Here is a 216,092-nt window from a genome sequence, read left to right as displayed (position 1 = left end):
ACTTCTGAATCATGAGGCTCTGCACGGAATAGCCAGTGCCACGCGAAACTTTCAGCGTGTAAAGTCCATCGGCTAGGTGCGTAAGGCGTACTTGGTTGCGGAAGTTGTCCTGTGCCGAACCAGCATATACGCGCTGCCCGAGTCGATTAAACACCTCGACTTGCATAGTGCTTTGCGCGCCCGCGTCGCGTAGCTCAAGGGTAAATTCGCCGGTTGATGGATTGGGGTAAAGGCGCGTAGCTTGGGCGAGTTGGGCGTCTCTGGTAGCGGTGACGGTAGGAGCGAAGCTGAAGGTTTGGCCCGCGGTCGGCAACGTGGTAGCGTTGAACTCGAAGAAAGTGGTTGTATAGTCCGTATTGATAAAGGTGGGGTTGGCCCAAGGAGTCGTCTCTGCTTTGGAAGCGAGCAATACCTGGCCGGTATTCAGTCCTGAGCCTTTCAAACCTATGTACCCTCCTGTAGTCGCGACGTTGGAACCGGCCGTCGACGGACCATACACAAATTCAATGCGGTTGCTGGTTTCATACAGCTTCACCTGAAACGAGAAGTTGTTGAATTGGGACGGGGCATCGAATTCCCGCATCCCACTCCATTCGATGGTGCACACCCGGGAAGGGGCAGTACCGGTGGTGGCAAAGCGGAAGCTGGTGCTAGCGGAAGCGCCAACGAGGTCCATGTTCAGCGGAGCAATGAAGTTGATGTCCTCCGGCTCATCATCGGACAGGTAAGCCAAATCGTCGCTGGGCGGGATGTTGCCCAGTTTGATCATGCCATTGGTATTCAGAATAAACTGCGTGAACGACTGCCCATTATAGCTGAACGTGAACCCGATATTCTGCGGTGCAGAGTTGTCGTCGTCTTCGTCAGTTACTACAATCGGCGTACTGCTGGCCGCATTGAGGCTGGTAAAAGAGCCGGTTGAGCTGCTGGCTGCGCCAATACCGTAGTTTAAGTTTTGCGCCTGTGCGCTAGCACCTAAGGCTAGGCCAGTCAGGAAAAGGCCCAAGGTGGAGTAAAATGCTTTCATGGATTGGAAGTATATATGAGGAATGGGGCAACGACATTCAAAGCCCAAAGGCGAGCCGATATAAATATAATCGGGCGGCCCGCATTAGCGAACCGCCCGATTTAGGAATAAGCAACCAGTAAACGGATGGTTACTTGCTGATGCTGATGTTGCGCACCATGTACTCGTCGCCTTTCTTCACTTTCAGGGTGTAGATGCCAGCGGCAAGGTGCGAGAGACGGAGCTTGTTCTCGAAGTTGTCGCGGGCAGTGGTGGTGTACACGCGCTGACCCAGCGTATTCAGCACTTCTACCTGCAGGGCCTCCTTGGCGTTGGCACCGCGTACGTCCAGCGAGAATTCGCCGTTCGAGGGGTTCGGGAACACGCTGATGGCGCTTTCCAGAGCTTTGGAAGTGCCGGTTACGGTGTTCACGGCTGCTTCGAGCATGTAGATACCGAAGTTGCGCGGGCTGGCATCAGCGGGAGTACCGCCGGTGGCAGCAAACGGAGCAATCGTAAAGAAGGTATTCGGACGCGTCGGAACCTCGCTTTGCGTGCCCATAGGGAAGTACGCGGTACCGCCCGTGGCATTGGTTTGCACCAGTGCAGCCAGAAAGTCACCAGCGGGAACCGCAACCGGGGTGCTGAAGGTGAATGTCTTGCGGGCGTTGGCGTCGGCAGCCTGTACTACGTAGTCAGGCGTACGGGCTAGCAGCGTACCGGTGCTGCTGAGCACCGCCGCAAATACCGTCTTGCCTACTGCTATAGCCGTGGCATCGTTATAAATGAAAGCCGTTACGCTTGTCACCGTGCGCGGAACGCTGGCGGTGTATTTTACTGCAAAAGCAGCAGCGGGCGTAGTAGCTCCAAAGCCAACAGCAGAGCTAGCAGCAGCGCTAGTAGCAATGCTGTAAGCAGAGCCCACCTGCTGCGTATAGGTAGCCGTGTTGTTAGTCATATTGTCGTCGGGCGTCACGGTTACCGTGATGGTGTTGTTGCCTGCTGTGCTGGAGGTAAAAGCAGGGAACGTTACCGTGATGGAATCACGCGGTGCCAACGAGTTGATGAGTTGGGTATTGGAGTAAGTATTTGCACCTGTAACTGCCAGCGTTACCGGTACCAGCGACAGGGGGCTTGAGCCCGTATTGACGATGCGCGCACGTACCGAGTGAGATTCCGCCGTCGGGATCTTGGCTATGGAGTAGATGTACACCACACCTGCGTCATTGGCCGCAGTCGGCGCGAAGCGCAGCGTTCGGCCGGCGTCCGGCGTAGCACTGCGACGAATATTAAAGGCGTTGCCGGTGTAAGGAGCGCCAAGGAACGTAGCCGTTGACCAGTTGCTAACCGAGGCCTTGGTCGACAGCAATACTTGCCCACTGGCGTTGCCACTGCCTTTCAGACCTACAATAACATGCTTAAAGTTTTCCGCGCCGGTGGTACCCTGCGTGGCCGTGCCGTACACGAACTCCACATTATTGGTTGTTTCGTACAGCTTCACTTGGAAGCTGAAGTTGGTGTACTGCTTGGCGATAATGGCAGTCCCGGCAGCCGCTGCTTTGTCGCTTATGTTTTTCCACTGGATGGTACACACCCGGTTGGGGGCGGTACCGGTGGTAGCTACCCGATACTCCGCACCGCCAGTGCCAGCCTCTAGGTCAAAGTTGAACGGCAGAATCAGGTTCTGATCGGCAGCGTTTGTGCTGACGAGCGGGCCCGAAGCAGTAGCATTTTGCGCGTTATTCGAATACAGCTCGGTAGTGCTAGGGGCAATGCTGCCTAGCTTAATTACACCGTTGGTATTAAGAATGAATTGCGAAAAAGACTGGCCGTTGAAGTTAAAGTTGAAGCCGATGTTCTGCGGGGTCGAGTTAGCATCGTCGTCATTGGCCGTCGTGATGGCGGTGCCAGCAATGCCCAGATCGGTGTACGTGCCAGCTACGTTCTGAGCCGTAGCCGGACTGTAGTTCAGGCTTTGGGCATTGGCAGCAGTACCAGCCAAGCTCAATAGGCCCAGCAGGGCCAAACCGCGCCAGCTACGGGCGCGGGTGATGCGTTGTGAAAAAAGCATGAGAGAAAGTAAACGTTAGGGAATAAATGCTTGAGTGAAGGGTGGGTCCAACGATTCAAACCACTATGGTCGAAGTTTGGGCCCACAAAGTGCGAAATTTCAGCTCCAAATGCACCTATCAACCTTCATTGTTTTGTTCGATTCCTTGAAAATTGTCGTTCTCGGTGCTGGGCGGGTGGCTGGGCAACTCGTGCCAGCCCTGATCGGGGCCGGGCACCAGGTACAGGCCGTATGGAGCCGTACGCTCGCTTCGGCGCAGCCGCTGGCGGCTGCCGCAGGAGCTGTAGCGCTCAGCGGCGCCGCTCCGGATCTGACGCGGCACCCTGCCGACCTGTACCTGCTGGCCGTGCCCGACGATGCCGCTGCAACCGTGCTGACGGCGGCACGCTGGCCCACCGGCGCCTTGGTTGCGCACACCTCCGGGACCTTGCCGCTGGCGTTGTTTGAGAAGCAGCCGGCAGTGCGGGGCGGCGTGTTTTATCCGGTTCAGACGTTCAGTCCCGGCCGGGCCATTGACTGGCGCACCGTGCCATTCTGCCTGGAAGCTACATCCGCGGCCGATGATGCGCTGCTGGGTATGTTAGCCCATTCTCTCAGCGAGCGGGTGTTGCGCGTAAGTACTGCCGAACGGCGTCAGCTACACATAGCGGCGGTGTTTGCCTGCAACTTCACCAATCACCTACTTGGCATTGCAGATCAGCTGCTGACCGAGGCCGGGTTGCCCGCCGATCTGCTCACACCACTCATCCGTGAAACTGTAGACAAAGCCCTGCTCAACGCCCCGTTTGCGGTACAAACCGGTCCGGCCGTCCGCCATGACACTTCTACTATCAATGCCCACGTAGCAGCATTGGTGGCGCATCCTGCTTGGCAAGAGCTTTACGCTCGCCTCACCACCAGCATTCAGGATGTGGCCGGTCCGACCCGTTAAGACCAAACATATAGGGGAGTTCGGGCGTTAGGGAAAGGCTGCGTACCTTTGCGGCCGCATTTGTATAAGCTTACTCCCGTGAAAGCCGTCAATATCACCTTCAAGTTTTCGGATGGGCAGCCCGAGCAAACCCACGTGGCTGCCGAGGGCGAGTCCGTGCTCGATGTGGCGCTGAACAACGGCATTCACCTGCAGCATAATTGCGGCGGCGTCTGCGGCTGCAGCACCTGTCACGTGTACGTCTTGCAGGGCGGCGACGAACTGCCCGAAATCAGCGATAAGGAAGAAGACTTTATCGACCGCGCCGTCAATCCGCGCCTTAACTCCCGCCTCGCCTGCCAATGCGTGGTGCAAAACAGCGCCGAAAACCTCGTTATTGAGGTGCCGCCGCAGGACTTCCTAGGCCACTAGTTTCACAGGTGACAGGTAAGGCGTGATAGGGAACAAGTTTTCTTGTTGCTAGCACCAATCTCCTGTCACGTGTTACCTGTCACTTCATCACCTCCGAACAACATGACTCACTTTGAGCCACCCATGCAATGGCAGGATTACGAAGACATTGCCATGGCCCTGTACGAGAAGTTTGGCGACGACTTTACCGAAGCCAAAATCTACCGCGTCCGCTTCACCGATCTGCTGGATTGGGTGCTGAGCCTGCCTAACTTCGAGGGCACCCGCGAACAAGCCAATGAAGGCCACCTGGAGCAAATTCAGGCGAAGTGGGTGTACGAGTGGCGCGACAACCAGAAATAATAGCCCATAGCACTAAGCTGATGCGGTTACGGGCCGAATGTGTGCCCCGTAGCCGCATCAGCTGTTTTTAGCCGTCTGTCATTTATAAAGTATGATTGATTTCTCAGCCATCGAAGCTTTCGTGTTTGATGTGGATGGGGTGCTTACCGATGGCACGCTGCTGGCAATGAGTACAGGCGAGCAGGCCCGTACCTTTCACATCCGCGACGGGTATGCCATCCGGCACGCGTTGCGGCAGGGCTATCGGGTGGTCATCATTTCAGGGCGGGAGGAAGAAGGTGTCCGCCGCCGCTTGGAGTCCCTCGATGTGACGGAAATTTACCTCGGCGTCGACGACAAACTCAAGGTCTTCGGGGCCTGCGGACTGGACCCGGCCCGGGTGGTGTACATGGGCGACGACATGCCCGACCTAGAAGTAATGCGCCGCTGCGCCGTGGCTGCCTGCCCTGCCGACGCCGCCACTGATGTGGCCGCCATCAGCCACTACGTAGCCAAACTATCTGGGGGACACGGTGCTGCGCGCGAACTGATCGAAACCGTAATGAAAACGCAGGGAAAATGGTAAACCCTGCGACGTCACAATTCCTTCACATTGGGCAGTAAGAGTGAACGTTGCAAGTGTGAGATATTCCAATACATTTACCGGAACATTTTTTCACCCATTCCCTCTTTAGCGTACCAATGAAAACAGGAACCGTCAAATTCTTTAATGAGTCGAAGGGCTACGGCTTCATTACGGAAGATGCCACCAAAGAAGATTTCTTTGTGCACATTACCGGCCTGAACGGGCTAGCTATCCAGCAGCATGACCGCGTGGAATTCGAGACGCGTGAGGGCCGCAAAGGCATTAATGCAGTTAACGTTAAGAAAGTGTAATACCGCTACGCTGCTTCTTAAATTGCATGTCAGAAGCCCCTTTCGCCCCGCGAAAGGGGCTTCTTTTTAGACCGCAGACGCGCACTGCCTCGCTTCGGTGGTAGCTTTGTATACGGGCGCAGCCGCTGGGTGCTGTGCAGGTTCACTGTTATGCCGACATCCGTTAGAGCTTCCGCATTGGGTGTAGACCGTTGGCGCCACTTGGCGCGCTTGGTGCGCTTGCCCAATTTGCTCATTATGGTGCTGTGCATGAGCCTGACGCAGGCTTGTCTGTTGGCCCCCGACGAGCCCTTGGCCGCCCTGCTCGAAGAACGGTTTATGCTGCTGGTGCTGGCTACTCTGTGCGTAGCGGCCGGCGGCTACGTCATCAACGATTATTACGACGTTAAAATCGACTCTATCAATCGCCCGGGGCAGTTGGTAGTGGGTCACACAGTAGCCCGCCGTACGGCCATGCTGGCGCACCTGGTGCTTACGTTTGAAGGCGTAATGGTGGCAGGAGCCATCAGCCACATCGTGGGGCTGGTCACGGTGGGAGCAGCACTGCTGCTGTGGGGTTATTCGGCTCGGTTCAAGCGCCTGCCACTGGTGGGCAACTTAAGTATTGGATTGCTGACGGCCGCTTTGGTGTTGCTGCCCGAGTTGCTACTGCGCACTGGCCACACAGCCGTGTGGGCCTACGCGCTAGCGGCCTTCCTGCTGACGGTGGTGCGCGAAATCATCAAAGACATCGAGGATATGCGCGGTGATGCGGAACACGACTGCCGAACGTTGCCGATTGTAGTGGGTGTGGCCCGCAGCAAGTGGGTAGCAGGCTTGTTTTTGCTAAGTTTGGGCTGGTTGGTGGCGGCTGCGGTGGGCGCGGGCTTCCAGCAGGGCCACTGGCGGCTGGCGCTGTGGCTGCTGGGCGCGGTGCTAGGCCCCATGCTAATGCTGGGCGCACAGCTGTTGCGCGCCGACCGACGCCGGGACTTTGCCCGGCTAAGTACCTTCTGCAAATTGGCAATGCTAGCCGGGGTACTTTCAATGCTGGTAATCGGGCGTTGATTTGCTATTCAAAGAGCTTATTAGATTCTTTTTTTAAGCTGCAGTCGGACATTTTTGGTGTCGATAAAGATGGGATTATCGCTGCCAAAGCGAAACATTATCAGGTATATACAATTAGGGCTAGGTAAGCCTGGTTTCGGACAAGCTATTTTCTGCTTGAGCCGTATAAGCATCTACCTAATTCCTCGCCTCCCAATCCGCTATGCGCCCTTATTACTTGCTGTTGCTTCTGGTCTTAGTTGGCCAGGTTGCCCAAGCTCAAACTGGTGATACTCCTTCAGCCCCGGCTGCCGATCGGGCATTGCTTCCTGAAGCACCTCAAGCGAAAAACCCGGATGATAAACCGCGCTTTGTACCTGCACCGGTTATTTTTTATGAGCCCGAAACAGGTATAGCCGCCGGGGCTACCTTCCTGCCCACCTGGCGCCACGGCCGCGATACTACCGTGCGCAAGTCCAACGGCCGGCTGGGCGGCTGGTACTCGCAGAAGAAGCAGCTGAACCTGCAGCTCTCGCATACCATTTTTACCCGGCGGGAAAACTACCTCATCAGCGGCGACATCCTGTTCTTCGATTACCCGATTTTCTTTTACGGTATCGGCAACAACACCAAGAAGAGCGACGAGGCGCAGATTGCCTACAAAGTGCTGATTGTACAGCAGCGGGGCCTCCGGCGCATTCGGCCAGGCTGGTTTGCCGGGGCCACATACCGGCTCACCGATCTGCGCGGCATTACGGCAGAGCCGTTCATCAAGGGCACTGATCAGCCGAATTTACTGCTGGCACTACCGGAGCGGGAGCGGCAGCCCACGTTTGTCTCAGGCTTTGGCCCCGCAGTAATACACGATACCCGCGACAACATCCTGAGCACCTTCACCGGCAATTACTTGGACGTGCAGGCGCTCTTCAACGGCAAAGGACTCGGCAGCGACTACACCTTCACGCGTTACTCGCTCGATGCGCGCCACTTCCAGCCTTTGTTTGGCTCCACGCGCACGATCTGGGCTTCGCAGGTACTGGGGCAGTTTAACACGGGCTCGGTGCCCTTTCGGGAGTTGCCTTTCCTAGGTGGTATCACCCTGCTACGCGGTATTTACGAAGGCCGCTTCCGCGACCGGCAGCTGATAGCAGCCCAGACGGAAGTGCGCCGACACCTGTTCTGGCGCATCAACGGGGCCGTGTTTATGGGAGCGGGCCAAGTAGCCCCAGCCCTGGGAGACTTCCGTCCCGATGAGTTCAACCTGGCCGGCGGCGTGGGCGTACGTTTTCAGTTTAACCGCCGCGACCGAATCAACATTCGGTTTGATTACGGCGTGGGCTCCGGCAATAGCCGCGGCTTGTACTTCGGCGTGAACGAGGCTTTCTAAAGAATTACTGCAATGCAGCCTCAGCGCGAAGTCTGAGCATGCATTATCGACGTACATTTAGCAACGGTCCGTGGTGGGCCGTTGCTATTTTATGTCGATGCGTAGCCGCATTCTACTTCTTGCGCTCAGTTTCCTGAGCGCCGCGCCCTTGGCGCAAGCCCAAACATTGCCCCCAACCGACGCAGCCAATCAGCCATCGACCCTGCCCGATAAGCCTGCTCGTAAAAACCGCCGGGTAAAAGTAGCGGCGCTGCCCATTGTGTTTTCGCAGCCCGAGACGGGCATAGCCTATGGTGCCGCCGTATTGCCGGTCTGGCGTTTTGGCTCCGATACCGCCACGCGCAGTTCCAATGCCCGTTTGCTGGGGTATCGCACGCAGAAGAAGCAGTCCAGCGCCTCGCTCACGTACAACTTGTTTACGCCCGGCGAGCGGTGGATTCTCAACGGCGAAGCGTTTTACTTCAACTTCCCTATCTACTACTACGGCGTCGGGAACGATACGCGCAAAGCCGAGAAAAGCGACATCTCGTACAAGGTAGTCATCGTGACGCAGCGGGTGCTTAAAAAAGTTCGCCCACACGTATTTGCCGGCTTGAGCTACCGCTTTACCAACCTGTACAGCGTGCGCATCGACGACCCGTTGACCGACGATGGGCGCAAACCCAACCTATTATTGGAGCGCGACGCCCGGGAACTTCAAACAACGATTGCCTCCGGGCTGGGTCCTACTTTCCTCTACGATAGCCGCGACAACGTGCTAAGCACCTGGCGAGGTAGTTATTTGGAAACCAGTGCCCTGCTGATGGGCCGTTACCTCGGCAGCGACTACCAGTTTACGCGCCTGCTCATCGATGCCCGTCACTTCCGGCCCCTTTTCAAGGACAATCCTAAAACCATCATTGCCGGGCAAGTGCAGGGACAGTTTCACTCGGGGCGCGTACCGTTTCGCGAGCTGGCCAACTTGGGCGGCGAGCGGATGTTGCGCGGCATTTACGAAGGCCGCTTCCGCGACCGACAAATGGTGGCAGCCCAGGTGGAGCTTCGCCAACAACTGTTCTGGCGCATCGGCGGGGTGGTATTTGGAGCTGCCGGGCAAGTGCGTGACCAGCTGGGCGACTTCCGGCCCACCGATTTCAACGTGGCGGCTGGGGCCGGCCTGCGCATAGCTGTGAACCGGCAGGACCGCCTGGGTATCCGCATCGACTACGCCGTTGGCTCCGGACAGTCCAGCGGATTGTATTTCGCCTTTAACGAGGCATTTTAACAGAGGCGGCCAACAGCAAACGAACCGTTAAAATTCAACGCCAGCCCGGAGGAAATAGCTTTGGTAAGTGGGCGAGAAGCGAGTGTAGCTCTGGTGCTGAGCGCTGCCCGCGTCGGCGCCAAGTTCCAGCAAGGGCTGCCAGCGGCCGTTGCCCAACTTCGGCTTGATGCCCGTGGTGGCAAAAAAACCAAGGGTACCTACTGATTTGTCAAACAAAGAGCTACGCGTACCCTTGGTCAGCTTGATTGTGGGTACGAAAGGGGAGGCCGGATCAATTACCGACTCCACAGCGTCGTAGCGGCTGATGTGGCTATACACGACGCCAGGCGCACTACCCGCCGTGATAAACCAGCCCAGTTTTGAAGGCATAGTTAGTTGTAGCCACACGAGCAGCTGCACGGTGCGGATTTTAATGTCTGCTTGCAGGGGCAGCTGGGTGCCTGCATTCGCGTAACCCGCCGGTACCACGTAGGTATTGGGAGAGGCGTGTTGGGACTGATACTCGACGTGCTGGAAGCCCGCACCTAACGATAAGGCGCGGCGGCCACTCACCCGGACAAATACGCCAGCCGTTGAGCCGATGCCGCGCTGTAGATATTGTTGGGACAGATAAGGGTGGTTTTTGTAAAATACCTGGCTCCGGGAAGCCCCGGCCCGTAGGCTAATCGATACCCGGGCCCGAGCCTCGGCCTGGTTTTGGGCTGAGAGCACCGCCGCCGGTTCAGTGGTTTTACAGCCGCTGTATGTCAAAGCCAGCTTGATCAGACTAGCTTCCTCAAACCGAGTGTGGCGTACCTGTTCCTGCGCCGTTGGGCAGTCGTTGAATACTGCCTGCAGCATCGGGCGGAAATTGATTTGCTGCAGGGCCAACAAGCCACTCGCCGGCGTTTCCAGGTAGTAAAAAGCGGTTTCGTACCGGATGTAATTCATCGCGTTGGCGTCGTTGGGCCGCACGTTATAATCCAGCCGGTAGAGGCGGGCGGCCCCGGTAGTCAACTGCTGCAGAAACACCGCCGTCGAGTCCTTGGGTCCTGGATTGGTCTGCGGATGGATTACCAGCTTCCGGCGTTCGAAACGACGGCCGCCAACCCAGCCAAAGCCGCGTAGGTCTTTCGGGAAATACTCAGTGCTTTGGGCATCGGCCGTGCGGAAGCGCAGACCGTTTTCGGTGGGAAAGCGCCCCATTTCTATCGTGCCTCGAAGCGTGTCGTTGGCATTGGTAACGATATAGGCCGACTGGGGTACATCACCGGATTGGGCCAGGATCGGCTGGGCGGTAGCGGCTAGTAAGCCTGCAGCAGCTAAAAATATGTGGATTCGCATTGAGCTGAAAACTGGAAGAGGGGCGGGCTATGAAGCCCACTCATCGATTAAAAAGCCTAATTATCGATTGGTACAGCCGGTAAAATTAAATAATGTGGCGGGTAAAGTGCGTTATAAGGCGTAGCATCAGTGGCGTAACAATTCAGTAATGCTGCTGGGTTGAGCGACCCGTCAGCAGGGGCTACCTTCGCCTCGCGTTTCACTTCAATTTCTGCTTGCCATGACCTCGTTGCCGTCGTCCGCCGTTTCGGAATCCGTAGCTGCCGCTGAGCTGCTGCCCATCCGTGCCGCTCTGGTTTCCGTGTACTACAAAGACCGGCTGGAACCGTTGGTGCGCCTGCTGCACCAGCACGGCGTGAAGCTGTACTCTACCGGCGGCACCCAGCAGTTCATCGAGGGCTTGGGCGCCGAGGTAACGGCAGTAGAGTCGCTGACGGGCTTTCCGGCCGTGTTCGGTGGCCGCGTCAAGACGCTGCACCCAAAGGTGTTCGGCGGCATCCTGCACCGCCGCCACGAAGCCAGCGACCTGCAAGAAGCCGAGCAGCACCAAATTCCGCCCATCGACCTGGTTATTGTGGATCTATACCCGTTTGAGGAAACGGTGTCCAGCGGCGCAGCAGAAACCGACGTGATTGAGAAAATCGACATCGGCGGCATCTCGCTGCTGCGTGCCGCTGCCAAAAACTTCCGCGACGTGCTGGTGGTCAGTTCCCGCGACCAGTACCAAGCCGTAACCGAATTACTGACCGCGCAGAACGGCGGCACCTCGCTGGAGCAGCGCCGCCACTACGCGGCTGCGGCCTTCAACCAGACCTCGCACTACGACACCCAGATTTTCAACTACATGGCCCAAGGCACTGAGCTGGCCGGTAGCAGCCTGAAAATCAGCGAAGGCCCGGCCACGCCGCTGCGCTACGGCGAAAATCCGCACCAGCAGGGGACGTTCTACGGCGACCTGTCGGCCCTGTTTGACCAGCTCCACGGCAAGCAGCTCAGCTACAACAACCTCGTGGACGTGGACGCGGCCGTACTGCTGATGCAGGAGTTTCAGGAAGGCCAGCCGGCCTGCGCCATTCTCAAGCACACCAACGCCTGTGGCGTCGCCCAAGCTGCCACGCTCCAGCAGGCTTACCTAAACGCTTTGGCTTGCGACCCAGTGTCGGCTTTCGGCGGCGTGATTATCGTCAATCAGGCAGTCGATGCCGCCACGGCTGAGGAGCTGAACAAGCTGTTCTTCGAGGTGCTCATCGCCCCGGGCTTTGCCGCTGATGCCTTGCCCACCTTACAAAGCAAGAAGAACCGTATCCTGCTGCTGCAGAAGCCAGTGTCCTTCCCGCAAAAGCAAATCAAGACCCTGCTCAACGGTGTGATTGAGCAGGATTTCGACCGCGTGGTAGAGGGCCGCAACGAGTTCCGCGCCGTCACGGAAACGGCCCCGACGGCGGAGGAAGTAGAAGCGCTGGAGTTTGCCCTGAAAGTGTGCAAGCACACCAAGAGCAACACCATCGTGCTAGCCAAGGCCGGGCAACTGCTGGCCTCGGGTGTGGGCCAGACCTCGCGCGTGGATGCGCTGAAGCAGGCCATCGAGAAAGCCCGCTCGTTTGGCTTCGATCTGCAGGGCGCCGTAATGGCTTCGGATGCGTTCTTCCCCTTCCCGGATTGCGTCGACATTGCGGGGGCAGCCGGCATTCGCGCCGTGGTACAGCCCGGCGGCTCCATCAAAGACCAAGACAGCATCGACGCCTGCAACCGCTTGGGCATGGCCATGGTGCTCACCGGCGTGCGGCATTTTAAGCACTAGGCTAGTAAGTACTTACTAGAAAAAACACCCGGCTGGGGAATACCAGCCGGGTGTTTTGCGTTTAGGGGCCCAATCGGCTGGCTGCCTTTACCTGAATAGGTTGGGCTTCGCAGAAGGTTGCTTACCTTTGCCCACCTTTTTGTAGGCGCCCAACCCGCGCTTTTCCTTTCAATTGCCGCTACTCAATGGGATTTTTTAACTTCCTCACCAGCGACATCGCCATTGACCTGGGCACGGCCAATACGCTTATCATTCACAACGATAAGATTGTGGTAGATGAGCCGAGCATCATCGCGAAGGACCGTACGACCAATAAAGTAATTGCCGTGGGCCGGCAAGCGCAGCAAATGCACGAAAAGACCCACGACAACATCAAAACCATTCGTCCGCTGAAGGACGGCGTCATTGCCGACTTCCACGCCGCCGAGGAAATGATCAAGGGGCTGATTCGCATGATTGACACGCGCAACCGCTTGTTTCAGCCCTCGCACCGCATGGTTATCTGCATTCCTTCGGGCATCACGGAAGTGGAGAAGCGCGCCGTGCGCGACTCCGCTGAGCACGCCGGGGCCAAGGAAGTGTGGATGATTCAGGAGCCCATGGCCGCCGCCATTGGCATCGGTATCGATGTGGAGCAGCCCGTCGGGTCGATGATTATCGACATCGGGGGTGGTACCACCGAAATTGCGGTAATCGCCCTGTCGGGTATCGTGTGCGACCAGTCCATCAAGACGGCTGGTGACGTATTCAACCAGGATATTCTTGACTACATGCGCCGCCAGCACAACCTGCTGATCGGGGAGCGTTCGGCCGAGAAAATCAAGATCGAAGTAGGCGCTGCCCTCACCGAACTCGACGTGACCCCGCCCGACCACGAAGTGCGCGGCCGCGACCTGATGACCGGTATTCCGAAAGTTATCAAGGTAACGTCGGCAGAAATTGCCATTGCCCTGGATAAGTCCGTCGCCAAAATCGAGGAGGCGGTACTGAAGGCGCTGGAAATTGCACCGCCTGAACTATCAGCCGACATCTACGACAACGGGATTCACCTCACTGGTGGTGGGGCTCTGCTGCGGGGGCTGGATAAGCGTCTGGCCGTGAAGACCAAGCTGGCCATTCACGTCGCCGAAGACCCGCTCCGCGCCGTAGTGCGTGGCACCGGCGCCGCCATCAAAAATATCACCGGCTTCCGCAGCGTCCTGCTTACTTAGAAGCGAGACGATGAGACATGAGAAGTGAGATGGATGACTGCTCTTACAGAGCTGAGTCGCCTGTCTCACTTCTCATGTCTCGTTTTCTCATGTCTCTCCGCTCATGCGCAATTTGCTCTCTTTCCTCTTCCGCTACCGGGGCATCCTGGTATTCGTGTTGCTGGAAATCGTGAGCATGATTTTGCTGATTCGCAACAGCGCGTACCAGCGGGCTGCCTTTTTCAACTCTTCCAATGCCTACGTGGGCCGGGTGCTGGAAGTGCGCACGCAGATCTACGACTACTTCCGGCTGGTGGACGTGAATAAGGCCCTGGTGACCGAAAATGCTCAGCTACGCCAGCAGCTCTATCGCTCCGAGCTGGCAGATCGGCTGCCCGACAGCCTGGCCATGCCCGGCGACACCACCGGCACCCGGCTGCGCCCCGATACCCTGATGCTGGGCTTGCAACCGGTGCTCACGCGCAGCCGGGAGTACCCACTCATCCCGGCGCGCATCATCAACCAGACCTTGCGTCGCGTGGATAACTACCTGACACTGAACGTGGGCACCAACCAAGGTGTGCAGCCCGGTATGGGCGTACTTACAGCAGAAGGGGTAGTGGGGCGGGTGCGTCAGGTAAGCGAGCATTATGCCACGGTCACCTCAGTGCTGCATTCCAAAACCAATCTGTCGGCCCGGCTGCAGCGCGACGGTACCTTCGGCACTATCAAATGGCTGGGGGAAGACCCTACGCACGCGTTGCTGGATTACATTCCACGCCAAAATAAGCTACTACGCGGCGACACAGTGGTTACCTCGGGCTACAACGCGGTGTTCCCGACGGGCGTCATGATCGGGACGGTAGACTCCTTTGTGAAGGAGCCGGATAAAAACTTCTGGACGGTGCGGGTAAAGCTGGCCGTGGATTTCTCCAAGCTTACTTACGTGTACGTGGTAGGACCGCAACCGCGGACGGCTGAGCGCGACACGCTGGAAATTCGCTCGGGCTTGCGCACGCCGATCCAGGGCGAGGAAGGAGGGACGCTCTGATGGGTACCGTAGCTCACTTGCTGCTGCACTTGCTGCGCTTCGGCGTCTATGCGCTGGTGCACGTGCTCTTGATTAGCCGCTTGTCGCTGTTTGATGTAGGCTGGTGTTTTTTTTACCTGGGTTTCCTGCTGTTTCTGCCCATCGCCACGCCCATAGTGCCCTTGCTGCTGATCAGCTTTGTGATGGGATTCACTATGGACCTGTTTTACGACACGGGCGGTGTGCATGCGGCAGCGGCTGTACTACTCGCCTATCTGCGCCCCTGGGTGCTAAAGCTGCTTACCCCGCGTGACGGCTACGATGCGCAAGACTCCGTGAACCTGCACCAAATGGGTTGGCAATGGTTTATGGTCTACTTGGTTTTGTTGGTCAGCATTCACCACTTTGTCTTCTTTTTCCTAGAGCTGGGCAGTTTTTCGGCCGTGGGGCTGACCCTGCTTAAAGTCTTGGCCAGCACCCTGTTTACGGGCATCACCATGCTCATCTTGCAGCTGATCCTGTTCCCGGCGCGGCGGCGGCGCTGAACGGGAGCCCGCGGTTGTATGTTCATAATTGTCAGTGGTCAGAATTCGGCCGCGATGAGTAGCCACGGCTTCTAACTGACAACTTCATGCAGTACCTTTGCTGGCTGATTGCATTCCAGGCAGTCACCTCACCTTCAGTTTGTAACGCATCTTGCAGTACTTAGAAGGCCGCAAATTTGTCGTGCAGGGCATTTTCCTGACAGTGGCGTTGGTGTTTGCGGTGCGGCTCTTCCAAATTCAGGTGCTCGACGGCAGCTACAAGCTGGCCGCCGATAGAAACACGCTGCAACGCATCGTGCAGACGCCGTACCGCGGGCTGATATATGACCGCAACGGGCAGGTGCTGGTGCAGAACACGCCGGTTTACGACCTGATGGTGATACCGCGCGAAGTCAAAAACCTGGACACGTTGCGCTTCAGCGAGTTGCTGCAAATGCCTTTGGAGGAAGTGCGCACTGGGCTGAAAGCAGCTAAGATATATTCCCGCTCGAAGGCTTCGCCGCTGGTGCAGAACCTTTCCACGCCCGAGCTGGCAGTCATTCAGGACAACCTGGTAGACTTTCCCGGCTTTAGCATCAAAGCGCGCATGGCTCGCTCGTATCGCACCGAGAACATGGCCCACGCGTTGGGCTACGTCGGGCCGATTTCGCCGGTGATGCTGGAGAAACCTAAGTATGCCAAGTACATAGCCGGTGACTTTCTTGGTATCAGCGGGCTGGAAGCCTTTTATGAGAAAGAGCTGATGGGCCGCCGCGGCGTGCAATACCGCATGGTGAACGTGCGCGGCGTGGAGAAGGGCGCCTTCCGCGACGGCGAGTTTGACACGCTTTCGGTGGCGGGCCAGGACCTACACCTCAGCATCGACTCCGAACTCCAGAAGTACGGCGAGTTTTTGATGCAAGGCAAGCGTGGTTCCATCGTGGCGCTGGACCCCAAAACCGGTGAAATCCTGGCTTTCGTTTCGGGGCCGACGTTTGAGCCGGCCCGGCTGACCGGCAAGGGACTGGGCAACCGATACATGGAACTGCTGCGCGATGAGTCCCGGCCGCTCTTCAACCGCCCGCTGGCGGCTACTTACCCGCCCGGTTCGGTTTTTAAGCTCGTCAACGAAGCCATTGCCCTGCAAGATGGGGTAGTGACGCCGAACACCGGCTTTCCTTGCAACCAGCGCCTGGTGCGGTGCACTCACCGGCACGAGTACCCCAGCAACTCGCGCATTGCCATCAAGCAGAGCTGCAACCCGTATTTCTACCAGGTAATGTTTGCGACGGTGCGGCGCGGCCGCTCCAGAAACAAGTTCGAAGACGTGGCCCTGGGCTTAACTGACTGGCGCAAGCACGTGGTTTCCTTTGGCTTGGCTCAACACCTGGGGGTAGACCTGCCGGGCGAACGAATGGGCCTTATTCCGTCGCCCAATTTTTACGACAAGCGCTACGGGAAGAAACGCTGGAGTTACAAAACCATCTATTCGTTAAGCATTGGGCAGGGCGAAATCGGCATTACGGGCCTGCAAATGGCCAACATTATGGCCATCTTCGCTAACCGGGGGTGGTACTATCCGCCGCATTTCGTGCGTGGCATCGGCAACGGCGGGCCGCGGCCGGAGTTTCAAGAAAAGCATTACACATCGGTGGCGCCGCGGCACTTCGAATCCATCATTCCGGGAATGGTGGCCGTGGTACACGAGCGAGGCGGTACCGGCAACAACGCCGACCTTTCCGACGTGGGTATTTGGGTAGCCGGCAAAACCGGTACCGTACAAAACGCCCACGGCCCCGACCACGCCACCTTTGCGGCCTTTGCTCCGGCTGAAGACCCCAAAATCGCAATTGCTGTCTTCATCGAAAATGCTGGCTTCGGCGGCACATCCGCTGCACCCCTGGCAGCGCTGATGATGGAAAAATACCTCAAGGGCAAAATCGCGCCGTGGCGTCACCGCTGGGAAGAGTGGCTTCCGGGCAGCGCCGACCGCTTCATTACCCGCAGCAAACATTGAGTTGGGGAGCAGCTCCAACGTTTTACATCCATTCGCCTGACCATCAAGTGAATCAAGTTCGCTACAGCCGCAGCATCGATTGGGTCACGCTGGTCATCTACTTGACCATGGTGGGCCTGGGCCTGCTCAACGTGTACGCCGCTTCCTACTCGGCCGACGTGCCCTTTTCGCGCGTGTTCACGGCTGATTGGAGCGGGCTGATGGCCTTCAACTGGTTTAAGCAACTGGTCTGGATCGGGGCTTCCGTCATCCTGATTGTGGTGCTGATTGTCATCGACCACAAAGCCTACGATACTTTCGCCTACGTCTTTTACGGCGGCATGATTGCACTGCTGCTCGTAACGTTGGTTATTGCCAGACCCATTGCCGGTTCCCGCTCGTGGCTGGAACTGGGCCCGGTACGGCTGCAGCCGGCCGAGTTTGCCAAGTTCACCACCGCACTGGCCGTGTCGCGCTTTATGGCGGGCATCAACCTGCGGCAGCAGAACTTTCGGCAGCAAATGGTGCTGGCCGGCCTTACGCTGCTGCCGCCGCTGCTCATCATTGCTTCCAATGAAACCGGGCAGGCGCTGGTGTTCGGAGCCTTCCTGTTGGCTTATTTTCGTGAAGGTATGTCGCCGCTGATTCTGTTGGTGCTGGCCGCTGCCGGGCTCGTGCTGATCCTGTCGCTGCTGGTTCCCAAACTCTGGCTAATGGGACTCTTTACCCTGGTGCTGGTGCTGGTGTTTGCGTTCAACTCGCGGATAATGCGCCACCACCTGCCCTTGGCGCTGTCGACGTACGCAGTAGTCATCGGCATGGTATTCGGCGTCGACTTCTTCTACAACAACGTGCTGCAGTCGCACCAGCGCAAGCGCATTGAGGTGCTGCTGAACCCTTCAGCCGACCCGTTGGGCTTCGGCTGGAACGTGACGCAGTCCAAGATTGCCATCGGCTCGGGCGGCTTTCTGGGCAAAGGCTTCTTGGAAGGCACCCAAACGCGCTTTGACTTCGTGCCCGAGCAAAGTACTGACTTTATCTTCTGTACAGTGGGAGAGGAGTGGGGCTGGATGGGCACCATGACGGTAGTGGTACTCTTTATGGCTCTGCTGGTCCGGGTCATCTACGTGGCGGAACGCCAGAAATCGGTGTTTGGCCGCACCTACGGCTACTGCGTGGCCAGCATTTTCTTTTTCCACTTCTGCGTCAACATCGGCATGACCATCGGGCTGGCGCCGGTGGTAGGCATTCCGCTACCGTTTTTTAGCTACGGCGGCTCTTCGCTCTGGTCGTTTACTATCCTGCTGTTCATTCTGCTGGCCATCGATGCCTACCGAAAGCAGGACTTGGTGCGCTAACGGCGGCAGGCAACCCTTACAATACGGGCAGTATCTGACGGGCTGAAGCTCTTGCCCGCTACTGCTATGAAAACTTACTTCTTATCCTCCGCGATGAGCCGCACCGGTGCGGTAACTGGCTGCTTGGCCTGCGGCTGCTACTTTGGGGCACACATGCTGCCACTGCCCCATTCACTGACTACGCTGCTGGGGTTGGCATTTGGACCCTTGCTAATGGTGGCTTTTCTGGGCCTGTACGATTACCTCGGAGCAAAGCAGCCGATTCCAGCCCTGCGCATCGCCTATGTGTTTGGCATCGTGGCGGGTGCGCTCGTTACAGCTTTCCTGATCATTCAGCTCACCAGTAGCGCGTGGTACACAATGGCTTCGGGTACTGCAACCACTGCCGAAGCCCGAGAAACGGTGGGACTTGTCTACCTCGGCATCGGCCGGCTACAGCTGGCACTGGATGTCGCCTGCAATCTGTTCATGACTGTGTCGGTACTGCTGCTGGGGCTCGGGACGTTTCAGCATCCGTCGTTTGGGCGCCTGCTAGGTATAGCTGGAATGCTCAGCGGCACGTTCCTGCTGATGCTGACCCTGAGCACGTTTCTGCTGCCGCCGGCTGGATCGGGTCCCTTCGACGTTCGCTCACTGGTAGGCGCGTGGCTGCTGGTAGTATTTGTCCGGTTGAGCTGGCTGGTATTTGGCCGACAGGGCAAGCTGCTCGCATTCCAGTAGCTAGTCGGCATGAAATCCGCCGAAAACATGGAGGCTTCCTTCCTAACTTGCCGGGCATGTGCACGCTGCAGCCTCGCAAACTATTCATTTCTTACGGCCTTGGTGGCCAGGTCTGTCGGTCCTAATGCCAGCTGCTCATCGTATTCTCTTGGTGTTGCTGGCACTCATCAGCGTGCTGGCTACGGCGTTGGCTGCCGAGCACGGCTTTTTCTGGGACGCCGTGCTTCAGGCCTCGCGCTACGCCCAATGGTATTACCAGACGGGCTTTCAGCGTCTGCTCGTGCCCGAGGCCTACGATGCGGGTCATCCGCCGTTGTTTGGTGTTGCGCTGGCGGCAGCTTGGCACTTGGCTGGCCAAACGCTGGCTGTCAGTCATTGGGCTATGCTGCCGCTGGTGCTCGGGGTGTTGTGGCAGCTTTACCGCCTGGCACGGCGTTTACTGCCGACTGCCTGGGTAGTGCCAGCGCTGCTGCTGCTGTGGCTTGATCCAACTTGGCTGGCCCAAAGCACCTTGGTGTCGCCTGACGTCGCCCTGTTGTTTTGCTACCTGCTGATTTTGAACGGCCTGCTATACCGGCGTCGGCTACAGATTGTGGCGGGTAGTGTGCCGCTGGTGCTGCTTAGCTCCCGCGGCACGCTGCTGCTGATGGCATTGGTGCTGACGGAAATGCTGCTGCATGCCCCGGCTTGGTGGCGGCTCCGCACGCGCCCGCAGGCTGCTTGGCAGATGGCGGTTAGGCGTCTGCTGCCGCTGCTCCCGGCTGCGTTGCTAGCAGCGGCCTGGCTCGCAGTGCACTATGCCCTCACCGGTTGGGTAGGCTACCACGCCAACTCTTCCTGGGCTCCCAATACCACGCCGGTGGGCTTCACAGGCATCCTGCGCAATGCTGTGCTTATCTCCTGGCGCCTGCTCGATCATGGCCGCATCATGTTATGGCTGACGGCTGCAGTGCTACTGGTCTGGCAGTGGCGGCGCGGCTTCCGGCCCGATGCTGCCTCGTGGCGCCTGCTGGCTATCTGGCTGCCGCCGGTGCTGGTTATCAGCGGTACCATGCTGTGGTACGCCAATCCCATCGGTCACCGCTACTACTTAGTCAGCTACTTTCCGCTGACGCTGCTGGTGGTATACCTGCTTAGCCGCTGGCGCCACAGACCGGCGGGAGCCCCCGGGGTGCTTACCCTAGGGTTGGGCCTAGCGCTGCTCAGCGGCCACTGGTGGGTGTACCCCGACCGCATTGCCAACGGCTGGGACGCTTCTCTGGCTCATTGGCCTTATTTCGACCTGCGTCACCGCATGTTGCAACAGCTCGACGCCCGGCACATTCCGCTGGACAGCGTCGGCAGCAGCTTTCCCAACGCGTATCCCCTGCACGATACCGACCTTACCGAGGAACCGCGGCGGTTTGCCCCTTTAAATTTAAGTCGCAACCAATACGTGCTGCAGTCCAACGTGATGAATCTTGACGACGCCACGCTTGATTCCTTAGCGCAACATTGGCGGGTGATACACGAGGAACGCGCTGGTCGGGTGTATTTCCGCCTGTATCAGCGCTGAGCCTGATTTAAACGCAAAAGCCCGGCAGGTCATCCTGCCGGGCTTTTATCTAAATACGAAGCTCAACTTAAGCAAACTTACGCTCGATAAGCCGGAGCAACTTGTTTACGTGTTCCTCCTTGCGCGTCCACTGGTAGCGTTGGGCCAGGTTCTCGCTCACGTAGCTGCGGGCCGCATCGGCAGTAGGCAGTGAATCCAGGTGCTCGATGGCCGCGTGATATTCCATGTTTTCGCCGTTGAACAGCTCATTGATAAAGCTGAACCGCTGGTTGATGGAAATAGCCCCGCGCAACGACTCAATCTTGGGCTGTGCCTCCGCAATGGTGTTGGTGGCTGGCTTGGTACCTAGCTTCTCGTTAAGCGCCACGGGGCGGTTGCTAGCCAGCTTATCGTTGAGTGTGTTGACGGGCGGTACCGAGGCCACCAACGGTTTGGGCCGCTCGGTGGTGGCAGGCGCTGCTGGTGCCGCAACTGTCTCGGCCACGGGTGTAGGAACCACCACGGCGGGAGCGGGCAGCGCCACCGGCTCCGATACCGCTACTGCCGGTGTTGGCGCGGTGGCGGGCTGGGCCTCAGCTGGTGTTGGTACAGGAGCGGCTGGCTTGGGTTCTTCGGCGGTTATAACTGGCGCTGGAATAGGCGCAGGAGCTGCTGACGGTGAAGCTACGGGGGCGGGTTTGCTGGCACGTAGTTCGGATTCCTTTACGGGCAGCACGGCGCTCAATTCGTCTAGCACGTTGCTTGCCGGCTGGGCTTCCTTGTAATGGGCGCCGCGATAAAGACGGAACCGTTCGATCAGCAACTCACGCTCCTGTACCAGCTCGGCCGGTAGGCTATCGATGTAAGACGCAAACAACGGCTTGTTGACCTCAATGTAGCGCAAGGCGTCGCGGAGCTGAACCGGGGAAGCTGTCGTCTGTTCCTTGGCAAGCAGCTTCGTCTCGAAGATGGCCACGGGGTCCAGAGCAGTGCGCAATGTATCGGCTGCAGCCTGGGCGAGCAGCGGCTCATAAGTCTCCCGCGTCAGCCGAATGCGGCGGGAAAGCAGGTTCATAAGCTGCGTGAGAGCCTGCCGTACGGCCGGATCCTCGTAATCGAAATAGGGGCTGCGCAACCGCGCCATCTCCTGGGTCCACTGCGCCAGCAACTGCTGCACCACGTACAAATTGAGCTGCCGCACGGGGGCCAACCGCAGCACGGTGGGCCCATCAAGCGTGGCACCTACGGGTAGGGTGGCGAAGTATTGGTCGCAGAGGCGGGCGGCCAGCCGGCGGCCATAGGCCAGTAGCTGGTCGTTGCTATACGTATCTTGCATCCTCAAAAAAAGCCTGCTTCAAGTAGGCAAGTTAGCCAAAATGCCTTCACTAACCGTGCGAAACCTGCCCGGCGGGCCTATCAACGTAACTCCGGGCCAGACGTTGCTTCGGGCCTTGCAGGAAGCTGGTCATGACTGGATGCATGCCTGCGGCGGCCGCGGTCGTTGCACCAGCTGCCGCATCGAACTGCTAAGTGGGGCCGAGCACCTGGCGCCGCCCTCCGTGCACGAACTGCGCTACCTCTCTACCGGCCGCCTCGCGCCCACCGCCCGTCTGACCTGCCAGGCCCAATTACCTAGCGGAGAAGTTACCGGGCGCGTGCCGGAAGCCACGAAGCTGCCTCACGTGACTTATTTAAGTGACAGGTAACAAGTGTAGTACAGAATAAGGACAAGTCTTTTAGGGCAACTGCAAGCTGGCCGAATCAGTACCAACCTGTCACCTGTCACCTGTCACCTGTCACCTGTCACCTGTCACCTTATTCCGCCAGCACTTCCGATAGCACGTCGAGCGAGCGAACGTCGCCGAGGCCTTCTACGTGGAGCTGGTAGTAGCGCAACAGGACGCCCAGCAGCTCGCGCCGCACCCGGCCGTTGGGCACGGTGGCTGCTTCGGGCTGATGCAACAGCTGGTCGAAGAAGTGCTCAAACTCCTGAAAGCGCAACACTGTGCTACGCGCCGTACTGTGCTGGTTGACATCGGTGGCAAACGCTACCTGCTCCGTGATCTGCTGGCCCGATTCCGGCCCGAAACCCAGGTAATGCGACAGATGCAACAAAAAGATGAGCGCGAAATTCTCGAAGCCCTGCTGCTGATCATCGAAGCTCACAATGGAGTTGTAGATGTAATCAAACAGTTCGGGGTGCGGTTCTTCCTCGCGCAGGGTGCGGCCGGCTACTTCCGATAGGAACAGCAGCACGCTGCTCTTGCGCATGTCGTACGGGGCCGTGCGCAGCGGGTACAAGCAGCGGTATTCCGACAGACGCGTAAGGCCGCCGCGGGGCGAGACGTACGCCACCATATCCAGCAGCGTAAAGGGCTGAAACAAAGCAATTCGGCCCGGCGGCTTGGCCTTGCGCACCCCGTTTACGATGTAGGACTGCACCCCACGCTCCTCGGTGTAAATGCGCGCAATGATGCTGGTTTCGCGGTACTTAAGGTAATTCAGGACGATGCCCCGGGTCTTGATCAGCATGGGTGGCGATGAGCAGTTAGCAATCAGTACTGAACAATAATACGGGCGAGTACGTGCGGCCGCACCAGCACCAATTGCTACTGATTGTGACTTATTTGGCCAAGACAGCCACTTTCGCAATGCAGCCGTTCTGGCCCTGTGCATCGGAGGTCATCACCAGGTACACACCTGACTGTACCCGGCGGCCATTATAATCGGCGAGGTTCCAGACTACGCTGCCGCCGGTGGCACGGGTTTGGTACACCAGCGTGCCGGTGATATCCGTGATTTTCACCTCGGCGTTGTTGCTCAGTCCCGAGATGCCTACCGGACCGCTGTAGTCGCTGCGCACGGGGTTGGGGAATACCTTGGCGCAATCGGGTTTGCCCTCCGTCACGGTAGCCGAGCCGCGGTAGGAGACCAAGCCGCCTTCGGTGGCCACAAATACTTCGCCGGTGCGGTCGTGCACGGCTACATCCACTATTTTGTTGGAGGGGAGCGGGCTGTTTTCGGTAGTGAAGTGCAGCAAGCTCTCATCGCCGTCTTCGTTGAAAAGCCACAGGCCGTTATCGGTTCCGAACCATTTGCGGTTGCCGCCGTCCACGGCAATGCATTTTACTGCCTCGGTGTAAAGCAGCGGAAAGCCAGTGCCGTCGCCGCGGCGCACGATGGGCGTGCGGAAGCCTGACGCATTGGGTTCGAACACTTGGCCGGGGTCGTTGTAGACGGCAGCGCCAGTCTCCGTAGCCACCCAAATATCTCCGCGTCGGTCCTTGACGATGTCGTAAAGGGAACTGCTGGGAAGTCCGCCATTGGAGCTGGAGAAGTAACGGGAGTTAGCAGTTGCCGGATCATATGCGTTCAGCCCACTGCCACCCAGGCGCGCCTGCGTTGCCCAGACGTGGTTATTGTCGTCGATAACCAAGCGGTCCAGATTCTCCGAGCCGGGAAAATAACCCGTTGCCTGGAGGGTGCCGTCCGATGGCGTAAACTTATATATGCCTGAGGCTTGAGCAATCTGGTGCCGGTTGACCAACCATACATTGCCTTCCTTATCGGTAGTCACGTCTGTTACGCGCACGAAGCGGGAGAAATTAGGGTCGGTGCGGGCCAAGGAGGAGCGGAGTGCGCTGTTGTTGGCGTCGAAGGCGCGTATCTGATCCGGGCCTTTCCACTCAATCAGTCCGTTGGCATAGCTGGCAATATAAAGCGTTCCATCAGGCGTGCGTACGCCGCGGCTTAGATCGGACAGGTAGTGGAACGAAGTTGGCAGCGAGGTTTCGCGAGTGATATTTTGCCAGCGGGCATCGGCGTCGAACTGGTAAAAGGCTCCAGGACGGTTGAGTTGGGCGAATCGGTTACCATAGCCGCCCGCAAATACATCGACCGTGTTGGTCGCTGCATCGGTGGTGATGCTGAAAGCTTGGTTCGAAGCCGGCGCATTGGCCACAAATTTCTCGGGGTTTTGCCCATCCGTGTCCACACGAATGAGGCCGTTGGTGTAGTCGCCCACAAACACGTCACCCTTGTAGGGACGGACGGCATCCTGCAGTTCCGTGAACAGCGGCAGTTGCAGCCGGTTGCGGATGCGGTTGTTACGCGCGTCGAGAATCGTGACGCGCGTGCGCTCGGTAACCAGCAGGCCCGCCGCCGACGAACGCAGCGCCCGGAAGTTGGCGGGGCCATAGCTCATGCCTACCCAGTTGCCGCCCACAGCCCGGTACAGGTCGATGCCGTTCACTCCCGCATATACCTTGCCTTGGTGCGTGACCAGGGTCTGGTAACCGGTGCCAGGGCCGAAGCCGGGAGTACCGCGCCAGTTGCTGAAGTCCAGTAGATTGGTATTCAGGCGGCCGCGCAGCAAGCCTTGATTGGTGGCGGCGTAAATGCTGTCGTTGAGAACGGTGGTAGCAGACACCCGCGGTATCACCCCGCCCGGACCGAAATTGGCGTAGGTGTCGCGAATCTCGCGGCGCTGCAAGTCCACGGCCACGATGCCGAAGCTGGTGCTTAGGTAAGCAATGCGGCGGGCGCAGCTGACGCTGTAAATAGTTTTTTCGCCAGCAATGGCGCGCCGCCGTATGTCGGTAATGCTGGCTACCACCCGGCCGCTAGGCTGCAATAGGTCGATGGTGCCGCTGGCGTACACCACCACTACTTGCTGCGTAAGCGAGTCGAATGCCAAGGTGCGCACGTTCACGTCGGTAAGCCCGTCGCGGCGGGAGAGGCGGGTGAGCGTACTGGTTTGCTTGTCGAAAGCGAAGAAAGCGTCTTCGGCAGCCACATACACCCGCTCGCCGGCATCGGCAATGACGCGTACGCGGTTTGTGGGCAAGTGCAGCTGCCAGTCGCCGTAACCGGCCGTGCGCTGGGCCAGCGTATCGGTTATGGAAGCCCAGCAGAGAACGGCAATCAGCAGGGAGATGCGTAGCAAATTCGTCATACGACAAGTAAATCGGGTAGCTAGTGGCCCGCGCATAACGCCCGAGGTGCGCATTTAGTGCTTGGCGCTGGCGACGGCAGCCGCGGGCGCAGCCCTTTCCTGCTGACCCTCCAGAAAACAGTGCCGGCAGCGGGCTTCGTAGGAGTCTGTCTCGCCCAGCAGCACCTGCTCGGCGGAGGCAATTTTGCGGAACGAGTACGTAGCAATATCGCCGCAGCACACGCACACGGCGTGCACTTTGGTCACGTATTCGGCCACGGCCAGCAGGGCGGGCATGGGGCCGAAGGGCTTGCCGAGGTAGTCCATGTCCAGCCCGGCCACGATGACGCGCACGCCGTGATCAGCCAGCTGGTTGCACACGTCCACCAGTGATTCGTCGAAGAACTGCGCTTCGTCGATGCCTACCACGTCGCAGGACGAAGCGGGCAGCAGCATTTCGTTGGGGAAGGAGACGGGCGTGGAGCGGATGCTGTTCGAGTTGTGCGATACCACGTCCTCCACGTGGTAGCGCGTATCGATGGCTGGCTTGAAGATTTCGACGTGCTGCCGGGCAATTTTGGCGCGGTTCAGGCGGCGAATCAGCTCCTCGGTCTTGCCCGAGAACATCGAGCCAACGACTACCTCAATCCAGCCCCGGCGGGGCAACTCGCGGCCATTGCCGACGCGGGGTTCAATAAACATACTCAGGCGGAATACGGGCGGGGTTCGAAATCCGAAGTTACGCCCAGGCAGGGGGCTTTTTCAAACGGATGCCGAAACTCTAGGTGCTTGGCAAGGGCAGGGCCCCAACAGAAACCGGCCGAAGCCCCTGTAAGTTAGGGCTTCGGCCGGTTGGTTAGTTTACGCGCACAATTTCGAGCTCAAAAACCAAGTCCGTGTTGGGCGGCACCCGGTAGTGACGGTCGTCGTCGGGGTCGCGGGCGCCCTTAGCGCCGTAGGCGAGCGGAGCCGGAATGCGGGCCCACACCCGCGTGCCTTCCGGCAGCAGCGGCAGCAGCTCTTCCCAGCCCGGAATGACCTCGCCGCGGCCCAGCCGGACCCGCAACGGGTGGCCATCGGTAGCGGAAGAGTCAAAATAGAGGCCGTTGGGCAAAAAGCCTGTGTAATGCACCCGCACCAAGCCCTTGGGACCAGGCGTTTTGCCCTGGCCCGGTTGGCGCAACACGTACTTTACCCCGTTGGGCGTGCGCAGCGTATCAGCTGCCTGCGCAGCTAGCCGGGCTTGTGCCGCTGCCTGGCTGGCGAACATGACCAGTAAGCTCAACAAGAAAAAGCAGTGCCACATATGTTGCTTAGGGGAGCACGTCGACTAACTCCAGGTCGAACATGAGGGGCGTGAAGGAGGGGATACTTGGGGGGAAGCCCTGGGCACCGTAAGCTAAGTGTGAAGGAATCAACAGCAGAACTTGGTCGCCTTTGCGCATGTGGTCAACCAACGCTTCATTCCAACCCTCAATGACACCGCCTACAGTGAAGGTAGTGCAGCCGCAAGGGTCGCCGTTGTCTACCGAAGAATCAAAGCGTAGTCCGTTGCTAATAAAGCGTCCGGTGTATTTCGCTTTTACCCGGCCACCGCGCAGTGGCTGGGCACCGTCGGTTTTCTTCGGTGCACGGTACACGATGTACAGGCCCGAGTTGGTGCGGGTGTAGTTGGTGATGTTGTTGGCCTGCAGATAGCCTTGGATAGTGGCGTCATCGATGGGTTTTTGTTCCTCGATGCGTTTCTCCAGCTGCTTCTGGTATTCGGTCTGGGAGCTACTGCAGGCGCCTAGGGCCAGCAGTAAGGGTAACAGGGCCCACAGCAGACGGCGGGCGGGGAGGGAAGTAAGCAAGTGACGCATAGATACAAAGATGAAAAAAAACGGCGGGCGGCCAGCTATAGGAGCCGGCCGCCCGCCGGCGGGTTGCATTACTCAGTAGGTTTAGCGGCCAGCCGGGGCACCACCGCCCGGCATCATGCCCGGTTGCGGAGCCGGAGCAGCCTTGATGTCTACCAATTCCACGTCGAAGCGCAGAACTTCGTCGGCCTGAATATCAGCACCGGCGCCGCGCTGCCCGTAGGCCAGGCCCGAGGGAATCAGCAGGGTGGCTTTGGAGCCTTTGTTGAGCAGGGCAATACCTTCGTCCCAACCGGGAATTACGGCGCCCACGCCCAGCGGGAATTCAATCGGCTTGCCGCCGTTGCCCTTGGCCGAAGAGTCAAACTCTTTGCCATTGAGCAGCGTGCCACGGTAGTTTACGGCTACCGTCTGGCCCGTAGTCGGCTTAGCACCGGTGCCGGGCTGCGTTACCACGTAGTAGATACCCGAAGCGGTTTTCTGAGCTTTCAGGTTGTTTTTCTGCACGTAGTCCTGGATGATCTTGTCATCCTTGGGCTTCTGGGTGTCTTCGTGCTGCTTCATCTTGGCCATGGCAGCCTGCTGGTCGGCCTGCTGAGCAGCCTGAGCGGCAGCTTGGTCCTGGATGGCGTCTACTTTCACGTAGAGCGTCATCGTGTTGCCGTGCTTCTTGATCTGGGGCGGAGCAGGCTGGCCAGTCGTCTTGATGGAGAGCGAGTCGGCATTGAAGCGGAACACGCCCGAGTCACCGGCTTGCAGCAGTGAAATAGCTTCTTCCAGGCCGCCTTTGCGCACTACGTCTTGCAGGGGCACGCGTACAGGGAAGCCCATCTGCTGCTTGCGCGACTGGAACAGCACCGAGTCCTTGGCCGTGCGGTATTCTACGTGCAGCGCGATAATCTGCCCAAGGCGCTTTTTGTAATCTGCCTCGGCCGTTTCGGACTTGATGTCACGGCTGGAGAATTTGCCGCCTTCGTTCTTGAAGACTTTGTATTCGATGCCCGACTTGGTCTTGGCAAAGTTGGCGTCAGCCTTGTTGCAGGCATTCAGCCCGAGGGCGCCTACCACCAGAGCGGCCGGCCACAGAAGAAGGGAATTGCGGAGCATGAAGTAGAAAAAGGGAGAAAATGCGGCTAAAGGTAGCGGTGTTGGGTAGACGAGCGACGTGGGCTACAAGAAATCAGCGACTAAGCGTTGGCTTGAACTGCTTGCGGCTCACCTCGCAGTTCTCTTGCTAAGATCTAAGGAGTAGCCAGCGGCGCGGTTACCAGCTGGGCTTGGTATTCGGGAAGCAGGCTCAGAAACTTCTGCACGGTGGGCCCCAGCGGCTCGTAGCTGATGCCGCCGGCGGCATTGTGGTGGCCTCCGCCGTTGAAGTGACGGCGCGAAAACTCACTGACCGAAAAATCACCCACCGAGCGGAAGGAAATCTTCACGGCTTGTACCCGGTCGATGAGAATGGCGGCAAACACGATGCCTTCGATGCTGAGCGCAAAGTTTACCAAGCCTTCGGTGTCGCCGGTTTTGGAGTTGTACTGGCGCAGCTCGTCGGCTGTAATGGCGATAAACGCGGTGTTGTACTCGCGCAGCACCGTCAGCTTATCCTTCAGCACAAAGCCCAGGAAACGCAGGCGTTCCTCAGAGTGCGAGTCGTATATGCGGCGGTGCACGGCCGACAGGTTGATGCCCGCGTCGAGCAGCTCGGCAATGATCAGGTGCACGTTGCGCGAAGTGCTGGGGTGGCGGAACGAACCGGTGTCCGTCATGATGCCCGCGTACAGGCATTCCCCGATGGCCGGGTCGATCAGGGCTTGGTCGCCCATGTCGCGGATCAACTCAAACACCAGCTCCGCCGTAGCAGCAGCCTTGGGAAAGGAGAAGGCAATGTCGGCAAAGGGCTCCGGCTGCTCGTGGTGGTCGACGAGCACTTTGGTGCCCGGCGCCTGGCGCACGTACTCGCCCAACTCGTTGATGCGGCCCAGAGAGGAGAAGTCGAGGCAGAACAGAACCTCGGCCGTACCGATGATTTCGCGCACCTGCCGGTCGTTGCGGCCGGGTTCGAATACCACTACATCTTCGTTGCCGGGCATCCAGCTGAGGAAATCCGGGTAATCGGAGGGCGTGACCACCGTCACGTGGTGACCTTTTTTGCGCAGGTAACCCGCCAGGCCCAGCGACGAGCCGAGGGCGTCGGCGTCGGGTTTGTGGTGGGTAGTAATGAAAATGTGCCGCGGCTCCCGCAGGAGCTCTTTCAGCGCCGTGACTTCGTGCATTGTCGGCGGTTAGGTGACTGACTTTGCGTTTTTTACAAACCGCAAGGGGCAAATTTCGGGAATGATTCGCAAAGTTGTTCTCCGTCCAACATTTAGGGGCGTCGTTTCGGTTCGGAGGAAGTGAAATAGTAAGGGCGTCGGGAGGGGAGTAGCAGCCGCTTGATTTGGACCAAGTTGTAACCGCAATACTTATTCCCCTACTTTTGCGGCCTCAAACCCAACTCTTCTGTAGCCGCTCCGGCTCCTTATTATTCCTGACGACATGGCAACGAACCGCACTTTCACCATGATTAAGCCCGACGCCGTGCAAGATGGCAACACGGGTGCTATCCTCGCCGACATCGAAAAAGGCGGCTTCCGCATCGTCGCGCTGAAGAAAGTCCTGCTGACGCCCGAGCGCGCCGGTCAGTTCTATGAAGTACACAAGGAGCGCCCCTTCTACGGTGACCTGGTGAAGTACATGTCGTCGGGCCCCATCGTGGCGGCCATCCTGGAGAAGGACAACGCCGTAGCCGCTTTCCGCGAGCTGATCGGCGCTACCAACCCCGCCCAAGCGGCTGAAGGCACCATCCGCAAGAAGTACGCTAAGAGCATCGAAGCCAACGCCGTGCACGGTTCTGACTCCGACGAAAACGCGCAGATTGAAGGCAACTTCTTCTTCGGCAACGACGAGCAGTTTTAGTCTTAGATAATAGAAGTCAGAAGTGCGGCCCTGATTTCACTCTCTGGAGTGAAGATGAAGGTTCACCGGCTTCTCTCTCTGCTTAATTATCACAAAAAGGGCCCCGCTATATGTAGCGGGGCCCTTTTTGTGTATACTGTTTTTAGACCAGTTTTATACTGGTTATGTACCGACGAGCTGTTATCGTCCACCAAAACCGATGCGTGCCTGGCCTGCCGATACGTCGAAAGCGGGAGCCTCGTGGTTGTAAATATCAGCCAAAGCCGTAGCCGAAGCAAGCGGCGTTTGCTGCCCTAGCTTCGTGGCCAGGGCTTGGGCTTTTTCCTGCGCCAATGGCTGGAAGTGGTAGGCCGCAATCAGCCGGCCTTTGCGCAATAATGCACTATCAATGCGCGACAGATCGGTATTGAAGGTGCACACAATCTGAATGTGGAAGCAGTCGGCGAGCAGGCCGTCGGAAAGGTTCAGCAGGTTGCTCACCGCGCTGGAGCCGCCGCTGCCGGCGTCGCGCTTCATCAGCAGGGATTCGGCATCCTCGATGATGAGAATGGAATTGGTGTTGTCGTGCAGCAGGTTGATAAACTCCGGATCAGCAATGCGCGCCGCCAGGTTGGGCGGGATGAACAGCTTGGGCTTGTCGGTGAGGCCGCACAGGTGGCGGATGTAGCTGGTCTTGCCAGTGCCGGGCGGTCCGTGCAAAATCACAATCCCCTTGTCCTGAGGCTGCTGCAGGCGCTGCACAATGGTCTCGTGCACGGGCAGCAGGTCGTCATTGTAATGCGTGGCGAGGTCCAGGGCCGGAATTTTGATATCCAGCGGCATAAACTCCAGGTCTTTGGAGTCGAGACGTAGCACGTGTAAGCGCTGGCGCTCTTGGGTGCCGGTTTCAAGGTGCGCAGCCAGCAGTTCCTGCACGCGGCGTAAGGCCGCGGGTTCGGCTTGGGGTGAGTAAAACAGATGCGCGCCGCGGTCGTGGTACACGCCGTTGTCGTGAAAGACCAGCAATAGGTGCGGAGCCAGGTTGAGCGCGTACAAGCTGAGTTCGGGCTCCTGACCTACCTTCTCCATGTACACCGCGTGGGCCACGGTCGCGGCTTCCAGGTCGATGGTCTCAGCCAAGGCATTGAGCACGAGTTGCCGAGCCTCGGGGCTCGACAACTGGTACATGGTTTTACGGGGCCGCTCGCTGTAGTGCTGATAAAACCACGCGACGGGGATGAAGTAGTATGATTTATCGAACGTCGCCGATAAATCCACCGGGGACGCTGCTGGCGCCGGGGAGTGGGGTAGAGGCAAGGTCATATATGCTAAAGGAAAGCGGAAAAAAGCCACCGCGCCACCGGCCTCGACGTTTTTGCGTCAGCAGGGCCAGCAGCGCGGCGTAGGAAAAGAGAGTGGGTCTTGGTGCTTAGGCTTGTTCGGCCGACAGCAGCGGCTCGGGGTGCGTGTCTATTACCTCCTGCGGGTTGTGCTTGTGCTTGAACAGCACGACAAACAGCACAGCAATGGCCAGTGAGTAGCCCGCAAAGGCTAGCCAGATGCTGGGCCAGTCTTTGGTGTTGTCAGCGTTGGTAAAATACTGCTCGATAACGACGCCGCTCACCAAGCTACCCAGTACTGCGCCGAAACCGTTGGTCATCATCATAAACAAACCCTGGGCGCTGGCGCGAATGGACGGGGCGGTTTGGGTTTCGACGAACAACGAGCCAGAGATGTTGAAGAAATCGAAAGCCATGCCGTACACGATGCAGGAGAGGATGATCATCCACAGCCCGTCGGCGGGGTTACCGAATGCGAACAGGCCGAAGCGGAGCACCCAGGCAATCATGCTGAAGAACATCACCTGCTTGATGCCGAAGCGGCGCAGGAAGAAGGGAATGGCCAAAATGAACAGCGTCTCGGAAATCTGCGAGATGGACATGATGATGGCCGGATACTTCACCGCCAAAGTATCCTGATAAGCTGGGTTCTGGTCGAAATCGTGTAAGAAGGTGTCCCCGTAGGCGTTGGTGAGCTGCAGGGCCGCGCCCAGCAGCATGGCGAACAGAAAGAAGGTCAGCATTTTCGTGTCGCGCAGCAGGGCAAAGGACTTCAGACCCAGCACGTCGACCAGGGAGCGGCTGGGCGTGTCTTTGGCCGTAGGCGGGCACTTGGGCAGCGTAAAGGAGTAAACACCCAGCAGAATGGCGGCGCCGGCGGCGATGTAGAACTGATTGGCCGACTTCTCGAAGCCCAGCAGGCTGACTGTCCACATAGCCACGATGAAGCCAATAGTGCCCCATACCCGGATGGGCGGGTAATCCTTCACCACGTCGAGTCCTTCGCGCTTGAGCACCGAGTACGACACCGCAATGGACAGAGCCAGCGTGGGCATGTAGAATATCATGTTCAGTAGCATCACCCAGAACATGGTGCCCGGGTCGGTAACCAGCGGCACGGTAAAGAGCACGATGCCGCCGAGGATGTGCAATGCGCCGTAGAGCTTTTCCGCATTCACCCACTTATCGGCCACAATGCCCATCAGCGAGGGCATGAAGATGGACGCAATGCCCATGGTCGAGAAGATGGCTCCAAACTGGGCTCCCGACCATTCCTTGGTTTGGAACCAGTACGCCCCGATGGTTATCAGCCACGAGCCCCAGATAAAAAACTGGAGAAAGCTCAGGATGGTAAGACGCAGCTTAGTACTCATGCGGGTGTAGTTGGGAGGGAATTGGGAATGATTAAGACCATAAAGATACAAGTTTTCCGCCTTGACAAATGGCCACTTACAACTGCCCTGCTGACAACTAAAAAGCCCCGCACGGTTACGTGCAGGGCTTTTTGTGCGAATGACTATTTTATTGCCTGCACCGGGCAGGCCAGTCACTAGGCGGGTGTAGCCTCCTGGTAGCGGCGGTTTACCTCGTCCCAGTTAATCACGTTGTAGAACGCCTGAATGTAGTCGGGGCGGCGGTTCTGGTAGTTCAGGTAGTAGGCGTGCTCCCACACGTCGAGGCCCAGCACCGGAATGCCTTTGCAGCCGGAGTCGGGCATCAGCGGGTTGTCCTGGTTGGGCGTGGAGCAGATCTGTAGGTTGCCGTCGGTCATTTTGCAGAGCCAAGCCCAGCCCGAGCCGAAGCGCGTGGTAGCGGCCTTGGCGAATTCTTCCTTGAACTTGTCGTAGCCGCCGAACGACTTCTGGATGGCCTCGGCGATGGGGCCGTTAGGCTCGCCGCCGCCGTTGGGCGACAGGATGGTCCAGAACAGTGAGTGGTTCCAGTGGCCACCGCCGTTGTTGCGCACCGCTGCCGGAGCCTTGGCAATGTTATGCATGATTTCCTCCAGGGACTGGTTTTCCATGTCCGTACCCTGGATGGCATTGTTCAGGTTGGTAACGTACGCCTGGTGGTGCTTGGTGTGGTGGATTTCCATCGTCTTGGCGTCGATGTGGGGCTCCAAAGCATCGTTGGCGTAGGGCAACTGGGGCAGTTCAAAAGCCATAGCTATTCGTTGTGAGGGTTTTGGGGATTAGTTGGTATGCGTAAGCTGGGTGGTGGAGTATAACCGTCGAAACCAGTCGCGGGTTACGTACTGGTACGGAGGCGGCCAAAAGTACTTATTTCCGCTTGGCAGCAAAGAAGCGCTGCATTAAAGTTGAGGATTCCTCGGCCAGCACCCCGGTGACCACCGCACAGCGCGGGTGCAGCAACTGCCCGTGGCGCGAGTAGCCTACTTTGGGCTCCGGGGCACCATAAACTACACGTGGCACCTGGGCCCAGGCCGTAGCCCCGGCGCACATTACGCAGGGCTCCACGGTCACGTACAGGGTGCAGCCGTGTAGGTATTTGTTGCCGATAAAGTTGGCCGCGGCCGTCAGGGCTAGCATTTCGGCGTGGGCTGTCACGTCGCGTAGCTGCTCGGTTTGGTTGTGGCCGCGGCCGATAATCTGGCCCGTAGCGGTGAAGGCTACCACGGCTCCGATGGGAATTTCGCCCTGTGCGTAGGCTAGCTCGGCTTCGCGCAGAGCCTGGCGCATGAGACGTTCGTCTTGGGAAGTAATTGGCATCGGGAGCAAAAGTATGGGGAAGGAAAAAACCATAGCAGCGGCTGCCCCTTGAATCCTTCGGCAGACTGAGTTGCCAGGCTTGTCTGCCGCAGCCAGCTTTTGCTACGTTCATCAGGATGCCGAACTCAGCGGACTTCAAGTTTGAAAACAAAAAAGCCCACTGCTAAAGTCAGCAGTGGGCTTTTAAAAGAATGGTCTTTATTAGACCTTCTTCACTTCCGGCGCCTTCACGTTGTCGTCGGGGTTGCGGTCGACGAGCTTGTTGAAGGGGTCGATACCGACGCGGTCAGGCTTGTCGGGCACGGTGAATTCGATACGGTTCTGGCCCGGTGTGAGGCGGCGCTTCTGCAGCACCATGGGTACATCCAGGTACTCGCCGTTCTTGCCTTTTTTGCGGCTGATAACGGCCACATCAATCAGGTCGCGGGACTTCATATCCTGCGTTTCGTTGCCCAGAGAGTCGGCGTACAGCTTCTTGGTGTTCACCGTGAACTGCACGCGGTACTGACCGTTGGGTAGCTTGCGGTATGAGGCCGAGTCCACCTTGTTTTCGTAGAGCGTAATCTTCTCAAACAAGTCCGTTACCACGTACTGCATGGAATCGGGCGTGTGCTTGCGGATGTAGCTCAGGAACTCCACCGAGTTGGTGAACGGGGCACGCTGGTAAGCCACCTTGTCGCGATATTCCTTGATGGCCGCGTTTACGGTGGCCTCGCCCAGGTAATCCTGCAGCGCGTACATCACCAAGGAGCCCTTACGGTAGTGGATGTAGGGCTGGTTTTCCACCAGGTACAGCGGCACTTCCTTCTTGCGCTCGGCGGTGCGGCCGGAGAGGTAAGAGTTCAGCTCGTACTTGAGGAACTTCTTCATCTTCTCCTCGCCGTAGATGTGCTTCATTACCATCATGGCGCCGTACTGGCTTAGCGTTTCCGACATCAGGGTGCCACCCTGCACGTTGCCACCGATGATCTGGTGCGCAAACCACTGGTGCGCTACTTCGTGGGCCGTCACATAGAGCGGGTAGTCGATGTCCTTGGGGTCGGTAGAGTCCACGTCGGCCACGAAACCAATGCTTTCCGAGAACGGAATCGTGTTTGGGAAGGCCTGGGCAAAGCTTTGGTAGCCCGGGAATTCCAAGATGCGCACTTGCCGGTGCTGGTACGGGCCAAAGTTGGCGGTGTAGTACTCCAGGCCTTTTTTCACGCCCGTAGCCATGCGCTTGAGGTTGTACTCGTGGCCGGGCTGGTAGTAAATCTCAATCGGAATGTCCTTCCACTTATCCTTGTACACGGCGTAGCGCGCCGAGAGAAAGGAGTAGAAGTTGAGAATGGGCGCGTCCATCTTGTAATGGAAGTAGCGGCGGCCGTCCTTGGTCCATTCCTTCTGCAGGTAGCCGGGCGCAATAGCAATCTGATCCGGTGTGGTGCTCACCGTCGTCTCGAAGCGCACCCAGTCGGCGTCGTTGCCGAGGTAAGTGTTCATGCGGGCGGATGAGTCGTTTACCGAAGCCATGCGCGGCTTGGCCTTCAGGCCCTGCTCCTTGCGCACGTCGTCGGAGCTAAGCTCGATGCCGGGCTGGTAACCGATGTGTGGCAGCAGCTCCGAGTTGATGAAGGTACCGTTGTAGACGATGTCGGTATTGGAGCCACTGTTGCGGAAGCCGGGATTGGTGTACGCCAGGTCGAAGAGCAGCTGCACCGAGTCGCCGGGCTGCAGCGGCTGCTGCAGGCGCACGATGCGGTAATCGATTTCGCCGATTTGCTTGTGCAGCACTTCCTTGGCCGGCCGGCCCAGTTCCAGCTTTTTCACCTCAGCCTCGGTGCCGCCCACCAGGTGCACCGAGTCGATGGCCTGCGGGGTGCGGTTGAGCAGCCAGTAGGAGCCGCGCAGGAATACGTCGCGGTCTTCGGGGAACAGGTCAGCATCTACCTGCACGGCCACAATGCGCGGCTGCGGGCGCTTCTCGTAGCGCTTGAATTCCTTTTCGTACTGAGCCATCAGCTCCTCGTTTTCATCGGAGGTACGGTAGCGGTTCAGTACGTTGGTGTTGTAGTAGATGTAAGCGCCCACGCCGGCAAACACCAGCAGCGCCACCCCGGCAAGCACGCGCAGGGCAGGGGAGAAGCTGTTCTTGGCCTGCGTCCAGCGCCAGGAAAAGCGCGTTTCGGTGCCGCGTGGCCACAGCAGCGAGCTGGCCAGGGCGAGCAGAATGGCGAAGGCCGCCCAGTACAGCTTGAAGGTGAAGTACGGCCAGATGAAATGCCCAAAGCCGTTCATGGCCGAATACCGCACCCCGGGGTCCGAGTTGAAGGAGTACAGGTTGTGCTCCAGGCCCAACTGGCCTTTGAAGATGTTGAAGGCGTAGTACAGCACCATCACGAAGTGGCCCATGTACTTGTTGTTCGTCAGTACCTGCACCAGCATGGCCAGCACGCACATCAGCCAGAAGTCAATGAGGCGGAAGCCAAAGAGCTGCTTGACGTACACGTCCAGCTCGTAGTTGAAGTACCCTTTGAACGTCTGAAGCAACAAGCCGCACACCAGCACCACCAGCAGCAGCACCACCTGAATCAGCATCAAAGCACCCAGTTTGGCCGCGAAAGGCACCCAGCTCGGCATCGGCATGGCATCGTAGATCTGGTTGACGCGGGCATCCCGCTCGCGCCACACCAGTTCGCCGGCGTAGAACGTGATGATGATCAGCATGAACAGGCTAAACGAACCGCCCAGCACCTGTACTACTACCGGCGTAACCGGGAAGGTATTGGTGCCGAACATCTTGCCCACCTGCATACCCGATATAATCAGGAACAGCATACCGGAGCCGGCAATGCCGATGAAATACACGCTGCGTACGATGCTCAGGAACTCCAGCCGCAGCAGGCGCCCAAACTGTGCCCAGGCCAGACCGGCCGTGAAGCGCGGCTGCACCACCGGCAGGCCACCCTTCGGCACCTCAGCCACGCCCAGCGCCCCAGCCTTCGGCCGCGGGCCAGAGTCAGCCTTATTGGCGAAGGAGAACCGGAAGACAAAGTAGCAAGCAGCCAGCACCGCCAAACCGATGCCGCCCCACAGCAGGCGGTTGATTATGACGTACTCGCTCCAGGGCATCAGCATGGTGTTGCGCTCGGCCACCGTCCAGTAGCGCTGCGTGAGGTACACCGCGCCGCCGCCCAGCGGATCGAGCAAGTATTGCACGGTGTCGTTGTCGATGTCTTGCTGCAGGCTCTGGCTGATGAAATACAGCACGAAGAAGCCAATGCCGCCCAGGTAAACGGCCAGCGCCGAGCGGGTGAGCGTGGCGGCCGTGAAGAAAATGGCGCCCGTGAGCAGCAGGTTTGGGATGATCAGGGTAAGGTATGGCTGCACGTAAGCCGCCAAGTGGTTCGGGCCGATCTTATCAGCATCGAGCGAGGGCCACAGGGTGCCCAGCCAGGCGCCCACGCCGGCACCTACAAACACCAGCAACAAAATCAGGAATGAGCCCAGAAAGCGCCCGCCCAGGTAGCCAATTTTGCTGATGGGCGCGGTGTAATACAGTGAATGCGTGCGGTGCTCAAAGTCGCGGAAGACGGGCGTGCCCATGATGGCCGAGGTAATAAACACCCCAAACATGCTCAGCACCATTAGCAGCCAGTTGATCTGGTACGGCGAGTTGGCCAGCACCTTGCCGCCGGCCGCGTCGCCGATGATGATGCCGCCACCAAAGGCCCCGCCCAGCGCAATCATGAGCAGGAAGGCCATCAGGGCCAACAGCACAAAGTAGATGTACGTTGCGGGCCGCTTCAGCCGGTAACGCAGCTCAAAAAGAAAAATCTCAAGAAACATGACAACCAATATTGGGCGTCCTGCTGAGCTTGTCGAAATATCTCTACCGCTTTGGTCACGCGATAGGGGTTGCTATCAGTAGAGATGCTTCGATAAGGTCAACATGAAGCGTTTTCTATGCTTTTACCGCGTTAGCTGCCACCTGCTCAGCCGCGTGAATGCGGGCGAAATACACGTCTTCCAAGGTGGGCTCCACGCCTTCGAACCCGTTGCCGGGCTGCGCGATGCTGTGCACGTGAATGATGGTTTGGCCGGCAAACAGGCGCGAGGAAATCACCGAGAACTGCTGCTGGTAGGTGCTTAGCTCCTCCTTGCGAATAGTGCGGCGCCAGATCTGCCCGCGCATCTCCTCGATGGCCTGCACCGGGTCGCCGGTATAAAGCACCTGGCCCTTGTTGATGATGGCAAACTGGCGGCACAGGTCCGACACGTCGGACACGATGTGCGTGGACAGAATCACGATGCGGTCCTCGCCGATTTCGGCCAGCAGGTTGTGAAAGCGGTTGCGCTCCGTCGGGTCCAGGCCCGCGGTGGGCTCGTCAACAATGATGAGGCGTGGGTTGCCGAGCAGGGCCTGCGCAATGCCGAAGCGCTGCTTCATGCCGCCGGAGTAGCCGCCCAGGTTCTTGTTGCGCACGTTGTAGAGGTTGGTCTGGTGCAAGAGCGCATCCACCACCTGCCGCCGCTCGCTCTTATTAGCTATGCCCTTCAGCACTGCGAAGTGCTCGAGTAGCTCGGCCGCCGTCACCTTGGGGTACACGCCAAACTCTTGAGGCAGGTAGCCCAGCACCTGCCGCACCCGCTCCGGCTGGCGCAGCACGTCGATGTCGCCCAGCTGAATGGAGCCTGAGTCAGCCTCCTGCAGCGTGGAAATGGTGCGCATCAGGCTGGATTTGCCGGCACCGTTGGGGCCGAGCAGGCCAAACATCCCCGGCTCGATCCGCAACGACACGTCGTTGAGAGCTTTAGTACCGTTGGGATAAGTTTTGGAAAGGTGTTCGATGACCAGTTCCATGGGCGAAAAAGCGTTAAGGTTAAGGAAGCGTTGAGAAGCAAGGAGAAGATAAGGTTTGCCGTGGATCCGTGACTCAAATGCCTGATTTTGTGCAAGCGAAGCGCTGAGCCGGGAAGGCAAACAAACCTATAAATCCGGCCGGCGCAACGGCCGGATTTTCTACCAACGGCACCGGCAAACCCGGCAACGCCCATTTGGGTGCCGCGTAGCCAGCGACTCGTAGCGAGGCCGCTACTCAGGGAGTTGGGACCCGGCCGGGGGCTATTGGGGCGGTAGAACGTGGTGGTGGTCGATTGGGCCGGCACCAGCTCGCCGAGGAATAGTATTTTCGTGGGTTGGCGGATTGTCTAAATGACCGCCGCTGCTTTTACTGGTGCAGTTTATGTCTGACTTTCTGAAGCGTAGCTCTTTGTCGCTGGCTACCTGGTGGGCCCGGCCGGCGGCGCCTTCAGCCGTGCCCATGGGCATTCACGCGCTGCTGTGGGCACTGCTGTTGGGTACCAATTTTCTGCGGCTGATGCTGCGGCGTCTGATGGATGGGCCCGTGGGCTGGTCGTGGCCGTTGATGGTTGCCGATCTGCTGCTTACGGCAGCTACCTACGCGGGGCTATTCTACATCACCTGGCTGGTCATCGTGCCCGACCACCAGCGGCGGCAGCGGCCGGTGCGCTTTCTGCTCGTAATTCTGCTAGCCGTCAGTCTCACCGGCATCGTGCGCATGACTACCAATGCCCTGCTGGGGCTGGTGCATTTTGGGCCCGCCGACTCGGAAGTGCTGGTACAGCAGCAAAAGGAAGTAGCGGGCGACTCGCCCATCGACCAGTTTATGGCAGGCCTGCGCGCCGGCTACAATGAAGGGAAAACCGACGCAGAGGCGGACCTGCCCGAACGGGGCCGCACCACCGGCGCCAACATCGTACCGGCTGCCCTGCTGATCATGCTGCTGGGCATTTACCTACGCCTCGGCAACGACCATCAAAACGAACAGCGCCGCCGCCGCGAAGCCGAGCGCCAGCGCCAGGACTTGGAAAAGCAGCACCTCGCAGCGGAGTTGTCGTTGCTAAAAGCCCAAATCAACCCGCACTTTCTTTTCAACACGCTCAACAACATCTACTCGCTGGCCAGCGAGCAGGACCCCGAAGCGCCCGCCGCCAACGCCGTGCTGCAGCTGGCTGCCCTTATGCGTTATCAGCTCTACGAATCCAACACCGAGGCCGTACCGCTGCACAAGGAAGTGGAGCACCTGCGTCATTTTCTGAGCTTGCAGCAGCTACGCTTGCCCGGGGCCGGCCCAGAGTGTCTGTATTTTGAAGTGGAGGTAAACGAGATGGTCCCATACATGCTGGCGCCTATGCTGCTGCTGCCGCTGGTGGAAAACGTGTTCAAGCACGGCGACCTTGCCGCCCGCCCCCATGTGGCGCAACTGCACCTGCGCTTAGCCCAGGGGCAGTTGGTGTTTCAGGTGCGTAACCGCCGCCGTGCCCCGCGCCCCGGCCCGGCCCAGCCCGGTGGGGTAGGGTTGGCCAATCTGCGGCGGCGCCTGGCGCTGCTCTACCCACTCCGCCACGGCCTGCGCATTGATGAAACCGCTGACGAATATTGCGTCACGCTGACTTTGGCACCAGCCGCAGTACCTGCTGCTGCGCCAGTTGCTGCCCCGGCCTTAGCCACTGCCTAGCTTTCCCGTTGTAATCTTCGCCGCCATGGACCTGCCCCCAGCTCTGCCTTCCCGCGTCCTTACCTGCATTGCCGTCGATGATGAGCCGCTGGCCACGGCTGTGGTGCAGCGCTACTGCACGCAACTACCGTTTTTGCAGCTTGTCGGTACGTTTCACGATGCCATGTCTGCCCTGGCCTTCTTGCAGAGTACGCCCGTCGATGTGGTCTTTCTCGACATTGAGATGCCCGGCCTCACGGGCATCCAGCTGGCCCAAATTCTGCCGCCCGGCCGCGGTACCCGAGTGGTGCTCACCACCGCCTACGACCAGTACGCCGTGCAGGGCTACGAACTGGGCGTGGCCGATTACCTCATGAAGCCCATTAGCTTCCAGCGCTTTGTGCAGGCTGCCAACCGCCTCCACCAGAGCGTGGCGCCCGAGCCAGCTGCCCCAGCCGCCACACCGTCGGCCGCGCCCGAGCACCCCATGCCCGCTGTAGCGCCCGATGCCATGTTCGTTAAAAACGAGCACCGCCTGCAGCGCGTCGCCTTCGACGACATCCTTTATATCGAAGGCATGAAGGACTATCTGATGATCTACACGCTGGAAAACGGCAAAATCGGTAAGATCCTCACGCTACAATCGTTCCGCCGGGTGGAGGAGGTGCTGCCGCCGCAGCGCTTCGCCCGTATTCATAAATCCTACATCGTGGCCCTGAACCGCATAGAGCACGTGGAGCGCAGCAAGGTGCAGATTGTCGGCCGCCTGCTGCCGGTGGGTGATGCTTATCGCGAAGGGTTCATGGCGCTGATCCGGGCTTATAACCAACTGTAACGGCCAAGCAGGACTCGTTGGCAACTGCTTTTGTTGCCTTTCGTGGGTGGGGCTCTGATGCGTAGCTGTCTTTCACCCTTAACGCAGGCCAAGCGCGGGATAACCCCTAATTGTCTGATACCCCAACGTCAAAGTCCTCAAAGCTTACGCAGGCCTTGAGGACTTTGGCGTTAAAAGGCTGGATCGGCTATTGCACGGATAAGGTGCGCGAACTTACACGCTGGCCTTCATGTACGTGGCAGTGATAGAGGCCTGCTGGCAAGCCTGCTAAGTCAAGAGGGAGCTGGCGCTTGCCGCGAGGCAACGCACGGTCCGCCACACGGCGCACCTCGCGGCCCACGGCATCGAGCAACAATACCTGCACGTGGCCGCCTTCGCACTCAAATTCTACCGTGGCCCGCTCACGTGCCGGATTGGGGTACACACTGAAATGCGCCACCTCTAGGTTCGCCGCCGAGGAGCTGCCGTTCACCACGCTCGGCCGGATGATGGGCACGTACGGAAACTGCCCGGTAGCGGAGGGCAGTAGCGCATTAAGCGTGGCTTGCGGCACCCGAAACCAGTCTTTCAGAATACTGGCGTAAATAGCCCGGAAGTCAAACTGCATCGGCACGTTGTCGTTTACGCCGGCATTGGCGGGCAGCGTCGGGTTGTTGCCGTGGATGATGGGGTTTACGCTGGTGCCAAACACAATAAGCGGCGCGGCTGCACCGTGGTCGGTACCCTTGCCCGAGTTGGCCTTGATTCGGCGCCCAAACTCCGAAAACGTCATGCCCACCACGCGGTCCTGCACATTCAGGCGGCGCAAATCGTCTTGAAATGCCTCGATGGCCACCGATATCTTGCCCAGCAGCGCAGCGTGGTTGCCGGTGGTGGTGCTACCCGTGGCCGGTACTTGGTTTACGTGCGTGTCGAAGCCGCCCAGGTTGCAGACGTAAATGCGCGTTTGCAAGCCGCCGGCCACCAACTGGGCCACTATTTTGAGCTGATCGGCGAGGGTGTTCTGGCCAGCCGTGGGGTACAGCGGCGAAAGGTTTTGGGCCCGGCCAGCTGCCTGTTGAATGGCTGTGAGGTACACTTGCGTCTGCTGTACCACGCGCCGGATAAAGGTGAGTTCGTGGCCGGCGGGGGTATTGGGGGCTGTGTCTACGCCGCCGCTCAGCAGCTGATAAAATGATGCCGTGCTGGCAATGGCCATGCCCATATTCACCGTGGGGCCCTGCACGCAGTTGCTCACCACCGAACCAATGCTAATAGCCAGCGGATCGGGCGCCTGGGCATTGGGGTAGCCGGTGGGGAAGCTTGGGTACTCGCCGTCGAGGTAACGGCCGGCCCAGCCCGAGGTGACGGTCACGTTCGAATCGGAGCCGGAGGTCCAGATGTCGGTAGAGCGGAAGTGCGAGCCATTGGCATTGGGGTAGCCCACGCTCTGCACAATGCCAATTTTGCCGTCGTCGAAGAGGTTTTTGATGCCGGCCATGGCCGGATGGATGCCCGTGGTAGGGCGTAGCGTGAGCACCTGACTTTGCGGAATGGCAATGTTGGCGCGGGCGGCCATCAGGGCAGAGTACTGATCGAGAGGAATAATGGTGTTCAGCCCGTCGTTGCCGCCGTTTAGCTGAATCAGCACCAGTACTTTATCGGTTTGGGTGGCGCCACCCGTAATATCAAACAGCTCGGGCGAAAAGCCGTAGGCCCCCACGGGCATGCCGCCCATCAGCGTTGGAAGCACCGTAACGGCGGCCGTGGTTTGGAGAAAATGTCTGCGTTTCATGAGGCTGAAGGAGTAAATGAATGGATGAATGGATGTTTGCCAAAGCCGCCGTGCTGGGCCGCTTTCAGTCATTCACTCACTTAGCTAAGTTGGTATTCGGCCAAGCCCATTACCTGGCGTACCAGGGCGCGGAGCTTGCTTTCCACGGCGTTACGCTTGGCCGTCACGGTGGGCGCCGCCAGGTAAGCCTGCCACTCCACGGTCCATTCAAAATCGGGCAGCCCGGGCAGGAGCGTGTCATTGAGAAAGGCCAGCTGATTGGCCGTCAGCGAAAAGGGTAGCAGCAGCTTGCTCAGCTCCGCAATCAGCAGGTTGCAGTCGGCAGCGGTGGCAGTCGGCAGGCCCAGGGCCCAGTCCACCATATCAATCTTGATGGTGTAGTTGCCGCCCGGGAAAGATGCCGTGTAGCCGTTTTGGCTCACGAGCTGGTCGGTAAACTGGTTGCGCCGCGGCATGGTCACCGCGTTGATCCACATCTGGTAGTACTGCGGAGTCTGCCAATAAGCCGGCCAGCCAGCCACGTTGGGCGGGTCGCCGAGCTGTTGTTGCTGGATTGAGGCCCGGTCTACCAGCCAATGCCAGATGCCATACTGAGCCAGCACATTGGAGGCCGGCGGAAAGGCAATGGGCAGCTGACGGGCCGTGCCGAGCACCAGCTCAATGGGGCTCTTGATCATGCAGCCCATGCTCACTGCGTCGAAGAAATGCTCGCTGCTGAGCAGCGTACGCAACACTGGCGCCAGGTTATAGCCGTTTTGCTTGAGCTGCGCGGCCAGCGGCTGAATCACGTTCTGCTCCGCAGTCGTGTCGATGACGTAGTACACAAACCAGCGGTAGAGCTTGCGCACAAGGAATACGGCCGTCTCCAGCTCGTTGAAGATCATATCGATCAGCGCCTTATACTCCTGGTCGCCCTGGTTGCTGATGGTCTGGTTGGCAAAGGCGCTGCTGAACTGCTTGGTGGTGGTGTCGTGGCGCGAGGCCGTGAAGTAACCGTTGATGTTGGCGCCCGAGTCCTGCCAGCCGGTCAGGACCTTGGCCGCGGCCTGTACGTCGGCTTCGGTATAGGTGGTATAGTTGCCCGGCCCGATGAGCGGTCCTTTGCCTACCGTAAACAGCTCCAGTAGCTCGCGGGCGTAGTTTTCATTGGGTGCCCCCACACGGTTTTGGTTGCCGTTGAGGTAGCGCAGCATGGCGGGCTCCACAGTGATGTCCTTGGCCAACTGCTTGATGTTGCCGAGCGCGTGCCGGCGCAGCAGGGCCAGGTAGCTATAGCTGTACCGGCCCTCGTGGATGTCGCTGAACTCGACCACGAAGTGATTGTGCCAGAAAAGCGTCATCTGCTCCACCAAGGAGGTACTCTGCAACATCTGGCCGGCCCACCAAGCCCGCAGGCTCCGCATGCGCCAGTATTCAAAATCGTTGTTGAACGGAGCCGTTACCCATTGCCCGCCCACGGGTACACTAGTGTCATTGGCAAAGCCATTGACGGGCGGCGCTGGCGCGGCGGGGGCCGTCAGTAGGCGGTCCATTACCTGCGTTAGGGTTTGGCCAGCGGCGGTGTTTATCTCGGCGCGAGTAGGCCCAAAAGTGGTGCGGCGCAACAGATGCGCCGCCTGTGCATAACCCCAGGCCCCGGTATAGGGCGCTAGGCCAGCTTGTGTACGGGGCGCCGTTGGAAGGCTGGTATTGGCGAATCTGCTGACAGTTTCGCCGCCCGGCGGGTCGCCACCCCCTGCGTCAGGACGCTCAGGCACGGCCGCCACGGGTGCAGTAAGAACAGTAGCTGGCTTGCGGAGGAAAGCTCTGCGGTTCATAGGCCTTGGGTTGTGGTGGACGAAAGGGCTAGGTCCTAAAAGAGGGAATTGCACTAGTACTTACCACAGCCCAGCCGATGACTCTAAGAGAAGAAATCATTTAAGGATGAAGTCGAAACTAGTCGTACTGTCAATTGCATGTTAAAATATGGTTAAATTTGAATTTTAGCAAAAAAGGGCCCTCTTTTTATTGGGCACGTCCGAAGCTCTTTGCGCCCTCGATGGATTGATCAACTAGCTGAATGTGCAGCTATTGTTGCTGTCAAGCGACTGGTAGAAGCCAAAAAAGCCCCTGCTAATCAGCAGGGGCTTGCACGAAGATGGATTGTACTAAGAAAATATTCGGACTGGCCGAGCCTCTGATCTGTTACTTAAATTGAATGCTTTGCATCACCTCCTGCGCCACCGGCTGGTATTGGCGCTGCTCTTCCACTGAGCAGTTGAAGTGAAATACGTACAGCTGGTCCTTGTCAATGGCGTACTGCATCAGTTGATAGCGCTTAAGCGGAGCCATCATCTCGCGGCCACGGCGATTGTCCGACAGCGTTGAGACGAATTCCAAAACCACAAAATCTCGCTTGTTGATGGTGCGGATATCCTTACTGATGAATTCCACCTTGGAATAGGTCCGCTGCAGGTTCGACTCGTATACCTTGAGCAGCAGCGCGTAGTCGCGGTCGTTGAAGGTGGTTTGCTTGCTCGCCACGCTAAAGTCGATGCGCCCAGCTGGGTTGCTGAACACGGCCAACGGCTTGCGCGGAGCAGGGTATTTGACCGCAATGGCGTCGTCGGGCAGCGGCTGAAAGTCCTCGGGTACGCTCACCGATAGATTTTTAGCAATCTGTACCTTCCTCAGCTTGGGAGCCACAAAAGCGACAAGCAGCAGCAAAGGAAGTACCCACAGAACGGGGCGGAGCAATCGGGGAAGAAAAACGTTCATGGTATACATCGGCAGCAAAGTAACGCAGTCGGCTGCGGGAAAATTTCAGTCGTGCCGAAACGGTTAAAGGAGCTCCATGGAAAGAAAGAACGTCATGCTGAGCACAGGCGAACCAACGGGTCGGCGTAGCTAAGCATGACGCTCCAGCGTTAGGCAGGAAGCAAATTAGCGGCGGCCTCTTTTCTTCTTGGTGCTGCTCACCGGCGCCGAAGGATACTTGATGTTCACCTTCTTCCAATACAGGTAGTTGTCGATTTTGGCTTCCACAAGGTAGGTGCCGGCCGGTACGCGGCCCAGATCTACCGGCGCGCCGGTGTGGGTGGCTGGGTCCAGCGCCTGCGAGTACACCACAGCCTTTTTGTAGTTGGTGACGGTGAGCGTGCCGGGCTTGGTGAACTGCTGCGTGAAGCTTAGCAGCACGGTGTTGGAGTTGGGCTTCGGAAAGATATCGATGCCCGATAAGGTTTCCACGCGCTTCACGGCGCCATCGAGCACCAGCGGCTCAGCCGTAGTGGTCTTGGTCTTGATTTCAGTGCCGGTAGTTTCCGACTTGGTTTTGGTCTTGATCGTGGTTTGGGCCTGAGCAGCCGAAACGGACAACAGAACAGTGGCGGCGAGCAGCAGAGCGGAGCGTTTCATGAGAAAAGAAGTATGCCCGGACGGTGGTTCGGGAAAGCGTGGGATAAAGCTGATTTAAAGCGAAAAGCAGGGAGGTGAAGCGCCCTTTGCACATTCCGGGCCAAATTTACGAAGCCCATTCTACGTGTTCGTTGGCCCGATGGCTTATCCTATCTTTGCCGGCTCCAAATTTTGACTTGTCTGGCGGTGGCCAAACGCCGCCTTATTGCCTGCCCTTCGCGGCGGGCTTACCGTTTCCGACTATGCTCCGAACCCATACCTGCGGCGAACTTCGCCACGCCAATGTTGGCCAAACCGTTACCCTGTGCGGCTGGGTGCAGCGCACCCGCGACATCGGCGCCGTGCTCTACCTCGATCTGCGCGACCGGTACGGCCTTACGCAGCTGGTGTTTGAGGAAGGCGTGGAAGCCGAGGAAGTGCGCGAGCAGGCCCGCCAGCTCGGCCGCGAGTACGTGCTGTGCGTCACCGGTCGCGTGGCCGAACGCTACTCCAAAAACGACAAGCTGCCCACTGGCGACGTGGAAATTCGGGTAGAGAAGCTCGAAGTGCTGAACCCCGCCAAGCTGCCGCCCTTCCTTATCGAAGACGAAACCGACGGCGGCGATGACCTGCGCATGAAGTACCGCTACCTCGACCTGCGCCGCGGCGTGGTGCGCCGCAACCTGGAGCTGCGCCACCGGCTTGCCCAGTCGGTGCGCCGCTACCTGGATGGCCAGGGCTTCCTGGAAGTCGAGACGCCGGTGCTCATCAAGAGCACACCTGAAGGTGCCCGCGACTTTGTGGTGCCCTCGCGCATGAACCCCGGCCAGTTTTACGCCCTGCCACAGTCGCCCCAGACGTTTAAGCAGTTGCTGATGGTGTCGGGTTTCGACCGCTACTTCCAGATCGTGAAGTGCTTCCGCGACGAAGACCTGCGCGCCGACCGCCAGCCCGAGTTCACGCAGATCGACTGCGAAATGGCCTTTGTGGAGCAGGAAGACATCCTGCGCACCTTCGAGGGTATGACGCGCGAGATGTTCCAGCAGGTGAAAGGCTTCGACCCGGGCGAGTTCCCGCGCATGACCTACGCCGATGCCATGCGCCTCTACGGCTCCGATAAGCCCGACACGCGCTTCGCCATGCAGTTTGTGGAGCTTAACGCTGTGGCTCAGGGCCAAGGCTTCCCCGTGTTTGACAATGCCGAGCTAGTGGTGGGCATCAATGCTGCCGGCCAGGCCTCGTTCACCCGCAAGCAGCTCGACGAGCTAACCGAGTTCGTAAAACGTCCCCAGGTAGGCGCCACCGGCCTAGTGTACGCCCGAGTGGAGCCCGATGGCAACGTCAAATCATCGGTTGACAAGTTCTACTCGCAGGAAGTGCTGCAGCAGTGGAAAGCCGCGTTCAATGCCAATCCCGGTGACTTGCTGCTCATCCTGGCTGGCCCCGCTGACAAGACCCGCAAGGCCCTTAACGAGCTGCGCCTCGAAATGGGCCAGCGCCTCGGCTTGTGCAACAAGGAAGATTTCCGCCCGCTGTGGGTAGTGGATTTCCCGCTGCTGGAGTTCAACGAAGAAGAGGGCCGCTACTTTGCCATGCACCACCCCTTCACCTCGCCCAAACCCGAGGACATTCCGCTGCTTGAGACCAAACCCGGTGAAGTCCGCGCCAATGCTTACGATTTGGTAATCAACGGCGTTGAAATTGGTGGCGGCTCCATTCGTATCCACGACCGGGCGGTGCAGGCCAGCATGTTCAAGCTGCTTGGTTTCTCCGACGAGGAGGCTAAAGCGCAGTTCGGCTTCCTGCTCGATGCCTTCGAGTACGGCGCTCCGCCCCACGGCGGCATTGCCTTCGGCTTCGACCGCCTCTGCTCGCTTTTCGGCGGCGCCGACACCATCCGCGACTTCATCGCCTTCCCTAAAAACAACTCCGGCCGGGATGTGATGATTGATTCGCCGGCGGAGATTTCGCCGGCTCAGCTTAAGGAGCTGAGCATCGATACGAAGGTAGAAGTGGGGAAGTAATGTCCAACTGATGCGTATTTTTGAAAGCCTTGCCATTATGATAAAATGGCAAGGCTTTTCTTATGCGTGAAGTGCGGTATGACCAATCTCAGCCTTGGTTCTTTGTGGCTCTTGGTCTGTGCGTAATAGGCGGGGGAATTATTTATGCATTGCTTGACGATGCTTGGATAATCGGGGTAGTTATCGTGCTTGTTGGGGCGTTAATCGCGCAGCAGGGGCGTTTGCGGTTACAGGAGCAGGACGTTTTGTTACGCCTGACAGCCGACTGGGTCTGGACAAAAGAACTTGGCTGGCAACGATGGGAGGATGTAGATGTGCGGTTTGACCGTCATTATCAACAGGGAAGAGAAACCCAATTTGGGCGATTGGAAATTTCCCTTCCTAGCAATGCAAATAGGCGTTTCTTTGCAGGTATTAGCGGTTTAAATATCAGTTGCAACGAATTATTGATTTGGCTACGCCGAGCCGGCAAATATCCTAATTAGCTTATGCAAGAATCTGCCTTGTATCAGCATGAACTGTATTACGACCGCCGGTGGGCGGCATACAAGTTGTTTGGTGGTGGCGTGCTGCTGCCGAGCGGGTTGCTAATAACGATCTGGCAGCCCCGTTTTTGGGAGTGAGCGGGCTTGTGGTCGTACTCAGTGTGGGACTTGTTTGGGAGGGGCGCAAATGCCTCCAAGTTCAAGCTCCTCGGTTAAAGTTTGGTCAAGAAGGTATTTGGACGCCGACTTCAGCCTTTCACGCTTGGCAAGATGTATGGGCGCAGATGACATCCATAAGGCACCAGCAGCTGACAATGCGCGGCTGATAGCACTACTGCCAGTTCGGGTACTTGTATAGCCAACTCACACGATCATGTGAGGGCATTTGCGCAGCCGGTTTGCACCTGCTTTCTTGCGTGAAATGACGCGTCTCGGCTTTGGGCAACTTCGGGTGCCGCACTTTCTTCTTGGCTTAATCTGCTGGCTGCTAGCCGGTGAGGCGCTGGCCCAGAATATAACTTTCCGAACCCTGGCTACCCAGCACGGGCTGTCCGAAAACAGCGTGTACTGCATGGCGCAGGACGGCCGGGGTTTTCTGTGGTTCGGCACCCAAGATGGCCTCAACCGCTACGACGGCACCGGCTTCCGCGTGTTTCGCAACGACCCGCAGCGGAGCGGCAGCCTCAGCAGCAACTTCGTGCTGGCTATGGCCGCCGACGCGCAAGGCGGCATTTGGGTAGGCACGGGTGGCGGTGGGCTCAACCACTACAACCCGCTGACCGAACAATTCCGCACCTTCGAAGCCGGCGGCCCTGGCGCACTGTCCGACAATTTCATTCGGGCCGTGTACGTAGACCGCCAAGGGCGCGTGTGGGTGGGAGCCGAAGGGGGCCTGCACTTGCTCGATTCGCGCACGGGCCGATTTCGGCAGTTCCGGCACCCAGTTGGGGTAAGCAGCAGCGTCCGCGGCAATTCCATTCGGACCATCGTGCAAAGTAGTGATGGCCGCGTGTGGGCGGGCACCGGAGAGGGCCGCATCAGCTACGCCGACGAAAGCACCGGCGAACTAGTGACGCTGCCCGGCTGGCAACCAGCTGACGTTATCAAAGTGCTGGCGGCTACACGCGACGGGGGACTGTGGATTGGCACCGAAAACGAAGGCTTGCATTTTGTGAATCTGAATACCGGGCAGCAGCAGCACTATCAGGCGGGGAATGCCGGGCAGGCGGGGCGTTTGCCGTCCGATAAAATTGCGGCGTTGTTGATCGACAATCAGGACCGAGTCTGGCTGGGCACGGCGAATGGTTTGTGCCGCTTCAATGCCCAAACAGGCAGCTTCAGTGTGTGGCATCAGCAGCCCGGCAATCGGTTGAGCTTGCCCACCAATTCTATTTTGGGTTTGTTCCAAGACCGTTCGGGCCTGCTCTGGGCCGGCACCGATCAAGGTGTTTCCAGCTTCGACCCGCGCCCGAACGCTTTCGTGCAGCCTGTGCCAGGGCGGATCAGCGGTCCGGTCTGGGCTATTGCCGAAGATGCGCGCCGACGCTTGTGGCTCGGTACTGAAAGCAATGGCCTGCTGCGCTCCGACCCCCTCACCGGGGAACTGACGACATACCGGGCCAATGAAGATGATCCGCAGGCCCTGCCCGACGACTTCATCCGCGCCCTGCTGCCTGACCGCGACGGCCGGCTGTGGATAGGCACCCAAAGCAAGGGCTTGGCTTACCTTGATCCGGCTACCGGTCGGTTTCGCCGCTTCCGCCACAATCCTGCCGACCCTACTAGCCTCTCCGATGACTTTGTGCGCTGCGTGTACCTCGACCGGCAAAACCGGCTTTGGGTGGGTACCGAAGGCGGCCTCAATTTGCTGGACCCCGTAAGTGGCCGCTGCGCCGTGTACCGCCACAACCCACGCGACCCCCAAAGCCTGAGCAGCAACTTTGTGCGCTGCGTGTACCAGGATAGCAAAGGCCGCCTGTGGGTGGGGGTAGGGGGCGGCGGGCTCAGTCAGTTCGATTCCCGTACCGGGCACTGCCGCGTGTTCAAGGCCAACCCGGCCAACCCCCAAAGCCTGAGCAGCAATTTTGTGCGCTGCATGCTGGAAGACAAGCAGGGGCGCTTGTGGCTAGGAACCGAAGGCGGCGGCCTGTCGTGCCTGGTAGACGCAGAGAAAGGCGAATTCGTCACCTACCGTGAGCCGCAAGGCCTGCCCAATGACGTTATCTACGGCATGACCATGGACAGCCGCGGCGACCTATGGATGGCTACCAATAAGGGCATTGCCCAGTTCACGCCCAGCACCGGTCGCTTTCGTACCTATGACATCCGCGACGGACTGCCGCAGGACGAGCACAATGCCGGTGCTTATTGGCGCGGTGCCGATGGCCGCCTCTTCTTCGGTGGCCCCAACGGACCGGTGGCTTTCCAGCCCTCGGCCGTGCGCCTGAACCCCACACCGCCCACGGTGGTGCTCACGGGCTTTCGCAAGTTCAACCAACCGGTGCGCCTCGACACCAGCATCACCGAGCTGCGCGAACTGCGCCTCACCCCGCGGGACTACTTCTTCTCTATCGAGTTTGCGGCCCTGAATTACCGCCTGCCCGATAAAAACCAGTTTCAGTACAAGCTCGAAAACTTCGACGACAACTGGATTGAAGCTGGCAGTCAGCATCAGGCCACTTACACTAACCTCGACCCCGGAGCCTACACCTTCCGGGTGCGCGCTGCCAACAACGACGGGGTATGGAACAATACCGGCACCGCGCTGCGGCTCATTGTGGAGCCGCCATGGTACCAAACGTGGTGGTTCCGCATTCTGGCTAGCTGGTTTGTATTCGGCCTGCTGTTTTTGGCCTACCGTGTACGCGTGAGCCAACTATTGGCCCTGGAGCGCGTGCGCCACAACATCGCCCGTGACTTGCACGACGACATGGGCTCTACGCTCAGCTCTATCAGCATCTTGAGCCAGCTGGCTCGCACCCACCAGCAGCGCGGGAGTGTGGATCAGTCGTCCCAGTTGCTGGATCAAATCGGGGAGTCATCGCGGCGAATGCTCGACAGCATGGACGATATCGTGTGGGCTATCAACCCTGCTCACGATTCAATGGAATCCGTCACGTCGCGCATGCGCTCTTTTGCCTCCGATGTGCTGGAGGCTCGGGGTATCGATTTTCTATTCAAGGTGGCGCCCGAAGTGGTTGAGCACCGCTTGCCTATGCGCGCCCGCCGGGAGTTTTTCCTCCTCTTCAAAGAAGCCGTCAATAACCTGGCGAAGTATTCGAAAGCCGAATTCGCTTCTATCCGTCTCGACTACGAAAACCGCAGCCTGGTGCTGCGCGTGGAAGATGATGGGGTTGGATTCGATCCGCAGGCTCCAGCACAAGGTGGCGGCAACGGCATGACCAATATGCGCAGCCGCGCTGCGGCCATCAAAGCCCAGCTTAATATCGATACGGCCCCGGGCCAGGGCACCCGCATGGAGCTTCGCGTGCCATTGAAGTAGCACTTGTTCCTCTAATCAGTCGTAGTAGCGCATCACCTGATTAGCTACATTAAATGGCTCGCGGCGCTCTGCATCCGAGCTGCCAATCACATCATTATGCGGCTGTAGCGCGCAGGCCCGTTGCGTACCTTGCAGCACTTTACTACGCACCCCATACCCACCGTTCTGTCTTATGGAAACTTCTTCTACCCGCGTCCTGATTTACGAAGACAATCCCGATCTGCGCCTGAGCCTGAGCCATCTGCTCGGCGGCACACCCGGGCTTGAGTTGGTAGGGGCCCTCGGTAATTGTCAGCAGGTAGAGACGGACATTCCGCGCCTGAAGCCTGACGTGGTGCTCATGGACATCGATATGCCCGGCATCAACGGCATTGAAGGACTCAAGCGCATCAAGGCGTCGTCGCCGAAGGTGAGCGTGGTGATGCTGACCGTATTCGAAGACAACGACCGGGTATTCCAAGCCGTGTGCGCCGGGGCCGATGGCTATCTGCTGAAGAAAACGCCTCCTGCCAAGCTGCTCGACGCTATTGGGGAGGTGCGCGCCGGTGGGGCACCCATGACGCCGGCCATTGCTCGGCAGGTGTTGCGCCTGTTCCCTAAGCCCGTGGCGCCGCGTCAGCAGGAAGACTCGCCGGCTAACCTCAGCGCCCGCGAACAAGAAATCCTCGGCCTGCTGGTAGAGGGCTATAGCTACAAGATGATTGCCCACGACCGCGGCATCTCGCTCGATACCGTTAGGTCACACATCAAGAAGATTTACGAAAAGCTGCACGTGCGCTCCATGACGGAGGCCGTAAGCAAGGCCCTTCGTCAAGGGTTGACATAGGCTTTACCTCTGACTGGCTTTCCGAAAAGCCCCGACCGGGTCCCGGTCGGGGTTTTTGTTTGCTGGGCATCACATCGACATCACATAATCATGTGATTGCCGCGTCAGAGTTTCGTGCCGATCTTTAATGCGAGTCCGACACCATTAGGAGTCAGGCTATTATGTTCATATAATCAGGTTGCTATCATGTCTACGAAACCTCGTCGGCAACTGCTAATCTCCCTGCTTGGACTGTGTCTTTTTGGCCGTCCGGCAATGGCATAAGGCGGCTCCGCCGCACCGCGCCCGACACACCACCTGCAACCCGGCAGTTCTCCGGCGACCTGATGGATTGAGCATACCGCGCCCGATTGGCTACTGCCAATCGGGCGTTTTTTTGTGACCTGACTGAAGGTTTGTCCCCAAATCCATGCCCGGAGCTTGCCATTTCCGCTGGCTGGGGCCTATCTTCGTTACCGACCCTCGTTTAGCCGTGTCCTATGCAGCTGCTCCGCAACCTTAAGCTCACCGACGTTTTCGTACTCGATATCGAAACCGTGCCCTGCGTAGGCTGCCACGAAGAGCTCGACGGCATGCTGCAGCACCTGTGGGAGCATAAGGCCCAATCGTTGCGCCGGCAGCAGGGCTTTCCCACCTGGGGGGCCGAGGAACTGGAGCCCATGCCCGACCGCTTTACTGCAGCCTCGCTGTTTTCGCAGGCCGGCATCTATGCCGAGTTTGGCCGGGTGGTGTGCATCTCCGTCGGCTATTTCTACTACGACTCGCTGGAGCAACTGCGTTTCAAGGTAAAGAGCTTCGCCGGCGACGACGAAGCCAAGCTTCTGCGCGACTTCGTGCGCGCCTTGAGCAAGCGACCTACCTTCACGCTCTGCGCCCACAACGGCAAAGAGTTCGACTTTCCGTACCTGTCGCGGCGTATGCTCATCAACGGCGTGCAGCTGCCCCCACAGCTCGATATTGCCGGCAAAAAGCCTTGGGAGGTAAACCACCTCGATACGATGGAGCTGTGGAAGTTCGGTGACCGGAAGTCCTTCACTTCCTTGGCACTGCTAGCAGCCATGTTCGGCATTCCAACCCCCAAGGACGACATCAACGGCGCCGACGTAGCCCGCGTCTACTACGAGGAGCGCGACCTGCCCCGCATCGTGAAGTATTGCCAGAAGGACATCATTACTACTGCCCGCCTGCTAATGAAATTCCGCGGCGACGAGCCTTTCGCCGACGATGCCGTGGTGTACGCTGACCAACCAGAAATGGCCGTGGTGCGTGTCGCGTAGGGTTAATAAGGTAGTGGCGCCAATCATCCAGTGAAGGCATCTTTTGTAAGATGCCTTTTTTATGCTTTAATTCGTTTATTGAATAATATTTATTTAAAATAGAATTATTAAAAACCCTTAATTTTCATTGAGATGGCGCAGAATGTGTTGGAGGAAGTATCGGCTTGCTTTACTGCTATGGCAGTTACTCAAGTCAGTACGGTGATTGGCGCCAGCGAAACCGCTGTACGCCGCGCTATGCCCAAGGTAGTGCCTATGGCCTTGAGCAACTTGATTAAGCTCGCGGAGCAAACGGGTGGCCCGGATGTGCTCTGGACGATGGCCCGCGATGCACACGAGGTTGGCACCATGACCGATGCTACTGTGGCGTTTACCAACCCTGAGCAAGCAAGGCGTGGGCAAGAGTTGATGAGCAGTCTGCTCACTGGCAGCAGCCGGTACCACCTTGAAACCGTGGCCGAGGAAAGCGGCTTGGGAACCGAGGCAACTGAAAACCTGCTGAGCATGACCACGCCCGTTATTCTTGGGGTGCTTGGTGGGCACATCGCAGCCCGTGACCTTGATTCGGGGGGGCTGAAGCGCCTGTTGCAAAGCCAGCGCAGCAGTGTATCGGGACTGATGCTGCTTGAAGAGAAACACAATAGTGCTGCTGGTGCATCCGTGGCGCGTTCAAAAAGCAGTGCGGAAGCTCACGCCTTTAAAAAACCCACTGCAACTCTTGAGCCCACGGCTTTCAGCAAAGGTCAGCAGCGCCTAGTGCCGGCGGTGTTGCTAATTGGGGCATTGGTCGCCGGGTACTTTGTGGGACAAAATCGTCAACCAGGACGCCCTGTGCCTGCGCAGCAGCAAGTGGTGGCCGGTGGCTTGCCCTCGCAGCCAGCGGTAGAAACTCCGGTTCCCGTAACCGTGGCGAGCGGCCGTTATGATGCCGTTACTGAGAACTACATCTATGATACGGGCAAGCCGGTGCGCCTGATGTTAAAGGATGGCACTACGCAGACCGTCGGCATCAATTCTACCGAAAGCCAGTTCTATAATTTTTTAGCCAATGAAGGCTTACAGGTAGACCCCGTCAACCGCACCAAAGGTTGGATCAACTTTGACAGGGTGTACTTCGATGCTGCCAAAGCCACGCTCACTGATGAATCCAAGGCGCAGCTGCGCAACGTAGCCAGCATCATGAAAAGCTTCCCCAGCGCCCGCATCAAGATTGGCGGTTACACGGACAGCACCGGCAATTTCATGGAAAACCTCAAGCTCAGCGAACAGCGTGCTACTGCAGCCATGGCCATGCTGGTAGACATGGGTATTCCTGCCAGCCGCGTCGAAGCCAAGGGATACGGACCGAAGCACAACGTCGCCAGCAACGAAACGCCAGTAGGCCGTTCGTTGAACCGGCGCATCAGCGTGCGGGTGATTGAGAAGTAAAAGAAAGTTGCACGCGGGCTCTGGGATAGACTTACTTGCTGAAAAATCAGATGATTTGACCAAAACCAAAAAAGCGGCCCGAGAGCCGCTTTTTTGGTTTATGGGGGTATTTCCGTTTAACTACAGCACGTTTTCTACAATGCCCGGCAGCACACCTAGCAGGACCGTCAGGCCGACGAGCAGGATCAGTACGGCCGACTGGAAACCGCCCACTGCTACCGGAGCCTCGGAGCCCTCCACGGCTGGGCGCATGTACATGGCTATAATCGGTCGCAAGTAATAGTAAATGCCGATGGCTGACATCACTACGGCAAATACAATCAGGCCGATAAAGCCTTCCTGTGCCGCCGCTGCGAACAAGTAGAACTTACCAAAGAAGCCACCCGTGAGCGGAATGCCAGCCAAAGACAGCATGGCTACCGTCATTGCAAAGGCTAGCAACGGATTGGTCTTGGCCAAACCGTTGAGGCCTTCGTAGTCGTCGCGGCCGCGCTGGTCGTGCACGAGCTTCAGCACGGCAAAGGCCGCGATGGTAGCCACCGAATAAGCCAGTGAGTAGAAGAAGATGGCATTGGCTGAGAGGCGGCCCGAGCGCAGCGCTACCAGCGCCAGCAGCAGGTAACCGGCGTGCGAAATGCTGGAGTAAGCCAGCATACGCTTCGCATTGGTCTGCGCCACGGCGCCCACGTTGCCGATAAGCAGCGTCAGCACCAGCATGGCGGTAAGCGTAGGCAGCCAGAAATCGATGGTATCTCCACCGAAAGCCACGAGCAGCAGCTTAAAGAAACCTGCGACACCGGCCGTTTTCACCACGGTGCTCATGTAGGCCGTGAACAGGGTAGGAGCCCCTTCGTACACGTCGGGCGTCCAGAAGTGAAACGGTGCAGCCGAAATCTTGAAGCCTATGCCGATTAAGATCAATAGAATGCCCACGTACATCATGGGTGCCAGGGCTGGGTCGGCGGTAGGCAGAGCACGTACGGCAATGCCAAGCTGGCCCAATTCGAAGGTGCCGGTAGCGCCGTAGATCAGTGCAATGCCGAAGAGCAGGATGCCGGTGGCAAAGGAACCCATCAGCAAGTACTTCAGGGCCGCTTCGTTGGAGCGCAGGTTGCTCTTATCGGAACCCGCCAGCACATACATGGCGATGCTCAGCGTTTCGATGCCGAGGAAAAGCACCAGCAGGTGGTTGTAGCTCACCATCATGATGGCCCCGACAAGCGAAAACAGCAAGAGGGAGTAGTACTCGGCGAGGTTGGCTTCGCCGTCGCGGATGTATTTCTGAGAGAAAGGCAGCAGTAATAGCGCCGTGAGTGCCATCACAGCTGTAAACACCTGCGCGTAACGGTCAAATACGAGCATGCCGTTGACATAGGGCGAGGTATTCCACACGGCCAACTGGCCGACGCTGTCAATGCCCGACACATTTACCGCGAAGACCGCCGCCAGCACCACCAGCACCAAAGGAAGCATGGCGCGGTTGGAGCGGTTGAAGCCAAGAAAAAGGTTGGCCAGCCCGGAAACAGAAAGCAGAATAATCGAAAGCATGAGTCGGGAGGCTTAGCGGTTGATCAGCACCAGCAGCTTGTTGATAGCCGGCTCCGAGATGTGCAGGAAAGTGCCGGGGAACAGGCCAATCCAGAACACCATTACTACGAGGGGCACCAGTACGGCTACTTCCGAGGCGTTCAGGTCGCGAATAGCGGCTGAGAACGAGGAGTCAGGGCCGAGCATCACGCGCTGGAACATGCGCAGCAGGTATACCGCCCCAAAGATGATGGTGAGGCCGGCTACGGCGCCCAGCCAGGGATTGAATCGGTACACGCCCATCAGCAGCAGGAATTCGCCCACGAAACCGTTGGTGAGCGGCAGCGCGACGGTGCCGAGCAGAATCACAAGGAATGAAACGGACAGCAGCGGTGTGTTGCGCGTGAGGCCGCCCAGCTCCGGAATCATGCGGGTGCCGGTGCGGCGCTCGATGATATCGGCGATAAAGAACATGCCCACCACGTTCACGCCGTGCGCCAGCATTTGTACGGTAGTGCCCTGCAGGCCCACGGCCGTAAGCGAGAACATACCGGCAATCATCAGGCCCACGTGGGAAAGCGACGAGAAAGCAATCAAGCGCTTCATATCGCGCTGGCGAATAGCAATGATGGCGCCGTAGATGATGCCGATAACGGCCAGCACCATCACCCAGTCAACCCAGAGGCTGACGCCCTTTGGCACCACCGGCAGCAGCCAGCGCATGGTGCCGTAGATGCCCATTTTGAGCATGATGCCAGAGAGCAACATGGTAGCCGGAGCGGGAGCCTCGGAGTAGGTATCGGGCTGCCAGGAGTGCAGCGGGAACAGCGGCATCTTGATGGCGAAGGCTGCGAAAATCAGCCAGAAAACCCACGATTGCTGTTCCGTACTGAGCGTCAGGCTGTAGAAAGCCTGCAGATCAGAGCTACGGGCGGCGCCGCTTACACCGGTGAGGTAGTAGAGGTAAACGAAGCCGGCCAGCATCAGCAGTGAACCAACCACCGTGTAGATGAAAAACTTGAGGGTAACAGCCACGCGCCGCTCACCGCCCCACACGCCGGCGAGGAAGTAAATTGGAATCAGTGCTATTTCCCAGAAGAAATAGAACACAAACGCGTCCAGGGCCACAAACACGCCGATCAGGCCCGTTTGCATGAACAACACCAGCGCGTAGAACACCGACGGGTTTTCGTACTCGTGGCGGAACGAAGCTAGTAGAATCAGCGGCACCAGGAAGGCGGTGAGCAGCACCAGCAGCAAGCTCAGGCCATCCACGCCGATGTGGAAGTTGATGCCCGCCGAAGCCAACCACGGGTAGTTGATTTCGAATTGGGTCTGGGAGTTGGTCTGGAACTGAATGGCCATGAACAAGGCCAGCGCCAGTTCGACCAGCGAAGCGCCAAAGGCCAGCGCCCGCGCAGCAGAGCCCCGCACAAAGTGCAGGAGCAGCGCGGCAGCTACGGGCCAGATAAGCAGGAGGGCAGTCAGCATAACGCGAACTTCGAGGGAAGCGGAATACGCCGCTAATGGTTACAGTCGGAAGAGGTTCAGGGCGAGAATCACGACGATGCCCAGCACCATCAGAAGCAGGTAGGTGCCAATGGTACCCGTCTGCAGGTTGCGCAGCAGCTGCGAGCCGCCGAATACGCCGCGGCCGACGCCATTTACGGCACCGTCTACCACGCGCTTCTCCACCAAATCGTGGAACCCGCGCGAGAGGTACATGGACGGCCGCACAAACAGCGCGTTGTATAGCTCATCGACGTAGTACTTGTTGTACACCAGATTCTCGAAGAAGCCGCGCGGCTGATTGTCCTCGGCCGGGCGGGTGCGGCGTGCTACGTACAGCACGTAAGCCAACACGATGCCCAGCACGCCAGCCGCTACCGACAGACCGATGAGCATGTACTCGGTGCTGTGGTCGATTTCAAGGCCCACCGAAGCCGGGTTCACCTGCTTCGAGTAGTTGAAGATGGGGGCGAGGAAGTCGGCCAGGTAGCCGCGGTCGAGCAGCAGTGGCGCGTTCATGAAACCACCAATGGCGGACAGCACAGCCAGAATAATCAGCGGCAGCGTCATGGTGGCCGGCGACTCGTGCAGGTGGTGCTTCTGCTCCTCCGTGCCGCGGAACTCGCCGAAGAAGGCGAGGAACAGCAGGCGGAACATGTAGAAGGCCGTCAGGAACGCCGTCAGCAGGCCGATGCCAAACAGCACTTTGTTGTGCAGGAAGGCGTGAGCCAGAATTTCGTCTTTGGAGAAGAAGCCCGAGAAGGGGGGAATTCCGCTGATGGCCAGGCAGCCAATCAGGAACGTGAAGAACGTAATAGGCAGCGCCTTACGCAGGCCGCCCATGCGACGCAGGTCCTGCTCGTTGCTCATGGCGTGAATCACCGAGCCGGCGCCGAGGAACATCAGCGCTTTAAAGAAAGCGTGCGTCAGTACGTGAAACAGCGAAGAGGTGTAGCCCATCACGCCCAGCGCTAGGAACATGTAGCCCAGCTGCGAAACGGTGGAGTAGGCGAGTACTTTCTTGATGTCGTTCTGCGCCAGACCGATGGTGGCCGCGAACAGGGCCGTGATGCCGCCAACCCAGGCTACCACCTCCAGCGCGTCGGGCGAGAGGGTGTAGATGATGTTGGAGCGCAGCACCATGTAGATACCGGCCGTTACCATGGTAGCGGCGTGAATCAGCGCCGATACCGGCGTGGGGCCAGCCATAGCGTCGGGCAGCCAAGTGTAGAGCGGCAGCTGAGCCGACTTACCCATGGCACCCACGAAGAGCAGCAGCGCAATGGCCGTCAGCACACCCGCGCCCACCGGCATCTGCGCGGCCTTCTGGAACACCTCACCGTACTGCACCGAGTCGAAGGTGAAGTAAATCAGGAAGATGCCGAGCAAAAAGCCCAAGTCACCTACGCGGTTGATGATGAAGGCCTTCTTAGCGGCGTTGTTGTAGTTGGTGTTCTGATTCCAGAAGCCGATGAGCAGGTAGGAGCAGAGTCCCACGCCTTCCCAGCCGATGAACAGGATGACGAAGTTGGCACCCATCACCAGCAACAGCATCGAGAAAACAAACAAGTTCAGGAAGGAGAAGAACTTGCCCACGTTCTCGTCGTGGTGCATGTACCCGATGGAGTACACGTGAATCAGGAAGCCCACGCCTGTCACCAGCAGCAGCATGATGAGGCTAAGCTGGTCAATCTGGTAGGAGAAAGGAATCTGCAGCGAGCCGACCGAAATCCAGTCAAACAGGTGTACCGTGTAGGGTATGCCGTTAAACTGCGTGAACAGCATTACCGAAATCAGGAACGAGCCTAGCACGGTAGCGCTGCCGATGAGCCCGGCCACCGTACCCGAAAGTCGGCGGTTGAGCAAGCCGTTGATCAGGAAGCCCAGAAACGGCAGCAGCGGAATGAGAATGTAGAGCAGCGGCGAGCCGGCAAAGACGGCGAGGGGCGCTTGTTCAGCCATTAGTGTAATGAGCTAATGTGATGTAATGAGTTCATATGCTAATTCTTGCTGGAGAAGGCGCCCGTTGCGTTGGCACATGAGCTCGTTCCCCACATTAGCACATTGATTATCCCATTACCACTTGAGCCTGTCGAGCAGGTTGACGTCGGTGTTCTGAATGTTGCGGTAAATCATCACGATAATGCCCAGGCCAACGGCAACTTCCGCGGCGGCTACAGCCATGATGAAAAACACGAAGATTTGTCCGTTCGGATCGGCGCGGTAGGCCGAAAAGGCAGCGAGCAGGACGTTGACGGCGTTGAGCATCAGCTCCACGCACATGAAAATAATGATGGCGTTGCGCCGGGTCAGTACTCCGATGACACCAATGGCAAACAGGGCCGCGGCGAAGAACACGTAGTGCTGAAGCGGAATGGTGCGGATGACTTCCGGTATCGTCTGGTCCATTCAGAATGGGGTAGCGGCGGAAAAAAGACAGCTCAACAGGCTGTCCCGAATTAGCGGGCAAAGGTATCCTGAAAATCGGAAAACTCCCGCGGAAAAGTACCGATTTGGCCGAGGCATGGGAACAAGGCTATCCTTATTAAAGGAAGAGGGGCGTGAAACTGCAGCGGCCATGGGGGTGTTGAAGGGCTGATTGAACGTCCGAATATCAAACCTACATTTATGGTCCTGTACCAAGTACTAGCAGGAAACAGGACCGAGTATCAGCACCTCGCTTTGTGCTATTACTGTTCTGCTTGCACCTAGTGCTACTCAGTACAGCCTCAGTTCCCGAAAATTTTCTATTCCCGATAAAGTAATTTTCCGCGGCCTGCGTCTTTGTCCTCAGAATGGAACAGGCAATGACCATACTACCTACCGCGGCGGCCATGACCGAGCAAAACGACCGGGTGCAAGAGGCCGTACGCGAGCAGCGCACCAAATTGCTCTCGTTCATTCGCCGCCGCATTCCTGACGAGGCCGATGCTGAAGACGTACTGCAGGACGTCTTTTACGAGCTGGTGCAGAGCTACCGCCTCGTGAAGCCCGTGGAGCAGATGGCCGCCTGGCTATTCCGGGTGGCCCGCAACAAAATCATCGACCGTTACCGGCGACCGAAGCCTGCTTCGCTGGAAGAAGCCGCCACATACCACGCCGCTTCCGATTCCGACGAGCCGCTGCTGCTCGCCGACGTGCTGCCCGCTCCGGATGATTCCACGGAAACCTCCATGGCCCGCGAAACCATCATGGAAGCTATTTTAGATGCTTTGGAAGAACTGCCTCCGGCTCAGCGTAATGTGTTCGTGTGGCACGAGTTCGATGGCAAAACCTTCAAACAGATGGCCGAAGAAACGGGCGTGCCGCTCAAAACCCTGATTTCGCGCAAGCACTACGCGGTGCAACAGCTCCGCACCAAGCTGCAGGCGCTGTATACTGATCTGTTTCTCGACTAACTTCCCCTCCCCATATGAACCGCAACTTCTGGCTGCTCCGCGGCCTGCGCTTTGTGCTCTTCGCGGCTTTGCTTATGGCGGCAGTCACGTTTGCCGTCATGAGCCTGTGGAACTGGCTTATGCCAGATATTTTTTCCTTACCATTCATCACCTTCTGGCAGGCCTTGGGTTTGCTTGTGCTCAGCCGCATCCTATTCGGTAGTTTTCGGGGCGGCCCAGCTGGTGGCTGGAAAGCCCGTGCCCAAGAGCATTGGCGCAACAAGATGGAGTCGCGCATGCAAGGCATGAGCGACGAAGAACGGGAGCGGTTTCGGCAAAAAATGCGCCGCTGCGGCCCCGGCTGGGCCCGTATGACCGAGCAACCTCAAGCCCAGCCAACCCAAGCCGAATAACAGCAAGCGCGGCCCCGATACTTCGGGGCCGCGCCTGGTTTTAGGGACTATCGTGCTAGCCTAGCGAAAAATCATCAGCTTGGCATCTTGCCGACAGCGCAGGGCATGAGGCGCACCGGCCGGGATAATGAGGTAGTCGCCAGCCTCCAGAAGGATAACAGTGTCGCCGAGTTCTAGCTCCAGCTGCCCCGCCAGCGCGGTTACCAGCACTTCGTCGGCCGAGTGATGGGAAGGCATGGTTTCGCCGGCTCGGAAGGTTTTGTAGAGCACTTTCTGGCCGTTGCGGCTGAAGAGAACCAAGCCCTTCTGCTCACCGATTTGATGGAGTTTGCCGGCAAGCAGGCTGCCGCTTTGTATCTGGGTAGTGTTCATGAAGCTGACTTTCGGGTGAGATATGTAGGCGAAAGTCGGCGCTGGCGTCTGAGCGGGGAATGAGGAGAATCAGGGCCGATGCTGACACTATTCATAGAACAGTCAGGGCAATGAAACTATAGACTTCAGACGATGCGAAGGCCATTTGTGGCGGCATGTTCTAGTTAATTTTTCGTTGCCACCTCACTTGCGTTACCAAAGTGCCATGCCCATGTCCAGCCACCGATATGTATTCCACGCATTTGAAGGGACCAAGATCAGGTAGGTCGATTGTCATTCCTGCAGGAGCGACTCCGTATCTGCTGTTCCACATTACGTAGTCATCGTCCGCAGATGACATGCACTCTGCTTTGGCTACCGAAACAACCTTGTTGAAATTGGTAATCCGGCCAAGTGATACAGTCGCGCCCGGCTGAAGGCGCCAGCCTGGGACACGGTCTATAGAAAGCCTACGTCGCCCGAGTTTGATTGTCAGATCTAATGTATCCTTCTTATCCACGTACGGGAGTAAAAGCATACCAGCACTATCCCGAATAGTAAAAGTCCGCATTCGAGACTTGAGTGACACGTCTTTGGCGCTGAATCTGTGCCGCTTTTCCTTATTGTTCAAAAAGACATTTATAACCAATCTGGGTGAGTTATTGGTATTATCCTTTGCGTGCGAGTTTTGCCATATACTAGGCAAAGTGTATAGATAACACAGTAAAATCAACAGCATTGCTTTCATGGGCTTGATATGCTGGCCTGAATAAACAAAAGCGGCGCCGGATGCATCCGGCGCCGCTTTTGTTTATTTGAAAAGCTACAGTTAGAAATGCCGCTCGCCCGTCTCGCGCTTGCCTAGCATCACCGCGCCTACCATAGCCACGAGGAACAGCACAGAGGCCAGTTCGAAGGGCACTAGGTACTGCTGATACAGCACCAAGCCGAGGCGGTGCACCATGCCAATCTGGGAATCAAACGTGGCCGCGTCGGCACCAACGGGGTTCACGTTGCGCAGTGCCGCGATAAGCACCAGCAGCAGCAGCCCGCCCGATACAGCAGCTGTGATTTTGGCCACCACCGACTTATTCGGTTCCGTATCAGCGTTTAGGTTCAGGAACATCACCACGAACAGGAACAGTACCATAATGGCACCGGCGTACACAATAATGTTCACGGCGGCCAGGAACTGCGCATTGAGCAGCAGGTAGTGCCCCGATATGGCGAAGAACGTCAGGATCAGGAACAGCACCGAGTGGATAGGGTTTTTGGAAAACACAACACCCAGTGCACTCAGCAGCGCCACAAACGCAAGGAAGTAGAATAAGGAGGTGCCCATAAGGGAAAGCCGGAGAAGGAGAGGAGAACGAACTCCCCGCCTCAGATGAGGAGGGGTGGCCGGAGGCCAGGGTGGTTGATAATCGTTAGACGGCAACCGTCTTGGCGATTTGAGTTATTTCTACCGCTGGTAAACCACCCCAGCGGCAGTCAGGCTGCCACATCCCGTCCTTGACAGAGGACGGGATGTGGCAGGCCTTTATGCTTCTATGCCAGCCATACGGCGGGCTAGGGCTTCGGCTTGCTCAGGGGTGAGCTGAATGCCGCGCTTGCTGCGAGCGTTCGGGTCCACGGGCTCTACGAGGCGGTCTTTGCCGTAAATGAACTCGTCACGCTCGAAGCGGGGCGGAGCCATTTTATCGGCTTGCAGGTACACTGCGGCCTTCGGGCAAGCTTCCTCACACAGACCGCAGAAGATGCAGCGCAGCATGTTTACCTCATAGCTGACGGCGTACTTCTCTTCGCGGTAGAGGTTCTCTTCGCCCTTTTTCCGCTCGCCGGCTACCATGGTAATGGCTTCGGCCGGGCAGGCTACAGCGCACAGGCCGCAGGCGGTGCAACGCTCCCGGCCCTTCTCATCGCGCTTCAGCACGTGCAAACCCCGAAACGTGGGCGAAAACGGCCGTGTCTCTTCGGGGTAGCGAATGGTGGCTTTCTTAGAGAAGAAGTGCTTGAGCGTGATGAGCATGCCCTGGGCCAAAGCGGGCAGGTAGGCTCGCTCCGCCAGCGTCATCGGCTTCTTCTCAAGTTTCTTGGATCTATTAGTCAGTTGCATGATGGTCAAGATGTAGCGCGAACCTTCAGCCCGCGCATTCTGGCCGATTGTCGTCGGACGAACTCTGCTTTGGTAGTAGAACTACAGTTCTATTACCGAGGCTTATTTACCTAAAAACAGGATGAGCGCGCCCGTCAGCAGGATGTTCAGGATGGCAATGGGGAATAGGATGGTCCAGCCCAGGCGCATCAACTGATCGTAGCGGAAGCGCGGCAGCGTCCAGCGCACCCACATGAAGAAGAAGATGAAGAAGAAGATCTTCGCGAACATCGTGATGGTGCCCAAGATGGTCACCGTGTTGTGTGCGAACAACTCACCTTGGGAGTTCAGCAGCGTGTTGTAAAGAGCATGTTCACCAGGGAAGCTAAACCCTCCAAAATACAGCGTGCTCATCACAGCCGAAGCCACGAAGATGTTGATGTACTCAGCAAACAGGTACAAGCCCATTTTCATCGACGAGTACTCGGTGTGGTAACCGCCTACCAGTTCCGTTTCGCACTCCGGCAAGTCGAAGGGCGTACGGTTGGTTTCAGCGAAGGCGCACACCAGAAAGATGATGAAGCCCAGCGGTTGGTACACAATGTTCCAGAGACCGTTGTACTGCTGCAGCGTGATTTCACGCAGCGACAGGGTGCCAGTCACCATCAGTAAGGCAATCAGCGCCATGCCCATGGCTAGTTCGTAGCTCACGGCCTGGGCCGCTGCCCGGATAGCGCCGAGCAGGGAGAACTTGTTGTTCGAAGCCCAACCGCCAATCATGATGCCGTACACGCCGAGGGAAACCACGCCGAATACGTACAGCATGCCGATGTTTACCTCAATGGCCTGCAGGCGAATTTCGGTACCGTCGCCGAGCAGCAGGGTGTTGCCAAATGGAATAACAGCCGAAGCCATCAGGGCCGTGGTCATGGCCAAGCAGGGGCCGAAGACGAACAGCCACCGGTTCGAGCCGCTGGGGAAGAATTCTTCCTTCGTGAACAGCTTCACGGCATCGGCCAGGGGCTGCAGCAGGCCGAAAGGGCCGGCGCGGTCCGGACCTACGCGGTCTTGCAGGAAGGCCGCCACCACGCGCTCGGCGTAGGTGGAGTAGGTAGCAATCAGCAGCGAAATGCCGAATACCGCCAAAATAACGAGGCCTTGCCAGGCCAGTGCGGGAATTTCCATGGTGGCTAGCTTAGCGGCCGAGTTTCAGCGGCGGGTTTTGTTCCAGGTCACGGACAGAGCTTTCCGGCATGTCGGCAATGACTTGCGGATTCACTACCGGCAGCTCGTAGTGGTTGGCCGAAATTACCGAGGTCCGGTCGATGTGCGTCGGGCCTTCGATGGTCCAGTCGGCCGTTTCCTTTTTTTCGAAACGGCAGGTGTTACAGATCCATTCCTTTACCTCGCCATACTCGTCCTTGCGGGCGGTTACGCGCAGTACGTCCTTGCCTTTGTACCAGAGCACCACGCGGCCGCAGCACTTCGGGTTCTCGCAGTTGCGGTGAGCGTTTACCGGCTTGGTAAACCACACACGCTGCTTGAAGCGCCAAGTTTTGTCGGTCAGGGCGCCTACCGGGCACACGTCGATGACATTGCCGGAGAATTCCTGGTCGATGATGTTGTCGATGTACGTGCCGATTTCGGCGGCGTCGCCACGACCCAATACGCCGTGCACGCGCTGCTCCGTCAGCTGATCAGCCGTGTACACGCAGCGGTAGCACAGGATGCAGCGCGTCATGTGCAGCTGGATGTACGGACCGATGTCGATTTTCTCGAAGGTGCGGCGCTCCTCTTCGTAGCGGGTGGTGGCCACGCCGTGCTCGAAGGCAAAGTTCTGCAGGTCGCACTCACCGGCCTGGTCGCACACGGGGCAGTCCAGCGGGTGGTTGATCAGCAGCATTTCCACGATGCCTTTGCGCACGTCAAGCACCTGCTGGTTAGTCGTGTTTTCCACTACCATACCGTCCTGCACCGTAGTGATGCACGAGGGTACCAGCTTGGGCATGGGGCGCGGGTCCTTGGCCGAGCCGGCCGTCACCTTCACCAGGCAGGCGCGGCACTTACCGCCCGTACCTTTCAGCGGGGTGTAGTAGCACATAGCCGGCGGCACGATGTCGCCCCCGACTTTGCGGGCTGCATTCATGATAGTGGTACCATCTGGTACTTCTATCTCAATGCCGTCGAAAGTTATTTTAGCCATTTTCAAAACTCCCGCAGCCGGGAGCGAAAAGTCAGTTCAAAGTAAAGTTAAGCCAGCACGGCTTTGCCGGGGAATACCGCGCCGGGGCGGGTGGCTTCCTTCGGGTTGGTCACGTGCCACTCGAATTCGTGGCGGAAGTGGCGCACGGCGGCGGCCACCGGCCAAGCAGCGGCTTCGCCAAGCGGGCAGATGGTGTTGCCCTCGATCTGCTTGGCCACGCTTACGATCAGGTCGATGTCGTGCATGTTGCCATGGCCGTGCTCGAGGCGGTGCAGCACCTTCTCCAGCCAGCCGGTACCCTCACGGCAGGGCGAGCATTGCCCGCACGACTCGTGGTGGTAGAAGCGGGAGAAGTTCCAGGTGTTGCGCACGATGCAAGTCGTCTCATCCATGGCGATGAAGCCACCCGAGCCGAGCATGGTGCCCGTCACAAAGCCGCCGTCGGAGAGGGATTCGTAAGTCATCAAGCGGTTTTCGCCAGCTGCAGTCTTCAGAATCAGCTCCTTGGGCAAGATCGGAACCGAAGAACCACCGGCTACCACGGCCTTTAGGTCGCGCCCTTTCCAGATACCACCGCAGTACTCGTCGGAGTAGATAAACTCCTCCACCGGTACACCCAGTTCGATTTCGTAGATGCCGGGCTTGTTTAGGTGGCCGCAAGCTGAAATCAGCTTGGTGCCAGTGCTCTTGCCTACGCCGAGTTTGGCGTATTCGTCGCCGCCCTCGTTAATGATCGGTACGACAGCCGCGATGGACTCCACGTTATTCACCACCGTGGGGCGGGCGTAGAGGCCTTGCACGGCCGGAAATGGAGGCTTATTGCGCGGGTTGCCACGCTTGCCCTCCAACGACTCCAGCAGCGCAGTTTCTTCGCCGCAGATGTAGGCACCGCCGCCGGGATGAACGTGCAGGTCCAGGTCGTAACCCGAGCCCAGGATGTTCTTGCCCAGGAAGCCGTTGGCGTAAGCCTCAGCAATAGCCTTTTCGAGGATGCGCAGCACGTACAACAGCTCGCCGCGGATGTAGATGTACGAGGTGTTGGCGCCCAGCGCGTACGAGCTCGTAATCATGCCCTCGATGAGCAGGTGCGGCAGACGCGACATCAGATGGCGGTCCTTAAAGGTACCTGGCTCCGATTCGTCGGCGTTACACACCAAGTGGCGCGGCACGCCCTCCGGCTTGGCAAGGAAACTCCATTTCATGCCGGTAGGGAAGCCAGCGCCGCCGCGGCCGCGCAGGCCCGACTTCTTCACTTCTTCCACCACTTCGTCGGGGGTCATCGTCTTAATGGCCTTCTCCACCGAGCGGTAGCCGCCGTGTTGACGGTATACCTCAAAGGTGTCGATGCCAGGGACGTTAATATGTTCGGTCAGTAGCTTGCGGCCCATGACGGTAGTTGCTTCAGGTTATTGTTGCGTGTGCTGCAGGCCGGTTTCTTCCCAAGGAAGAAGCGGGCGGTGCACCATGTTGCGCAGCTCGCTCAGCATGGCATCTACAGCTTCGGGGGTATCCAGCTGCTCGTAGTACTTCTCGCGTACCTGCACGATAGGCGCCGTGCCACAAGCGGCCAGGCATTCCACTTCTTTCAAAGTGAACAGGCCGTCGGGTGAGGTACCGCCTACTTGGGCGCCGGTGATGCGCTCCAGCTCGGCGGTCAGCTCGTCGGAGCCGCGCAGCATGCAGGGGCCCGTGCGGCAAATTTCCAGCACGTGCTTGCCCACTGGCTTGAGGTTGAACATCGTGTAGAACGAGGATACCTCGTACACCTCGATGGGCTTCAGGCCCAGCGTTTCGGCTACCAAATCCTGAACGTCGGCACTTACCCAGCCGCCAAACTCCGCTTGCGCGATATGCAGCACGGGGAGCAGGGCCGACTTCTTGCGGTCCTCGGGGTAGTGGGTCAGCAGGCGAGCAATTTCAGCCTTGGCAGCTTCAGAGAATTGCGGCTTGACGGCGGCGGCGGTCGATTCCATTTAGCAGCAGATTAAGCGTCCAACTCGCCAGCAATGACGTTCATGGAGCTCAGGGTAAGAATGGCGTCGGAGAGAGTAGAGCCTACCACCATTTCGGGGTAAGCCTGGTAGTAGATGTAGCAGGGCCGGCGGAAGTGCAGGCGGTAAGGCGTGCGCCCACCGTCTGAAATCAGATAGAAACCAAGCTCGCCGTTGCCGCCTTCCACGGAATGGTACACTTCGCCTTCGGGGGCGTCGATTTCGCCCATGATGATCTTGAAGTGGTAGATCAGGGCCTCCATGTTGCGGTACACCTCCGTCTTGGGCGGGAGATAATAGTGCGGCGCGTCGGCGTGGTAAGGGCCTTCGGGCAAGTTTTCCAAGGCCTGATTAATAATGCGCAGGCTCTGCCATATTTCCTCGTTGCGCACCAGGTAACGGTCGTACGTGTCGCCGTTAGTGCCCACCGGAATTTCGAAGTCGAAGTCTTGGTACGAGGAGTAGGGGTTCATCACGCGCACGTCGTAATCGACGCCGGCAGCGCGCAGGTTCGGGCCGGTGAAGCCGTAGTTCAAGGCGCGTTCAGCCGAAATCGGACCCACGTTGATGGTGCGGTCCATGAAGATGCGGTTGCGGTCGAACAGGTTCTGGAACTCGCGCATCACAGCGGGGAAGCGCTTCAGCCAGGTACGCAGCTTATCGATGGCTACTGGCGACAGGTCGCGCTCCATGCCACCAACGCGGCCCATATTGGTGGTCAGGCGCGAACCGCAGACTTCCTCGTAGATTTCATAGATGTTTTCGCGCTCCTCAAACAGGTAGAGGAAACCCGAAAACGCACCGGTGTCTACGCCCAAAATACCGTTGCACACCAAGTGGTCGGCGATGCGGGCCAACTCCATCATGATGACACGGATGTACTGGGCACGCTTGGGTACTTCAATGCCCAGCAGCTTTTCCACCGTCATGTGCCAGCCCATGTTGTTGATGGGGCTGGAGCAGTAGTTCATCCGGTCCGTGAGCGGCGTAATCTGGTAGAAAGGGCGCCGCTCGGCAATCTTTTCAAAAGCCCGGTGAATGTACCCGATAGTAGGCACGCCCGACACAATCTTCTCGCCATCCATTTGCAGGATGTTCTGGAAGATGCCGTGCGTAGCCGGGTGCGTCGGGCCGAGGTTGAGCGTGGTCAGGTCCGTGCCGAAGTCTTCGGTTTTCTGGACCATCATACCGCGCTGCTGCCGGGCAGCCTCGTGATGTATAGGACGGGTCGCTTCGAGTGCGTCGTTCGTTGCCATTGTAAGTTTTGTCATCCTGAGCAGAGCGAAGGACCTTGTCACGTCCGCGCCGGCTGCTGATTTACTTTTTCTGACAAAAGCAGCGGTGATAAGTTGCTTCCTTCGTCAGCATGACAAATGGATAATTATCGGCCGAAGAAAAGGTCGGTCTTGTCTTCGCGGGTGCCGTCTTCCAGCGGGTATTCCTTGCGCATCGGGTGGTAGTCCATGTCCTCCACGTTCAGAATGCGGATCAGATTGGGGTGGCCCGTAAAGATGACACCGTAGAAGTCGTAGGCTTCGCGCTCCATCCAGTTGGCAGTGGCGTACACGTCCGTGATGGTCGGTACTACCGGGTCCTGAATGGAGAAGAAGATTTTCAGGCGCAGCCGGATATTGTTGACCAGGCTGTGCAGCTGGTACACCATGCTTAGCTCCTGGCCTTGGTTGTCGGGCCAGTGCACGCCACACATGGTGGTGAGAAAGTTGAGCTGTAACTGCTCCTCGCCGTGAAGCACGTCAATGATTTCATGAATACGTTCGCGCGACACCGTAGCAGTCAGCAAGCCATAAGGCTCTTCTACGTCCGTAAACGTGTCGGCACCGAACAATTCCTGCAGCCGAGCTAGAATCTGCTCATTGCTGATGCCGGCGTGGGCTTTCACGTAGTCAGCAGCTTTTTGCTGCGCACCTGGCGAGGTATTGAGTTTGAGCATATGTCAGAAGGAAGAGTGTAGAGCTTAGCATGTAGAAAGGCAGGAGTGCTGCGGGTTTTTACATGCTAAGCTCTCATCTCTAAGCTCTATTTAATGTTGTAAGAGGCCAGCAGTGCCTGGTACTCGGGCGAATTGCGGCGACGGATGGATTCGTTTTTGGCCAGCTCCTGCACGCGCATCAGGCCTTCCAGCACCTGCTCGGGGCGGGGCGGGCAGCCGGGCACGTACACATCCACCGGGATGATGCGGTCGATGCCTTGCAGCACGGAGTAGCTGTCAAAAATGCCACCCGAAGAGGCGCAGGCACCCATGGCCAGCACCCAGCGAGGCTCGGCCATCTGCTCATACACCTGCTTCACGATGGGGGCCATCTTCTTGGCAATGGTACCCATCACCATCAGCAAGTCAGCTTGGCGGGGCGAAAACGACGGACGCTCCGAGCCGAAGCGCGAAATGTCGTAATGGGCGCCCATGGTAGCCATGAACTCGATGCCGCAGCACGAGGTGGCAAAAGGAAGCGGCCACAGCGAGTTGGCGCGGGCAATGCCCACTACTTTCTCCAGCGAGGTGGCGAAGAAGCCGGAGCCTTCGATGCCTTCGGGGGCGGCTACCGTCTTGATTTCAGGAACACGGTTATCACTCATGGCGAAAAGTCTGGTTAAGTGTAAGCTGCGGCGGCAACCTCATTATCCCGAACACCAGCTCGGAAACAAAGGTTTGCTTTTGTCAGCGGTGAGAGGTTAGACACGGAAGCGAGAATTTACTCCCAGCATTCTTACGTGTTAATTCTAAAATCTCACTGCCGAACCGAGGCTTACTGCTGCCATTTCAGAATGCCCTTCTTGATGATGTAGAAGAAGCCACCCAGCAACAGGGCCATGAACAGCAGCATTTCCACAAAGCCGAACATGCCCAGCTCACGGAAATTCACGGCCCAAGGGTACATGAAGATTACTTCCACGTCGAAGAGCACAAAGAGGATGGCCGTCAGGAAGTACTTCACCGAAATCGGGGTGCGGGCATTGCCCACCGACTCGATGCCGCACTCGAAGGAGGAATCCTTCACCTTGGAGCTACGCTTGGGGCCGATGAGGTGCGAAGCCACCATCGAGAAAGCGACGAAAGCCAAGGCCAGGCCAAATTGAATCAGAATCGGCACGTAATCGGCCGGCTGGTACGCAGTGTTGGTAGCTAACAGCATAGGAAAAGGGGTTTGCTGTTGAGGAAATGGCATTGGGGCGCAAAGGTAGGATGAAAACCGGGGGGGTGCAACGAATCAAAGACCATAGATGCCGATGATGCGTGTACTTACCGATATTGTCCTCTAGCTTAGATATGTTCTAAAAAAGAAAGCGCTAAGCTAGCCTTCCCTGTGATAAACACAAAAGCCGCCCTGTTTGTCACAGAGCGGCTTGATTATTTGCAAGCGCTAAAGCTTAAAAGCCTGCGCCACCAGTCACGTTCAGATCCTCCCCCGTGTTTACTCCCATGAAGGGGTAACGGTAATCTACCGGCGGTACGAACGTTTCCTTGATGGTGCGCGGCGACACCCAGCGCAGCAGGTTCAGGATAGAGCCGGCTTTGTCGTTGGTGCCGGAAGCGCGGGCGCCACCGAAGGGCTGTTGGCCTACCACAGCGCCGGTTGGCTTGTCATTGATGTAGAAGTTGCCGGCCGCGTGTACCAGCTTGCGCGTGGCCAAGTCAATGGCGTAACGGTCCTGGCTGAACACGGCACCGGTGAGGGCGTAGGGCGAAGTGTTGTCTACCAGCTCCAGCGTCTTCTCGAAGTTCTGCGAGTCGTACACGTGCAAGGTCAGCACCGGGCCAAATAGCTCTTCGCACATGGTCACGTACTGCGGATCCTGCGCCTTGATGATGGTCGGCTCGATAAAATAGCCTTTCGACTTATCGTAGGTGCCGCCGGCAATGATTTCTACCGACTCATCCTGCTGGGCGTTGTCGATGTACTTGGCCAGCTTGTCGAATGACCTTTCGTCGATAACGGCATTGATGAAGTTCGAGAAGTCCTCCACGTCGCCCATCTTAAACGACTTCAGGTCGTCGATGAGGTACTGACGCACCTCGTCCCACATGTTCGAGGGAATGTAAGCCCGCGAAGCGGCCGAGCACTTCTGGCCTTGGAACTCGAAAGCGCCGCGGGTAATGGCCGTGGCCACCTGGCGCGGGTGCGCCGACTCGTGGGCAATGATGAAGTCCTTGCCGCCGGTTTCGCCCACCACGCGGGGGTAGGAGCGATACTTGCCCACGTTTTGGCCGATGGTCTTCCAGATGTGGTTGAAAACACCCGTGGAACCGGTGAAGTGGATGCCGGCGAAGTCGCGGTGGTTGAAAATAACTTCTCCGGCGGTGGGACCGTCTACATACACCAAGTTGATGACACCGTCCGGAACGCCGGCTTCCTTGAACAGCTCCATCAGTACCTGCGCCGAATAGATCTGGGTATTGGAGGGCTTCCACACCACTACGTTGCCCATCATGGCCGGGGCCGAAGGCAGGTTGCCGGCAATGGAGGTGAAGTTGAAGGGCGTGAGAGCAAACAAGAAGCCTTCCAGCGGGCGGTGCTCCAGGCGGTTCCACATACCAGGCGCCGACTCAGGCTGCTGCTGGTAGATCTGCTGCATGTAGTGCACGTTGAAGCGGAAGAAGTCGATCAGCTCGCAAGCCGCGTCGATTTCCGCTTGGAAAGCGTTTTTGCTCTGTCCCAGCATGGTGGCCGCATTGATACGTGCACGGAAGGGGCCAGCCAGCAGCTCGGCAGCCTTCAGGAAGATGGCAGCGCGCTCCTGCCAAGGCAGCTCAGCCCACATAGGACGGGCCGCGAGGGCTGCGTCAATGGCTTGCTGCACGTGCTCGGCCGAGCCTTCGTGGAAGTAGCCGAGGGTGTGCTGGTGGTCGTGGGGAGGAGCAATGCGCTGGGTGTTGCCGGTGCGCACTTCCTGCCCGCCGATGTACATCGGAATGTCGCGCTCCTGCTCCTTGAGCGCCTTGAGCATGGCTTGCAGCTCGGCACGTTCAGGGGAGCCGGGCGCGTAGCCTTTTACGGGTTCGTTCTTAGGAGCGGGGACGTTGAAAAAGCCGTTGGCCATAGCGTGGGAATATCTGTTGGCGATGGGAGGTCTGGAATGGATGGGCAAAGGTAGCAGGCTGTCTTAATCAAACAGAGTAGCCATGCTTGGCTAGATATAAACACAGCCAGATCATGCCAACAATCAAACAAAGCCCGACAAGGTCACTAGCAGACCACCAGCCCTTATTAGCTTCTATTATTTGCTCTGGCTCAGAAGGAGAATACCGTATAGATAATGTATCACCAACCCTATGTCGATTAAATGTGGCTTCGTCTACTGTGAGTCTGGTACTCAGACGCGTTCCTTCTATCGTAGAATAACTCAGTTCGAGTTCGTGCCGTGGTTTGTTGCCCCACGATTCATGTAGCGTTCCTATTAATGCATCAACTTTTGGTCCTTGATGGCTGCGCCATTGGGTGAAAATCCTGTAGCCGATTATTCCCAGAGCACAAACGAAAACTATAACTCCAGGCCAAGGATTAGATGCACGCCTAGGCATTACAAAATCTCCTTCAGCTCGCTTAGGCAGCTAATCTCGTACGTTACCTCGGCCGTATGGCGCCGCTTATCGGGGTTGAAGTACACCTGATCGATACCCGCGTTATATGCGCCCAGCACGTCGCACTCTAGGTTGTCGCCGATCATCAAGCTTTCTTGTGCGTGGCCGCCGCAGCGCTCCAATGCGTGCTCGAAGATGCGTCGGTCGGGCTTAAGGCAGCCGCTGCACTCGGAGGTAACGATTTCCTGGAAATAGTCAGTGAGGTTGGACGAGGCGAGCTTAACGTGCTGCACATCCCGGAAGCCGTTGGTAATCAGGTGCAGCTCATAACCCTTGTCGCGCAGGTACTCCAGCACCTCATAGGTGTACGGAAATACTGCTGCTTTCTGGGGCAAAATGTCGGTGAAGTCTTTGCTAAGGGTAGCTGGCACTTCGTCCTCGGGCACGCCGAATTTGGCCAGGGTGCGCACGAAACGCACACTGCGTAACTGCTCCTGCGTTACCTTGTTGGCTTGGTACAGGCGCCACAGACCGTGGTTTACCTCGCTGTAGCGGCTGATAAACTCATCGACGGAAAACGTGCCGAAGCGGCCGAGCTGGTGATGCTCGAAGAGGTGCCGCAGGGTTTCATCGGCGTTTTTCTCGAAGTCCCAAAGCGTGTGGTCGAGGTCGAAAAAGAGGTGGCGGTATGATTTCATACAGAAGATACTCAGGAAGCTAGGTAAACAGCTTCACTTTGAAAGGAAGCCAAACAGCAGGTTCATCCGCAATCTGGTCGGTATAAGCTGCTACCTTAAGGCAATCAGCTTCGTTGGCGAACAGACCATATTCATTAAGGTCGATGCCAAATGTCTGCTTATACTCGCTTTCGAGTACATGAAAGGAAAAAGGCTCATAACCACCAAGGTTCAAGATGCCCAACAAATCGAAGCCAATTGTGCTTCCATTGCTCGGTTCCAGGTTATGTTTTTGCAGCAACTGATGCAGGTCAAGGGCAACCGAGTTGTGGGCTAGTGTTTGGGTCAGAGCCATTAGGTAGTACTTCTCGTTTAGGTATAATCCCAAAAGCTTTACCTGAGGCAGCGAGGTTAGAAAAAGCTGTTTGAATTCCAGCGCCTTTTCTAGGCTGATAAAAAAGCCCGGCCAACCATAGTTGCTCTGGTCATACTCCGCATCAACCCAGGCGTGAAGTGCTTCAAGCGTAACTTCATCAGGGGAAAAGTTACCGGCCGTCTTGGATAAACTACGCTTACTATATGACCAGCTTAGTCCCCACTCAGGATTGGGGTATACAGCACTTATGTAAGTGCTGACCGACCATGTTCGGTCAGTAAATGTTTGTCCATTAACGGTGCTACATTCATTCTTCGGAATGATTAAGTAGTAGCCAGCTGAGAAATACATGTTAGGGTTCTAACTGCAACCGTTTCACCGGCTTGTTATTCCCTAAGTGCTCCTGCACAATGTCGCTCACATCTTTGGGCTGCACATCGCCATACCAGATGCCCTCGGGATACACCACCAAGGCAGTACCGTTGCCTTTCTTGCAATGCTTGCATACATCTAGGCACCCTACCGCCTGCACCCGGTTTTTACGCTTCTTGCCACCAATGAGCAGGCTTTTCAGATCCTGCTTTTTTAGCTCTTTCTTGATAGACTTGGCCACGTCGTCGCCGACGCCGCTTTTCTGATTGGTGCAGACAAACAGGTGGTGCTGGTACTTCATAGGTGTGCTATGGCCGCGGTGTGCCCGTCCAGTGGCGGTTTTGCAGCTTATACGCAGCCAACTCCCGATTCGACCAGAGCGTTTGGTAAGTCTTCTGGTCCTTTACTAGCTGTGCATCGCGCTCCATATAACCCAGTTGCTGCTGCAGCAGTTCGGCGTATTCCTCCTTGATGAAGTAGAACATCCAGTTGTCGAGCCGCCGAAAGGTTACCAAACCGGTATTTTTTAGGTATGCTAGCTGCCGCGAAACTTTGGTCTGGGTAAAGTCTAGCACTTGTTCCAGATCGGATATGCACATTTCCTCGTTGCGCCAAAGCAAATGCAGGATGCGCACCCGCGACTCGTCGCCAAGTGCTTTATATAAACCGAGGCCGAATGCAACGGAAAAGTGTTTGAGACGCATCTTTTGATTGCTGGAAGGGTTATGTATCCGACCGGCTTACATTTCAAAGGTACACGGGCGTCACCTGCTGCCCCGTGAAAGAGCCTTATCTTTGTTTATCTGCCATTTGCCCACATGCCCTTGAATACCCCCCTTCGTCTCCTGATCAGCTCATCGCTGATGTGCTTGCTGCTCGTGCTGGCGGCCGCGCTGCTGCCTCACGGTGCCCAAGCCCAGGGACAACGGCAGGTGGTGCAGTTTACGGGTATCGTAGCCACCGGCGATTCGCTGCTGGGCGTGCCCGGTGCCACCATCTTTCTGCCCAAAGCCGGCCGCGGCACCGCTACCAATGCCTACGGCTATTTCTCGTTGCCCGTGCTGGCCGGCGACTCTATTGTGATTCGCTCGCTTGGTTACCGCAATCAGTACGTGGTTATCCCGCCCGATTACCCGCGGCAGAGCTACTCGGTAATTGTGCAGCTGAAGGAAGACGCCACCGTGCTGCCCGAAGTGCGTATCTTTCCTTACGTGACGGAGAAGGACTTCAAGAAAGCCTTTCTGGCTCTGAAGCTGCCGCAGGAGCGGGGCACGCGTACAGCAGAAAACCTGAACGAGCAGATTCTGCGCCGCATTTTCCAAAATGCTCCGGTAACCAGCATGGCCAACTACCGCCAAACCATGCAGGCCCAGCAGTATGACCAGCAGCGCCGCATGGGCGTAGCGCCGAACCCATACACCAACAACCCGCTATTGAACCCGTTCAGCTGGCTGCAGCTCATCAACCAGATCAAAAACGGCGAATTCAAGAAGAAAGACTAGATGCTTTATGCCGTTGGTCAAGGCTGACTGTAGCGGCAAAAATGCCCATTTGTGATAGGCCTGCGTGATGGCGCAGGTCTTTTTTTATAATGACTGCGCTCAATTGGTAACCATTGTTACATTTACCCCCGAACGATGTCGTTCGACAATGTCCATGCTGTAGTTCGGGCTAGGGCCGGGTTTGTTTCCTACCAAGGGGAATAAGGGTTGGGAAAGCGGCGTAAATGCACGAAAATCAGCGGCTCGCAACCGTGGAGGGCGTTTTGCGGTAAAGCGGGAGGATGGCTTGCCATTTCAGGAACGGCGGCTGCTTTGGCTGCCACTACCGTAATTCACTATGGATACGAACCTTCCCCAAACCTCCCGCCCGCGCGTCGTAATTATCGGCTGCGGTTTTGCCGGTTTGCGCTTGGCCAAAGAGCTGGCCGACGACCCCGTGCAGGTGGTGGTGGTCGACCGCAATAACTACCACAACTTTCAGCCGCTGCTCTACCAAGTAGCTACCGGTGCCCTAGAGGCCGACGCCATTGCTTACCCGATCCGCAAGATCTTCATCGGCCAGAAGAACTTCTACTACCGCATGGCCGACGTGCACCATGTAGACACGGCCAACAACACGATCAATACCAACATCGGCGACATTCGCTACGATTACCTGGTGCTGGCCACTGGTTCGCTCACAAACTTCTTCGGCATCGATAGCATCGAGAAGAACGCCATGCAGATCAAGAGCATCCCGAATGCGCTGAATCTGCGGTCGTTTATCTTCCAGAACTTCGAGAAGGCCCTGCTTACCGAAGACCCCATCGTGCGCGAAGGCCTGATGAATATTGTGGTGGTAGGCGGCGGCCCGACGGGCGTGGAAATCAGCGGCTCGCTGGCCGAAATGAAGCGCCACGTCCTGCCCAAAGACTACCCGGAACTGGACTTCAAGCAGATGCAGATCTTGCTGTACGAAGCCGGGCCGGCGTTGCTCGGGCCCATGTCGGAGAAGTCGCAGCGGGATGCCTTGCGCTACCTGCAGGACTTAGGCGTGCACGTACGCCTAAATACTGGCATCAAGCGCTTCGAGGACTGCCGTGCTTACTACTCCGAAACGGAGTTCGTGCGCACCGAGAATCTGATTTGGGCGGCCGGGGTAAACGGCAATGCCCTGCCCGGCGTGCCCGAGCAAGTGGTGACGCGCAATAAGCGCATCAACGTGAACAGTTGGAACCAGGTAGAAGGACTGCAAAACGTCTTCGCCATCGGGGACGTGGCCAATTTGGTGACCGAGGAGATGCCCAAGGGAATGCCTATGTTGGCACCCGTAGCCATTCAGCAGGCCGAGCAACTGGCCGCCAACTTCCGCCGGGTAATGCAAGGCCAGCAGCCGGTACCGTTCAAGTACAACAACAAAGGCGCTATGGCCATTGTGAGCCGCAACCGGGCCGTGGTAGACCTTCCTAAAGGGTACTTCAACGGTTTCCTGGGCTGGCTCACCTGGCTTTTTGTGCACTTACTGACGCTGGTGGGCTTCCGCAACAAGCTAGTCGCGCTGGTAGGCTGGGCCATTAGTTACTTCAGCAACGACCAAGCCCTGCGCCTCATCATCCGCCCCTTCAGCCGCCGCGACATGAAGGACGACAAAGGCAAGAAGCCTGCTGAGCATCAGATGGCTACGCCAGAATACAACCCGACGCCGCCGGCAATTCAGAAACCAGCCGCGTAGTCTGCTTCTCTTGATGCAGAGCAGACGATATCCAGATGGAGCTTAATACAGAAGCGCCCGGCAACTTTGCAGTTGCCGGGCGCTTCTGTGAAAGGGAATTGCTAGTTGCAAGGCTCCGTCTTAGCTATTTCCATTGTAATCAATGGTGGCGGTGCTTGGCAGATGGTAGTACGTGGGCCTAAGGCTGCCTGCTCGGCTTCAGTGGCCTGATGCCCCGTGAAGTACACTTTTTGCCCAGGGCGGCGTAGTGCTACGGGCAAATTGATGACGGTAAGGGCAAAATCATGTTGCGTGCCGGTCGAGTCTACCCACGGATACGTGTTGATATCCGGCTTCGTCAAGGCAATTACAAAGCCGTAAGAGCCTGATGGCATGCCACAATGCCGCCCGATTACGGTCGCCTCAACGCACTGTATAGTGTAGTCGTCGTCGTTGGCACAGCCGGCGAACGAGCCAGCCACTGCCGCCAACGACAGCATTGCCAAAGCTGAACGGTATTTCATGATTACGGGACAATAAATGTGGTAATGACAAGAGGACGGAGCCGGCGCGAAGGTTGCAGGCTACTGCTGCCAACAGTATACTGACTTGAAAGATTCTACAGCGCGTACTCGGCCAGTGCCCGTGCGATGTCGTGAATGTTTCGGTCGTTGCGGAACGTCTTGCTGATGGGCTCAGCCATGCCGCGTATCCAGATTTTGAGTTCTGCGTCCAAGTCAAAGTGGCCGGTAGTTTCCATGCTGAACCGCTCGATACTGCGGTAGGGCACGCTCAGGTAGTCGCGCTTTTTGCCCGTCACGCCCTGTTTGTCGACCAAAACCAAGCGTTTGTTGGTGAAGATAATCTGGTCGCGGATGATGGCGTAAGCTTTTTCTACACGTTCATCAGAAGCTAGGATACGGGTAAGTTCTTGTTGAATTTCCTGCGTATCGTTTTCGGACGCGTTGCCGAGGAGGCCATCGAAAATACCCATGGTTGGTGTAGATGTTAAGAATGTGAAATACTTATACGCGCGGCGGCTGCTCGGCTTAGTGGTCGTAGCTAACGACTCGGGTTACTTTCCACTCATCGCCTTGCTTTTTCCAGATCATCATGTTCTTAAAAATGCCGCAATCGTCCTTGCCATTTTCTAAGTGGCAGAACTTGTGCAAATGCGTTTCAACCGCTCCGTAACCAGGAATTGAATAGACCTCTAAGGTGCCAGGCACTAAATCGCGGCGTAGGCCGGTATTCTGGTTAGACGCGAAAAGTTTTTGAAAACCATTGATGGTCTGTTCGTAATTGGTTAGGCCGCCTTTGTCGTGGTAGAATTCTACATCAGGGGCAAAGAAGGTTTTGAGCTTATCAAGGTCATGACGGTTGAAGGCATCGAACATCAGGCTATCCATCCGCGCAATGGTCCGATAAAGCTCAGTGCGAGCGGCAGGGTTACCAGATGGCTGAACCTGCGCAGTGGGCTTAGCAGAAGTGCAAGAATGTAGCAATGGCAGCAACGCCAGTAGTGTTCGTAATGAAATATGCTGCGTAACCGTCATGATTATAGAATTGGGAATAGCAATGTGCATAAAAGAAAACAGCCGAACCAAATGGCCCGGCTGTTATAAGTTGATCAGCAGTGGGTCTTAATTGCTGCCGCCCGTACTGCCGCCACCCTGCTGCGGTTGCTGCGACGATACATTGCGTTGCTGCATCGGGTTTGAGGTAACCTGCTGTTGCTGCTGGAACGCCTCGAAGCGCGAGGGCGCCAGCTTGCGTGGGAAGGCGTTGTTGGAGAGGTCCGTGTCGGCGGTTTGCAAGAAGGGGTCTAGGGTAAAGGACGCCACCGGCTTTTCGGTTACGAATACCTTGGTCACCTCGGCGTTGTTGCGGCGCCAGATTTCGGCCGGGATGTTCACCACTTCCTGCGTGCCGTCGTTAAAGGTCATCTGCACGATGACGGGCATTACCAAGCCGCCGTGATTTTTCAGGTTTACCTGATAGAAGTTCAGCCCCTTGCTCAGGATTTCCTGCTGCTTGGGGTCGAGCGTGGATACAAGTTTCTGGTAGCGGGCCTTGTCGGTGTCGGTCACGGCCAGCGGGTCGAAGGAGTTGTAGAAGTCCTTCAGCTCGGGTTTGTCGTCCACCAGCGTCTTCTGGATGTCCTTCAGGTTGCGCTGCTGCGAAAGGGTCTGCGGCGAAGCGTTCAGCTCCTCGCGGCGACGGGCATTCTCGATTTCAGGGTTCTTCGAGTCGGCCTTGTACCACTGCACGCCTTCGATGCTGATGTCGGTGTGTTCGGTGCCGTAGAACCAGCCACGCCAGAACCAGTCGAGGTCGACGCCCGAGGCGTCCTCCATGCTGCGGAAGAAGTCGGCGGGCATGGGGTGCTTATAGGCCCAACGCTGGGCGTAGGTCTTGAAAGCGTGGTCAAAGAGTTGGCGGCCCATCACCGTTTCGCGCAGGATATTCAGGGCCGTGGCGGGCTTGCCGTAGGCGTTGTTGCCAAGCTGCAGCACCGATTCCGAGTTGGTCATGATCGGATTCTGCAGGCTCTTATCCATGCTCATGTACGGCACAATCTGGCTCGGCTCGCCGCGGCGCGAGGGATAACCCCGTTCCCATTCCTGTTCGGTGAGATACTGCATGAAGGTGTTCAGGCCCTCGTCCATCCACGTCCATTGCCGCTCATCGGAGTTTACAATCATCGGGAAGAAGTTGTGGCCTACCTCGTGGATAACCACCGAAATCAGCCCGTACTTGGTAGCTGCCGAGTAGGTGCCATCTTTCTCGGGGCGGTAGCCGTTGAAGCACAGCATGGGGTATTCCATGCCGCCGATGGGGCCGTGCACCGAAATGGCCACCGGGTACTGATAAGGCACCGTCATGCGCGAGTACACACGCAAGGTGTGCGCTACCGACTCGGTAGAATACTTACCCCAAAGCGGGTTGGCCTCTTTGGGGTAGTAAGACATAGCCAGCACTGGCTTGCCCTCAATCTTCAGGCCCATGGCGTCCCAGATAAACTTGCGCGACGACGCCCAAGCGAAGTCCCGCACGTTTTTGGCGGCATAAGTCCAGGTTTTGGTGTTCTTGGCGCGGCCTTGCTCAGCTTTGGTCGCCTCGTCCTGCGTCACAATTTCTACCGGGCTCTTGGCATTCTGGGCCTGCTCCAGGCGCTTGCGCTGGGTGGCAGTGAGCACCTGCTCGGCGTTTTGCAAAGTACCCGTGGCCCCTACCACGTGGTCGGCGGGGGCAGTGATGCTCACGCGGTAGTCACCGAAGGGCAGCGTGAATTCGCCCTGGCCGAGGAACTGCTTGTGCTGCCAGCCGTTTACGTCGTCGTACACGGCCATGCGCGGGTAGAACTGCGCTATTTCGTAGAGGTAGTTCTTATCCTCGGGGAAGAACTCATAGCCCGAGCGGCCGCCAGTGGCTTTCTGGTCGTTTACCGTGTAGTGCCACTTCACCGAGAAGGTAACGGACTGCTTCGGGGCTAACGGCTGCGGCAAGTCTACACGCATCATGGTGTAGTTGATGGTGTAAGGCAGCTGCTTGGAGCCGCCTTTCATCCGCACGTCGTCGATTTTGAAAGAGCCATCGAAGCCCGTGCGCTGGATGTGCTCCAGCGCCTGAAACGACATGCGGTCCTTCAGCTCGGCCGTTTGGGTGAGAGCTGTCATGGAGTTCGGCGCGTAAATGTTCGCGTCGAGCTGCAACCAGAGGTAGGAGAGCTTGTCGGGAGAGAGGTTGGTGTAGGTGATGTCCTCCGAGCCGGTGATGCTCTGGTTGTCATCGTTGAGCGTCACCTTGATGTTGTAGTCGGCGCGCTGCTGCCAATAATCCTTGCCTGGAGCGCCAGAGGCGGTCCGGTAGGTATTGGGCGTGGGCAGCTCCGTGCCGAGCTGGGCAAATTTATCGGTGCCGGAGTGGGCTTGTTGCGCCACCGCCGGGGCGGCAAACAGCGCCGCAAAGCCGGCGGCTAGTAGTAAACGAAAACGCATGGACGGTGAGTGAGACGAAATGGGCGTTTAAGGTAGCTGGTATCCGGCAAAATTCTAGTTAGCCACGAAGGGTGCTACCGATAACAGTCAATAACACAGCTCAATTGAAAAGGCTGCGTGTTGGTTTGGGTAGAAAAGCGGTAAGCTGAAAAAAAGTGCCCTTAACGAGGCCGAAACTGCTGTTCAGCTGCCCGTAACCTGCCCCAGCAGCAGTATGATGGCAATGCCCGCTGCCGCCCCGCTCACTACCAGCACCCAATCGCGGCGCGCGGCGCGGAAGCCGCGCAGTACTACAAAGCCGAGAATCAGAATCAGCGCCACAATCAGTAGCTGACCGATTTCGACACCAAGGTTAAAGGAAAATAGCTCTAGTACGGGCTGGCTTGTCTGGCCCAGCAGCTCGCGCAGGTAGTTGGAAAAGCCTAAGCCATGGATCAGGCCAAACACAGCGGCTAGCACATTAGGCAAGGCCCATATGATGGGCTCGTTGCGGCGCGGTTCGCGGCCGGCGCGCAGTAGGTTCACAAGGCAGGTCAGCAGGATGGTCACCGGAATCAAAGCTTCGATAACCGCCGTCGGAAACTGCACGATGCCCAGCGTGGCCAGCGCCAGGGTGACGGAGTGCCCAATGGTGAAGCTGGTAACCAGCGCCACCACCCGGCGCCAGTCAGCCAGCACGTAAGGCGCACATAAAGCCAGCAAGAACACCAGATGGTCGTAGGCCTGCAGGTTAAAAATGTGGAAGAATCCTAGCTGCAGGTAAGTCTGGAAAACGGACATGCGGCAAAACTAGGATTTGATTTGGCTTTGGCACGAGTCATGTAGGTCGTGACGTTATCTTGCATAGGTAACCCCCGTTTCCCGACCCCGATGCGTAAGCTGTTGTTCCTGATAGTCTGCTTTAGTTTGTTTACCGCCGTAGCCTGGGCCCAAAGCAGCCCTGCTTTGTCGGCAGGCCCGGAAGTTCCACCCACCGCCGTGCGACCCGCCAAGCCTGCCCCCGACACGGTACAGGCCATCCGGACGCTGTTTCGCAAACGCCGCAACGGCGGTACCGTGTTTACCGCGGCTGGAGGTCTGGTGCTGCTAAATGGTGTATTGTCGGGGCCGTTTGCCCTGAGTCCTGGCACGTCGGCTGCCGTGTCGGCTCCGCTGCTGGGCTTGGGCATCAGTAAGCTGGTGCGCTTCGGCAGCAAAAAGGAGGAAGCCTACATCAAGCAATACCAACAAGGCAAGTCACTGCCGCGAGCCATCCGCCGCCGCCTGCGGCCGGAGTATTTTCAGCCTGACAGGAAGTAGGCTTAGGCAATGGCCTATTTGCACCCTGGAAAAAGCAACGAAGCCGGCGCTATAGCGTCGGCTTCGTTGCTTTTTCCAGGGTGCTTCTAAAAGGGCCTGTATTTGCTTGGTTGTTAGTAGTATCAATGGTAAAGTGATTAGCTTTGATACCCAAAATTCTTTCACTGTCACTTATTGATGCACACTTACTCTCTTCTCTCGCTGCGCCGCAAAGTCGGCTTGTATCTGGCCGGCCTGCTGCTATTGGCCTCTTCTGCCGCTCACGCGCAGGACGTCGCTCTAAAGGGCGACGTAATCATGGTCGATAAAAAGCCTTACGGCAAGCTGATCAAGTCCGGCGGCATGCTCAAGGACTTTACCCTGCGCACCCTCGACGACAAAGACGTGATGCTGGCCAAAGGCAACATCACCCAGCTGCCCAACAACGAAACCTTCATCTACTACATGATGACCTTTCAGCCCGGCGGCGAAACGGCCGAGATGGGCAAGGAAGGCCTGAACTTCGCTACCCAGCTGGCCAACGCCCTGGTGAAGCAGAACGTGATGCGCGACGGCCAGCCAAACCCCGAAGGCATTGCCAGCTTCGTACAGACTTATGGCACCAAGCTCTCGGCCAAGTACGCCGACGAGAAAGCCAAGCAGCTGAGCGCGGAGCCGCTGAAGTACGTGACGGTGGAGCGCAGCCGCGGCGGCCAAGCCCAATTGAGCGGTAGCCGTCGGGGCAAAAACAAGTTCGATGTGATGCAAGGTGGCAAGGTCATCGGCTACATGGATCTGCAGGAAGATGCCAAAGGCGTGCAGAAGTGGAACGTGACGCTGCCCGATGGCCTTAACATCGCCGAAGCCGACATCCAAACCTGGAACCTGGACATGCCCGGCGCCCGCGACGTGCAGTATAAGGTGCTGGTGAAAAAAGACAACAAGTATCACAACCGGGGCGCCGTGGGCGGTGTGAGTGCCGCGCAGCAGGATTTGCTCAATTTCCTGGTTAGCGGCGGCTACCTGTAGTCCAGATTATCTTTCGCTTTTTTATACCCCGCTGACCTCAAGTCAGCGGGGTATATTTTTCGCGGTGGTGAATGTCGTCAGTAGCGGCGCAACCATCTGGGTTGCGTGCGGCTCTCCGTAACGGTATTTACTCCAATTCATTATGCCCAACCGCTGCTTACCAGCCGTATCTAGCTGTTCGATATTGTTGATTGGTGCGATGCTGCTGTTGAGGACGCCCGCAGCGGAAGCTCAAGCGGCCTTATCCAATCTGCAGACAATTGCTGGAGCAGTGAGGCGCACCCGGTTGGATACGGTGCGAGCGGTGCGCCGACTCTTCCAAGACCGGGACGCGGGCAGTACTGGGATGGTTGGTACCGGCTGCGCGTTGATTGTTGGTTCTGCCTTTGCCGCCTGGGCGCCTAAAGAAGTGGTGGGCCGTACGCCGGCCCCAGCACTAGGTCTGCTCACTAGCGGCTTTACCCTTGGAGCTGGTCTGATGCGCATGCGGCGCTACCGGCCCGCTCGTCGCGACCAAGTATTGGCGGCCTACGAGCAGGGCGAGGTGCTGCCCGCATACGTGCGGCGCCGGCTCAAACCAAAGTACTTTCAGTATCATTATTGATGAGCCTAGCTGGTCGGGGCAAATCAAAATCAAAAAGCCCCGTCGGCGCAGTGCCGACGGGGCTTTTTACTGAATTAGAAAAGCTTACTGCTTCACGATGCGGCGGGTGTCGTTGCCGCCCTCGGAGGTGGCGCGCAGGATATACACGCCCGCCGGCAGGGCCGAAAGGTCCAGGGTCTGCTGGCCCTGGCCCGCGGGTACGGTCTGGCGGGTTACCACTTGGCCCACGGCGTTGAGTACGGTCAGCTCCACGGCCTGGCGGTAGCCGCTCAGCGCCACGGTCAGGCGGCCGTCACGCGTGGGGTTTGGGTAGAGCTGCAGCGCGGAGCCGGCTAGCGGCTTCACCGAAGAGTTGACCACCAGCGGCGCCGAGGCTTGCGAGGCGCAGCCCTGGGCCGAAGTCGTCACCACCGTGTACGAGCCGAACTGGGCCGCCGAGCTGACCACGTACGTCGCGTTGGTGGCCCCGGCGATGGGCGCCCCGTTCAGCAGCCACTGGTTGCCCGTCGCGGCCGAGCTGGTCAGCGTCGTCGTTGCCCCGTTGTAGACCACCGTCACGGTCGGGCGCGCCGGTACCGCGTTGATCGTTACCTGGGCCGTGGCCGTCACGGCCGCGCAGCCGCCGGCAGCGGCTACGGTGTTGGTCACCGTGTAAGTACCGGCCGTGGAGGCAGCCAGGTCGATAGCACCGGTCGTGGCGTTGATCGACAGGCCCGTGGTCGAGCTGAACGTGCCAGCCGAGGCACCCGTGCCCAGCGTCGGCGTTACCGAGCCAGTAGAGCCAGCGCAGGTGTTGCCCGTCGCGGGGTAGCTGAACGTGGCCACCTGCGGAGCCGTGATAGTCACGCTAAAGGTGCTGGTTACGGCAGCGCAGCCACCGGCGGCAGCCACAGTGTTGGTCACGGTGTAGGTGCCAGGCGTCGACGTCGAGGGCGTGATGGCACCGGTAGTGGCGTCAATGGTCAGGCCAGTCGTCGATGAGAAAGTGCCAGCCGTAGCGCCGGTAGCCAGCGTGGGCGTGGCGGCCGTGGTAGCCGAAGTGCAGTAGCTAGTAGCGGCGTAGCTGAAGCCGGCCGTGGCCGGAGCCGTGATGGTTACTGTAGCTGTGCCCGTGCACGAGGCACCAGCCGAGTAAGTCACGGTGTAAGTGCCAGGCGTGGAAGCTGCCAGGTCGATAGCACCGGTGGTGGCGTTGATCGACAGACCCGTAGTCGAGCTGAACGTGCCACCGGTAGTTCCCGGAGCCGTTGGTGTGGGGGTGGTGCCGCTCGTGCAGTACGTAGCGCTGGCGTAGCTGAAGGTCGCGTTGCAAGCGGCCGGAGCAGCCAGCACGAAGAAGTCGTTGCCGGGCGTCAGGTTCTGCACCGAGGCGATACCCGTGGTGGGCGTGGTAGCTGGAGCGCCACCCAGCGAAGCGTAGTTGCCGGCGGCCGTAGCGGCTTGGGCTACCACGGCCGTGGCCGGGTCTACGCTGGTGTCATCGGCACCGTAGCTCAGCTGCACAGTAGCAGTAGCGGGCAGGTTGGCCGTGTTTTCCAGGCGTACATAGCGCGTGGGGTTCAGGGTGAGCAGGGTGCCCGTGCCGCCCGTAGCGCCGTTTATTACCGTAGCAGTATAAATCTGCTGAGCCGTGTTCGTGATGCCATTGACCACTACCGGGCGCCAGCCAGCGGCGTCGCCTACGGCGAAAGTGCGCGACACAGCCGTGGTGCTGTTTACTGCAATGCCTAGCGGACCATTTACGTAGCTCGTGGCCGAGCCCGTAGGAATAGCGCCAGCGCTGGGGCCCAACACCACTGGGTTAGCCGCCGAAGTAGTCAGAACACCGGCAGTTAGGATCAGCGAAGCGTTCGATACGCCGGGTACAGCCACGGGGCCACCAGCCAGCGTTACACCAGCTGGGTTGGAGATGCTGATTACATCTACCACGCGGTTGGTCGGAATTTCGAAGCCGGTGGTACGGCTAGCCGTTTCCGGGCCGTAAATCAACTGCAGGGCACCGGTGCCGAGGTTGAAAATAGGCGCTGCAGCAAACGAGCCGCTGGTACGTGTGTTTGCGGCTACCCCAATTTGGATAACGTTGAACACAGCCGAACCATCACCAATGGTGAGGTTGCTGACGCCACTCAGGTCACCGGTAAAGAGGTTTACGCGTGAGGTCACTACCGGGCTGGTCAGCGTTACGCCGCCACCTGTGTTGTCCACCGTCAGCGCGCGGAGCGGGCTGATGATGGTGCCCGTGCCGCCGAGGGTCTGAGGCACGCTGCCAATAAAGTACAGGTTGCTGCTGGCCACGGTGCCGGTGATGGTACCGTTGTTGGTAATCGTAGGGCCTACCTGCAGGAAGGTGAAACCATTCAGGTTCAGGGTTGAGCCCGTGGTGGTAGTCAGGGTGCCAAACACATTGGTTTGACCCTGGCTGACAGCGCTTTTGGCGTTGGTAGTGTTATCGATGATCAGGTTCGGGAAGCTGCCCCGTACGCGGAAATCGAAATTGGTAGCCGTAGCCGCCGTACCGATGTTTACCGTGCCACCGGTGAAGGTGTAAGTGCCAGCTACGTAATAGTCCAGTGGCGTGGTGGCCGTGCTCCGCTGCACAAGGTTAATGGTGCCGCCGGAAATAGTAGTCGTGCCGTTTACGCCAAATGAAGGCGTACCGGATGTATTGCCAACGGTGCTTACGTTGATGGTGCCCCCGCTCATGTTGAAAGTCATGGCAGCGGCGGCCGTAGCCGACGTAAAGCTGGTGAAGCGGCCTACCGTGCTCATCGAACCGCCTTCCATAGTAAATATGGAGTTGGCGCCGAAGTTGATAGAGTTGCCGATGGAGTTGCCCACGTTGTAGGTGCCGGCCGTAATGCGAAGCAGGCCGTTTACCACGGGGGAGCCCGTTTGGGAGGATACCGTGAAGTTGGGGTTGTTCAGCCAAAAGCCACCGGTAGCCGGAATGATGTAGGACGCGGCGTTGCCAAACACACGGTTGGCGTACGTAGCCGTGCCCGAAATCTTCAACGTGCCCGTCATGTCGTCAGCCGGGGTAGTACCGGTAGTGCGCGTGAAGAGGAAGCCGTCGGTGGTGGTAGGGCTGCCTTTCACCGTGATGGTGGGCAGGTTCATGTCCACGATGTCGGCCCGTACCGATTTGGCCAGCGACATGGTCTGCAGGTCGGTAGTGCCGGTGCCGGTAAAGGTGGCGTCGCCGGCGCCGGTGAAGCGCAGGTCGGAACCGATGGTGCTGCTGGCGCTCAGGTCCAGCGTACCGTTGTTGGTCACACTGCCAGCTACCTGCAGCGAGTAGGCCGTGGTAGACGACGTGAGCAGGGAGCCGGTGCTGGCTACCGTCAGCGAGGCGCAGCTGGCAGCTACGTCCAGTGTCACGGTAGCACCTCCCACGATGGTTACGTCATCCGCAGCGGTGGGTACTACGCCACCGGCCCAGGTGGCCGCGTCGCTCCAGTTACCACCAGTGGCGGTGGAGCTGATGGCGGCGTGAATGCCCCGAGCGGCTGTGCGCGGCGTTTGGGCAGGAGCGGGCAGGGCCGCAGCGCGTGCTGGCAGGGCGGCCCGCGTAGCCATGGGCGCCAACGCTTGAGCCTGGCGTTGTTGGGCCTGAACGCCCATCAAGGGCAGCAGACCAAGCGTGGAGAGGACCAACGGCCGCACCAGTGTGCGTAGCGTTTGATTCACCGGCGTTCGGTCAGAACGTAAAAGGTGGGGCATATAATGGAAATAAATTGGAATGCAGAGCTAGGCACAGTGATGACCGGCTCATTGGAAAATGAGTCTTCAGTGATATGCCAAATTGGTTTGGAGATGTGCGGCGACTGCCCCAAGCGCGCACAAATAGGTGGGGCGGAATAGAGTAAGCGTCAGACGTAAATCGGCTCTTATGCTATAGGGCCGCCAAATATGCTTAAGAAAATACAATCAACTTATAGGGTTAATAAAATAAAGGTTGACAAGCACCACGGCCTCATCGGCTTAGTACCGACGGGGCGGTAGTGCTTATTAACGGATTGGGCTTCGAGGCTAAGTCATCGGGCGTATGAAAAGAGAAAGTCCTACTAAGCCTGTTCAGGCACTTTTCTCTGTCATTTCTTGAGGATAAGTACACGAAAGAAGTGCTTGAACAGGCTTAGTAGGACGTTACAGGGAAATAAATTAGATTTTTTCTATATTACTCAAAATCGAACCTTGACGATGGCGAATCGAGGCGCAGAGGATTGATAGGGGTACAAAACGTGGGCGTCCGTGTTGTTTCGGCGCGCGAGGGTGGTCGGACTTACGGCGCCCGTCGCGAAGCTACCGGTAGGACTGGCTGTGGCCCAAGCGTCGCCGCTAAACAGGCGAAATACTGTGCTCTGACTGCCCGATACAACCAGTAAGGTTTGCGGATCGAGTAGCAGCAAGCCATCGGCCCCCACTAGGCTTTGGGTAGTGGTAACCCGCGTAAAAGCCATGGGATTGTTGATGGGTACTTTGAACAGCGTGCCATCATTTGTCTTGGCTACGATCAGGTAGCCATCGGGGTGAAATACAATGCCGTTCAGTCCGAAGCCAGTGCCTGCGGACAACTGCTGGTCCTCCAGGAATACTGAGGGGTTGCCCTGCGGATCGACTTTGTAAATCAGCGGGGCGAAGCTATCGGTGATGTAGGCATTGCCCTCGGCATCCACTGCTATATCATTAGCGAAGTGTTGGCTGTTGGGGCGCAGGCTGCCCAGGTTGACGTAGGAAATCAGGTTGCCGTTGTCGGCATTGAAAATAGCCAGGGCGGCCAGTCGGCGCAGCGTGGCCGGGGTGGTACGGGTTGTATTGGCACCATTATCGGCCACGGCGGCCAGCACGCGCCGGCGGTTGGCGTCCAAGTTCAAGCCGATGGTAGAAATTAGCCGTGGCTCATCGGCCAGCTGAGTATAAATGCTATCATCGGTCACCGTGCCGATGCGGCCCTGGGTGCGGGAGCTGACCAGGAAACGGCGGTTCAGCTCGTCGTACTGAATGCCTTCGGGGGAAAGAGCAGCCTGAGGCACCGTGATTCTGTCCGGGCCGGCTGGCGTGGTGGCTACGTCATCGTCATCGTTGGAGCAGGCGGGCAGTACGGTGATAAGGCTCAGAGCCAAGACAACGAAGCGCAACTGAGCGAATGAGCGCCCGGCGCACGTGAGAAAGGATTGCGGCATGGTAAGCAGTATAAAAATCAGCGGATCAAATGGCTGGTTATACGCTGCTTAGGGCTGATATGACGAGTTGTTGCTTGGTTATTCGCTCAAGATGCTGCCGCGCCCGCTCAGGTCATAATAAAACCGATCTAAGTCACTGCTTGATAGTCCAACCTAGGGTCGCTTGAACATGACAATAACGCTCTACTAGCTGCACAGCGTAGATTCAATGTGTCCGCCAAGGATTGCGAAGAACCAAGGTGCTTTGGTTCTCAGCCGGGTCGTCTGGTAGGGGAGGTTCGGCACTTCATCAGCACTTGCCAGCTGTATGCCTGCGGCGTAGCGGTGCCGAAATAACGGGTGCGGGCCACCGCTTACCGGGCTTGAGGCAGACCGAGCAGGTATAGCTTCTTCGCCTTGCCCGAGATAAGTCCCGTTTCCCAAGTGTAGTCATCGGATTTCAACCCATCGAGCAGGGTCGCCATATCGCTCAATGTGTAAGTTCGGGCATTGGAAACGGCGCCATCCCATGCGAAACAAAAAGGAATGAAGGGCAAGACGTAAGTGAAGAGCAACTGTTTGACAGTCATGGGCCGCGCAAAGGGCGTGATAAACAGCGCCGTCAAGAAGTTCAGTGGCAGGGCCACCCACCACAAGGCACTGGGGAAGCTGTTGTCGCTAATTTCGTAGGCGCAGAATGGCTGGCGCTGCTCCTGAGCGTCTTGCAAGATGCGCCGCGCTACCTCTGGCCGCATGTGGTGCAGGCTGCAGATCATGGTACGAACGCCACGCAATTCCGAACCCACGTGAGTAGCATCGCCGGGGCGCGTTTCGTACCGGATTGTAGAATCCATCTGCCCATTGATGGCCGCCGCCAGTTCCAGGTTGGGGTAAAGGTCCGTCAGGGTAAGCCGCAAATTGCTCAGGCCGGGTTGGGCTTTCAGCGTTTGGTAAACGGTCAGCATCGGTCCGCCGCTGCCCGAGCACAAATCCACGATGGCGGCGGTTTCGGAGTGCGCCAGGGCCCGGTTAATTAGCTGCGTAAGGTCAGCCGATGAACCCAGCAGCCGGTGCATCACCACAATGAGGCGTGTCAGGCAAATGCGCAGCCAGTTTGGAAACCAGGCGAAGTCCTCGAACTCGAACAGGTGGATGCGTTTCATGGCGGAATGCGGCTAAGTGCCAGACCTGGTTTGCAGCAGCAACTTACAACGGCGTCGAGTTCAAACCATAGTGGAAAGGATATATCCGATTCCCCAAAAAAAGGCCCGCGGGCATACGGCTAGCAGACCTTTTGCTTTTACATTAATCCGGTGAATTGCACACGGGTTCTGCAGGCGCAGCGTAACTCGTACCAGCGGCTTGCTTGGCGGCTATGGCAAGCTGGTCACAAGTCAAGACTGCGCATAAACTGGCGCCAATAAAGGCGACCAATCGAACCGAAAGATCTACGCCCGAGCCGCTGGCCAGGCGCACGGTGCATTTGCAGCGAGGCATAGCAGCGCTTATTTTTGGAGAATCGTCTATTCTGAAATCTTCGCGATTCACCATGATTAAACTTCTACTCCAGTGCGGATTGGTAGTGAATTTGTCGGGACTATTCGTCGGTCAGGCAGTTGCACAGCAAGCCATGCCCACGGCGCCTGCTGATTCGGCCGCGCCAGTTCGCCCGGTTGTCCCTAGTGCGGCTCCGCCTATAGCCAAGCGTGCTACTTCTACCGATACCATTTACGCCGTCAGCACGCTGTTTCAGCGGCGGCAGATGGGAGGCGTAGGCTGGATAGTATCGGCAGGTCTGGTTACCATTCGCGGCATTGTCTCGGCCAGGAATGCTAATCAAACAATCATCAACGGGGTAGTGGTCGAGCAGAGCGATGCCAACATAGCCCCGGTGTTGGGAGTGGGAGGGGCCTTTATGGCTTACGGCCTGAGTAAGCTGGTGCGCTTCAACAACGGCCGTCTCGACGACATCTTGGCGGCCTACAACCAGGGCCAGCCGTTGCCGAAGTGGGTGCAGCGGCGGCTGAAGCCCAAGTTCTTCTTAGTGAAGCCCAAACGATAGTAAAACGTACTTCAGCCTCGGCCGAATAGATTATTAGTCAATCAGCTGCGAAAAAGCCTGCTTACCCGTTGCTTCGGCTTCTCTTTCAGTTGGTGCATGGGTAAGGACAAAGCCAAACGCCCTGCCAGCATCCGTACTGGCAGGGCGTTACTGCTATTGATTAATACGAAGATTGGGTGAATTACACGCCCGGAATCTGCACGTCCACGTTTTCAAACCGGATGTGCCCGTCTTCGAGCACCGCTTCCACCACGGCGTCCTTGCTCACGCGGCCGGAGAGAATTTCCTTCGACAGCTCGTTCAGGATCAGCCGCTGCAGCACACGCTTGAGGGGCCGCGCACCAAAGGTCGGGTCGAAGCCCTGCTCGCCGAGGAAGTCAAGTACTTCGTCGGTGGCTTCGAGGCGGATGCCAGCTTCTTCCAGCCGCTGCTGAATCTGCCGGAACTGGATGTCCACAATCTTGCGAATCTCCCGACGCTTGAGCGGCTGGAACATCACAATCTCGTCGATGCGGTTCAGGAACTCAGGGCGCATGTGCTGACGCAGGCGCTCCACCACTTCCTCGCGGGTGCGGTCCACCACTTCGTCGTGGTTGTACTCGTTCAGCTCCTTGAAATTGCGCTGAATGATGTCGGCGCCCGTGTTCGAGGTCATGATGATGATGGTGTTCTTGAAGTTCGCCACCCGACCCTTGTTGTCGGTGAGGCGGCCGTCGTCGAGCACCTGCAGCAGGATGTTGAACACGTCCGGGTGGGCCTTCTCAATCTCGTCGAGCAGAATCACCGAGTAGGGCTTGCGGCGCACGGCCTCGGTCAGCTGCCCGCCCTCGTCGTAGCCCACGTAGCCGGGAGGCGCCCCGATGAGGCGCGAGACCGCGTGACGCTCCTGGTACTCGCTCATGTCGATGCGCACCATGGCGTTTTCGTCGTTGAACAGGTACTCGGCCAGGGCCTTGGCCAGCTCCGTTTTACCTACCCCAGTCGTGCCGAGGAAGATAAACGAACCAATCGGGCGCTTGGGGTCCTGCAAGCCGGCCCGGGAGCGGCGCACGGCGTCCGAAATGGCCATGATGGCCTCCGACTGACCCGCGACGCGCTTGCCCAGCTCGGCTTCGAGGTTGAGCAGCTTCTCGCGGTCCGATTGCAGCATCTTGCTCACCGGAATGCCGGTCCATTTGGCCACCACCTCGGCAATGTCCTCGTGGGTGACGACTTCCTGCAGCATGGAGCCGCCGTCCTTGTTGGCGTTGGCCTGCTCCTGCAGGGTCTTGAGCTGGGCTTCGGCTTCCTGGATTTTGCCATAGCGCAGCTCGGCCACGCGGCCGTAGTCGCCTTGGCGTTCGGCCTGCTCGGCTTCCACCTTGAAGCGGTCAATCGATTCCTTGACGGTCTGGATGTTGGTCAGCACGTCTTTCTCGCCTTGCCAGCGGGCTTTCAGGGAGTCGCGCTTTTCGCTGAGCTCGGCCAGCTCCCGGTTCAGCACGGCTTCGCGGTCCTTGTTGTCTTCACGGCGGATGGCCTCGCGCTCAATTTCCAGCTGCATGATGCGGCGCTGCACCTCGTCCAATTCCACGGGCATGGAATTCAGCTCGATGCGCAGCTTGGCAGCGGCTTCGTCCATCAGGTCGATGGCCTTGTCGGGCAGGAAGCGGTCGGTGATGTAGCGGCTGGACAGCTCCACGGCGGCAATCACGGCGTCGTCGGTGATGCGCACGCCGTGGTGTAGCTCGTACTTTTCCTTGATGCCGCGCATGATGCTGATGGCATCCTCGATGGTCGGCTCGTCCACGGTCACGGCCTGGAAGCGGCGCTCCAGGGCCTTGTCCTTCTCCACGTACTTCTGGTACTCCTTCAGCGTAGTAGCGCCGATGGAGTGCAGCTCGCCGCGGGCCAGGGCGGGCTTGAGCAGGTTGGCCGCGTCCATGGCACCCTCGCCGCCCGCGCCGGCCCCGATGAGCGTGTGCATCTCGTCGATGAACAGGATGATCTGGCCTTCGGAGTCGGTAACTTCCTTGATGACGGACTTGAGGCGCTCCTCAAACTCGCCCTTGTACTTGGCGCCGGCAATGAGCAGGCCCATGTCGAGCGACATGATGGTTTTGTCTTTCAGGTTCTCGGGCACGTCGCCGGCCACAATGCGCTGGGCCAGCCCCTCCACGATGGCGGTTTTACCCACGCCGGGTTCACCGAGCAGTACGGGGTTGTTCTTGGTGCGGCGCGAGAGAATCTGCAGCACGCGGCGGATTTCCTCGTCGCGGCCAATCACCGGGTCCATCTTGCCCGTGCGTACCTGCTCGTTGAGGTTACGGGCGTAGCGGTTGAGGCTCTGGTACTGGTCCTCGGCCGTCTGCGAAGTCACTTTGCGGCCGCCGCGCAGCTCTTTGATGGCAGCTTTGAGGTCTTTGGTATTGAAGCCCGTGTCCTTGAGCAGGGTAGCCACCTGGTCACGCCCGTCTACGAGGGCCAGCAGCAGGTGCTCCACGGATACGTACTCGTCGCCGAACTCCTTGAGGAAGCCGTTGGCGCGTTGGATGGCGGCGGCGGCTTCGTTGGCAAGGTAGGGCGAACCGCCACTCACCTTAGGGTAGCCACCGACGATGGCATCCAGGCGCGGGGTCAGAATGTTCAGGTTTACGCCGAGCTTCTTCGCTAGAAACCCGGTCACGTTTTCATCCACCTGAAAGAGGGCTTTCAGGAGGTGGCCCGTCTCGATGGCCTGCTGCTGATGGCCGCCGGCAATTTCGGTAGCCTTCTGCACGGCCTCCTGGGCCTTGATGGTGAAGTTATTGAAGTTCATGATGCTAAGTCTGTTTCAGGTGCTCTGGTTAAGCTGATACGGACTTAGCAAATGGCGGGCTACTTGAGAAAATCGGACTTTTTGGCTGAGTTTGGAGTTTTGAGGAAATGCGTTAATGAATTATTGACAGAATATAGCAGGTAGTGAAAAATGAAATGAGACGAAAGGAATTAGCTTAAGCTGGCTTTTTCAGCATAAGGTGCTGACGAAGAACTCACGGGCAATGATATAGTCATGACCGATGAGAAGAAGTTTGTACAACGGAGTACCGGCAGGAGTAGAAAAATAGTCGGATGGGCGGGGAAAGTAAGTTTCTACGCCGTGGATAGCGCAGATATCAGCTACGGCTTGCGCGACTTCTCCTGGCACGCTGTCGAGGATAATGCCGCCAGTACGGCTAAGGTTGGGTTGCACGTTGTGAGCTACGAGACGCTGCCTCCACATTGTCCAAGAGCCTTTGACGAAGCTATGCCACTCGCCAGCCTGGGCTTGCAATTCCTGACGGATGGCAGCCAGAAGAGTAGGCGCACTGAGTAAGGGGTAAGGCGTAGCCCGGGCCATCAGACTGGTGAGAGGACCATGGACACCTTTAAGTAGAGTATGGTCACGATAAAAGGAAAGAGGGCCGCGGGTACCGCGCCGTAGTCGGTAACTGAGCTTGCCGTGGAAGTCGATGCGGTGTACTTCAGTATCGGTGACTAATTCGAAGAAGGTGCTTTGTGTATAACGAATTAGGCCGGAGGGATAAAGCTCAGCAAATGGGTGCATCATGCCGACAAGCTACGGCAGGCCAAGCATACCAACAACCGTCGTGGGTGATGGAAAGCATGCCCGGCAAGGCTGGTTATATGTGAAGATGCACCAAACCTGCGCCAATTATGAGGAGGCTAGGCACAGCTTAGGAATAACCGCGTAGCGTCAGCGCCGGGTCCACGTGGCCGTACTGGGCCGAGGCTTCGTGCGCAACGGCTACTGCCGGGCCGCAAAGTCCCGCACGGGTTCGGTGGCGGGGCCCAGGTCCCGCCAGGTTTGCTCGGCCTGAAAGGGCTCAGGCATTTCGTTTAACGCCTCAATGATGTGGGCGCCGTAGTTCATGCGCGGCACGAACCTACCAAAGAAACGAATCAGGCCCAGCGGGGCGTAGGACACGGTTAAGCGGCGACCGTGGTGCTTTGCTACCTGTTGCGCCGCTTCCAGGCTGGTGAGGGGCTCCGGGCCCTGTACCACGTACTCGCGGTTGGCCGCCGCGGACAGGCGCAAAGCCGCCGCTACTTGGCGGCCGTAATCCTGCGCCGACACCCAGTGCATGCCGTGCCGGGCCTTGCCGGCAACCAAGATGCGCGAGCCGGCTAGCTGGGTGCCCACGAGGGTTTCCATGAAAGCCGAAGGATGGAAAATGGTGTACGGTAAGCCGCTACGCCTCACCCGCTCGGCCGCTTGTTTCTTGAGCTCAAATACCCACCAACGAAACCCATCATAATCCTTGATGAGCGAAGACAGGTATACTACGCGCCGTATGCCAGCCTGCCGGGCGGCCGCCAGCAGGTTGGCCAGCCCTTCACCTTCGGGGTGAAACGCGTTTTCCCGTTCCGTTTGCTGCACCGATAAGTTGAGATATATCGCGTCTTGCCCGGCCAGGGCCGCAAGTAGGGTTTCAGGCTGGGCTAAGTCGCCAGCCACCAGCTGCACGGCGTCGGGCAGGAGTTGGCGGGCGTGGTCCGGGTTGCGCACTAAGGCCGTCACGTCAAAGCCCGCCGCTACGAGTTCTTGCGTTACCGGCCGTCCCAACATGCCGGTAGCGCCTACCACGAGCACCTTGCGAATGGCCTGTACCTCCGTCGGGCGCGGATCGAGTTCTTCTTTCATCTCACAGTATGAGTTGGAGCAAAAGCAAACCGCGCCGCAAGCAGTGCCTCCGCTGAGCGTATTGAGCGTCAGCCAGAAAGCACCGGGAATGAGCTTCTAGACGGGGAATTGCCGCCGCAAACGTAGTTGGAACAACTCAGCGGTAAAATCGCATATAGATGTGGGCAGCCCTACTGGAATAAGTCTGCTTTCGTGTACAGCTGCCACCGGGTCTATGTGGGGCGCGATGGGTTCGTGAAGGCAACAACTCGTTGGCTGCCAAGGGTCAGGAGTTACAGTTTGCCCTTTGCAAGTTGGCAGCATACCCCTTCACTAGTCGGTTCCTTCCCTGCTGTTATGCGTCAGACTAAAGCGACTTGCAAGCAGGCAAGAGGAGACTCAGCTTTCCGTAGCAGCTTGTGCTACGATAAACCTGCACCAGCAAACAGACTGAATTGAAAGCCAAGGAAACAGATCATGCTATTTGCTCCTTGTTTTCCCTGCGAAAGACCTTCTTAAACAGCAGCACCAACTTCTCCACTACAAACCCGATAATCAATCCGCCCACGGCGCAGGATAGCGCCTTGGCCAGCCAGGCTACCGCCGGAATGTGAGCTAACCCTTCTTCCAGCTCGTGCAGCAGGTGCGCTGTAAACGGAATGCCGTGGGCGATGATTTCGGCGCCGACCCAGAGCATGGCGGCCGTGCCCACGTAGCTCAGGATGCTCAGGAAGCGCGGCATGAATTTCACGATGCCACGCCCTAGCTTTTGCGCAGCAGGGTGGAATTTGTCTTGGGCCAGGTGTACGCCGAAGTCGTCGGCTTTCACGATCAGGCCCACGAAGCCGTACACGGCGATGGTGATGAACACGGCCACGGCCAGCATTACGGCAATCTGGTTGATGACCGGCTGGTCGGTTACCTGGCTGTAGGCAATGGCCATGATTTCGGCCGACAGGATAATATCGGTGCGGACGGCTCCTGCCACCCGTTTCTTTTCCAGTTCCTCCGGCGTAATTACCTCAACCTGTTCGTTTTCTGCATCCACGTCGTGGTGCTTGCTGAACATGGAATGCACTTTTTCATAGCCTTCGAAGCACAAATAAGCGCCGCCCAGCATGAGAATGGGCGTAATGGCCCACGGGGCGAAATACCCCAGCAACAAAGCCGCCGGGGTGAGCAGGAATAGCTTATTGATTAAGGACTTCTTGGCTATCTGAAAAATAATCGACAGCTCACGGGAGGGGTCGAGACCCACGACATATTTGGGCGTAACGGCTGTATCGTCGATAACAATGCCCGAGACTTTGCCGGTGGTTTTGGCTACCTGGGCTGGCACGTCATCCAAACTGGCCGCGCTGGCCTTTACCAAAGCGGAAACGTCATCTAATAGCGCAAAAAAGCCTGAAGCCATGTTTTAATAGGTTGTTGCTTGATTTTCGTTTTTGAAGGTTTGTGCGTTTTGCGCCGCTTCACTTGGCAGCAAGTTATAGCGGTTCCGCAAACGGTGCCTTTGCTCCCTATACGGGCTAGGTACGGGGTACGGTAGCCATAGTGGTCAAGCTAGTTCTTAGCCTCTGGGCTGCTGATCCAGTTGATGACTGCGTGCAGGGCCGTGCCGGCGCTTGTTGGGTACGGGCCTGGGCTGTTTTGGATGGGGCCTGGCCTAATTGTTCTGGAGCGGGAGGCGCCGCCTGCCGAACATTGTCTGGTCACGCGTTACGCTGCGCCAAACTCGCGCCAGTTGCGGACGCGGCTAGCAGCGGAAAAAGGGGCTGCTGCGTCCTTTCAGCTCGTTCGTAGTTTTTCGGCTTTGCTGGCATCACGGGGCCGCCTTTCCGCTCGCCAAGTCATTCAATGACATGGCGAGCGGCGCTGATGTGCTGGCAGAGCTAGGGGAAGAAACAGGCGTGTTAGCGCCGGTTGCAGTTTTGAGGCACCCGTTGTGCTTCTTCTTATTTGCTACCGGTCGGGGCCTCCAGCTCAGTTAGGGCCTGCTCAATTTCCGGCCGGAGCTGGCTGAGCTTGGCGTGGGCTAGTTCCTGCAAAGAATGGCGTTTGGCTAGCTTTCCAGCCACCAGGTACCCGATGTAGTAGCCGGAGCGGGCGGGCGTGGCGGCTTGCTCGTCCATGCCACCGAGGAAGAAGCGGCCGTAGTCGTCTCTTGAGTTAGAATTGAGCACGGCGCGCAGCTCACGCACGTAGCGGGGTAGGTCGGCTTGGGTACGCTCGGGTGTGTTGCGGGGCAGGCCGAACAGGTTCACGCCGGCCGCCTTGGGGTTGAGGGCGTGGGCCACGTAAGTAGCGAGGCCTTCGCGCCACAGCGCCGACACCAGCGTTTCGTCTTTGTCGAAGAACTGGGTGTGGTAGATGTGAAAAAGCTCGTGGTGGAAGAAGGGCTCAGGGTCGGCCTCCTCGCCGTACACGTAGGCAATCATATCGAGGCCAAAGAGCAAGGCCTGCTGACCGCCGATGGTGCGTATGCCACCGTCGAACCCTCCCAATGAGTACAGGAAGTAGATGCGGCCGCGGTAGTCGAGGTCGGGAAACGTTTTACGGAAGCTGCCTTCGTAGCGCGGCAGGTCCTGGCCGATTTGCCGACCGAGGCGCAGCACCAAATCCATTTTGGGGCCTACCATACGCTGGATTTTGGGGTAGCGGCCGGGCAGCGTTTGGGTTAAGGTTTCGTCGGCGGGGCCACCCAGCACATTGTTGTTGTACACCTCGGGGTAGCGTTCCACCAGCAGCTGTTGAAACAGTTTTACTTGGGTGGCTTCGTCCCGGTCTTTGGCCTTTTTCCAGAACCGCTCATAGGCCGGCATCAGGTTTATTACCTGATAAGTAGGCGCGGCTGGGCGGCTGGGGCGGGCCCAGCTGGCGGGCAAGGACGAATACCGCGCGGGTGTAGCCATGGGTTGGGCGCCGGTAAGCAACAGCAAACCGGAAGCCGCCCCTAATAAGGCGGCAAAGCGAGGAAGCAAAGGCATAGGGAACAGGGCAGGAGAGAGAGGCGCGAAGATATCAGTTGGTCACTAGCCTGCCTAGTCTGGGTGGTGAGTCTTGCCGCTGGTGCACGAAGTGCGTTGCCGCGGCGGCAGAGACGGTGTTTGCTTGGAACCTGATTTGCCAGCTGGCACCAGCTTTTAGATACTGCACACCCACGAGGCGCGGCAGGCGAGACCGAGCAGCGCCTGTACTTGCTTTCGGCGTGGCGCGAGGCCGGGGCCCTGTCCACGCCCGAGGGGCGCGCCTTGCTGGCTTTGACCCAAGAAGTAATTTCAATCGGCCAGCACGACGTATCGGAGGCTAGCTACTAGCAGGCCGCCGCGCTGTTCGACGAGCAGTACATCGGGCAGGCTATCATGGCCATTGTTACCATCAATGTCTGCCACTGCATGGCCATTGCCACGAAAAAGCCGCTGGACTGATGGAGCGTTTTGACCTGCCGGCCACCGCAAGGCTCTGCGGCCGGCAACTGACTTGCTGAGCTACTGCTGAAACAGCTGGATGGTATAATCGAGCAGGCTTTGGTCGCCGGCTTGGCCGTGACCGGGTATTACCACCTTGGTGTTCGGGTACGTTTGTTTCAGCTTGGCCACCGTGGCGGGCCAGGCTTGCACGTTGGCGTCGGCTAAGTTGCCTTTGGTAGCGTTAAGCTCTTTGATTAGGCAGCCGCCAAACAATACTTGGTCATCGGGGAAATAGCCCACCACGTTGTCTTTGGTGTGGCCCTCGCCCACAAACGTGGCGTACACTTTGGCGCGGCCCACCTCCAGGGTCAGGCTATTGACGAATTTGCGCTGCGGCACGTTGAATTTGTTTTGCTTGGCCAGCGCGATTGTTCGCTCATTGGCATAAGACGGAATTTTGCTCCGTTTGAACTCCTGCAAGCCGCCCACGCAGTCTTCGTGAAAGTGAGTGGGAACGACGGCCTTCACGCTAGCGTGCAACTCCCGGGTTATCCAAGCAATCAGCTCCTTGGATTCTTTGTCGCCGCTGGGAGTGTCAAACACTACGGCTTCACCGTCGCTTTGCACCACCATGCCGTTGCAGGGGACCTTGCCAAAGGACTTAGTTTGCAGGAACGAGGTGTGCACGTAAGTGTTTGGGGCAACTTGGCTAATGGTCAGGTCGCCGGACTGGTACACTATGTTGTCGGCGCGGGGGCTGGTTTGGGTGACAGCGGCAGCAAGTAAAGAAAGGGCAAGCAGGAATTTCATGTTTGGATATTGGCTAGGGACGGCCGCAAGCTTCTTTTTTACTATTCGGCGCGTCAAGTTAGGCCTACCGAACGCAAGGAAACGCAACCAGGTATTTCCCCGAAACGCCGCAACAAAGTAGTAAAGCTGTTGCGGCTGCGCTTAGCCGGGCACGCGGCGGAAAAGAAGCGAGCTGCAGGAGAGGCTGATGTTACTGCAGCATTTACAGCACCTCTTTGGCGGGGCAAGGAACGCATTGTAGCACAACAGCCACGGGCCGTACCTTTGCGGGGTAGAAGAATCGTTGGCGGGGGCCAACCACCGAGCGTATGCAACGAAGACTGCGGGGGCACGCGCTCCGGCTGAAGCTGATTGTGAGTCAGGAGACGCGGGTCGATTACCGGGAGCATTTCTGGACCTTTTTAGGCTCGTTCATGGGCATTGCTCTTATTGGGCTGCTCAACCGCTACCTGCTGGGCGCCACCGATACGATTTTGGTTATCGGCTCGTTTGGGGCTTCCGCCGTGCTGCTGTTTGGGGCTTTCAGCAGCCCGCTGGCCCAGCCGCGCAACCTCATCGGGGGGCACGTGCTGGGGGCGCTGATTGGCGTGACGGTGCAGCGGCTGGCAGGGCAGGAGCTGTGGCTGGCGGCGGCGCTGGCCGTTTCACTCTCCATCGTGGCCATGCAGATGACCAAAACCCTGCACCCGCCCGGTGGCGCTACGGCGCTGATTGCCAACGTGGGTTCGGTAAAGCTGAAGGCTTTGGGCTACGGCTTTGTACTGATGCCAGTGCTAGCCGGGGCGTTGCTGCTGCTCGCGGTAGCGCTGATCTGCAACAACCTCAGCGACACACGCAGCTACCCCATCAATAAGCATTGGTACAAAGTATGGCGGCGCCATTACCGAGGCGTGCGGCGGGCTGTACGCCCCCAGCCGAAGCAAGAGGGCCTGCTGGCTAAGCATAGAAACACAGCTGCCGCTGGGCAAACGTCACCTCAGCTTTAAGCTGCGCCGGCCGACTATCCGGCCAAGCAGTGAGTTGTCTCGGCCCCTGCTTCAGGCGCGACGTGCTTGACATAGGGTTCTTGGCCTTTCAAATAAGCCCTAAGTGGGTTTTCAGTTTACTGGCTCCAGTACACAGTTCTGGTGGCGGCCATCGATGCACGTTCGGCAGTTGGCTCGGCTACCCACTGGTAAGCTCAAGCGTAACAACCGCTACAACTACCCCAGCGTAAGGACGCTCATGCCAACTCCCCGACTCATAACGCTGCCTAGCCGACTGCTGGTCCGCGTGGCCGCTGTGTTGCCGTTGCTGCTATGGCTTGGTGGCCGCAGCGCGTGGGCTTGTACGGTGTGCCGCCCACGGGTGCAGGCCGCCATCCACGATCAAGCCTATTCCGTCAACCTGCTGCAATTGCTGCTGCCCGTGGCCGTACTGTTGCTGGCAGGAGTGGGCTGTTATTTTTTCGATGATGTCAAACGGCAACTAACCCGTACGCATGGCTGAACCCCTACAACGCTCTCCTCTTATCGCGGCCGGTGTGCTGATGGGCGCAGGCCTCGGCGGCTTCGTCGATGGCATTGTGCTGCACCAGATTCTGCAGTGGCACAACATGCTTTCGGCGCAGTTGCCACCCGATAACCTGGTCAATTCTAAAGTCAATATGTACTGGGACGGCATGTTTCATGCGGCCGTCTGGGTGCTCACCGCCATCGGCCTGCGCATGCTGTGGGCTGCCGGCCGCCGCCACGACGTGCCGTGGTCGGGTCGCACTTTTATAGGGGCGCTGATTTTCGGCTGGGGCCTGTTCAACGTGGTGGAAGGCACCATCGACCATATGCTGCTGGGCCTGCACCACGTACACGAATATGCCGCCGACAAGATGCCCTGGGACCTGGGCTTTCTGGCCTTCGGCATTGGACAATTGCTGCTAGGCTGGGCGCTGATCCGGGCTGGTAAGAACGACACTGTGGTACGCGGGCAAGCTAGCTAAGCGCAAGCCACGCCTCATTAATTGCAAGCGGCCCTGGCTTCGGTACATAATTCCGAAACCAGGGCCGCTGCCGTCAGCTCCAGATCGGGCTACTGCACCAGTAGCTGCTGCGTAGTCACGCCGGCATCGGTCCGGATGGAGTAGAAATACACACCGGTGGGCAGCAAGTGATTTTCGTAGGGCAAGCGGTGCGTACCGGCTTCGAGTACCTGGGCGGTCGGCAACACATCGGCTACTTTCTGGCCTTTGGCGTTGAACAACGTAATGCTTACCGAACTCTTGCGGGCCAGGGATACTTCGAAAGTGGTAGCGCCGCGGAAGGGATTCGGGAATGCCTGAAACTGGCCAACGGCTGGCTGGCGCGTGCCCGTGACGTTGCCGATTTTGCCTACGCCCGCTCCGGCCAGCACCAGGGCCGGTACGTCGGTGGCGTTGTCCAGAATGCTGGCGTACGTGTAGGGCGTGTTCGACACGCAGGCACCCAGCGGAAACGTGTCGCTGGAGTACTGAAACGTGGTGCCGTTGGTGAGGGCGTTGCCCAGCAGGTGCCCGTAGCCCACCACGCTGCTGTACGCCGACACGTACGGGTTCTTCACGTTATCGAAGTAGTTGTTTTCGATTTTGAGGCAGGCGCCTACCCGGGAGTTGATGGCTGTGGAGGCTACGTCCTTGTAGTAGTTATTGAACACGTGGCCGGTGCCGCCGCGGAACAGGGGCAGGCGCGAGTTGATGTTCTCGAAGCGGTTGTGGTGGTAGGTTACTTTGCGGTCGAAGGTGTCGGTTTCGGTGTAGCCGCACAGGCTGGCCTTCCAGGCGTCGTGCAGGTAGTTCCAGGAGTAGGTAATGTACTCGCAGTCATCCTTGGCATCGAGCAAGCCGTCGTAAGTATCTACACCCACGCCCTGGTACTGGTTGTACAGCTCGCAGTGGTCCACCCAGATGTGGTCGGCCGGGCCTTCGATGCCGATGCAATCCTTCGGCCCGAGCAGCACGTGGTGCACCTTCACATTCTGAATGATGATGTTCGAGGCGCGCCGAACGTACAGGCCGATGCCATTGAACTCGCCGCTGGTGCCCACCCCGATGATGGAAATGTTGCTGCGGTCCTTGATTTCGATCTTGTCGTAAGTCGAGGGCGTGTTGGCCGGCGTGATGGTGCCGTTGATGTAAATGGTCAGCGGCGCGTTGGAGCTATTGGCCCGAATGGCGTTCATCAGCGCGGTGCCGGTGCTTACCGTAACGCTGGCCCCGCCTGCCCCGCCCGTGGTGCCAGTGGTCAGGCTGGCGTAGCCATAAAGTCCGAAAGAGGCTGATTGGGCAACGGCAACAGGAACGGCTAGGCCAGCAACCAGTAGTAAGGATAGTAGCGGTTTCAGCATGGGCAGGAGGAGGGAGGATAGAAGCACGAAGACCGCAGCACAGCAAGCCGTAAAGCCATAGCATCCCTGTAGAGGCAGTTGGATACAAGGAGCTTAAGCAAGCCAAGCGGGCAGGTCAAGATGCTCATCCTGGGGCTGCCTTGTTAGCTTAGAAGAAGTATAATTCGCGCAATCGATGCCGGGAACGTTGCCAACGAACCGGGCCTGCCGCGTGGATGTGTGGACTAGCAGGGGCATCAGCAGGCTTTGTACCAACAAACCCAATGGGATGCAGGAATGGGGCTGAGCCTACAAGGCTTAGCCCTGCCGCCGGTTACTTCGAATTTTACAAATTAACATTGTTAAAATTGTCGAGTAAAAGCGTTGTGATATTGTAATAATTTATGTAACTTTTAATCACACCGCTGACCTTCTGGATACGACTATGGCTACTAGATACAAAGAGCACCATCACGTTACCGGCTGGCGCAGAGGCCTGCCGTGGTGGGCCTACATTCTGATGTTATTTGGCTTTTACCTGTTTGGCTGGCTGCTGTACAGCTTGGGTGTTATCCCAAGTCACTAGCGCTGCCGCAGGTACGCCCGCGTCGTGGTGATGCACCCTTGCCACGATGCGGGCAGGTATACCCGTCGCTCATCATGTGATGAGCGACGGGTGATTATTAGGGTATTATGGGATGATTTGTGAGCCGCAAACCCGGGCAGGTGTGCAGTTGAAAAATTCAAGTTGATGTGTTGGCTAGAGCGGACCTAACGTGTGACTTAGGTTTCGGGCTTAACATGACTCACTAGTTATCATCTCGCCCTATTCTACGCTCTCCTAGGCCTGGCCAGCCAGCGTGGTGAGCAGCAGCCAGCGGTAGAGCCGTTCGGCATCTTCGCGCCGAAACAGCTCCGTGCCGGGGTTCATGGTAGCGGCCGTACCACAGGCCACGCCCAGGCGCACGGCTTCTCGCACGGGCTGGCCGTTGGAAAGCGCGTAGGTCATGCCGGCCACCATGCTGTCGCCGGCGCCCACGGTGCTGCGCTTGCGCACCGATGGGGCCGGCACGTAGTCCACCAAGTCGCGCGTGACGGCGCAGGCGCCCTGCGGCCCCAACGACGCCACCACGATTTCGCATTTGCCGTCGCTGATCAGCTCCTGCGCGGCTTTGGTCACGGAGTCGTTGTCGAGCTCCTCCACGCCCACCAGCTTGCTTAGCTCACCTAGGTTGGGCTTGATCAGAAACACGCCCTCCGCTACCACGCGCTGCAGGGACGCGCCGGAAGTATCCACGATAACCTTGGCGCCGGCTGCCTTGGCCACGCGCACCACTTCCACCAGAAACTCCGGTTCTACGCCGGGCGGCAGGCTGCCACTGACCACCAGAAAATCAGGCGCCGGGGAGAGGCTTTGCAGGGTAGCAAGCACCTGCTGCTGCTCCTGGGCTGTCAGTGCCGTGCCGGGCATGCCAAAGCGGTATTGCTGGCTGGTAGAAGTATCCACCACGATAAAGCTTTCCCGCGTCCAGCTTTCCATGGCAATGGGCTGCTGCTGAATGTGCTCCTGCGCCAGTAGCTCCTGCAGCAGCGAGCCCGAGGGACCACCGGCCGGAAACAGCGCCAAAGAATCGGCCCCGAGGCGGCGTAAGCCCCGCGAAACGTTGATGCCGCCACCACCCGGCTCGAACTTGGGCGCGGCACAGCGCAGCTTGTGGTCGGGCACAATGTGGTCGACCGTGGTGCTTTTGTCGATGGCCGGGTTCAGAGTGAGGGTAACAATGCGTTTCATGCGACAACCAAAAGGTAAAGTTCAACGATAGGTGGCCCGCGCCGGTGGGTGCCGTGCGGCAGCGCGGCGCCGGGCTAAGTTAGGTTTTGTGGGCATCTGGGCCTGCCGAATGGTTTTGCGTACACAGCTGGTCCACCGTCCATTTTACTCATGCCCACCACGTACCACATCGGCTGCTCCGGCTTTCATTATCGCGACTGGAAAGGCGTGTTTTATCCCGAAGGCCTGCCGCCGCGCAAGTGGTTTGAGTACTACTGCACCCAGTTCAGCACCCTGGAGCTGAACGTGACTTTCTACCGCATGCCCGAACTGGCCGCCTTCGAAAGCTGGTATGCGCAAAGCCCCGACTTTTTCCGGTTTGCGGTGAAAGCCCCGCGTATCGTCACGCACTACAAGAAGTTTGGCCCTGAAGCGGCGCCTGTGTTGGCCGATTTTTACGGCACCGTGCAGGAGGGTCTGCGCGACAAGCTCGGGCCGGTGCTGTTTCAGCTGCCGCCCAAAGCCGCTTACACCGAGGCCTTCCTGGAGCGCATTCTGGCCAATCTGGACCCCGCGTTTCAGAATGTGCTGGAGTTTCGGCACCCCAGCTGGTGGCAGGAGGAAGTGTTTCGGGGCCTGACCCGGCACGGCATCAGCTTTTGCGGTCAGAGCCACCCCCAGCCGCTACCCGATGACGTAATAGCCACCGCACGCTGCTGTACTACCGCCTGCACGGCGTGCCCTGTACAAGTCCAGCTACAGCGAGGCTTTTCTGCAGCGCATTGCCACTGACGTGCAAGCCGCATCTGAGGTGCAGCAGGCATACGTGTTCTTCAATAATAGCATCGGTGGCGCGGGCGTACTGAATGCCCGGGAGCTGTAGCAGTTGCTGAGGGGTGAGCTACTCAGCTAGCCCGTTCAGGGGCTACTCCGGCAGCGGCGCTAGTTGCAGCAGCATTGCGTGCAGCAGGTGATATATCTCGCGCAGCTGCTCGGGGTCGACGATGCCGGAGTCCTTGCTGAACACGAGGTACACATCGTCGGACTGGTCGTCGGTCGGGCCGAGGGTGAGGCGCAGCTCGTGGTACTTCAGCAGCGTAGCCCGCAGTTCGGCATCAGCCAGCAACTCGCGCAGGGTGTTCGGGCTGTTGGTTTTGATGATGAAGGCGGCATCTAGATCGGCATAGCCCAGTTCTACATCCTCCATGCCCAGCAGCTTGCCCAGTTGGTGCACCAGGTCCTGCTCCACGAGTTGGAAGCGTAGCGCCGGATTGCCGGGCACCAGCGCCGCCAGCGTGGTAGTGGCGTAGCCGCCCTCAAAGCCTCCGCCCGGGTCAATGTCTATATCAAGCATAAACTGATAGCCGCCTTGGTTTAGCTGCGCCGCGTATTCCAGCAGACCTGCGTCGTGGCCCATGTCGGTGGCCACCTGTTGCCAGAGGTCGGCTTCGGAGGTGGCGGTAAAGCTTCTGATGCTGTTGGTTGTGTTCATAGGGTTGGGTGTCGGGTGCAAACGGAACGAACACCGACGATGCCTTATCGGTACACGACCTACTGCATTTTAGGGATGGAGGTTTTAGCAGTGGGGCGGAAGATGCAAAGGCACTTGCTGCAACGGCCCTAGGGCATACAGCCACTTGTTTCTACCTGATTACTTTACCAGCCCCAAACCGCCTCCTGCCCAAGGCGCGTACTCTCTCAGATGCCTTAAACACATGGAGCATACCACTCAGCAGCAAGTACAGGACTATTACGGCACGCAGTTGCGCACCAGTCAGGACCTCAAAACCAATGCCTGCTGCACCGATGACATTCCCTCGGCTCACAAGAAAATTCTGGCCCAGCTGGAACCGGAAGTGCTGGATAAGTACTACGGCTGCGGCGTGTGCGTGCCGCCGGCCGTGGAGGGCTGCACCGTGTTGGACCTGGGCTCCGGCAGCGGCCGCGACGCTTTCTTGCTTTCCAAGCTGGTAGGGGAGCGGGGCCACGTCATCGGCGTGGATATGACCGAAGAGCAGCTGGCCGTGGCCCAGCGCCACGTGGCGGCTCATACTGAACGCTTTGGTTACCAGCAGCCCAACGTGGAGTTCCGCCACGGCTACATCGAGGACCTGCGCACCGCCGACATCCCCGACAACAGCATCGACGTGGTGGTGAGCAACTGCGTGCTGAACCTGAGCACCGACAAAGCCGCCACCTACCGCGAGATATTCCGGGTGCTGAAGCCCGGCGGCGAGCTGTTTATTTCCGACGTGTTTGCCGACCGCCGCATTCCGGAGGCGCTGCGCCAAGACCGCGTGCTGTACGGCGAGTGCCTGAGCGGAGCCCTCTACACCGAAGATTTTCGCCGGCTGCTGCGCGAGCTGGGCATTCAGGATTACCGCCTCACCGCGCAACGCCGCCTTACCATCGGCAACGAAGAAATCGAGCGGAAGGTGGGCAACATCAAGTTCTACTCGCTCACGGTACGCGCCTTTAAGCTGGCGCTGGAAGATCAGTGCGAAGACTACGGCCAGGTAGCCACCTACCTCGGCACAGCACCCGATGAGCCCCACGGCTTCACCCTCGACGACCACCACTATTTTGAAACCGGCCGGCCCGTGCTCGTGTGCGGCAATACCGCCGATATGCTCAGCCACACTCGCTACGCAGCCTACTTTCGGATAGATGGCAATAAGGAGCGCCATTTCGGGCTGTTTCCGTGCGGCCCTGCACTAGCTGCGCCCAGTGCCAGCGGTGCTGCCCCCGCGGCGGCCTGTTGCTAAGCGCTACCGAGACAGGCACAGCGGCCTGAAGTTGCGTAGAAGCCCTACGCCTCTTCTGCTGCTTTGCTTATGCCTACTTACCACGTTGGTTGCTCCGGCTACCACTACCGCCACTGGCGCGGCGCATTCTATCCCGAGAAGCTGCCCATGCGGCGTTGGTTTGAGTACTACGCCGAGCACTTTCGCACCCTGGAGCTGAACGTCACGTTCTACCGTTTTCCACAGCTGGCCTTTCTGCAGAACTGGTACCAGACCAGCCCCGCCGATTTTGTGTTTTCGGTAAAAGCACCGCGGCTGATTACTCACTACAAGCAGTTCAACGAGGTGGGGCAGCTGCTTACCGATTTCTACACCACCGTGCAGGATGGCTTGCTCGAAAAGCTCGGGCCGGTGCTGTTTCAGCTCCCACCCCGTACGCCATATACCCCCGAGCGGCTGCAGCGCATCCTCGATTACCTCGACCCGGCTTTCAGCAACGTGCTGGAGTTCCGGCATTCCAGCTGGTGGCAGGAGCCGGTGTACGAGGCCCTGCGCCAGCGCGGCGTCGCCTTCTGCGGCCAAAGCCACCCCGACCTGCCCGATGCCGTGGTAACTACGGCGCCGGTGCTTTACTATCGTTTTCACGGAGTGCCGCTGCTCTACCACTCACCTTATAGCCCGGCGTTTCTGCAGGCAGTGCAGCGTCAGATCGAAGCCGCGGGCACCGCTGAGCAGGCCTTCCTGTACTTCAACAACGACATTGAGGCTTCGGCCATTGGCGACGCACGGCTGATGCTGGCGCTGACCGGCTCGTGAGTATCACCAATACTGCTGCGGAACTAGAAGAGGCGTCCAGCCACCTACTGATGAGCAGGTAGTTGGACGCCTCTTCGCGTCATGCACAAACAAGATTCTAACGGCGTGGCGCAGGCTTCGGTGGCACGGACTTCCCAGCCGGTGCTTTCTTGATAGGTGCTTTGGCTGGGGCCGCTTTTGGAGCCGGAGCAGCAGGCTTCGTGTTGCCCACGCGTTTAGCAGGCGCAGTTCGGGCCGGGGCACGTTTGGCTGGGGCCCGTTTCACCGGGGCAGCTTTGGCCTTCTTGCTCGGCGCCGCGGCGGGGGTAGCCGGCTCGGGGCCATACTTTACCTGCGCCGAGTTTGGGTCTCCGGTCAGGAACAGATCAAACTCCACGCGGCGGTTCTGGGCACGGCCAGCATCGGTAGCGTTGTCAGCCACAGGATGCGCAGCCCCGTAGCCACGCAACTCAATGCGTGCGGCGGGCACGCCCTTGCTTAGCAGGTAGGTTTGGGCAGCCGCGGCCCGGTCGCGTGATAGGCGCTGGTTGTAGGCGGCAGCGCCTTTGCTATCCGTATGCCCGGCGATGCTCAGGCTGTAATCGGGGTACTCCATGAGCATCTGCGCCATGGCATCCAGCGTGGGGTAGGAGGCCGGTAGCAGCGTAGCCTTGTTTAGCTCGAAGCTGATGAGCTGCGTAGCTTCCTGCAGGCGTTGGCGCGTTTCGGCTTTGATTTCGGGGCAGCCGCGGTTGGCAGCCGGGCCGGGGCTGTTGGGGCACCGGTCGTCGGCATCGGGCACGCCGTCGCGGTCGGCATCGGGGGCGGTCGGGCAGCCAGTAGCGTCTACTTCAGCACCGGCAGGCGTATCCGGGCAGGTATCTTCCTTGTCGGGCACACCGTCGCCATCGGCATCGGGGCAGCCCTGCAGCTCGGCTTTGCCGGCATCATAGGGGCACGCGTCTTCGCCATCGGCTATGCCGTCGTCGTCGCGGTCGGGGCAGCCCTGCAGCTCGGGTTTGCCAGCTTCGGTGGGGCACTGGTCTTGGTAATCGGGCACCCCGTCCAGGTCGCCGTCGAGCGCGCAGCCGTTGGCGTCCACCTCCACGCCCTCGGGCGTGTTGGGGCAGCGGTCCTTGCGGTCGGGCACACCGTCCTCATCCCCATCCTGCATTTGGCCCAAGTTGAAGGTCAGCCCCACGGTGTGCTGCAGAAAGCGGTCTTGCCACTGCTTCGCGTTGGCGTCCTTCACACCGTCAAAGTTGGCTTCGATGGGCATGTGCTGGCCGGTCTGCACAAAAAGGCCTAGTCCGCCACCCAGGCGGAAATTGATGCCAGCGGCCCCAAACAGGTCCAGGTAGCTTTCGTTGATATCAAACCGTTTGGCATCGGCCATGCCCTCGCGGTTGGAGAACGTCAGGCCCGGGCCCGCCAGTAAATACGGCTGGATAAATGCATTTTCCTTAAGCGCCCAGCCGTTGTTAAGTTTCAGCTTCAGCCCCAGGTTGGCGTTGATAATGTTGGTGGTGAAGTACGAATTGGGGGTCCGACGCCCCAACAGCTCCCCGTACAGAATGCTCGTGTTCAGGTCGAGGCCGCGCCCCAAGTACATGTTGATGGCTAGCCCCGGTGCGTACTTGCCGCTGCTAAACTTCCAGTAGTCGGAGCCCAGGTCGCCTTGGTATTGTAGCGCGCTGAAGTTTAGACCAATACTGGATCGGCGTTCGGAAGATTGAGCCGCGACGAGGTGAGGGAACGTCACGATCAAAGCCAGCAGTAGCCGGATATAGGTAGAAAAATGCCTCATTCAGGACAGCATTTTAAAAGGTAGAATTGTGTTTTGCCAGGCAAGCGGTGGGTGGCTGCCTGCCGGCGGATCGGACGCAATAATTGGCTGATTACATCCTTATTCCGGAAACATACTCTTAATGCGGCACTAATGCAAACTAGAACTACCCGTTAATTGCGTCGTTTAGTTGCTATGCGAGCATGGGTTTGGTTCTGATGAATAGGAAAATATTGATAACTGTCGAGCTTATTCCAGGGCCAGTTTGTTGATGCCAATTGACGGACAACGGTCCGGGTACGCTTGGCTTTCGAGAAATCAGGACCCTAACTCGAGGCCAACACCTTCGCCTAAGTTGTTATAGCCTTACCGATAAACTCAGCCACTCCGAAACGTCTGAATATGTAAAAGGACAACGCTGGGATGTTAGGTCTCCTAGTTCAACTGTAAATGCCCACATAGTTCGGGTAGTAATTGGTCTTAAACATCACTTTACCAAGTGCTGAGGTCTGTTAGATTTATGGCCGGTGCATAACCTAATTAGGTGGGGTTTTGTTGGATGTGCTATATGAATATTGTCTTATTAAGCTGGTATGCTGACGTTTGCAGTAAGGTAAGAGGCCGAGTTGCTTTTAAGTTTATGTAACCAAGACGCCTTAATATCGGTAATGGCTCGGAGCCGGGAAGTTGCACCGGATTAATCCAGCTTATGCACCTGTTGCCCTCGCAGCCAGGCCGATTGAAACACGTACAGCCATTGCGCCTCACTGTGCAATGGCCACCGCAACGTTCCTTGTGGGCGTGGCTACTGGGTGGTTGGCTGCTATTGCCCGGTTACTCTTTCGGTCAAAGCCGGACTGCCACACCGCTCGATGCTGATCTTACCCTGGAGCAGTGCCTACAGTACGCGCTGCAAAACCAGCCCGTCTTGCGCCAAGCCCGCATCGACCAGCAAACAAACGAGGCCGATATCCGCATTGGCCTTTCCGAGTGGCTGCCGCAAGTGGCGTTCAATGCCACCGGTCAGCACAATTTTGAGTTGCCCTTTGTGGTGCTCCCCACCGAAGGCGGCGGCGTGGCCCCGCGCCGCGTGGGGCTGCGCAATACCTCCACGATCAGCTTTGCGGGCACACAAGTGCTTTACAACAACGACGTGTGGTTGGCCTTGCGCAGCGCTCGGCCGGTGCGGCGCCTGGCCGAGCAAAACACTATCGATGTGCAAATCGACGTGGTGGCCGGCGTCAGCAAAGCCTTTTTCGATGTGCTGCTGTCGCAGCGTCAGTTGCAGATATTTGAGGCCGATATTGCCCGGCTGCGGCGCAGCCTGCGCGATGCCCGGCTGCAGTACGATGCTGGGCTGGTCGACAAGATCGACTACAAGCAGGCCGAAATACTGCTCAATAATTCCCTCGCGGCCCGCAAGCAAGCCCTAGAAGGCATTAACGCCAAAACTGCCTACCTGAAAGAGCTGATGGGCCTGCCGGGTGAGCAACCGTTGCACCTGCAGTATGATACACTGCGCCTGGAACGCGACGCCGCCGTGGATACTACGGCCGGCTACGCGGCCAATAACCGGGTGGAGTTTCAGCAGGTCCAAACGCAAAAGGCCTTGCAAGCGGCTCAGGTAGGGTATTACCGCTGGGGCTTTTTGCCGGAAGTATCGGCTTTCGGCAACTACAACTCAGTGTACCAAAACAACCGCCTCGCCGACCTCTACAGCCGCCGCTTCCCTAATTCCTTCGCGGGCCTGCAGCTGTCGGTGCCACTGTTTCAGGGCACGCGTCGCCTGCAGAACCTGCGCCGTTCCCGCCTGATCGACGACCGCCTCGATGAGGAGCTGAAAGTGGTGCGTAATCAGATCAACACCGAATACCAACGGGCGCTAGCCGCTTACAAGAGCTATTATACCGACTACCAACTCGGGCAGCGTAACCTCGCGCTGGCCCAGGAAGTGTACCAAGTGGTAGACCTGCAATACCGCGAAGGCATCAAGCCGTATCTGGACGTCATCGTCGCGCAAAGCACGCTGCGCTCGGCGCAGCTAAACTATTACGTGGCGCTGTTCCAGGTGCTGTCGAGCAAGGTGGATTTGCTTCGGGCCCGGGGCGAGCTGCCGATCAACTATTAAGACCTCACCGATGCTCACCACCCGAACCACGCCTAGTATTATCGTCCTGGGGCCCAGCCGAAGAGCCTCGTCACGCCGATACGAGCCGCCAAGACGGTGCCAGACGGTAGTGGCAAGGTGCTGCGCTGCTCTTAGGATGATAGGAGGCGTGGGCATCGTGGCGCTGCAGCTTGCCTTCAGTTCCTGCGGCAATAAAGAAGAAAAAGGCCAGAGCGCACAGCAAGCCGGCCCCACGCCCGTGAACCTGACCGTAGCCAAGCGCACCGAGGCGGTGTATTACGACGAGTTTCCCGCCACCGTGGTGGCCCTGAACAGCGTGGAGCTGCGCAGCCAGGTTCCGGGCTTCATTACCAATATTTTCTTCAAGGAAGGCGAAGTGGTGCCCAAGGGCAAGCCACTCTACGAAATTGACCGGCGTAAATACCAGGCGGCGCTGCAGCAGGCCCAGGCCAACCTGCAAAGCGCCCAGGCCGAGCTGCAAAACGCCAACGTTAACCTCGGCCGCTACCAGCGCCTGGCCGAGCAAGACGCTATTGCGCGCCAGATACTCGACAACGCCGTGACGGGGCAAGCGGCCGCCCGCGCCCGGGTGGAAGTGGCCCGCGCCGGCGTCGCCACGGCCCGCACCGATCTGGATTACTCGCTCATTAACGCGCCGTTTACGGGGCGCATCGGCATTTCGCAGGTGCGCCTGGGGGCGCAGGTAAGCCCCGGCACCACGCTGCTGAATACGCTGTCGAGCGAAAACCCAATTGGGGTCGATTTCGTGGTGAACGAGCAGGAACTGGCCCGCTTTCAGCAACTGCAGCAGCGCGGCGGCGCCAACGATTCTACCTTCCGGTTACTGCTGCCCGGCGGCAAGCCTTACGCCCCAAGCGGCCGCATTCTGGCCATTGATAGAGGCATCAACAACCAAACCGGTACCATTCAGGTACGCCTGCAATTCGATAATCCGGAGCGTCTACTCACCGATGGAATGAGCCTGGTGCTGCGCGTGCTCAATCAGCAATCGGGCGTGCAGGTGGTGGTGCCGCACAAGGCCATTCTGGATCAGATGGGCGAGAGTTTCGTGTTTGTGGTGCGCGATACGGTGGCCCTGCAGCGCAAGGTGGAGCTAGGCCCGCGCCTGCGCGATGACATCGTGATAATGAAAGGCCTGAAGGAAGGGGAAAAGATCGTGACGGAAGGCGTGCAGCAGCTGCGCGACAGTGCTGTGGTCACGCTGGGCAAGCCCAGCCAAAGCGGAGGTCCAGGAGGCAAGCCCGGCGGCCAAGACGGCAAAGAAAAAGCCAAGAAGAGTGGCAACGATGGGGGCAAAGCCAGCCGCCACAGCCGCCCGGCTGGCCGCTTGTTGGTTGGCCTCTGGCCGGCTGGCGCTACTAGCTCACCGCCCATCGCCAAGAGCTAGCCAAATGATAGCCGAAACCTTTATTCGCCGGCCAGTTACGGCCATCGTTTGCTCGGTGGTGATTTTGCTGCTGGGCGCGCTATCCATCCTGAGCCTGCCCGTTACGCAGTACCCCGACATCACGCCGCCTACCGTGTCCATCACCGGCAACTACGTGGGGGCCGATGCCCAAACCGTGGAGCAAACCGTGACCACGCCGGTGGAAGTGCAGGTGAATGGCACGCCTGGCATGACCTACCTCACCAGCAGCAGCGCCAACAACGGGCAGATGAGCATGTCGGTGAACTTCGAAGTCGGCACCGACATCAACGTGGCCGCTCTCGACGTGCAAAACCGCGTGGGCATTGCCCTGCCGCGCCTGCCGGAAGAAGTGCAGCGCCTGGGGCTCACGGTGCGCAAGCGCAACCCCAGCATCCTGATGCTGGTGGCCCTGTACGCCCCCAAAGGCACCCACGACGTCACCTTCCTCGATAACTACACCAACATCTACATCAAGGACGCGCTGCTGCGGACCAAAGGGGTAGGCGACATTAACGCCCGCGCCGATGACTTTTCCATGCGCATCTGGCTGCAGCCCGATAAGCTGGCCCTGCTAGGCGTGACGGCCAACGAGGTGCTGGCCGCCTTGCGCGAGCAGAATGCCCAGATTGCGGCCGGTTCCATCGGCGGGGCGCCCTTGCAGAAAGGCCAGAGCTTCGAGTACACCGTATTTGTGCGCGGCCGGCTGGTAACGCCGGCAGAGTTCGGCAACGTCATCATCCGCACCCAGCCCGAAACCGGTGCCGTGCTCTACCTCAAGGACGTAGCTCGCGTGGAGCTGGGCAAATACAACTACGCCAACCAAAGCTTCGTGGACGGCAAGCGCGCCGCCTACCTGCTCATCTACCAAGCTCCCGGTTCCAACGCCCTCGAAACCTTCGAGAACGTGCGGGAAACCATGGAACAGCTTAAAAAACAGTTTCCCGCCGACCTCGACTACATCATTCCTTTCGAGGCCGCTTCGGTGGTGAAAGTGTCCATCCGGGAGGTGTTCAAAACCATGCTGGAAGTGCTGGTGCTGGTGGTAGTTGTAGTGTTTCTGTTTCTGCAAAACTGGCGCGCCACGCTCATTCCTACGCTGGTCATTCCGGTAGCCGTAATCGGACCGTTTATGGCCTTCGTACCGCTGGGCTTCACCATCAATACGCTCACGCTGTTTGGGCTGGTGCTGGCCATCGGCATTGTTATCGACGACGCCATTGTGGTGGTGGAAGCCGTGCAGCTGAACCTCGACGAGAAGGGCATGAGCCCTACCGAGGCCACGCTGGCAGCCATGCGCGACATTTCGACGCCCGTCGTCACCACCACCATCATTCTGATTGCGGTGTTCGTGCCGGTGGGCTTCATTTCCGGTATCACCGGACGGCTCTACCAACAGTTTGCCCTCACCATCACGGTGGCCGTTATCATCTCCACGTTCTCGGCGTTATCGTTTACGCCGGCGCTGTGCGCGCTCATGCTAAAGCCGCGGAAAAGGCCTGCCGAAGCCGATAACGAAAGCACGGAGCAAGCTGAGGCGAAGCAGCAGAGCACAGGCGAGCAGGCGGAGCCAGACGAGCCCGAAGACAAGAAAAGCTGGCTGCAGCGCTTTTTCGACAAGTTCAACCACTGGTTTGCCCGTCTCACCGACCGCTACGCCAACGGCGTGGAACGTGGCCTGAATTACCCGCGCTGGATAGTGGTAGGGGTGGTAGCGGTGCTGGTGGGTACCGTGCTGTTGTACCGCGCCAAGCCTTCCGGCTTTGTGCCGACCGAAGACGAAGGCCGCCTCATCATCACCTTCACTTTGCCCGAAGCCGCTTCTACGGCCCGCACCGTGAGCGTGCTGCAAGGCATGATGCAGGAGCTGCAGCGCACGCCCGGCATCAATCATTTCTCCGGCTTGGCGGGGCTGAATGCCATTAACTTTTCCTCGAAATCAAACGCCGGTACCATCTTTTGTCAGCTCAAGCCCTGGAAAGAGCGCGACGGCGACGAAATGCGCGCCGAGGCACTGGTGGATACGCTCCAGCGGCGCCTGGGACGCTTCAAAGAAGCGCGCGTGGTGGTGATTCCGCCGCCGCCCATTCCGGGCCTCGGCAATACCTCGGGCTTTTCCTTTGTGCTGCAGGAGCGGGAAGCTCAAACCGACATTCAGCGCTTCGACCGCACGCTGCAAGGCTTTCTGGGCGCCATTCGGCAGCGGCCCGAAATAGCTAAGGGCTTTTCTTTTTTCACGGCCAATACGCCCGGTTACCAGCTGGAAATAGACCGTGAAAAGTGCAAGAAGCTCGGCGTGCAGATATCCGATGTTGGCCAAGCTCTGCAGACCTACCTCGGCTCGGCCTACGTCAACGACTTCACGCTCTACGGCCGCACTTTCCGCGTGGTAGCTCAGGCGGATACCAGCTACCGGGGCGACATTCAGAACCTCGATCAGTACTACGTGCGCAACCAAAACGGCGGCATGGTGCCGCTGAGCACGCTCACCAGCTACCGGCGCACGGCCTCGGCCCCGCTCATCTCGCACTACAACCTGTTCCGCTCGGCCGATATCAACGGTGACCCCGGCGAAGGCTACAGCACCGGCGACGCCATCAAGGCGCTGGAAGAAGTAGCCGCCGAGGCCCTGCCACCCGGCTACGGCTACGAGTTTTCGGGCCTGAGCCGCGAAGAGCAGCTGGCTGGCAACCAGTCGCTTTACATTTTTGGCCTGTCGTTAGTGTTTGTGTTCCTGGTGCTGGCAGCGCTTTACGAGAGTTGGTCGGTGCCGTTTGCGGTGCTGGTTTCGGTACCCATCGGGGCCCTCGGGGCCATTGCTACCTTGAGCCTCTTACCCAAGCTGACCAACAACGTGTACGCCCAGATCGGCTTGGTAACGCTGGTGGGCCTGGTTGGCAAAAACGCCATTTTGGTGGTCGAATACGCCAAGGAGCGCCTCCACGCCGGCACGCCGCTCCAGGAAGCCACCCTCGAAGCGGTGCGCCTGCGTTTCCGCCCCATCGTGATGACCACCATGTCGGCCGTGCTGGGCATGATTCCGTTGATCATTGCTACCGGCGCCGGTGCCCAGAGCCGCCGTACCATCGGCTGGACGGTATTTGGCGGATTAATTCTGGCCGTGACCGTCGCCACCTTCGTGGTAGCCGTGTGTTACGTACTCATCACCCGCGCCGCCTACGGCAAGAAGCGCCTCGAAGAAATGGAAAAGGAAGGGTGGGAACGGGAGGAAAGCAAGGGGGGGGATACCGACATAGCCAGTCAGCCCGATGACCAGCCCATCAATGTTCCTAACGCCGATTCGCCCCAGGAGTTACCCAATAATGAGCAGAAGCGGCTTGATGGCAGAACGGAGCGCGGCGTTGACCCACCCGACCAGAGGCCAGAATAACATTGGGCTGTATGGTCAAAGAACACAGTTATCAGCACCGCACCAACTGGAAGTCCCAACCCCCGTCGGCTGAGGTGGGGTTAGGGCTTCCAATTAGTGCATGAAAAAGCAGCCGATGCTGTCCCGCTATTAACCGAAAAGGTCTTGAAAAACCAAGCTGTCATTAGTGCCCAGCGAGGAGATGAGTAGGAAGGGCGGCTGTGTTGATTCTTATTGGTTAATGCTGAATGCTCGGCTAACATATTGTCTATCCAAGCAAAGCCACCATCTTGAATGCACACCAACCTGAACGTCTATCAGCCTATAGCAATTGCAGTAAGTGTTGATTGACAGCAGGGTATAATATGCATGACAAGAGATTAGCACCTGACCCGCAACAAAAAGCCCCAAGCCGGAAGGCTTGGGGCTTTTTGTTGCGGCAGCAAATGATTAGTTCGCTGCTTGTGGGTTCTTCACATATTTGTCGAGCCACGCGTTCATCTCCCACAGCATGTGCATGATGTTTTCGCGGGCCGCGTAGCCGTGCGATTCGCCGGGTAGCACTACGTAGCGCGTGGTACCGCCATGGCCTTTCAGAGCCTGGTAGAAGCGCTCCGACTGGATAGGGAAGGTACCGGAGTTGTTATCCAACTCACCGTGGATCAGCAGAATCGGCGTCTTGATTTTATCGGCGTAGTTAAACGGCGACATGGCATTGTACACCTCGGGCGCTTGCCAGAAGGTGCGCTCCTCACCTTGGAAGCCAAAAGGCGTGAGGGTGCGGTTGTAAGCGCCGCTGCGTGCAATGCCCGCTTTGAATAGGTTGGAGTGCGCCAGCAGGTTGGCCGTCATGAAGGCGCCGTACGAGTGGCCCATTACCCCTACGCGGTTCGGGTCGACCACGCCCAGGCGCTTGCCCTCGTCAATGGCCGCCTTGGCACTGCTCACCAATTGCTCGGTGTAAGTGTCGTTCGGCTCCTTTTTGCCTTCGCCCACTATCGGAATACTGGTGCCTTGCAGCACGGCGTAACCCTGCGTCACCCAGAAAATGGGTGAGCCGTAGCCAACGCGCGTGAACGTGTACGGCGAGCCGGACACCTGGCTAGCGTTGCTCTTGTCCTTGAACTCTACGGGGTAGGCTTCCAGTAACGTGGGCAGCGGTCCATCACTGGTCTTGTAGTTGGGCGGCAGATAAAGGTTGGCGGTCAGGTCCACACCATCGGCGCGCTTGTAACGCAGTACCTGCTTCTTGAATGAGCCCCCGAAAGCCGCGTATGGGTTTGGGAATTTGGTAATGGCCGTCAGCTTGCCGCTCCGGTCACGTACGTAGTAGTTGGGCGCTTGGTCCACGGCCTCGCGGCGGGTGAGCAAGCGACGCTTATCGGCATCCAGAATGGCTAGGGGTACCTCGTAGTAAGGAGCCTCCGAGCGCCACCAGCGGGTCGCCTTTTTGGTCGTCAGGTCCAACTCGTCTACGAACGGACGGTCGCCTTCAGGCGAGGCGCCGGCACCCAGGAAGTAGAGGGTCTTGTTGGCTGCGTCGGTCAGCAGCACCTGTTGGCCCTGCGCATTGCGCTTGGTGTATGCGGTGCCGGGGTTATTGTATTTATCCTGCGACGAACGCTCAAACAGCACCGACAGCGAAGGCAGCGCGCCCGGCGTCACGCGCCAAGTAATTTCCTTACGGTCGGCCCAGCGGCCACCGTATACCAAGGCCACCGAGTTGTTGCCCCAGGTTATGCCGTCGTAGCGCAGCGGCAGGGCTGCAAATTCTTCGGGTGTGCCGGCGAAGGGAGCCGTCAGGGTGAATACTTTGTCGCGAATAGCGGCTTCGGTTTTGGGGTCACCACCGTCTTGGGCTTCCACCCAGTGTACCGTAGCCGGAGCATCGCCGCGCCAGCCGTGGCTACGCTGCCCGGTAGGTACAGCATCAAAAGCGGTGGGTACGTTGTCGGCCAGAGGCAGGTCGGCCAGCGTTTTTACCAGGTCGCCGGTTGCCAGATCGTACACATCCACCTTCATGGGAAACCCATTGACCGGCAGGGTGTAGGAGAAGGGCTGATGGCGCGTCTTCACCAAGATGTACTTGCCGTTGGGCGAGGGCACAGCCGACTGAATAATGCCCGGCTGGCTGATGGGTTGCAGCTTGCCATCGAGCGTTACGCGCACCATCTGCGAGGTAGCGTAGTGCTCAAATAGGCGCTCATCGTTGGGGTTCTTCAGCAAATCCTGGTAGGTGCGGGCACCGGCTTTCTTGCCTGCGTTTTCCTGCACTGCAGGGCCCGTAGGGGCTGCGTTGGGGCTCGGGGCGGCACCGCGGCCAGCCACCAGTGCGCGCACAATAAGGGTCTGATTGTCAGAAACCCACTCGTAGGGCATGCCAAAGGTGGCATTGAGGGTAACTCCGGGGACGCGACGTGCGGTGTAGGAGTTAATATCGACTACCCACAGTTCAATGCGGCCTTCGGCAGCGTTGCCCGTGGTGTGGCAGAAAGCCAGTTTGCTGTTGTCGGGCGACCAAGACACATCGGTGATGCGCGCCTGCGTGGGCATGTTCAGTACGGCCATGTCCTTGCCGTCATCGAGGCGGCGCAGCATCAGACCGGTGGAAAAGCTCACGCGGCTTGGTCCGTTGGTACGCGGATTAATGCGCATACCAGCCAGGCGAAGTTCCGGCTGCGATAAATCGGCTACCGATGGCATATCCTGCACGGCCAGCATGGCCATCCACTTGCCATCCGACGAGAGGCTGATGCGCGGCGTCAGCGGAGCCTCAACCAGGTCGGCAATGGCTTTGGGTGGGGTTTGGTATGCAACGTTCTGAGCCTGCGCAAGCGTGGCAAAGCTCAAAAAACCTGCGAGTAACAGATGTTTCATGTAGTAAGGTGAGGTGCAACCCAGCACAGCAACTACAAAGATACTACTGCAAAGCACAGTTATGGCAAGCAGATTGATTCAATCAAGTGGCTAATAACTGCTTAAACAAGTAGAAGGACCCTAGGCGGATGACGTAAAAATCCTGATAAGCCGGAAGAGTATGGTTTTGGACCAGATACAGGGCTATTATTTCAGCAGGTTCAACCCAAAGCGAAGCGGTATATACGATAAATATAATTATTAATTAAGTGCAAAAAGTAGACTAAAAAGCAATGCCTATTTTAAATCCGGCCGGAACAAACAGCCCCTGATGGGCATAGTCAAACATGGAAGTGCGGTAACGGCTTGTGGGCAGGGCCGAGCGGGTGGAGCTACCGCGCAGACCTATTCCAAAGTAAAAATCCATGAAAACCGGCCCCAGGTTCAGAGGCCCTTGGTAGCCGGCCAGCACCGACGCACCGTAACGTTTAATGGTCTCGGTGTACGGAATAGGTCCGTACTGATAATACTTCAGCCCGTCGTTGGCCAGTAGCTCCTGCCAGCCATCAGCTTCAAAGCGCATTTTCAGACGCTGATAGTGAGGGCCGTAGCCGATGTAAAAGCCCGTCATCGGGCCTTGTTCCATGGGCGTCAGGTAAATGCGGTGCAGCAGTTCTAGGCCATAGCCGTCCACTCGCTCGTTGGGCTGTACCTCATTATCGGTGCTTAGCTCGGTAACTGAACCACGGTAAAACTGCGGCACCACGCCAAAGCTGTGGCGCGGGTGGGCCCGCCACGATTTCTCCACCTCCAGCTGGTAGCTGCGCACCAGGGGCTGAAACATGTTCAGCTTCACCGACGTGGCTACGCCGCGAGCGGGCTGCTGAGCGTAGCTGCCCGTGGCCAGCGCCAGCAGGGCCAGTACCTGCAGGCTGCGCAGGCGGGGGAAGAGGGCAGCGGTAGAAAGCATCAGGGGCGGGGCGTAATGCGCAGCAAGCTAAGCTGCGTCAGCGAATTGTTGGCGTATTGATACTGATACAATCCTTCGCTGCCAATCACAAACAAGCGTCCGCGGTCGGGAATTACATCGTACGCCTCTATGCGGTGGTGCTCCCGTTGCGTCAACATTGGCGTCTGGCGAATGTCGAACACCTTCAGCCCGTCATCACACACAAACAGGGACGTGGTATCGACGCCCAGTCCGAAGGGGCGCACCATGGGGTAGCTTTGGGCCAGGCGCGGCTGCTGCAGGTTGCTCAGGTCGATGACTTGCAGCTGATTAACGCCGCCGCCGCAGGCGCGGCCCTGGCGTAGCGTGAGGTAGGCATAACGACCCTGTACTACCACCGGGTCGCAGCTCACCACGTGCTCATAATAAGCTAATTGCTGCGGGTTCTGCGGGTTGCGGGCATCGAAGATGTACATGCCCCGCTGCGTGCCGATAAACAGGTAGTTGTCCTTAGGAAAAATAGTCTCGATGCCGATGCCCAGAGGGCGTCGGGCCACTTCGGTGGGCGTAGCCGGCGAGCTAAGGTCAAACACGCGCAGGCTCTGGTCGTCGACGGTGTAGAGCGTGTTGTTCATCACCGCGAAGCGGGCCATGGAGCCGGCCTTGCCTGTATCGCCGGAATAGGGCGCCGCATCGGATTGGGTATCACAGCCACTGAAGCTGAGCAAAGTAGCTGCTGCAAAGCCACCGGCGCAACAGAAGCGAAGAAAAGAACGGAGCTTCATGGTGCTAGTTTACTTTTTGCCATCCTACCACAATTGCATCGGCGGGCCGGTTTTCGGCGCGGTACCCGGGCTCGATGCTGGCCGGCTCGGGTGGGGTAAGCTCAGGGAAGGCATTGCGCACGCGGCTCAGCACCTGCACGTTGCTCAGATCGGAGAGGTCCAGCGTTACCAGATCCACGGCGTTATCGGCGTAGAGCAGGTTGCCGCGCATGGCTATGTCCAGGCTGCCCGGAATGCGCAGGAAGCCCACATTTTGGGGCTGCGCGGGATTCTGATTGTCGATGATGTGAATGCCCTCGTACCGCTCGTTGATGTAAACGTAGCGGCCCTTGAGGTAAATTTTGCCGGTGTTGTGTAAGTCGCGGGCAGGTACCAGCGCCACCGACTGTTCCAGCACGGCGCGCGACATGAGCAGGGGCCGGTACGGAGGAAGCACGGGCCGCTCGTCGATGTTGAAGAAGCAACCCGATAAGCTCAGCAGCAGGCTCACCGATGCCAGCAAAGCGTAGAGTTTGCGCATATACGTTAAAAGAAAAGGCCAGGGCCCACCAGCACAAGCCATGGGCTTAAGCAGGAGTCAAGGCTTTTAAAGAAGGTTGCAAGCGGGTACCACACGCCCCCACAAAAATAGCGCAGTGACTAGCAGCGCTACCTAACTGAAAGCGAAGCTTAGAATTAGGGCATTACCCAACCCACGCCTTCTCGCAATACCTGGAAGGCGCTATCAGGTACTTGCTGATCCTTTATGGCTTGCCGCAGGCCCGTAACCGGTTCGGTGAGGCCGTCGTCGGCCATCTGGAAAGTGCCGAAATGCGTGGCGATGCTACGGCGAGCTTGTAGGGCACGGTGGGCCTGTACGGCTTGCTCGGGCGAAATGTGAATCGGCCCCATAAACCACTGCGGCTTGTAAGCCCCGATGGGCAATATGGCCAATGCTATAGGCCCTTGGCGCTGGCCTATTTCCTGAAAGAAAGGGCCGTAGCCCGTGTCGCCGGCGTAGTATAGGTTGCCGGCGCGGGTGCGCAGCACCCAGCCGGCCCAAAGCGTAGCGTTGCGGTCGGAGAGGCCGCGGCCGGAAAAGTGCTGCGCGGGTACACACACCGCCTCCACGCCGTTAGGCAATGACTGCTGTTGCCACCAGTCCAGATCGGTGCCATTGGGAATGCCTTCCTTATCGAGCAGCTTTTTCACGCCCAGCGGTACCAGAATCCGTGGCTTGTCGCGCATTGCCAGGCGCCGCAGGGTTTCCAGGTCGAGGTGGTCGTAGTGATTGTGGCTGATGACGACAGCGTCGATTTTGGGCAAGTCTTCAAAGCGTAATCCGGGCGGCCGCAGCCGCTTTGGGCCTATCCAGCTAAAAGGGCTGCACCGCTCGCTCCAAATGGGGTCAGTGAGAATGTTCAGCCCATCTACCTGCAGCAGGAAGGTGCCATGTCCTACGAAAGTCAACCGTACCTGGCCATTGGGCACCTGCGCCGGGGGCGGTGGTCCCACGTAAGCGTCGGGCTGTTTTGGCCACGGGTCTTTGTCGCGGTTGAACACCCATTTCATCAGCCCGCTGAAGCCGTGCTGCTCTACCTCGCCTTGGTTTTGAAATTCCTTGCCATCAAAGTGGGCTGAGGCGGGCCCCTTGTAGCGGGGGGCCGAAAGCGAGCAGCCAACAATGACGGCTCCGGCAACCAAGGTCAACAGCAGGGCTACTGCGGGCAGCCAGAACTGGCGTAAGATGCGCATCAGGAACGGAATACTGAGTGGGTACAGAACTACCGGGCGGCGCCTCGAAAGGTTTGGCCGGTGAGCCAGCTTAGCAGCAAGTTGACAGTAAGAAGGAATTAAATAAAACTAAAAAACCCCTCCGTTATAGCGGAGGGGCCTATAAAGCACCGTGATTCACCACGTGTAGAGTTCCAGCAGCACCCGGCCGGGCAATATAATTTGGGTGCTGAAGGAATAAAGTCTGTTTAGTGAGCAGAGCTAAGGGGTGATTGCGAAAGCAAAGTAAGCGCATGGGCCTACCCTGGCGCAATCCGTGCCGGTACGGGTTTTTGTGGGTGGCAAAATGTGGCTAGCACGGATATACTATTTCCGTGAGCATTGGACGAATTATGCAGGCCAACCCCAGCCTTAAGGTTGGCGAATGACTTTTTGGGTCGCCAGCACGCGGCTGTTGGCATCCAGCACCTGCAGGAAGTACACTCCTGCTGGCAGGGAGCCCAGTGGCAGCACGGACACCGGCTGAGCGGCCACCGTACCGACAGGCCGCCCAACGGCATCGGTGAGGCGTAGGGTGGTGGCGCTGGATGCAGCTGGTAGCTCTACTGTGAGGCTGGCACCGCTAGCGGGAATGGGGTACACATGGATTGGCAATTGGGTAGGAGTGGTGGTAGCAGTTGGGCGGCAGTTGAGCGTAGCCATCAGCCGGGTCCAAAGAGCGTTGTCAAAGGATGACACCGCCAGCAAGGAAGCTCCCGCTGATTCACCTTGGCGCACCACCACTAAGCCTAAACTGGGTACCACGTAGATTTTCTGGTCGTTTTTGCCCAGTGCTGCAATCATGTCGCGCGGGGCCGCAGGTACCAGCGCACCGTTGAATACAGTTTGCTGTGGCCCCGGCAGCATATGCGACGGTTGGCCGTTTAGCCACCACAGGTAGCCGTAGCTGCGGTTCAAGGACTGCGACGGCGTGGTCATCTGGCGGAAAAAGGCGGTGTCGCGCAGCACGGCGGTCTGATTCCAGGTGCCGCGGTTCAGAATGAGCAGGCCAAAGCGGGCCATGTCGCGGGCGCGGCTGTAGTAAACGTGGTTGAACCACCGTCCGCCCATGCCGATAGGAGTGCCAAGGCGTGACTGGGTGAACTGCTGAAAAGTCTGGTTGCTGGCGCGGGCCACTACGTCTTGTACCAACCGATAAGGCGCGTTGTGATAAGCCCAACGGGTGCCCGCATCGGTCTGGTATTGCAGGCAGGCGGGCTGCAGGCAGTTGTCGGGGTCTGGGACTTGGGGCGTGGGCGGCAGGTTGTCATTTAGCCCCGTGGTCATGCCAAGCTGATGACGAATTGTAATCAGCCGCTCTTTGTGCGGTGGAGCCACCGTCCAGCCCCGGCCCAGAAAGCGCGACACGCTGTCGTTGATACTCAGCAGTCCTTCTTGCTGCGCAATGCCAGTAAGCGTAGCAGCCAGCGACTTACCCGCCGAGGCCCAGTACCAAAGCGAGTCGCGAGTGAAACTGCCGTAGTACTGCTCCACCACCATCCGGCCATCTTTCAGGATGATAAACGACTTGGTACGCTTGCTGCCCAAGTAATTCAGCAGCGTATCTAGCTGCGTCTGGCACCAGCCCAGACTTTGAGGCGAAGTAGTAGCCCAGGTAGTCCCGTTGGTAGGTGGGAAATAGAGTGGGTTCTGAGCCGACGCCGAAGCAGTCGACAAAAGAAGCAGCAGAATCAGTAGTCCCGGAAGTAGGCGCATGTACATAGTAAGGGGCTAATATAAAGCCTTTGATCCAAGCTGATTAAGAGGGTTTAATGGTTATTGGAATTTGAAGGTACCTATCCAGCAGGTGCTGCTTGCAAGTTATTATCGATCGGAATAAAAGGTTGCTTGCAATTTAATTGTGTGCAATGTAATGTTGTGCATCGAATCACGCTGCAAGCCTCATGAGTAAGTTGGCTACACCTGCCCCCAACGAACTGCTGAAGCTGAACAATCAGCTGTGTTTCCCGCTTTACGCGGTGTCGCGGCTGTTCACCAAAGCCTACCAGCCCCTGCTGCAGGAACTGGAACTGACCTACCCGCAGTACTTGGTGATGCTTCTGCTGTGGGAGCACCAGGTGTTATCGGTAAAAGAGCTGGGCGATAAGCTGCTGCTCGATTCGGGCACACTCACGCCGCTGCTCAAGCGCATGGAGCAGCGCCAGTTGCTCAGCCGCCGCCGCGATTCGCGCGATGAACGCTCAGTGCTTATCACGCTGCTGCCCGCTGGCAATGCGATGCAGCAACGTGCCCAGTGCATTCCGGAAGCGCTACTAGCCAAGCTGCAGCTCAGCCCCGAGGAATTCAGTCAGCTGCGCAACACTCTTAATCAACTGCTAACCCAGCTTTCTTAACGACAGGAAAGCATCATTTTTTACGTCCGATGAAAATCGAGAAAGTGTACACGGCGCAAGCCCACGTAAAAGGCGGCCGCAACGGCCAAGTGACTAGCAACGACCAAGCCTTGAATCTGGAGCTAAGCACGCCCAAGGCTATGGGCGGCATGGGTAAAGACGGCGCTACCAACCCCGAACAACTCTTTGCGGCTGGTTACGCGGCCTGCTTTGAAGGAGCCTTGGGGGTAGCCGCCCGTCAGGCCAAAGTAGCCCTGAAAGATGTGACTATCGAGAGCTTCGTGCATTTCGGCAAGGCCGAGGACGGGGGCTTTGGTATTGCCGCTGATCTGCACGTAAACCTGCCCGGCGTGGAACAGCAGCAAGCCGAAGAGCTCGTAGCCGCCGCGCACCAGATTTGCCCGTACTCACGCGCTACCCGCGGCAACATCGAGGTGAACCTGTACACCACGACCAACGCGGCCCAACCCGTAGCCTAACAATGGAGTTATAGCATGGCGACCTGCTCTTGGCGGAGCAGGTCGCCATTGTTTTTGCTGACGGCGTTGCCGCTCGAACCACCTTAGTAGCCATGACCAACCGCACCATCGTACTAGCCCACCGGCCCACAGGCACGCCCACTCCCGATGTGTTTCGCTTCGAAGAGCAGGCGGTGCCCTCGCCCGGCGCCGGCCAGGCGCTGCTCAAAACGCTCTACGTATCGGTCGACCCGTACATGCGCGGCCGCATGAATGCGGGCAAGTCCTACGTGCCACCTTTCGTGGTGGGAGAGCCGATCAACGGTGGCGTGGTGGCCCAGGTGGTGGAAAGCGAGTTGCCGCATCTGCCAGTGGGAACGGTGGTAGTGGGCAATCTGGCTTGGAGCGAGTACCAGCTTTCCAACGGCAAAGGCCTGCAGCCGGTGCCCACCGATGCTGCCCCCATCAGTTACTACCTAGGCCTGCTGGGTATGCCGGGGCTTACGGCTTACTTCGGCCTACTCGATATTTGCCGGCCTCAAATGGGCGAAACCGTGGTGGTGTCGGGGGCAGCCGGGGCCGTGGGCACCGTGGTGGGGCAGCTGGCCAAAATTCACGGCGCCCGCGTGATAGGCACTGCCGGCTCCGATGAAAAAGTTGCTTACCTGAAAGAAGAGCTGGGTTTCGACGAAGCAATCAATTATAAAACCGCTGATGTAGCACAAGCGTTGGCTCAGGCCTGCCCTGGCGGTGTCGACTGCTACTTCGACAATGTAGGCGGCGCCATCACCGATGCGGTATACGGTCTGCTCAACAAGCACGCCCGCATTGCTCTCTGCGGACAGATTTCGTCGTACAACGCCACCGAGGTACCTACCGGGCCGCGCCCCGAGGTGAAACTGTTGCAAAGCAGCGCCTTGCTTAAGGGGTTCATCGTGAGCGACTACCTGCCACGCTGGCCAGAGGGCGTGCAAGCCCTGACGGAGTGGTACCAGCAAGACAAACTCCAGTTCGAGGAAACCGTTACGGTAGGCTTTGAGCAGATTCCCGAGGCCTTTCTGGGCTTGTTCAGCGGCGAAAACACGGGCAAGGCTATCGTGAAAGTATCAGACATGGCTTAGGTTAGCCGGCCTCGGCAGTACCTTGGTTGGCACACTGGCCTGTGCTGATAGTGACCAGGCCTTGTATCTTTGCACCCACGATGACGAAGCGGTTGGCCATAGCGCTGTTGAGCCTGCACTTGTTTGCGGTGGGGCTGATGCCGGCAGGCAATGCCCTGGAGCTGCTGAAGCTACCGCAGTTGGTGCAGCACTATCAGTTGCAGCACCGTGGCAGCTCCGTGTTGGGCTTCCTCTACGACCACTACGCCGGCCTGCATAATCAGCAGCGGCCGCAAGACCACGAAACCTTGCCGCTGCACTGCTGCCTGCACCAAGCTCCGGCACTGGCACTGCCACCTATACTGCGCCTGGTAAATGCCTTGCCCGAGCCGCTGGAGTTTCCAGAGGCCCAGCAATACGGCGGCGAGTACGTGGCTTCGGCGCCACGCGGCATTTCGCGTATCTGCTTTCAGCCCCCACGCGCCGCGGCAGCCTCAGAGGCAAGCTGGGCGTAGGCTGGCGGCCTGGCCTGAACGGTACGGCGCGTGCTCGGAGCAGCACGAGGCGGTCCGTTGCAGTGACGGCCAGCCTTCATGAAGGTCGCCATTTGGCGACGACTGATTCATGTTCAATAAGCTAATTGCACTGAGCCTCCGGCACAAGCTGGGGGTGGGAGCAGGCGTGTTGGCACTGGTGGTGTGGGGCATCTATGCCCTCCGCCATCTGCCCATCGATGCCGTACCCGACATCACCAACAACCAGGTTATCGTGTACACCGTGTCGCCCTCGCTGAGCGCGGCCGATGTGGAACGGCTCGTTACGTTCCCGGTAGAGCAGAGCGTGGCCACCATCCCGGGCCGGGAGGAGGTACGTTCGTTTTCGCGGGCGGGCTTGTCGGTGGTCACCATCGTGTTTGGTGATGCAGTCGACAACTACTGGGCGCGGCAGCAAGTGGCGGAGCGGCTGCGGGCCGCCGAGGCGCAGATCCCGGCCGGCCTGGGCCAGCCCGAAATGGGGCCGCCCACTACCGGCCTGGGCGAAATCTACCAGTACACCATTCGGCCCAAGCCCGGCTTCGAGAAGAAATACGCACTGGCCGAGCTGCGTACCCTGCAGGACTGGGTAGTGCGCCGTCAGCTGCTGGGCACGCCCGGCGTGGCCGATGTGTCGTCGTTTGGCGGCTACGTGCGCCAGTACGAAATAGCGGTGGAGCCTGCCCGGTTGCGGAGCTTCAACCTCACCGTAGCCGACCTGCAGCAGGCGCTGGCCCGCAACAACGGCAACGCCGGCGGCGGCTACCTCGTGCGCAATCCGCAGGCTTGGTTTATTCGCACCGAGGGCTTGGCGCAGTCGGAAGCCGATATCGGACGGGCCGTGGTGCGGCCCACGGCGCCGGGCCGCGGGCCCATTCTCATCCGCGACGTGGCTACGGTGCGGGCCGGTGCTGCACCGCGCTTCGGAGCCATGACCCGCAACCACGCCGGCGAAACCGTGGGCGGCCTCGTGCTGATGCTGCGCGGCGCCAACTCTTCCGACGTAGTGGCGGCCGTGAAAGCCAAGATGGCCGACATCGAGCAGACCTTGCCGCCTGGCCTAGAAATCCGGCCTTTCCTCGACCGCACCAAGCTGGTGGATCAGGCCATCAGCACCGTCACTAAAAACCTAGCGGAGGGCGCGCTCATAGTGGTGTTGGTGCTGGTGCTGTTTCTCGGCAACCTGCGCGCCGGTCTCGTGGTGGCCTCGGTGATTCCGCTGGCTATGCTCTTTGCCATCGGTATGATGCACGTGTTTGGGGTGTCAGGCAATCTGATGAGCCTGGGTGCTATCGACTTCGGGCTGATTGTCGACGGGGCCGTGATTATCGTGGAGGCCACCATGCACCGGCTGGTGTTACGGCGCAGTGCCCTGCACGGCTACGGCGAGTTGCCGCTCACCAACGAAGACCCCAGCCCCACGCAGATGGACGAGGAAGTGTACGATTCTGCCTCGCGCATTCAGCAGTCGGCCACCTTCGGGCAGTTTATCATTCTGATGGTCTACCTGCCCATTCTAGCCCTGACTGGCATCGAAGGCAAGATGTTTCGGCCCATGGCCCAGACAGTCGCATTTGCCATCATGGGCGCCTTCATTTTGTCGCTGACTTACGTGCCGGTGATGTCGGCCCTGGTACTGCGCAAAGGCGTGCGCGGAGGGGGGTGGTCGGATCGGGTGCTGGCCCGCTTGGCGCGGCGCTACCGTGGCCTCGTGACACGGGTGCTGCGTGTGCCGCAGCTGGTGCTGGGCGCGGCGCTGCTGCTGCTGGTAGGCGCGGCGCTGCTGCTGCGCACCTTGGGCGGCGAGTTCATTCCGACGTTGGAAGAAGGCGACTTTGCCGTGGAAACGCGGGTGCTGCCGGGTTCCTCGCTGAATTATACCATCCAGCAGGCTCAGCAGGCTTCCGATCTGTTGAAGGAGAAGTTTCCGGAGGTGAAGGAGGTAGTAGCCAAGATCGGCTCGTCGGAAATTCCTATTGACCCGATGCCGCTGGAAGCTTGTGACCTGATAGTAGTGCTGAAAGACCGAAAAGAGTGGACTTCGGCCGACAACCGCGAAGACTTAGCCGCTCGAATGGCCGATACGCTGCGGGCCTTGCCGGGCGTAACATTCGGCTTCCAACAGCCCATTCAAATGCGCTTCAACGAATTGATTAGTGGCGCGCGGCAGGATGTGGTTATCAAGATTTACGGCGAAGACCTGGACCAGCTCGCCGGTTACGCCCGCCGCGTGGGTCAGTTGGTCCGCGAGGTGCCCGGCGCCGCCGACCTCTACGTGGAGCAGGCCACCGGCCTGGCCCAGATAGTCGTCCGGCCCGACCGTGAACGGCTGGCGCAGTACGGCCTGAGCGTTGCAGACCTCAACGAAAGCATCGCGGCTGCCTTCGCTGGCGCCGCGGCCGGGCAGGTATTTGAGGGCGACCGGCGCTACGACCTGGTGGTGCGCCTCGGCGAGCAGTTCCGTCATGATATCCAGCAGGTGCGCGCCCTGAATGTGCCCTTGCCCGGTCAGGGCGGACAGGTGCCACTGGAACAGGTGGCGCGGGTGGATTACCAGATTGGGCCTGGGCAAATTCAGCGCGACAACGCTCAGCGCCGCATCACCGTGGGCTTCAACGTGCGCGGCCGCGACGTGGAGCGCGTGGTGGAAGAAGTGCAAGCCCTCGTGCAAAACCGCCTCAAGCTCGGCACCGGCTACACCGTGACCTACGGCGGGCAGTTCGAAAACCTGCGGCAGGCAAATTCGCGCCTGGCGGTGGCGGTGCCAGTCGCACTGCTGATGATTTTCGGCTTGCTCTACATCACGTTTGGCTCCTGGAAACAGGCAGTGCTCATTTTTACCGCTATTCCGCTGGCGGCCGTGGGTGGCGTGCTGGCTTTGTGGCTGCGAGACCTGCCGTTCAGCATCTCGGCTGGCGTGGGTTTCATTGCGCTGTTTGGCGTAGCGGTGCTGAACGGCATTGTGCTGCTCAGCGCCTTCAATCACCTGCGCGACGCCGGCCTGCGCGATGTGCGTGAGCGGGTGCTGCGCGGCACCGAAGAACGCCTGCGCCCCGTGCTGATGACGGCCACCGTGGCCTCCCTGGGCTTTCTGCCGATGGCCTTGGCCGGCACCGCCGGCGCCGAAGTACAACGGCCTTTGGCCACGGTGGTAATCGGCGGCTTGGTATCGGCCACGCTCCTCACGCTGTTGGTGTTGCCAGTGCTGTATTACCTGAGCGAAGCCGAAGGCGGCTTCTGGCGTAACCTGTTTGGGCGCCGCCCGAAGCCAAGCACCGTGGCAGCAGTAGGGGTGGGGTTGGGGCTGATGTGCCCCCTAAGCTCCATAGCTCAAACTTTACCCGATGTCAGCGCCACCGCGCCTATCACCGCGGCCGCGGCCGTGCAAACGGCCCTGGCCCGCAGTGGCGACGTGCGGGCTGCTACCTACCAGCTGTCGGCGCGCACGGCCGTGCGCGGGGCGGTGTGGGAACTGCCTCGGACCGGTCTGCAAGTCGGCTACGGACAGTTCAATACACCGTATGCCGATAACCAGCTGGCCCTTTCGCAGCCGCTGCCGGGGCTGGGGCAGTACCGGGCGCTTACCGGACTGGCCGTGGCGCAAGTGGGCGTGGCCGAAGCCGAGCTGGAGCTGCGCCGCGCTGAACTGCGGCGGCAGGTGCGGTTGGTATACCAGCAGGCTGTGTACGCCCGACACCGCTTGGTGCTGCTGCGGGCGCAGGATAGCCTCAGCCGGGAGTTTCGGCGGGCCGCCGATTTGCGCTTCCGTACTGGTGAGGCGGCCCGTATCGAGCCGGCTACGGCGCTAGTGCAGCAAGGCGAAACGCAGTTGCTGCAGGCCCGCTCCCGCACCGATTACCACACCGCTCGCCGACAACTGCAGGCCCTGCTGCAAGGCACGGCGCTGCCCTCGCCAGCGGATAGCCTGCTGCATCCCTTGTCTTTGCCGGTGGAGCTAACGGCTCTGTTCGCCGCTGCGCTCGATACCTCGTCAGCCGCTGACCCTACGGCTCGCCTGCTGGCCCAACAAGCTGCTGAACGCCGTGCCGAAACGGTAGTGCTGCAGCGTAGCCGTCGCCCCGAGCTGGGGCTTACGTACCTGAACCAGACCTTACGCGGGCAAGTGTTCTACCAAGGTGTGGAGCGTTTTTATGGCACGCAGGACCGGTTTCACGCCGCCCAGCTCAGCCTAAACGTGCCGCTGTGGACGCGGCCCTACAAAGCCCGCGAAGAGGCGGCGCGCCTGCAGGCCTTGGCCGCGCAGGAAGCGTACCGGCGCCGGATGGCAGAAGTAATGGCCACGCAAGCCTCGCTGCTGGAGCGGCTGCGGGAGCAGCAGGAGCGCATGATGTTCTATCAGCAGACGGGCTTGCCGCAGGCGGCCCTGATTCTGCGCCTGGCCAGCAAGGGCTGGCGCGCGGGCGAAATGCCCTTTGCGGAATATTTACTGCATGCCGAACGGGCCCAGCGGCTGCGAACTGATTACCTCGACGCCGTACTAGCCTTCAACCAAACCGTGCTGGAATTAGAGTACCTATTGGGTCGCACGGATTAGAACCGTCGTAGCGCGGATTCTGGCTTCGTTGCTCTACGGTTGCAAGTCAGCGGCCGCAGCAAATCCAGTCATCAGTACCCGATAGCCAAGAATTTTAACCTTGGGTTATCGATAGTCGCTCTCAAACGTTCAGACAAACGCGGACTAAAACAAAGATTGGTGTAGCCCCGGGCTACACGCCGTCAACGCCGCTTACCAACTCATGCCCCACTTTCTTTCTTCATCCATCAAATACCTGCTGGCCCTGACGTTGCTGCCGCTGCTGTCAGCTTGCAATTCCTCTCCAGCCGAGTCGACCAAAGAAGTGGCGGCGGAAGTGCCTGTGGTCGACAATGAGGTGCAGCTCAGTGCCGACGAGCAGCGCGTGGCCGGTGTGCGCACCGGAGCAGTGCGCTACCAGTCGGCGGGGGGCACCTTACGCGTCAATGGGTCCTTGGAAGCGCCGCCGCAAAGCCTCGTGACCGTGAGTGCACCGTTGGGCGGCTACCTTGAGCGGATGCCTTTGTTGCCGGGGGCACGGGTGAAAAAGGGTGAGGCCGTGGCCGTGGTTCGCAACCCGGAGTTTATCCAGGTACAGCAGGATTACCGCCAAGTGCTCAGCCAGCTGGAATACGCCCGTACCGAAATGGAGCGGCAGCAGGAATTGGTAAGGGAAGAAGTGGCACCAGCCAAAAACTTCCAACGCGCCCAAGCTGAATACCGCAGCCTGCAAGCACAGCGCGAGGCGCTGGCCGCGCGTCTGCGCCTCGCCGGTCTGCCCGTGCGCGCCACCGGTGCCATGGTCAGTACCGCCGAGCTGCGTGCGCCCATTACCGGCTTTGTTCGTGAAGTACACGCTACGCCAGGCCAGACGGTAGCCGCCACCGACCCCGTTGCTGAGTTAGTCGACCCGACGCACCTGCACGTAGAGCTGACTGTGTTTGAGAAGGACGCGCCGCAAGTGAAAATAGGGCAGCGTCTGCGTTTCACGCTGGCATCTGATTCGGCGGGCGGCGAGCATACGGGCCATATCACGCTCGTCAGCCGGGCCGTGGATGCGCAGGCCCGCACCATCAGCGTGCACGCTCACCCCGACGATGAAAACAACCCGCGTCTGCTGCCGGGCATGTTTGTGCGCGCCACCATCGAAACGGGGGCCGCCACCACGGCGGCGCAAGTGCCCACGCTGCCCGAGGCAGCCGTGGTAGATTACGAGGGCAAAAGCTACATTTTTGTGCAGCCGACGGCCGGGCAGCCGCGCTACCGCATGGTGGAAGTGCGCCGGGCTGGAGCCGTAGAGAATGGGCAGGTGCCAGTGGTACTCCCGTCTACCGTCGGGGCCGATGCTCTGGTAGTGACGGAAGGAGCGTATAGTTTGCTCAGCAAGCTGAAGAACACGGCGGAAGAGTAGCCGTGCATGACGGACGCGTATTTGCGTCTCGTTATTGCTGATGTGGTCTAGGATCTGACGAACAGTTTAACGCCGAGGCGCTAAGTGTTGCGTCTTTGCACCAAGCCCTATGTTTGGGGGATGAATCTGGTTGCTCCCCCTGCAGACCTACTTTCCCGATTGGCGGCTGGCCCCGTGGTGTCGCGTTTGGCGCCTACGCCCAGCGGCTACCTGCACCTCGGCAACGCAGTCAATTTTGTGCTGACCTGGCTGCTGGTGCGTCGCAGTGGCGGTACCCTGCACCTGCGCATCGACGACCTCGACCGCAACCGCCTGCGCCGCCCGTACCTGGAAAACATCTTCCGCACCATTGAGTGGCTGGGCCTCGATTACGACCACGGCCCCAGCGGGCCCGACGATTTCCTGCGCCACCACTCCCAACTGCTGCAACTTCCCAAATACAACTACCTGCTGCGTCGCCTGCGCCTGCGGCCTGGCCTCTTGCACGCCAGCACCCGCAGCCGCACCCAGCACATTGAAGTGCCCGCTGACTTGGACAAACCAGGCGTAGCCTGGCGGGCCGTGGTGTCGCCGGGTACGCACATCTCTTTCGATGATGCCTGGCAGGGGCCCGTGGAACTGGAGCTGGACCGCGCCATGCCAGATTTTGTGCTGCGCAAGAAAAACTCCGTTGTAGCGTATCAGCTGGCCTCCATTGCCGATGATCTGCGCCTCGGTACCACGCTCATTGTGCGCGGGATGGATTTGCTACCCAGCACTTCAGCCCAGCTCTGGCTGGCGCAGCAGCTCCCCGAAACCGCTGCCTTCAGCACCCCGCACGTGCAGTTTCTGCACCACCCGCTGCTGCCCGGCCCCGACGGCCGTAAACTCAGCAAGTCCCAGCAAAAGCCCCTCGACCGCGGTATTATGGGCGCTGCTACCAGCCCGCAGCCGGTGTACGAGACGGTGGCCCGGCTGCTGCTGCTGCCGGAAGAGGCAGGAGAATCGTTAGAAAAGCTACAAGCGGCCTTAATTACCTTTTTCGAGCATGTGTGAGGCCTGCTTTGTCAAAGGCATCAGACGCTTTCCGACTTATCTACACTTTCAGCACTTTGAAGAGCTGCTATCGGCTAAGGCACACAGTGGGCAACTAACCCTGGTGGAGAAGGAGCCGCATCGCTCTATCGATCTGCCAGAGCAATACTTTCGGTGCACCGTCTGCCAAGAAGTGTGGGCGCTATCCAGTCCTGAAAATAGCTGGCGGGGTTACTGGTTGCCGGAAGGTGAGGTGCGAGCTTATGTAGCAAAGCTGCGGCGGCGAGAAAAGGTTAGAATGGCAGCAAGCGCTCTGTTCGGGCTTGTGGTGCTTGGCATGCTGGCAAAATTGTTCTTATAAATGCCTCTGCTTGAAGAGCTAAGCAGTGGTCGGATTCTAGACGTGTCCTGCTTCGCTTGGCTCCCTTTCCTTTCCGTTGGAGAGGGGCCTGTGGGCAAGGGTTTCGGTAGAGCGGCTTCGACCAGCAGACCTCATATCAAGCAGGACGTCGGATCAGTTGAAAACGTCAGCCATATGCCCGGGAGTAAGGCCTTACTTGTGCCGCTTCAGCATCAGGTAATCCAAAAAATACAGCACCTTGATCGAGACCGAGTTGTTGTGCGGCGTATTGATGGTGTTGTTTAGGTTGTCGAAGTACAGCGGCGTGGCTTCGTTGGCTTCGAGCAGGTTGGTGCCGGCGTTTTTCCACACGATGCTCACCTGCGAGCCGGGCGCAAACCACCAAGAGTACACCGCGTCCACGTTGAAGGCGTTGTAGGTATTGTCGCGGTTGCGGCGGTAGTCGATGAGCTCTTCGTGGCCGCCGGGGCTGAGGCAGGCAAAGTCCTTGTAGCGCACGCTGCTGGTGTAATGGCGGGTGCGCAGCGTAAACGACATGCGGTTGGTGAAGGTGTAAGCCACCGATACCACGTTAGCCACCGTGGCCACGTCGCGGCGGCCCAGAACTACCTGGCCCATGAAGGGCTGGTCCAGCACCTCGCCGCGCCGCATCCCCCCGTTGACGTACCCGATCTGGTTCTGGTCGAGGCTCCAGTCGATGTTGTAGCGGAAGGTGAGGCGGTTATTGACGCGGTAGCGCGGGTACATTCCGAACCGGAAGCTCTGGCGCCGTTCGCGCGGCAGGCGCTCATCCTGGGCGTATTGGCGGCTGCCCACGTTCCAGTTCAGCTGGAATTTCTTGCGCGAGTCCATGTTCGAAAATAACACCAGGCTGGTGCTGCCGGGCACCCGAACGAAATACTCGCCCAAGGGGAACTGGCGCGGCTCAAAGAAGTTTTGGTTGGTGGGGTCGATGTTCAGATCGAAGCCCACCAGCATGAAGTTCTTGGTAAAGGTGGTGTTGCCGCCGAGGTAGAAGCCCGTGCGCTGGTAGCGCGTGGGACGGTAGAGCAGGCTGTGGTTGACCTCGCCAAACACGTTCAGGTTGTTGACCTTCCAAAACGGCTTGTAAATGCGGTAGGCCGCATACATCCACTGCGAGATGTTGTTGTTGCCGAACAGAATGCCCAGGTCATTGGGGTTGTAGGTATCCGACTCGATGCCGTGGTTGATGCCCCAGGTAAAGGCCCCGCTGATTTTGCCCACGCCCACGGTGTATTTGTAGCCGTCCCGGTCGCTGATGGGGGTATCGGAGCCGAAGGCGGTACCGCGGCGGCGCGAGTACACCACGCTGCCGTCCACGGCGTATTTGTTGGTTTTGTTGTTGAAGCTGAACAAGCCGCCGGTCACGTTCGCATCGTAAGTCTGGCCCCAACGCGTCACGTTGGTATTGATCAGCGACACGTACGAGTTGTTTTTCAGCGACTGATCCAGCACCACGATGTTGTAGTTCGAGAAGGGTTGCGTCAGCACTTCGCGCTCCTCGCCGGTTTCCTCGTTGCGGATGGTGGCGTATACGTCGTTGCTCAGGGCGTTGAACAAGCCCAAGCCTAGACCTTTGGCGGTGCGGCCCGATATCTTGGTGGCGTTCAGCAGGCGCGTTTCGGCGGGGTTGCGCACGATGCGCTCCTTATCGCCTGCCGCCACATCGTAGAAGCCTATGGGCGTGGCGCCCACGCGGCGGGAGTAAAAGAGGTTGCCCTTGTTGAACAGCTCGGTGCCTTCAGTAAAAAAGGGCCGGTTTTCGGCAAACTGCACCTCAAAAGGCGAGAGGTTCAATACTTGGTTGTCGCTCTGTACCTGGCCGAAGTCGGGCACGAGTGTCGCGTCGAGAGTAAAGCTCTCGTTGATGCCCCACTTCACATCGGCCCCGCCGTTGAAAGAGGTGGTGGTTCGCCGCGTGCCTTCGGCGTTCAGCGGGTTGTCGTTTACGTAGCCCGAAATGTAGGGCGTGAGCGAGAGGCGTAGCGGCGGCTTGATGTCGCGCACGCCGGTGAGCACGCCCCACTGGTTCACGAAGCCGTTGACGGCCGGCTTCACTTCGTTCCACATAAACTGCGCGTTGTCGCGCTTGCGCTGGCGGGCAAAGTTCAGCCCCCAAAGCTGCTCCGGCGCGTTGGCGAAGCGAATGGCGGAGTACGGAATGCGTATTTCGGCCACCCAATCGGTGCCCTGAATGCTGGTGCGCGAGTCCCACACGGCGTTCCAGTTCCAGTCTTCGCCCACGGCGGGCGAGTAGCGGGCATCCAGCTGCACGCCGGAGGGCGTCACAGTAAAGTTGTAGCCGTTGAGCCGGTCGTTGTAGGTGTCCAGAAATACCGAAAAGATGTCCGTGTTGCCGAACTGGTCGCGCTGCGTCATTTCGCGCAGAATAGAATCCGGCGATACGTCGTGCATCACGGCCCCGATGTACAGATTGGCGTCGTCGTAGAGCACGCGCACCTCGGTTCGCTGCTTTTCCGGCACGCCGGGGTTGGGCCGCTGCTGAATAAAATCGGTAGCCACCGGGGCCTGCTGCCAGATGGCTTCGTTGAGTACGCCATCCAGTTTAATGGCTTCGGTGATGCGTACGGCCTGCAACTGCCGCTTGGGCGCCAGCGTGGCGGCCACAGTAGCTGCACTAGCGGGGGCAGATTGAGCGGCGCCCAACCGCGCCAGGGTCACCAAACACAAAAGCAGAAAAGCAAAGCGCGGTGTAAAAGTCCGAGACATAGCGAAAGGAGTTCGATAAGCGTTTTGGTAGCGGCGCACGAAGCCGAATTGATCGGGCAAAGCAGTGGCTGGCAGCAGCCAGAGCTGCGCTTAATCAAGGATGGATACGGGGCAAAACTGCCGTGATTAGCTTAAGAGGCGATTGGCACGGCAGCGGGAGTGGGCAAGAAAGAAGCTAGGTCTGTAGTTGGCTTTCCAGGGCTGCCTTGAGGCCATCCGCATCGTCATGCGGTGAGGTGGTAGGCAGTGCTTGGGCCATTAGTCAGGACACGTCTTGGCCGGTAGGATTATCAGGGCGCTGAGGTTGTGGGTGCTGGTGGAATGCGGCGGTGGAAACCTGGCTAATTGGGAAAGGTTACAGGCCACCCAAATTATTTTTCGGTGCCCGGCTTAAACAAAAACGGGGCCGCTGGGCCCCATTTTAAATCATACGTTGAGTGCAGCTAGCGTACTTCCTTCTTGAATTGCTCGGCCCAATGATCGGCTAGCCGGGTAGGCTCCGGCAGCTTGTAGCCGCGGGTGCAGCGCCAAGCTAGTTCAGTAGCCGAGGCTTGGTCTATGCGGTGCCCGGGGCTGACAAACACCGGTTTTACGCGGTCCTTCGTGCGCAGTACTTCTGCCAGCAATTCGCCCGTTTTCTTGTCGGTGAGCGGCACGGTGCAGCCCGCTTCCAGCGGCGGCTCCGGGTGCTGGCCCGTCAGTACTTGCTTGGCCACGCCGAAGCTGGGCTTGTCGAGCAAAATGCCGATGTGCGCCGCGATGCCCATGCGGCGCGGGTGGGCGTAGCCGTGGCCATCCACCATCAGCACATCGGGGTGGTGCTGCAGCTTGGCGAAGGCGTGAATGAGGTTGGGCGCTTCGCGGAAGGAAAGGAAGCCCGGCACGTAAGGCATGTCTACGGGCCCGTAGTTGTACACCTTCTCCACCAGCTCCAGCTCGGGATACTTCAGCACCACTATCACCGATAGGATGGTGTCCTCCGTCGGAAACGACGAATCCAGGCCGGCAATGAGCTTGGGCGGCGCGGCGAGGGGCTCCAGCCGCTGCCGCTCGCGCATTTCGTTTTGCTGCTCGGTGAGCTGACGTACTAGGTTGGGGTCGGCGGGCGGGTGATAGGGGCGGTAGTAGGCCATGCACGGAGGAGGTTTATTTGCCTATACGCAGGGTATTACCACCACGGCCGACGCTAGCAGACCACAATCTGGCTAGCTCGATTTGGTCCAGAACCTCCGCCGCAGGGTGCACAGGGCACACAACCCTTCTCACAAGCAGGCCCGTTGCAGCCGCTTCCAAGCAGTCCTTATCCGAATACAGGTGTTGAGCGCCGGTTAGGTGATAAAGCGAAGATGGCTTCCGGCTTCAGCGCTTAACGGTCGGCACTTTAGGGTAGTCTCCTGCTTCCTAGCCAATGCCCTGAGCAGTCGAAGAGCTGGTCAGAATGGTTTCTGCCATCCACTGGCTCGGTTAAACCCGACAGTAAGTCGGGGTTTGAAAAGTACTAAAACGCGGTTGGAGTGTACTCCGCCAAAGTTTTGCACGAGGCGGCTACTTATTCGCTTTGTGCAGGATAGTGCAGGAGGGATGCTCCTACCCAAGCCGATACTATTGCCCTACCTGCTGCGGTTGGTGGCGGGTGTTTATCCAATTCATAATCAGCTATAAAAATAAAGCGCAAGTAATCCGGCTACTTCCGCTAGCACTTCCTTTCCGCTGCCCACCACCAAACCCAAGCCATATGAAAACAATTACCCAATTGATTTTCCCAACGCTGAAGCGAAGTCTGGCCGTCGGGGCCGTGGCTTCGCTTCATTTTATTTCCGGCCTAGCGGCCGAAGCCCAAACGTTGGCCTTTCCCGGCGCGGGCGGCTTTGGGCGCTTCGCTACCGGTGCCCGCGGCGTGGCCAACCGGCAAGTCTACGTAGTGACCAATCTGAACGACGCCGGCCCCGGCTCCTTCCGCGACGCGGTGAGCCAGCCGGGCCGCGTAGTAACCTTTGCGGTGGGCGGCATCATCCGGCTGCAGAGCAATGTGCAGGTGGCGCCCAACGTGACCATTGCCGGCCAAACCGCGCCCGGCGACGGCATCGTGCTCTTCAACAAGCGTGTGACGTTCACCGGGGCCAGCAACACCATTGCGCGCTTTCTGCGCATCCGCCTTGGGGCCACCAACAACCAGGGCAACGATGCCTCGGGCCTTTCACAAGGCTCCAACATCATCCTCGACCACATGTCCTTTACCTGGGGCATGGACGAGGTGTTCAGCATCAACTGGGACGGCAAAGGCACCGCGCCCGACAACATCACCATCCAGAACTCCATCATCGGGCAGGGCCTGCACCGCGTGAACCACTCGGCCGGCGGCCTGATTCAGACGCCCGACGGCGGCAAGGTGAGCTTGTTGCAAAACCTGTACATCAGCAACAAGACCCGCAACCCCAAGGTGAAGGGCATCAACGAGTTCGTGAACAACGTGGTGTACAACTGGGGCAACGGCAACCGCCTGGGCGACCAGATGAACTACGGCTGGTCGGCCGATGCCTACATCATGGGCGGCTCGTCGGGCGTGTCGGAAGTCAACATCATCAACAACTACTTCGTGGGCGGGCCACTGACCACGCCCACCATCCGCACGCCGTTTTCGCGCGGTACCGGCACGTTTTTCCTCCACGGCGCCGGCAACTACTTCGACAACAACCGCGACGGGCAGCTGAACGGCACGCTCGTGCCCTACGACACGCTGGGCTACCCCGGCATTGCGGCGGCCGGCTTCCGCCCGCAGCCCTTCGCCTACCCGGCCGCGCAGCCGCGCATGACGGCCGCGCAGGCCTACCAGCACGTAATTGATAGCGTAGGCGCCTGCTACCCCCGCCGCGATGAAGTCGATGGCCTGATGGTGGATGAGGTGCGCTCTAAAGGCACCCGCGGCCACTACGTGTACAACGAGTGGGACCTGCCCCTTGCCAACGGTGGTCTGGGCGAGGTATTTGGTGCACCCGCCCCGCTCGATTCGGACCGCGACGGCATGCCCGATGCCTGGGAAGACAGCCACGGCCTGAACAAGCAGAACGCTGCCGATGCTGTGGTCTTCAGCACCGCGCAGCCGCAGTACCTGAACGTGGAAGTGTACGTCAACTCGCTGATCAAAACGCCCGCCTCGGCTTACGTGAAGCCGCCGACCAACGTGCAGCTGCAGGCCACCTCGGCCGAGCTACCTGCGCCAGCCAGCGAAGTAGTGCTGAGCTGGACCGATAATGCTACCAGCGAAACGCACTTCGTGCTGGAGCGCTCCACCGATGGCGTCACGTACGCCGCCATTGCGCAGCCCGCCGCCAATGCTACCACCTATACCGATGCGGGGCTGCTGCCAAATACCACCTACCACTACCGGCTGAAAGCCGTGACGCCGACGGAGCAATCGGCTTACAGCACGGTAGCCCTGGTGAAGACGCCCGCGCTGCCCTCGGCACCGGGCGAACCAGCCACGCCCACACCAAACAACGGGCAGCAGTACGCCGACCTCACCAACGGTAGCCTGCAGCTGAAGTGGACCGGCAGTGCCAATACCACCACCTACAGCGTGTACTTCGGCACTTCGCCTACCGGCCTGACCAAGCGAACCGATCTGCCCTACGCGGCCGCGCCGGCTTACTCCATCAGCGGGCTGACGGAAAATACCACCTACTACTGGCGCATCGACGCGGTAAACAACAAAGGCGTCACCGACGGCCCGGTGTGGTCGTTCCGCACCACGGGCTCGGTAGTACCGCAGCTGGTAGGTCACTGGGGTTTTGATGAAACGCAGGCCGACGGGCTGCAGATCTTGGATCAATCGAGCTACCAGAACCACGGCGTGCTCGGCCTCGACGACGATGACCAGAGCATCCGCGTGCCGGGCAAAGTCAACGGCGCCCTGGACTTCGCCACCGCCGACCCTTCGCGCTACGTGGTGCGCGTTCCGCACGAGGACCAGCTGTACCTCGACCGCAACTCCTTCTCGTTGGCCTTTTGGATGAAGGCCGACCCGCGCACGCTGCCACAAACCAACAACGAAAGCGCCTACCTGCTCTGCAAAGGCTCCATCACCCGCAATGCCGCTACCGGTGCTACCGGCAAGCGCTTCGACATCGAGTTCAAGAACCGGCAGCTGCGCTTCGCTATCGACGACGACGTGAACAAAGACGAGCTGCAAACCGACGGCACGGTGTTTTATTCCGGCCAGTGGGTGCACGTAGTGGCCATTCGGGACGTGCCCGGTAAGAAGCTGTTGCTGTACCTGAACGGCTCGTTGATAAAGGAAATTACCACCAAGGCCGAGGGCATCGGCGAAACCAGCGCCCTCATCATCGGCAACATCGGTGAGCTGGAGTTTGCCTCCACGGCCAATGCTCCGGCGCCTTACACCGGCCAGCTCGACGAGCTGAAAGTATTCAACTACGTCTTGTCGGCCCAGGACATCACCCGGCTGCGTCACTCCGGTCCGCTGCCTTTGCAGGCTTATAATCCTTCGCTGGCGCCCAACATGGTGGTGGAAGGCTTCGATGGCGTACGCACCGGCTGGCAAGGTGGCTTTCAGACCGATGTGTACAAGCTATACCTAGGTACCGCCGCCAACAGCCTGAGCTACGCGGCCGATGTGAGCCTGGCCGATGCCGCTTACACCTTCGAAAACCTCACGGCTAACTCAACTTACTTCTACCGCGTCGATGCCGTGAATACCCTGGGTACCACCGTGGGCGAAACGTGGTCGTTCCGGACCGGCAACCCCAAGGGCCTGGTGGCACACTACAAGCTGGACGAAACCTCGGGCCTCCTGGCGCACGACCACAGCAACTACGCCCAACACGGCACGTTGCGCGGCCTCGGCACTAGTCAGTGGACCAGCCAGCTCACGCCGCCCGACGGTAAGTTCGGTACGGCTCTGCTCTTCGGCCCGACCAGCGCCAGCAACGGCGCCATCGTGGTACCCAATGCCAGTCAGCTGCTCTTCGATCAGAACTCCTTCAGCATTGCGCTGTGGGCCAAGATTCCGGCGAATACCTACACTTCGTCGGGCAGCCGCGACACCTACCTCGTGCACAAGGGCACCTTCGAAGCCAACACCGGCAAGTGGTACGGCCTGCAACTGCGCGACGGTGTGCTGACCTTCGCCATCGACGACGGCATCACCAAAAACGATGTGGCCTTCCGTGTATCGGCCGCGCCCAATAACCTGTTCACGAATCAGTGGCAGCACATCGTGGCCGTGCGCGAGGTAGAGACGAAGACGCTGAAGCTCTACCTCAACGGTACGCTGGTAGCCTCCAAGGCCTACACCACGCTCACCATTGGCAAGGCCGACCCGCTGCTCATCGGCAACTCAACCGAAAACAAGCCCTACCGCGACCAGCTCGACGACGTGCGCCTGTACAACTACGCGCTGGGTTCGGGAGAAATTGCTTCGCTGATTGCTGGTTCACCACTGGTAAGCAAAGCTGCCAATCCCACGCCGGCCGACGGTGCTACGGGCATCGGCTACGGCGCCGTACCGCTGACCTGGACGGGTGCGGCCCAAACCTACAACGTGCTCGTGGGCACCTCCGCTGCCAACCTTGCGCCAGTAGCCACCGGCCTCAGCAGCCCGAGCTTCACGGCTACGGTGCCACAGCTTGGCACCCACTTCTGGCGCGTCGATGCCGTACGCGACGGCGAAACGGCCACCGGCGACGTGTGGAGCTTTTCGGTTGCTGACACGGTGCGGCCTACCGTGCGGGTGCAGAACATCAGCGTGACGCTGGCCAACGGCACCGCCACCATCACCGCTGCCGACATCGACAACGGCAGCCGCGACGCCTTCGGCCTTGCCTCGCGCACGCTCAGCCGTACTACCTTCAGCTGCGCCCATCTGGGCCTGAACGAGGTAATACTGACGGTGACGGACCCAAGCGGCAACCAGGCTTCGGCCAAAGCCGTGGTGACCGTGGTGGGCGAAGTCCCGGCTCCCGCTATTGCCGTCAGCCGTACCGACAATACTTTCACTGGTGGAGCTGCCAACACCATCTTCCTGGGCTACGGTGCGCAGGCGCTTACGCTGACGGCTTCCAGCCCCGGCGCCAGCAGCCCCGTTATGTACCGCTGGAGCCCAACTGCCGGGCTGAGCAGTGCCACTGCGGCCAATCCGGTATTTGCGCCCACCACGGCTGGCGACTACACGTTCACCGTCACCGCTACCAACGCCTTTGGCTGTTCCGCCACGGCTACCGTCGCCATCAGCGTAGTGGACGTGCGCAGCGGCCCCCATGGCGACAAAGTCACCCTCTGCCACGACGGCGAAGTCATTAGCGTAGCTGCCAATGCCGTGCAGGCGCACCTGGCACACGGCTGCCGCTTGGGCGCTTGTGCTACCGCTAGCCGCGGTGTAGCCGCCAGCAGCACCCCGGCCAGCACGCCTGCGCGCGTCGTGGGGGGCTCGGCTACGTTCAGCGTGTACCCCACCATCCTCACCGATGGCATTCTGCGCTTCACTTTCACTGGCAAGCCAGTGGAGGCCGCCCAGTTGGAGCTGCTGACGCTAACGGGCAAACGCGTCCATAGCCAACGCCTCGCCGCCGACGCCACGGGTGCAGTTGCTGTGCAGGGACTACAATCAGGCACTTACTTAGTGCGCTTGGTTACCGCTTCGGGGAGCTACACCAGCCGCGTAGTGGTGCCATAGGGCATTATAGGTAGTCGGTAAAACACAAGACAAACCGGTTTCTGGCTATCCAGGGACCGGTTTGTCTTGTGTTTTTATGCTGAGATATGTCGGTTGGCATTGGTTCGAGCAGTGGTGCGCTGGATGTGAAGCCCACTGGCCGCGAAAAAAAGGCATGCAGTTTATTTAATATAGAATTAGTCGACTACTTTCATTCATTCTATTTCATATTCATTTTCTCCTGTTTCGCCTATGCCCACATCTACACCCTGCTTAGCCAGCGCTTCCCCGTTGACGCGTTTGTTTGGAACCCTGCTGCTCTGCCTGTTGCTATCAGCGCCAACCTGGGCTGCTATTCCGCCCGCTGGGGAACCAGCACTAGTCCCGGCTGCCAAAGGGCAGCCGCTGGCCGAAGCACTCAACCCCGACGGTACGCTCAAAGCCGGCCTGGCTGGCTCGTTCGACCCTAGCGGTTACCGCATGCTGGCTACCCCCACAGGTAAGCCCGCGTTCCGGCCCGTGGGCACCACCGGCGCCGGCGACGAGCGGTGGCAGGACGGCTTCGGGATACCGGGGACCAATGGAGAAGTATTTGCAGTGGTGCAGCGCGGAACGGATACTTACATCGGAGGCCGCTTCACCGCAGCAGGCGACGTAGTGGCCCGCAACATTGCCAAGTGGAATGGCTCATCGTGGAGCGCACTGGGCTCAGGAATGGACGCGCAAGTTCATGCCTTAGCCGTGCGCAGCAACGGCGAGGTGTATGCTGCGGGAGGTTTTACCACGGCCGGCGGTGTAGCGGCCCGCGGCATTGCCAAGTGGGACGGTTCGGCTTGGAGCTCTTTAGGCAGGGGCGTGAACGGAAATGTCCTTGCCTTGGCCGTGAGCAGCAATGACGACATGTACGTGGGGGGATATTTTCAATCTGCCGGTGGTATAAACGTCAGCAATATCGCTAAGTGGGACGGCTCAATGTGGAGCCCCTTAGGAGCGGGCCTGAATGGCAACGTTGGGGCATTGGCCGTGGGCGGCAGCGGCGAACTGTATGCTGGGTTGAACTTCAATTCCAGGAACGGCATCTATAGATGGGACGGCTCAGTGTGGAGTCTGCTGGGTTCAAGCATGGACAGGGGCATCCGTGGCTTGGCCGTGAGCGGCAGCGGCGAGGTCTACACCGGGTTTTTAAACGTTGGGTTAAATGGCTACAACACCAGCTCTGTTGTCAAATGGGATGGTTCGGCTTGGATTCCACAGGGCGCCCCCCTAATGGGTGTAGTTAATGCCTTAGCTGTAGGTAACAACGGCGAGGTGTATGCTGGAGGCGAGTTTACTGCGGCTGGCGGTGCACACAATGCTGCCAAATGGAACGGCACTACGTGGAGCGCATTTGGCTCGCCTGTAAACGGGATTGTTAATGCTTTCGCCGTGGGTAACAACGGTGAATTGTACGCCGGAGGGAGATTCTTCGCGGCCGGCGGCTTAACAATTGGCAACATTGCCAAGTGGGACGGCTCAATCTGGAACACACTGGGTGCCGGCCTAAACGATTACGTCCGTACCCTGGCCGTGAGCAGTAGCGGGGAGGTGTACGCCGGAGGGGGCTTCACCAGGGCCGGTGGCGTGGCAGCCGGCTATGTCGCCAAATGGAACGGCACCACGTGGAGCGCGTTAGGCTCGCATGTAAACGGGATTGTTAATGCCTTGGCCGTAGGTGACAACGGCGAGGTGTACGCCGCGTGGCACGTCTACTCTAGCGGAACCACCACCTATCATATTGCTAAATGGGACGGCTCAACTTGGAGTCTATTGGGCTCGGGCCTCAACGGGGGCGTTGGGGCGTTGACCGTGAGCGGCAGCGACCTGTACGCCGGGGGAAGTTTCACTACGGCCGGCGGCGTATCAGCCAGCAACATCGCCAAATGGGACGGCACCACGTGGAGCGCGCTAGGCTCGGGCATAGGTGTATCTTCTACCTCTAGTCGGCCTGTTTCTTCTGTCACGGCCCTGGCCGTGAGCAGTAGCGGGGAGGTGTACGCCGGAGGGGACTTCACTGGGGCCGGTAGCGTGGCAGCCAACTATGTCGCCAAATGGGATGGCACCACGTGGAGCGCGCTAGGCTCGGGCATAGGTGTATCTCTTACCTCTAGGCGGTATTATTCTGTATATGCCCTGGTCGTGAGCAGCAGCGGCGAGGTGTACGTTGGAGGGCACTTCGCCACGGCTGGTGGCGTGGCGACCAGCAACATTGCCAAATGGGACGGCTCAACGTGGAGTTCAGTGGGCACCGGCATGAGCAGCGGCGTAGCAGCCTTGACCATAAGCGGCAGCGACGTGTACGCCGGGGGGAGCTTCACCACGGCCGGCGGTGTGGGGGCCCGCGGCATTGCCAAGTGGGACGGCTCAGCGTGGAGCCCAGTGGGCACGAGCCTGAACGGCGGCGTTGGGGCATTGGCCGTCAAGGGCAACGGCGACGTGTGCGTCGGAGGAAACTTCGCCACCGTCGGCGACGGCAGCAAGGTGATGGGCTTCTTCGGCATCTACCGCCCCAGCATACCCCTGGCCGCGGCCCCGAGCCGGAGAGCGGCTGCGCACTTGACGCTTTCGCCCAACCCCACCCGCGGCACGGCCACCCTGCGCGGCGCCCCGGCCCACGTCACGGTACAGGTGTTGGACGCGGCCGGCCGCGTGGTGCTGACGAGCCGCGCCGACGCCACTGGTACGGCCCGGCTGGTGCTGCCTCCCGGCGCGGCGGCCGGCGTGTACCTGGTGCGCTGCGGTGAACACACCTTGCGCCTGCTCCGCGAGTAAGCACCAATAGGGCTGCTGACTGAGGGAAGTGCTAAGGTAAATTTAGGTTGAGGCGCACGCTGTGCATGAGATAAACAGATTGCTTATCGAAGCATGCATATGTGCTTAAATCGGTGACTGAAGAATAAAAGCTGCACCGGGTCTAAACCAAGAACCCAGTCGATGCCAATAAGCACGACTGGGTTCTTGGTTTATGACATTAAGGTAATCACCCCTTGATGAACACGTACGGGTCCTGCTCGATGCCGTCGTTCACGCGCAGCTCTACGCTTTTTACCTGCCCATTTTCCACCGTGAAAGCGGCCGGGTAAATGCCGTAAGCCTGGTTGGAATAGCGGGTGCGAAACTCCTGCCCGTCCATGTAGTCCAGCGTGGCCGTGAGCTTGTCGTGGTGGCCGAAGCGCACCAGCAGTTGCTTGCCTTTCTGCTCGATGCTAATAGGGCCGTACAGCGGGTGCGTGTACTGGCCGGCGTAGGCTTTCAGCGGCAAGGCGGCCTTCGTTTTCTTGGCCACGCGGGCGTTCAGCTGCTCGATGTCCTTGCGTACCGTCTCGTGGTTCTGGTGCGCGTACTTCCACAGCTGCTTACTCCGGTCGACGTAGGGCATGCCCAGGTAAGCGTCGAGCAGCTGATAGCGCAGCGCCTCGAAGAAGCTCTGGTTGTCTTGGTTGGTAAGCACCGCAATGCCCAAACGCTCCTCGGGCACGAAGCAAGTATTGCTCACGAAGCCGTTGGCGCCGCCGGTGTGCCAGAATACCTGCCGGGCGTTGTAGTCAGCGGCAAACACCCCCAGCCCGTAGGTGCGGAAGTGCTCCGGCAGAATGGGCGACTTGCGAGCCGACACGGCCGTTATTGGGTCGCGGGTGCGGCGCAAGGTGGCCCAGGGCATCACGCGCTGGCCCTGCACCTTGCCGCTGTCCAATTGGAACTGCAGCCACTTGCCCAGGTCCGTCACGTTCGACACCATGCTGGCCGCCGGCCCGAGGTTATCCACCTGATCGAAGGGCAACAAGCTGAGCGGGCCAAAAGAATTGGAGTAGGGCAGGGCGATGTTGGGGCGCTGCGCGTAGCCGCTGGTAAGCATGTAGGTGTTCGACATGCCCAGCGGCTTGAGCAGGGCCTGCTCCACGTAGTTTTCCCACAAGGTACCGCCCGTTACGGCCGGAATTACCTGCCCGGCGGCCAGAAAGCCCGCGTTGCAGTAGCCGTACTCCTGGCGGAAGTTGTTGCTCGGCTTAAGCAGGCGCATGCGCCGGATGATTTCCTCGCGCGAGAGGTTGGAATCCCAGAAAGTAAAGTCGCCCTGGAAAGTCTTAGTGCCAAGGTGGTGGCCCAGTAGGTCGCGCACTGTGGTCAGCTGCGTGCTGATGGGGTCGTAAAGCTGAAAATCCGGCAGGTGCTTGGTGGCCTTGTCGTTGAGCGAGAGTTTCTTCTCTTGCTCCAGGTTGGCCAGGGCTGTGCCCGTAAACAGCTTGGTATTCGAGGCAATCAGAAACAGCGTGTTGGCATCCACGGGCTCGGGCTTGCCCACGGCGCGCACGCCGTAGCCTTTGTTTACTACCACTTGGCCGTCTTTTACCACCGTCACCGCCAAGCCGGGAATCTGCCACAGGCGCATGCCGCGCTGAATGTAGCTATCGAGACTATCGGTTACGAAGCGGTTGGGAGCGGTGGCCGTTTGGGCCAGGGCCGGGGTTGCGCAGTTGAGAGAAAGGGTAAGCACGCCGCCTGCGAGCGACCGGAGTAAAGGTGTACGCATAGAACTCAGAAAAGAATCGGGAGGGGATAACAGAAGGTGCTTGCGAAGTCAAAGTTGCTTCGGGCAAAAAGTCGGAGTTGGAAAATCAAGGGGACGCAGCTCTACTAACTCAAGTTAAACGAGCCGCGTCCCCTTGATTTTTCACTACCGCACCACTGGAGCAGGTATCAGCTCCGGTTCCGCATCATCGGCTAGCGTAGCCGCGGCCGACGCCTGCAGGCGCGTGCGCCAGCTCGGGTAAAACAGCAGCTGCGCCATGATAACCAGCCACGCCAGAATCATGGGCACGGCCTTCACTTTGTAGGGCCAGAAAATGTTGTTGCGTACCGCCGCCGGAAAGATGTCGGTGGGGGAAAGCGAGGTGAATACCACCACTAGCGCCAGTAGCACCCAAGCCACGGTGGGCGCGCTGCGGCGGTACAGCAAAAACCAGAGCGCAAACCCGGCAGATGGAATGAGGAAAGTAGGCGACTCGGCCATCTGGTTGAAGATGACCACAAAAATCAGGATGGCCGACACGTACAACCGACGGTAGTCTACCTCGGCCCAGCTACGCCAGTGCACCAATGGCAGCAGCAGCGTGAGCAAGCCCGCGCCCTGTATCCAGCCTTTGGGCACATCGAGGCCAAACCAGGTTTCGAGTACGCCCATCACCGAGAGCTGCACGCCCGTAGCCGACTCACGCACGATGTCGAACCAGCCCTGGTAAATCACCAGAAACTGCGGCCACGTCACCAGCAGCAGCGGCGAGAAGGCCAGCAGCGTGCCGAAGAGGATGCCCCACAGCGCACCGCGCCACCAGCCGGGGTAAAACAGAAAAATCAGGCCGATACCGATGCCGTAAATCTTGATGAAAAACGCCAGCGCCACGCACAGGCCCGCCCAAGCCCAGCGGCGGTCCTCCAAGTGGATAAACACCCACAGCATCAGACCAGCCAGCAAAGCGTTGCTTTGGCTGTTCTGCAGCGAGGTCATCACGTCCACCACGATTACCCACAGAAACAGCACCGTGCGACGCTGATCCGGAAACAGGCGCCGCGCCGCCGTGAACAGCACCACGGCATTCACGGCATTCCAGATAAACAGTCCCAGCCAGTCGGGCATCAGGGCCAGTGGGCCCATGGCCAGCGCAAAAGTGGGACTGTACTTGTAAGTGTCGTCGTAATACTGCGGGTAGGGCAGGTACAGGTTCAGGCCTTCCAGCAGGTTGAAGAAAGGCTTGACGAAAATATAGTAGTTGTTGATGGTGTGCTTGAGGTACTGCTGCGCGGTGGCAAACAGCACGAGCACGGAATACAGCACCAGCAGAAAGCGAGGATGCAGCAGGGTGGCGTAGCGCGAACGAGTCACGGAGTGGTAGAGTAGAGAGATGAAGCCCCAAAGGTACCGTTGTTGGGCGCATCGCCGCGGCATTGGCCACTCCTGAAGAATGAAATGTATTGCGCCAAGCACGCCTTCGCTTTTAGGCGAAGCAGTGCTTACCACCGCACCATATAGGCAGTCAGGTGCGGCTCGGGGTGGGACGGGAGCGGAGCTGGCTCCACGCGCACGCGCACGGCATCGACCGGCTTAAAGCGCCGGGCCAGGCCCGTCAGCAGGCCCAGATCGAAGCGGTCGGGATTGGGCGTTCGGCAGTGCAGCAGAATTTCCTGAGCGCTTTCGCTTACTACCCGGTAATAACCCATGTCGCGGCCGTGAACGGTGGTGCGGTACACCACGTCCAGCGCGTGCATGGCTTGCGAAAGCGTACGAACCGAGCTGGGAAACGGGCTGGAATCCACCGCTTGCAGGCCCAGGGAGTATAGGGTCTCGCATCCGCATTCCTGTTCCACATCATGCAGTACGTTCAGCCAAGCCTGCATGGGGTACCAGTGGCCCGGCTGCGGGTCTGCCGGCAAGCCATGACGCGTGAGTAGCTCCGTGGCCCGCCGCATCAGCTGCAAACCCGCCAACACGGCGCGCACGCTTTCGCCTTTGATGGTGGCGGCGGGGTCGAAGGAGGCGTAGAGAGGCACGGGCGGCGCGAGTATGAGAGATAAGCAAAATAGGCAAACCTTGGGCGTCCCGCAACCGTAGCGCGCCCTGCTTGCGTACACGAAGTTGCTGCCGCCTTTTTTCCTACTTCCTCCCCCTGCCATGTTTGCCATTACCGCTCCAAAACCCGTGCGGCTGGAGCTTCCTCACGCCACCCTCAACGGCGACTTGGTAGTACCCGCTGATGCCCCCGGCATCGTGGTATTCTCGCACGGAAGCGGCAGCTCCCGGCACAGCCCACGCAATCAGTACGTGGCCCGCCGGCTGCAGCAGGCGGGCTTTGCCACCTTGCTGTTTGATTTGCTGACTCCCGAAGAAGACCAGGATTTCGAGGCCCGATTCGATATCGAGCTGCTGACGCGGCGCCTGCTGGGGGCTTCCAGCTGGCTGCGCCGCGAGCAGCGCCTCCACGATTTGCGGCTGGGTTTTTTCGGTACCAGTACCGGGGCCGCGTCTGCTTTGCGCGCCGCCGCCGAGCTTGGTTCGCAGGTGAGTGCCGTCATTTCGCGCGGTGGCCGGCCCGATCTGGCTCACCGTTCGCTAGGGCAGGTACACGCTTCTACCTTGCTCATTGTGGGCGGGCAAGACTGGCCCGGCATCGGCCTGAATGAGCAGGCCATGGATGTGATGCCCTGCGCCAGGCAGATGCACGTGGTGCCCGGCGCCGGCCATCTGTTTGAGGAGCCCGGCGCGCTAGAGCAGGTAGCCGATTTGGCTGTGAATTGGTGCAACCAGCACTTGCGGTAGCGGGCGCCGGACTGCCTATGCAGCTGCGGGTGGCGACGGTATTTCCGCTTGCACGAAGCTAGGGCTTAACCCCGCGCCGAAAAGTCGCGTTTCCTCTAGGGCGCCGACGCTGCTTCCTTCCCCGTGCAGGCGCTATACCTATGTCTAAATCAGCCCAACCAGTCGAGCAGGGTGCCGGCCCTTTTACCGAGCGGCGCTACTACATTGATGTGGCCCATCCCGAGGTGCCGGCCAAGGAGCTTATGCACCGCATTCAGTGCAACATTGAAGATTTTTCGCCGGGCTTGCTGGCCGATTTTCATAAAGAGAAAGGCCCCGACAACGGCCTGCAAGTTGGGGATGAGTACCACATCAAAATCCTGGGACCCTGGAATGGCTCGGTGCGCGTAACCGAAGTGGCCGCTCAGCACTTTGAGTTTTTGACCTTGGAAGGCCACCCCGAAGCCGGTCAAATCCGCTTTTCCGTGCGTCAGCTGCCCAACCAGCCCGAGGCTTTCAGGTTCGAAATTCATTCCCGGGCCCGGGCCCGCGACGGGCTGGTGGCCTTTGCTTACGGTACTTTGGGGGTGGGCAAGCAAGTGCAGGAGCAGACCTGGGTGACTTTCTGCCAGCGCGTAGCCGAGGCTAGCGGCGGCGAGCCTCTGGGGCCGGTGCAGGTGGTTACCAAAGAACAGGACGGAACCGAAACCCAAACCGAGCAACATGAACGCAGCTAGCTCTGCCACCGCGCCTCCCGCGTGGGAAGTGTACCGGTCGCGACTTGAATCGTTTCGGGAAGCCAAGGTCAATTACGACCTGGAACGAGTGCACGAGTACACCTCCAACACCGGGTGGCAGATCGATGATTACGGTACCGATTTGCCGGCCGAGCCGCCCGGGCCGCCGGCGTCCGGCGGCAGTTGGGAGGCCGCCCGCGAGGTGCTGCTGAATTATTCTTTTCCGCCCCCCGACCTCATTACCGGCATCTTCGTGCCCGATCAACCGTTGGCCGAGCGCGTAATGCTGCTACGCGGCCGGTTCCTGTTTTTTACGTTCTGGTTTGGCGTGCGCATCGGCGGCGTGGTGGACGAGCAGCGCCCCTCGCCCGACGGCCCCGAGCAGGTGTGGGGCTACAACTACCGCACCCTGGAAGGGCACTTCGAGAAAGGCGAAATCACCTTTACCGTACACAAGAACCTGGTTACGGGGCGGGTGCGCTTTCAGGTGAAAGCCTATTCCCAGCCCGACCGCATCGAGAACTTCTTCTACCGCATCGGCTTCAAAATTTTTGGCCGGATGCTGCAGCGCAAGTTTGCTCGCGAATCGATGCGGCGCATGCGCGAATTGGTAGCGGCGCAGCTGCAGCAGGAGGGCATACACGATTCCGGTAGGGGTATCGGCTTTGCCCACTAAAGCTGGCTTCTAGGCCGGGCGGTAAACGGTCGGAAAACAAAGCAGCCGCTTCCAGAAAGGAAACGGCTACAGTTTTGGCGACAGGCCCGAACGGAAACTACCGGCTCAGCACCATTTTATGGGTGAGCGTCTGCCCGTCGGTGGTGAGGCGGCAGGTGTAAAGGCCGGCTGGCAGCTGCCGGGCAGCGAAAGGCACGGCGTGGGAGCCGGCGCTGCGCTGCCCGTGAACCAGCGTGGATACCTCGCGGCCTGTTACGTCGAACACAGCCAAGTGCACGGTGCCCGGTTTGGTCAGGCGGAAGTTAATTTTGGTCTGTTCGCCGAAGGGGTTAGGGCTATTGCCCTCGAAGGCAAAGCTCACCGGGCCGCCCGAGCGGGCAGACATGACGTCAGAAACCCAGGTCGGGTCGGCAGCCTCCACGGTGTTGTTGGTGCCTAGCAAGCCGTTGGGCCCGCCCGGTACGAGGTTATGGACAACCTGCCCATTTGCTTCATTGAAGGGAAAGTACGCCACCATACCAGGCTGGGCGGCGCTGTAGCCACTGCGGTCGGCTTGAATCTGGGCGGCGGTACGGGCGCCGCTCCACACCATTACTTCATCAATCTTACCCGTCCAGCCAAAGGAGTTGTTTTGTTCCGAACCGATGCTCAGGCCCATGCCATTCAAGTCGGGAGCGGTTGTGCTGCTGCCGCTGAGTGTGCCATTCAGGTACACCCGGCTAGTGGTGCCGTCCCAGGTATATGCTACGTGCGTCCACTGGCGCAGCGGCACAACGCCTCCGGACACGGTGGTGAACAGATCTATTTCACCGCCCGAAACACCGAACCATGGGTCGTCGTCACCAAACTCGAGGATGGTGGCAAAGGTAGGCCAAGCGTTGCCTTCATATTTCACCCAAGCCTCCAGGGTGAAGGGGCCTGAAGGAGAATTCATGGGCACTACTACCTTGTCTTGCTGAGCATCGGTGAAGAACAGGGCCGAGGCGCCCACTTGGGCCGATGCGGTGCCGGCTAGGCCCAGGACAGCGCACGTGCCCAAGACCAAGGATTTGTAAAAACGATTCATGCAGAGGGGAAGGAAAAAGTATGTACACCAGCGCGGCAGTACTTCCCCTTAGCACTCAATGGGAAGCTTGCACCGACGATGCAAAACTATCTCGACCTCGACCCGGCAAACAATCGCATGAATATGTGAGCAGCGCCCGGAAAGCCCAAGCAGTTCAGGTTTTCGAGTTACTGCGCTTCCTCCCGAAATAGCTTTTTATCGGCCCAAAAGGTGCCTAGCGGCACCAGCGAGGCTACGAAGGCCAGTGCAGCCTTGCGCACCGACCAGCCGTATTCAATCGTCGCCATAATGACCAGCAGCACGTACAGCACAAACAGCAGGCCATGGGCCATGCCCACGTGGCGCACGGCCATGGGCTGGCCGGCCAGATATTTCAGCGGCATGGCTATGCCCAGCAGCACGATAAACGAAAGTCCCTCAAGAAAACCAATCAGCCGCAGCCGGCCCAGCGTGGTAGAAAGCATACGAACAAGCATTACGACAAGGCAACAATAGCCGTCGGCTCAAAGTTACCATGCCCAACGCGGTGCGCAGTATTTATACTGGCCTCAATCTTTGCCGCCATCAACCGACCTAATCCAATTCCAAAACCAAACAACTTCATGCCACAGACCCAAGCTTATGCAGCCCCCGCGGCCAATGTGCCCTTAGCGCCGTTTCAGTTTGAACGCCGCGAAGTGGGCCCCCACGATGTCCAGATCGATATCCTGTACTGCGGCGTGTGCCACTCCGATTTGCACCAAGTGCGTGATGAGTGGGGCGGCTCCATCTTCCCCATGGTGCCCGGCCACGAAATCGTGGGCCGCGTGACCCAGGTGGGCGAGCAGGTAAAAAAATTCAAAGCCGGCGACCTGGCTGGCGTCGGCTGCATGGTCGATTCGTGCCGCAAGTGCCCCAGCTGCCAGGAAGGCCTGGAACAGTACTGCGAAGTGGGCTTCGTGGGCACCTACAACGGCCGTGAGCTAACCACCGGCGCCCCTACCTACGGCGGCTATTCCAAGCTTATCGTGGTAGATGAGGCCTATACCCTGCGCGTATCCGATTCGTTGCCGCTGGAAGGCGTGGCACCTTTGCTTTGCGCCGGCATCACCACCTACTCGCCCCTGCGGCAGTGGAAGGTGGGCGAAGGCCACCGCGTGGGCGTAATGGGCCTCGGCGGCCTCGGCCACATGGCCGTGAAGCTGGCCGCCTCTATGGGCGCCGAAGTCACGGTACTCAGCACCTCGCCCAACAAAGAGGCCGATGCCAAGGCCCTCGGCGCGCACAAATTTGTGGTGACCAAAGACAAGGAGGCGCTGAAAGGCGTCACGAACTATTTCGACTTCATTATCAACACCGTATCGGCGCCGCTGGACATGGGCCTGTACGTGAACCTGCTCCGCCGCGACGGCACCATGATACTGCTAGGCGTGCCGCCGGAAGCACCGCAACTGCACGCCTTCCAGCTCATCGCCAAGCGCCGCCGCATTGCCGGCTCGCTTATTGGCGGTATCGAGGAAACCCAGGAAATGCTCGACTTCTGTGCGCAGCACAACATCGTATCGGATGTGGAAGTCATCAGCATGGATTACATCAATGAGGCCTATGAGCGGATGCTCAAGTCCGACGTGAAGTACCGCTTCGTGATTGATCTGGCGACGCTATAAGGCAGCGGTAAGCGGGTTAAGTAGACGAAAAGCTCTGTCATCCCATCCTCGGGTGTAAGTAAACTCTCATATCAGTTTTGTGACTACTTAACTGCCAACCCACATGTAAGAACGGCACCATCAGCCCTTGCAGTAAGGGCGATGGTGCCGTTCTTACATGTGGGTTGGCAGTAGCTCCACTGCCTGTACTACGCATGCGCCTCGTCATCCTCGCCTTTTTGTTATGCTGCCCTTTGTTGGCTCGGCAGGCACAGGCCCAGCTGTGGATCTATCAGCGCGGGCGTGACGACGTCGGCCTGCTTGATAACCCACGTTTCGGTAGAACGGGGCGTTTTGGGGAGCAATATGCCGACGTACGTTACGGTTGGACTGACCTACCACCCAGCATTCCCAGAGAGTCCCCAGCGCCGTTGCGGACCCTCTGGCCTCGCTGGGACGTCGCGCCTGATTCTGTGCTGCTGGTGCAGCGCTGTCGCAATCAGCTTAGGCTGCCGACCCACGATTGGCTTCAGCCAATTCAGTTCGTTGCCGAAGGTGCAACGCTGGAAGTCGACCAGCAGCAACGGAGGCTATTCATTATGCCCTTAGCGTCCAGGGTAGTCTTGATAGCGTATCGGGGACGGCAGCAGCTTTTTCGGCACGAGTTCAATGCCATGACCGCACCGTTGCCTAGAATAAAGTTGCTTAGCAACTTCAACCAACCACCGCGTCACCGCTTACACGGGGCCAGCCGCCCTTACCGCATAAGTCTGCTAGCAGATCCAATGCCAGAATTTGCCGAAGCCATGTTTGAAGATGCGCGCTTCCGAGTGCCTGAGTTTCGGGTTACTCTGCTGCGGGCCGGACGAGCCGTTAGACCGCCAATAACAATTACTGGCTCGCGCAGCTATTTAAGCCAGCTTGACACACTCATCCATCCCGGCGACCAATTACAAATCGATGTTCTGCGAGTGCAGCGAATGAATTTTGCAGGCCACGTAGAATCTATACCATGCCGAAAGCAGTACGTGCTAATCGTCAAATTGTAGTCTCTGCAAAAGCGATAACCTGCGCCTCAACGCACCTCGTACGGGAAATGAAAGCTGCCCTCCAGCACCAGTTTTTTGGCCGTAGCTCGGCTGGCGTTTGTCTGGCACAGCACGGCGCGGTAGGTGCCCGTGAGCGTATGCGCTTTGGTATCAACAGCCGTGATGCGCACTTCGCCGTCGTTCACCCCGCAGGCTTTCGATTCGGCCGTCACGTCGTTGGCGCGGTAGTAAGCCTCGCGTACGTGTCCGCTCAGGATTTCCTTGAAACGGTACACGCCGGGCTGCGGCTTGAACTCATCGACGAGGATAGACAGGCCCACATCATCCGGAAAATCGGCGCGCACGATGGATAGCGTAAGCACCTTGCCCGCGCCCGTAGAGGCCTCGAAGCGGGAACCGATGGAATCCGTGGCTATGGTAGCGCCATTGAGCCGCATGGTGAGCTGATGGCGGAAGGAAGGCGCAGGAGGCGTGGCGCCGCTGACCAACAGACCAATGCCCAGCGGAAGAAAGGAAGCGAAGCGAGCTAAAGGCATGGAAAAGCGGTAGTAGAGTGGTATCCGAAGATACAACGCACCGATGGGCTTCAAGCGCGTAGAGACGGAATACTTTGCATTGTTCGCGCTTGAAAGGCAGCCGAAGAGTTGGATTAGACACCGTCGGAAGTGATTGAGAAGCAATGCCTGCTTCCTAATCATCACCGGCTTTTACAACTGATGCCCAGGATACACCTCCAGTGCCTGGGTTAGGCAATCCATGGCTGCATCAATGGCTTGCAGATTGAGTACGTAGGCCAAACGCACCTCCTGGCGGCCAGCACCGGGTGTGGCGTAAAAGCCTGCAGCAGGCGAAATCATCACTGTCTGGCCTTCGTGTTCGAATTCCTCCAACAGCCACTTCGCAAACCGTTCGGCATCGTCGATGGGCAGGCTCGGCATCACGTAGAATGCTCCGCCCGGCACGGGGCACTGCACGCCGGGTATCTGGCGCAGGCGCTGCACCATCCGGTCGCGGCGGGCCTGGTACTCGGCTTTGGTATGGTCAAAATAGGAATCGGGCAGCTCGGCGGCAGCTTCACCCAATAGCTGAGCGAGGCCGGGCGGGCTCACGCGCATCTGTGCGAAGCGGAAGGCGGCATCGTGTACGGCTTTGTTCTTAGTCACAAGGGCGCCGAGGCGGGCTCCGCAGGCGCTGTAGCGCTTCGAAATGGTATCGAGCAGCACCACGTGCTCATCGGCCGCGGGCCCCAGGTGCAGGGCGCTGACGTAGGGCGCATCGTAGCAAAACTCCCGGTAGGCTTCGTCGGACAGCAAAAACAGGTGGTGGCGCTGGCACATATCCAGCAACTGCTCCAGCTCCTGGCGGCTGTACACGTAGCCGGTGGGGTTGTTGGGGTTGCAGAGCATCACGGCCTTGGTGCGCGGTGTGATGCGCGCCTCCATCTCTGCAATAGGTGGCAGGGCAAAGCCGGTTTCGATGTGGGACATCACTGGCACGATGTGCACGCCCGCCGCAATGGCAAAAGCAGTGTACGCGCCGTAGTACGGCTCCGGAATGATGATTTCGTCGCCGGGGTTGAGGCAGCTCAGCAGCGCAAACAGGATAGACTCCGAGCCGCCCGCCGTTACGATAATGTCCTCGGCTGCTACCGCTATGCCCACGCGCTGGTAGTACGCGGCCAGCTTTTGCCGGTAGCTCAGGTGCCCTGCCGCGTGGCTGTACTCCAGTACCCGGATGTTGGCCTGCTGCACCGCCGCCATCACCGCGGGCGGCGTCTCGATGTCGGGCTGGCCAATATTCAGATGATAAACCTTAATGCCGCGGGCTTTGGCGGCATCGGCCGAAGGCGTGAGCTTGCGGTACGGGGAAGCCGGCATGGCTGCGCCGCGCTGGGATACTTGGAGCATAAACCCAAAGATAATAGGTCAGAACCCGGTCCTAAAGCTATCAGGGCGTAGCTCATCAGTGGGTTTCTGTTATATAGTAAATCAAAGATTACATCTTGAGGAATTTTACATTCTGGTGAGCAGATCAACGCTTTTATATTGCACTGTATTATTGTTCGAGCGCCGATGGGTAAAGCACGATTCGTTTTTTGGGTAAGTGTTCTGACTCTTTTTGTAAGCCCTTTGCTGAGGTCCCGCACCGTTGCCTTGGAGCCGCTGATAGGCACAGGGATTGTACTCTTACTTTTGATGGGAGCTTCATTGGTATTGGCCATTGGGAATTCTAAAATACGTAAAAGTGGAGACGGCGTGATATTCTTATTGCTTGCTTTAACCGCAATAACTCTGCGTTTTCTAGGCTCTGATATGTTGCAGCAAGCAAGAGACTACCTGCATTTTAAAACGAAGGAAAAGCGACTGGAAGCCGTTGTTGTTCAGATAAGACGATACGAACTAATTACCACCACTGCTAAGCATATAAATGTTACAGATTCGCACGTGTATTCGGCGGAATTCAATAATTATCAAATTGCTGACCCCGATATTATTGTGCTGACGATGGGAGGTATGGAAAGCTTACAATATTGGGGCTACGCTCACTCTCCTACAGGAAAGAAACCTAAGCTGCAAGAAGGTACTATATACTATTGGCGAGAATTAGTGCCTAACTGGTACATCTGGATTAGATATGATAATTAGATGGGGGCTTTAGAAATCAGGGGCGACTTTGTTGCGACGCTAATAGGATAGGTTACCCAAAAAAAAGGCTGGGATGCGTTTGAGCATCCCAGCCTTTTTTTTGGGTAACCTATCCTATACTTTTAGATCTTCTCCGGCAGCAGCAGCGCGTCTTCGTAGTTGCCGAGCACGGGCTGGCCGTTGCTGGCCTGCGTTACGGCTTCTACCAGCAGCTTGCCGCCCACGAAGGCGCCTTTCCACGACTCTCCCAGGCCGCCGAACACTTCCTCCCGGTCGCCACGCGAGCGGAGCTTGTTGATACCCACCTTGAAGGCGCGTATCTCTTTGGCCGTGCGCTGCGCCCATTTCTGGTCATCGGAAGCCAAGGCGGCCACCAGCGCACCGTTGGAGATGTTCATCTCGCCCACCAGTTCCTCCACACGGTCGACTAGGATGACAGAGTCGATGGGGCCAAAGGGCTCCTTAAAGTAAAGCTCACTCTGGCGCGGCAGGTTCACAAGGGCGCGCGGCGCGCGGTAAGCCGACCTGTCCTGGCCGGGCAGGAACAGCGAGTCGTCGAGCTGGCCTTCGTAAATGGGCGTGGCGCCGGTCTTGAGCGCGTCGGCGTAGAGGCGGTCGAGGTCCTCGGCTTGGCGGGCGTTGATGACGGGGCCAAAGGCCAGGTCAGGCAGCTTGTCGCCGGGGTTATCCACCAAGGTTGGGTTGCCCACTTTCAGGCTGCGGATAGCTTCCCAGTATGTTTCCAGGAACTTGGGGAAGGAGCGGCGCTCCACCACAAAGCGTACGTAGGCGGTGCAGCGCTGCTTGCCATAGTCGTAGCCCTTTTTGAGCTGGTCGCCGAGGGCCTGCCAGTCGCTGAAATTCCAGATGCCGTAGGTGTTCACGCCTTCCATTTCCAGCATGTAGCGCTTGTGCACCGAGGCCAGTGCGTCGGCGATGTTGCGGCCGTTGTAGCGGCCACCCACGAAGGAGAGGCAGTCGATGGCGTCGTTCTTGACCAGCACGTCGCTCAGTTCGCCACCCGAGCCGCTCACCAGCGTCACGGGCAGGCCGCAGCGGCGCGCAATGGCGAAGGTGACGCTCAGCGAGATAAAGCCGCCATCGGTAGGCGTCTTGGCCACGGCCGCATTGCCGCAGAGCACCTGCGTAAGCACCGCGTGCAGTAGCACCGACATGGGGTAGTTCCACGAGGCGATGTTGGACACCACGCCCAGCGGCTCCCGGTCGCCGAGCATATCCTCGATGTTGTCGACGTACCACTGCACGCCATCGATAGCGCGGTCGATGTCGGTAAAACCCAGTTTGTAGGTTTTGCCGATTTCCCACATCAACAGCTTGCCCACTAGCTCTACGTGCGTACGCAGTTGATCCAGGCAGTCCTGTACGCGGCGGCGGCGCTCGTCCAGATCCACGCGGGCCCAGTCGGCGGCTTCGCGCTTGGCGAAGGTCACGGCGCGCAGGGCAGTGTCGCGGTCAAGCATGGGCAGAGCGCCCAGCAACGTACCATCAATGGGAGAGGTGAAGTCCTGCGGCTTGCCCGGCTCCTGCCAGCGGCCTTCCATCAGGTTCAGGTAGCGGCCGCTCTGGTCGAGAATTTCGGGTGTAATCTGCTTGATCTGGCCAACAAGGCCGCCAAACTCTACCTCGGGAGAAATGATTTTAGGCATGGTCGAAGGGGAAGGTTTGGGCTGAAGCGCGGTGTGCACAACGGTTCTTGCTCAGTAGCCGAGTTGGTTAGCGCTAGGCTACTTTGCCGGCTGTTATCAGCCCAAACCAAGAGTTAAATTGTGGACGTACAATCGGATGCGCGGTGCGCAGACACTGCCGCGCGGCGGCAGTTGAGGTAAGAAAAGTAGAGAATATCTGGCCGATACCTGAAGCCTCGGAGGGCAATTTTTGTTGGCAACGTTCCCGACATCGATTGCAGCCGGAACGCCGATGGCCCGTCTGTAACTCATAACATGAAATAGGTCTTCGGCTCCGCTGTTTGGGCGGTGACCACCTCCACTCTAGATGAGCACAGAACAATCCGAGCCACGCCCTGTCCTAATTACCGTACGCTCTCCAGATACCGGTTTCTTTGTTTCCATGCTGCCACTGCCGACGTGCTAGCCCCGCTTCGGCTTGCGTATTTTCAGGAGCAAAACCGGCCGGCTACCTAGGCCGGTTTTCAGGGCCTCCGCAGGCTTATCCTTCTGTTGTTTAACTACCAATCTGCTATGCCCAGTGCCGAGACCCGCGAAGTGTGGCTGCGCGGCCCGTTGCCCGATATGCCCGCATTACTTCAGCCCATAGCACACGCGCTGCTGCAAGTACAGGAAGAGCTGCATGCCCTGTTGCAGGACTTTCCTGACGAACTGCTGTGGGAACGACCCGTAGGCGTTGCCTCCGTTGGCTTTCACCTCCAGCACCTTTCTGGGGTGCTCGACCGCCTGCTCACCTACGCACGCGCTGAGTCGCTTACGCCAGCCCAACTGGCCTATCTGGCTGCCGAAGGTCAGCCCAATTTCGGCCGGAGTGCTACCACCCAGCTGCTGCAGGCTTTCAATGAGCAAATAGTACGCACCCTGGCGCAGCTAAGCACTACCGACGAAGCCACGCTCACGGAGCCGCGCGCAGTAGGGCGGGGGCAGTTGCCGTCCACCGTTATTGGTTTGCTAACGCATGCAGCTGAGCATACCACGCGCCACTACGGGCAGCTGCTGGTGACGGCGCGGATTCTCTGTGAAGGGAGTAGTGGCCGGTTAATCTGACCTATTTCTTCTTGGGCAAAGCCGGCGGCGTCGCATACACATTACGGCCGTAGCGCAGGCTGCCGTCGCGCGGCTTGTACACCTTGATGTAGTCGATGGCCATGGAAGTGCGCGGTCCATCTTTGGTGGCGGGCCAGTTATTGTGCCCGGTGTAGCTGAGGATGGCCAGGTTGGCAATGATGTCAGCTGGAACTGGGAAGGTCCTCAGCTCGGTAGTGGGCACGGTGCGCAGCAGGCGCCGATTCAGGTAAAAGCTAACAAACTCAGGAGTCCAGATCATGGAGTACACATGGTACTTCTGCGTGAGGTCAGCGCCCTGCTTAAGAAAAGAACGTTGGGTGGTGCGGGGAAGCGAGTCGTTGAGGTGAATGTTGTTGGAGTAATTTCTGGTGCCATACTCCGTGTCTCCGCCCGCCTCAAAGACATCAATTTCAGTGGGGCCGTTGAAAAGCCAGAAAGCCGGCCAAGTGCCTGCACCGGGGGCCAGGCGGCAGCGAATTTCGAACAAGCCGTACTGTACACCCCGGTTGTTGGCCCAGTGCGAACTGTCGCCGAGCTTGAGTTGCTGCCAGTAATCCTCTCGTAGACTAATCCACCCAGATTTGTAGTGTAGCAATTTCACCGAGTCGCGGCCGCTCCATTGGAAGCGGTACTGCATCGGTTCGGGTAGCGGCTCCGCCGTAAAAAACAACTTGCCGCGCTTCAAGGAAAGTGCGCTAATGTCGTAGTACTGATCTTCATATTCATTTCCCACCAGAGTTCGGCTATTGGGATTGGGGTAAAACTGCCATATAGAGCGTGCAGCCATGTCATCCATGCTAGTATAAGATTCGAAGTCTTCTACTAGCACCGGCTCCCATTCATTATAACTGAGACGTTGGGCTGTGGCCTCTTGAAGTACTAGGAAGCCACACAATAGCAGTATCACACGGCTTATAATGCCCAAGCGCATATTGTTAAGATCTAGCAGATGAAGCGGTTGGGGCATTAGGTAAAGATTGAACTTACAGTGGTGGCTGCAACGATTTTGATTGGCAGATAGCTATGGGTAGGAGGAAAAGGCCCTGATTATTTAGTCGAAACTGTCGGTAAGGTTCCTTCTGCCTGATTGCTACCGCTGGGAGGCGAACTACAAGTGACTTGTGGCAGAGTTCATATCCCCAATTCAAACTGAAACACCGCTCCCCAGCGGTTACCCGGCTGGGAAGTATTCCAGCGCCCACCGGTGGCGGTGTAGCTCACATTGCCTTGGGCCTTCACGCGGTGCTTGCGTAGGTAGTGCGTGATGCCTGCTTCCAGCACTTGGGTGCGCGACAAATAGGTGCGCAACTCGCGGCCGGGCTGCAGCCAGGAATAGCGCAAAGCTGGCTCCCAATAGTTGGGAAAAACATAAGAAACCTGCTGGTTCAGTCCCCAGCCCACGAAGGCATAGCGCAAGTCGCCCGCGCCGTTAGAGGTGAAGATGCCTGAGCCGTCACGCCGTAAGTATTCGCCTAGGTAGGCCCAACCGCGGTACTTCACCATGGCATCGGAAATGAAGGTTCCAAGGTTGGCGGCTCCGTAAAGCGCCTCCCCGATCTGGCCCCCGGTCCGGGTAGTACGGTGGTTGTAGCTGTAGCCCGCCGCAATGGATACTTTGGGCGTGGGCTCGCGCGATAAGTCGCCTTCGGAGTAGTCGCCGCCGTCTTCAAAGTCGCCGAGGGGCAGCACCTCTGCCCGGCCGGTGTAGGCCAGACCGCTGTCGGTACCGTTGGCGCTGCGGCCTTCGCCGGTAGTCACGGCACCTTTCAGGGAGTAGAGGGCTGTGGGGCCTAGCTGACCGGTGTAGTAGAGCTTCAGGCCGAAGTCGCGGTCGATGTTCAAGGCCGAATTCACGATGGAGCGCTCCGCAAACTGCAGCTGGCCCGACGACGTGACACGCTGCCGGTTACCGGGCAGCTTATTCAGGCCGAAGGCCAGGTAAAAGCGGGGCGTGAACTGGTAAAAAATCACCGCGTCGCGCACAAGATTGGCCACGCCGGAAGCCTCAAAGTCCTGGTCGCTGCGGGCAAAGGATAGCTGCAGGCTATAACCGATGCGCTCGGTAAGCACGTAGCCGTCGGCGCGCAGGCGCAGGCGGCGCACCCGCGCATCGTATTCGCGCACGCTGAGGTCGGAGCCACCGCTGGTGACAAGACCGGCCCGGTTCTGCATTCGGAAACGAAAGTTGATATAGAAAAGCGAATCGGGCGAGCGAAAGGACATGCCGTCGAAGTCCATCCGGCGTTCATCGGTTTCGCCTTGCGCCAGCGCGCGAAGTGGCTGACCCGCTAGCAGCGCGGCGCCTCCTAGCGCTAGCAGAAGTGAGGTTTTCATCAAGGGGAAGAGAAGCGAGAACCGTAAAAGTAGTGGTTGCGTGGCGCGCTGCCCGCAGCAAAATTATTACCGCTGTGGGGTTGAAATAATTACGCCACAGCACCCTCTGTAAGGCACGTTACCCCCAGCATCATGGCCGTCTAGAGGCGCTGATGCTGGGGGTAGTTTTGGTCTGTCGTACTAGGCTGCTACGTAAGTAGTCGTGGGTCTACTCCCCAGAGGTAGTTCCGGCAGTAGTGCCGGGGGTAGTACCCGCTGTGGAGGAGGCACTGGTAGTGGTAGCAGTGCGGCCGGTGGTAGAAGTAGCGCCTCCAGGAGTAGTTGAGCGCGAAGTGGGGCCACCGTAAATGGAGGAACCGTTGTTGGTGGTGGTGTGGTCAGTGCCCTCGATGCTGGCCGGGCCGTCGCCACCGCCTTGGGCAGTACCACGCTCGGGATTGGGCTGAGCGCCCTCAGGCGTTCCGTCGGTGTTGTCCTGCACTGTGCGCTGATCAGCAGCTTGCTCGTTTTCGGTGCATGAGCCAAGACTTAATGAAACGGCAGCCAGGGCAAGGAAAAGTATCTTCTTCATGATTGTTAGGTGTAATGGTGGGTGTGGATGCATCGGATTGGACGTAATGCGAAAGCATTTAGTCTTTTCGCATTAAGCAAGGCAGAACCTAAGCCCCAAGCGCAAATCCCATATAGGTACTGCCCTCCTTGCGGAAAAGTTGTAGTCCTAGCCGTTTGCCTCTCAGGTGTGGTTCCTAGCGTTTCTAATGACCTAAATTCAGCCTTTCATTTGGTACTTGACGAGGCATGATTTGTCCGACGCATATAGCCTCCTGAAACGCAAAACGGCTCTGCACCAATGGAGCAGAGCCGTTGAAGTACTTAGAAGCGTGATTCAGCTTACGGGTTGCTATTGTCCCAAGCTACTTCAGCTGCCGGCCGCGGCATGCGCGGAATCAGGCGGTATGGGGCGGTGCTATACGCCAGCGTGATACCGGGAGCGGGCGTGGGATTGTAGCGGTTCAGGCGGCGCAGATCCACTAACCAGTGACCTTCGTAAAAGAGCGAGTAACGACGCTGTTTAAGAATCTCTACCTCAGCGGCTTCGGCCGAGGCAAAGGGAGCCGTCAGGGCTGGCAAGTTGCCAGAGCGCGTGCGTACGGCGTTAACATCCGCTAGTGCGCCAGCCAGATCATTGGTACGGGCCCGGGCTTCGGCGGCAATCAACACCAACTCCTCGTTCCGGATGATATCCAGCGAAGCCGTGTTGGAAGCAAAGCGCCGCACTTCGTAGCGCGCCGAAATGTCACCCGTCGAACGGGGCGTAGTGCGCAAGCCTACCTTGGAAAGACGAGCGTCGTTGGGTTCGGCTTCAGTCACGAAGTTCTCCGGCACGGTGAGGACCGTAGCACCCGTGTTGTTGTTCACCTGGAAGTAGGCATTGCCTTGGTCACCGGCGTTGCCTGGGTTGAACGTGATTTTCGGACCCACGGTCAAATCACCAGCGCGGTTGTAAAAGGATTGGTTCAGCGCAGCCAGTGCACCGGTGTAGTCGCGCTGGTACAGGGCCACGCGAGCGGCCAGGGCCCGGTTGAACTGCTTGAACGTTGCTGGCGTGTTGAAGCCCGTAAAGCCACTGGAAAGCGTGAAGCCGAAGGCAGTACCAGCGGCATCCAACTGGGTAGCTCCTTGATCCAACATTTGACGAATGTCGGCCAGGGCTGCCGTTGGCGTGACGAATGGACCCGGGCGGCGCTCATCCGCCAAATCAATCCGGATGCCACCTTCGCCTTGCATGTTGAGCAGCATCAGTTTGCTCAAGGCTTCATAAGTGAGGGTGAAGCCGTTTACCCCAGCTTTTTGCTGATCAGAAAGCACTTCCGGAGCGGCGTTCTGGGCCGATTGCCGGTAAATGCGGGCGGCCCTGCCCACGCGGGCTACGCTGATGTAATAGCCGTTGTAATAAGCGGCATCATCCAGCGGAACAGCACCCGTAAATTGGCTGCGGCCTTGTAGCTCCTCGTACCAACGGGATTCGGTGTTGGCCAGAACGGTGACTTCCCGACCCAGCGTCCCGATTACGTTGTTGTACGGCGCGTTGCCGGTGTGCATCAGGCGGTAAGAAGCTTCCACCCCTACGGCCAGCGCATCAAGCTGCGACTTGCTCGGGTTGGTGAGTACATCCGCCAAGCCGGGGTTATTTTCGTCGGGCACTTCTTCTGTTTTCAGAAGGTCGCACGACGTCGTGACCCCCGCCAGCAAGACAAAGCCTGCCAGTGCGTATTTTATTTTATTGAAGTACATGGCTGACAAAGAAGTTAGTGGCCGGTTCATATTAGAAATCCAGGTTCAGGTGAAACCAGAACCGGCGCGTGTTCGGGTAGTTAGCAACATCGACCTGCGCGAAGTTCCCGGTGGAGCCGAAGTTTGACACTTCCGGGTCGTAACCCACGTAATCGGTCCAAGTCAGCAGGTTGTTGCCGGATACCCCAATGCGGAAGTTGCGCACATAATCCTTGAACAGGAGCGTGCGGAGACTAGCCGGCACCGAGTAGTAGACGGAAGCTTCGCGCAGGCGCACGTACCCCGCATTTTGGATGTACTCGCGGGCCGTGGAGAAGGTGGTACGGCGCGCTATGCCTTTGGGCCGGGCGTTTCCGCCGCTATCAACCACATCGGAAGGCTCAGACCAGTCCACCGTAGTGCCACCTTCGTCCTGCAGCAGGCGGCTGAGGTTGCTTACGTAGCCGTCTTTTTTCCAGTGCAGCAAGAACGACACCTCGAAATTTTTGGCTAGCGTGAAGTTGTTCAGGAAGGACATCTGAAAAGTGGGCTGCGCTTCTTCGTAGCGCGTCAGGCCACTGAACGTGTTCGAACGTGGGTCACTGGGAGAGCCTGGCGTGCCATACCAGCGGGAAGGCGATTCGCCCACCGTGAAGATGTTACGGCCAAACGTGGCCCCAAAGCCTGTGCCCGTGTTGAAGGGAGACACAGTGGGGTTGGTATTCAAACGCGTAACCTCGGTGCGGTTCAGCCAGAATTGCGTGGTGGAATTCCAGTTAAAGAACTCCGTGCGCACCGCCGCTACATTGAGGCTCAATTCCAAACCGCGGTTGCGGATGTCGCCTACGTTGTAAGCCCGCTGCGAAGTGAGGCCAGTGGAGGGTGCCAGCGCGAAGATGTCGACCAGGTCAATAACTTCCTTGTTGTAGAAGCTGGCCTCCAGCCCGATGCGGTTCTCAAACAGCCCAATGTCGATACCCGTTTCGAATTCGGTAGCCCGTTCCGGACGAATTTCTGTGTTGCCGATGAGCGTGGAAGGAATCAGACCGGGGCGCCCCCCAGTGGATATAGCCAGCTGAGGCGAGTACAGTGCCCCGAAGAAAGCCGGGCCACCCGTTTGGCCATAGGCTGCCCGTAGCTTGACCAAGTTGGCCTGATCCAATGTCCAGAAACCAAACTTAGCCAAGTTGATGGCCAAAGACGCCTTAGGGAAGGCGTAATACTTTTCATGGTCCCCGTTGCGCGACGATTTGTCGAAGCGGATACCACCCGTGGCAATTACCCGGTCCTGGAAGTTTACTTCCTGTTGGGCCACAAATCCCACGTCCTGCTCCCGCCGGTTATCGGTTTCCTGCGTCACCACCGTACCCCGGTTTGGCGACAGGGGCAAGCCTGGCGACAAGTTCTGGCCTTGGTTAAAGGAGAGATTGGTTCGTTGCGTCAGACGAACCAAACCGGCCTGGGAGGTCAGGTTGATGTTTTCACCCAAGCGCCAATCGTAGATCAGGAAGCCTTGGATGTTGGAGTTGAAAAACAAGTTGTTGGAAACACGAGCTGCGCCCGGCAAAGCCAGGGCCCGCTGCGACTGCATGTCGGAGGGCAAAGCCAACAGCGCGTTGCTGCTCGAGAAGTCGACGCCGCCCTGCGCCGCAAAGCGCAGCGACGTAGCCTCGTTGTCGATCAGACGTACGGTAATGCTGCCTGTCTGCACAAAGCGGTTGGTCCGCTCGTCGTTGACTGCTCTTTCGACTACTGCCAGAGGGTTGTCACCAGCGTAGGGGTTGTCGGGGAATATGCCTGCAGCGTTGGGACGCAGTTGGGCGTAGCTCGGGGTATAGGCCAGGGCGTAGCTCAAGCTCACGCCGTTATTGGTATTACCCGTAAAGCCGCGACGGTTGCGCGAGTTGATGTAGTTCGAGCTAAGCCCGATGTCAATGCGGTTGCCGATTTTATGGTCGACGTTGGCCCGAATGGAATGGCGAGCAAAGTCCGTGTTCTTCACGATGCCCTCTTCCTTCGAAGTGGAGCCCGAAACAAAGAACTTCGTGCGCTCATTACCGCCAGACGCACTTATCCCGGTGTTGCGCAGGAAGGCAGTGTTGCCGAAGATTTCCTTTTCGTAGTCGAAGATGTCGCCACTGGCTTGGGCAGCGGCCAAAGCGGCTTTCTCCTGCGTGTTGCGCGCCGAGCCGGGCGCATAGCGGAAATCAATCTTTTCTGGGGTCCAATCCGATTTGCCCAGTAGCCGCCACGCCCGCGCCATGCCCAGGTCCTGGGTGAAGCTTACCCGAGTTTGGCCCGCTTGTCCACGCTTGGTTTTGATGATGATAACCCCCGCGTTGGCGCGAGTACCGTAGATAGCCGCCGCGCTGGGGCCCTTCAGAACTTCAATGGACTCGATGTCGTTCGGGTTGATGTCCGACAAGCGGTTGATGCCATTGTCTTGGGTGGTACGGCCCGTTACGGCCGAAGCACTCGTAAACGCCGGCGAACCGGCCCCGTTGCCCACCTCGGCATTAACGGCGTACACGCCATCGATGATGTAGAGGGGCTGGGCGGTGCCGTTCAGCGTGGAAATGCCTCGAAGCTGGACCGACACGCCACCACCGGGGGCGCCGCTCGTCTGGGCTATATTGGCGCCCACGATTTTGCCATTCAGCGCGGCGTCCACGGTTACTGGCCGAGTGCTGCCCACGAGTTCCTTCGCCGAAACGGTGGAAACTGCATTGGCCAAGTTGGAGCGTTTGACCGACGTAGCCAAGCCCGTTACCACCACTTCTTCGAGTTGCTCCGTATCGGTGGCTAGGGCCACATCAAGTTGGGTAGCATTACCAATGGGGCGTTCCACGGATTTGTACCCTACGAAGCTAAAAGATAGTACGCTTGCCGTGGTAGGCACGCTCAGGGAGTACGACCCGTCGGCCCCAGTAGAGGCGCCCACGGTAGAACCTTTCACTATTACCGTAACCCCAGGCAAGCCTTGCCCTGAGGCCGCGTCGGTTACCCGACCGGTAATAGTGCGGTTCTGCGCCACAGCCGATTGCACTACTAAGGGTGCCCCGAGTATGGCGGAGAGTAGTAGGTGTTTCATAATGTGGTTATTGGTGAGTGATATGTGTTAGCCAAACTTAATTATGTTTTAACATTATGCAAGTTTGTTGAAAAATATTCATAACAAGGTTGGCTAGTTCCTTGGGCGTCAGGCTGGATAATACACATAGAAAAGTAGAGTATTTTGCAAGGCGAACTTCCTGCTCAAGCCTGATTCAAACCAGCTAGAGCCGGTTTTACAAGGCAAGCAGGAGTAGTGTCACGGCATGTTGGGGGTGGTGATAAAAGATTCGTTTAATCCGATCCTAAGGGTCTATCACAGTTGTGCAGTAATAGAAATCATCTAATACATATTACTTGTGATATATAATTCACGTCACAGGCTCTGCGTATCGCAGACTCTTGTTTGAACTATTAGTAACAGTCTATTTAAGGGCAAGTGTAAAAGCCGGTGCCGTGCAGTGCCACTGATGAGTGGAGGCAATGCCCAGGAAGGCATGATTTTTTTCAACTTGAAAACTAGGTAGTTGGGGTAAGGAGAAAGTTTGACTGATGAAATCGGAACCTGAACTGGCCTGGTCGTTGCCTTACTAGGCACGGGGCTGCTAGCTCCTCACCATCACTTTCCTCTTACTGTTACCTGTTATGCGTAATCGTTTACTCCTGTCTCTGCTGACTGCTGCTTCGCTATTAAGCGCCTGCTCTCACAACAAACAACAAGACCCCACGCCGCAGCAGCCTGTTGTGGAGCGCGGGTACATCCGAATCGTCAATAACCTAGCCGTGGGCGAAGGCTCATCAGTAAACCAAGGGCCCGTGCGCCTGTTCGTCGACGGGCAGGAGGAAGGCTCGGCGGCTGCGCCGGGCTTGGCCGCACCGTACCGGGGCTTGGCTGTGGGTGCTCGGCTGGTTCAGGTGATGCTGCCTTACGCCTCCAGTACCGGTTCCAACTGGGTGCAGTTTGGCGCTTTCCCTATTTCCAAAGATGCCCGGTACTCCCTGTTTGTATACAGTTTTGGTACGTCCCATAGTGCTAAGGTGGTACATGAGTCCGCGTTACCGGCTGCAGAAGCAGGCAAGGCTCACATTCGGGTAGTCAACCTTGCAGTAGGCTTCACGCCCGTGCGTCTGCAGGAAGCCCAGGCCAACGCGCCCCTTTTTGCACTGGCTGACTGGGGGCAGGTAACCAGCTACCAAGCCATCGATGCCCGCGCCTATTCGGTGGTGGTATCCCGCACCAACGGCAACCAGGAGCAACTGTTCACCCAGACGCTGACGCTACAGCCGGGCAAAGCCTATTCGCTGGTGCTGCGCGGTTCGGCTCAGGCCAGCGTGGCTCCTGAGAAGCTGGCGTTTGACGTAGTGGTGGATGAGTAAGAGTTAGTAGGCATATTTAATAACACAAAGGGGGCCACTGCGGGCCCCCTTTGTGTTATAATGGCAGCCCTCTTGGCTGCTGCACCTGACGGGCGTCTCAAGCTACTGCCGCACAAATACCAACCAGTCTACCATTTGCCAGCCTTTGCCACGGTCCACTTCGTAGGTCATTTTGAAGCGGCCTTCATCCAGCTTTTCGTATACGAAGCGGTGCTTGTTTTCCTTGTGGCTGAGCACGACGCTGTTTTCGAAGGCCAACTTATTATGCTGCCATCCGTCGCTGATTAGCAAGCGGGCACCACCGTAGTTGTCGTGCATCAGGGCTGTGAGCTTGCCCGCTTCGGTGTCGGCGCCCCATACACTGAGGGCTTTGAAGCGGTGGGGGAGACGGTCGGTGTGACGTTGCACAAGCACGCGGGCGGCGGTGTCGGGGGCAAAGCTGAGGTCAGCCGCGATGGGCTTACCGTTCCAGAATTCACCTTTGCCCTGCCAGTTGCCGACAAAGTAATTGAGCTCCTGCACAGTATGGGCGGGAGTGGAGCGGGATTGGGCCAACAGGGAAGTAGTGGCAAGGAAGTAGGCGGCGCAGCTAAACGCTAGTTTCATAAGAATGGAGTTTGGTCACAGACGCAAAATGGGCCAATCCGTTGCGGAAAAGGGTTTCTGGCTTGGTGCTCGAAGTAGTGGGTGTGGGATGGCACAGCGGCGGGTAGTAGGGCGAGTATGAAAAAGCCGGACATCCTCGGTGGGCGTCCGGCTTGTAATAGGAGTACCGAATGGCCGCTGGAGCGGCGTGTACTTGAACTTACGCCTTAACGGAAGCCACAGAGGTGTACCAACGTTTACCAATGTTCATTTCGTTAGGTCGGCTTGGGTGCGATAGACGCCGATTGTTCCCTCTTCATTTGAACAAAGTATCAGGTCGCCGTCTCCAATTTTTACCATGGAAGCCATTGACCCTTTTCGTGCTGTCAGGATTTTGCGAGTCAGTATATTGCCGCTTGTTGTTACACGCAAAGCGAGGGGATATGAGATAAGCGTATTATCGATCTGATTGCCAATTAGGATCAAACTATTATCAGGCCCCAGAATCATTTGCTCAAAATAATTTACCCCCTCTTGTCCAGTAATGGGAGTGAGTGATTCGGTTCCGCCCTCAGCATTGACCTTAAGCAATTGCGTAGGTGCAAGACTCAGTGAATTTGTAGTATTAGCTAATATATAGCCTCCATCACTGGTGGTAGTAAGGCAAGAGACATTACCGAAGTTCGCTCCGGCGGGTGTACGTTGCCAAATTCTTGCTCCTTGAGGAGATATTTTGGTCAAGGCTGCAATTGGCGAAAAGAAATCAGTAGGATTAATGCTTGTCACAACAAAATTGCCATCTGTAGTAGGATAAATACGCTGGGCAAATTCTGAAGGGTATGTTCTGGTATGCAACAAGGCGCCGGTAGTAGTAATTACGGACACCGTTGCCTCATTTGGAATTACCAAGTTTCTACTGGGCTTAGTAGGGGCAAGTACCAAAAATCCGCCGTTGGCAGTGGGCAGCAGCGTAGAACCGGCTGCATATACGGGTAGGGCTAATTGCCACAGTACAGCGCCTGTGTTGCTATTAATCTTGGCCACCATTGCCTGTTGTCGTATTGCAGTACCAGACATATAGCAATAACCTGACACCACGACATTCCCATCGTTAGTGGACGTGCAACTGAAACCCTGACCATACGGTCGGCTTGCGTCACCAAAGCGGTAACGCTTTGTCCAAATGGTGTCGCCCTGCGCCGTCAACTTTATGCCTAACAGCATTTCTGTATCTGGTTGCGGTGACCTTATAGGTGCTGCGCTGCCTACAATAAACAAGTTACCGTCGGACAGTTCAGTTATGGCGCTGACCGTAGCGGTGTACCCTGCCAAGGAAATCTGCTTATCAAACGAGGTTGACTTTTTTACTTCGTCTTTTTTGCAGCTAATTAATAATATGAGGGCTCCAGGAATAAGCCAGCGAGTAGAAAGAAACATAGATGTCTTTTTTTTAAAAAAACCCTGCGTCGGTCTACACCAACGCAGGGTTTTTATTTGGTCTAGACCAACGCAATTACATGTTTTTGATAATCTCGTCGCCGAACTCCGAGCACTTCAGGAGGGTAGCACCTTCCATCAGGCGTTCGAAGTCGTAGGTTACGCGCTTGGCACCGATCGAGGCTTCGAGGCCTTTGTAGATCAGGTCGGCGGCTTCCTGCCAGCCCATGTGCTCCAGCATGAGGGCGCCGGAAAGGATTACCGAACCGGGGTTCACCTTGTCCTGGCCAGCGTACTTGGGCGCGGTGCCGTGGGTAGCTTCGAAGATGGCGTGACCGGTAAGGTAGTTGATGTTGGCGCCCGGCGCGATGCCGATACCGCCTACGATGGCAGCAAGGGCGTCGGAGATGTAGTCGCCGTTCAGGTTCAGGGTAGCTACTACGTCGTAGTCGGAGGGGCGGAGCAGGATCTGCTGCAGGAAGGCATCGGCGATGCTGTCCTTGATGAGGATTTTGCCCGAAGCCAGTTCGTTCTTCATGTGCAGGTTGGCCGCATCCTGACCGTGCTTGGCCGCGAGCTTGTCGAACTGCGACCAGGTGAACACCTTGTCGCCGAACTCCTTCTCCGCTAGCTCGTAGCCCCAGGTTTTGAAGGCCCCCTCGGTGAACTTCATGATGTTGCCCTTGTGGACAATCGTCACCGACTCGCGCTTGTTGTCCAGCGCGTATTGGATGGCGGCGCGCACGAGGCGCTCAGTGCCTTCCTTCGATACGGGTTTGATGCCAAACGACGACGACTCGGGGAAGCGGATTTTCTTCACGCCCATCTCGTCCTGCAGGAATTCCAGCATTTTCTGGGCCTGCGGTGTGCCGTTCATGTATTCGATACCGGCGTAGATATCCTCCGTGTTTTCGCGGAAGATTACCATGTCGGTCAGTTCGGGGTGCTTCACGGGCGAAGGCACGCCTTCAAACCAACGTACGGGGCGTACGCAGGCGTACAGGTCGAGCTCCTGGCGCAGGGCCACGTTCAGCGAGCGGATGCCGCCGCCTACGGGCGTGGTCAGCGGGCCTTTGATGCCCACAAGGTATTCGCGGAAAGCGTCAAGGGTTTCGTTGGGCAGCCAGTTGTTGAGTTGCTTGAACGACTTCTCGCCGGCCAGCACTTCTTTCCACTCAATCTTACGCGCGCCACCGTAGGCTTTTTCCACGGCCGCGTCGAATACGCGCACCGAGGCAGCCCAAATATCGGGACCGGTACCGTCGCCTTCGATGAACGGAATAGTGGGGCGGTCAGGAACGTTGAGTTTGCCGTTCTTGATGGTAATCTTCTGGTCTGCCATATCTAGCGTTGTCAGGAAATGACGCGGGTTAAGGGTGTTTGGTGAAGAGAAATCAGGTGACGGGGCCAAACAAGCCAACCGGCGCCGCCCAAAATCGGATGCAAAGCACCGACATTAATTGGGGCGAAACAAGCGTTTGAAAAAAATGTCGTATATGCGCGGCTGTCCGAAAAAGCGCTCCTTTCCGCGGTTAGAGAAGTATTGCTTTGGCTCACTGGCAAGCCAGTTGCGGGTGATGGGCGCCTACGTTGTCAGAGTATCAATTGCTTAGCTCCGCGGTATCTACACCTCCAGAAAACAGAGCCGGCTGACACCATCAGGTGCCAGCCGGCTCGGCTTGAGGGAGATTCCCGGTTATTTATATCCCGGCACTGAAGCGACCCAATGGCGCGGGCGCCGGTCAACTGCCCCAGCGGCAGCTTTAGTTACATCCTCTCCTTAGTTAAATGCGGATGCGGTCGGGCAGGTTAGTAGCCGAAGATGTCTTTTAACGTGAGCTGCTGCACCTGGCCGTACTTGGCCAGCTCCTTGAAGTTCAGCCGGTCTTTGGAGCCGATAACCAGAATCGTCTGCGGGCGGCCTTTCACCTTGGCTTCCTGGAATTTCTTCAGGTCGTTGAGGCTCATGTTGGCCGTCTGCTCGTACACGTCGCGGCGCAGGTCGTAATCAAGGCCGAGGCGCTTGGCGCGCTCGTAGCTGAAGAGGATATCCGACTTAGTGATGCGCTCCGTGGCAATGCTGTTGCGGATGCTTTGGCGGGCGATGGTGAGGTTGGCCTCGGCCATGGGCATATTGGTAATGAGGGCTTCCATGCCGGCCATGGCCTCGGGCAGTTTATCCGCCTGGGTGCCGATATAGCTGAGCTGGTAGTTGGAACGGCCCGATTTGTCGGCGTTGGTGTAGCGCGAAGTAGCCGAGTAGGCCAGAGCCTTGGACTCGCGCAGCTCCTGGAATACGATGCTGCCCATGTTGCCGCCGAAGTACTCGTTGTAGAGGCTTACCGTGGGCACCAGGGCCTTATCGTAAGCGTCGCCGCGCGAGAGGAACAGGATTTCAGCCTGCACCATGTTGTAGTCGGTCCAGTAGACTTTGCGGTCCTTCAGCGGCTGCTCGTCGAAGTCCTTGGCGGGTGGGGTGGCGGCCAGCTTGGCGGGCGTCTTGTGCTTAGCATTGAGCACGGCTTGCAGCCTTTCCGTAGCACGCGGCCCGTAGTACAGCACCCGGTGCTGGAAAGTCGGCAGCTGCTTGATGCGGCTGATCAGCTCCTGCGGCTTCAGCGCCTTCAGCTCCTTTTCGCTGACGATGTTCGTGAAGGGGTTCTTGGGGCCGTACTTCACGTAGTTCACCATAGCCTGGCTCAGGATGACATTCTTGTTGAGCTTGGCGTCCTGGCGGTTTTTGAGCACGCCGGCCACCATGTCCTTGAGCGCCTGCTGGTCGGGCGTGGGATTGTTCAGCAGTTGCTCAAACAGCTGCAGCGCCGGCTCCATGTTCTGATCGAGGCCCGAAAGGCTCACGAACACGCGGTCTTGCCCGCTTTGTACGCCGAAAGAGCAGCCGAGCTTGTAGAACTCCTGCTGCAGCTGGGCCGCCGAGTATTTGCCGGTGCCCAGGTACTGCAGGTAGTCGGCCGCAAGGCCCAGCTTGGGGTCGTTGTTGGTGCCCAGGTCGAGCACGTAGTAAAGCGAAAACAGGCCGTTTTCTTTGTTCTGGGTGTAGTGCAGCGGCAAGCCGGGCTTCAGCTCCACTTGCTGAATGTCCTTCTTATAATCCACGAACACCGGCTGCAAGTCGGGCGTGGGCATGGCTACCACCTGCTGGTAGTACTCGGAGGCCGCGTCGCGGTTCACCGATACCGGCGTAATGGCCGGCTTGATAACTTTGGGCGTGCTGGTGTCTTTGCCGGTGCGCTTGTAGATGAGGGCGTAGCCGGGGCCGTAGTACTGGTTGGCCACGCGCATCACATCGTCCTTGGTGATTTTGCCGAACTCCTCGAACTGCTGCAGGTAGTCTTTCCAATCCTCGCGGGCCACGAAGGCAGCTACGAAAGCGCCGGCGCGGGCCTCGTTGCTTTCGTAGCTCTTGGTGCGCTGCAGCTGCTCATTATTGATAATGGCCGGGATGAGCCAGTCCGGAAAGTCACCCTTCTTCACCTTATCCAGCTGGGCCAGCAGCAGATTCTTCACCTGATCCAGGCTCTGACCCTGGCGCGGCGTGCCGTAAAGCACGTGGGTGGAGTAGTCGTTGTTGATGTCGGAGAAGGAAGCGGCTTCCAGCACGGCCTGCTTCTGGTTCAGGTTCAGGTCGATCAGGCCGGCCTGTCCGTTGGTCAGAATCTTATCGATCATGCGCAGCACCAAGGCCTCCTTGGTAGTGGTGCCGGGGAAGCGGAAGCCGAGCATTACGTTCTCAGCGTTTGGGCCTTTGATTTCCTTGACCACCGGCGCCGCCAGCGGCTCTTCCTGGGCGGCAGCGAAGGCCGGCACTGGCTTGCTTTTGAGCTGTCCAAAGTACTTATCGATGGTGCGGATGGTCTGGTCGAAGTCCAGGTCGCCGCTCATGGCCACGGCCATGTTGTTGGGCACGTAGTACTGCTCGAAATACCGTTTAATCGCCGTGATAGAAGGATTTTGCAGGTGCTCAATGGTGCCGATGGTCGTTTGGGTGCCGTACTGGTGCTTGCGAAACAGCGTGGCGTTCATGGCCTCAAACTCCTTGCTGAAGTCGTTGTCGAGGCCGCGGTTTTTCTCCTCGTACACGGCTTCCAGCTCGGTGTGGAACAGGCGCGGCACTAGCTCGCCGAAGCGCTCGGCCTGCACGGCGGCCCACTTATCCACCTGGTTAGAAGGAATGTCTTCCTGGTACACCGTCTGCTCCACCGAGGTGTAGGCGTTGGAGCCCTTAGCCCCGATGGCACCCATCAGCTTGTCGTACTCATTGGCCACCGCGTACTTGGCCGCAACGCCCGAGATAGAATCAATCTGGTGATAAAGACGCTTGCGCAGGGCCGCGTCGCGGGTGGCGCGGTACTGCTCGTACAGCGCTTCGATCTTGTCCAGCTCGGTCTTTTCGGCGGCTACATTCTGGGCACCCAGCTTGGATGTGCCCTTGAACACCATGTGCTCCAGGTAGTGGGCGAGGCCAGTGGCGTCGGCCGGATCGTTCTTGGAGCCGGCGCGCACGGCCACGTAGGTCTGGATGCGGGGCGCGTCGTCGTAGTCGGAGAGGTACACCGTCAGCCCGTTATCTAAGGTATAGATGCGCGTCTTGAGCGGGTCGCCCTCCACGGTGGTGTACTTGTATTCTTTCTCTTGGGGCGCTTCGGTGGCGGGCGTCTGCGTGGTGGCCGTGGTGCCGGCTGCCGGCTTGCTCGACTGGCATTGGGTGGTCAGGCCCAGAGCCACCGCGGCGGGCAGCAGGAGCAGGAAGGATTTTTTCACGGGAACGAGTGAAGTTGAGTTAGCTCAGGAAAGCATCGGGCCAGGCTGGTAAGCAACTGCCCTAGCCCAATTAGCTTGCAAGTAACACGATGATGGAGAGATAAGCTCCTTTCGCATCATCGAAGGGACCGAACCGCTATGTTTGCTATAAACCGCAACCCTTCGCCGCCGTGGACTCAGCATCGCCCCGCCCCAACTACCGCGACCAGTGGGTGCAGCTGGCTGGCGTGCCCTTGGTCACGGCATTTGGGTACTACCTGACTTACAACGGAATTCGGCTGAACTGGCAGACGGCGTACGAGGTGCTGAGCGACGCACTGAAGATAGCCTTGGTGTGGCAGGCCATGCGCGCCACTATTCGGTGGCTCGATGGCCGCTACCCCTGGCGGCGCGGGCTGCTGAAGCGTTTGCTGCTGCAGGTACCGCTCACGTGTGCCGTGGGCGTGCTGGTGCTGACGGCGCTGGTGTACACGGAGTACGCCTTCATTCGAGACTACCCCAACGAGCATTACTGGAACTTCGACGTCATCATCGGCTTGGTATTCATGCTGATGCTAAATGTGATTTACGTCGGCCTATACTATTACGATCAGTACCGCCGCAACCATGCGCTCTACCGGCTGGCCGAAGCCGAAAAGCAGGCCTTGCACCAGCAGCTGGAAACGGCAGTTCTGGCTTCGGTGGCAACACCGGAACCGGCCATCGAGCACATTGTCGTGAAGCTCGGTCGCCGCGAGTTGGTGGTGCCCTACAGCGAAGTGCGCTGCTGTTATTCGGCCGAAAAGGAGACTTACTTGCTTACGCTAGACGACCGGCAGTACTTGCTCGATCAGTCGCTGGACCGGCTGGCGGAGCAACTGCCGGCCGCCTTGTTTTTCCGAGCCAACCGGCAATTCATCATCACCCCCAAAGCCGTGGCACAGGTGCAGACCGAGGCCCACGGCAAACTGGCCGTGCAGCTCATCGCCTCGGCGCGGCTGCCGGAGCTTATTGTGGTCAGCCGCGACCGGGCCCCGGCCTTCCGGCAGTGGCTGCGCGGCCGCCTCGATGCAGTCGGTACCTACGATTCGTCGCCAAAATAGCGGCGGTTCAGTCCTGAAATGGGCTTTAGCATGCTGCAATAGCGCTTTTTGCCCAATTCCTTTGGGCCATGCTTTTCTCCTTTCTTCATCCGCTAAGCCGGCGCCACCTGCTGCTCATCGGCGGCCTGCTGCTGGCGCTACACAGCTCCCTGGTCCGGGCGCAAGCCCTACCCGAGCACCTACAGCAGCGCATCGATTCGGTGTTTGCGCCGTGGAGCAAACCCGCCTCGCCCGGCGCCGTGATTGGCGTGGTCTGGCATGGGCAGCTCGCGTACCAGCGCGCTTATGGGCAAGCCAATATTGGCAGGCACCAGCCGCTTACCACCAGCCACCGGTTCTGGGTGGCCTCGGTAGCCAAGCAGTTTACGGCGGCCAGCATTGCGCTGCTGGTTGAGCAGGGCAAGCTGCGCCTCGACGATGACATACGGCGCTACCTGCCCGAGCTGCCCTGGCTTGGCGACACGGTGCGCATTCAACACCTGGTGCACCATACCAGCGGTCTGCGCGATGGGTTTACGCTCATCGGCCTCACGCTGCGTGGCGAGCGGCACTATACCAATGCCAACGTGCTGCAGCTGCTGAGCCAGCAGCGCGGCCGCAATTTTCGCCCCGGCGAGCGGTACGAGTACAACAACGGCGGTTACGTGCTGCTGGCCGAAATCGTGGCGCGGGTGTCGGGTCAGCCGCTGGCCGAGTTTGCCGAGCAGCACATCTTCCGCCCTTTGGGCATGACGCAGACGCACTTCGAAGGCCGGATTGCTGACGATAGTCCAAACCTGGCTACCGGCTATACGGTGCGCCACCGCAATGGGCAGGCGCACTTTCGGCCTGGGCATTTTCAAGGCAATACCATCGGCTCTTCAGGCTTGGTTACCTGCTTAGCCGACCTCGTGCGCTGGGACCAGAACTTCTACCACAACCGCCTTGGGCAGGGGCGCTCCGAGCTACTGCACCGGCTGCTCACGCCCGGCCGCCTCCTCGATGGCCGTACCACCAACTACGCTTTTGGGCTGGAGGTAGAGCCCTACCGCAATCAGCTGGCCGTTACGCATAGCGGCACCGACCCTGGCTACCAGGCCCAAATCATGCGCTTCCCGCAGCAGGAGCTGACGCTGATTTGCCTCGCTAACACCGAAAACATGTACGGCCTCACCCAGCGCCTTTTCGGCTTAGCCGAGCACTTGATGCCCGCGGCCTTTAAGCCCTTGTCAGTTGAAACAGCCGCAGTTGCGCCCACCGGCGGGATAGAGGGCATCTACTTGCAACCCGAAACGCTGGGAGAGGCGCGCATTCTTACCCTGCAAAACGGCACCCTACGCGCTGCCCGTTCCACGCAGGGCTACGCCCAGCCCCTGCGGCTCGCCGGCCCCGATTTCTATGTCAATCAAGGCCTAGGCCAGTACCAGTACCACATTGAACGGGCTGAGGATGGGGCAGTGCACGGGCTGCGCTACGCGGAGCACGGCGCCACCTCCCGGCTGCAGATGGTAGCCGCCGCCACGCCCACGGCGGCCGAGCTACGCCGCCTGTCCGGCCGTTATTACTGCCCCGAACTAAATCAAAGCTTCCGTCTCACGGAGCGAGGAGGGAAGTTGCGCATCAGTTTCTACCGCCTCCTGCACGTGCCCCTGCAGCCCATCGTGGGCGACCGATTTCTGGCAGATCTGCAAGGTCACAACTGCCTGGCTTTCCAGCGCGACGCGACTGGCGCCGTCACGGGCTTCACCTTTCACCGCGAAGCCATCAACGGCCTGCACTTCGAGCGAGTGCGCTAAGCCTTCCATCAATCTTATCAGATAGGCCACAGTGCGCGTGGCTTGGCCACGCTTTGCCCTTGCTTAACCTAACCTCTTCCCGCTATGAAAACCTTTCTTACTTCCCTGGCTCTGCTGGCAGGCTTGGCACCGGCTTGGGCCCAGTCGCCGCAGGCTGAGCGCCGCCATGAGCTGATGGCTGCCGGTGGCCCCATGTGGCGCACCATGCTCGATCGACAAGCCTCGCCGCTAGTGTACCAAGCCAAAGGGCAGGCCTTCCTGCTCGGCTACGCGCACCGTACCGCCCGCTCACGCTTTACCGTGGAGCTACAGCCCCTGCTGGGCCGCGACTTGCCTAAGCGTTACGGCGTGCGCGAATTCAGCAACGGGCAGCGCACCTACACCATCCAATCAACCTACTACGACGCTAGCCTGAGCCTGTGCTACTTGCGCCGCTTGCCGACCGCCGCAAAGTGGCGCCTATTCGCCGGTGCTGGCCTGCAGAACCGCCTGCAGGTTTCCGATGCCGTGGCCAACCTCTACTGGGGCATGAACGTGGCCGGGCTTTACGCCGAAGGCCGGGTCGAGTACGACCTGGCACCCCGGCAGCACTTAACGGCTGAGTTAGGCTTGCCGGTGCTGGCCGCTGTCACGCGGCATACTCACGCCAACTACCCCAAGTCGACGGATCAGAGCAATCTGGATGCCTTTTTCAGCCAAGGCACGCACTGGGTCTCAGTAAACAAACTCCAGCAGGTGCAAGCCAGCCTGCGCTACCACTACACGCTTTTCGACCGCCTCAACGTGGGCGTGCGCTACCAGTTTCATTGGCTGCATTACCCCGACCCCCAGCCCATTCGCAGCTACGACCACCGCGTGGTCGGCCAGCTAGGCTATCTGTTTTAACCCGCTCTTTCCTTTTTGCTATGAAAACCACTTTCTGTTCTCTGCTACGGCGCAGTACTCTCGGTATTTTACTCTCGCTGGCCGCATTGCTCGGGGCCTGTGACAAAGTGCTGATCGGGCCCGAAAAGCAAAACTCACCCGAAGAAAATTTCGAGTACCTCTGGCTGACCTTCGACCGGCTCTACGGCACTTTCGAAGTTAAGCGCATCGACTGGAAGGCCCTGCACGACCGGTACCGTCCGCTGGTCATGCCCACTACCACCGACACCGAGCTGGTAGCCATTATGGGCCAAATGCTCAATCACCTTGATGATAACCACATCTTTATCCGGCCGCTCAAGTCCAGCAGCGCGCCCAACTACAACGGCGGTATTTTGGGCCGTCGTCGCTTCGAGGATTACGACAAAACCGTGGTGGCCCGCTACCTCAGCGGCCGCAAGACTTACGGCAACGATATGGTGTATGGCTGGCTCACGCCCGACATCGGCTACCTCAACCTACTTGCTTTCAATAATGACTTTGGCTACTACGCCAAAGCCATGGACACGGTGCTAGGCGAGCTGCAGGGCGCCAAAGGAATCGTGGTGGAGTTGCGCGAAAACGACGGCGGCGAGGACCGCGTGGCCCAGTACATTGCCAACCGCTTCGCCTCCGAACGCCACCTGTCGTTCACCAGCCGCGTGCGCAACGGCCCACGTCACACTGATTTCGGGCCTGAGCTGCGTTTCTACACCGAGCCGGCCGGGAGCTATCAGTACACCAAGCCCGTAGTGGTGCTGCAGCGCCGTGCCACTTTCAGCTCGGGCGAAACCTTTGTGCTAGCCATGCAGCAAAATCACAACGTGGTAACCGTGGGCGACAGCACCGGCGGCGGCTTCTCCGATGCCGTACGCCACGAGCTGCCCAACGGCTGGAACATCCGCGTGCCCATTGCCGACGTGCGCGCCGCCGATGGCCGCAACTACGAAAGCATTGGGCTAGCGCCCAACCATCTCGTCCAAAACACCCCGCAAGAACTAGCCGCCGGCCGCGACCAAGCCCTGGAAAAAGCTATTGACCTACTGCGCTGAAATGCCGTAGCGCGAACTATAAGCTGGCTAAATCAGCTTTGTAGTTCGCGCTACTATTCCGTGGCAGGTGTTTAGAAATCCGTGTCCAGCCCTAAACGCTGCTTCATCTCATTGAGCACCGGAAACTTCTGGGCCAGGTACTCAAATCGGTCCGAAGAGGTGTAGAGGCGCATGCCGTCTTGCTTCTGCTCCGCTACCTCGGTTTTAATGGTGATGCTGCGGTATCCGGTGCGCTGGCGTAGCTCCGTGATAAACTCCGGCTTGAGCGCGTTGAACTGGTCCAGCTGGACCGTATTCTCCAGCAGCAGCCGGATGACGTGCTGCGCATCGGCCTGGATAGGACGGTTCAGAATGGTGAACTCGCTCATACTGATTTGCTTGCGCGCCTCAGCCAACTCGCGCCATACGCGCTGTAGCGCCGCCTGATCTATTCGACCCGATATAGGTGCGGCGGCTTCTTCCTCCAGCACCGCCGTGCTAGCGGCTTCCTGCCGCTGCGTAGCCTGAGCTTTCAGCGCACTCAGGTTCATCTTCGGGATGGCCAGTGGCTTGGGCGCGGGGCGGGCGCTCATGGGCGGCGCGGCCAGTGGATCGGTGGCTACCATTGGCTGACTGCCGGGCTCGTGGCCAGCCACGCTGGGGCGGCCCGTTTCCACGTGCGGCAGCGTGTCTACTAGTTGCCGCTTGGTAGAGGGCGCCTCTTCGCGCTCCGTCTCGATGCTGGGCGTGGGGTGCAGCTCTTCCACGCCGCTCTGCACCGGTATCATTGGCTCGGGAGCGGCCGGTGCTGAAGCAGCTACGCCGTTGGGGCGCGGATAGGAGGGGGCAGTGCCGTTCGCCGTGCCATTGGCATTATGGCCGTTAGCGGCGTGCCCATTGAGCCCGTTGCCATTGACTGCCGGCAGCTGCACCGGCGGCGCCGGTGCAGCTGCCAGAGCCGACGTTACATTGTCAGTTTTTTTTTTAGCCTCGCCGTTTCCGACCGAGGCTACCAGCTCCTGCGTCAGCTGCACCGCGTTGCGCAGATAGGCGAGCTTCATCAGCGTAAGCTCCACGTGCAGGCGCTGGTTTTTGGCAGCCTTGAAGTCCCGGTCGCACTGGCTGAGCAGGTTCAGGCCCGTCACCAGGAAGCTGAGCTGCGCCTGCCGGGCCTGGTCAGCGTAGCGCTGGCGCAAGCCTTCCGATACTTCCAGCAACTGCACCGTCTGTGGGTCCTTGCACACAAGCAAACCACGCAGGTGCTCGGCCGCCCCGATGACGAACTGGTGCAAGTCAAATCCGTTTTGCACGACTTCATCCAGCAGCAGCAGCGTCTGGCTCAGGTCCTGACCCAGGCAGGCGTCGGTGAGGCGGAAGTAGTACTCATAATCGAGCACGTGCAGGTTCTGCACCACCGCGCGGTAGCTGAGCTGATGGCCCGAAAAGGTCACCATCTGGTCGAAGATGCTCAGCGCGTCACGCAGGCCGCCGTCGGCTTTCTGCGCGATGAGGTGCAGGGCATCCTCTTCGGCTGCCACGCTTTCCTTGCCGGCGATGTAGCCCAAGTGCCCAACGATGTCGTCGAGCTTGATGCGGTTGAAGTCGAATATCTGGCAGCGCGACAAAATCGTCGGGATGATCTTGTGGCGCTCCGTAGTAGCCAAAATGAAAATGGCATAGCCGGGCGGCTCCTCCAGTGTCTTCAGAAAAGCATTGAAGGCCGCGTTGGAGAGCATGTGCACCTCGTCGATGATGTACACCTTGTAGCGGCCTTGCTGCGGCGCGTAACGCACCTGCTCCACTAGAGAGCGGATGTCTTCCACCGAGTTGTTGGAAGCCGCATCCAGCTCATGCACGTTAAACGAGGCGCTCTGGTTGAAGGCGCGGCAGGAGTCGCACTCGTTGCAGGCTTCGGCCTCGGGCGTGAGGTTGGTGCAGTTGATGGTCTTGGCCAGGATGCGGGCACAGGTGGTTTTGCCCACTCCGCGCGGACCGCAAAAGAGGAATGCCTGGGCCAGGTGGCCGGTCACGATGGCGTTTTGCAGCGTGGTGGTCACGTGCTGCTGCCCCACCACACTGCGGAAGGTGGACGGGCGGTACTTACGGGCCGAAACGACGAAATTTTCCATGCTCTCTTCCGGCAAAGATACCCTGAAAAGGCCGGCTTTGGAAGGAAAGTTCGAGAGCGACGGGCCAATGCGCAGCTACCAAGGGTATCACCGCAAACATTATGAATAAGGTAAGGGAATTGGATCTTTGTTGTAATTTTTCATGTATTTTATTGACTTTTAATAATAATATGGATATATTATCAGACAATTACCACGATAGGTCTGCAAAGCGCAGCACCGGGCACCATCACCTCCAAAACCCGCTCTATGTACCCTTCCGCTACCCACTCTAATCGATTGTTCTTGGTTTACCTTTTACTGACGTTCTACTGCCTTGGGGCGGCCATCGTCACTGAATGGCAGGAGTTCCGCAGCTGGGGCGACAGCAGCTCGTACCTGAGTGCCACTGATTTTGCGGCTTGGAACATGGCCAGCCCGCAGACCACGTCCTTCTTTCTCACGCTACCATCAGTAGTTCTGACGGCGGTAGTACTAGCGCTATTTTGGCATTTGCCTGCTTCGGTACCCCGCGGCCCGCTTTGGGGGGTGCTGGCTTGCCACATAGTGGTATGGACTGTGTTTTTGCTGGCTCGCATGTCGGAGGTTTCTCCGCTGGAACAACCCGGCCTGATCAACCTGCTCGTGCACAGCGACTGGGTCCGCAAGCTGGCTTTGCTCATTGAAGCCCCGTTGGCCCTGTACATGGCCTACCGTGCCTTCTGGCCAGTCGCGGCCGGTACGCGTGCCACCCCGTCGGTGCTGAACAACTCCCGTAAGGCACCGGCACTCAGCTGAGTGCAGCGCAGCTGGAATAATCTTTCCTCGAAAACAGCCTTTATGCCCAATGGCAGCTGTTTTCGGGGAAACTTTTTGCCTCCTAAGTACCGTTATTGCTTTGGTTGCGCTACTTTCGTACCCCGCTCTCTAGCAGAGCGTCGTTCTTACACATTTGGGGCTGACCGGAATTGACAGCTCGTGCAGGTCGCGAGTAAGCGTGTCGGGAGTTGGATGAATCTCCCGCCAAAAAATCTTCCAAAACACAAACGGCGACTACTCGTACGCCATGGCTGCCTAGTCTAGGTACTAAGCACTAGCCATCATCCCGCATCCGTCTTCCTTTTCACGGGTGAGTTCGGGGTGTCGAAAGCATAAGGATAGTTTGGGTGGCGCTGCGACGCCCAAGCGAAACTCAAGCAGATAAGCGTAACCCATAGGCCTGATGTGCGCCTCGGTTGCGTCGAAAAAACAAGTACAGCTACACACGTAGAAAGCTCGCCGGTCTCCTTGTCTGGACCAGGGTTCGACTCCCTGCAGCTCCACTTAAACCCTCTTCACGCTGCGTGGAGAGGGTTTTTTGTTTTGAGCGTAAGTGCTGCAACAACAGAGGCTAACCGGTCCCAGCGTTTTTCTCGATAAACCATCAGGTGTAAGTCGCCGGTGCACTAAATGCTTGGCTAGCGACCAGTCAAGTATCACTAGGTCCCAAGCCGTAACAGTTCCTGCACCTCCGCGAGTCGCTGAGTTACCTGCGCCTGTTCATATTCAGTCGATACAGTGCGCGTAGCAGTTTCGCGAATCAAATCTACTTGCCGGGCCAGCACACGACGGCGCTTTTCCGACTGCGTGTAGCGGCCAGCCGTGCCCACTGCCGTGAGTAAGCGCATCAGTACGGCCGCGTTGCCATCGGCGCTGCTGCGGATCTGGTCGAAGGCAGTGCTAACGTAATCGGCATAGGAGGGGCGCTTCGTGACCACGTGCACGCGTTTTTCGGCGCTATGGTCGGTGCGTAGGGGCTCATCGATGCGGCGGGCCGAAAGCTGGGCCAGCAGCGCGCCAAGGTGGTCGATGCAGATGATGGCTGTAGTAGTATCGTTGACGCCCGGCGACAAGGCCTTGAGTGCAATGTCCACGATTTGGCGAAACCCAAACCCGGCGTCTTGCTCGATGGTGCGCTGATTACCAATGCTAAAGGCAGCCTGCAACTGTTGCCGTACCTCGGGCGTGAGGTGGTAGCCGGCGCCTTGCTTCGCTATTGTTAGGAGGGGAGCATTCTTGGCCACAAAGCTGCCGATGCCGCGCTCCATTCGGACAATGCATTCCTGTTGCTGGGCAAAGCGGAGCAGGTCTTCGTCATTGATGCTTTCCACGTAACCCGAAAGTGGGGCGGGCACTTCCTGCCAAGGCAGGGTCGCTGCGTGAAGGAGCAATTCTTCCGATTCGTCGGAGCTGGCCTCTTCGCCCAACTCCTGCGGAAATAGGCGCTGCATGGCCTCTTCGGTTTCGCGGCTGACGTTGCTGACGATGTTGGCGGCCTGAATCGAAACCGAAATGTGGTGGATGAAGAAGACCAAGACCCCGATGCTGAGCAGCGCCAGCACCAAACCAAACGTTACGGCTAAGGAAGGAATAAAACGACCTTCGTCACCACCCCGAATGGTACGCAGCACAATAAGGCAGTACACGAAGATGCTGACGAAGGAACCGAGCACCACCTGATTGGCCCGGTCGCGCATGAAGTTCCGCAGCACCCGGGGAGTGTATTGGTTGGAAATCTGCGCCAACGTGGACAGCGTCAGCGAAAAAATCAGACCTGCCACTGTAATCATGGAGCCCGCCACGGCCGCCAGCACCCCGCGCGCCCCATCGGCGCCAGCGCCAAACAGCATGGGATAATCATCGACCCAATCTCCGCCCAACCGAACGTCGATTATGATCAGCGCCGTAGCCAGAATAATAGCGCCGGTTACCATCACCGTGGGCACAAACCACAAACTCGAATTGAGCTCCAGCCACAAACGTTGAAGTCGCGTCATGCCTTGCATACTCGCCCGGCAATGTGGCGGTTGTGGTGCCGTGCGTTTTGCCTTGGGGCGGAGGATTCAAGTAAGCGCTGGCTTCAGGACGCGGAACAACCCCTGCAAGAATAACTGCGTTAGCCCCACAAGGTCAATCATGTGTCGCCGGTCCACCGGGCACCACGCTACTAGCCTGCGGACGGCAATCGTTGCCGCCTAGGCTGGCCACCTATCCAATCCGAGCTCTATGGATCAGCTTTTCTTTACCAGCTGGGAAAGCATAGGCCGCACGCTGTTGGTGGGCGTGGGAGCATACACGGGGCTGGTGCTGATGCTGCGAGTTTCGGGTAAGCGCACCCTTACCAAGATGAATGCTTTTGATCTGGTGGTAACGGTGGCGTTGGGCTCTACGCTGGCCACGGTACTGCTAAGCAAAGACGTCGCCCTAGCCGACGGCCTTGCTGCCTTTGCCCTGCTGATATTGCTGCAGTTCAGCATTACCTGGCTTTCCGTGCGCTACCAAGCCGTGAGTAAGCTGGTCAAATCGGAACCGCGGCTGCTGGCATACCAAGGCCAGTACCTGCGCGCGACGATGAAAGCCGAGCGGGTAACGGAGGCCGAAGTCATGGCTACCCTGCGTGAGCACGGCGTGTCCGACTTGGGAGAGGTGGAAGCCGTAGTGCTGGAAACCGGTGGCGACCTGAGCGTGCTTAAGCAAGGAGCAATCGGTTCGCAGTCGACCCTGCGCGAGTTGCGCAAGCCCGCGCTTCCCGGCGAAGATTAAGCTGCCACTGGGGGCTTTGCGTGCTGATACAACGCAAAAAGTCCCGCTGGCGTCGGCCGGCAGGACTCTCGAAAACGGAAGCGTACGCTGTTGAGTGGAAAGCTTATTGCACGAGGGCTAGCTGCGAAGCTTTAGCCGAGGCTTTCTGCGAGGCTACGTAGCGGGAATATTGGGCCGGCGTTACTACCAGTTTCAGGCCTTCGGCAAAATGGCGGTCCGTATTCAAGGCTGTTGTTTCCTGCTCGTCAAACTGCCGAAGCGTGAGGCGGTATACCTGGTGAACTTGGTGCGGAAGCAGTTGCATCGTGTTGCCGAGGTAGCGGCTTACCTCCACGGCCTTCGAGTACTTGTTCGAGGCAGGGGTGGCGGCGTGCATGCGAACCGAGAAGGCCAGCATTAGAAACAACGTAAGGGCGAGGTAGTAGCGGAAATTTTTCATCTGTTAGGTGTGTGGTGCTGCTTGGGGAGCGGCGATGAGCGATTGATGCTGTAAACCTATTTGTTCAGCAAAGCCGCTGCCACAAAACACGCCGAACGGACCTCTGGGCTGTGCCAACACACCAATTGACTAAGCGAAAAATAACATTGCCAGTCTGGGGCGAAACATTTCGCGGCTTCAAAAGGGTGGCACCCCGGCAACGAGGCCGGGGCTGAATGCACCGTTCATCAGTCCTCGTTGGCCTTTAAAAGACAAAGCCGCTTGAGTATCAGTAACCCCAAACGAGTCAGGTAGGACAAATTCAACGCTGCTCAACAATAACAAATGGACACCGCTTGCGCGTAAGAACCCAAGCTTGGGAGGCGAAGCCCAGCTTTTATTCTACCATCCCCAAAACACAACACATCATGAAAAAGGTATTTGTACTGGCCGCGCTGCTGGCCGCTGGCATGACTGCACACGCTCAATCTACTACTGGTGGCTCTACTGCGGGCAGCACGACTTCGGGCGGTACTACCGCTGGCGCCGGTCGTTCTACTTCGGGCGCTTCTACATCCGGTATGTCTACCTCGGGTAGCTCTACTTCGGGCACGATGGGAACTACCTCGGGCTCGGGTTCTGGCTCTACAGCCGGCTCTACTACTTCGGGAGGCACCACTTCGGGTGGCATGAGCACTTCGGGCTCTACAAGCGGCTCCGGTGCCTCTACCTCGGGCACGGGCACTTCGGGCAGCTCTACTTCGGGTACCATGGGAACTACCTCGGGCTCAACTAGCGGCTCCGGTGTGACTACCAACGGCTCCGGAAGCTCTACCAGCGGAACTACTAGCGGTTCTATGGGTCAGGGCTCTACTACCAATGGCAACGTACGCGGCCAAGGTCAGCGAAACAGCACCAATAAGAGCACCAAATCGAAGAGCACGCGCAGCCGTTCGGGCTCCAGCACTTCGGGCTCGCGCATGTAACTGCGCCAACTGGCTTGCCACACGAGGCCCTGCGTCGCTTGATGCAGGGCCTTTTTCGTTGGGTTATGTCAACCTCTATATCTCTCCGGAACAGAGACAAGGATACCGCCATTATCTTTCTATTAATACAATGATATATAGTATTCGTGATGCAATTTTGCGCGTTGAAAAGCTCGCGTGATTCTGAACGTGAGAGAACTACTCTTCTCAACACCCTATTGCACATGAAGATATCATTACGGGTCTGGTCCGCTGATCGGGCGCAGAAGGCGTGCTCGTATGGCCAGTCCATTTGGCTCGGAGCTGGTTTTATGGCTCTGATGCTCAGTTCAGCCCATGTGGCTGAGGCCCAAAAGGGCAAAAACGGCACGGTGACCATTGCCACTACCAACGCACTCGTGAATGAGTTCACAGCCCTTACCGCTGATGCAGCAGTGGGAGCAACCTCCATTAGCGTTGCCAATAACGCCCTCAACACCAATGGCCGCTTCTCGACTCCGCTGGCAGCGGGCGACCTGGTGATGATTGTGCAGATGCAGGGCGCCAGCATCGATGCTTCGGATAGCCCAAGCTACGGTTCAGTAACGGCTTACAACAATGCTGGCCGTTACGAGGTGGCAGAAGTACAAAGCGTAACCGGCAGTACATCCATTGCGCTGAGCTGCGGCCTTAAGAACAACTACAGCACTGCTGGCCGCGTGCAGGTGGTGCGCATCCCGCGCTACGCTTCGCTGACTGTCAACAGCGGGGCTTCACTGACGGCTACACCATGGAACGGAACCACGGGTGGCGTGCTGGCTGTGGAAGTTCAGAACAACGCTGTCATCAACGGAACTCTGAACGCTACGGCCATTGGCTTTCGCGGAGGCGCCGTAGACAACGAGTCAGAAGACAATAACAATATCATTACTGGCTACCGGGGCGCAAACGCCTCGTTTGGCGCCGAGAAAGGCGAAGGCATTGCCGGCTATCAGGCTGGCTACGATGCGCTGAACGGTCGTTACGGCCGCGGCGCAGCGGCCAACGGCGGTGGCGGTGGAAACTCGCACAACGCAGCCGGCGGCGGCGGCGCCAATGTGGGCAGCACGCCCTGGACCGGTACCGGCAACCCCGACCGCGGCGCGTCTAATGCCTTTGATGCCGCCTGGAACCTGGAAGCGGCGGGCTTTGCAACTTCTGCCTCGTCGGGCGGTGGGCGCGGTGGGTATTCTTTTGCCAATGCCAACGCAAACGCGCTTACGCAGGGCCCCGGCAATTCGGTATGGTCCGGCAATAACCGCCAGAACGTGGGGGGCCTTGGCGGACGCCCGCTGGAAACGCGCGGCCGCATTTTCCTCGGCGGCGGCGGCGGGGCTGGCGACGGCAACAACAGCGGGGCCACCTCCGGCGGCAACGGCGGCGGGCTGGTGTACCTGCTGGCTGGCGGCTCGGTATCGGGTACGGGCAGCCTGCTGGCCAATGGCGGCAGCGGACAGCGAACCAACGGTAATGCGGCTGCCAGCGGCCAGGACGCCGGTGGCGGTGGTGGCGGCGGCGGTAGCATTGTGCTACACGTCGGCGGCAGCATCACCGGTGTAACGGCTTCGGCTCAGGGCGGTACTGGCAACTCACAAGTGACAACTGGATCCGAATCGGAGGGACCCGGTGGCGGCGGCGGCGGCGGTTACGTGCTTTATACTAACGCCAGCGGCACCAACTTCACGACGCTCGTGGCTGGCGGTGCCAACGGCACTACTTCCTCGCCTTCGCTTTCGGAATTCCCGGCCAACGGCGCCACGCGCGGCGGTGCTGGCCTTGTACGGACGGTGCTGTTCAACGACCAGTGCGCCGTGGCCGATGTGACCACAACGCTCGCGCCGCTGGCTAACCCCGTGTTGGCCAGCCAGCTAGGCGGCTTTACCGTTACGTTCAGCAACCCTTCCGGCACCACCGGCGCCAATGAAGTGCTGGGCGAGGTGCAATTGCCGGCTGGTCTGACCAACGTGAGCATCAGCAATGGCGGTAGCTACAACGCAGCTACCGGCTTGGTATCGTTCCCAAATCTGGAAAACCTGACTGCTGGGCAGACCTTTAGCGCTACTATCAGCTTCACAACTCCGCCTACGGGGCCAGTCAGCGCTACTTCCAGCATCAGCACTACCACAGGGGAAGGGGTAAATACCAACCCCAACACCGCGGCCAGCTCTTTTGTAGTGACGCCCATTGCCGACGTTACCACAAGCATGAGCGGCCCCGCGGCGGCCGACCGCAACGGCCCCTCAGGCGCGTACACGGTCACATTCTCGAACAACGGCCCCTCGGCCGCGGCAGACGTTACGCAGACAGTTACGTTGCCTACGGGCTCATCGAACCCGGTGCTACCTGCCGGAGCGGCATATAATGCAACTAGTCGGACGATTGATTTCGGCACCGTAGCCAACCTGGCCGCGGGGGCTAGCAACTCATACTCGTTTAGCTTCACTACGCCCAACGTTAACGGAAGCGTCAACCTGATCAGCAACACTGGTACCAGCACGCGGCAGGACCCTGCCAACGCCAGCGGCGCGGGTAGCGCACCCGATAGCTTTACGTTGCCCGTCACCCTGACCAACAGTGCATCTGACCTTTCGGTAACAGTGACGGCCGCTGCCTCATCGGTGCTGGCCGGACAGCCGGGCCAGTTTAATGTGACCTTTGCCAACAACGGCAGCAACTCCGCCAACACGACCGGTCAGGTACAACTGCCGACCGGCCTCACGGTGGGCGGTGGGCTGTCGAGCGGCTGGAGCTACAACCCTGCAACTGGGCTGGTGACCTTTACCGCCGGCACGTTCTCGCTCAGCAATGGCGGCACGCGGGCACTGGTTATTCCGTTCACGGCGCCGAACTCCGGCCCGGTGACGGCTACGGCCACCATCAACTCCAGCTCGGTTTTCGACAACAACCAGAACAACAACACGGCTAGCGCCGGCATCGATATCACGCCGGCGGCTGATATCGCAACCACGCTTAGCGGACCAACCACTGCCGCAGCCGGTTCCGTGGTCAGCTACACGGCCAATGTCACCAACCTCGGGCCATTAGCTGCTACTGGGGTTACGACTACGGTGCAACTGGCACGGGGCCTGTTCAACGTGACGGGTGGTACCTATAACTTTGATTCGGGCCTGCTCACCCTGGCCTCGAACCAGACCATCAGCAACGGGGAAAGCCAGAACTTCCCCATCTCATTTAGCTTACCCAATAACAACCAGCCGGTCAGCGGCGTGGCTAGCAGCACGGCTTCCACGGCCGATGCGGTAGCGGCCAACAACAACGGCACGGCCGCTGCGGCCATCGTCAATACTTCCGTGACCCTGCCCCAGGGCAACTGCGGTGGTACCACCGTGGCCGGCCAACCCTCCACGCAGGGCTTGTTCGCGGAGTACTACCAAGGCTATTTCAACGATAACCTTAATTTCTTCTCCAGTCGCACGGCAAACCTCCGCCGGACCGATGCACAGGTAAACTACAACGCCAACAACGTGTGGGGCGACCTGACGTCGGCCTTCAGCAACGGCAGCGTCTCCAACCCCGACCAATTTACGGCCCGCTACCGCGGCTACATCACCATCACTACGGGCGGTACGTACACGTTCTCCCTGAACAGCGACGATGCTTCTTACATGTGGATCGGCAACCCCGCGCGCGACGCTGTGCCGGCGCTGAGCCGCGTGCTGATCAACAATGGCGGTGCTCACGGCCCCATCACGGTATCGGGTACGGTAACGCTGGAAGCAGGTACTTATCCGCTGGTAATCTACTACGGCGAGAACGGCGGCGGCAACGTCATGACGTTCTCGTACGCCGGCCCTGATACCAACAACGGCACGGTAGTGGTGCCGAGCAACGTGCTATGCTCGACGCAGTTTAGCGGCCCGCTGCCCGTGGAGCTGACGCGCTTCGACGCCAAAGCCCAAGGCGTAGACGCCCAACTAAGCTGGCAGACGGCGCAGGAGAAAAACAACCGCCGCTTCGTGGTGGAGCGCTCCACGGATGGAATTCGCTTCGAGGCCGTTGGGTTCCAGGCTGGCCACGGCACCACCAGCGTACCCCAGCGCTACGCTTTCACCGATGCCAGCGCCCTGCGCCACGGCCGCACACTTTACTACCGCCTCAATCAGGAGGACTACGATGGCACGACCACTTACTCGGCGGTGCGCGTGGTAAGCTTCGGCGAGCTGGTGGATGAGCTCTTGTACCCGAACCCCGCCACGGAGGTGCTGCACGTTCGTCTGCCCGCCCTGGGCACCGCGCCTACGGAACTCACCGTGTATTCGGCCATCGGCCAGGTAGTACTGCGGCACCCACTGACCAGCGGCCCGGCCGCCGATCTGGACCTGCGCGGTCTGCCAAAGGGAACGTACCTGCTGCAGGTAAGCGGAGCACAAGGCCAACTGCTAACCCGCCGCTTTGTAAAGAACTAAAGGGTTTCGCCCCCTATGAAAAAGCCGCCCTCCAGCCTGGAGGGCGGCTTTTTGTTTATCCAAAAAGCAAGTTGATCAAGAGAGCGGTGCTTCGGCCAGCAGGGGAGCGGGAGCAGTCAAAAAGTCTCCGTGAAGCAGTGATTTAGCCACCTACAGGGTGACTTCGGGCAAAATCCTACCTTCGCCTACATTCCCATCTACCCATTCCCACCCCATGAAAGAAGTACGCAAGCAGGCCGAACTCAATGGCCGACGGCTTAAGCCGGAGAGCCTGATGATGAGCTACGGCTTTAAGCCCGAGTGGAGCGAAGGCGCCATCAAGTGCCCGATTTTCCAGACGTCGACCTTCGTTTTCAAAAACGCCGAGGAAGGCAAAGCCTTTTTCGAATTAGCCTACGGCCTGCGCCAGCCCGCGCCCGAAGAGGAGATGGGCTTGATCTACAGCCGCCTCAATAACCCATCCCTCGAAATCCTGGAAGACCGCCTCACGCTTTGGGACGGCGCCGAAGACGCGGCCACCTTCGCCAGCGGCATGGCCGCCATCAGCACCACGCTGCTGGCCCTGCTGCAGCCCGGCGACGTGGTGCTGCACTCCGAGCCCGTGTACGGCGGCACCGACTTTTTCCTGAAAAATGTGCTGCCGCGCTTTGGCATCACGGCTGAAGGTTTCTCACCCACCTTGCCCGCCGACGAGCTGCTGGCCCGCGCCGCCGCGCTGGGCGACAAGCTAGCCGTGCTCTACGTAGAAACGCCCGCCAACCCGACTAATCACCTCGTCGACCTCGATGCCTGTGTGGCTGCTGCCCGCCAGGCCGGCACCGCCGAGCGGCCTTGCCGCGTGGTAGTCGACAATACCTTTTTGGGACCGGTATTTCAGCATCCGCTGCGCCACGGCGCCGATCTGGTCATTTATTCTGCCACTAAGTTCCTCGGCGGGCATTCCGATCTGATTGCCGGGGCCACCTTGGGGTCCAAAGCGCTGATGAAGGACGTGCGGGCCATGCGCACGTTCATGGGTTCTATGTGCGACCCCAATACCGGCTGGATGCTCATGCGCAGCCTCGAAACGCTGAAGCTGCGCATGGAGCGTGCGGCTGAGTCGGCGCGAGTGGTGGCCGACTGGCTGCGCAACCACCCGCAGGTGACGCGCACGTATTACCTGGGGCACCTAGAGCACGACACAGCCCAGCAAGACATTTACCGTCGTCAGTGCCTGTCGCCGGGCTCCATGATTTCGTTTGACATCCAAGGCGGTGAAGCTGAAGCGTTTTTGTTTCTGAACCGCCTAAAGCTCATCAAGCTGGCCGTCAGCCTCGGCGGCACCGAAAGCCTGGCCGAGCACCCCGCCACCATGACGCACTCCGACATCACGCCCGAATTGCAGCGTGATATGGGCATCACGGCCAGCATGGTACGCCTGAGCATTGGGGTAGAGGACCCGCAGGACCTTATAGCTGATCTGGCCCAAGCTTTCGGCGACGAGGCTTGGCAGGAAGCCGCAGAATCACAATTGCTGTATGATGCGGTGATTTAGGCCTCACTCCAGCCTCGCTCCTAAGGGAGCGGGAATAGCTACCAGCAACGATTACGGCAGCCAGCACCTATGCCGACGCTTCGGGACCTTGTATTCGGTAGCAACAGTGTAGAAAAGCCAAGCGGGGCCGTCGAACTCAGTTCGGCGGCCCCGCTGTCGTTGTTGAGGCATGACTCATTCTATCCACGATGTCGCGTATGGAGCGAGATAGTAGCTAGGTAACTGGGGTTTTACTTGCCGTTGTTATCGGCTTCCAGCTCGCCGCCGATGCGCAGCAGCAATGTGCTGAGTTGCGACAGACCTACCTTGCGGTCCTCAGGAGCCTGGGGCATCACGTCCGTAATCTGCGCGCCAAGCATGCTGAGCGAGCGGCCGATGATGGGCCCGTCGAGGGTGCCGCTGCTGAGGAGGGATTGGAGGTTGCCGATTTCGCGGGCAATGTTCTGCAAGGCCGGGTCGCCGCTTTGCAGAAACTGCTGCTGCCAAACCTCGGTAGTATCCATGGCTTGGCTGAGGGGCACGGCCGTGAGGCCGCTTTGCAGGGCGTGGATGGTATCGGCGAGCAGATCAGCGTTTTGTTCAGAATTGGCCAGGTGCATGGGCGAATAGCTTAGTAAGAAGTGGCAGATGAAGTAGGGGGCATGGCCAGGCGGCCGGCGTCGCGCAGGATGGCGCAGGCGCGGTGGGCGCTGGCTTCTTTGTCTTTGATTTCAAGCATGATATCGGCTTCGATGCCGCGCAAGTCGTCCAGGAAAGCCCGAAACAGGTCTTCTTCGATGGAGGCGACGTGCTTGCCGCGTCGCTCCCCCGGCGCTTGTGAGCTATAATCCACCATCAGCGGGCCGTCTTGCTCGGGGTGCCAGGTGGCCGCGGCGAGTTGCAAGGCCATGGGCATCGGCTCGCCGTTGTTCAGGCACTCGTGGTGGAAGTTATCGAAGAGCACGGGCACGCCCACTGCATCGTAGAGGCGCAGACAGTCTTGCAGGCTATAAAGACGGTCGTCGTTTTCGACTACCAAACGGACTTTCACGGCTTCGGGCAGTAGCTCCCGGAACGTGGTAATCCAGCGTTTGAGGGCTGCTTCCTTATCGCCGTACACGCCGCCGGCGTGGATTTGCAGCTTGGCCTTGCCGTCGAGGCCCATCAGATCGAGCATGGAGCCCTGATAAACCAGTTCGGCCACGCTGCGCTCTACAATACCAGCATCGGGCGAGTTCAGGACCACGAACTGGTCGGGGTGAAACGACACGCGCATGTCGTGCTGCTTGATGTAGTCGCCGAGGGCCCGAAATTCCGCCGCAAAGCGCGTTTGCCACGGATAGGTATTGACGGGGTGCGAGCCAAACGGCACGATGCCCGAGCCAAAGCGGAAAAAGCGCAGGTTGTGCTGCACGTTGTACTCCAAAATGCGCTGCAGGCACGCCAGGTTGTTGGCCACGGCCTGCTCCACCCGCTCATCGGAGTACGATGCCAGCCGAAACGTGGAGGTGGAGGTGCAGTCCAGGGACTCGTTGACGCAAGGATAGCCGATTCTCATAGCTACGACTTACGCCAGCGCCGTTGAATGGTTAGCCGTCGAGCTTCAAGTGGGGGCAGGGCTAGGGCTTGGGCGTTAGGCTGCCCGCCGGGGGCTGGGCAGGCGTTTGTGGCAACAGAATCTGCCGCGGCACGGTCACGGGTATATGCAGCGTGTCCACTTCATAGCCTTGGTTCACGCGAAACAGGCGGTTGTAGGCCCGGCGCTTGGTCAGCTCGGCTTCCAGGCGTTTCTGCTCCTGAATTTCTTCCATCTTCCGGCGCTGCATGCCTTCGCGGGAAAACTGGTCGTAGATCAGGCTGATGGGACTCCCGATTGTGGGTACCGGCGCCTTGGGCGCGGTGGAATCTACCGGGAACAGCGGCTTGGGCTTGGGTGGCCGCTTCACGGCATTGGGCGGTGGCGTGGGTCGCCGAATGTTGCGCAGCGCCTTGCTGATGGTAGCATCGTCGGGGCGGCCTTCCCGGATGGTAACGCCGGTGAGCTGCACACTGGCGCGCTCCAGCTTCACCTGCACGATAATCTGCGACAGGCCGGTGCCGCCTAGCGGCAGGCGGTACGTGGCGTAGCCCACGGAGCGAAACACCAGCGTGTCGGTCGACAGGGCGGTGATGGCGAAGTCGCCTTCCGCATCGGCCACCACGCCGCGGCGGGTACGGGAGTTTACCACCGACGCGCCCTGCAGCGCTGCCTTGGTGTCCTTATCACTGATTGAGCCCGTGACGCGCACCTGGTTTTGCGCCTGAGCGCTGACACCGGTAACCGCCGTCAGCCAAAACGCGGCCAGCAAGCCGAGCAAGCGGAAAAATGAAGCGGGAAAGCGGGGGAGAGAAGCAGTCATTCAGATCGGCACAACACCAAAATCAGGCGCAATGTATTCAAGCCTCGGCCCAATGAGTCAAAAAAAGCCCGCAACGTTGGCAACGTTGCGGGCTTTATCAGACAAAGCGCAGGGCGCTAGGTTTACTTAATCACCGTTTTTCCGCCGTCGGCTGGCTTTTCTTTGTAGGTACCGTCGTCGCCGGCCAGCTTGGTTTTGTTGCCTTCGGCGTCCTTCACTTTCAGGTCACCGTCAGACTTCAGCTTCACTTTATTGCCGTCCGAGTCTTTCACCTTGGCCTTGCTGGCGTTCATGGTGGAAGTACCCGACGACATATCCGCTGCGTTCATTTCGCCGGAGTTCGACATGGTCGCATCCGTCGACATGGAAGCATCGGTCGAGCTCATGTAGCGGTCCTCCAAATACATCGGGCGGCTCGACTCATAAGCCGAATACTGCTCCGGCTGGGTCAGGATGCTGTGCATCTCCTCGTCGGCATCGTGGTATACGCCGCGCATGGCTTCGGCCAAGCCGGTGGTATCATTCAGGTACTGGTTGTGCACGTCGCCGAGGCGCTTGGAGCGGTTGTAGTACACGGTGCGCACCCGTTCGCGGGTGGCGTCGTCCAGCTTCATATTGGTAGCCATGTCGCTCGAAATCCGGTCGGCGCGGCTGTTGTAGTCAGCATCGGAATAGCCGCCCATGGCTGCCGAGCCCGATTCGTTGGCCGACATGTCGGTGTTGGTAGTGGCCGTATCGGCCGATTTATCGCTGCTGCAGGAAGCCATGGCCAGCGCACCTGCGCAAGCCAATAGCATGAATGACTTTTTCATATCAGGAAAGACGTTTGGTTGGAGGTGCGTCGGGAGGCGGGCGCCGATTGCGCCGCTACCTCATCGGTGACACACAGCGGCTTATACGCCCTCGCTGCGTGTTGCGTTACCTCACTCGTTGTCTTTTGCCGATATGCTACGCCCGCCGGAGCTCAAAAACGGTGATTTCCGGCAGGAAGCCCACGCGCCCCGGATAGCCGATAAAGCCCAGACCTGTATTGACATACAGCAGCTGCTTGCCGCGTTCGTACAGGCCAGCCCACTGCTTGTACACGTATTGCACGGGGCTCCATTTCAGGCTCGGCAAATTCACGCCGAACTGCATGCCGTGGGTGTGGCCGGAGAGGGTCAGGTCGATGTCGGGGTAAGAGAGGACCTGCGCTTCCCAGTGCGAGGGGTCGTGGGAGAGCAGAATCTTGAACGGCGCGTCGCCTGAGGAGGCATGAGCCTTGGCCAGGTCGCCGTATTTGGCGAAGCCCCGCTCGCCCCAGTTCTGCACGCCCAGAATGGCGATTTTCTCGCCGTTGCGCTCGATGTGTTGGGTTTCGTCGAGCAACAGGCGCCAGCCGATTTTGGCGTGGTTCTGCTTGATGCGGGCTAGGTTGGCGGCCTTGGCCGGCGTACCGCCCAATGCCTCCCAGTTCACGTAGTCGGAATAGTCGTGGTTGCCAAGGATGGAAAGCTTGGGCAGCTTGGATTGAATCTGAGCCAGCGTATCGATGTGCTCCTCCACCTCCTGGGCGAAGTTGTTGACCAAGTCACCGGTCATCACCACTAGGTCGGCTTCCTGTTTGTTGATCAGCGCTACGGCACGGCGCAGCGGGCCTTTCGACGGAAAGGAGCCGGTGTGCAGGTCAGAAATCTGCAAGAGTTTGAAGCCATCAAACGAGGCCGGCAGGTTGGGGAAGCGTAGCGTCACGCGCCGCACCTGGTAGTTGGTGGCACCGCGCACCATGCCGTAGATCAGCGCCACGAAGGGGACGCCGGCTACCAGCAAGGCCAGCTTGCTCAGAAATTCACTGCGGGTAATGGGCTCCCCGCCCGCGCCCCGCGAGCCGCTGAAAAGCCGCGCAATCCAGCGGCCGGTGCGCACAATGTCTTCCGGCACAAGGAAAAGCAGCACGATGAGCTTGGCCACCACTAAGGCCAGCAGCACGCCGCCGATATAGCCTTTGTAAGGCGTATTGCCCTCTTGGCGGGTGCTCATGGCCCAAAGGCCGGCTATCCACAGTCCGCCCGATACTACCCAGTACGCTACGGAAGCCAGACGACGGGTATTAGGCGAATAGTTTTGCACCAAGGTGCGAATGGCCTGCGCACCGTAGAACTCGGCCACGATGATCAGGAGCAAAAAGAATCCAGACGAAAAAAGTCGACGCATAATGGGCTATCAAACCCGGCGACGCGCTTTTGGTTGCGCCGCGGGGGTGGTTCGGTAGACGAACTAGGGGAAATTTTACTTTACTTCCTGCCAACAATCCCAGTGACGTATGAATTCGCTTGATACCTTATCGGAGGAAGAACCCGCGCGCGGCGCTTACCAGGCGCCCGTTAGCTTCAGCATCAAGAGCTGGGCCGAAGAAGACCGCCCCCGCGAAAAGCTGCTACTCAAGGGCCGCGCCGCCCTTTCCGACGCCGAGTTGATGGCCATTCTGCTGGGTTCGGGCACCGCCAAGCTCTCGGCCGTGGACGTCGCCAAACTCATACTGGCCGCCGTCGGCAATGACCTCAACGAACTAGCCAAGCTTTCCATCAAAGACCTGATGCGCCACAAGGGCATCGGCGAAGCCAAGGCAATAACCATTGTGGCGGCGCTGGAACTGGGCCGGCGCCGCAAGGAAACGGCCGCCGCCGAGCGCGTCACCATTACGTGCTCCACGGATATCTACAATCTCGTCCGGCCCAACCTGCAGGACCTGCCGCACGAGGAATTCTGGGTTATCATGCTGAACCGCGCCAACGTGGTAATGCGGCAGGAAAAAATCAGCAGCGGCGGTGTGGCCGGTACCGTCGCCGACCCGAAGATGATCTTCAAGCAAGCCCTGGAAAAGCTGGCCAGCAGCATCATTTTGGTGCACAACCATCCCAGCGGCAACCGGCAGCCCTCCGCTGCCGACATCATGCTGACCAAAAAACTTAAAGAGGCTGGCGGTTTTCTGGATCTGCCGGTGCTCGACCACCTGATTTACACAGATAGAGGCTATTACAGCTTTGCCGACGAAGGAATTTTGTAGCCGAAAGTGGTGCTGAAGTAGGTAGGGGCAATTGATTTCTGGGCCTGGATCAATGATTTGTTGACCAGGATAGTGTTGGTTTGTACTGTCAATTGCTCAGGGCAAGTCGGGCTGAACATGGAGGAGCGTTGTCGGTTACACACTGCCACGAAGGTGCAGTGGACCGGTGCAGGCAGATTTCGCAACCTGCTCTTGTTTGGGTTTGTCTTTCGCTCTGAACCTGTTTCTGCTCAGACCCCTCCATGATCAGCTGTGTTCCGATAACTATTCTGGCAATAGCCCGAGTCCGCCGCGTGCTGGCGGTGCTGTTGCTGCTTGCCAGTTTGGGCCGGCCAGCGGTGGGGCAAGAAGCCAAGCCCGGCTTCTGGCGCAAGTTTCACCCCGATTCGCTGGCCAACCGGTCGCTGCGCTTTATTCCGGTGCCCGTTATTCAGTCCAGCCCCGAAACTGGGCTGCGCGGGGGCATCGCGCTGGATTTCTTCTTCAATACCGGCCAGCAACCCGCCGCCCTTCCCGATTCGCTGCTGTCCACGGGCGGCGCACCCACCGATTCGACTAACTACACCACCCGCGACTCCTTCGCCTTTGTGCAGGGGCTTTACAGCAGCAGGCGGCAACTCACGCTTGAGAGCGTGTGGCAGATTTACAGCCCCGCCGAGCGTTACATCCTGCGCGGGCGCGGCGGTTACCTTGATTACTCGGAGTACTACTGGGGTGTGGGCAATCAAACGCTGGCAGAAAAGAGCAATACCAATCTTTTCTACCAGCGCTATTATTTCCAGAGCCGGGCATGGCGCCGACTCAGCAGCGGTCTTTTTGCCGGGCTCAGCTACACCTTTAGTCAGCACCAGCAGCTGCGCCTCGACGAGGAGCCGGCTTCCTACGAAAGTCTGGCCGGTAGCGCGGGCAGCCGCATATCCGGCCTCGGGCCCACGCTGCTGGCCGACTACCGCAACAACCCTTTTAGCCCTACGCAAGGCTGGTACGCCGAGTGGACCATGCAGGCCTACGGCCGCGCCCTCGGAAGCCAATACCGTTACACCGAGCACATCTTAGACCTGCGCCGCTACCTGCGCTTGCCCGGCAAATCCATCCTGGGCGTGCAGGCGGTGGGGCATTTTACCAGTGGCACAGTGCCGCTGCTGGAGCTGCCGCGCTTGGGCGGCCCCAACATCATGCGCGGCTTCGTGCTCGGCCGCTACCGCGACCGGCAGCTGTGGTCGGCCCAAACGGAGTACCGCTACCCCCTGAACCGGTTTTTGGTGGCGGCGGCCTTCGCCTCGGCAGGCGGCGTGGCCCCGTCCATCGGGGATTTTGCGCTGACTGACACCCAGTACGCCGGGGGCGCGGGCCTGCGCGTGCTGCTGAATCGTAAAAAGAATCTGTACATGCGCCTCGACCAGGCGTGGAATTCCAACGGCACCTCCAACTTCTACTTTCGGGTGATGGATGCTTTTTGAGCCGTTAAGGGCTTGTCGATTACCGTCGGCCTGCTGCTGATCAAGCTGGCGGCGGTATAAGCGCGCAACGCGGGACTGTCTGGCCCTCAATGACCGAAAGCCTGTGACTTGCGTGGCACCGCGTCGCTTACCCTGCACTCCAAGTCTGCTGCCGCCCCTAGCCGTCTTATCTTCGTGGCAGAATCTGCCCTTACTTGCATGCCCAAGCTTTCCATTCCCAAAATTCTGCTTGGCTTCGGCCTTCTCATCGTCATCGGCTACATCATTTCCGATCTTGTTCTCAGCGACGACCAATACGCTTTCAAGCTAAAACAGGAGCGGAAGCAGAAGAACGAGACGTTTCGCAGCCACAACGACTCGCCCTTGCCCGAAGAACTGCACGAGGTGTTCGACAGCTTGCGTTACTACGTGCCCAACCGCGACTGGCGCGTAAAAGCCAGGCTGGAGCGGCTGCCCGAAGGCGACACCCTAAGTCTGCCCCTCACCGAAGGTGGCGTCGATAAGTACACGCGCTTTGCCCGCGCCACTTTTGAGTGGCAGGGCCAGCCCCAGACGCTGACGCTGCTTAAGCGCGCAAGTAAAGACGACCCGACGCTGTTCGTGCCTTTCACTGACAAGACCAACGGCCGCACCACCTACGGCGGCGGCCGCTACCTCGACGTGGAGACACCCGCCGAAAACGACAAGCAGGTTATCCTCGACTTCAACCGCACTTATAACCCGTACTGCGCCTACGGCGGCAAATTCTCTTGCCCCATGCCGCCCAAGGAGAACTGGCTCACCATTGAAGTGCCAGTAGGGGAGAAGACTTACAAAGATTAACTCGCCGTCGGTGTAGCAAGGGCTTGCAGAGCCCGCGCTACATCGTTCAGCTCCTTTTACCTTTGCCGCCTCAGGTCCGAAGCGTCCGCCATCCACCGGCCGCTGACTACTGATAACTACTATGAAGATTTCCCTCGACTGGCTCCGCACGCTTTTCCCCACCGATAAATCTGCTGCCGATATTTCGGCCCTGCTCACCAGCTCCGGCCTCGAAGTAGAAGGCGTGGAAGAACTGGAAAGCGTGCCCGGCGGTCTGCAGGGCGTGGTGCTGGGCACGGTGCTCACCCGCGACAAGCACCCCGATGCCGACAAGCTCAGCATCACTACCGTCGACGTGGGTGACAGTACCCCGCGCAACATCGTGTGCGGTGCTCCCAACGTGGCCGCCGGCCAGCGCGTGGTAGTGGCCTTGGAAGGCGCCGTGCTGCATCCCAGCAGCGGCGAGCCGTTTAAAATCAAAAAGTCGAAGATTCGGGGTGCAGCCTCCGAAGGCATGATCTGCGCCGAGGACGAAATCGGCCTGGGCAGCTCGCACGCCGGCATCATGGTGCTCGATACTGACCTGCCCAATGGCACGCCGGCCGCCGAGTACTTTGGTTTGTCGTCGGACCACGTGTTCGAAATCGGCCTGACGCCCAACCGGGCTGACGCCGCCTCGCACTTCGGCGTGGCCCGCGACCTGCGCGCCCTGCTGCGCCAGCCCCTGCAGCTGCCCGACATCAGCCACTTTCACGCCCCGGCTCAGGTTGAAGCCACACCGGTAAGTGTGCAGATTGAGGATGCCGAAGGCTGCCCGCGCTACGCCGGTCTGCTGCTGGAAGGTGTGCAGGTGGGCCCATCGCCGGAGTGGCTGCAGCGCCGCCTGCGCAACATCGGTCTGTCGCCCATCAACAACGTGGTGGACGTAACCAACTACGTGCTGCACGAGTTAGGGCAGCCCTTGCACGCCTTCGACGCCGACCAGATCGGCGGCAACGGCATTCGGGTGCGCCGCGCCGCCGCGGGCGAAACGCTTGCCACATTGGACGGCATCGAGCGTACCCTTAAGGCCGAAGACCTCATCATTGCCGACGCCCAAGGAAATGCCTTAGCCCTGGCCGGCGTATTCGGCGGTAAAACCTCGGGCGTGAATGAAGGCAGCACCCGCGTATTCCTTGAAAGCGCGTACTTCAATCCTGCCGTAGCCCGCAAAACGGCCCAAAACCACCAACTCAAAACCGATGCTTCGTTCCGCTTTGAGCGGGGCACCGATCCGCACATGGTGCCGCTGGCCCTCAAGCGTGCTGCCCTGTTGCTGCAGGAAGTAGCTGGTGCCCGCGTGGCCGCCCCCATCGTGGATGTGTACCCCACGCACATCGAGCACACACCGGTGCGCCTGCTGCTGCCGCGGGTAGAAAAGCTCATCGGGCATTACATCGCCCCCGACCGCATCCGTCAAATCCTTACCGACCTCGATATTCTCATCACCGAGGAAAACAACGACGTAACGGGTGGCCCCGAGTGGATTCTGGCTGTGCCGCCCTACCGCGTGGACGTGACCCGGGAGGCCGATGTGGTGGAGGAAGTTCTGCGCATCTACGGTTACGACCACGTGCCGCTGCGCCAGCACAACGCTGCCGCCTTCCTGGCCCGCTTCCCCCAGCCCGACCCCGAGCTGCTGCGCCGCGACGCCAGCCAGCTGCTCAGTGGGCAGGGCTACTCGGAAATCGTGACGAACTCGCTCACCAACTCGCGCTATTTCGAAACCGCGGAGCAGCCAACCGCCGAGTTAGTGCGTGTGCTGAACTATAACTCGGCCGACCTCGACGTAATGCGGCCCACGCTGCTGCACTCGGGCCTGGAAATCATCCGTCACAACGTCAACCGCCGGCAGCGCGACCTGAAGCTCTACGAGTTTGGCCGCAGCTACCACCGTCAGCCCGACGGTTCCTACAAGGAGCGCCCCACGCTGGCCATCTTCCTGACCGGCAACGTGCAGGCCGAAACCTGGCAGCAGAAAGACGAGAAAACAGCTTACCACCATCTGGCTGGCGCCGTGCTACAAGTGTTGCGCAGTCTCGGCCACGCGCAGCCCGGCCAGCAGCCCGTACAGCACCCCTACCTCAACGGCGGCCTCACGCTCACGCTCCACAACCAGCCCGTCGTGCACCTCGGCAGCGTGTCGGCCAAGGTGCTGAAGCAGATGGACGTGACGCAGCCCGTGTGGTACGCCGAGCTGGACTGGGCCTGGCTGACGAAGAAATACCGCGGCGCCCTCACTGTGCAGGAGCCAGCCAAGTTCCCGGAAGTTCGCCGCGACCTGTCGTTGGTAGTGGACTTAGGCGTGAGCTTCGAGCAGTTGCGCCAGATTGCTACCAAAGCCGAGAAGAAGCTGCTGCGCGAAGTAAACGTGTTCGACGTGTACCAAGGCGAAAACCTCGGCCAGGGTAAAAAGTCCTACTCGCTGAGCTTCGTGCTGCAAGACCCCGAGCGCACCCTCACCGATCAGGCCATTGATCAGGTGATGCAAAAGCTGATGGCGCAGTTCGAGCAGCAAGCCGGTGCCGTAATTCGAAAGTAGAACGAAGTAGCGCGGGCTTTCGCTCCGCTGTCCGGTCGTTGCCAGCCCGCGTCCGCGGATGCTATTCTTAATCGTTGCACAACCGCACGATTGAAAATTACTATCCAAGGATGCGGGCTGGCAACGGCCGGACGGCGAAGGCAAAGTCCGCGCTACAATGTATTTTGCCTGAAATTCCTACTTCATGGCCTCAACCCAGCAGCTTGCCCAACTCGACCGATTGGAACGGCAGGTAGCCACCTTAGTGGCTGCCTATCAGCAAGTGCGCGAGGAGCTGGCCGATGCCAACACCACCATTCAGCAGCTTCAGGCCGAGGTGCGTGACCGGGATAGGCAGCTACGAGAGCACCAGAACCAGGAAAATATTGTTAAACTTGCTAACACCATAGCTGGCGAACCGGCTACCGCAACCGAGCTGAAACAACGTCTCAACGAATACATCCGCGAACTAGATAAGTGCCTTGCCTATTTGAGGGAGTAGCCTAAACCACCGACCCACCCCAAGCACCCGCGACTGTGACCGAATTAGCCATTAAAATCCGCATTGCCGACCGTGACTACCCCCTACGGGTGTCGCCGCAGGAAGAGGAGCGTCTGCGCTTAGCGGGCCGCCTTCTGAACGAGAGGATCAAGGAATTTCGGGAACAATACGGCATTCAGGACAAGCAGGACCTGCTGGCCATGATTGCGCTTACCACATTGGCCGACCGCATGAAGGCCGTGAAGGAAAAGGACGGTACCGACGCCGCACTGACGGAGCGCTTGGCGCGCCTCGATCAGCTACTGGCTTCGGTGGTACTCGCCTAACATCGATTTCGCTTACGGCCTTGGGCAGACGGCCCGGCTGGTGACTGCCGTTGCGGCAGAACGCTTTGCGCAGGCTATGGTGTTTGTTCCATCTTCCCCACATACACCATACCATGCCCGACATATTATACATCGTGCTGGCAGCCGTAGTAGCCCTTGCCGTGGGCTTCTTCATCGGCCGGCAGGTGGCAGGCAAAGCCCGGCAGGACGCCGAAGCGCAGGCTCAGGCCCGCGCTCAGGAGCTCCTGCAGGAGGCCGAAGCCAAAGCCAACCGCATCCGCGAGGAGCGGATTCAGCAAGCCAAAGACAAAGCTCGTCAGATTCGGAATGAGTCTGAGCAGGAACTGCGTCGTCTACGTCAGGATGCCGACCAAGACCTCGCCCAGCGCCGCGAAGTAGTGGTGCAGCAGGAAGCCAGCATCAAGCAGCTTACCCAAGCCACCCAGCGCCAGCTGGAGCAAGTGCAGCGCAAAGAGAAAGAACTTGATACGCTGCGTGAGAAGGTTTCCAACGAGGCCCAGCGCCTGCAGGAGAAGTTTGAATCCCAGGAAGAAAAGCGCCGTGCGGCGCACGAGCAGCTAGAAGACCGCCTGCACCGCGAGCAGCAGGAAGCCGAAGGTATGCGCCACGAGCTGCAGCAGAAGCTGGAAGCTATTGCTGGCCTTACCGCTGCCGAAGCCCGGGAGCAACTAGTGGAGTCGCTCAAGAATGAAGCCCAAATTCAGGCGTCGTCTTACATTAAGGACACCGTAGCGCAGGCCCGCCTCACGGCTACCAAAGACGCCAAGAAAGTAGTGCTGGAAACCATTCAGCGCACCGCCGCCGAACACGCCATTGAGAACTGCGTGTCGGTGTTCAACATCGAATCCGATGATGTAAAGGGCAAGATTATCGGCCGGGAAGGCCGGAATATTCGTGCCTTGGAAGCCGCTACCGGCGTCGAAATCATCGTGGACGATACGCCCGAAGCCATCATTATTTCAGGCTTCGACCCGGTGCGCCGCGAAATTGCTCGCCTCTCGCTGCATTTGCTGGTGAAAGACGGACGCATTCACCCGGCCCGCATAGAAGAAATCGTAGCCAAGACGCGCAAGAACATCGAGGAGGAAATCGTCGAAATTGGTGAACGTACTATCGTGGACCTCGGTATTCATGGTCTGCACCCTGAACTGATCAAGATGGTAGGCCGCATGCGCTTCCGTTCCTCTTACGGACAGAACCTGCTGCAGCACTCCCGCGAAGTAGCCAACTTGTGTGCTACCATGGCTGCCGAGTTGGGCCTGAATGTTAAGCATGCCAAGCGTGCCGGTCTGCTGCACGACATCGGAAAAGTAAGTGCTGAAGAGCCCGAATTGCCCCACGCCATCCTTGGTATGGAGCTGGCCAAGAAGTACAAAGAGCACCCCGACGTGGTCAATGCCATCGGCGCCCACCACGATGAGATGGAAATGACCGCCCTGATTTCGCCCATTATCCAGGCCTGCGACGCCATCAGCGGCTCGCGCCCCGGCGCCCGCCGTGAGATGATGGAAAGCTACATCAAGCGCCTGAAGCAGTTGGAAGAAACCGCCCATGCCTTCAAAGGCGTAAATCAGTGCTATGCCATTCAGGCAGGCCGCGAGCTGCGCGTGATTGTAGATGCTGAGAACGTAACCGACGACCGTGCCCAGGAGCTATCTTCCGAGATTTCGCAAAAAATCGAGAAGGAAATGCAGTACCCCGGCCAGATCAAGGTGACGGTAATTCGCGAAATGCGTGCCGTAGCGTACGCCAAGTAGCAAAGTAGTTTCGCTGTAAAGCTGCATAACTACAATAGCATAAAGCCTTGCTGGCCCGCCGCAACTGCTGTTGCGGCGGGCCAGTTGCGTTTGGGCCCTCTCTACGTTCGCGCAGACGTTGCGCTCGATGCGGGCAAGTAGTGTTTAAAAGGCCGGCCCGGGTAGGCTTAATCAGCGCAACGTACTGGCCGGCGTTAGCTCCACGGCCAGTGGATTCTTGGCCTAGCCTGGACAACTATTAGGGCGTTGAAGTGCTCAATATCACTCGTATGTGTAAACTTGGGGCTTCAACGAGTTGGGAGCCTATGGAGAACAGACGAGGTTTTTATACAACGAATTGGCGCTTCATGCGTTGGAAGCGCACACCCATTCCTTTTGTTGTGGCCGTACGTCGACTGTTGCTGCTGGGCCTGCCGCTCGTGAGCGGCTGCTCCTCCGTTCATTTTCCTCCTCCCGCCGCTGCGCCCATGCTTACCCAAAAGGGCGAGTTTAGTGGCGGCCTGCACTCCGACTGGAAGGCCAACGTCACCGCCCAGGGCGCATACGCCGCCGGGGAGCATGTGGGCCTGATTGCCACCGGCTCCTTCCTGCACACTAACCGCAAGCGCAAAGTCTACGACCAGGACTTCGGCGAAGTAGGCGCGGGCTATTACACACGCTTCGGCGCTGATAAGGGGCGCATTCTGGAAGTGTACGCCGGTGCCGGCTACGGCAAAAGCAAGCTAACCGAGCGCACTGCCAGCGGCGAAATCACCAAAACCGTGGAAGCGCGGCTAGAGAAATACTTTGCCCAGGTAAACTACACCAAGAAAGACCGCGAAGAGTTTGAATTTTTGGGCCGCACCTGGCCCTTCCGCTACGGTGCCGCCTTGCGCCTAAGCTACATGAACACGCCCGAGTTGCGCCTCAACGGCCAGCTCATTCCCAGCGAAGACAACATATTCTTTGAGCCCGTAAGCTACACGCGCATCGGGCTGGTAGGCCCACTGAAGTTTCAGGCCATGAGCGGCTGGAACTTCGGCCTGAAAAACCGCAAGTACCTCACCGCCGGTAATTCCGTGTTCAGCCTAGGATTGATCATCAACGTGGGCGGCGACGGGCGAGGGGAGTAGGCAGACGAAGTCAAAATCGGAGGAGTATGGGAACAGATCTAAGGCCGATTGCAAATCACACAATCAGATTCAAGCAAAGAAGCGTAGGGGATGTAGCCCAAGAAATAGAGGATATACTAAATAGAATTACGCTTACGGAGTCGGGTTTTCTACTTTCCTGTGCTAAGGAATGGTACGCGAACCGAACCGATATGAAATCGGCCATTCAGAGAACGGATTGGGTATGGCAACAAGAAAGCAGTTTTGACTATGCCCGCGACCATGTTTTAGAATTCGTCGGTCCGTTTGCACTAACCATCACAGCCGAGGAGCATTACATAGAATTCTGGAACCCGCCGTTTCGCTACCGACAATGGTTCTGTTTACAGATGCGGGATGGTTCCGATCCTACCTATTACCGCAACAAATGGCGGAAATACTTTCAGCAAGTAGTGTATAGCCTTGGCGGAGACCGACTTCTATATGCTGCTGACAATTCACATCCGCTGGAGGAGTATACTTATACTGATGTCAGTTTTGCGGAAATTGAAGAACGTCTTTTGAGAGAAATGGGACCATCGAGGCAAAGTTTTGCAGAAGTATGCGCTAACGATGCCAATTCATACTTCATGGACAACTTTGCAGACCTTACATGAAATAAGGCCATACTAAAAGCCCCAGCCGTTGAAGAACGACCGGGGCTTTTCTCACGAAGAGGCAGTCAACGTTTATGCCGTCACTTTGTCGCCTTGCAGCACGCGCAGCATCGTGTCACCGATTTCGGCTGGCGAGTCCACCACGTGGATGCCGCACTCACGCATGATAGCCATTTTAGCCGCAGCCGTGTCGTCGGCGCCGCCTACGATGGCACCGGCGTGACCCATGCGGCGGCCGGGAGGCGCCGTCTGGCCGGCGATGAAGCCAACTACGGGTTTCTTGTTGCCGGTTTCTTTGATCCAGCGAGCCGCTTCGGCTTCCATGCCACCGCCGATTTCCCCGATCATCACGATGCCCTCGGTTTCGGGGTCGTTCATCAGCAGCTCTACCGCTTCTTTGGTGGTGGTGCCGATGATGGGGTCACCGCCGATGCCGATAGCCGTGGTCTGGCCCAGGCCAGCTTTGGTCAGCTGGTCTACTGCTTCGTAGGTCAGCGTACCGGACTTCGATACAATACCGATTTTACCTTTCTGGAAAATAAAGCCGGGCATGATGCCCACTTTGCACTCGCCAGCCGTCATTACGCCGGGGCAGTTCGGGCCGATCATGCGCAGGCCTTCGCGGCCTTGCAGGTATTCCTTCACCGCAATCATGTCCTTGGTCGGAATGCCTTCGGTGATGGTTACGATAACCTTGATGCCGGCATCAGCAGCCTCCATAATAGCGTCAGCGGCAAAAGCCGGGGGCACGAAAATGATGGTGGTGTCGGCGCCGGTTTCGCGTACGGCGTCGGCTACGGTGTTGAATACGGGCTTGCCGAGGTGGGTCTGGCCGCCTTTGCCGGGCGTTACGCCGCCCACGACGTTGGTGCCGTAGTCCATCATCTGCTGGGCATGGAACGAGCCTTCGGAGCCCGTGAAACCCTGCACAATCACTTTCGAGTCCTTATTGACCAGTACGCTCATGTGGGAATGGAGTGAAGATAAATCAGAGGAAAAGCCCGCCTACGGCGAGCCGTCCGCAAAGGTAGGCTTTTCAGGCAGCGGGGCAACCCGCCTGCGTGGCATTCCTGCCGAGTAAAGCACCCGATACCATTACGGCGGCGCGGAACGCAACAGCCCCACACCGTGTTATCGTGCGCTTAACTGTGATAATAACGGGCAGCAGGCTACGGGTTTTCTTACCTTTGCGCTTTCCCAACCTCCCACTCATGTACCTTAACAACATCGTTGAAGCCATCGGTAATACGCCGTTGGTAAAGCTGAATAAAGTAGCCGACGGCATTCCCGGCACCATCCTGGCAAAGGTGGAGTATTTCAATCCTGGCAACTCGGTAAAGGACCGCATGGCCCTGCGCATGATCGAGGACGCCGAAAAAGCTGGCCTGCTGAAGCCCGGCGGCACCATCATTGAGGGCACTTCCGGCAACACCGGCATGGGCCTCGCGCTGGCCGCCATTGCCAAAGGCTACAAGTGCATCTTCACGATGTCGGACAAGCAGAGCAAGGAAAAGCAGGACATCCTGAGGGCGGTAGGCGCCGAGGTCATCGTGTGCCCTACCAACGTGACTCCCGATGACCCCCGCTCTTACTATTCTGTAGCGCGCAAGCTGAACGCTGAAATTCCGAACTCGTTCTACCCGAACCAGTACGACAACATGTCAAACTCGGCGGCGCACTACGATACTACTGGCCCGGAGCTGTGGCAGCAGACCGAGGGCAAAATCACCCACTACGCCTGCGGCGTGGGTACGGGCGGCACCATTTGCGGCACCAGCA

The 216,092-nt window shown here is 58.7% G+C and carries 173 protein-coding genes, 1 other RNA gene and 1 pseudogene (1 of these 175 running past the window's edge); 82 read left to right on the top strand and 93 right to left on the bottom strand.

Going from position 1 to position 216,092, the window contains the following annotated elements:
• On the bottom strand, window positions 1–1,027 hold a 1,027-nt coding region (locus AC5FXY_RS06775; protein ID WP_493555889.1), incomplete at its 3' end, for a T9SS type A sorting domain-containing protein.
• Window positions 1,028–1,157: 130 nt separating this feature from the next.
• Window positions 1,158–3,077 (bottom strand): T9SS type A sorting domain-containing protein, encoded by a 1,920-nt coding sequence (locus AC5FXY_RS06770; protein WP_493555888.1) that lies wholly within the window; start codon window positions 3,075–3,077, stop codon window positions 1,158–1,160.
• A gap of 145 nt (window positions 3,078–3,222) precedes the next feature.
• Between AC5FXY_RS06770 and AC5FXY_RS06765 the strand changes: the two genes are divergently transcribed.
• The 8 genes from AC5FXY_RS06765 (at window position 3,223) to AC5FXY_RS06730 (ending at window position 9,314) form a co-directional block, all read left to right on the top strand.
• Window positions 3,223–4,008, top strand: coding sequence for a Rossmann-like and DUF2520 domain-containing protein (locus AC5FXY_RS06765; protein ID WP_493555887.1), 786 nt, complete (start codon window positions 3,223–3,225; stop codon window positions 4,006–4,008).
• 60 nt (window positions 4,009–4,068) lie between these two features.
• A complete protein-coding gene (locus AC5FXY_RS06760) occupies window positions 4,069–4,419 on the top strand; it encodes a 2Fe-2S iron-sulfur cluster-binding protein (RefSeq protein ID WP_493555886.1) in 351 nt (116 codons plus the stop codon).
• Window positions 4,420–4,521: 102 nt separating this feature from the next.
• Complete coding sequence (gene iscX, locus AC5FXY_RS06755; protein ID WP_493555885.1) at window positions 4,522–4,761, top strand: Fe-S cluster assembly protein IscX; 240 nt, start codon at window positions 4,522–4,524, stop codon at window positions 4,759–4,761.
• A gap of 91 nt (window positions 4,762–4,852) precedes the next feature.
• On the top strand, window positions 4,853–5,326 hold the full coding sequence (locus tag AC5FXY_RS06750; RefSeq protein ID WP_493555884.1) for a KdsC family phosphatase: 474 nt from the start codon (window positions 4,853–4,855) through the stop codon (window positions 5,324–5,326).
• Between the two features lie 116 nt (window positions 5,327–5,442).
• Window positions 5,443–5,637: a cold-shock protein gene (locus AC5FXY_RS06745; protein ID WP_493555883.1), complete on the top strand. Its 195-nt coding sequence runs from the start codon at window positions 5,443–5,445 to the stop codon at window positions 5,635–5,637.
• A gap of 150 nt (window positions 5,638–5,787) precedes the next feature.
• Complete coding sequence (locus AC5FXY_RS06740) at window positions 5,788–6,684, top strand: geranylgeranylglycerol-phosphate geranylgeranyltransferase (RefSeq protein WP_493555882.1); 897 nt, start codon at window positions 5,788–5,790, stop codon at window positions 6,682–6,684.
• A 202-nt stretch (window positions 6,685–6,886) separates the two neighbouring features.
• The gene (locus tag AC5FXY_RS06735) at window positions 6,887–8,050 is read left to right on the top strand and encodes a BamA/TamA family outer membrane protein (protein WP_493555881.1); all 1,164 of its coding nucleotides are present in this window, start codon (window positions 6,887–6,889) and stop codon (window positions 8,048–8,050) included.
• A 97-nt stretch (window positions 8,051–8,147) separates the two neighbouring features.
• Window positions 8,148–9,314 carry a BamA/TamA family outer membrane protein gene (locus AC5FXY_RS06730; RefSeq protein WP_493555880.1) on the top strand — a complete coding sequence of 389 codons (1,167 nt, stop codon included), beginning with the start codon at window positions 8,148–8,150 and terminating at the stop codon, window positions 9,312–9,314.
• A 27-nt stretch (window positions 9,315–9,341) separates the two neighbouring features.
• Here AC5FXY_RS06730 and AC5FXY_RS06725 read toward each other — a convergent pair whose 3' ends face one another.
• A complete protein-coding gene (locus AC5FXY_RS06725) occupies window positions 9,342–10,637 on the bottom strand; it encodes a hypothetical protein (protein ID WP_493555879.1) in 1,296 nt (431 codons plus the stop codon).
• Between the two features lie 220 nt (window positions 10,638–10,857).
• On the opposite strand from AC5FXY_RS06725, the gene purH reads away from it, so the two are divergent.
• From purH to AC5FXY_RS06685, 8 genes are all read left to right on the top strand, one after another.
• Window positions 10,858–12,438, top strand: a complete 1,581-nt coding sequence (gene purH, locus AC5FXY_RS06720) for a bifunctional phosphoribosylaminoimidazolecarboxamide formyltransferase/IMP cyclohydrolase (RefSeq protein ID WP_493555878.1) — start codon at window positions 10,858–10,860, stop codon at window positions 12,436–12,438.
• A gap of 185 nt (window positions 12,439–12,623) precedes the next feature.
• Window positions 12,624–13,649 (top strand): rod shape-determining protein, encoded by a 1,026-nt coding sequence (locus AC5FXY_RS06715; protein ID WP_493555877.1) that lies wholly within the window; start codon window positions 12,624–12,626, stop codon window positions 13,647–13,649.
• A gap of 103 nt (window positions 13,650–13,752) precedes the next feature.
• Entirely contained in the window at window positions 13,753–14,679 is a 927-nt protein-coding gene (mreC, locus tag AC5FXY_RS06710) for a rod shape-determining protein MreC (RefSeq protein ID WP_493555876.1), read from the top strand.
• On the top strand, window positions 14,679–15,203 hold the full coding sequence (locus AC5FXY_RS06705; RefSeq protein WP_493555875.1) for a hypothetical protein: 525 nt from the start codon (window positions 14,679–14,681) through the stop codon (window positions 15,201–15,203). The genes mreC and AC5FXY_RS06705 overlap by 1 nt, the downstream gene beginning before the upstream one ends.
• A 151-nt stretch (window positions 15,204–15,354) precedes the next feature.
• The gene (gene mrdA, locus AC5FXY_RS06700) at window positions 15,355–17,199 is read left to right on the top strand and encodes a penicillin-binding protein 2 (protein WP_493555874.1); all 1,845 of its coding nucleotides are present in this window, start codon (window positions 15,355–15,357) and stop codon (window positions 17,197–17,199) included.
• Window positions 17,200–17,246: 47 nt separating this feature from the next.
• Window positions 17,247–18,536, top strand: a complete 1,290-nt coding sequence (gene rodA, locus AC5FXY_RS06695; protein WP_493555873.1) for a rod shape-determining protein RodA — start codon at window positions 17,247–17,249, stop codon at window positions 18,534–18,536.
• A 66-nt stretch (window positions 18,537–18,602) separates the two neighbouring features.
• A complete protein-coding gene (locus AC5FXY_RS06690) occupies window positions 18,603–19,256 on the top strand; it encodes a hypothetical protein (protein WP_493555872.1) in 654 nt (217 codons plus the stop codon).
• 124 nt (window positions 19,257–19,380) lie between these two features.
• The gene (locus AC5FXY_RS06685) at window positions 19,381–20,811 is read left to right on the top strand and encodes a glycosyltransferase family protein (protein WP_493555871.1); all 1,431 of its coding nucleotides are present in this window, start codon (window positions 19,381–19,383) and stop codon (window positions 20,809–20,811) included.
• Window positions 20,812–20,878: 67 nt separating this feature from the next.
• Here the strand turns inward: AC5FXY_RS06685 and AC5FXY_RS06680 are convergent, their stop codons facing one another.
• A complete protein-coding gene (locus tag AC5FXY_RS06680) occupies window positions 20,879–22,126 on the bottom strand; it encodes a DUF8457 domain-containing protein (protein WP_493555870.1) in 1,248 nt (415 codons plus the stop codon).
• A 40-nt stretch (window positions 22,127–22,166) separates the two neighbouring features.
• Here AC5FXY_RS06680 and AC5FXY_RS06675 point away from each other — a divergent pair, with 40 nt between their 5' ends.
• Window positions 22,167–22,496, top strand: a complete 330-nt coding sequence (locus AC5FXY_RS06675; protein WP_493555869.1) for a 2Fe-2S iron-sulfur cluster-binding protein — start codon at window positions 22,167–22,169, stop codon at window positions 22,494–22,496.
• 109 nt (window positions 22,497–22,605) lie between these two features.
• Here the strand turns inward: AC5FXY_RS06675 and recO are convergent, their stop codons facing one another.
• The 7 genes from recO to AC5FXY_RS06640 all read right to left on the bottom strand — a co-directional run bounded on the left by recO (window position 22,606) and on the right by AC5FXY_RS06640 (window position 29,855).
• Window positions 22,606–23,322 (bottom strand): DNA repair protein RecO, encoded by a 717-nt coding sequence (gene recO / locus AC5FXY_RS06670; RefSeq protein WP_493555868.1) that lies wholly within the window; start codon window positions 23,320–23,322, stop codon window positions 22,606–22,608.
• Between the two features lie 91 nt (window positions 23,323–23,413).
• A complete protein-coding gene (porZ, locus tag AC5FXY_RS06665) occupies window positions 23,414–25,744 on the bottom strand; it encodes a type IX secretion system anionic LPS delivery protein PorZ (RefSeq protein ID WP_493555867.1) in 2,331 nt (776 codons plus the stop codon).
• A gap of 54 nt (window positions 25,745–25,798) precedes the next feature.
• Window positions 25,799–26,425: a thymidine kinase gene (locus AC5FXY_RS06660; protein WP_493555866.1), complete on the bottom strand. Its 627-nt coding sequence runs from the start codon at window positions 26,423–26,425 to the stop codon at window positions 25,799–25,801.
• 154 nt (window positions 26,426–26,579) lie between these two features.
• On the bottom strand, window positions 26,580–26,993 hold the full coding sequence (locus AC5FXY_RS06655; protein ID WP_493555865.1) for an FKBP-type peptidyl-prolyl cis-trans isomerase: 414 nt from the start codon (window positions 26,991–26,993) through the stop codon (window positions 26,580–26,582).
• Window positions 26,994–27,036: 43 nt separating this feature from the next.
• Entirely contained in the window at window positions 27,037–27,585 is a 549-nt protein-coding gene (locus tag AC5FXY_RS06650) for an FKBP-type peptidyl-prolyl cis-trans isomerase (RefSeq protein ID WP_493555864.1), read from the bottom strand.
• Window positions 27,586–27,666: 81 nt separating this feature from the next.
• The gene (locus AC5FXY_RS06645; protein ID WP_493555863.1) at window positions 27,667–28,689 is read right to left on the bottom strand and encodes an FKBP-type peptidyl-prolyl cis-trans isomerase; all 1,023 of its coding nucleotides are present in this window, start codon (window positions 28,687–28,689) and stop codon (window positions 27,667–27,669) included.
• Window positions 28,690–28,823: 134 nt separating this feature from the next.
• Window positions 28,824–29,855: a DHH family phosphoesterase gene (locus AC5FXY_RS06640; RefSeq protein WP_493555862.1), complete on the bottom strand. Its 1,032-nt coding sequence runs from the start codon at window positions 29,853–29,855 to the stop codon at window positions 28,824–28,826.
• 262 nt (window positions 29,856–30,117) lie between these two features.
• On the opposite strand from AC5FXY_RS06640, the gene AC5FXY_RS06635 reads away from it, so the two are divergent.
• Complete coding sequence (locus AC5FXY_RS06635; RefSeq protein ID WP_493555861.1) at window positions 30,118–30,537, top strand: nucleoside-diphosphate kinase; 420 nt, start codon at window positions 30,118–30,120, stop codon at window positions 30,535–30,537.
• A 180-nt stretch (window positions 30,538–30,717) separates the two neighbouring features.
• Here AC5FXY_RS06635 and AC5FXY_RS06630 read toward each other — a convergent pair whose 3' ends face one another.
• The 6 genes from AC5FXY_RS06630 to AC5FXY_RS06605 all read right to left on the bottom strand — a co-directional run bounded on the left by AC5FXY_RS06630 (window position 30,718) and on the right by AC5FXY_RS06605 (window position 39,428).
• Window positions 30,718–31,839 carry an AAA family ATPase gene (locus tag AC5FXY_RS06630; protein WP_493555860.1) on the bottom strand — a complete coding sequence of 374 codons (1,122 nt, stop codon included), beginning with the start codon at window positions 31,837–31,839 and terminating at the stop codon, window positions 30,718–30,720.
• Window positions 31,840–31,945: 106 nt separating this feature from the next.
• A complete protein-coding gene (locus AC5FXY_RS06625) occupies window positions 31,946–33,229 on the bottom strand; it encodes a nucleoside permease (RefSeq protein ID WP_493555859.1) in 1,284 nt (427 codons plus the stop codon).
• A gap of 176 nt (window positions 33,230–33,405) precedes the next feature.
• Window positions 33,406–34,020 (bottom strand): superoxide dismutase, encoded by a 615-nt coding sequence (locus tag AC5FXY_RS06620; RefSeq protein ID WP_493555858.1) that lies wholly within the window; start codon window positions 34,018–34,020, stop codon window positions 33,406–33,408.
• Between the two features lie 115 nt (window positions 34,021–34,135).
• Window positions 34,136–34,585: a nucleoside deaminase gene (locus AC5FXY_RS06615; RefSeq protein ID WP_493555857.1), complete on the bottom strand. Its 450-nt coding sequence runs from the start codon at window positions 34,583–34,585 to the stop codon at window positions 34,136–34,138.
• Between the two features lie 201 nt (window positions 34,586–34,786).
• Window positions 34,787–38,413 (bottom strand): ABC transporter permease/M1 family aminopeptidase, encoded by a 3,627-nt coding sequence (locus AC5FXY_RS06610; protein ID WP_493555856.1) that lies wholly within the window; start codon window positions 38,411–38,413, stop codon window positions 34,787–34,789.
• A gap of 115 nt (window positions 38,414–38,528) precedes the next feature.
• Window positions 38,529–39,428 (bottom strand): ABC transporter ATP-binding protein, encoded by a 900-nt coding sequence (locus AC5FXY_RS06605; protein WP_493555855.1) that lies wholly within the window; start codon window positions 39,426–39,428, stop codon window positions 38,529–38,531.
• Between the two features lie 382 nt (window positions 39,429–39,810).
• Here AC5FXY_RS06605 and AC5FXY_RS06600 point away from each other — a divergent pair, with 382 nt between their 5' ends.
• Together AC5FXY_RS06600 and AC5FXY_RS06595 are read left to right on the top strand one after the other, a co-directional pair.
• Window positions 39,811–41,106 carry a sensor histidine kinase gene (locus AC5FXY_RS06600; RefSeq protein ID WP_493555854.1) on the top strand — a complete coding sequence of 432 codons (1,296 nt, stop codon included), beginning with the start codon at window positions 39,811–39,813 and terminating at the stop codon, window positions 41,104–41,106.
• A gap of 25 nt (window positions 41,107–41,131) precedes the next feature.
• Window positions 41,132–41,920, top strand: a complete 789-nt coding sequence (locus AC5FXY_RS06595; RefSeq protein ID WP_493555853.1) for a LytR/AlgR family response regulator transcription factor — start codon at window positions 41,132–41,134, stop codon at window positions 41,918–41,920.
• 187 nt (window positions 41,921–42,107) lie between these two features.
• On the opposite strand, the gene AC5FXY_RS06590 is transcribed toward AC5FXY_RS06595, so the two are convergent.
• From AC5FXY_RS06590 to AC5FXY_RS06575, 4 genes are all read right to left on the bottom strand, one after another.
• The gene (locus AC5FXY_RS06590) at window positions 42,108–43,694 is read right to left on the bottom strand and encodes a DUF1501 domain-containing protein (protein ID WP_493555852.1); all 1,587 of its coding nucleotides are present in this window, start codon (window positions 43,692–43,694) and stop codon (window positions 42,108–42,110) included.
• A gap of 80 nt (window positions 43,695–43,774) precedes the next feature.
• Window positions 43,775–45,511 carry a DUF1800 domain-containing protein gene (locus AC5FXY_RS06585; protein WP_493555851.1) on the bottom strand — a complete coding sequence of 579 codons (1,737 nt, stop codon included), beginning with the start codon at window positions 45,509–45,511 and terminating at the stop codon, window positions 43,775–43,777.
• A gap of 367 nt (window positions 45,512–45,878) precedes the next feature.
• Window positions 45,879–46,430, bottom strand: coding sequence for a hypothetical protein (locus tag AC5FXY_RS06580; protein ID WP_493555850.1), 552 nt, complete (start codon window positions 46,428–46,430; stop codon window positions 45,879–45,881).
• A 186-nt stretch (window positions 46,431–46,616) separates the two neighbouring features.
• On the bottom strand, window positions 46,617–47,090 hold the full coding sequence (locus AC5FXY_RS06575) for a T9SS type A sorting domain-containing protein (protein WP_493555849.1): 474 nt from the start codon (window positions 47,088–47,090) through the stop codon (window positions 46,617–46,619).
• A gap of 242 nt (window positions 47,091–47,332) precedes the next feature.
• Between AC5FXY_RS06575 and aspS the strand changes: the two genes are divergently transcribed.
• From aspS to AC5FXY_RS06545, 6 genes are all read left to right on the top strand, one after another.
• Window positions 47,333–49,093 (top strand): aspartate--tRNA ligase, encoded by a 1,761-nt coding sequence (gene aspS / locus AC5FXY_RS06570; protein ID WP_493555848.1) that lies wholly within the window; start codon window positions 47,333–47,335, stop codon window positions 49,091–49,093.
• Between the two features lie 62 nt (window positions 49,094–49,155).
• The gene (locus tag AC5FXY_RS06565; protein ID WP_493555847.1) at window positions 49,156–49,578 is read left to right on the top strand and encodes a hypothetical protein; all 423 of its coding nucleotides are present in this window, start codon (window positions 49,156–49,158) and stop codon (window positions 49,576–49,578) included.
• Between the two features lie 421 nt (window positions 49,579–49,999).
• Window positions 50,000–53,080 (top strand): sensor histidine kinase, encoded by a 3,081-nt coding sequence (locus AC5FXY_RS06560; protein WP_493555846.1) that lies wholly within the window; start codon window positions 50,000–50,002, stop codon window positions 53,078–53,080.
• Window positions 53,081–53,252: 172 nt separating this feature from the next.
• Window positions 53,253–53,906 carry a response regulator gene (locus AC5FXY_RS06555; protein WP_493555845.1) on the top strand — a complete coding sequence of 218 codons (654 nt, stop codon included), beginning with the start codon at window positions 53,253–53,255 and terminating at the stop codon, window positions 53,904–53,906.
• A 479-nt stretch (window positions 53,907–54,385) separates the two neighbouring features.
• Window positions 54,386–55,183, top strand: a complete 798-nt coding sequence (locus AC5FXY_RS06550) for a 3'-5' exonuclease (RefSeq protein WP_493555844.1) — start codon at window positions 54,386–54,388, stop codon at window positions 55,181–55,183.
• 132 nt (window positions 55,184–55,315) lie between these two features.
• A complete protein-coding gene (locus AC5FXY_RS06545) occupies window positions 55,316–56,611 on the top strand; it encodes an OmpA family protein (protein ID WP_493555843.1) in 1,296 nt (431 codons plus the stop codon).
• A gap of 120 nt (window positions 56,612–56,731) precedes the next feature.
• Here AC5FXY_RS06545 and AC5FXY_RS06540 read toward each other — a convergent pair whose 3' ends face one another.
• From AC5FXY_RS06540 to nuoK, 4 genes are all read right to left on the bottom strand, one after another.
• Window positions 56,732–58,159 carry an NADH-quinone oxidoreductase subunit N gene (locus AC5FXY_RS06540; RefSeq protein ID WP_493555842.1) on the bottom strand — a complete coding sequence of 476 codons (1,428 nt, stop codon included), beginning with the start codon at window positions 58,157–58,159 and terminating at the stop codon, window positions 56,732–56,734.
• A 12-nt stretch (window positions 58,160–58,171) separates the two neighbouring features.
• A complete protein-coding gene (locus AC5FXY_RS06535; RefSeq protein WP_493555841.1) occupies window positions 58,172–59,629 on the bottom strand; it encodes a complex I subunit 4 family protein in 1,458 nt (485 codons plus the stop codon).
• A gap of 39 nt (window positions 59,630–59,668) precedes the next feature.
• Window positions 59,669–61,609, bottom strand: coding sequence for an NADH-quinone oxidoreductase subunit L (gene nuoL / locus AC5FXY_RS06530; RefSeq protein WP_493555840.1), 1,941 nt, complete (start codon window positions 61,607–61,609; stop codon window positions 59,669–59,671).
• Between the two features lie 114 nt (window positions 61,610–61,723).
• Window positions 61,724–62,056: an NADH-quinone oxidoreductase subunit NuoK gene (gene nuoK, locus AC5FXY_RS06525; protein WP_493555839.1), complete on the bottom strand. Its 333-nt coding sequence runs from the start codon at window positions 62,054–62,056 to the stop codon at window positions 61,724–61,726.
• A gap of 398 nt (window positions 62,057–62,454) precedes the next feature.
• Between nuoK and AC5FXY_RS06520 the strand changes: the two genes are divergently transcribed.
• Window positions 62,455–63,045: an RNA polymerase sigma factor gene (locus AC5FXY_RS06520; protein WP_493555838.1), complete on the top strand. Its 591-nt coding sequence runs from the start codon at window positions 62,455–62,457 to the stop codon at window positions 63,043–63,045.
• A 14-nt stretch (window positions 63,046–63,059) separates the two neighbouring features.
• A complete protein-coding gene (locus AC5FXY_RS06515; RefSeq protein ID WP_493555837.1) occupies window positions 63,060–63,437 on the top strand; it encodes a hypothetical protein in 378 nt (125 codons plus the stop codon).
• Between the two features lie 60 nt (window positions 63,438–63,497).
• Here the strand turns inward: AC5FXY_RS06515 and AC5FXY_RS06510 are convergent, their stop codons facing one another.
• The 16 genes from AC5FXY_RS06510 to AC5FXY_RS06435 all read right to left on the bottom strand — a co-directional run bounded on the left by AC5FXY_RS06510 (window position 63,498) and on the right by AC5FXY_RS06435 (window position 77,745).
• The gene (locus AC5FXY_RS06510) at window positions 63,498–63,809 is read right to left on the bottom strand and encodes a cupin domain-containing protein (protein WP_493555836.1); all 312 of its coding nucleotides are present in this window, start codon (window positions 63,807–63,809) and stop codon (window positions 63,498–63,500) included.
• An 808-nt stretch (window positions 63,810–64,617) separates the two neighbouring features.
• Window positions 64,618–65,130 carry an NADH-quinone oxidoreductase subunit J family protein gene (locus AC5FXY_RS06505; protein ID WP_493555835.1) on the bottom strand — a complete coding sequence of 171 codons (513 nt, stop codon included), beginning with the start codon at window positions 65,128–65,130 and terminating at the stop codon, window positions 64,618–64,620.
• A gap of 198 nt (window positions 65,131–65,328) precedes the next feature.
• A complete protein-coding gene (locus tag AC5FXY_RS06500) occupies window positions 65,329–65,904 on the bottom strand; it encodes a NuoI/complex I 23 kDa subunit family protein (protein WP_493555834.1) in 576 nt (191 codons plus the stop codon).
• A 102-nt stretch (window positions 65,905–66,006) separates the two neighbouring features.
• On the bottom strand, window positions 66,007–67,068 hold the full coding sequence (gene nuoH / locus AC5FXY_RS06495) for an NADH-quinone oxidoreductase subunit NuoH (protein WP_493555833.1): 1,062 nt from the start codon (window positions 67,066–67,068) through the stop codon (window positions 66,007–66,009).
• A gap of 10 nt (window positions 67,069–67,078) precedes the next feature.
• Entirely contained in the window at window positions 67,079–68,086 is a 1,008-nt protein-coding gene (locus tag AC5FXY_RS06490; RefSeq protein WP_493555832.1) for an NADH-quinone oxidoreductase subunit G, read from the bottom strand.
• Window positions 68,087–68,133: 47 nt separating this feature from the next.
• Entirely contained in the window at window positions 68,134–69,474 is a 1,341-nt protein-coding gene (gene nuoF / locus AC5FXY_RS06485; RefSeq protein ID WP_493555831.1) for an NADH-quinone oxidoreductase subunit NuoF, read from the bottom strand.
• An 18-nt stretch (window positions 69,475–69,492) separates the two neighbouring features.
• The gene (locus AC5FXY_RS06480) at window positions 69,493–70,059 is read right to left on the bottom strand and encodes an NADH-quinone oxidoreductase subunit NuoE family protein (protein ID WP_493555830.1); all 567 of its coding nucleotides are present in this window, start codon (window positions 70,057–70,059) and stop codon (window positions 69,493–69,495) included.
• Window positions 70,060–70,070: 11 nt separating this feature from the next.
• On the bottom strand, window positions 70,071–71,264 hold the full coding sequence (gene nuoD / locus AC5FXY_RS06475; protein ID WP_493555891.1) for an NADH dehydrogenase (quinone) subunit D: 1,194 nt from the start codon (window positions 71,262–71,264) through the stop codon (window positions 70,071–70,073).
• Window positions 71,265–71,458: 194 nt separating this feature from the next.
• The gene (locus AC5FXY_RS06470) at window positions 71,459–72,028 is read right to left on the bottom strand and encodes an NADH-quinone oxidoreductase subunit C (RefSeq protein ID WP_493555829.1); all 570 of its coding nucleotides are present in this window, start codon (window positions 72,026–72,028) and stop codon (window positions 71,459–71,461) included.
• Between the two features lie 86 nt (window positions 72,029–72,114).
• Window positions 72,115–72,672, bottom strand: coding sequence for an NADH-quinone oxidoreductase subunit B (locus AC5FXY_RS06465; protein WP_493555828.1), 558 nt, complete (start codon window positions 72,670–72,672; stop codon window positions 72,115–72,117).
• Window positions 72,673–72,842: 170 nt separating this feature from the next.
• On the bottom strand, window positions 72,843–73,229 hold the full coding sequence (locus AC5FXY_RS06460; RefSeq protein ID WP_493555827.1) for an NADH-quinone oxidoreductase subunit A: 387 nt from the start codon (window positions 73,227–73,229) through the stop codon (window positions 72,843–72,845).
• A gap of 235 nt (window positions 73,230–73,464) precedes the next feature.
• Window positions 73,465–75,135, bottom strand: coding sequence for an L-glutamate gamma-semialdehyde dehydrogenase (gene pruA / locus AC5FXY_RS06455; protein WP_493555826.1), 1,671 nt, complete (start codon window positions 75,133–75,135; stop codon window positions 73,465–73,467).
• A 480-nt stretch (window positions 75,136–75,615) separates the two neighbouring features.
• Complete coding sequence (locus tag AC5FXY_RS06450) at window positions 75,616–76,314, bottom strand: YjjG family noncanonical pyrimidine nucleotidase (RefSeq protein WP_493555825.1); 699 nt, start codon at window positions 76,312–76,314, stop codon at window positions 75,616–75,618.
• 19 nt (window positions 76,315–76,333) lie between these two features.
• Window positions 76,334–77,020, bottom strand: coding sequence for a hypothetical protein (locus AC5FXY_RS06445; protein WP_493555824.1), 687 nt, complete (start codon window positions 77,018–77,020; stop codon window positions 76,334–76,336).
• 1 nt (window position 77,021) lies between these two features.
• Window positions 77,022–77,342, bottom strand: a complete 321-nt coding sequence (locus tag AC5FXY_RS06440; RefSeq protein ID WP_493555823.1) for a (2Fe-2S) ferredoxin domain-containing protein — start codon at window positions 77,340–77,342, stop codon at window positions 77,022–77,024.
• Window positions 77,343–77,349: 7 nt separating this feature from the next.
• Entirely contained in the window at window positions 77,350–77,745 is a 396-nt protein-coding gene (locus AC5FXY_RS06435) for an ArsR/SmtB family transcription factor (protein WP_493555822.1), read from the bottom strand.
• 120 nt (window positions 77,746–77,865) lie between these two features.
• On the opposite strand from AC5FXY_RS06435, the gene AC5FXY_RS06430 reads away from it, so the two are divergent.
• Complete coding sequence (locus AC5FXY_RS06430; RefSeq protein ID WP_493555821.1) at window positions 77,866–78,543, top strand: carboxypeptidase-like regulatory domain-containing protein; 678 nt, start codon at window positions 77,866–77,868, stop codon at window positions 78,541–78,543.
• Between the two features lie 337 nt (window positions 78,544–78,880).
• Window positions 78,881–80,254, top strand: coding sequence for an NAD(P)/FAD-dependent oxidoreductase (locus AC5FXY_RS06425; RefSeq protein ID WP_493555820.1), 1,374 nt, complete (start codon window positions 78,881–78,883; stop codon window positions 80,252–80,254).
• Window positions 80,255–80,355: 101 nt separating this feature from the next.
• Here AC5FXY_RS06425 and AC5FXY_RS06420 read toward each other — a convergent pair whose 3' ends face one another.
• The 5 genes from AC5FXY_RS06420 to AC5FXY_RS06400 form a co-directional block, all read right to left on the bottom strand.
• Window positions 80,356–80,757, bottom strand: coding sequence for a hypothetical protein (locus AC5FXY_RS06420; RefSeq protein WP_493555819.1), 402 nt, complete (start codon window positions 80,755–80,757; stop codon window positions 80,356–80,358).
• 95 nt (window positions 80,758–80,852) lie between these two features.
• Window positions 80,853–81,227 carry a PH domain-containing protein gene (locus tag AC5FXY_RS06415; RefSeq protein WP_493555818.1) on the bottom strand — a complete coding sequence of 125 codons (375 nt, stop codon included), beginning with the start codon at window positions 81,225–81,227 and terminating at the stop codon, window positions 80,853–80,855.
• A 55-nt stretch (window positions 81,228–81,282) separates the two neighbouring features.
• Complete coding sequence (locus AC5FXY_RS06410; RefSeq protein WP_493555817.1) at window positions 81,283–81,789, bottom strand: nuclear transport factor 2 family protein; 507 nt, start codon at window positions 81,787–81,789, stop codon at window positions 81,283–81,285.
• An 87-nt stretch (window positions 81,790–81,876) separates the two neighbouring features.
• A complete protein-coding gene (locus AC5FXY_RS06405; protein ID WP_493555816.1) occupies window positions 81,877–84,234 on the bottom strand; it encodes a M1 family metallopeptidase in 2,358 nt (785 codons plus the stop codon).
• Between the two features lie 183 nt (window positions 84,235–84,417).
• On the bottom strand, window positions 84,418–85,014 hold the full coding sequence (locus AC5FXY_RS06400) for a HupE/UreJ family protein (protein ID WP_493555815.1): 597 nt from the start codon (window positions 85,012–85,014) through the stop codon (window positions 84,418–84,420).
• 90 nt (window positions 85,015–85,104) lie between these two features.
• Between AC5FXY_RS06400 and AC5FXY_RS06395 the strand changes: the two genes are divergently transcribed.
• From AC5FXY_RS06395 to AC5FXY_RS06385, 3 genes are all read left to right on the top strand, one after another.
• The gene (locus AC5FXY_RS06395; protein ID WP_493555814.1) at window positions 85,105–85,533 is read left to right on the top strand and encodes a hypothetical protein; all 429 of its coding nucleotides are present in this window, start codon (window positions 85,105–85,107) and stop codon (window positions 85,531–85,533) included.
• 177 nt (window positions 85,534–85,710) lie between these two features.
• Complete coding sequence (locus tag AC5FXY_RS06390) at window positions 85,711–86,541, top strand: hypothetical protein (RefSeq protein ID WP_493555813.1); 831 nt, start codon at window positions 85,711–85,713, stop codon at window positions 86,539–86,541.
• Window positions 86,542–86,908: 367 nt separating this feature from the next.
• Entirely contained in the window at window positions 86,909–87,145 is a 237-nt protein-coding gene (locus AC5FXY_RS06385; RefSeq protein WP_493555812.1) for a hypothetical protein, read from the top strand.
• A gap of 84 nt (window positions 87,146–87,229) precedes the next feature.
• Here the strand turns inward: AC5FXY_RS06385 and AC5FXY_RS06380 are convergent, their stop codons facing one another.
• From AC5FXY_RS06380 to AC5FXY_RS06370, 3 genes are all read right to left on the bottom strand, one after another.
• On the bottom strand, window positions 87,230–90,865 hold the full coding sequence (locus tag AC5FXY_RS06380; RefSeq protein WP_493555811.1) for a beta strand repeat-containing protein: 3,636 nt from the start codon (window positions 90,863–90,865) through the stop codon (window positions 87,230–87,232).
• 461 nt (window positions 90,866–91,326) lie between these two features.
• On the bottom strand, window positions 91,327–92,328 hold the full coding sequence (locus AC5FXY_RS06375; RefSeq protein WP_493555810.1) for a gluconolaconase: 1,002 nt from the start codon (window positions 92,326–92,328) through the stop codon (window positions 91,327–91,329).
• A gap of 353 nt (window positions 92,329–92,681) precedes the next feature.
• Window positions 92,682–93,470, bottom strand: a complete 789-nt coding sequence (locus AC5FXY_RS06370) for a hypothetical protein (protein WP_493555809.1) — start codon at window positions 93,468–93,470, stop codon at window positions 92,682–92,684.
• A gap of 386 nt (window positions 93,471–93,856) precedes the next feature.
• On the opposite strand from AC5FXY_RS06370, the gene AC5FXY_RS06365 reads away from it, so the two are divergent.
• Window positions 93,857–94,369, top strand: a complete 513-nt coding sequence (locus AC5FXY_RS06365; protein WP_493555808.1) for a hypothetical protein — start codon at window positions 93,857–93,859, stop codon at window positions 94,367–94,369.
• A 181-nt stretch (window positions 94,370–94,550) separates the two neighbouring features.
• Here the strand turns inward: AC5FXY_RS06365 and clpB are convergent, their stop codons facing one another.
• The 6 genes from clpB to bla all read right to left on the bottom strand — a co-directional run bounded on the left by clpB (window position 94,551) and on the right by bla (window position 103,231).
• Window positions 94,551–97,166 (bottom strand): ATP-dependent chaperone ClpB, encoded by a 2,616-nt coding sequence (gene clpB, locus AC5FXY_RS06360; RefSeq protein ID WP_493555807.1) that lies wholly within the window; start codon window positions 97,164–97,166, stop codon window positions 94,551–94,553.
• A gap of 189 nt (window positions 97,167–97,355) precedes the next feature.
• On the bottom strand, window positions 97,356–97,937 hold the full coding sequence (locus AC5FXY_RS06355; RefSeq protein ID WP_493555806.1) for a hypothetical protein: 582 nt from the start codon (window positions 97,935–97,937) through the stop codon (window positions 97,356–97,358).
• A 198-nt stretch (window positions 97,938–98,135) separates the two neighbouring features.
• The gene (locus AC5FXY_RS06350; protein WP_493555805.1) at window positions 98,136–99,032 is read right to left on the bottom strand and encodes an SDR family oxidoreductase; all 897 of its coding nucleotides are present in this window, start codon (window positions 99,030–99,032) and stop codon (window positions 98,136–98,138) included.
• A 454-nt stretch (window positions 99,033–99,486) separates the two neighbouring features.
• Entirely contained in the window at window positions 99,487–100,425 is a 939-nt protein-coding gene (locus AC5FXY_RS06345; RefSeq protein WP_493555804.1) for a DUF808 domain-containing protein, read from the bottom strand.
• A 541-nt stretch (window positions 100,426–100,966) separates the two neighbouring features.
• A complete protein-coding gene (locus AC5FXY_RS06340) occupies window positions 100,967–101,998 on the bottom strand; it encodes a DUF2268 domain-containing putative Zn-dependent protease (protein WP_493555803.1) in 1,032 nt (343 codons plus the stop codon).
• 501 nt (window positions 101,999–102,499) lie between these two features.
• The gene (gene bla, locus AC5FXY_RS06335; RefSeq protein WP_493555802.1) at window positions 102,500–103,231 is read right to left on the bottom strand and encodes a subclass B1 metallo-beta-lactamase; all 732 of its coding nucleotides are present in this window, start codon (window positions 103,229–103,231) and stop codon (window positions 102,500–102,502) included.
• 308 nt (window positions 103,232–103,539) lie between these two features.
• Here bla and AC5FXY_RS06330 point away from each other — a divergent pair, with 308 nt between their 5' ends.
• The 3 genes from AC5FXY_RS06330 (at window position 103,540) to AC5FXY_RS06320 (ending at window position 105,206) form a co-directional block, all read left to right on the top strand.
• Entirely contained in the window at window positions 103,540–104,217 is a 678-nt protein-coding gene (locus tag AC5FXY_RS06330) for an HPP family protein (protein WP_493555801.1), read from the top strand.
• 238 nt (window positions 104,218–104,455) lie between these two features.
• A complete protein-coding gene (locus AC5FXY_RS06325; RefSeq protein ID WP_493555800.1) occupies window positions 104,456–104,719 on the top strand; it encodes a hypothetical protein in 264 nt (87 codons plus the stop codon).
• The gene (locus tag AC5FXY_RS06320) at window positions 104,712–105,206 is read left to right on the top strand and encodes a DUF2243 domain-containing protein (RefSeq protein ID WP_493555799.1); all 495 of its coding nucleotides are present in this window, start codon (window positions 104,712–104,714) and stop codon (window positions 105,204–105,206) included. The genes AC5FXY_RS06325 and AC5FXY_RS06320 overlap by 8 nt, the downstream gene beginning before the upstream one ends.
• 89 nt (window positions 105,207–105,295) lie before the next feature.
• On the opposite strand, the gene AC5FXY_RS06315 is transcribed toward AC5FXY_RS06320, so the two are convergent.
• Entirely contained in the window at window positions 105,296–106,585 is a 1,290-nt protein-coding gene (locus AC5FXY_RS06315; protein WP_493555798.1) for a pectate lyase family protein, read from the bottom strand.
• Window positions 106,586–107,009: 424 nt separating this feature from the next.
• Between AC5FXY_RS06315 and AC5FXY_RS06310 the strand changes: the two genes are divergently transcribed.
• Complete coding sequence (locus AC5FXY_RS06310) at window positions 107,010–107,150, top strand: hypothetical protein (RefSeq protein ID WP_493555797.1); 141 nt, start codon at window positions 107,010–107,012, stop codon at window positions 107,148–107,150.
• A gap of 255 nt (window positions 107,151–107,405) precedes the next feature.
• Here AC5FXY_RS06310 and AC5FXY_RS06305 read toward each other — a convergent pair whose 3' ends face one another.
• Window positions 107,406–108,356 (bottom strand): 1-phosphofructokinase family hexose kinase, encoded by a 951-nt coding sequence (locus AC5FXY_RS06305; protein ID WP_493555796.1) that lies wholly within the window; start codon window positions 108,354–108,356, stop codon window positions 107,406–107,408.
• Window positions 108,357–108,506: 150 nt separating this feature from the next.
• On the opposite strand from AC5FXY_RS06305, the gene AC5FXY_RS06300 reads away from it, so the two are divergent.
• Both AC5FXY_RS06300 and AC5FXY_RS06295 read left to right on the top strand, forming a co-directional pair.
• Window positions 108,507–109,127, top strand: a complete 621-nt coding sequence (locus tag AC5FXY_RS06300) for a DUF72 domain-containing protein (protein ID WP_493555795.1) — start codon at window positions 108,507–108,509, stop codon at window positions 109,125–109,127.
• A 1-nt stretch (window position 109,128) separates the two neighbouring features.
• Complete coding sequence (locus AC5FXY_RS06295; protein ID WP_493555794.1) at window positions 109,129–109,218, top strand: hypothetical protein; 90 nt, start codon at window positions 109,129–109,131, stop codon at window positions 109,216–109,218.
• 42 nt (window positions 109,219–109,260) lie between these two features.
• On the opposite strand, the gene AC5FXY_RS06290 is transcribed toward AC5FXY_RS06295, so the two are convergent.
• Complete coding sequence (locus AC5FXY_RS06290; protein ID WP_493555793.1) at window positions 109,261–109,827, bottom strand: hypothetical protein; 567 nt, start codon at window positions 109,825–109,827, stop codon at window positions 109,261–109,263.
• Between the two features lie 223 nt (window positions 109,828–110,050).
• Here AC5FXY_RS06290 and AC5FXY_RS06285 point away from each other — a divergent pair, with 223 nt between their 5' ends.
• Together AC5FXY_RS06285 and AC5FXY_RS06280 are read left to right on the top strand one after the other, a co-directional pair.
• A complete protein-coding gene (locus tag AC5FXY_RS06285) occupies window positions 110,051–111,100 on the top strand; it encodes a methyltransferase domain-containing protein (protein ID WP_493555792.1) in 1,050 nt (349 codons plus the stop codon).
• Between the two features lie 69 nt (window positions 111,101–111,169).
• The gene (locus AC5FXY_RS06280; protein WP_493555791.1) at window positions 111,170–111,895 is read left to right on the top strand and encodes a DUF72 domain-containing protein; all 726 of its coding nucleotides are present in this window, start codon (window positions 111,170–111,172) and stop codon (window positions 111,893–111,895) included.
• 97 nt (window positions 111,896–111,992) lie between these two features.
• On the opposite strand, the gene AC5FXY_RS06275 is transcribed toward AC5FXY_RS06280, so the two are convergent.
• Window positions 111,993–113,681 (bottom strand): OmpA family protein, encoded by a 1,689-nt coding sequence (locus tag AC5FXY_RS06275; protein WP_493555790.1) that lies wholly within the window; start codon window positions 113,679–113,681, stop codon window positions 111,993–111,995.
• A 688-nt stretch (window positions 113,682–114,369) separates the two neighbouring features.
• Between AC5FXY_RS06275 and AC5FXY_RS06270 the strand changes: the two genes are divergently transcribed.
• From AC5FXY_RS06270 to AC5FXY_RS06260, 3 genes are all read left to right on the top strand, one after another.
• On the top strand, window positions 114,370–115,788 hold the full coding sequence (locus AC5FXY_RS06270; RefSeq protein WP_493555789.1) for a TolC family protein: 1,419 nt from the start codon (window positions 114,370–114,372) through the stop codon (window positions 115,786–115,788).
• 136 nt (window positions 115,789–115,924) lie between these two features.
• Window positions 115,925–117,196, top strand: a complete 1,272-nt coding sequence (locus tag AC5FXY_RS06265; RefSeq protein ID WP_493555788.1) for an efflux RND transporter periplasmic adaptor subunit — start codon at window positions 115,925–115,927, stop codon at window positions 117,194–117,196.
• A gap of 4 nt (window positions 117,197–117,200) precedes the next feature.
• Window positions 117,201–120,605: an efflux RND transporter permease subunit gene (locus tag AC5FXY_RS06260; RefSeq protein WP_493555787.1), complete on the top strand. Its 3,405-nt coding sequence runs from the start codon at window positions 117,201–117,203 to the stop codon at window positions 120,603–120,605.
• 429 nt (window positions 120,606–121,034) lie between these two features.
• On the opposite strand, the gene AC5FXY_RS06255 is transcribed toward AC5FXY_RS06260, so the two are convergent.
• From AC5FXY_RS06255 to AC5FXY_RS06230, 6 genes are all read right to left on the bottom strand, one after another.
• A complete protein-coding gene (locus AC5FXY_RS06255) occupies window positions 121,035–123,461 on the bottom strand; it encodes a S9 family peptidase (protein ID WP_493555786.1) in 2,427 nt (808 codons plus the stop codon).
• A 262-nt stretch (window positions 123,462–123,723) separates the two neighbouring features.
• A complete protein-coding gene (locus AC5FXY_RS06250; RefSeq protein ID WP_493555785.1) occupies window positions 123,724–124,410 on the bottom strand; it encodes a hypothetical protein in 687 nt (228 codons plus the stop codon).
• Complete coding sequence (locus AC5FXY_RS06245) at window positions 124,410–125,174, bottom strand: LVIVD repeat-containing protein (RefSeq protein WP_493555784.1); 765 nt, start codon at window positions 125,172–125,174, stop codon at window positions 124,410–124,412. The genes AC5FXY_RS06250 and AC5FXY_RS06245 overlap by 1 nt, the downstream gene beginning before the upstream one ends.
• Before the next feature lie 4 nt (window positions 125,175–125,178).
• Window positions 125,179–125,694 (bottom strand): LVIVD repeat-containing protein, encoded by a 516-nt coding sequence (locus tag AC5FXY_RS06240; RefSeq protein ID WP_493555783.1) that lies wholly within the window; start codon window positions 125,692–125,694, stop codon window positions 125,179–125,181.
• Between the two features lie 155 nt (window positions 125,695–125,849).
• The gene (locus AC5FXY_RS06235; RefSeq protein ID WP_493555782.1) at window positions 125,850–126,908 is read right to left on the bottom strand and encodes an MBL fold metallo-hydrolase; all 1,059 of its coding nucleotides are present in this window, start codon (window positions 126,906–126,908) and stop codon (window positions 125,850–125,852) included.
• A gap of 390 nt (window positions 126,909–127,298) precedes the next feature.
• A complete protein-coding gene (locus AC5FXY_RS06230) occupies window positions 127,299–128,642 on the bottom strand; it encodes a serine hydrolase domain-containing protein (protein WP_493555781.1) in 1,344 nt (447 codons plus the stop codon).
• A 188-nt stretch (window positions 128,643–128,830) separates the two neighbouring features.
• Here AC5FXY_RS06230 and AC5FXY_RS06225 point away from each other — a divergent pair, with 188 nt between their 5' ends.
• The 7 genes from AC5FXY_RS06225 to AC5FXY_RS06195 all read left to right on the top strand — a co-directional run bounded on the left by AC5FXY_RS06225 (window position 128,831) and on the right by AC5FXY_RS06195 (window position 138,351).
• Window positions 128,831–129,280, top strand: coding sequence for a MarR family winged helix-turn-helix transcriptional regulator (locus AC5FXY_RS06225; RefSeq protein ID WP_493555780.1), 450 nt, complete (start codon window positions 128,831–128,833; stop codon window positions 129,278–129,280).
• 29 nt (window positions 129,281–129,309) lie between these two features.
• The gene (locus tag AC5FXY_RS06220; RefSeq protein ID WP_493555779.1) at window positions 129,310–129,759 is read left to right on the top strand and encodes an organic hydroperoxide resistance protein; all 450 of its coding nucleotides are present in this window, start codon (window positions 129,310–129,312) and stop codon (window positions 129,757–129,759) included.
• 92 nt (window positions 129,760–129,851) lie between these two features.
• Window positions 129,852–130,859 (top strand): NADP-dependent oxidoreductase, encoded by a 1,008-nt coding sequence (locus AC5FXY_RS06215; RefSeq protein WP_493555778.1) that lies wholly within the window; start codon window positions 129,852–129,854, stop codon window positions 130,857–130,859.
• Window positions 130,860–130,939: 80 nt separating this feature from the next.
• Window positions 130,940–131,353 carry a hypothetical protein gene (locus AC5FXY_RS06210; RefSeq protein ID WP_493555777.1) on the top strand — a complete coding sequence of 138 codons (414 nt, stop codon included), beginning with the start codon at window positions 130,940–130,942 and terminating at the stop codon, window positions 131,351–131,353.
• A gap of 109 nt (window positions 131,354–131,462) precedes the next feature.
• Window positions 131,463–135,926: a CusA/CzcA family heavy metal efflux RND transporter gene (locus AC5FXY_RS06205; RefSeq protein ID WP_493555776.1), complete on the top strand. Its 4,464-nt coding sequence runs from the start codon at window positions 131,463–131,465 to the stop codon at window positions 135,924–135,926.
• 202 nt (window positions 135,927–136,128) lie between these two features.
• Complete coding sequence (locus AC5FXY_RS06200) at window positions 136,129–137,316, top strand: efflux RND transporter periplasmic adaptor subunit (protein ID WP_493555775.1); 1,188 nt, start codon at window positions 136,129–136,131, stop codon at window positions 137,314–137,316.
• A 159-nt stretch (window positions 137,317–137,475) separates the two neighbouring features.
• Window positions 137,476–138,351, top strand: a complete 876-nt coding sequence (locus AC5FXY_RS06195; RefSeq protein WP_493555774.1) for a glutamate--tRNA ligase family protein — start codon at window positions 137,476–137,478, stop codon at window positions 138,349–138,351.
• A 532-nt stretch (window positions 138,352–138,883) separates the two neighbouring features.
• Here the strand turns inward: AC5FXY_RS06195 and AC5FXY_RS06190 are convergent.
• Both AC5FXY_RS06190 and nfi read right to left on the bottom strand, forming a co-directional pair.
• Window positions 138,884–141,442 (bottom strand): DUF5916 domain-containing protein, encoded by a 2,559-nt coding sequence (locus AC5FXY_RS06190; RefSeq protein ID WP_493555773.1) that lies wholly within the window; start codon window positions 141,440–141,442, stop codon window positions 138,884–138,886.
• Between the two features lie 443 nt (window positions 141,443–141,885).
• Window positions 141,886–142,575 carry a deoxyribonuclease V gene (gene nfi, locus AC5FXY_RS06185; RefSeq protein WP_493555772.1) on the bottom strand — a complete coding sequence of 230 codons (690 nt, stop codon included), beginning with the start codon at window positions 142,573–142,575 and terminating at the stop codon, window positions 141,886–141,888.
• 602 nt (window positions 142,576–143,177) lie between these two features.
• On the opposite strand from nfi, the gene AC5FXY_RS06180 reads away from it, so the two are divergent.
• Both AC5FXY_RS06180 and AC5FXY_RS06175 read left to right on the top strand, forming a co-directional pair.
• Entirely contained in the window at window positions 143,178–148,133 is a 4,956-nt protein-coding gene (locus tag AC5FXY_RS06180) for a LamG-like jellyroll fold domain-containing protein (RefSeq protein ID WP_493555771.1), read from the top strand.
• 231 nt (window positions 148,134–148,364) lie between these two features.
• The gene (locus AC5FXY_RS06175) at window positions 148,365–150,920 is read left to right on the top strand and encodes a hypothetical protein (protein ID WP_493555770.1); all 2,556 of its coding nucleotides are present in this window, start codon (window positions 148,365–148,367) and stop codon (window positions 150,918–150,920) included.
• Between the two features lie 208 nt (window positions 150,921–151,128).
• Here AC5FXY_RS06175 and AC5FXY_RS06170 read toward each other — a convergent pair whose 3' ends face one another.
• The 3 genes from AC5FXY_RS06170 to AC5FXY_RS06160 all read right to left on the bottom strand — a co-directional run bounded on the left by AC5FXY_RS06170 (window position 151,129) and on the right by AC5FXY_RS06160 (window position 154,694).
• Window positions 151,129–152,679 carry a serine hydrolase gene (locus AC5FXY_RS06170; RefSeq protein ID WP_493555769.1) on the bottom strand — a complete coding sequence of 517 codons (1,551 nt, stop codon included), beginning with the start codon at window positions 152,677–152,679 and terminating at the stop codon, window positions 151,129–151,131.
• Window positions 152,680–152,823: 144 nt separating this feature from the next.
• Window positions 152,824–154,029 (bottom strand): glycosyltransferase family 87 protein, encoded by a 1,206-nt coding sequence (locus tag AC5FXY_RS06165; protein ID WP_493555768.1) that lies wholly within the window; start codon window positions 154,027–154,029, stop codon window positions 152,824–152,826.
• Between the two features lie 128 nt (window positions 154,030–154,157).
• Complete coding sequence (locus AC5FXY_RS06160) at window positions 154,158–154,694, bottom strand: hypothetical protein (RefSeq protein ID WP_493555767.1); 537 nt, start codon at window positions 154,692–154,694, stop codon at window positions 154,158–154,160.
• A gap of 121 nt (window positions 154,695–154,815) precedes the next feature.
• On the opposite strand from AC5FXY_RS06160, the gene AC5FXY_RS06155 reads away from it, so the two are divergent.
• From AC5FXY_RS06155 to AC5FXY_RS06145, 3 genes are all read left to right on the top strand, one after another.
• Complete coding sequence (locus AC5FXY_RS06155; protein WP_493555766.1) at window positions 154,816–155,460, top strand: dienelactone hydrolase family protein; 645 nt, start codon at window positions 154,816–154,818, stop codon at window positions 155,458–155,460.
• A gap of 140 nt (window positions 155,461–155,600) precedes the next feature.
• Window positions 155,601–156,176: a DUF1990 family protein gene (locus AC5FXY_RS06150; RefSeq protein ID WP_493555765.1), complete on the top strand. Its 576-nt coding sequence runs from the start codon at window positions 155,601–155,603 to the stop codon at window positions 156,174–156,176.
• Window positions 156,163–156,852 (top strand): DUF1990 domain-containing protein, encoded by a 690-nt coding sequence (locus AC5FXY_RS06145; RefSeq protein WP_493555764.1) that lies wholly within the window; start codon window positions 156,163–156,165, stop codon window positions 156,850–156,852. Before AC5FXY_RS06150 ends, AC5FXY_RS06145 begins: the two co-directional genes overlap by 14 nt.
• A gap of 97 nt (window positions 156,853–156,949) precedes the next feature.
• On the opposite strand, the gene AC5FXY_RS06140 is transcribed toward AC5FXY_RS06145, so the two are convergent.
• Complete coding sequence (locus AC5FXY_RS06140) at window positions 156,950–157,918, bottom strand: LamG-like jellyroll fold domain-containing protein (protein ID WP_493555763.1); 969 nt, start codon at window positions 157,916–157,918, stop codon at window positions 156,950–156,952.
• A gap of 167 nt (window positions 157,919–158,085) precedes the next feature.
• The gene (locus AC5FXY_RS06135; protein ID WP_493555762.1) at window positions 158,086–158,382 is read right to left on the bottom strand and encodes a DUF3817 domain-containing protein; all 297 of its coding nucleotides are present in this window, start codon (window positions 158,380–158,382) and stop codon (window positions 158,086–158,088) included.
• Window positions 158,383–158,520: 138 nt separating this feature from the next.
• Between AC5FXY_RS06135 and AC5FXY_RS06130 the strand changes: the two genes are divergently transcribed.
• Together AC5FXY_RS06130 and AC5FXY_RS06125 are read left to right on the top strand one after the other, a co-directional pair.
• Window positions 158,521–159,564: an NAD(P)-dependent alcohol dehydrogenase gene (locus AC5FXY_RS06130; RefSeq protein ID WP_493555761.1), complete on the top strand. Its 1,044-nt coding sequence runs from the start codon at window positions 158,521–158,523 to the stop codon at window positions 159,562–159,564.
• A 194-nt stretch (window positions 159,565–159,758) separates the two neighbouring features.
• Window positions 159,759–160,592, top strand: a complete 834-nt coding sequence (locus AC5FXY_RS06125; protein ID WP_493555760.1) for a GldM family protein — start codon at window positions 159,759–159,761, stop codon at window positions 160,590–160,592.
• 26 nt (window positions 160,593–160,618) lie between these two features.
• On the opposite strand, the gene AC5FXY_RS06120 is transcribed toward AC5FXY_RS06125, so the two are convergent.
• On the bottom strand, window positions 160,619–161,128 hold the full coding sequence (locus AC5FXY_RS06120; RefSeq protein WP_493555759.1) for a hypothetical protein: 510 nt from the start codon (window positions 161,126–161,128) through the stop codon (window positions 160,619–160,621).
• Between the two features lie 171 nt (window positions 161,129–161,299).
• Window positions 161,300–162,499 (bottom strand): pyridoxal phosphate-dependent aminotransferase, encoded by a 1,200-nt coding sequence (locus AC5FXY_RS06115; RefSeq protein WP_493555758.1) that lies wholly within the window; start codon window positions 162,497–162,499, stop codon window positions 161,300–161,302.
• Between the two features lie 246 nt (window positions 162,500–162,745).
• On the opposite strand from AC5FXY_RS06115, the gene AC5FXY_RS06110 reads away from it, so the two are divergent.
• Window positions 162,746–163,237, top strand: coding sequence for a hypothetical protein (locus tag AC5FXY_RS06110; RefSeq protein ID WP_493555757.1), 492 nt, complete (start codon window positions 162,746–162,748; stop codon window positions 163,235–163,237).
• Between the two features lie 122 nt (window positions 163,238–163,359).
• Here AC5FXY_RS06110 and AC5FXY_RS06105 read toward each other — a convergent pair whose 3' ends face one another.
• On the bottom strand, window positions 163,360–164,904 hold the full coding sequence (locus AC5FXY_RS06105; protein WP_493555756.1) for an aldehyde dehydrogenase family protein: 1,545 nt from the start codon (window positions 164,902–164,904) through the stop codon (window positions 163,360–163,362).
• Between the two features lie 552 nt (window positions 164,905–165,456).
• Between AC5FXY_RS06105 and AC5FXY_RS06100 the strand changes: the two genes are divergently transcribed.
• Window positions 165,457–165,990, top strand: a complete 534-nt coding sequence (locus AC5FXY_RS06100) for a DinB family protein (protein ID WP_493555755.1) — start codon at window positions 165,457–165,459, stop codon at window positions 165,988–165,990.
• Between the two features lies 1 nt (window position 165,991).
• On the opposite strand, the gene AC5FXY_RS06095 is transcribed toward AC5FXY_RS06100, so the two are convergent.
• The 5 genes from AC5FXY_RS06095 to AC5FXY_RS06075 all read right to left on the bottom strand — a co-directional run bounded on the left by AC5FXY_RS06095 (window position 165,992) and on the right by AC5FXY_RS06075 (window position 173,710).
• Window positions 165,992–166,798, bottom strand: coding sequence for a glycoside hydrolase family 16 protein (locus AC5FXY_RS06095; protein ID WP_493555754.1), 807 nt, complete (start codon window positions 166,796–166,798; stop codon window positions 165,992–165,994).
• Between the two features lie 344 nt (window positions 166,799–167,142).
• Window positions 167,143–168,345: a porin gene (locus tag AC5FXY_RS06090; RefSeq protein WP_493555753.1), complete on the bottom strand. Its 1,203-nt coding sequence runs from the start codon at window positions 168,343–168,345 to the stop codon at window positions 167,143–167,145.
• 208 nt (window positions 168,346–168,553) lie between these two features.
• Window positions 168,554–168,916, bottom strand: coding sequence for a hypothetical protein (locus AC5FXY_RS06085; RefSeq protein WP_493555752.1), 363 nt, complete (start codon window positions 168,914–168,916; stop codon window positions 168,554–168,556).
• A 320-nt stretch (window positions 168,917–169,236) separates the two neighbouring features.
• Complete coding sequence (locus tag AC5FXY_RS06080; protein WP_493555751.1) at window positions 169,237–170,640, bottom strand: RagB/SusD family nutrient uptake outer membrane protein; 1,404 nt, start codon at window positions 170,638–170,640, stop codon at window positions 169,237–169,239.
• A 31-nt stretch (window positions 170,641–170,671) separates the two neighbouring features.
• Window positions 170,672–173,710 carry a SusC/RagA family TonB-linked outer membrane protein gene (locus AC5FXY_RS06075; RefSeq protein ID WP_493555750.1) on the bottom strand — a complete coding sequence of 1,013 codons (3,039 nt, stop codon included), beginning with the start codon at window positions 173,708–173,710 and terminating at the stop codon, window positions 170,672–170,674.
• Between the two features lie 605 nt (window positions 173,711–174,315).
• Between AC5FXY_RS06075 and AC5FXY_RS06070 the strand changes: the two genes are divergently transcribed.
• Window positions 174,316–175,047: a DUF4397 domain-containing protein gene (locus tag AC5FXY_RS06070; protein ID WP_493555749.1), complete on the top strand. Its 732-nt coding sequence runs from the start codon at window positions 174,316–174,318 to the stop codon at window positions 175,045–175,047.
• Between the two features lie 102 nt (window positions 175,048–175,149).
• Here the strand turns inward: AC5FXY_RS06070 and AC5FXY_RS06065 are convergent, their stop codons facing one another.
• The 4 genes from AC5FXY_RS06065 to AC5FXY_RS06050 form a co-directional block, all read right to left on the bottom strand.
• A complete protein-coding gene (locus AC5FXY_RS06065; protein ID WP_493555748.1) occupies window positions 175,150–175,653 on the bottom strand; it encodes a hypothetical protein in 504 nt (167 codons plus the stop codon).
• 246 nt (window positions 175,654–175,899) lie between these two features.
• Window positions 175,900–177,069 carry a hypothetical protein gene (locus tag AC5FXY_RS06060; RefSeq protein WP_493555747.1) on the bottom strand — a complete coding sequence of 390 codons (1,170 nt, stop codon included), beginning with the start codon at window positions 177,067–177,069 and terminating at the stop codon, window positions 175,900–175,902.
• A 76-nt stretch (window positions 177,070–177,145) separates the two neighbouring features.
• The gene (gene icd / locus AC5FXY_RS06055) at window positions 177,146–178,411 is read right to left on the bottom strand and encodes an NADP-dependent isocitrate dehydrogenase (protein ID WP_493555746.1); all 1,266 of its coding nucleotides are present in this window, start codon (window positions 178,409–178,411) and stop codon (window positions 177,146–177,148) included.
• Window positions 178,412–178,878: 467 nt separating this feature from the next.
• The gene (locus tag AC5FXY_RS06050) at window positions 178,879–181,851 is read right to left on the bottom strand and encodes a M16 family metallopeptidase (RefSeq protein ID WP_493555745.1); all 2,973 of its coding nucleotides are present in this window, start codon (window positions 181,849–181,851) and stop codon (window positions 178,879–178,881) included.
• A 170-nt stretch (window positions 181,852–182,021) separates the two neighbouring features.
• Here AC5FXY_RS06050 and AC5FXY_RS06045 point away from each other — a divergent pair, with 170 nt between their 5' ends.
• The 4 genes from AC5FXY_RS06045 (at window position 182,022) to AC5FXY_RS06030 (ending at window position 186,663) form a co-directional block, all read left to right on the top strand.
• On the top strand, window positions 182,022–182,933 hold the full coding sequence (locus AC5FXY_RS06045; RefSeq protein ID WP_493555744.1) for a LytR/AlgR family response regulator transcription factor: 912 nt from the start codon (window positions 182,022–182,024) through the stop codon (window positions 182,931–182,933).
• A gap of 68 nt (window positions 182,934–183,001) precedes the next feature.
• Window positions 183,002–184,708, top strand: coding sequence for a serine hydrolase (locus AC5FXY_RS06040; RefSeq protein WP_493555743.1), 1,707 nt, complete (start codon window positions 183,002–183,004; stop codon window positions 184,706–184,708).
• A gap of 84 nt (window positions 184,709–184,792) precedes the next feature.
• Entirely contained in the window at window positions 184,793–185,593 is an 801-nt protein-coding gene (locus AC5FXY_RS06035) for a hypothetical protein (protein WP_493555742.1), read from the top strand.
• Window positions 185,594–185,613: 20 nt separating this feature from the next.
• Window positions 185,614–186,663 (top strand): S41 family peptidase, encoded by a 1,050-nt coding sequence (locus AC5FXY_RS06030; RefSeq protein ID WP_493555741.1) that lies wholly within the window; start codon window positions 185,614–185,616, stop codon window positions 186,661–186,663.
• 71 nt (window positions 186,664–186,734) lie between these two features.
• Here the strand turns inward: AC5FXY_RS06030 and AC5FXY_RS06025 are convergent, their stop codons facing one another.
• Window positions 186,735–188,771, bottom strand: a complete 2,037-nt coding sequence (locus AC5FXY_RS06025) for a DNA polymerase III subunit gamma/tau (protein ID WP_493555740.1) — start codon at window positions 188,769–188,771, stop codon at window positions 186,735–186,737.
• Window positions 188,772–189,056: 285 nt separating this feature from the next.
• Between AC5FXY_RS06025 and AC5FXY_RS06020 the strand changes: the two genes are divergently transcribed.
• Complete coding sequence (locus AC5FXY_RS06020; protein ID WP_493555739.1) at window positions 189,057–189,548, top strand: hypothetical protein; 492 nt, start codon at window positions 189,057–189,059, stop codon at window positions 189,546–189,548.
• A 156-nt stretch (window positions 189,549–189,704) separates the two neighbouring features.
• Window positions 189,705–190,075, top strand: a transfer-messenger RNA (tmRNA) gene (gene ssrA / locus AC5FXY_RS06015).
• A gap of 153 nt (window positions 190,076–190,228) precedes the next feature.
• On the opposite strand, the gene AC5FXY_RS06010 is transcribed toward ssrA, so the two are convergent.
• Entirely contained in the window at window positions 190,229–191,566 is a 1,338-nt protein-coding gene (locus tag AC5FXY_RS06010; protein ID WP_493555738.1) for a DUF2254 domain-containing protein, read from the bottom strand.
• 229 nt (window positions 191,567–191,795) lie between these two features.
• On the opposite strand from AC5FXY_RS06010, the gene AC5FXY_RS06005 reads away from it, so the two are divergent.
• Window positions 191,796–192,332, top strand: coding sequence for a DUF421 domain-containing protein (locus AC5FXY_RS06005; RefSeq protein WP_493555737.1), 537 nt, complete (start codon window positions 191,796–191,798; stop codon window positions 192,330–192,332).
• Between the two features lie 103 nt (window positions 192,333–192,435).
• Here AC5FXY_RS06005 and AC5FXY_RS06000 read toward each other — a convergent pair whose 3' ends face one another.
• Window positions 192,436–192,771 carry a hypothetical protein gene (locus AC5FXY_RS06000; protein ID WP_493555736.1) on the bottom strand — a complete coding sequence of 112 codons (336 nt, stop codon included), beginning with the start codon at window positions 192,769–192,771 and terminating at the stop codon, window positions 192,436–192,438.
• Window positions 192,772–193,178: 407 nt separating this feature from the next.
• Between AC5FXY_RS06000 and AC5FXY_RS05995 the strand changes: the two genes are divergently transcribed.
• The 3 genes from AC5FXY_RS05995 to AC5FXY_RS05985 all read left to right on the top strand — a co-directional run bounded on the left by AC5FXY_RS05995 (window position 193,179) and on the right by AC5FXY_RS05985 (window position 199,715).
• On the top strand, window positions 193,179–193,736 hold the full coding sequence (locus AC5FXY_RS05995) for a hypothetical protein (RefSeq protein ID WP_493555735.1): 558 nt from the start codon (window positions 193,179–193,181) through the stop codon (window positions 193,734–193,736).
• Window positions 193,737–193,960: 224 nt separating this feature from the next.
• On the top strand, window positions 193,961–198,181 hold the full coding sequence (locus AC5FXY_RS05990; protein WP_493555734.1) for a GLEYA domain-containing protein: 4,221 nt from the start codon (window positions 193,961–193,963) through the stop codon (window positions 198,179–198,181).
• A 214-nt stretch (window positions 198,182–198,395) separates the two neighbouring features.
• Entirely contained in the window at window positions 198,396–199,715 is a 1,320-nt protein-coding gene (locus AC5FXY_RS05985) for a cystathionine gamma-synthase family protein (RefSeq protein ID WP_493555733.1), read from the top strand.
• Window positions 199,716–199,945: 230 nt separating this feature from the next.
• On the opposite strand, the gene AC5FXY_RS05980 is transcribed toward AC5FXY_RS05985, so the two are convergent.
• From AC5FXY_RS05980 to AC5FXY_RS05960, 5 genes are all read right to left on the bottom strand, one after another.
• Window positions 199,946–200,314, bottom strand: coding sequence for a hypothetical protein (locus AC5FXY_RS05980; RefSeq protein ID WP_493555732.1), 369 nt, complete (start codon window positions 200,312–200,314; stop codon window positions 199,946–199,948).
• 11 nt (window positions 200,315–200,325) lie between these two features.
• Window positions 200,326–201,252: a UV DNA damage repair endonuclease UvsE gene (uvsE, locus tag AC5FXY_RS05975; protein WP_493555731.1), complete on the bottom strand. Its 927-nt coding sequence runs from the start codon at window positions 201,250–201,252 to the stop codon at window positions 200,326–200,328.
• Window positions 201,253–201,313: 61 nt separating this feature from the next.
• On the bottom strand, window positions 201,314–202,093 hold the full coding sequence (locus AC5FXY_RS05970) for a carboxypeptidase-like regulatory domain-containing protein (RefSeq protein ID WP_493555730.1): 780 nt from the start codon (window positions 202,091–202,093) through the stop codon (window positions 201,314–201,316).
• A gap of 122 nt (window positions 202,094–202,215) precedes the next feature.
• The gene (locus AC5FXY_RS05965; RefSeq protein ID WP_493555729.1) at window positions 202,216–202,905 is read right to left on the bottom strand and encodes a hypothetical protein; all 690 of its coding nucleotides are present in this window, start codon (window positions 202,903–202,905) and stop codon (window positions 202,216–202,218) included.
• A 136-nt stretch (window positions 202,906–203,041) separates the two neighbouring features.
• Window positions 203,042–204,286, bottom strand: a complete 1,245-nt coding sequence (locus AC5FXY_RS05960; protein WP_493555728.1) for a metallophosphoesterase — start codon at window positions 204,284–204,286, stop codon at window positions 203,042–203,044.
• A 109-nt stretch (window positions 204,287–204,395) separates the two neighbouring features.
• On the opposite strand from AC5FXY_RS05960, the gene radC reads away from it, so the two are divergent.
• The 9 genes from radC to AC5FXY_RS05915 all read left to right on the top strand — a co-directional run bounded on the left by radC (window position 204,396) and on the right by AC5FXY_RS05915 (window position 214,313).
• The gene (gene radC, locus AC5FXY_RS05955) at window positions 204,396–205,139 is read left to right on the top strand and encodes a RadC family protein (RefSeq protein WP_493555727.1); all 744 of its coding nucleotides are present in this window, start codon (window positions 204,396–204,398) and stop codon (window positions 205,137–205,139) included.
• Between the two features lie 242 nt (window positions 205,140–205,381).
• Entirely contained in the window at window positions 205,382–206,599 is a 1,218-nt protein-coding gene (locus AC5FXY_RS05950; RefSeq protein WP_493555726.1) for a BamA/TamA family outer membrane protein, read from the top strand.
• Window positions 206,600–206,797: 198 nt separating this feature from the next.
• Window positions 206,798–207,421, top strand: coding sequence for a DUF1684 domain-containing protein (locus AC5FXY_RS05945; RefSeq protein ID WP_493555725.1), 624 nt, complete (start codon window positions 206,798–206,800; stop codon window positions 207,419–207,421).
• Window positions 207,422–207,542: 121 nt separating this feature from the next.
• Window positions 207,543–209,981 carry a phenylalanine--tRNA ligase subunit beta gene (gene pheT / locus AC5FXY_RS05940; RefSeq protein ID WP_493555724.1) on the top strand — a complete coding sequence of 813 codons (2,439 nt, stop codon included), beginning with the start codon at window positions 207,543–207,545 and terminating at the stop codon, window positions 209,979–209,981.
• A 184-nt stretch (window positions 209,982–210,165) separates the two neighbouring features.
• Entirely contained in the window at window positions 210,166–210,462 is a 297-nt protein-coding gene (locus AC5FXY_RS05935; RefSeq protein WP_493555723.1) for a hypothetical protein, read from the top strand.
• Window positions 210,463–210,497: 35 nt separating this feature from the next.
• On the top strand, window positions 210,498–210,788 hold the full coding sequence (locus AC5FXY_RS05930) for a cell division protein ZapA (RefSeq protein WP_493555722.1): 291 nt from the start codon (window positions 210,498–210,500) through the stop codon (window positions 210,786–210,788).
• Between the two features lie 113 nt (window positions 210,789–210,901).
• Window positions 210,902–212,566: a ribonuclease Y gene (rny, locus tag AC5FXY_RS05925; protein WP_493555721.1), complete on the top strand. Its 1,665-nt coding sequence runs from the start codon at window positions 210,902–210,904 to the stop codon at window positions 212,564–212,566.
• A gap of 380 nt (window positions 212,567–212,946) precedes the next feature.
• On the top strand, window positions 212,947–213,678 hold the full coding sequence (locus tag AC5FXY_RS05920; protein ID WP_493555720.1) for a hypothetical protein: 732 nt from the start codon (window positions 212,947–212,949) through the stop codon (window positions 213,676–213,678).
• 191 nt (window positions 213,679–213,869) lie between these two features.
• Window positions 213,870–214,313 carry a hypothetical protein gene (locus AC5FXY_RS05915; protein ID WP_493555719.1) on the top strand — a complete coding sequence of 148 codons (444 nt, stop codon included), beginning with the start codon at window positions 213,870–213,872 and terminating at the stop codon, window positions 214,311–214,313.
• 72 nt (window positions 214,314–214,385) lie between these two features.
• Here the strand turns inward: AC5FXY_RS05915 and sucD are convergent, their stop codons facing one another.
• Entirely contained in the window at window positions 214,386–215,279 is an 894-nt protein-coding gene (gene sucD / locus AC5FXY_RS05910; RefSeq protein WP_493555718.1) for a succinate--CoA ligase subunit alpha, read from the bottom strand.
• A gap of 245 nt (window positions 215,280–215,524) precedes the next feature.
• Here sucD and AC5FXY_RS05905 point away from each other — a divergent pair.
• Window positions 215,525–216,092, top strand: a pseudogene (locus tag AC5FXY_RS05905) (PLP-dependent cysteine synthase family protein); its annotated part runs 410 nt beyond the window's last position; the annotation flags it as partial.

The sequence above is a fragment of the Hymenobacter sp. FMD4 genome (assembly GCF_058932745.1).
Note: the sequence above shows the minus strand (reverse complement) of the source record. Positions and strands in the feature narration are given on the sequence as shown.

Excerpts from the sequence above, each read along its gene's own strand:
- AC5FXY_RS06450 (WP_493555825.1), bottom strand. The coding sequence starts at position 76,314 with ATGAAATCATACCGCCACCTCTTTTTCGACCTCGACCACACGCTTTGG.
- AC5FXY_RS06005 (WP_493555737.1), top strand. The coding sequence starts at position 191,796 with ATGGATCAGCTTTTCTTTACCAGCTGGGAAAGCATAGGCCGCACGCTG.
- AC5FXY_RS06220 (WP_493555779.1), top strand. The coding sequence starts at position 129,310 with ATGAAAATCGAGAAAGTGTACACGGCGCAAGCCCACGTAAAAGGCGGC.
- AC5FXY_RS06395 (WP_493555814.1), top strand. The coding sequence starts at position 85,105 with ATGCGTAAGCTGTTGTTCCTGATAGTCTGCTTTAGTTTGTTTACCGCC.
- nuoK (WP_493555839.1), bottom strand. The coding sequence starts at position 62,056 with ATGGACCAGACGATACCGGAAGTCATCCGCACCATTCCGCTTCAGCAC.
- AC5FXY_RS06155 (WP_493555766.1), top strand. The coding sequence starts at position 154,816 with ATGTTTGCCATTACCGCTCCAAAACCCGTGCGGCTGGAGCTTCCTCAC.
- AC5FXY_RS06285 (WP_493555792.1), top strand. The coding sequence starts at position 110,051 with ATGGAGCATACCACTCAGCAGCAAGTACAGGACTATTACGGCACGCAG.
- AC5FXY_RS06085 (WP_493555752.1), bottom strand. The coding sequence starts at position 168,916 with ATGAAGAAGATACTTTTCCTTGCCCTGGCTGCCGTTTCATTAAGTCTT.
- iscX (WP_493555885.1), top strand. The coding sequence starts at position 4,522 with ATGACTCACTTTGAGCCACCCATGCAATGGCAGGATTACGAAGACATT.
- AC5FXY_RS06535 (WP_493555841.1), bottom strand. The coding sequence starts at position 59,629 with ATGCTGACTGCCCTCCTGCTTATCTGGCCCGTAGCTGCCGCGCTGCTC.
- AC5FXY_RS06420 (WP_493555819.1), bottom strand. The coding sequence starts at position 80,757 with ATGAAATACCGTTCAGCTTTGGCAATGCTGTCGTTGGCGGCAGTGGCT.
- AC5FXY_RS06630 (WP_493555860.1), bottom strand. The coding sequence starts at position 31,839 with ATGACCTTGCCTCTACCCCACTCCCCGGCGCCAGCAGCGTCCCCGGTG.
- AC5FXY_RS06750 (WP_493555884.1), top strand. The coding sequence starts at position 4,853 with ATGATTGATTTCTCAGCCATCGAAGCTTTCGTGTTTGATGTGGATGGG.
- purH (WP_493555878.1), top strand. The coding sequence starts at position 10,858 with ATGACCTCGTTGCCGTCGTCCGCCGTTTCGGAATCCGTAGCTGCCGCT.
- AC5FXY_RS06645 (WP_493555863.1), bottom strand. The coding sequence starts at position 28,689 with ATGCTCCGCAATTCCCTTCTTCTGTGGCCGGCCGCTCTGGTGGTAGGC.
- AC5FXY_RS06575 (WP_493555849.1), bottom strand. The coding sequence starts at position 47,090 with ATGAAACGCTCCGCTCTGCTGCTCGCCGCCACTGTTCTGTTGTCCGTT.
- AC5FXY_RS06445 (WP_493555824.1), bottom strand. The coding sequence starts at position 77,020 with ATGTATTTCTCAGCTGGCTACTACTTAATCATTCCGAAGAATGAATGT.
- mreC (WP_493555876.1), top strand. The coding sequence starts at position 13,753 with ATGCGCAATTTGCTCTCTTTCCTCTTCCGCTACCGGGGCATCCTGGTA.
- AC5FXY_RS06340 (WP_493555803.1), bottom strand. The coding sequence starts at position 101,998 with ATGCCTTTGCTTCCTCGCTTTGCCGCCTTATTAGGGGCGGCTTCCGGT.
- AC5FXY_RS06235 (WP_493555782.1), bottom strand. The coding sequence starts at position 126,908 with ATGCGCATCTTACGCCAGTTCTGGCTGCCCGCAGTAGCCCTGCTGTTG.
- AC5FXY_RS06380 (WP_493555811.1), bottom strand. The coding sequence starts at position 90,865 with ATGCCCCACCTTTTACGTTCTGACCGAACGCCGGTGAATCAAACGCTA.
- AC5FXY_RS06635 (WP_493555861.1), top strand. The coding sequence starts at position 30,118 with ATGGCAACGAACCGCACTTTCACCATGATTAAGCCCGACGCCGTGCAA.
- recO (WP_493555868.1), bottom strand. The coding sequence starts at position 23,322 with ATGCTGATCAAGACCCGGGGCATCGTCCTGAATTACCTTAAGTACCGC.
- AC5FXY_RS06070 (WP_493555749.1), top strand. The coding sequence starts at position 174,316 with ATGCGTAATCGTTTACTCCTGTCTCTGCTGACTGCTGCTTCGCTATTA.
- AC5FXY_RS06560 (WP_493555846.1), top strand. The coding sequence starts at position 50,000 with ATGACGCGTCTCGGCTTTGGGCAACTTCGGGTGCCGCACTTTCTTCTT.
- AC5FXY_RS06400 (WP_493555815.1), bottom strand. The coding sequence starts at position 85,014 with ATGTCCGTTTTCCAGACTTACCTGCAGCTAGGATTCTTCCACATTTTT.
- AC5FXY_RS06305 (WP_493555796.1), bottom strand. The coding sequence starts at position 108,356 with ATGAAACGCATTGTTACCCTCACTCTGAACCCGGCCATCGACAAAAGC.
- AC5FXY_RS06035 (WP_493555742.1), top strand. The coding sequence starts at position 184,793 with ATGAAAACCTTTCTTACTTCCCTGGCTCTGCTGGCAGGCTTGGCACCG.
- AC5FXY_RS06230 (WP_493555781.1), bottom strand. The coding sequence starts at position 128,642 with ATGCGCCTACTTCCGGGACTACTGATTCTGCTGCTTCTTTTGTCGACT.
- AC5FXY_RS06250 (WP_493555785.1), bottom strand. The coding sequence starts at position 124,410 with ATGCTTTCTACCGCTGCCCTCTTCCCCCGCCTGCGCAGCCTGCAGGTA.
- AC5FXY_RS06565 (WP_493555847.1), top strand. The coding sequence starts at position 49,156 with ATGCGTGAAGTGCGGTATGACCAATCTCAGCCTTGGTTCTTTGTGGCT.
- nuoF (WP_493555831.1), bottom strand. The coding sequence starts at position 69,474 with ATGGGCCGCAAGCTACTGACCGAACATATTAACGTCCCTGGCATCGAC.
- AC5FXY_RS06440 (WP_493555823.1), bottom strand. The coding sequence starts at position 77,342 with ATGAAGTACCAGCACCACCTGTTTGTCTGCACCAATCAGAAAAGCGGC.
- nfi (WP_493555772.1), bottom strand. The coding sequence starts at position 142,575 with ATGGCCTACTACCGCCCCTATCACCCGCCCGCCGACCCCAACCTAGTA.
- AC5FXY_RS06680 (WP_493555870.1), bottom strand. The coding sequence starts at position 22,126 with ATGCAAGATACGTATAGCAACGACCAGCTACTGGCCTATGGCCGCCGG.
- AC5FXY_RS06480 (WP_493555830.1), bottom strand. The coding sequence starts at position 70,059 with ATGGAATCGACCGCCGCCGCCGTCAAGCCGCAATTCTCTGAAGCTGCC.
- uvsE (WP_493555731.1), bottom strand. The coding sequence starts at position 201,252 with ATGAGAATCGGCTATCCTTGCGTCAACGAGTCCCTGGACTGCACCTCC.
- AC5FXY_RS06655 (WP_493555865.1), bottom strand. The coding sequence starts at position 26,993 with ATGTTCGCCAGCCAGGCAGCGGCACAAGCCCGGCTAGCTGCGCAGGCA.
- pheT (WP_493555724.1), top strand. The coding sequence starts at position 207,543 with ATGAAGATTTCCCTCGACTGGCTCCGCACGCTTTTCCCCACCGATAAA.
- AC5FXY_RS06320 (WP_493555799.1), top strand. The coding sequence starts at position 104,712 with ATGGCTGAACCCCTACAACGCTCTCCTCTTATCGCGGCCGGTGTGCTG.
- AC5FXY_RS06620 (WP_493555858.1), bottom strand. The coding sequence starts at position 34,020 with ATGGCTTTTGAACTGCCCCAGTTGCCCTACGCCAACGATGCTTTGGAG.
- AC5FXY_RS06390 (WP_493555813.1), top strand. The coding sequence starts at position 85,711 with ATGCACACTTACTCTCTTCTCTCGCTGCGCCGCAAAGTCGGCTTGTAT.
- AC5FXY_RS06210 (WP_493555777.1), top strand. The coding sequence starts at position 130,940 with ATGACGAAGCGGTTGGCCATAGCGCTGTTGAGCCTGCACTTGTTTGCG.
- AC5FXY_RS06300 (WP_493555795.1), top strand. The coding sequence starts at position 108,507 with ATGCCCACCACGTACCACATCGGCTGCTCCGGCTTTCATTATCGCGAC.
- aspS (WP_493555848.1), top strand. The coding sequence starts at position 47,333 with ATGCTCCGAACCCATACCTGCGGCGAACTTCGCCACGCCAATGTTGGC.
- AC5FXY_RS06505 (WP_493555835.1), bottom strand. The coding sequence starts at position 65,130 with ATGGGCACCTCCTTATTCTACTTCCTTGCGTTTGTGGCGCTGCTGAGT.
- AC5FXY_RS06425 (WP_493555820.1), top strand. The coding sequence starts at position 78,881 with ATGGATACGAACCTTCCCCAAACCTCCCGCCCGCGCGTCGTAATTATC.
- AC5FXY_RS06100 (WP_493555755.1), top strand. The coding sequence starts at position 165,457 with ATGCCCAGTGCCGAGACCCGCGAAGTGTGGCTGCGCGGCCCGTTGCCC.
- porZ (WP_493555867.1), bottom strand. The coding sequence starts at position 25,744 with ATGACGAATTTGCTACGCATCTCCCTGCTGATTGCCGTTCTCTGCTGG.
- AC5FXY_RS06675 (WP_493555869.1), top strand. The coding sequence starts at position 22,167 with ATGCCTTCACTAACCGTGCGAAACCTGCCCGGCGGGCCTATCAACGTA.
- AC5FXY_RS06610 (WP_493555856.1), bottom strand. The coding sequence starts at position 38,413 with ATGTTTCTTGAGATTTTTCTTTTTGAGCTGCGTTACCGGCTGAAGCGG.
- AC5FXY_RS06125 (WP_493555760.1), top strand. The coding sequence starts at position 159,759 with ATGCGCCTCGTCATCCTCGCCTTTTTGTTATGCTGCCCTTTGTTGGCT.
- AC5FXY_RS06745 (WP_493555883.1), top strand. The coding sequence starts at position 5,443 with ATGAAAACAGGAACCGTCAAATTCTTTAATGAGTCGAAGGGCTACGGC.
- AC5FXY_RS06740 (WP_493555882.1), top strand. The coding sequence starts at position 5,788 with ATGCCGACATCCGTTAGAGCTTCCGCATTGGGTGTAGACCGTTGGCGC.
- AC5FXY_RS06545 (WP_493555843.1), top strand. The coding sequence starts at position 55,316 with ATGGCGCAGAATGTGTTGGAGGAAGTATCGGCTTGCTTTACTGCTATG.
- AC5FXY_RS06370 (WP_493555809.1), bottom strand. The coding sequence starts at position 93,470 with ATGAAACGCATCCACCTGTTCGAGTTCGAGGACTTCGCCTGGTTTCCA.
- AC5FXY_RS06170 (WP_493555769.1), bottom strand. The coding sequence starts at position 152,679 with ATGCGTACACCTTTACTCCGGTCGCTCGCAGGCGGCGTGCTTACCCTT.
- AC5FXY_RS06510 (WP_493555836.1), bottom strand. The coding sequence starts at position 63,809 with ATGAACACTACCCAGATACAAAGCGGCAGCCTGCTTGCCGGCAAACTC.
- AC5FXY_RS06205 (WP_493555776.1), top strand. The coding sequence starts at position 131,463 with ATGTTCAATAAGCTAATTGCACTGAGCCTCCGGCACAAGCTGGGGGTG.
- AC5FXY_RS06350 (WP_493555805.1), bottom strand. The coding sequence starts at position 99,032 with ATGAAAGAAGAACTCGATCCGCGCCCGACGGAGGTACAGGCCATTCGC.
- AC5FXY_RS06615 (WP_493555857.1), bottom strand. The coding sequence starts at position 34,585 with ATGCCAATTACTTCCCAAGACGAACGTCTCATGCGCCAGGCTCTGCGC.
- AC5FXY_RS06040 (WP_493555743.1), top strand. The coding sequence starts at position 183,002 with ATGCTTTTCTCCTTTCTTCATCCGCTAAGCCGGCGCCACCTGCTGCTC.
- AC5FXY_RS06520 (WP_493555838.1), top strand. The coding sequence starts at position 62,455 with ATGACCATACTACCTACCGCGGCGGCCATGACCGAGCAAAACGACCGG.
- AC5FXY_RS05945 (WP_493555725.1), top strand. The coding sequence starts at position 206,798 with ATGCCCAAGCTTTCCATTCCCAAAATTCTGCTTGGCTTCGGCCTTCTC.
- AC5FXY_RS06095 (WP_493555754.1), bottom strand. The coding sequence starts at position 166,798 with ATGGCTGCACGCTCTATATGGCAGTTTTACCCCAATCCCAATAGCCGA.
- sucD (WP_493555718.1), bottom strand. The coding sequence starts at position 215,279 with ATGAGCGTACTGGTCAATAAGGACTCGAAAGTGATTGTGCAGGGTTTC.
- AC5FXY_RS06415 (WP_493555818.1), bottom strand. The coding sequence starts at position 81,227 with ATGGGTATTTTCGATGGCCTCCTCGGCAACGCGTCCGAAAACGATACG.
- AC5FXY_RS06735 (WP_493555881.1), top strand. The coding sequence starts at position 6,887 with ATGCGCCCTTATTACTTGCTGTTGCTTCTGGTCTTAGTTGGCCAGGTT.
- AC5FXY_RS06255 (WP_493555786.1), bottom strand. The coding sequence starts at position 123,461 with ATGAAACATCTGTTACTCGCAGGTTTTTTGAGCTTTGCCACGCTTGCG.
- AC5FXY_RS06280 (WP_493555791.1), top strand. The coding sequence starts at position 111,170 with ATGCCTACTTACCACGTTGGTTGCTCCGGCTACCACTACCGCCACTGG.
- AC5FXY_RS06060 (WP_493555747.1), bottom strand. The coding sequence starts at position 177,069 with ATGTTTCTTTCTACTCGCTGGCTTATTCCTGGAGCCCTCATATTATTA.
- AC5FXY_RS06500 (WP_493555834.1), bottom strand. The coding sequence starts at position 65,904 with ATGCAACTGACTAATAGATCCAAGAAACTTGAGAAGAAGCCGATGACG.
- AC5FXY_RS05990 (WP_493555734.1), top strand. The coding sequence starts at position 193,961 with ATGAAGATATCATTACGGGTCTGGTCCGCTGATCGGGCGCAGAAGGCG.
- AC5FXY_RS06540 (WP_493555842.1), bottom strand. The coding sequence starts at position 58,159 with ATGCTTTCGATTATTCTGCTTTCTGTTTCCGGGCTGGCCAACCTTTTT.
- AC5FXY_RS06080 (WP_493555751.1), bottom strand. The coding sequence starts at position 170,640 with ATGTACTTCAATAAAATAAAATACGCACTGGCAGGCTTTGTCTTGCTG.
- AC5FXY_RS06115 (WP_493555758.1), bottom strand. The coding sequence starts at position 162,499 with ATGCTCCAAGTATCCCAGCGCGGCGCAGCCATGCCGGCTTCCCCGTAC.
- AC5FXY_RS05965 (WP_493555729.1), bottom strand. The coding sequence starts at position 202,905 with ATGAAAAAGTCATTCATGCTATTGGCTTGCGCAGGTGCGCTGGCCATG.
- AC5FXY_RS06200 (WP_493555775.1), top strand. The coding sequence starts at position 136,129 with ATGCCCCACTTTCTTTCTTCATCCATCAAATACCTGCTGGCCCTGACG.
- AC5FXY_RS06090 (WP_493555753.1), bottom strand. The coding sequence starts at position 168,345 with ATGAAAACCTCACTTCTGCTAGCGCTAGGAGGCGCCGCGCTGCTAGCG.
- AC5FXY_RS06150 (WP_493555765.1), top strand. The coding sequence starts at position 155,601 with ATGTCTAAATCAGCCCAACCAGTCGAGCAGGGTGCCGGCCCTTTTACC.
- AC5FXY_RS05970 (WP_493555730.1), bottom strand. The coding sequence starts at position 202,093 with ATGACTGCTTCTCTCCCCCGCTTTCCCGCTTCATTTTTCCGCTTGCTC.
- radC (WP_493555727.1), top strand. The coding sequence starts at position 204,396 with ATGAATTCGCTTGATACCTTATCGGAGGAAGAACCCGCGCGCGGCGCT.
- AC5FXY_RS06585 (WP_493555851.1), bottom strand. The coding sequence starts at position 45,511 with ATGAACCGCAGAGCTTTCCTCCGCAAGCCAGCTACTGTTCTTACTGCA.
- AC5FXY_RS06245 (WP_493555784.1), bottom strand. The coding sequence starts at position 125,174 with ATGAAGCTCCGTTCTTTTCTTCGCTTCTGTTGCGCCGGTGGCTTTGCA.
- AC5FXY_RS06120 (WP_493555759.1), bottom strand. The coding sequence starts at position 161,128 with ATGCCTTTAGCTCGCTTCGCTTCCTTTCTTCCGCTGGGCATTGGTCTG.
- AC5FXY_RS06515 (WP_493555837.1), top strand. The coding sequence starts at position 63,060 with ATGAACCGCAACTTCTGGCTGCTCCGCGGCCTGCGCTTTGTGCTCTTC.
- AC5FXY_RS06275 (WP_493555790.1), bottom strand. The coding sequence starts at position 113,681 with ATGAGGCATTTTTCTACCTATATCCGGCTACTGCTGGCTTTGATCGTG.
- AC5FXY_RS06175 (WP_493555770.1), top strand. The coding sequence starts at position 148,365 with ATGCCCACATCTACACCCTGCTTAGCCAGCGCTTCCCCGTTGACGCGT.
- AC5FXY_RS06470 (WP_493555829.1), bottom strand. The coding sequence starts at position 72,028 with ATGCTCAAACTCAATACCTCGCCAGGTGCGCAGCAAAAAGCTGCTGAC.
- AC5FXY_RS06000 (WP_493555736.1), bottom strand. The coding sequence starts at position 192,771 with ATGAAAAATTTCCGCTACTACCTCGCCCTTACGTTGTTTCTAATGCTG.
- AC5FXY_RS06010 (WP_493555738.1), bottom strand. The coding sequence starts at position 191,566 with ATGACGCGACTTCAACGTTTGTGGCTGGAGCTCAATTCGAGTTTGTGG.
- AC5FXY_RS06435 (WP_493555822.1), bottom strand. The coding sequence starts at position 77,745 with ATGCGTCTCAAACACTTTTCCGTTGCATTCGGCCTCGGTTTATATAAA.
- AC5FXY_RS06640 (WP_493555862.1), bottom strand. The coding sequence starts at position 29,855 with ATGCACGAAGTCACGGCGCTGAAAGAGCTCCTGCGGGAGCCGCGGCAC.
- AC5FXY_RS05935 (WP_493555723.1), top strand. The coding sequence starts at position 210,166 with ATGGCCTCAACCCAGCAGCTTGCCCAACTCGACCGATTGGAACGGCAG.
- AC5FXY_RS06715 (WP_493555877.1), top strand. The coding sequence starts at position 12,624 with ATGGGATTTTTTAACTTCCTCACCAGCGACATCGCCATTGACCTGGGC.
- AC5FXY_RS06355 (WP_493555806.1), bottom strand. The coding sequence starts at position 97,937 with ATGATGCACCCATTTGCTGAGCTTTATCCCTCCGGCCTAATTCGTTAT.
- AC5FXY_RS05995 (WP_493555735.1), top strand. The coding sequence starts at position 193,179 with ATGAAAAAGGTATTTGTACTGGCCGCGCTGCTGGCCGCTGGCATGACT.
- AC5FXY_RS06405 (WP_493555816.1), bottom strand. The coding sequence starts at position 84,234 with ATGCGTTTTCGTTTACTACTAGCCGCCGGCTTTGCGGCGCTGTTTGCC.
- AC5FXY_RS06145 (WP_493555764.1), top strand. The coding sequence starts at position 156,163 with ATGAACGCAGCTAGCTCTGCCACCGCGCCTCCCGCGTGGGAAGTGTAC.
- AC5FXY_RS06730 (WP_493555880.1), top strand. The coding sequence starts at position 8,148 with ATGCGTAGCCGCATTCTACTTCTTGCGCTCAGTTTCCTGAGCGCCGCG.
- AC5FXY_RS05950 (WP_493555726.1), top strand. The coding sequence starts at position 205,382 with ATGATCAGCTGTGTTCCGATAACTATTCTGGCAATAGCCCGAGTCCGC.
- AC5FXY_RS06265 (WP_493555788.1), top strand. The coding sequence starts at position 115,925 with ATGATAGGAGGCGTGGGCATCGTGGCGCTGCAGCTTGCCTTCAGTTCC.
- AC5FXY_RS06135 (WP_493555762.1), bottom strand. The coding sequence starts at position 158,382 with ATGCTTTCTACCACGCTGGGCCGGCTGCGGCTGATTGGTTTTCTTGAG.
- AC5FXY_RS06140 (WP_493555763.1), bottom strand. The coding sequence starts at position 157,918 with ATGAATCGTTTTTACAAATCCTTGGTCTTGGGCACGTGCGCTGTCCTG.
- AC5FXY_RS06330 (WP_493555801.1), top strand. The coding sequence starts at position 103,540 with ATGCAACGAAGACTGCGGGGGCACGCGCTCCGGCTGAAGCTGATTGTG.
- AC5FXY_RS06625 (WP_493555859.1), bottom strand. The coding sequence starts at position 33,229 with ATGAGTACTAAGCTGCGTCTTACCATCCTGAGCTTTCTCCAGTTTTTT.
- AC5FXY_RS06460 (WP_493555827.1), bottom strand. The coding sequence starts at position 73,229 with ATGCTGTTAGCTACCAACACTGCGTACCAGCCGGCCGATTACGTGCCG.
- nuoL (WP_493555840.1), bottom strand. The coding sequence starts at position 61,609 with ATGGCTGAACAAGCGCCCCTCGCCGTCTTTGCCGGCTCGCCGCTGCTC.
- AC5FXY_RS05915 (WP_493555719.1), top strand. The coding sequence starts at position 213,870 with ATGAAATCGGCCATTCAGAGAACGGATTGGGTATGGCAACAAGAAAGC.
- pruA (WP_493555826.1), bottom strand. The coding sequence starts at position 75,135 with ATGGCCAACGGCTTTTTCAACGTCCCCGCTCCTAAGAACGAACCCGTA.
- AC5FXY_RS06590 (WP_493555852.1), bottom strand. The coding sequence starts at position 43,694 with ATGAAACGCAGACATTTTCTCCAAACCACGGCCGCCGTTACGGTGCTT.
- AC5FXY_RS06365 (WP_493555808.1), top strand. The coding sequence starts at position 93,857 with ATGATTAAACTTCTACTCCAGTGCGGATTGGTAGTGAATTTGTCGGGA.
- AC5FXY_RS06465 (WP_493555828.1), bottom strand. The coding sequence starts at position 72,672 with ATGAGTGATAACCGTGTTCCTGAAATCAAGACGGTAGCCGCCCCCGAA.
- AC5FXY_RS06490 (WP_493555832.1), bottom strand. The coding sequence starts at position 68,086 with ATGGCTAAAATAACTTTCGACGGCATTGAGATAGAAGTACCAGATGGT.
- nuoD (WP_493555891.1), bottom strand. The coding sequence starts at position 71,264 with ATGATGGTCCAGAAAACCGAAGACTTCGGCACGGACCTGACCACGCTC.
- AC5FXY_RS05960 (WP_493555728.1), bottom strand. The coding sequence starts at position 204,286 with ATGCGTCGACTTTTTTCGTCTGGATTCTTTTTGCTCCTGATCATCGTG.
- clpB (WP_493555807.1), bottom strand. The coding sequence starts at position 97,166 with ATGAACTTCAATAACTTCACCATCAAGGCCCAGGAGGCCGTGCAGAAG.
- AC5FXY_RS06315 (WP_493555798.1), bottom strand. The coding sequence starts at position 106,585 with ATGCTGAAACCGCTACTATCCTTACTACTGGTTGCTGGCCTAGCCGTT.
- bla (WP_493555802.1), bottom strand. The coding sequence starts at position 103,231 with ATGAAATTCCTGCTTGCCCTTTCTTTACTTGCTGCCGCTGTCACCCAA.
- AC5FXY_RS06190 (WP_493555773.1), bottom strand. The coding sequence starts at position 141,442 with ATGTCTCGGACTTTTACACCGCGCTTTGCTTTTCTGCTTTTGTGTTTG.
- AC5FXY_RS06065 (WP_493555748.1), bottom strand. The coding sequence starts at position 175,653 with ATGAAACTAGCGTTTAGCTGCGCCGCCTACTTCCTTGCCACTACTTCC.
- AC5FXY_RS06375 (WP_493555810.1), bottom strand. The coding sequence starts at position 92,328 with ATGCCGCAATCCTTTCTCACGTGCGCCGGGCGCTCATTCGCTCAGTTG.
- AC5FXY_RS06030 (WP_493555741.1), top strand. The coding sequence starts at position 185,614 with ATGAAAACCACTTTCTGTTCTCTGCTACGGCGCAGTACTCTCGGTATT.
- AC5FXY_RS06345 (WP_493555804.1), bottom strand. The coding sequence starts at position 100,425 with ATGGCTTCAGGCTTTTTTGCGCTATTAGATGACGTTTCCGCTTTGGTA.
- AC5FXY_RS05980 (WP_493555732.1), bottom strand. The coding sequence starts at position 200,314 with ATGCACCTGGCCAATTCTGAACAAAACGCTGATCTGCTCGCCGATACC.
- AC5FXY_RS06555 (WP_493555845.1), top strand. The coding sequence starts at position 53,253 with ATGGAAACTTCTTCTACCCGCGTCCTGATTTACGAAGACAATCCCGAT.
- AC5FXY_RS06650 (WP_493555864.1), bottom strand. The coding sequence starts at position 27,585 with ATGCGTCACTTGCTTACTTCCCTCCCCGCCCGCCGTCTGCTGTGGGCC.
- AC5FXY_RS06075 (WP_493555750.1), bottom strand. The coding sequence starts at position 173,710 with ATGAAACACCTACTACTCTCCGCCATACTCGGGGCACCCTTAGTAGTG.
- AC5FXY_RS06290 (WP_493555793.1), bottom strand. The coding sequence starts at position 109,827 with ATGAACACAACCAACAGCATCAGAAGCTTTACCGCCACCTCCGAAGCC.
- nuoH (WP_493555833.1), bottom strand. The coding sequence starts at position 67,068 with ATGGAAATTCCCGCACTGGCCTGGCAAGGCCTCGTTATTTTGGCGGTA.
- AC5FXY_RS06725 (WP_493555879.1), bottom strand. The coding sequence starts at position 10,637 with ATGCGAATCCACATATTTTTAGCTGCTGCAGGCTTACTAGCCGCTACC.
- AC5FXY_RS06225 (WP_493555780.1), top strand. The coding sequence starts at position 128,831 with ATGAGTAAGTTGGCTACACCTGCCCCCAACGAACTGCTGAAGCTGAAC.
- AC5FXY_RS06705 (WP_493555875.1), top strand. The coding sequence starts at position 14,679 with ATGGGTACCGTAGCTCACTTGCTGCTGCACTTGCTGCGCTTCGGCGTC.
- rny (WP_493555721.1), top strand. The coding sequence starts at position 210,902 with ATGCCCGACATATTATACATCGTGCTGGCAGCCGTAGTAGCCCTTGCC.
- AC5FXY_RS06270 (WP_493555789.1), top strand. The coding sequence starts at position 114,370 with ATGCACCTGTTGCCCTCGCAGCCAGGCCGATTGAAACACGTACAGCCA.
- AC5FXY_RS06310 (WP_493555797.1), top strand. The coding sequence starts at position 107,010 with ATGGCTACTAGATACAAAGAGCACCATCACGTTACCGGCTGGCGCAGA.
- AC5FXY_RS06605 (WP_493555855.1), bottom strand. The coding sequence starts at position 39,428 with ATGGAACTGGTCATCGAACACCTTTCCAAAACTTATCCCAACGGTACT.
- AC5FXY_RS06240 (WP_493555783.1), bottom strand. The coding sequence starts at position 125,694 with ATGCGCAAACTCTACGCTTTGCTGGCATCGGTGAGCCTGCTGCTGAGC.
- AC5FXY_RS06660 (WP_493555866.1), bottom strand. The coding sequence starts at position 26,425 with ATGTTTATTGAACCCCGCGTCGGCAATGGCCGCGAGTTGCCCCGCCGG.
- AC5FXY_RS06690 (WP_493555872.1), top strand. The coding sequence starts at position 18,603 with ATGAAAACTTACTTCTTATCCTCCGCGATGAGCCGCACCGGTGCGGTA.
- icd (WP_493555746.1), bottom strand. The coding sequence starts at position 178,411 with ATGGCAGACCAGAAGATTACCATCAAGAACGGCAAACTCAACGTTCCT.
- AC5FXY_RS06600 (WP_493555854.1), top strand. The coding sequence starts at position 39,811 with ATGTCTGACTTTCTGAAGCGTAGCTCTTTGTCGCTGGCTACCTGGTGG.
- AC5FXY_RS06685 (WP_493555871.1), top strand. The coding sequence starts at position 19,381 with ATGCCAGCTGCTCATCGTATTCTCTTGGTGTTGCTGGCACTCATCAGC.
- AC5FXY_RS06770 (WP_493555888.1), bottom strand. The coding sequence starts at position 3,077 with ATGCTTTTTTCACAACGCATCACCCGCGCCCGTAGCTGGCGCGGTTTG.
- AC5FXY_RS06260 (WP_493555787.1), top strand. The coding sequence starts at position 117,201 with ATGATAGCCGAAACCTTTATTCGCCGGCCAGTTACGGCCATCGTTTGC.
- AC5FXY_RS06130 (WP_493555761.1), top strand. The coding sequence starts at position 158,521 with ATGCCACAGACCCAAGCTTATGCAGCCCCCGCGGCCAATGTGCCCTTA.
- AC5FXY_RS06410 (WP_493555817.1), bottom strand. The coding sequence starts at position 81,789 with ATGACGGTTACGCAGCATATTTCATTACGAACACTACTGGCGTTGCTG.
- AC5FXY_RS06550 (WP_493555844.1), top strand. The coding sequence starts at position 54,386 with ATGCAGCTGCTCCGCAACCTTAAGCTCACCGACGTTTTCGTACTCGAT.
- AC5FXY_RS06215 (WP_493555778.1), top strand. The coding sequence starts at position 129,852 with ATGACCAACCGCACCATCGTACTAGCCCACCGGCCCACAGGCACGCCC.
- AC5FXY_RS06180 (WP_493555771.1), top strand. The coding sequence starts at position 143,178 with ATGAAAACAATTACCCAATTGATTTTCCCAACGCTGAAGCGAAGTCTG.
- AC5FXY_RS06595 (WP_493555853.1), top strand. The coding sequence starts at position 41,132 with ATGGACCTGCCCCCAGCTCTGCCTTCCCGCGTCCTTACCTGCATTGCC.
- AC5FXY_RS06325 (WP_493555800.1), top strand. The coding sequence starts at position 104,456 with ATGCCAACTCCCCGACTCATAACGCTGCCTAGCCGACTGCTGGTCCGC.
- AC5FXY_RS05985 (WP_493555733.1), top strand. The coding sequence starts at position 198,396 with ATGAAAGAAGTACGCAAGCAGGCCGAACTCAATGGCCGACGGCTTAAG.
- AC5FXY_RS06105 (WP_493555756.1), bottom strand. The coding sequence starts at position 164,904 with ATGCCTAAAATCATTTCTCCCGAGGTAGAGTTTGGCGGCCTTGTTGGC.
- AC5FXY_RS06025 (WP_493555740.1), bottom strand. The coding sequence starts at position 188,771 with ATGGAAAATTTCGTCGTTTCGGCCCGTAAGTACCGCCCGTCCACCTTC.